Consider the following 230686-nt stretch of genomic DNA (forward strand, 5'->3'; position numbering starts at 1 on the left):
GCCGAGAAAATCTCGCTGCACGGCGTGTTCATGGATGTGCTCGGACTGGGCGTGTTCATCACCGGCAATTCCGGCGCCGGGAAGTCCGAACTCGCGCTGGAGCTGATCTCGCGCGGGCACGGCCTGGTCGCCGACGACATCGTCGAATTCTCGCGCATCGCGCCGACCGTGCTCGAAGGCCGCTGTCCCGAAATGCTGAAGGATTTCATCGAGGTGCGCGGCCTGGGCATCCTCAATATCCGCACCATCTTCGGCGAGACCGCGTGCCGCCGGAAAATGCGCCTGCGCCTCGTGGTCCATCTCGAGCGGCGCCTGCCCGGCCAGACCGATCCTTCCCGGCTGCCGATGCACCGCGAAACCCAGGAGGTGCTCGGCGTGCCGATCATCCGCGCGATCCTGCCGGTCGCGGCCGGACGCAACATCGCGGTGCTGCTCGAGGCGGCCGTGCGCTCGACGATCCTGCAGCTGCGCGGGATCGATTCGACGCAGGAGTTCATCGACCGGCAGCAACGCATGCTCGAAGGCGAGCCGGACCGGAACTGATCCCGCTGGACTGATCCCGCTTGCCGCCGTGCCGCACCGGCTGCTACGCTCGTTGCCTTTGCTTCTCCCGCTCAGGGACCGTCGATGACTGCCGCAATCCCGGACTATCTGGAAAGAATCCTCAACGCCCGCGTCTATGACGTCGCGGAGGAAACCCCGCTCGATCTCGCCCCGAACCTGTCCGCACGCATCCACAACCGCATCTACCTCAAGCGCGAGGACATGCAGCCGGTGTTCAGCTTCAAGCTGCGCGGGGCCTACAACAAGATGGCGCACCTGCCGCCGCCGGCACTCAAGCGGGGAGTGATCTGCGCCTCGGCCGGCAATCACGCGCAGGGCGTTGCGCTGTCGGCGCAGAAGCTCGGCGTGCGCGCGGTGATCGTGATGCCGACCTCGACACCGCAGATCAAGGTCGACGCGGTCAGGGCGCGGGGCGGCGAAGTGGTGCTCGCCGGCGACTCCTACTCGGACGCCTACGCCCACTCGCTGGAACTGGAAAAGGCGGACAAGCTCACTTTCGTGCACCCGTACGACGACCCGGACGTGATCGCCGGGCAGGGCACGATCGGCATGGAGATCCTGCGCGCGCACCCCGATCCGATCCACGCGATCTTCTGCGCCGTCGGCGGCGGCGGACTGATTGCGGGCGTTGCGGCCTACGTGAAACGGCTGCGGCCGGAAATCAGGGTCGTCGGCGTCGAGACGGTGGACGCCGACGCGATGACGCGCTCGCTCGCGGCGGGTGAACGGGTCGTGCTCGACCAGGTCGGCCTGTTCGCCGACGGCACCGCGGTCAAGCAGGTCGGCGAAGAGACTTTCCGGCTGTGCCGGGAATATGTGGACGAGATGATCCTCGTCGACAACGATGCGATCTGCGCCGCGATGAAAGACGTCTTCGAGGACACGCGCTCGATCCTCGAGCCTTCCGGCGCGCTCGCTATCGCCGGCGCGAAGGAATACGCGAAGCGGCACAACCTGCATGGCAAGGCGCTGGTGGCCGTGGCGTCCGGCGCGAACATGAATTTCGACCGGCTGCGTTTCGTCGCCGAACGCGCCGAAGTCGGCGAACAACGCGAAGCGGTGTTCGCGGTGACGATCCCGGAACGCCCCGGCTCGTTCCGCAAATTCTGCAGCCTCGTCGGCGACCGCCACATCACCGAGTTCAACTATCGCTACGCCGACCCCGAACAGGCGCACATCTTCGTCGGCGTGTCGGTGCACAACCGCGCCGAGGCTTCCCGCCTCATGGAGATGCTCGACCGCCACGAGCTGCCGGCAGTCGACCTTACCGACGACGAACTGGCGAAGAGCCATATCCGCTACATGGTCGGCGGCCGCGCACCACACGTCGACAACGAGCTCGTGTACCGCTTCGAATTCCCCGAGCGCCCCGGCGCGCTGATGAATTTCCTCACCAACCTGCACTCGGACTGGAACATCAGCCTGTTTCACTACCGCAACCACGGCTCGGATTTCGGCCGCGTGCTGGTCGGCATGCAGGTGCCTCCCGGCGACAAGACGGCATTCGGCGCGTTCCTCGACCGACTCGGCTATGAATACGCCGACGAGTCCGGGAACCCGGCGTATCGCATGTTCCTCGGCTGAAACCCGCGCTTCAGGCAGCGTGCGGCTGGGCCGGGAAAGCTCCTGCTTCGGTCACGATCCACTGCATCGGGCGGTCATGGGGCTGCGGATACACCGTTTCGGCCCGCCCCAGCTCGAAACCGACGCCGACCGCGACCGTGTCGATCAACGCAAGCGTGCGATCGAAATAGCCGCCGCCGTAGCCGAGCCGGTAGCCGGCGGGGTCGAACGCGTTGCACGGCACCAGCACCGCGTCTGGTACGAGCGCCTCGCCGTCGGGGGGATGCGGGATGCCGTGGCGATCGAAGACCATTTCCATGCCCGGCGTCCACCTGCGGAACACCAGCGGCGTGGCCTTTGCCAGCACCACCGGCAGCGCCGCGACGCGCGAGGGTCCGCCGGCGAGCCAGCGGCACATCCATGCGCGCAGATCGGGCTCGGCACGGTACGGCCAGCAGAACGCCAGCACTCGCGGAGCAAGTCGCCCGACCAGCCCGTCCAGATGCGCTTCGAGCTGCTCCGTGAGGGTCGCACGGTGCTCGTCCGGCAGCACCAGCCGCTCGGCGCAGGCGCGCTCGCGCAGCACCCGCCGGATGCGGTCCGCGTCGTCGTCGGCAGGGGAAACGGGGGTCGTCACTGTGCTAAGGTGAATCGAATCAAAAACAGGATGGTAAGGGATGATCAAGGGATTGTGGGCGGGCGTGGCCGTGGCGTTGGCGGCGCTGAGCGCGGGGGTGCACGGCGACCCGGGGGATGAACGGATCCTGGCGGCGCGGGAGGCGCTGCGCACCGGCGACCGGGACGCGCTGGAGCAGCTCGATACGCAACGCGCGTCGCACTCGCTCGACTCGTACGTCAAGTACTGGCTGCTGTCGAACAAGCTTGCGCGCCCCGACCCGGCGCCGATCATCGAGTTGACCGAGTTCCTGCTGCAGGATCCCGACAGCCTGCTTGCCGAACGCCTGCGCGCCGACTGGCTGCGCCGCACGGTGCGCGACGAGGACTGGCCGGGATTCCTGCGCCTGTACGCCGACCTGCGGGAACCGGACGCCGAGCTGCGCTGCCATTACCGCACTGCCCGGCTCAACCTCGGCGACCCCGCAGTGCTGGCCGAGACTCGCGCCCAGTGGATGGAACTGACCGACAGCCACATCGCCTGCGAGCCGGTGCTGCGCGCGCTCGCAACCGGCGGCGCGGTCGGCGCGGACGAGCTGTGGTGGCGATTCCGCCGGCAGATCGAGAACCGCAGCTTCACCGCGGCGCGCAGCACGCTCGCCTGGCTCGCGGCCGGCGAAATGCCGAAGCTGGCCAGTTTCGACCACGCGGTGAAGTCCCCCGAAGCGTACCTCGACCGCCTGCCGGCGAACTTCGCCGCGACGCGGCCCGGCCGCGAGCTCGCCTTGACGGCGCTGATCAGCCTCGCGCGCAAGGACGACCCGCGCGCCGCGCAGGTCCGCCTCCAGCGCATCAGCGACCGGCTCGATCACGACGAACGAGCCTACGCCCATGCAATCCTCGGCCATTACGGCGCGCTCGCGCGCCTGCCGCAGGCCTCCGAGTGGTATCGCGCCGCCGGCGACGTGGCGATGAGCAGCGAGCAGCGTGCGTGGCGGGTGCGCGCAGCGCTGCGAGTCGAGGACTGGCGCATGGTGGAATCCTCGATCGAGGCGCTGCCGGCGGCCGAGCAGGCCAGCGCGGAGTGGATCTACTGGCTGGGCCGCGCACGGGCAGCACTCGGGCGCGCGGACGAGGCTGCGGCGCTCTACCGGCGCATCGCCGGCGAACCGCATTTTTACGGCCTGCTCGCGGCCGAAGAAGGCGGCGAGCTTTTTTCCGCGCCCACCGTCAACGGTGTGGTGTCGGCGGGCGACACCGCGCGGGCTGCGGCCGATCCCGGCCTGCAGCGCGCCCTCGCGCTGTACCGGCTCGACCTGCGCACCGAAGCGGCGCGCGAATGGAACTGGGCCCTGCGCGGCCAGGATGAAGGCTTCCTCGTCGCCGCCGCACGCCTCGCGCTCAGCCACGAGATCTTCGACCGCGCGATCAACACCGCCGAACGCACCGATGCGCGCGCCAACTTCGACCTGCGCTATATCACGCCGTATCGTCCGCTGATCGAGCCGCAGGTGCGCGAGCGCGGGCTCGACATGGGCTGGGTATACGGGCTGATGCGCCAGGAAAGCCGCTTCATCGCGCCAGCGCGCTCGAGTTCCGGGGCGCAGGGGCTGATGCAGGTGATGCCCGCGACCGGCAAATGGGTCGCGGGCAAGATCGGCCTGCCGGACTACCACGCCGGCATGCTCACCGACCCCAACACCAACGTCCTGCTGGGCACGAGCTACATGCGGCTGATCCTCGACGGACTCGACAATCATCCGGTGCTCGCATCGGCCGGCTACAATGCAGGGCCGAGCCGGGCCCGACGCTGGCGCGACCAGCGCTCGCTCGAAGGCGCGATCTATGCCGAAACGATTCCTTTCGACGAGACGCGCGACTATGTCAAGAAGGTGATGTCCAACGCGGTCATTTATGCGGCGATGCTCGAAGGCCGACCCCAGTCGCTGAAGCAGCGGCTCGGCACGATCGCTCCCCGACCCGCCGAGGACCAGTGACCCATCGCATCGTTGCCTGCACGGGAGCCTCACCATGAAAATCGAACGCGTCGTGCTCATCGGCGGCTCCGGCTTCGTCGGCAGCGCCGTTGCCAACCGGCTTGTCGGAGCCGCTGTCGAGGTCGTCGTTCCGACTCGCCGCGCGAGCCGCGCGCGGGATCTGCTGCTGCTGCCGACCGTCGAAGTCGTCGAGGCGGATGTGCATGATCCGGCGACGCTCGCCCACCTCGTCAGCGGCGTCGATGCGGTCATCAACCTCGTCGGGATCCTGCATTCCCGGTCGGGCTCCCCGTACGGCCGGGATTTCGCGCGCGCCCATGTCGAGTTGCCACAAAAAATCGTCGCGGCGTGCCAGGCCGCGCGAGTTCCCCATCTCGTGCATGTGAGCGCGCTCGGCGCCTCGCCGGACGGTCCGTCCGAATACCTGCGCTCGAAAGCCGCCGGCGAAGCGGCAGTGCGCGCCGGCGGTAACGCCCCCGCGTGGACCGTGCTGCGTCCGGCAGTAATGTTCGGCCGCGGCGACCACTTCACGAACCTCTTCGCCAAGCTGGCGAGGCGATTTCCGGTTTTGCCGCTGGCCGGCGCGCGCGCGCGATTCCAGCCCGTGTACGTCGAAGACGTCGCTGCGGTCATCTGCCACTGCCTGCGCGAGTCGGCTGCCGCCGGCGAAATGTTCGAACTCGCCGGGCCGCGCGTCTATACGCTGCGCGAGCTGGTCGAATACATCAGCGATCTGGCCGGCGCACCGCGCCCGATCCTCCCGCTGCCGAACGGGCTCGCGATGATGCAGGCGGCGCTGATGGAATGGCTGCCGAACCCGATAATGAGCCGCGACAACCTGCGCTCGATGCGCGTCGACAACGTCGCGAGCGGCGCGCCGCTGCCGTTCGGCATGACACCGACGCCGCTGGAGGCCGTCGCACCGTCATATATCGGCGACAGGTCGCAGCGCGCCCGCTACTATTCGATGCGTAGCCACTCCGGCCGACCCCACGGCTGAACGGCCGGACGATTTTCCACCCGACGGAGACTTCGCGCATGAAACTGATCATCGGCAACAAGAACTACTCGTCCTGGTCGTTGCGTGCGTGGCTCGCGGCGAAGGCCAGCGGGCAGCAGTTCGAGGAGATCCGCATCGCGCTGTTCATCCCCGGCAGCCGCGAACGCATCCTGTCGCATTCGCCGTCCGGTAAAGTGCCGTGCCTGATCGACCACGGCCTGGCGATCTGGGATTCGCTCGCGATCTGCGAATACCTCGCCGAAAAGGCGCCGGGGCTGTGGCCGGCCGACACGGCGGCGCGCGCGATCGCCCGGGCAGTCAGCGCCGAGATGCATTCCGGCTTCACCGACCTGCGCCAGCACATGACGATGAACATCCGCAAGGACTACACCGGCCAGGGACACAACGCGGCGGTCGATGCGAACATCGCGCGCATCGAGGCGATCTGGAACGACTGCCGCGAGCGTTTCGGCACGCGCGCGAACCCCGCCGGGCCGTACCTGTTCGGCGCGTTCTCCGCAGCCGATGCGATGTACGCGCCGGTCTGCTTCCGCTTCAAGACCTACGGCGTGCGACCCGCCGCGGCCGCGGGCGAGTACCTCGACGCGATGCTCGCGCACCCGTTGATGCAGGAATGGGCAGCGGCAGCGAATGCCGAAAGCGAATCGATTCCGTCCGAAGACCTTTACGGCTGATGCGTGTTTATGTCGTCGGCGGCGCGGTGCGCGACCGCCTGCTCGGCCTGCCGGTGCAGGATCATGACTGGGTGGTCGTCGGCGCGACCCCCGACGAAATGCTCGCGCGCGGCTTTCGCGCCGTCGGCAAGGATTTCCCGGTGTTCCTCCATCCTCGCACCGGCGAGGAATACGCCCTTGCCCGTACCGAGCGCAAGAGCGGCCGCGGCTATACTGGTTTCACCGTGCACGCGTCCCCGGACGTCACACTCGAAGAGGACCTGCGCCGTCGCGACCTGACGATCAACGCGATCGCGCAGGACGAGGACGGCACGCTGATCGACCCGTACGGCGGGCGCAGGGACCTCGAAAACCGCGTGTTCCGGCATGTCAGCGAAGCGTTCGCCGAAGATCCGGTGCGCGTGCTGCGCGTCGCACGCTTTGCCGCGCGCTTCGACGGGTTTTCCGTCGCGCCCGAGACGCTCGCGCTGATGCGCACGATGGTCGATAACGGCGAAGTCGATCACCTGGTTGTCGAACGCGTGTGGCAGGAGCTCGCGCGCGGCCTGATGGAACGCCGGCCTTCGCGGATGTTTGCCGTGCTGCGCGAGTGCGGCGCGCTCGCGCGCATCCTGCCCGAAGTCGATCGCCTGTTCGGGGTGCCGCAACCGCCGCAGCACCACCCGGAAGTCGACACCGGCATCCACGTGATGGCGGTCGTCGACCACGCCGCGGTCACCGCGCAGCCGCTCGCCGTCCGCTGGGCCTGCCTGCTGCACGACCTGGGCAAAGCCGACACGCCGGTGCACGTATTGCCGCATCACTACGGCCACGAGGCGAAGAGCGCCAACCGCGCACGGGCCGTGTCGGAGCGCCTGAAGGCGCCGCTCGATTGCCGCGACCTCGCCGTGCTGCTGGCGCGCGAGCACGGCATCCTGCATCAGGCACGTGCATTGCGTTCGGTGACGATCGTGAAGCTGCTCGAACGCACTGACGCGCTGCGCCGCCCGGAGCGTTTCGGCCTGTTGCTCGAAGCCGCGGCGTGCGATTTCCACGGTCGCCCGGGCATGGCCGAGCGTGCTTATACGCAGGCGGCGATCTGGCACGCCGCGCTCGCCGCGGTTCGGTCGGTCGACGCCGGGGCGATTGCCCGCAGCTGTACCGACAAGGCAAGCATTCCGCAACGCGTGCACGAGGCGCGGGTTGCGGCCGTCAAGGCTCGGCGCGCGGAAGAGGACGACTGAGTCCGCTGGCCGCCGTTTGCAGGGAGCGACTCACAATGCCCGCAGCAGCGCCCATCCGAGAACACCCAGCAGCATCGTGCTGGTGAATGGCAGATGGATCGCACGGCCCCACAGGCGAAAATGAAGATCGCCCGGCAGATGGCCGAAGCGCAGGCGGCGCATGACGTCCGGTCTGAGCAGACCGGTCAGGAGGACGATCAGCGCCACCACGACCAGCCACTTGAGCATTCCCGCCTCCGCACCAAATTCGCATTAGACCTCGCGAAGGGTGCGTCTCGCAACGCGGCCTTCGCGCCGCCATCGACGGAGCCTGTCCGATGATCACGCTTTACACCTGGACCACACCCAACGGCCGCAAGATCTCGATCGCCCTCGAGGAACTCGGGCTGCGCTACGAAGCGCGCCCGATCGACATTTCCCGCGGCGAGCAATTCACGAGCGAGTTTCTCGCGCTGAACCCGAACAACCGCATCCCGGTGATCGTCGATGACGAAGGGCCGGACGGCGAGCCGATCACGGTCATCGAATCCGGCGCGATCCTGCTGTACCTCGCTGAAAAGACCGGGCGCCTGCTGCCGCCCGGAGCGCGGGGCCGCTGCGAGGCGATCCAGTGGCTGATGTTCCAGATGGGCAGCGTCGGCCCGATGCTCGGGCAGGCGCACCACTTCCTGCGTTACGCACCGGAAGTGATCCCGTATGCGGTCGAACGCTACGCGAAGGAAGCCGAGCGCCTCTATGGCGTGCTCAATACCCGCCTCGCCGGCCGCGACTGGCTCGCAGGCGCGGACTATTCGGTCGCTGACATCGCGACGTTCCCGTGGATCGCGAGCCACGACTGGCAGGGAATCGACCTCGACCGCTTCCCCGAAGTGCGGCGGTGGTTCGATGCGATCGCGGCGCGGCCGGCAGTGCAGCGCGGCATGGCGGTGCCGCAATGAGCGCGCGGCCTTTCGGCGAACTCGAGGTGATTGCGCGGCCCCCTGCCGGCAAGGCGGTTTCGCCGGTCCCGCTGCTGTTCATCCACGGCGCCTACACCGGCGCGTGGTGCTGGGACGAACATTTTTTGCCGTATTTCGCCGCTGCCGGCTTCGACTGCTATGCACTGTCGCTGTCCGGCCATGGCGCGAGCCGCAGGCGCGGAGGGCTCGATTCGTTCTCGATCGACGACTACGTGCGCGACGTCACCGAAGTCATCGCCGCGTTGCCGCGGGCGCCGGCGCTGATCGGCCACTCGATGGGCGGGATGGTGATACAGAAGTACCTCGAGGAGGCCGACGTCCCCGCCGTCGCGCTGCTGTGCTCGGTCCCGCCGCAAGGGCTGATGGGCTCGGCGCTCGGCCTGATGTTCAACAAGCCGCACCTCCTCGGCAACCTGAACCAGATGCTCGCCGGCAGCCAGCCCGACCCGGAAAGCCTGCGCGAAGCCCTGTTCCACCAGCCGGTCGATGACGACGCGCTGATGCGCTACTACCATCTGTGCCAGCCCGAATCCCACCGCGCGGTGTGGGACATGACGCTTTTCAACCTGCCGCAGCCTTCGCGCATGCACCGCCCGCCGATGCTGATCGTCGGCGCGGAACACGATCACCTCATCCCGCCCGCGCAGGTTGCAATGACCGCGGCGCTGTACGGGCTGGAGGCGAAGATCCTGCCCGGTCTGGGACATGGAGTCATGCTCGAGCGCGACTGGGAAAGTGTTGCGGAAATGCTCCTTGACTGGCTCACGGTACAACTTGTCGAAGTTTAGTGCTGGAAACTGTAATCATTCGGCGCCAAGATGAAAACGCGGGGCCATTCCGGAACCCCGCCGGCCGTGTCGCTTCCGGAGCACGAACCCGGAGCGGCGGCTGCAGACAATCGCGGCACCCCGGTGCCTCCAGCATGTCCCGGTCCGCGAGACCAAAGCCGGGAAGCCGGAACAAGGGGGGTACGTCGCGGAGGCCATCATGGTGATCATCATGGAAATGCACACATGCGATGTGATCGGGAATCCCGATGAATACGGCGACGAAGTGCTCAATGCCAGCTGGTTGCCGCAACCCGAACCCGCGCTACCGTTGCAGCACGTCGAAGGGGTCGAAGTAGCCGGGAATCGCCGCCCGCCGCCGATCGACGTCGACGATTTCCTGCAGGCGGTTTACCGCTATCAGGAATAGAAACCGGGCAGGCCGCGCGTGACGCGGAACCCGGGAAGCGCGACGTAGCCGGAACAGCGCTGCCCACCCCGCCGACTCGCGCAGTGCGTCCGAATGATGCTTTCGGGGCGCCGCCGAACGGTGCGCCGCGAGTTACAGCGCGTGCACCCTGTCGCCGCGCTGGAACCCGAGCAGGGGTTCGGGGATGCCTTTGCCCAGCGCAAGCACCTTGAAGAGCTCTCCCATCTCCTGCGGTGTGGTCAGCCGCTGCGCGGCGCGCGCCGCGCGGATGTAGTCCGCCGACGTCTCCGGCCCGCGCCGTGCGAGGCATTCGAGCAGCCCGCAGTTGAACAGGAACGCGGCCTGGTTGGTGTAGCCGAGCACGTCGAGCCCGGCGTCGAACGCAGCCTCGGCCACCGACGTGAAATCGACGAACGCGGTAATATCGTTCAGCCCCGGCCACAGGAAAGGGTCGGCGTGCGCATGGTGGCGGTAATAGCACAGCAGCGTGCCGTTCGAGCGCGCCGGCAGGTAATACTCGGCACGCGGATAACCGTAATCGACGAGCAGCAGCGCGCCGCGCTCGAGCCGCTGCGCCCATTCGCCGACCCACGCCCGCGCAGCGAGGTTCAGTTCGGTGACGTATTCGCCGCTTTCGGGCAACGGCAGGTCGAGCGCGTGTGCCGCGTCGGCCACGGCCCCGCTCGCCGGCGAGTCCGCCCAGCGCAGCGTGCCGGCCGAATCGACGGCGACGCCGCGCTCGAACAACCCTTCGGGCCGCGACACGACAAGGTGCACCGGCATCACGTCGAGGACTTCGTTCGCGACCAGCGCGCCGGAGAAACGCTCCGGCAGCGCGTCGAGCCAGCGCACGCGACTCGCCAGACGAGGCGCTTTCTCGGCCAGCAAGTCGAACTGGCGCTCGCGCAGTTCCCCCGACAGTTCGAGGATGCCGTAAGTCTCGGGCAGGCAGTCCCGCCGCTCGAGTTCGAGCAGCAGATCGGCGGCGAGCAGTCCGGTGCCGGCTCCCGCTTCGATGACGTGCGCGGCGGAGGCGCGCATCACTTGCTCGACCTGCGCCGCGAGCGCCTGGCCGAACAGCGGCGTCAGCTCCGGGGCCGTGATGAAGTCTCCGCCCGGGCCGAATTTCCTCGCCCCGCCGCTGTAATACCCCAGCCCCGGCGAATACAGCGCCAGTTCCATGTAGCGCGAGAAGGGAATCCAGCCGCCGGCCGCGGCGATGGATGCGGTGATCGAGCGCACCAGGCGCGCGCTTTGTTCGATCGCGTCGGCGGAAGGTCGAGGCAGGGACATGGGCGGCGACAATCGGGAAAACGCGTATTCTAGCGTCTGTCTCCAGCGGCCACGCGCGGGTGGCCAGAACCGAGGAATCCGGCACGATGAGCACCGCAGCCTCGCCAGTCATCCTGGTTACCGGCGCCGCCCGGCGCGTCGGCGCGGAAATCGCGCGCACGTTGCACGCCACCGGCGCGCATGTCGTGCTGCATTACCGCAACTCGGCAGCCGAGGCCCGTGCCGTGGCCGACGAACTCGACCGGTTGCGCCCCGGCTCCGCGTCGCTGGCGCACGGCGACCTCAAGGACGACGGCGTTCCCGCGGCCTTGATCGACGCATTGCTCGCGACGCACGACCGACTCGATGCGGTCGTGAACAACGCATCGAGCTTCTTTCCGACCCCGCTCGGCCATATCGACGCCGCCGCTTGGACCGAACTGATCGGTTCGAACCTGAAAGGCCCCCTGTTCCTCGCGCAGGCCGCGGCGCCGATGCTGCGGCGCCAGCGCGGCGCGATCGTCAACATCGTCGATATCCACGCCGAGCGCCCGTTGCGCAACTACCCGCTGTATTGCGCTGCGAAAGCCGGCCTGCTGGGTCTCACCCGGGCGCTGGCGCTGGAGCTGGCGCCTGACGTGAGAGTGAATGGCGTATCCCCCGGCGCGATCGAGTGGCCGGAAGACGGCCAGTTTCCGCCCGAGCAGCGCGATGAAATCGTCCGGCACACGCTGCTCGGGCGGATCGGGTCGGCTGCCGACATCGCCCGCACGGTCCGCTTCCTGCTGTTCGACGCCCCTTATGTCACCGGGCAGATCATCGCCGTCGACGGCGGGCGCAGCGCGCACCTGTGAGCGCAGCAGGACCGCTGGCGCAGTGCACAAAGGTATAATTCCGTTCGTTTCCCCGCAGGACGCTCAACCGTGACTCCCCTTTCCGCTGTCGCCACGCCGACTCCAGCTCCCGCCGAAGCGGCCGACAGCCGTTTTTCGAACACTTTCCTGCGGCTGAAGAAAAAGCTCGAACGCAGCGTCGGCAAAGCGATCGCCGATTTCAACATGATCGGCGACGGCGACACGGTGATGGTCTGCGTGTCCGGCGGCAAGGATTCGTACACGCTGCTGTCGTGCCTGCTCGCGCTGCGCGAACGTGCCCCGGTCGACTTCCGCATCATCGCGATGAACCTCGACCAGAAGCAGCCCGGCTTCCCCGCCGACGTGCTGCCGGCCTATTTCGAGTCGATCGGCGTCGAATACCGCATCGTCACCGAGGACACCTACTCGATCGTCAAGGACAAGATCCCCGAGGGCAAGACGACCTGTTCGCTGTGCTCGCGGCTGCGGCGCGGCATCATCTATCGCGTTGCGCGCGAGCTCGGCGCGACGCGCATCGCGCTCGGCCATCACCGCGACGACATGCTCGAGACGCTGTTCCTGAACCTGTTCTTCGGCGGCAAGATCAAGGCGATGCCGCCGAAGCTCGTCAGCGACAACGGCGAACACGTCGTGATCCGGCCGCTCGCATACTGCACCGAAGCCGACATCACGAAGTTCGCGCGCACGATGGCGTTCCCGATCATTCCGTGCAACCTGTGCGGTTCGCAGGAAAACGCGCAGAGGAAGCAGATCAAGACGATGCTGCAGGGCTGGGCGCGCGAGCATCCGGGGCGCATCGAATCGATCGCGACCGCGCTCGGCCAGGTCGTGCCGTCGCATCTCGCCGACGCATCGCTGTTCGATTTCCGCAACCTGACGCGCGACACGGTCGTCGCCGAGGGCGACATCGCGTTCGACCGCGTCGAGCTGCCGTCCGCGTCCGCCGCGGTCATGCGCGGCGTCATGCCCACCGCAATGCCCACCGTAATGCACTTCGCCGATCACCCCCCGGACGGGGAGTAGGCGCCGATCCGCCCCGCGGAGAACCTGACCCTCATCCCACGCGGCACGTCCCGCCCCGGCCCGCCCGGCGCCGGGACGCGGCCGCGGCCGTGACTGCCCCCGCACATGATCCAGCCGAAGAACGTCTGCGTCCTCGTTGCCGAAGTACCCGGGAGACAGCGCTTTGCCGAGGCGCTCGGCGCGCACGAAGTCAACCATGCGGTCGAGCGCTGCATGCACCGCGTCGAGCGGGCGATCGAGGCGAATGCCGGGGCCCGGCTGCGCCGCGAGACGGCCCGTGCGTGCGCGGCGTTCGAGCGCTGCGACGCGGCGATCCTCGCCGCCTGCGAAATGCTCGAGCGCGTCGAAAGCCTGCCGCCGCTGCGCGGCCTGCGGATGCTGATCCGGGTCGGCGTGCACTATGGCGCGGCCGCCCCGGGCCCGGCGGTCAGCGCGGACGAGGCGCTCGCGATGCGCCTCGCCGATACCGCGAAACCCGGCCACATTCTCGCCAGCAATGCGGTCGTGATGCAGCTGTCGCCGGGCGTGCGCCATCTCGCCTGCAACAAGCCGCTGCAGGACTCCGCGCTCGACGGGCTCGGCTGGCCGGTGTTCGAGATCGTGCGTTATTCCGGCACGATCACGTCGATCCCGGCCGCGGAGCGAATCTCGCAACGGCTCAGGATCCACCACCAGCAGGACGTACTGTTCGTCGAGGAGAACCGCCCGGTGGTGCTGCTGGGGCGCGAGATCGGCAACGACATCGTCATCATCGACCGACGCACTTCGCGCCAGCACGCGCGCATCGAGCGCCGGCGCGAAGGTTTCGTCCTGATCGACCGCAGCACCAACGGCACGTACGTCGCCGAAAATGGCGGCGCCGAGCGGTGCATCAAGGCCGGCGAACTGCCGCTGATCGGCCCGGGCCGCATCGGCTGCGGTTTCTCGGCGAACGACATCGAGCGCGACCTGGCGTTTTTCGAGATCGTCTAGGCGGCCCGCACCCGCAGCCGCCGATGAGCTTCCTTTCGCTGCTCGACCCCGGCCCCGAAGCGGGTCTCGCGGCGCTGTTCGCGTCGAGCTTCCTTTCCGCGACACTGCTGCCGGGCGGATCGGAGTTCGTGCTCGCCGGCGTGCTCGCGCTGCGGCCCGAGCAGCTCGTCGCCGCGCTGACGCTCGCGACGCTCGGCAACACGCTCGGCGGCATGAGCACGTGGGCGCTCGCCCGGCTGCTGCCGGGAAAAGCCGACACGGCGCGGCTCGCCTGGGTGCGTGATCACGGCGCGCCGATCCTGCTGCTGTCGTGGGTGCCGGTGATCGGCGATGCATTGTGCGCCGCGGCCGGCTGGCTGCGCCTCGCGTGGCTGCCGTGCCTGCTGTGGATGGCGGCGGGCAAGCTGCTACGCTACGCGCTCGTCGCATTCGCCGTGCTGTGAGCCCGCCTCCTCGTACGCGACGTCGGCTGCTCGAGGAGCTGCCGCCCGAAATCTGCCGCACCCTTCGCGCAGAATCGACGGCACGATATAAGCCGCTTGAAAATCAAGCCCCTACGCAGCGCAGGGACTTGTCCAACGTTCGTATTGCACCGCGGTAAGTTACAATTTGCGGCTTCCCCGCCGTCCTGGTATCGGAACATCTGATGACTCAACGCCTGCGCGAGATTCCCTATAACTACACGTCGTTCTCGGACCGCGAGATCGTCATCCGCCTGCTCGGCGCCGACGCGTGGCACGCGCTCGATGCGCTGCGCGAGGAACGCGTGACCGGGCGCTCGGCGCGGATGCTCTACGAAGTGCTCGGCGACATCTGGGTCGTGCAGCGCAACCCTTACCTCCAGGACGACCTGCTCGGGAACCCGGAGCGGCGCCGCGCGCTGATCGAGGCGCTGCGCCACCGGCTGCGCGAAGTCGAGAAGCGCCGCGAGGAAAGCGCAGCGCAGGATCCGGAACGCAGCGACAAGGTCGCGCGCCTCATCGAGTCGGCGCACGCCGCGGTGGACCGCTTCGCGCAGCTCTTCAGCGACACCGAAGCGCTGCGCAAGAAGACGCTGAAGACGCTGACGCGCCACACCGCGCGCGACAACATCTGCTTCGACGGCCACGCCCGCGTGTCGCACGTCACCGACGCAACCGACTGGCGCGTCGAATACCCATTCGTCGTCCTCTACCCCGACACCGAAGAAGAGATGGCGCCGCTCGTGAAAGGCTGCATCGAGCTCGGCCTGACGATCATCCCGCGCGGCGGCGGCACCGGCTACACCGGCGGCGCAGTGCCGCTCGATGCGCGCTCGGCCGTCATCAACACCGAAAAACTGATCGCGATCGGCCCGGTCGAGGAACTCGCCCTGCCGGGCGCCGATGGCAGCGAAGGCACGCGCTACGCGACGATCCGCACCGGCGCCGGCGTCGTCACCGAACGCGTCGCCGAAGCGGCGGCGGCGGCCGGGCGCGTGTTCGCCGTCGACCCGACTTCGGCATCCGCGTCGTGCATCGGCGGCAACATCGCGATGAACGCCGGCGGCAAAAAAGCCGTATTGTGGGGCACTGCGCTCGACAACCTGGCGTGGTGGAAAATGGTCACGCCCGACGGCGACTGGCTCGAAGTCGAGCGCCTCGACCACAACTTCGGCAAGATCCACGAGCAGGAAACGGTGCGTTTCCGCCTGCGCCGGTTCGACCCGAGCGGCAGAAAGCAGACCGGCGAGGAAATGCTGACGCTGCCCGGCGCCTCGTGCCGCAAAGTGGGGCTCGGCAAGGACGTCACCGACAAATTCCTCGGCGGCGTCCCGGGCGTGCAGAAGGAAGGCACCGACGGGCTGATCGTCGCCGCGCGCTGGGTGCTGCACAGGATGCCGCCGGTGACGCGCACGGTGTGCCTCGAATTCTTCGGCCAGGTGCGCGAAGCGGTGCCGGCGATCGTCGAGATCACCGACTGGTTCAAGCCCGGCAATGAGGGCGAGCGCCTCGGCGTGCAGCTCGCCGGCCTCGAGCACCTCGACGAGCGCTACGTGAACGCGGTCGGCTACACGACGAAGGCCAAGCGCCACGGCCGGCCGAAAATGGTGCTGATCGGCGACATCGTCGGCCACGACGAAGCGGCGGTCATGACGGCTGCTTCGGAAGTCGTGCGGATGTGCAACGTGCGCGGCGCCGAAGGCTTCATCGCGGTCAGCCCCGAGCAGAGGAAGCGCTTCTGGCTCGACCGCTCGCGCACCGCGGCAATCTCGCGCCACACCAATGCGTTCAAGGTCAACGAGGACGTCGTGATCCCGCTGCCGCGCATGGGTGATTACTGCGACGGCATCGAGCGCATCAACATCGAGCTGTCCACGCGCAACAAGCTCGAGCTGTGCGACGCGCTGACCGAACTGCTCGCCGGCGAGCTGCCGCTCGACCAGGGCGATGCGAACCTGCCGAGCGACGAGCTGATCGGCGACCGTCGCCAGGCCGCGGTCGACTACGTCGCGAGCGTGCGCCGCCGCTGGCAGTGGCTGCTCGATAACCTCGACCTGCCGCTGGCGCAGGCCGAAGCGCAGTTCGACGAATTCGGCATCCACGCCGGCGAGCTGACGAATCGCGCCGCAAATCCGAAGCTCTTCCACCGCCTGCAGGACTATTCGGTGCGCACGTCGTGGAAGACGGAGTTGAAGCCGCGCCTCGACAAGATCTTCGACGGCGCAGTGTTCCGCCCGGTCGTCGCGCGCATCGAGGAAGTGCACAAGGAAGTGCTGCGCGGGCGCGTGTTCGTCGCTCTGCACATGCATGCCGGCGACGGCAACGTGCATACCAACATCCCGGTCAACTCCGACCACTACGCGATGCTCGCCACGGCGAACCGCGCCGTCGACCGCATCATGGCGCTCGCCCGCTCGCTCGATGGCGTCATTTCCGGCGAGCACGGCATCGGCATCACCAAGCTCGACTATCTCACCGACGCCGAGATGGCGAACTTCTGGGAATACAAGCGTCGCGTCGACCCGCACGGCCGCTTCAACCGCGGCAAGCTGATGCGCGGGCTCGGCACGATCAGCGGCAATCTCGACAACGCCTACACGCCGAGCTTCAATCTGATGGGCCACGAGTCGCTGATCATGGAGCAGACCGAGATCGGCGACATCGCGCACGACATCAAGGACTGCCTGCGCTGCGGCAAGTGCAAGCCGGTGTGCTCGACGCACGTGCCGCGCGCGAACCTGCTCTACAGCCCGCGCAACAAGATCCTCAGCACGTCGCTGCTCGTCGAGGCGATGCTGTACGAGGAGCAGACGCGGCGCGGCGTGTCGCTCGCGCACTGGGCCGAGTTCGAGGACGTCGCCGACCACTGCACCGTCTGCCACAAGTGCGAGAAACCGTGCCCGGTCGATATCGACTTCGGCGACGTGTCGATCAAGATGCGCAACCTCCTGAGGAAGCAGGGCAAGAAGTCCTTCAACCCGGGCAAGGCCGCCGCGATGGCTTTTCTGACCGCGAAGGATCCGGCGACGATCAAGCTGATCCGCACCGGCATGATCGAATGGGGCTACAAGGCGCAGCGGCTCGCGCACCGGGTCGGCAAATCGCTCGGCCTCGTCCAGCAACAGGTCAAGCAGCCGCCGGCGACCCTCGGCAAGGCGCCGCTGCGCGCGCAGGTGATCCACTTCATCAACAAGCCGATGCCCGGCAAGCTGCCCAAACGCACCAGCCGTGCGCTGCTCGACATCGAGAACGCCAACGTCATCCCGGTGATCCGCGACCCGCACCTGAAGCGCGACGACTCGGAAGCGGTGTTCTATTTCCCCGGCTGCGGCTCCGAGCGCCTGTTCAGCCAGGTCGGCCTCGCGACGCAGGCGATGCTGTACCAGGTCGGCGCGACCACCGTGCTGCCGCCCGGCTATCTGTGCTGTGGCTACCCGCAGACCGCCGCCGGCGAGGAGGACAAGGGCCAGCAGATCACGACCGACAACCGCGTGCTGTTCCACCGCGTCGCGAACACGCTGAACTACCTCGACATCAAGACCGTGATCGTGTCTTGCGGCACGTGCATGGACCAGCTGCAGAAATACCAGTTCGAGCAGATCTTCCCCGGCTGCCGGCTGCTCGACATCCACGAGTACCTGATGGAAAAAGGCGTCGCGCTCGAAGGCGTGGCCGGCACGAAATACATGTACCACGAGCCGTGCCACACGCCGATGAAGACGCATTCCGGCATCAAGGTCGCGAACCAGCTGATGGGCACGCGCGTCGATCTCAACGATCGCTGCTGCGGCGAATCGGGCACACTCGCGGTCGCGCGACCGGACATCTCGACGCAGGTGCGCTTCCGCAAGCAGCAGGAGATCGAGAAAGGCGCGGCGGCGCTGAGCGACGGCGAGGCCGATCCGATCAAGATCCTGACGTCGTGCCCGTCGTGCCTGCAGGGCCTTTCCCGCTACGCCAACGACGGCGGCGGCGTCGAAGCTGACTACATCGTCGTCGAGATCGCGAAGCACCTGCTCGGCGACAACTGGATGCCGGACTACGTGCAGCGCGCGAACAGCGGCGGCATCGAGCGGGTGCTGCTGTAGCCGTTCCGGGTCGTCGCGGCCGCCCTCGTCGCGTGGGGCGGGAACGTATGTTGCTAGGAAGCAGCACGAAGGTCCGGACAAGGATGCCGACGGCACATTCCTCTGTACCGCCTTCCTGTCAGCATACGGAGAAAAAAATGAGAACACGCACGATTGACGCGATTGCGATCGCACTCGGCCTGGCATTCAGTACCGCCGGGATGGCTCAGAACATGTCGAAAAGCGACTACGACGCCGCGAAGGACAGGATCGAGAACGACTACGAGGCCGCCAAGGAAGCCTGCGACGCACTGTCCGGTAACAAGAAGGACATCTGCGTCGCCGATGCCAAGGGCAATGAAAAGGTCGATAAGGCCGAACTCGAGGCCGCCTACAAGCCGAGCCCGGAAAATCGCCATGACGCGTGGGTCGCGCGGGCGGAGGCCGACTACGAAGTCGCGAAGGAACGCTGCGACGACATGGCGGGCAACGCCAAGGATGTATGCATGAAAGAGGCAAAGGCCGCCGAGACCGCGGCAAAGGCCGATGCGAAAGCCCGCATGGAGTCGGGCGAAGCGAGCGTCGAAGCCGGGGAAAAGTCGTCGGAAGCCCGCAAGGACGCTGCCGAAGACAAGCGTGACTCGGAGTACAAGGTCGCCAGGGAAAAATGCGACGCGTTGGCGGGCGACGCCAAGGATGCTTGCCAGGAAAGGGCCAAGGCACAATACGGCAAGTAACGCGCCCAGAACCTGCGCCGCACCGTGTTCGCGCCATAGCCCGCGACGCGGCCAGCGGCGCAGGATGCCGTTCTTCAGCTCCCCTCGGCGCCCCTTCGACTTCCCGGGAAGCGGCCGGAGCCTGTCATTGCGCCGAATCGTCGCTCCCCATCGCGTTCTAGAATGTTTGCATCCTCGCCAGGTGCCGTTCGCTGCTGCGCTGCCCGCCGTCGAGGGCCATGCCCGCGCCCCTCTCGCCGACACATGGAGGCTTCGCCGACGCCGCGTCCCTGACGAACCCTCATAAAGGGGAAATGGTGTATTGTCCGCGCAAAAAAGGAGACAAGCGTGAGCGGCGTCTACTTCGACACCCTGAAATTCGTTCGCAGCCTCACGGCTGCCGGGCTCACCGACGCGCAGGCGCGCGCGCAGGCCGAGGCGCTCGCTGACGCGCTCAGCGAAACCGGCGTCGGCGATCTGCGCACGCGCCTCGAGTCACTCTCACAGACCCTGTCCGAGGTAAGAACCGGCACCGAGCGGCTGCGGCTCGGCGCAGACGACTTCCGGGCGCAAGCAGGCGATTTCCGCGCCGACCTTCCGCGTCTCCGGGCGCTCGTCGAGGCGCTCAAGGAGGACGCAGACGAGGTCAAAAGCGGCCTCGGCTCGCTGCGGGACGACCTCGGCGCGGTGGCGGGGAAGCTGCGGGCCGGGGAGGTGTCGCTCGACGAACTGGCCCGGCAGGCAACGGGCATCGCCGACAGCGGCGCCCGCGTCGCGGCGGACCTCGGAAGCTTCAAGGGCGCTTTCGCCCTGCTTACCAGTGATCTGTCGCAATTGAAGGCGGACGTCGAGGCGATGAAGACGCGGATCACCGGAATTGCGGAAGACCTCGCGGGGGTGACACCGGACATCCACGGCCTGCGCACCGATCTCGCCGCCCTCCAGACCGAGATCGCGAGCCTGAAGGCCGGGGTGACTGCCGCCAAGGCTGACGGGAGTGCCGTCAAGGCCGACCTCGCAGCCTTGGCAGCGAGGGTAAAGTCGGACTTGGGCGAGATAAAGGCGGACATGGTGGACGTCACGGCCGACCTGCGGCGCCTGAAAGCCGACTCCCCCGACGCGAAGTCCGACCTGCAGCGGCTCAAATTGATGGTCGGCATCTCGCTCGCCTGCGTGGCCGCGATTATGGCGGCCGCGGCCGCCCTCGTCGTAAAAGCCTATCTGCCGGGGCTCGTGCCGTAGGACCGTCGGCGGAAAAGCACAGCGCCTTCCACCGCATGCCTTCTCCGCCGGCCACCCCCGCCGACCTGACCCCGTGTTTCCACGAGGTCCACAATGAGCACGATAGCGAGCGCGACGGCAGGCGGCGCGAGCGCTGATCGCTCCGCGTGCAAGCGCCGCACTCAGGCAAACCAGCGCAGAAAGGCCGCTGCCGACAGCGCGGTCGCGGCGAGGGCGAACAGCGCCCGCCATACGCCCCGGCGACGACGCTCCTGCCAGCCGTGGGCGAAGCGCAGATAGGCGGCGGCGAGCAGAAAGCCGCTCACCGCACAAACCATCTTCACGACAAGTGCCGCGACCGCGATGCCGTGCAGCTCCGGAAAGCGACCGTACCAGGCATAACTCACGGCGCCGAAGCCGGCGCCGCTCGCCGCCTGCAGCGCCCAGCCGGCAAGCGCGAGCCAGGCTAGGCCGCGCAACGCAGGCGGCGGCCCATCTGCCCACCATGCCGCCGCCGCGCTGCCAGTGACGGCGACGGCCCCGAAGTTATGCACCAGCTGCACTAACGCATAGGCGAGGTTCTGCAGATCGACCGCCACCCCGGCGGCTCACTGCACGTCGACCTTGACGCACTTGTCGACACCGATCGGCGTGTGGTTCTTGTTCACCACCTTGATGCACAGCTCGTGCATGCCGCTGGCGAGCCGCTCCAGCTTGTGGCTGCCCTTCAGCTGACGCAGCACCGCCGCCTCGTCGCCGTCCACATAGAGGTGGGTGTGGTCGCCGCGCGGCCCCGGCGTCACATCGTAGGCGATCTCGATCGGCGCCGTCGCGGCGAGCTTGGCGCCGTCAGCCGGCGAACTGATCGTCACCGTCGCGTCCTGCGCGAAGGCGGCGCCAGCCAGGCCGAGGCTGGTGAAAAGACTGGCGGAAAGGGCGTGCCGGATCAGGGTCTTCATGTCTTCCTCCTTGTGGGTATCGAAAGCCCCCGCTTTCCAATGTAGCAGCCACGCCGGGCCTGGCCAGGCGCATCCCCTTACCCACAACAATGCATTCCGTAACATCGCGATTTTTCGATCGGATCACGCACATGCGGTGCTGCTGGCCGAGCGCCTCGCCGCCCAGCCCACGGCGAGCATTCGGCAGCCTGCGGGAGGGCGGACATGTTTTCCCAGGCCTACCCTTCAAGGAAGCAGGTGGCGATCAATCCTCCAGCGGCCGCTCCGGATGCAGCCGGCGCCACAGTTCCGGCATTGCCTCGGCAGCACGCAGGCGCAGGCGGTGCGTGACGATCTCGCTGACTCCGGTTTCGCCGGGGTTGATCTCGACACTCGGCACGCCGACCTGATCGGCCCACCAGATCGGCCCCGAGATGTACGGGAAGACGCTGGTCGTGCCGATCGACACGACGAGGTCGACGCCGTCGTCGAGCAGCGCCGCGAGGCGCTTCAGGCCGATTTCCGGCAGCATTTCGCCGAACAGCACGACGTCCGGCCGCAGCACGCCGCCACACGCCGGGCAGGCAGGCGGGATCCGCAGCCCGGAATAATCGGTCACCGAGCGCGCGTGCTTGCACTCCGTACAACGCAGGCGATGCACGCTGCCGTGGATTTCGATGAGGTTGCGCGATCCGGCTGCGCGGTGCAGGCCGTCGACGTTCTGCGTCAGCACCCACACGCCGGGGTGCTCGTGTTCCAGCGCGGCGATGATGCGGTGCGCGATGTTCGGCACGGCGCCGCGGCAATTGGCTTCGATCTCGGCGATGTACTTCCACGCGACTTCGGGGCGCGCTTCCATCATCTCGCCCGACAGCGCCTCTTCGATCGTCAGTCCGTCGTCGGTCAGGCGCTCGTGGTAGAGCCCGCCGATGCCGCGGTACGTCGGCAGGCCGGAATCGGCCGAAATGCCGGCGCCGGTGATGAACAGGATGCGCGGCGCATCAGCGACCAGCCGCGCGACGGCATCGAGAATGTGCGTCTCAGTCATCGTGCGCCTCCTTCACGACCTCGACGAGACAGTCGTAGAACGTCGGGCCGCCGCCCATGTCAGTCAACGCCTTTGATGTCACCGCGTTCACGTTTTCGCCATCGCCGGACAGCTTGCGCCACCACACCGACGGTGCGACGACGAGGCCGGGTCGCACGCGATCGGTCGGCACCGCGCGGGCGTGGAACGCGCCGCGGTCGTTGAAGATGCGCAGCCGGTCGCCTTCGACGATGCCGCGCGCCGCCGCATCCGCAGGGTGGATCTCGAGCGACGGACCGCGTTCCTCGTTGATGAAGCGCGGCAGGTTCGCGAAGCTGGTGTTGAGGAAGTTGCGCGCCGGCGGCGAAATCAGCGCCAGCGGATAGCGCGCCGCGAGCGCCGGGTTGCTGACCGGCGACTCGTGCGGCGGCACCCAGGCCGGCAGCGGATCGTGCCCTTGTCGGGCGAGGCTGGCGGAGAAAAACTCGCACTTGCCCGACGGCGTGAGGAAATCGCCTTTCGCGAACGGCGCGAAAGGCCGCGGCAGGTTCAGGTGTGCCCAACCCTTCCCCGCAAGGCCGCGCTCGAGCCCATACACGCGGTTGTCGCGGCGCTTGAACGCTGCCGCGGCGATCTCGTCGTCGGACTCGGCGAGCGCCGGATCAGTGAAGCCGAGCCGCGCGGCAAGCAGGCGGAACACTTCGCTGTTCGGCTTCGCCTCGCCGAGCGGCGCGATCGCCGGCTGGTTGTCCACCACGTACAGGTGGCCGTAGGACTTGTGCAGGTCGCGGTGCTCGAGCTGGCTCGTCGCCGGCAGCAGGATGTCGGCGTAATCGGCGGTGTCGGTCTGGAAAAGTTCGTGCACGACGCAGAACAGGTCCTCGCGCGCGAACCCTTCGCGCACCCTGCGGTTATCCGGCGCGACCGCGAGCGGATTCGAGTTGTAGATGTAGATCGCGCGGATCGGCGGGTCGTCCGCGGTGAGCAGCGCGTCGCCGATCGTCGCCATGTTGATCGTGCGCGGCGGGCGGCCCGGCTCGTGCGGGTACAGGTCCGGCCGCTCGAGCGCGTGCTGGTCGACGGGGAAATTGCCGGACGTCGACAGCGCCGCGCCGCCCGCGGGATGGCGCCACGCGCCGGTCAGCGCCGGCAGGCACGCGACGTTGCGCACCGCCATGCCGCCGCCGCCGCAGCGGTTGAGCCCGTAATTGAGGCGGATCGCGGCCGGCTTGACGCTGCCGTACTCGCGCGCCAGGCTGCGGATCGCCTGCGCCGACAGGCCGGTCAGCGGCCCCGCCCATTCCGGCGTGCAGGGCTTCACGCGTTCGGCGAGCGCGTCGAAGCCGAGCGTATGCGCCGCGATGTAGTCGCGGTCGATCAGGTCATCGTCGATCAGCACCTGCATCATCGCCAGCGCGAGCGCACCGTCGCTGCCGGGCCACGGCGCGAGATGCTCATCGCATTTCTCCGCGGTCTGCGTGCGGCGCGGGTCGATGCAGACGAGCTTCGCGCCGCGCCGCTTCGCCTCCTGCAGATAGCGCCAGCCGTGCAGGTTCGACACCACCGGGTTCGCGCCCCAGATCAGGATCAGCTTCGCGTCGACGAGGGCTTCCGGGTCCGTGCCGACCATTGCTCCGACCGTCGCCTGCCAGCCGGCAACGCCCGCCGACGAGCAGATCGTGCGATCGAGCAGCGACGCGCCGAGGCGATGGAAGAAGCGGAAATCCATGCTGCCGCCCTGCACGAAGCCGAGCGTGCCGCCATAGCTGTACGGCAGGATGCCACGCGCATCGTCGGCGGCGATCGCACCGAACTTCGCGGCGATCGTGTCGAGCGCCTCGTCCCAGCCGATGCGCTCGAAGCGGCCTTCGCCTTTGCGGCCGACGCGCTTCATCGGGTGCAGCAGGCGCTGGTCCGAATACACCCGCTCGAGGTAGCGGGCGACTTTCGGGCATAGCGCGCCGTTCGTGAACGGCAGCTCGGCGGCGCCGCGGATCTTCACCGCCCGGCCGTCGGCGACGGTCACTTCCATCGCGCAGGTATCGGGACAATCATGCGGGCAGGCCGCACGTACCACCTTTTCAACGGGCTGGCTCATGAGTTTCCCTCAAAACCGTCACCTGACACTGTGCCGCAAGGCCGGCGCGCAGCGAACCGAGCGTCGTGCGCCCCGGCGGAGAACGTTCAGCGGCGTCCTTCTCCGGCTGCGATCAGTTCGGCGTAGCGGCGCCGGTCGGCGGCGAATCGCGCCTGCACGGCTTCGGTTTCGCGGATTTTCGCATCGATGATGCTTTTCTGCGCCGCGAGTTCGCCGTCTACGCTCTGCTGTGCGACCGCGATATTGCGCGGCAGATCCTTGCCGCGGTAAGCCGCCGCCTCATCGGCGAGGCGCCTGCGCTCGGCGAGCAGCTCGGTTTCCCGGGCACGCGCCGCTTCGATCTCACGGCGAATGTCGGCGATCTCGCGGTCCTGGCGGTTGTCGATGTCCTCGAGGCTCGTGTACGTCTCGAGCAGCGCCTGGTCGAGCCGCCGCTGCTTGAGCACGCGGGCCTCTTCGTCCTTGCGGCGCTGCCTCTCGGCGTCGCGCTGCGCGATCTCGCGGCTCGTCAGCGGCGCCGCGACGTGGCGGCGCACCGTGCCCTGCGGACTGATTTCACGATAGGCGCGGCCGTAGCAGACGGTCGGCAGCACGTCGCCGCACACCGGCCTGCCGTCCGCGTCCTCGCAGCAGTAGATCGTGCGCTCGCTCTGCGCCGCGACTGCGGGCGGCAGCGCCAAAAGCACTGCGCACAGCAGCTCAGCGCGGCGAACGAATGCCATACGTGTCGCGATAGGCCTGCACCGCGTCCAGGTTCGCGGCGAGCTCCGGACTGTCGCCGAGATAGCCGATGAGATCGTCGAGCGTCGCCACGGCGATCACCGGAATACCGAAGCTTGCACACACTTCCTCGACCGCCGACTCGGCGCCCTTGCCGCGCTCCATGCGGTCGAGCGCGATCACGACACCGGCCGGGACGGCTCCGCCGGCACGGATCAGCTCGACCGATTCGCGCACCGACGTACCGGCGGAGATCACGTCGTCGAGGATCAGCACGCGGCCCGCGAGCGGCGCGCCGACCAGCGTGCCGCCTTCGCCGTGATCCTTCGCTTCCTTGCGGTTGAACGCGAAAGGCAGATTGACGCCCTGTTCGGCCAACCGGATCGCGACGCCGGCGACCAGCGGAATGCCTTTGTATGCCGGCCCGAACAGCATGTCGCACGGCACCCCGGCAGCCTGGATTGCACGCGCGTAGAAGCCGCACAGCTCGCGGAACGATGCCCCGTCGTCGAACAGGCCGGCGTTGAAGAAATACGGCGAATTGCGCCCGGCCTTGGTCACGAACGAACCAAAGCGCAGCACCCCTTTGGCGCAGGCCAATGCAATGAAATCCCGGCTAAAATCCACGTTTTGCTTCCACTTTGAGCTTATCCGGCAGAATGTTACGCGTCATCACCCTCAACCTCAACGGCGTCCGCTCGGCAGTCGGCAAAGGCTTTCTCGACTGGCTCGCCACGCAAAACGCCGATGTCGTCTGCGTGCAGGAACTCAAGGCGCAGGCCGGCGACCTCAGCGACACGGTGCGCACGCCGAACGGCCATATCGGCTATTTCCATCACGCTGAAAAGAAAGGCTACAGCGGCGTCGGACTGTACGCGCGGAGACCGGCCGACCGCGTCATTGAAGGGCTCGGCATCGCCGACATCGACGCCGAAGGCCGTTTCCTGCAGCTCGATTTCGGCCCGCTGTCGGTCGTGTCGCTGTACCTGCCGTCCGGCTCCAGTTCGGAGGAGCGCCAGCAGATCAAGTTCGGCTTCATGGAGCGCTTCCTGCCGCATCTGGCGACGCTGCGCGCGTGCGGCCGCGAGGTCATCGTCTGCGGCGACTGGAACATCGCGCACCGGGAAATCGACCTGAAGAACTGGAAATCGAACCGGAAGAATTCCGGCTTCCTCCCCGAGGAGCGCGCCTGGTTCAGCCGCGTGCTCGAGGAGCAGGCGTGGGTCGACGTCTATCGCCGGCTGTACCCCGACGCCGGCGATGAAGGCTACACGTGGTGGTCGAACCGCGGCCAGGCGTGGGCGAAGAACGTCGGCTGGCGCCTCGACTACCAGATCGCAACGCCCGGCATCGCCAGCCGTGCCCGCGAGGCGAAGGTGTTCAAGGACACGCGGTTTTCCGATCACGCGCCGCTGACGGTCGATTACGACTGGCAGGGTTGACCGCACGCGCGCAACGACAGGCGGTTTTTTTCGGAGCGCGTGCGAAGGCCTTCGCACTCCCGAATGCATCGTTTCACTCGCGATTTGCCTTCATTTGGGAATGGCGCTAGCGTGTACTCAGCTCGCGCGTCCGCGCGGATGTCATGACCTGAAAAGGGGATAACAACATGCTGAATACAACAGATTCCGTGTCCCGCGACAAGCTTGTTGCAGACTTCAAGGTGGTGGTCGCGGATGCCGAGGAACTGCTGAAACTGACCGCCGGCCAGGCAGGCGACAAGCTCACCGATGTGCGCACTCGGCTGGGCGATCGCCTGGCCACCGCCAAGGACCGCATCGCGGATGCCGAAGCCGCGGTGCGCGAACAGACCAAGAAAGTCGCTTTTGCGACCGACGACTACGTTCACAAGAATCCCTGGCAATCGGTCGGCGTCGCCGCCGGCGTCGCGTTCCTGCTCGGCCTGCTGGCCGGCGCCGGGCGTCGCTGATACCCGATGGCGGAGGATTCGAGGCCGCGTCTGGCCGCCAGCCTGCGCGGCCTCATGGATTCGGGGCTGGGGATCGTCCAGTCGCGGCTCGAACTGCTCGTCGTCGAGGTGCAGGAAGAAAAGCTGCGCCTCGCCGGGCTGCTGCTGAACATCGTGCTCACTGCGGTGCTGGTCGGATTCGGCGTCGTGTTCCTGGTGATTTTCCTCACCGTCCTGTTCTGGGAAGAGCATCGCCTCCTCGCTCTCGGGCTCGGCACTGTGGCGCTGTTCGGCGCGGGCTTGTTCACCGCCTCCAACGCCGCCGCCGATCTGCGGCGCGGCACCCGGCTGTTCGCGGCGAGCCTCGCTGAACTCGCGCGCGATCGCGAAGCCGTGCGGCACAGGGAATGAACCCGAGGCTCGTCGAACTGGCGCTGAAAAAGCAGCGGCTGCAGATCCGGGCAGACCAGCAGCGCACGGAAATGTTCGGGCACCTGCGCGGCATCGAGTCCACGCTAGACCTCGTCGACCGCGCGCGTGATCAGGTGCGCTGGGCGCGCGAGCATGTCCCGCTGCTGTCTTCCGTGATGCTGATCGTGGCGCTCGTCAAGCCGCGCGCGACGTTGCGCGTGGCGCGCCGGGCGTGGCTCGGCTGGATCGTTTTCAGGAAGCTCGGCCAGCGGTTCGCCCCCGCGCTCGGGGCGCTCGACCGATGGCGCGCCGCCCGCCTGTAGCGATTTCGGCCCGGCCCGCGAAACTTCCCGTGCCGGCAGCAGCCTCACGTAGCGTGCCGGTTCATCGCGCAAAAGCCGTTCGCCGCCCCGGGCTGAACCGGGAAACGGCAGCCATCGGCCGGTAGAATGGCCGATCCGACGTTTTCGTTTTCAATGATCTAGGAGGCCGCGGCATGCCGGTCGATATGGACGAAATCCTCCGCGCCCGCGAGGAAGCCGATTGCCTCGCCGACGCGACCGCAGTCGATGCTGCGCTCGCGCGCATGGCGGCGGAAATCACCGCGCAGATGGCCGGCAGCAATCCGATCGTCTACACGGTGATGAACGGCGGACTGGTCATCGCCGGGCGCATCCTGCCGCGGCTGCCTTTCCCGCTCGAAGTGGGCTATCTGCACGCGACGCGCTACGGCCATGCGCTGAAAGGCACGCAGCTCGACTGGCGCGTGCGCCCGACCTCCGACCTGCGCGGACGCAGCGTGCTGGTGCTCGACGACATCCTCGACGAAGGCCACACGCTGCATGCGATCCTGGAGTACCTGCGCGCCGAAGGGGCGAAGGAAGTGCGCGCCGCGGTGCTCGCGCACAAGGTGCACGACCGCAAAGCCTACCCGGGGATGCGGGCGGATTTCACCGGGATCGACGTCGCCGACCGCTTCCTGTTCGGCTGCGGCATGGACTACAAGGGCTACTGGCGCAATGCGCCGGGGATATATGCAGTGAAGGGACTTTGAGGAGATCCGCGATGCTCTACACATTCAAGTCGGACGCCGCCGCCCCCGTCATCATGTTCGCCGACGTCGCGAAGAAGTTGATCGCGATCCTCGGCAAGGACCCGGAAGACGTCAAAGGCATCATCACCGTCGAACAACTCCCCGACGCGATCGAGCGGCTGCGCACCGCAATCGACGAGGACAAGGCGCGACAGGCCGCGCGTGACGAGGAGACCGAGGAACAGCAGGAAGCTGCGGCCGCCGCGGGCAAGACCGGCATGGGCGCGCCGGTCGGTCTCGCCCAGCGCGCGTGGCCGCTGCTCGACATGCTGCAAGCGTCGCTGAAGGACGGCGTCCCGGTCGTCTGGGGCGTCTGAGCGCCCCCAGGAAACGGCTTTGCCGTTTCCGCCCCCCGAGGGGGACAAGAAAACTTGGGGCGGGCCGGCGTTTTCTTGAGACCTTCAGCGATCGAGCGGCACCACCGTCTGCTCGATCGCGCCGAACACGTCTTCGCCGCGCGCAGTCAGCATCTCGATCCGGACGCGATCGCCGAAACGCATGAACGGCGTCTTCGGCGCGCCGGCTTCGATCGTCTCGTAAGTGCGCACTTCGGCGAGGCAGCAGTAGCCGACGCCGCCATTTTCGATGCTCGAACCGTGCAGCCCGCCCTGCCTGTTCGACACGGTGCCCGAACCGATGATCGAGCCGGCTTCGAGCTCGCGCGTCTTCGCGACATGGGCGATCAGCTGCGGAAAGCTGAACGTCATGTCGACGCCGGTGTTCGGGCAACCGAACAGCTGGCCGTTGTGCGTCACGCGCAGCGGCAGATGCACGCGCCCGTCGTGCCACGCCATGTCGAGCTCGTCCGGCGTGACCGCGACCGGCGAGAATGCCGACGCCGGCTTCGACTGGAAGAAACCGAAGCCTTTCGCGAGCTCGGCCGGAATCAGGTTGCGCAATGAGACGTCATTGACGAGCATCAGCAGGCGGATCTTCAGCGCGCATTCGTCTGGGGAGGCGCCCAACGGCACGTCCCCGGTGACGACCGCGACTTCCGCCTCGAAGTCGATGCCCCAGTCCTCGCTCGCCGCGACGATGTCGTCGCGCGGACCGATGAAGCTGTCCGAGCCGCCCTGGTACATCAGCGGATCGGTCTGAAACGACTCGGGCAGCTCGGCACCGCGGGCGCGCCGCACGAGCTCGACGTGGTTGATGTACGCCGAGCCGTCCGCCCACTGGTACGCGCGCGGCAGCGGCGAATGGCATTGCGCCGGGTCGAACGGGAGCACATGCCGGCCGAATTTTCCGACCCGCCCGTGGTTGAGCAAGTCGTAGACCAGCTCGAGGTCGTCGACGACCGCATCCCAGTCGTCGAGCGCCGCCTGCAGCGTCTTCGCGATCGCGGCGACCGGCTGGCAGCGTGTGAGGTCGCGGCTAACGACGACCAGCGTGCCGTCACGTCCGCCGCGCTTCAGCGTCGCGAGCTTCATCGTGCGCCCCCTTCCAGGTTCATGCTGCCGTCGTGCATCCAGCGCGCGTGCTGCGGCGCCCGCTTCGTCCGCGACCATTCCTCGATCATGTCCCATTTGACTGCGTCGAGCTTCTGCAGCATTTCCGGCGTGGCGGTGTTCGCCGCCAGTTCGAGCCGGTGGCCGCTCGGGTCGAAAAAGTAGATCGACTTGAAGATCGTGTGATCGGTCGGGCCGACGACTTCGATGCCGGCGGCTTCGAGCCGCGCCTTGGTAGCGAGCAGCACGTCCACCGACTCGACTTCCATCGCGAGGTGCTGCACCCAGTCCGGCGTGTTGCGGTCGCGGTCCATCGGCGGCTTGGTCGGCAGTTCGAAGAACGCCAGCACGTTGCCCTGGCCGGCGTCGAGGAAGATATGCATGTACGGGTCGGGCGCTTTCGTCGACGGCACTTCGTCCTCGGCGATCGCGAGCACGAGCTTCATGCCGAGGTGCTTTTCATACCACTCCACGGTTTCCTTCGCGTCGCGGCAGCGGTACGCAACGTGGTGGATCTTCTTGATCAGCATAAGGTTCTCCTGGGCGGAAGGCGCATCACGCGCCGTCACGGGCGATTGCCATCGCCTCGCGCAGCACCGAGATGTCGCCGATATGGTTCGCGAGCAGCAGGATCAGGCGCGCATTGACGGTCGCGCTCTGCTCGGCGGTGAGGTCGCGGTGCGTCTCGATCAGCGCCTCGTAGAAGTCGTCGCCGGGGCTGAACGCCCAGAAATAGCGCTTGCCGGGTGTGAAGAAGTTCGAATCGGTGTTGAGGCTCATGTTTCGCTCCTTCAGGCGTTGCAGGTTGCGCGGTCGAGCGCGGCACGGACGAGGCCGGCGTCGAACGTACGCCAGCGCGCCGCAACGTGCTGGTCGGGCCGCACGAGGTAGGTCGTGCCCGGTTGCAGATCGTAGCGCTCGCGGATGCGCCCGCGGCTGTCGATCAGCGTCTTCAAGCCGCCCGGGGCGGTGCCGCGCTCGGCGACGACGAGGGCTTCGACCGGGACCGGCGCATCGGCCAGCGCAGCCAAGGCCGCCGCGTCGATCGGGGCGAGGTCGGCGGCGTCCGGCACATAGTAGAGCAGCTGGAAGCGGTTGCCGGTGGCCTGCAGCAGCCACTGCTCGCCGCCCGCCGTCTCGCACGGCGCGTCGTCGAGCGGCGCGCCCGGCACCATCACGCCAGCGAAGACATCGGCATCCGGTGTATTCAGGCGCGACTCGGTGAGGAAACTCGGCACCGACAGGCGGCCGGAATTGACCAGCGCGCGGGCGAACGGGTAGTCCTTCGCCAGCCCCAGCACCGCGTTGCGGAACGTCTTGCTGACCGCACTTTTCGGCGTGATGAAATCGGTCGAGCGCGTCGAATTCATCAGGTTCTCGTCGGCGGCGGCCACGCGCTCTTCCGAATACGTGTCGAGCAGCGTCTGCGGCGCCTTGCCGTCGAGCACGAGCTTGAGCTTCCACACCAGGTTGTCCGCGTCCTGGATGCCCGAGTTCGCGCCGCGCGCGCCGAACGGCGACACCTGGTGCGCGGCATCCCCCGTGAACAACAGCCGACCGTGGCGGAACTCGTGCATGCGGCGGCACTGGAACGTATACACGCTGACCCATTCGAGTTCGAACTCGCGTTCGTCCCCCAACATCGCCTTGATGCGCGGGATCACGTTCTCGGGCTTCTTCTCCTCTTCCGGGTCGGCATGCCAGCCGAGCTGAAAGTCGATGCGCCACACGTTGTCGGCCTGGCGGTGCAGCAGCACGGACTGGTTCGGGTGGAACGGCGGATCGAACCAGAACCAGCGTTCCGCCGGATAATCCGCTTTCATGACGACGTCGGCGATGAGGAAGCGGTCCATGAAGATCTTGCCTTCGACTTCCAGCCCCATCATGTGGCGGATCGGGCTGCGCGCGCCGTCGGCGACGACCAGCCAGTCGGCATCGAGCGAATACGCGCCGTCGGGCGTTTCGACGCGCAGCGCGACGTGCTCGCCTTGCTCGGCGACGCCAATGACGTTGCTCTTCCAGCGCAGGTCGATGTTCGGCAGGCTCTGCGCCCGGCGCACGAGGTATTCCTCGAGGTAGTACTGCTGCAGGTTGATCATGCCCGGGCGGTGGTGGTCGGGCTGCGGGCACAGGTTGAAGTTGAACACTTCTTCCTCGTGGAAAAAGGTCCGCCCGACGTTCCACGACACGCCTTTCTGCACCATCTCCTCGGCGCAGCCGAGCCGGTCCATGATCTCGAGCGCACGCTTCGCGTAGCATACGCCGCGCGAGCCGATCGACACCGTGTCGTCGTTGTCGAGCAGCACGACCGGCGTGCCCTGGAGCGCCAGGTCGATCGCCGCGGCGAGGCCCACCGGCCCTGCGCCGACGACGACGACCGGGTAATGCCCGTCACGCTGCCCGGACAGCTCCGGCGGCCTGCGGTATTCGAACTTCGGGTAGTTGTACGTGCTGAGCACCGGTGCTCCTCCTTTTCTCTTGCGCTTTTGCTCGACCGGCGCCGCCTTCTTCGGGCGGTCGGCGGCCTGTCGTTTATGTTGTCCGTTGGGGTCCGGGGGTGCGGATTATTGCTGCAGCGCGTGCCACATCTGCTGGTCGCGCTCGGCGGTCCAGACGCGCGGGTCGCGGATGCCGGACGCTTCGTCGTGCGCTCGGGTGACGTCGAACGGCAGGCAGTGCTCGTAGATGAAGACCTGCGCGAACTGCGGGTCCATGTTCCGCCGCGTCAGCTCCATCGTCGCCTTCAGGTCGTAGCCCAGCGCGACCGCTTCCTGCGCGCTGCGGTATAGCGCCGTCACGAAAGCTTTCGTATAGGCGATGCCCTTCGCGACCTGCTCCGGGCTCTTCAGCGCCGGACCGCGGCCCGGCACGAGCTTTTCGGCGCCGAACGCGGCGAGCCGGTCGAGCGTCGCCGGCCAGTCGGCAAGATACGCGTCGCCGGTGTAGCACGCGGCGTCGAACTCGACGAGATCACCGGAGAACAGCACCTTGTCCTGCGGCAGCCACACCACGGTGTCGCCTTTCGTGTGGCCGCGGCCGACCTGCCGGATGTTCACTTCGACGCTGCCCAGCCACAGGCTCATCTCGCCGGTGAACGTGATCGTCGGCCAGGTCAGCCCGGGCACGCTCTCGACCGCGTTGAAGAGGCGCGGGAAACGGCCGATCTCGGAGTCCATGTCCTGCTGGCCGCGCTCGACGATCAGGTCGTAGGTGTCGCGGCTGGCGATGATCTGCTCGAGCCCTTCGCTCTTGTAGCCGGACGCGCCGAGCACGCGCACGGCGTGGTAATGCGTCAGCACGACGTACTTGATCGGCTTGTCGGTGATCTCGCGCACTTTGGCGATGACGCCCTGCGCCATCACCGGCGTCGCGGTCGCGTCGATGATCATCACGCCGTCGTCGCCGATGATGATGCCAGTGTTCGGATCGCCTTCGGCGGTGTAGGCCCAGGCGTGCTCGGAGAGCTGCTCGAAGCTGATCTGCTTCTCTTCGAGGTCGGCTTGCGAAGCGAAAACCTTGGTGTTCATGAACGGACTCCTTGAAGTGCGACGGGATGGACAAAGCGTAGACGACGATTTGTTATTAGTCAATCGATTCGCTATTGTTAAATTCATCCACCCTCGCAAAGCACGTTTTTGCCGCCCCGCTGCTAAGATTCGCGCCGCACAGGAGACCACCGTGAAAGACGAGCAAATGACCGAGCCGGTCGCCACACGCCCCGCCGAACGCAACGGCGACCGCCGCGGCATCCAGTCGATCGAAGTCGGCGGGGCGCTGCTGCAGGCGCTCGTGCGCCACGGCGCGCCGATGATCCTCAAGGACCTTGCGCGCGATGCCGGCATGCCGCCGGCCAAGGCCCACCCCTATCTCGTCAGTTTCGGCAAGCTCGGCCTGATCGAACAGGACCCGTTGACCGGCCGTTACGGGCTCGGCACGTTCTCGCTGCAGATGGGCCTGTCGGCGCTGCACGGACTGAACCCGCTGCGCGTCGCGACGCCAGAAGCCGCGAAGCTGTCCGACGAGATCGGCCAGAACGTCGCGATCGCGGTGTGGGGCAACCAGGGCGCGACAGTCGTCAGCATCGAGGAATGCAGCCGCCAGGTGCACGTGAACATGCGCGTCGGCACGGTGATGAACCTCGTCACTTCCGCGACCGGCCGCGTCTTCGCCGCGTTCCTGCCGGCGCGCCTGACCGAAACGCTGATCGCCGAAGAGCTCGCCCACCTCACCCGCGCCGCCGACCCGTCGCTGCATCTGACGAGAAGACAGCTCGACGCCGAGCTCGAAGAAATCCGCCGCCAGCGCCTCGCCCGCGCCGTCGGCCAGCCGATCCCCGGCATCAACGCGTTCTGCGCCCCGGTCTTCGACCACAACGGCCACATCGCCCTGACGATCACCGCGATGGGCGCCGCGGACAGCTTCGACGCCGACTGGCACGGCCCGCTGGCCGAGAAACTGCGACATTGTGCGGAGTCGATCTCGGCACGGCTGGGGAAGATGGAAAGCTGATCTGGGGAATATCCGGATTGCAATGACATAGGTCACTATCGAATGTCATAAAAATCGATAAGATCAGGCGACCCCATTCGCGAGGTTGTCGTGGACTACATCGATTGCGTCGTCGCCATCCGCTCGCTGCTCAAACAGCGGAGCAGTGTCACCTTTCCGCGCGGCGAAGAGTCGGCACACGAAATCTCCGCGCAGCCAGTGAGATTCCCTCCAGATTGACTCGATCTACGCCTGAGGGATCGCGGCAAACGGCCGAGTTGTCACGTCGCCGCTTCGCTCAATTGCAATCCATAGGATCAAACATGGCAGAAGGACTTGAGGCATTTGGCAAGCTTGAGTGCGACGTCGATAGTGGGATTGTCCGCATACATCCGCTGGTCGACCACATGATCGATGTAGCGGCATGCTTCATCGCCTTGTGCCGTTGCCGGGCCATCCATCGTGCATTAGAGACTGCCGCCGCACGGAAATTGACGAAGCAGGACATGGCCCGTCTGGCTGTATTGGCCTTCCTGCACGACATCGGCAAAGCGAACAGCGGCTTTCAGGCGAAACGATGGAAGAACGAACGGGACATTCCGGCTATATGGCCGGTGCACGTCCATGCCGGCCATGGCAGCGAAGCCTTCAAGCTGTTCGACGAACCTTCGGCCAACGACGCGATTGCGCCGCTGGTCGAACAGCTCTGCACTTGGGGCGATGCGGCGGATTCTTTGCTGATCGCCAGCGTGAGCCACCACGGCCGCCCCATCAAGGATGCTCCCATCCGAATGGCCAGTATCTGGACGTCTAGTCCCGGGAAGTATTGTCCCGCAACCGCCCTGGCGGAGATCGCCCGCCGGGCGCCGAAACTTTACCCGGACGCATTTGCCCCCAGCAGTGAGCCGCTGCCCGACGCACCCGCCTTCGGGCATCTTTTCGCCGGCCTCGTGCAGTTGGCTGACTGGCTTGGCTCTGATACCCGATTCTTCCCCTTCATGAAGCCCGGCGAGGATCGTGAGCACGAAGCCCGTGGCATGGCCGCCAAAGCCATCGCCGCTGTGGGCCTTGATGTCGAAAACTGGCGGGACGTGCTCGCAGCCCAGACTCCAAGTTTTGCCGACGTCTTCAATGTTCCTGCCCCGCACCCCATTCAGGCTGCAATGAGCGACGACGGCCTCGGCGCCCTCGTCATCCTCGAATCGGAGACCGGCAGCGGCAAGACGGAAGCAGCGTTGTGGCGCTACGTCCATCTTTTCAAGGCCGGCTTGGTAGACAGCCTTTATTTCGCTCTGCCAACCCGCGTGGCTGCTACCCAACTCTACGCGCGCGTAGAGGAGACGCTCCGCCGACTGTGGCTTGATAACGCCCCGCTCGCCGTACGAGCGCTGCCCGGATGCATCAGTGCCGATGGACACGAAGCTTCGCTCCTCGCCGATTTCAAGGTCCTCTGGACAGACGATCCGGACGATCAGAAGGCCCACCAGCGCTGGGCGGCAGAATCGGCGAAGCGCTTTCTCGCCGCCCCGGTAGCGGTCGGCACGATCGATCAGGCGCTGTTGGGCGCACTGCAGGTTCGCCATGCCCATCTTCGCTACGCAACCCTGTCCCGCAGTCTGCTCGTGGTAGATGAAGTCCACGCGTCCGACGCCTACATGACCGTATTGCTGGAGCGGCTCCTCAGATCCCATCTGGGCAACGGCGGCCATGCCTTGCTGCTATCGGCAACCCTGGGTTCCAGTGCGCGAAACCGCTATGTTGCCTTGACCTCCGCGACCCAACGGCGTGTCCCTTCCGTGCCGCCCTTCGAAGAGGCTCGCGCAGCCCCGTACCCCGCCATCACTGACAGTCGGAAACCTCGCCTCATCACTCCAACCGGCCATTCGAAACACGTCGCCTGGACGCTCCGCGACATCATCGATTCGCCGGAGCAGATTGCTCAGGCAGCGATCGCGGCGGCTGAGCAAGGCGCAAAGGTATTGATCATCCGAAATACGGTTCCCGCTGCCGTCGCCACCTTGACCGCGCTGGAACAGAGCATCCCCGATCCGAGATGGCTCTTCAAGCTCAACGACGTCCCCACGCTCCACCACAGCCGCTTCACCCGCCAGGATCGACCCGCACTGGATGCCGCCATCGAAGCCCAGCTCGGCAAGGCTCGCCCAGCCGGACCCCTGGTCGTCGTCGGCACGCAGACGCTGGAACAGAGTCTCGACATCGATGCCGATCTGCTCATCACCGACCTTTGTCCGATGGACGTGCTCTTGCAGCGCATCGGACGCCTGCACCGTCATCGAAAACCGGTCGAGGAACGGCCGGAACCCTACCGAAGCGCCCAAGCCTGGGTACTGACCCCGGAGGCACATGACTTGACACCCATGTTGGCGCGCCCGCAGCACGGACTGGGCCGCTTTCACAATGGCGGAGGGATCTACGACGATCTGCGCATTCTCGAAGCGACCAAGGTGCTCATCGCAGAACGGCCCGAGGTCTGTATCCCGGCTGATAACCGATACCTCGTCGAATCAGCCACGCACCCCGACAAACTTCATGCCCTACAGGATCGGCTCGGGGAGTCGTGGAAGAAGCTCGGCCAACAGATCGAAGGCGATACGAGCGCCGAGCGAGCCGTCGCTCATCTCCATGCACTCGATGTCGAGCAGGTCTTTGGCGAATCGGTCTTCCCGACTGATGTACGTCTCGCCACCCGACTCGGCGCCCAGGACCGGATTGTTCGTTTCAATCTCGACGCAGGCCCCTTCGGCTTACCTTTGAGGGATCTGCCGATACGTCACCACTTGCTTCCCCATGGTCTATCGCCCGATGCCGAGCCGACGGATGTCGCCACGCATGAAAACCGCATTACTTTCCAACTCGGACACGCTCGCTTCTGTTACAGCCGACTGGGACTGGAACGTCTCAGGGACGAATGAACGATTGCTGCAGGAGATCAATGTGAAACTGCAATTCAATTTGCTTGATGAGCCACTCATCCGTACTCGGCTGGTGGCCGGCGGCGAACCTCGTTCGTACAGCCTGCCCGGACTCCTCGCGGCGCTGGCGCACGACGAGGTAAGAGATTTCCGCGCCCTGCGCCCCCACCAGCGCCACCCGTGGCATGCGTTCCTCGTGCAACTTGCCGCGATCTCGTTGCATAACGTCGGGACCGATGAGCCTTTCGATGACGAACAGGCGTGGAAAGCCGCGCTACTCACTCTTACGCCCGAACATCCCGATGGCGCTGCCTGGTGCCTAGTGACACCGTGTGATCAGCCGGCCTTCATGCAGGCGCCGGTGCCGGAAGGAAAGGTGAGCACCTGGAAGAACGAGCTCCGTGCCGCCGACGAGCTCGACATGCTCGTCACCTCCAAGAATCACGATCTCAAGGCCGCCCGCATTCGCCAGGCTGGAGTGGACGACTGGATAATGGCGTTGGTCAGTCTCCAGACACAAGAAGGATTCCTCGGCCAAGGCAACTATGGCATCTCGCGGATGAACGGTGGCTTCGCCAGTCGTCCCGCCGTGGGCGTTGTCCCGAACGGGCATTGGGGGGCGCGCTGGAGAAGAGATGTCAGGAAGCTAATGGCAAATCGTGCCGACATCGTCGAGCAACAAGGTTTACAGGAACGTAATGGCCTTGCCCTACTTTGGCTGCAAAGCTGGGACGGCAATGCCAGTCAGGCTTTTGCGTCCCTCGACCCGTTCTACATCGAGATCTGCCGGCGGATCCGACTGATCTGCTCCGACGACGGCGCCACAATTCATGCGGTTACCACCGGCACAAAGGTTGCGCGCATCGAAGCCAAGACCCGCAATGGCATTACCGGAGACCCCTGGACACCGATCGACGTCGCTGCCGAGAAGGCACTCACGATCGGCGCAGAGGGGTTCCATTATCGCCTGGCCGCCGAACTTCTCTTTGGCAGCAAGTTCCGTTCCCCTCCAGCCCAAGTCATCCACGCAGATGACGGAGATGAGGGACTCGTCATCCTGACGCAAGGCGTGACGCGGGGCCAAGGAAAGACCGAGGGATATCACGAGCGCCGCGTTCCAGTATCGAGAACTGTTCGCAAGCTTCTACTGCAAAAACAGACCGACCGTCTTGCACGAGTGGCTGGCGAACGGATTCACGCCATCGGACAGATCCGCAGTGTGCTCTGGACAGCGCTGGCTGCATTGTTCGATCAAGGAGCCGACAACGACAAGTTCTCCGACAGCGCAAAGGATAAAGCTACCACCTTCGTCAAAGTCTTCGAACAAGGCGAGGATGCTCAGTTCTTCAACAATCTGAACGAAGAAATCGAATCCAGCGAGCCCAACAACGTGCACCTGCAATGGCTACTAGCCATGGCAGACCGCGCCGAGGCGATCCTCATCAAGGCGTTCGACGCAGGACCGCAAAGCTGCGAGCAGCGGTACCGTGCGCGATCCGCCGCTCTGTCTCGTTTTCATGGGGGGCTGAGGAACAGCAAGGCTCTGCCTGTTCTCGCCGACCATTTCCGTAAATCCGCCAGCGACAAGGAGCTCAATCATGAACCTGCATGATGCCGATCCACGGGACGAGCCTACGCCAGATCAGCCGACACCAAATGAGAGTCCGATCTCCCGATTGGCTCGAATCACTGGGCATTCTGCCCGATTCGAAGGCGATGCCCACGGACTCGACAATGGCGAACGGGCCGCCTTGGCACGGCTGGATCCGGATAACGAATTGCGACCTCATCAAATCGCGGCCCTTTCCCGCGCGCTCGTTTACGCCAAGCTCGCCCCCGAAGGCTGGCATCCCGACACTTGGCACCGCTGGGCGCTAATTGCACACGGCATGGCGCTGACTGGGCACGACGGCAGCCGAAGCCTCGGGCAGCAACTCAGCGAAGCCGACGTATCGGAATCCCGCGTCACGAAATTGCTGACTGCTCGCGGCGATGCATTCCGGCAGCTCCTTCCACGCTTGTTGCGGTTGCTCGCGAGCAAGGAGAAGACTCCCAATTGGCATGAGCTAGGGGGCCTGATTCTCAGTCAGGAGCGCAACGAAGGCGAAGCCGAGGCGATACGCCTCCGTATCGCCGGACGCTTCTTTTCGGCCGAAGCAAAGAAATCCAAACACTGAGTCAAGAACTGGAGACCGACCATGAAATTCCCGCGCTTCATTCAGATTCACACGCTGCACACCTATCCCGCGGCACTACTCAACCGCGACGACGCCGGACTCGCAAAGCGTCTGCCGCTCGGCAATGCAGTGCGCACGCGTATTTCCTCCCAATGCTTGAAGAGGCATTGGCGCGTTGCCGAAGACCGGTTTGCTCTTTCCAATCTCGACGTACCCATGGCAGTGCGCTCCCGCGGAACGCTGGAACTCATCAGCAAGCGAATTCAGGAAAATGGTGTATCGGCTGAACTGGCTCAGACATCCGTGGAATTCTTGCGCGATGCTGGCCTGCTGGACAAGGGTGGCAAGGATAAGAAGGGCGACGATGCGTTGAAGACCGGCCAGGCCGTCCTCTTGGGCAGGGCCGAAATCGATTACCTCGTCAAGCGCTGCACCGAGCTCGCGGAATTGGCATCCGACGACAAGTCGCTGAAGGCCGACGTGACGAAGATGTTGAAGGACGAGAAGAAGAACATTGAAGCCCTTAAGCACGGAAGTGGCCTGGAATCGGCCTTGTTCGGTCGCATGGTGACTTCCGACGTTTTGGCGAGCCGCGATGCCTCCATCTACGTCGCCCATGCATTCACGGTTCACCCTGCGCAGGTCGAGAACGACTATTTCACCGTCGTCGATGATCTCCTCCAGGAGGCCGGCGAACTGGGCTCGGCCGGCATTTTCGACACCGAGCTCGCATCAGGCCTTTACTACGGCTACGTCGTGGTCGACGTGCCTCAGTTGATCGAAAATCTCGAAGGCATTTCCGCCCGCGAATGCTTCGCGCCGGACACGCCTCCCGAGCGTCGGGAACTAGCGGGACGCGCGGTGCAGCATCTCCTTCACCTGATCGCCACGGTAAGCCCGGGAGCAAAGCGCGGATCGACCGCTCCATTCGATTGGGCAAAGTTCGTCCTCGTGGAAGCTGGTGACTGGCAGCCTCGCAGCCTCGCCGGCGCCTTCCACGATGCGCTGCCGCTCGACGACAAGAACGATCACGGCACGATCCGCCAGCGGACCGTCGCCCGGCTGTCCGCGGAAATCGCTGCCATGGACGACGCCTACGGCGCTCCGCTCGCCCGCCGCTTCCTGTCGCTCGATCCCGTAGAGTTAGCCGGCGCGGAGCGGATCAACCTCAACAAGTTGGCCGACTGGGCGAAGGACATCGTGCAGCAAGGGGAATGCTGAAATGCGCCGCCATCTGTTGATGCGCCTGGAGGGGCCGCTGACGGCGTTCGGCGGCGAGACGATCGACAATTACGGAGTGATTCGCGACTTTCCTGCGCTCTCGATGATCACCGGCCTGCTCGCAAATGCCTTGGGTTATCGGCGGGAGGAGTGCGAGTTGCACGATCGCTTGCAGGCCCGGCTCGTCATGGGAGCCCGGCTTGACGGCGAGTCGCATCGCATGCGCGACTACCAGACGGCGCAACTGTTCGAAAAGGACCAAGGCTGGACGACGTTCGGAGAACCCGAAGGCAGGGCACCAAGCCCTAGCTACTCGGTGCAGCCGGACGGGCGAAAGTCCCTCACGTGGCAACGCTACCGCGACTACCACGCCAGCCTCAGCGTCCTCGTCGCCCTGCGCCTGGAGCCCGCGGATGAGTCCCCCGATCTGGATGATCTGGCTGACGCCCTCGACCATCCCGCCCGCCCCCTGTTCATCGGTCGCAAGTCCTGCCTTCCCAGCGGTCGGATTTTCGCCGGCTGGCAAACCGCCGGCAACGTACTACACGCCCTTCAGACTGCTCAGGTTGTCGACCGCGGAGCGTCGTCGCGCCTGCAATGGCCCGAAGGAGAAGGCCGGCTCAACGGCGATCGCCGGATCGATTTGTGCGATGAGCGCAATTGGGTCAGCGGCGTGCATGGCGGATGGCGGCCTGTTCGGGAAGGCAGCCTGCTGCCACAGGGAGCACATTCATGACAGCACTGCACTTGATGCGTCTGTATCCCGACCCTCATGCCTTGGCCACTTGGGCAACTCGGTATGAGCTGCTCTCGGCGGACGGGGACTACGGCTACGCGCTCCACGCACTGCTCAGCGCCGCATTCGGTGATTTGGCGCCCAAGCCGCTTCGTTACCTCGGGGGCAGGCAGGGATTGCTCGCTTACACCACAGCGGGCCTTGAGACGCTGAAATTGAACGCGGGATTGGCCGCGCCGGACGTCGCCCGGGCGCTTGGTCTGGACGACATCGATGCCCGTCCATTTCCGAATGTCTGGAAGACAGGACAACGGCTGGGCTTCGACTTGCGCGTGCGTCCGGTCGTCCGTGCCAAGGACGGACGAGAGCGAGACATGTTTTTGCACACACTCGGAGCCAGCCCCGAGGCAGTTGCGGAACATGGCGGGCTTGGCGAACGCGCAACGGTCTACACCGACTGGTTGGCGAAGCAATTTGATGACGCCGCTCACATCGTGGAAGCGCATATGGATTCGTTTCGACTTACGCGGGTGATTCGCAAAGCAGGCAGCATCGACGCAGGCAAACGAAGCGCGCGTTCGGTCAACGGCCCCGATGTCGTGTTCCACGGGCACTTGCACGTCGGCAATTCCGAAGCCTTTGCGCGACTATTGGCACGTGGGGTGGGTCGCCATCGGGCTTTCGGCTTCGGCATGCTGCTGCTTCGCCCCGCTTCGACATGCTAAAGGGACGGCTCGGGCTGGAAACGGCCCGCGTTCCCCACGTCGACCGACACGGCCTGATCTGGCTGGAACGGGGAGAACTGTGCGTCGTAGATGGCTGCCTGCATTTCGTAGCCGGAAAGGACTCGCTGACTCCCCATATCCTGCAAGTTCCCCATCAGGCGGTGTCGATGATCCTGCTCGGCCCGGGAAGCAGTATCACGCACGATGCGCTGCGGCTACTGGCACGTCACGGCACGCTGATGGCAGCAGTGGGGCAGGATGGCGTGCGCACCTACACGGCGCCTCCGCTATTACCAGACCGTTCGGACGTTGCGCGACGCCAAGCCGAACTCTGGGGAGCACCCCGCCGCCGCGTCAGCGTTGCCCGTCACATGTATGCACTGCGCCTGGGCGAAGTGCTTCCCCACCGTGACCTGGACACGCTCCGGGGTATCGAAGGGTCTCGGGTGAAGGCGATCTACCGTTTGATGGCTGAAAAATACGGCATCGAATGGGATGGACGGCACTACGACCGCAACAATCCCACTGCGGCAGATATCCCCAATCAAGCGATCAACCACGCGGCAACAGCGGTACAAGGTGCTGCCGCAATCGCGGTCCAATCACTCGCCGCCATCCCGCAACTTGGCTTCATCCATGAAGATTCAGGACAGGCATTCGTTCTCGATATTGCCGACCTGTTCCGCGATACCGTGACTTTGCAAATTGCTTTCTCGGCCGCCCAGAAGGCGCTGGCTGGAAACCCGGACAGCATAGACCGGTTAGTGAGGCGCGAGGCTTCAACAGTATTTCGCAAGCAGTCCGTCATTCCGGCGATGATCGACAAGATCAAGCAAGTATTACGAACGGAGGAGACTAATGGGGTTGGTGATGATCGTGACTCGTGACGTCGCCGATCGATATCGCGGCTTCCTGGCGTCGGTAATGCTTGAAGTGGCACCCACCGTCTATGTGTCGCCACGCATGAACCCGAGAGTACGAACGCGAACATGGGACGTGTTGGCTGACTGGCACAGCGAAGAGCCGCGCGGAAGCATCACGATGGTATGGCGTGACGCCAACGAAACTGGCGGTATCGGAATAGAATCGTTGGGTGAGTCGCCGCGCAAACTCATAGAAGTTGACGGTACGTGGCTGGTGAAAAAGATGCTGTAAAGCGTACATTAAAAATCTGAAGCAAGTTCAACACTTTCTCTTTTGGATCAAGCTATTATCCGCTAGAGATTCCCCCGCGTCCGCGGGGATAGGCCCGCCAAAGGGGCGCGAATGCCTGACAAATACCTGATTCCCCCGCGTCCGCGGGGATAGGCCCGGCTCGCGTTCGCGCAATCGAGTCTGACCGCCGATTCCCCCGCGTCCGCGGGGATAGGCCGTCGGCACCGTGACGAGCGCGACCGGCTCAGTAGATTCCCCCGCGTCCGCGGGGATAGGCCCGAGTTAATGCGGTCGATTGTGCAGCCCTGCGGGATTCCCCCGCGTCCGCGGGGATAGGCCCTGGAAGCGGTCGAAACGCTGATGGCCAACCCGGATTCCCCCGCGTCCGCGGGGATAGGCCCCAGTATGAGCCGTGACGCGGACGAAGAAACCGGATTCCCCCGCGTCCGCGGGGATAGGCCCTCGGCCGGCGCTTACAGCACATGGATGATCGAGATTCCCCCGCGTCCGCGGGGATAGGCCCAGGCGAAGACCGGCGCCAAGCTGCGCATCGAGGATTCCCCCGCGTCCGCGGGGATAGGCCCAAAACCAGCTACCGGCCCACTGTGCCGATGGCGATTCCCCCGCGTCCGCGGGGATAGGCCCGGCAGTACGACCGTGGAGCAGGTGCGCTGATGGATTCCCCCGCGTCCGCGGGGATAGGCCCTACTCGATCGGCCCGACGCCCGAGCCGTCGATGATTCCCCCGCGTCCGCGGGGATAGGCCCACGATCCACGCCGCACCGACAATGGCGACGAAGATTCCCCCGCGTCCGCGGGGATAGGCCCACCGGCACCGCAAGGACCGCCGCCATGACGATGATTCCCCCGCGTCCGCGGGGATAGGCCTTTTCTTGATCATGTTGAAAACTCCGTTAGCCCGATTCCCCCGCGTCCGCGGGGATAGGCCCGTCGCCTCGGTCACGGGCGTCAAGGACTGTGGGATTCCCCCGCGTCCGCGGGGATAGGCCCTGCAATTTGTTCCGATTCGCTCCGACCTTGCAGATTCCCCCGCGTCCGCGGGGATAGGCCCTCGTCGATCTCCGGGTAGCCGCCGTCGCGCCGGATTCCCCCGCGTCCGCGGGGATAGGCCCCTACGAGCACCTGTTCGCGCAAATCTTCCTGCGATTCCCCCGCGTCCGCGGGGATAGGCCCGACCCGAGCAGTTGCGGCAACTGCATCGACAGGATTCCCCCGCGTCCGCGGGGATAGGCCCTAGCATCAGCAACCCTGTCATGAACCTGATCGGATTCCCCCGCGTCCGCGGGGATAGGCCCATCGGGGTTCTCGGATACCGCGCGCTCCTGGAGATTCCCCCGCGTCCGCGGGGATAGGCCCTGGTCGGCGTCGATTTCGAACGACTCCTGAACGATTCCCCCGCGTCCGCGGGGATAGGCCCGCGACGATGGGGGAGTGCTACCGCAATCCAGGGATTCCCCCGCGTCCGCGGGGATAGGCCCTCGGCAAAAACACCGCGAACGAATGGCTAGCGGATTCCCCCGCGTCCGCGGGGATAGGCCCGGCAAAAGCCCTGCAAGCCGAAGTCGTCGACGGATTCCCCCGCGTCCGCGGGGATAGGCCCCCATCACCGAACAAGCCACGCGCCACCGCGCAGATTCCCCCGCGTCCGCGGGGATAGGCCCTGGTTGCAGAACACCGAAACCCTAGCGACCCAGATTCCCCCGCGTCCGCGGGGATAGGCCCGGGGCTAAGCGTCGTCCGGAGTCTGTGACGATGATTCCCCCGCGTCCGCGGGGATAGGCCCGACGGCAGTGCGGTTCCCGGCGCGCTCGTCTCGATTCCCCCGCGTCCGCGGGGATAGGCCCGCATGATCGAGGACTACGGCGTGTGCTACGCCGATTCCCCCGCGTCCGCGGGGATAGGCCCCGGTTACGCTCGATCATCGTCGTGGTCACGATGATTCCCCCGCGTCCGCGGGGATAGGCCCCAGCGGTAACGCTCCGGCAACCCACAGACCACGATTCCCCCGCGTCCGCGGGGATAGGCCCCGCAGCCCCTTTGTCCGCCCCGATCCCATACGGATTCCCCCGCGTCCGCGGGGATAGGCCCATTTCGAGAATAGAGGGGAATACGGTGTCGATGATTCCCCCGCGTCCGCGGGGATAGGCCCCTCGCGGCGCTCGACTCGTGGTGTATCCAGATGATTCCCCCGCGTCCGCGGGGATAGGCCCGTCCCGACCGTGTTGAACAGCGCGACGACCGCGATTCCCCCGCGTCCGCGGGGATAGGCCCGAATGCCGCGACCAGCGCATCGGCCGCAGGCAGATTCCCCCGCGTCCGCGGGGATAGGCCCAACGCCACCGCGCTCGCCGACAAGCTGCAGACGATTCCCCCGCGTCCGCGGGGATAGGCCCCATCGTCTATCTCGCGGGTGAAGCAGGCATGGGATTCCCCCGCGTCCGCGGGGATAGGCCCCTGCATGGCCGGATAGCGACTGTCTGCGGTGTGATTCCCCCGCGTCCGCGGGGATAGGCCCGCATGATGACTTTTGCCGGGGGCGAGCCGTGCGATTCCCCCGCGTCCGCGGGGATAGGCCCTGTCGCGGCTCGCGCAGCTTGAGAAAATGGAGGATTCCCCCGCGTCCGCGGGGATAGGCCCTCGACGTAAGCATCGTGTGCGTCCTCCTGCTGGATTCCCCCGCGTCCGCGGGGATAGGCCCGTCGCCGTGGTGCCGGGAGTGGTGCGCGTGCTGATTCCCCCGCGTCCGCGGGGATAGGCCCTGATGGAACGCGCCGCGCTCGCTGCGATGCGCGATTCCCCCGCGTCCGCGGGGATAGGCCCGCGACGCGGAAGAGGAAACCGCAAGACCTGTGGATTCCCCCGCGTCCGCGGGGATAGGCCCGGTCCTTGACGATGATGCTTGCGACGCTGATGGATTCCCCCGCGTCCGCGGGGATAGGCCCCCATCCGTCGTCGGTGTATTTCTCCGCGCCATGATTCCCCCGCGTCCGCGGGGATAGGCCCTGATGGACCGGCAAGGCATCGCCGGGGATGACGATTCCCCCGCGTCCGCGGGGATAGGCCCTGGCGCGGATGATCGGGCATCGGGACGTCCGAGATTCCCCCGCGTCCGCGGGGATAGGCCCTTCCCACGACAAAAACTGACGCCCTTGAATCCGATTCCCCCGCGTCCGCGGGGATAGGCCCTATAACCCGCTGCGCCTGGGTGCAAATTACGTGATTCCCCCGCGTCCGCGGGGATAGGCCCTCTTGGCAAGCCGAGGCATCCGGATACTTCTCGATTCCCCCGCGTCCGCGGGGATAGGCCTTTTACGGTCAGTGTGGCGGACGATGCGGTCGGGATTCCCCCGCGTCCGCGGGGATAGGCCCTTACGTACCATGCAAGCAGATTTTGTTATCGTGATTCCCCCGCGTCCGCGGGGATAGGCCCATTCCAGACTGGCAGGAATTCACCGACGCCGAGATTCCCCCGCGTCCGCGGGGATAGGCCCATCATCGTGTCCGGCTTCGTCGGCCTCGTGTCGATTCCCCCGCGTCCGCGGGGATAGGCCCTGGTGACCAGCTGGATATCTGCCGGACAGGTTGATTCCCCCGCGTCCGCGGGGATAGGCCTCCTTGACCCGCGCGGTCCCGGTCCCGGTCAGCGATTCCCCGCGTCCGCGGGGATAGGCCCCCGTCGTCGAGCGGCGGCGATCCGAAGCCCGTGATTCCCCCGCGTCCGCGGGGATAGGCCGTTCGGCTTCGGAGGGCAGCGGGGCGTGATACAGATTCCCCCGCGTCCGCGGGGATAGGCCCATTCGCGTGAATCTGCTCGCGTCGGTGCTGATGATTCCCCCGCGTCCGCGGGGATAGGCCCTGACCGGCGACACGGCCGGGCTGCGGGCGCTGGATTCCCCCGCGTCCGCGGGGATAGGCCCATGACGCTCCCGCAAGGGCAGGTCCGCGTCGTGATTCCCCCGCGTCCGCGGGGATAGGCCCGTTAAACTGCTGCGCAACCTCATCCCAAATGAGATTCCCCCGCGTCCGCGGGGATAGGCCCTGCACGTTTGACTCTATTGTTGGTGATGGCCGGATTCCCCCGCGTCCGCGGGGATAGGCCCATGCGCCAGGATTTCTGCCGCAGTCAAAGGTAGATTCCCCCGCGTCCGCGGGGATAGGCCCTATTCAGGGGGCAGCGGGCGACCGGTTTCAGGGATTCCCCCGCGTCCGCGGGGATAGGCCCGGATGTCGGCGGCGACCTCATCGACCTGTTCAGATTCCCCCGCGTCCGCGGGGATAGGCCCACCAGCAAGCCGATTGCCGTGTTCCTGTTCGGGATTCCCCCGCGTCCGCGGGGATAGGCCCCTCGTGTCCGCGTTCCTGATCGCTGCGCGCGGGATTCCCCCGCGTCCGCGGGGATAGGCCCAAGAACATGATGCGCTGCCTCGTCAAAGCCATGATTCCCCCGCGTCCGCGGGGATAGGCCCGGTGCGTCGGTATCGAAGTCGCCGAATCCTGCGATTCCCCCGCGTCCGCGGGGATAGGCCCAAGAACATGATGCGCTGCCTCGTCAAAGCCATGATTCCCCCGCGTCCGCGGGGATAGGCCCGGTGCGTCGATATCGAAGTCGCCGAATCCTGCGATTCCCCCGCGTCCGCGGGGATAGGCCCCGAATTCGGAATGCCTTGAACGAGGTGGCTGTGATTCCCCCGCGTCCGCGGGGATAGGCCCCGCCAAGGAAGACCTCGTCGCCCTTGGCCTGTGATTCCCCCGCGTCCGCGGGGATAGGCCCCGGGAGATGGTCTGCTGCAGCTCCGCCGACTCGATTCCCCCGCGTCCGCGGGGATAGGCCCGGCCCGGTACAGATCGAGCTCGCCTTCCTTCCGATTCCCCTGCGTCCGCGGGGATAGGCCCTGCTGTGCTCGCTGGGATTCAAGCCGGTTGTGGATTCCCCCGCGTCCGCGGGGATAGGCCGCCACCCGCCGCCGCGGCGCCAACCTGTCCGACGATTCCCCCGCGTCCGCGGGGATAGGCCGTTCTCGACGACGCTGCTGGCGAGCTCGTCGAAGATTCCCCCGCGTCCGCGGGGATAGGACCGAGCCATAGCGAAATTGTGCGACTGCTCCCCAGTTCTCCCCGTCTCCACGAGGATGAGCCCTGGCCGTAGGTGAGCGCACTGGCTTGTGCATATCGCCCTTCAGCGACGAAAGGCCTGGATTGAAATGTTGACCGCTCGCTGATACGCCGTCTGCAAGCCGATGCCAATTCCTGCTTCGTTCGGGCGGGGGAGATAATCCGGTCCATGAAAAAGAGCCTTGCCTACCGGACCAACCATTGGCTGCCGTGCCGCTTGGTCGTGATCGTCGGCGTTGTCGCCGCAGGGATGGCTGTGGACGCGCATGCGGACTCGACGGAACGTCCTCGCATCGCCGTCGACATCGGCCACACGCTCGCAGCGTCCGGGGCTACCAGTGCGCGGGGGCGGACGGAGTTCGAGTTCAACCGCGACCTTGCGCTGCAGGTGAGTGCGGCGCTCGAACGACTGGACGTGAGAGCGGAACTCGTCAACGCCGAGGGCGCGATCGAATCCCTCGCCGCGCGCCCGGCGCAGGTGCCGGACGCGGAGTTTTTCCTGTCGATCCACCACGATTCAGTCAGCGAGTCCGAACTCGAATACTGGGAATGGCAGGGCGAGACGCAGCGCTACAGCGACCGCTGGGCCGGCCATTCGCTGTTCGTGTCGCGGCGCAATCCGGATCTCGGGCGCAGCGTGCTGTGCGCGGTGACGATCGGGGCGCGGCTGCAGCGGGCGGGTTTCGTGTCGACGCAGAAGAACGGCCGCCAGCGGGAATACGCGGACCGGCAACATGCGGTGCATTTCTACGACAACCTGGTCGTGCTGTATCGCGCGCGGCAGCCGGCGGTGCTGTTCGAAGCCGGCGTCATCAAGCACCGCGACGAGGAGCTGCTGCTGCGCGAGCCGCGGCGCCAGGCGCTGATGGCCGGCGAGATCGCGACGGGCATCGCTGCGTGCCTTGCCGCGGGGCGCTGACCGCAGTCGGGGTGCGGCCCGTGGTTTCGGCGAGCCGCGGATTTCAGCTCAGCTTCTCGCCGTGTTCCCGCGTCGCGTGGAAGCCGACTTTCGGCCATTTTTCCATCGTCACTTCGAGGTTGTAGCGGCTCGTCGCCAGATACACCGGGTTGCCGTCGACATCCTTGCCGACGCGCATGCCCTGTTCGCGCTCGAAGTTGCGCCGCGTGACTTCGTCCGGGAAAGTCAGCCAGCGCGCAGTGTGGATGTCGGCGGACTCGAACACCGCGTCGACCTTGTACTCGTCCTTGAGGCGCTGCGCGACGACTTCGAACTGCAGCTGGCCGACTGCGCCGAGCAGCATGTTGCCGCCTTCCTGCTCGAACACCTGGATCGCGCCTTCCTCGCCGAGCTCCTGCAGGCCTTTCTGCAGCTGCTTGGATTTGAGCGGGTCGCGCAGGCGCGCGGCGCTGAAGAGTTCGGGCGAGAAATACGGGATGCCCTTGTAGCCGAGGTTTTCGCCTTCGGTCAGTGTGTCGCCGATGTGCAGCTGGCCGTGGTTGTGGATGCCGATGATGTCGCCGGCGACGCCGTCTTCCATCAGCACGCGCTCGTTGGCCATGAAAGTCAGCGCGTTCGCGAGCTTCATCTCGCGCCCCATGCGTACGTGCTTCACTTTCATGCCCGAGCTGTAGCGGCCCGAGCAGATGCGGAAGAACGCGATGCGGTCGCGGTGTTTCGGGTCCATGTTGGCCTGGATCTTGAATACGAAACCGGTGAAGGGCGCTTCGGCCGGCATCACCAGGCGCGTGTCCGCCGCATTGGCGCCAGCCGCGGTGAGCCCGGCCACTCGCGGCTGCGGCGGCGGCGCCCAGTCGAGCAGCGCCTGCAGGATCTCCTGCACGCCGAAGTTGTTGATGCCGGAGCCGAAGAACACCGGCGTCTGCTTGCCGGCGAGGAAGTCGCCGAGGGAGAACGGGTTCGACGCGCCCTGGATGAGGTCGACTTCGTCGCGCAGCTTGCCGACTTCGAGCGGGAACAGCGCGTCGAGCTGGGCGTTCGCGATGCCCTTGATGACTTCGGCCTCGCTGCGCTTTTCCTCGCCAGGGGCGAAGCGCAGCACGCGGTCTTCAAGCAGGTGATAGACGCCGCGGAACGTCTTGCCCATGCCGATCGGCCACGTGATCGGCGCGCAGTCGATCTTCAGCACCTCCTCGATCTCCTGCAGCAGATCGAAGGATTCGCGCACTTCGCGGTCCATCTTGTTGATGAAAGTGATGATCGGCGTGTTGCGCAGCCGGCACACTTCGAGCAGCTTGATCGTCTGCGTCTCGACGCCTTTCGCCGCGTCGATGACCATCACCGCGGCGTCGACCGCGGTCAGCACGCGGTAAGTGTCCTCGGAGAAGTCCTGGTGGCCGGGCGTGTCGAGCAGGTTGATCGTATGCCCGGCGTAGTCGAACTGCATCACCGAGCTGCTCACCGAGATGCCGCGCTGCTTTTCCACTTCCATCCAGTCGGACGTCGCGTGGCGCGCGCTCTTCCTCGCCTTGACGGTGCCGGCGAGCTGGATCGCGCCGCCGAACAGCAGGAGCTTCTCGGTCAGCGTGGTCTTGCCGGCGTCGGGGTGGGAGATGATGCCGAAAGTGCGGCGGCGCTCGACGTCGCGCAGCAGCTCGGGCGGAAACGGGGTTGCTGAAGGGGTCACTGAAGGGGCGGCGGAGGACGTGTCGGCCATGGTCGGTTCGCAAAAAACAAAGCCGCCGAGCCGAGCGGCCGGGCGGGACAAGCCCAATTCTATCAAGTAATTACCGGATCGCAGCAGATTGGCGCGGTCGGGCCGAAATCTGCGATGATGCAGCCCTCCCGCAATTCGACGATATCGTCATGTCCCGAGCCACTCCGACGCTGCGCCAGCGCAAGATCTTCGCCCTCACCCGCATCCTCGCCGGCCTCGTCGCCGCATGCTATCTCGGCTACGTTGTCGTCGCCAATCTCGCCGCCGGGCTGCCGTTCGACCGCACGCTGCTGTTCACGGCGCTGGTCTCGGTCGCGGGATTCGCGTACGCGGCGTGGTATCTGCGCGATCTGTCGGCCGTCGCCCGCGAGGAGCGCGAAGGCCGCGGCGCAGACAAAAGCCGGTAGCGGCGTCCGAACTGCACCGGGGAGAGCTTCCCCGGCGCGTGACCCGTCTCTTCAGGCGCGTTTGGCGGCGACCTTCTCGGCAACGTACGGCTCGTGCAGGTCGACCGGCCTCGCCGCACGCTTGCGCATGCGGATGTTGAGCATCTCGACGACGACCGAGAACGCCATCGCCGAATAGATGTAGCCTTTCGGCACGTGGTGGCCGAAGCCTTCGGCGATCAGCACGACACCGACGACCATCAGGAACGACAGCGCCAGCATCTTCACTGTCGGGTGCGCCGAGACGAACTCGCCGATTGGGCCGGACGCGACCATCATCAACCCGACCGATGCGACGACCGCCGCGATCATCACGGCAAGGTTGTCCACCATGCCGATCGCGGTGATGATCGAGTCGAGCGAGAACACCAGGTCGATGACGATGATCTGCGTGATCACCGCGGTGAACGTCGCCTTGACCGCGCTCGACGCTTCGCCCTCCTCGCCTTCCATCAGCTGGTGGATCTCGCCGGTGCTCTTCCACACGAGGAACAGGCCGCCGAGCAACAGGATCAGGTCACGCGCCGAGAAACCGTGCCCGAACACCTCGAACAGCGCCTTGTTCAGGCCCGCGAGCCAGGCGAGGAGCGACAGCAGCGCGAGGCGCATGAACATCGCGAGGAACAGGCCGAGCCGCCGGGCAAAGGCGCGCCGCTCGGGCGGCAGCTTGTCGACGAGGATCGAGATGAAGATGATGTTGTCTATCCCGAGCACCAGCTCGAGAACGGTGAGGGTGAGGAAAGCGAATATCAGCTGCGGGTCGGTCAGGAGTTCGATCATGGCACGTCATGCGGAAGCGATGGCGCCCGACTATACAACACGTCGCTGCCGAATATGCCGAACCGCGGGTTCCGTTGCCGGACACCCGCGGTTCGTCCAACCACCCGCTTTCGCGAGAGCCGCAAAAACTTCAAGGATGGCGCCGCTTGCCGATCTGATCGCCGATCACGCCGCCGATCGCCGCGCCACCGACGGTCCCCAGCACTCCGCCGTCACTCGCGACAGCGCCAGCCGTGCCGCCGACGCCCGCCCCGATCACGGCACTCCTTTCGCGCGACGACATGTTGTCCCACGTCGCACAACCGCTGGCAGCGATCGCCAGCACTATTGCCGAAACACCGGTCCGGATGTTCATGATGACCTCCTGACTGCATCAACAGGTTTCCAGGCGGCGAAGGTCGCCCCAATAATTCGCGCCGCTCGATTTTGGGACGGAGCGCGGAAACACGCCGTTCCCGTTTTCCAGCCCATTCTGTTACAAGGAATTCCAGGATTGGCGCCCGGATCTTGGGATGCCGCCGCTGGGCGTGCGCCCCGGCAACGCGCAGGGGCGGGGAGTCGGAAATCAACATTTACATTTACATTCAACCTGTCCTGGTCGCGCCGGCCTCTCGTGCCTGTGGGAATCCGGAAGGGGAAGCGGCCGCCCATACCCTCGACGTGGTAGAAGCGGTATCCTTCGCCCCGTGCTGCCGCCGGCTGCGCAGCCCTCCGCACCGATCACGATGACGATTTCCCATACCGCCCGATGCCTGTGGGTGCCGTTCGCCAGTTGCGCAATCGCAACGTGCGCGGGTGCCGGTGAAGTGCCGTATCTTGAAGAACTGCCGCGCGTGCTCAGCGCCTCGCGGTTGCCCCAGCCGCTGCACGAGGCGCCCGGCGCCGTCACGGTGATCGACCGCGAACTGCTCGCCGCCACCGGTTACCGCGACCTGGCAAGAGTGTTCCGGCTCGTGCCGGGGATGCAGGTCGGACAGGAGCGCGGCCATGCGCAATGGGTCACGTACCACGGCCTGTCGAACGATTTCCCGACCGAAATGCAGGTGCTGATCGACGGACGCTCGGTGATCACGCCGAGCGCGTTCGGCGGCGTCGACTGGAGCGCGCTGCCGCTGACCCTCGACGAGATCGACCGTATCGAGATCGTGCGCGGCACCAACGCGGCGAGCTTCGGCGCGAACGCGTTTCTCGGCGTCATCAACATCATCACGCGTCACAGCGCCGAAGGGGCAGGCACTCGCGGAGCTGTGCGGGTGGGCAGCGGCGGCGTGCTCGACGTCGAAGCGGGCTGGACGAACCACGGGGACTCGCCGGTTTCGCTGCGCGTCAACGCCGCTTCCCAGCACGACGACGGCTTTGACGGGCTGCACGACACGCGTCACATGGATATCGCGACGTTACGCGGCGACTGGCAACTGTCGTCGCAGGACAGCCTGATGCTGCGCGCCGGCGCAAGTGCCGGGCGGCGCGGCGAGGGCTACACGGATTCGGTGTTCGGCAACAACGGACCGCGTGACGCGCGCAGCCTGACCACGACGCTGCACCTGAAAGGGCGCCATGGCGCCGACGACGGTGAGGAATGGCTGCTGAATTATTACCGCACCGATGAACGGCTGCGGGACGAATGGATCGCGGGCGCGCCGGCCTACCCGATCGTACCGCTCGACCGCAACCGTCACAGCGTGCGCAACCACCTCGAACTGCAGCATCGCAGCAGGCCGTCACCGTCCACGCAGGTGGTGTGGGGCGTCGGCGCGCGGCGCGACGAAGTCGACGCGCCGTTCCTGTTCTTCACCGGCAACCCCGCTCCGCAGCGCCTGTACCGCGTGTTCGGCAACGCCGAATGGCGCCCGCTGGCGCGACTGACGCTGAACCTCGGCGGCGCCCAGGAGAAGTATTCCACCGCCCCGCCGCATTTCAGCCCGCGCGCGTTCGCCAACTGGCAGGTGACCGACACCGACACGCTGCGCGGCGGCTATTCGCGCGCCTGGCGCCAGCACAATCTTTTCGAACGCCAGGGCGACATCCGCGCCATCGACCCGGACAGCGGTGAACTCCTCGCCCGCCCGTTCCTGCCGCATCGGGACCTGCGGCAGGCGCGCATCGATACTGTCGAATTCGGTTATTTCGGCCGCTTTGCAGCGTGGAACACGATGCTCGACGTGCGCCTCTTCAACGAGCGCATCCACGACTTCGTCGTGCGCGTGCCGCAGCCCGATCTGCTGCCGGCGCCGGTCCTCGCCGGCTTTCTCGGCTCGACCCGCTACGAGAACCTCGACCGACCGGTCACGCTGCGCGGCGTCGAATACCAGCTCGTCGCGCGCCCGCGCAGCGGAACCGAACTGCGTCTCGCGCACAGCCTCATCGACCGCGACGCGGGAAACCGCGGCCTCGAAGCCCGTACGGCCCCCTACACTGCCAGCCTAAGCTGGCTGCAGGATTACGGCGCGGGCTGGAAAAGCATGATCAGCGTGCTGCGCATGGGCCCGCTCGCCGGCAGCGAAGGTTATGTGCCGCGCTTTCGCTACCTCGCGCGGTCCTATACGACAGTCGACGCGAACCTGAGCTACGAGACTCGACTGGACGGAAAACCGCTGCGATTCGCGCTGAGCGCGCTCAATCTCGGGCCGCGCCACCAGGAGATCGCGAACGGCAGCGAGCAGATGCTGCAGGGGGCGCGGGAAGTCAATCCGGTCAGGCGTCAGGTCTATCTCTCGGTCGCGCTGGCGCTCGACTGACACCCGCGATGACCGCTGTCGGCGAATCGATTGCGCTGCTCCCCCATCCGCGGACGCCGTGCGCGGCCGTCGAGGCGCTCGAAGTCCACGTCGACCTCGCGCCCGACGGCACGCTGGGCCTACGCTACCGGCTGCACGGCGACCTGGGGCGGCTGCGCATTCCGTCGCCACGTCCCGCCGCCCGCGTTGACGGACTGTGGGCGCATACATGCTTCGAGTGTTTCGTCGCTGCGCCCGGCACCCGGGCATACCGCGAATTCAACTTTTCGCCGTCCGGCGAATGGGCGGCGTATGCGTTTCGCGCCTACCGGGAGGGCGACGACGAAGCCATGCCCACGCTCGCGGTCGCGCCGCGCGTCGTCGTGCACGCGGCCGGGCGACGGCTCGATGTCGACGTGCGCGTTCACGCTGCCGCGTTGTCCGCGGGCAACCTCGACGGTCTGCAACTCGGGCTGACGGCGGTCATCGAAGACATCGACGGCAAGCGCTCGTACTGGGCGCTGCGCCACCCCGGCCCGGCCCCCGACTTTCACCTCCGCGACGGCTTCGCGCTCACGATCGGACCCGCCGCAGGCATTCCGTGGCTACGGCAAAGGACTCCATGACCTCCTCGATCCAGTTCGGCCTCGACCGCCTGCTCGACACTCCGGCGCTGCGCCGCCCGCTCACCGGACGCCGCGTCGCGCTGCTCGCGCATCCCGCTTCCGTGACCCGCAGCCTCGTCCATTCGCTCGACGCGCTCGCCACGCTGCCCGACCTGCGGCTGACCGCCGCGTTCGGGCCGCAGCACGGGCTACGCGGCGACAAACAGGACAATATGGTCGAGTCGCCCGATTTCGTCGACCCGCTGCATCACATCCCGGTGTTCAGCCTGTATGGCGAAGTGCGCCGGCCAACCGACGCGATGATGGACAGTTTCGACGTGCTGCTCGTCGACCTGCAGGACCTCGGCTGCCGCATCTACACGTTCATCACGACGCTGCGCTATGTGCTCGAAGCCGCGGCCGAGCACGGCAAGACGGTGTGGGTGCTCGATCGCCCGAATCCCGCCGGCCGCCCGGTCGAAGGCCTGCTGCTGCGACCGGGCTGGGAAAGCTTCGTCGGCGCCGGCCCGCTGCCGATGCGCCACGGCCTGACGATGGGCGAGCTCGCGCGCTGGTTCATCGCGACGCTGCGACTCGACGTCGATTGCCAGATCATCTCCATGCAAGGCTGGGAACCGGACGCGGCGCCCGGCTACGGCTGGCCGGCGGGCGAGCGCAGCTGGGTCAACCCGAGCCCGAACGCGCCGAACCTGTCGATGGCGCGCGCGTACGCCGGAACGGTGATGCTCGAAGGCACGACGCTGTCGGAAGGCCGCGGCACGACGCACCCGCTCGAACTCTTCGGCGCACCGGACATCGACGCCCGCGCGCTGCTCGCCGCGATGCGCGCGCTCGCGCCCGACTGGCTCGCCGGCTGCGTGCTGCGCGAATGCTGGTTCGAGCCGACGTTCCACAAGCACGCCGGCCGGCTGTGCAACGGCCTGCAGATCCACGTCGAGGACACCGCGCACTACGATCACGCCGCGTTCCGCCCGTGGCGCCTGCAGACGCTCGCCTTCAAGGCGCTGCATCTGCTGCGGCCGGATTACCCGCTGTGGCGCGACTTCGCGTACGAATACGAGCACGACCGCCTCGCGATCGACCTGATCAACGGCAGCGAGCTGCTGCGCGAATGGGTCGATGACCCCGTCGCGACGCCGAGCGACCTCGACGCGCTGGCGCGGCCGGACGAAGCCGCGTGGTGCGGGACGCGCGAGGAATTCCTGCTCTATCGCTGACGCCCGGCCACGCGAACCGTCGGCGCAAGTTGCCGCCGACGCACGATGACAACATACAATCCGCCCCTCAGCTTCTCGCGAGAACCGGTATGAACGACGCCCTTCGCATCTTCGCCTGCAACTCGAACCGCGCGCTCGCCGGGGAAATCTGCGAGCAGCTCGGCATGCGCCTGAGCCCGCTCGATATCTCGCGTTTTTCGAACGACAACCTGCGTGTCCAGGTCCTCGACAACGTGCGCGAACGCGATGTGTTCGTCGTGCAGTCCTTCACCGAGCCGGTCAGCGAGCACATCATGGAACTGCTGATCACGCTCGATGCGTTGCGCAGCGCGTCGGCGCGGCGGGTGACCGCGGTGATCCCGTATTACTCGTACGCGCGCTCGGACAAGAAGGACGCGCCGCGCATCTCGATCACCGGCCGGCTGATCGCCGACATGCTCGCGACCGCTGGCGCGAACCGCGTGCTGACGATGGACCTGCACGCCGACCAGGTGCACGGCTTCTTCAGCGTGCCCGTTGACCACCTCACCGCGATCCCGACGATCGCCGCGCATTTCCGGCAGAACCACGACCTGTCGAGGATGGTCGCGGTCGCGACCGACGCCGGCGGCGCGAAGCGCGTCGGCCGTTTCTCGGAGCGGCTCGGCATTCCGATGGCGATCATCGACAAGCGCCGCGTCAGCGACACCGACGTCAAGCAGGGCCGCGTCGTCGGCGAAGTCGCCGGGCGCGACGCGGTGATCTTCGAGGACGAGATCTCGACCGGCGGCACGCTGCTCGCGACGATCGACACGCTGCGCGCGGCCGGAGCGCGCTCGATCCATGCCGGCGCAGCGCACGGGGTGCTGTGCGGGCCGGCGATCGACCGGCTGCGCGACGCACCGATCGAATCGATCGTCGTCACCGACACCGTGCACATGCCGCCGCACAAGCGGCTCGACAAGATCACGCAGCTCACCGTCGCGCCGCTGTTCGCCGCGGCGATCGAACGGATTCATACGGGCGAGAGCGTCGGCGCGCTGTTCGAATAGGAAACGCCCTCGCCACGCGCCCCACTCGAACAAAGCGGGACGTATGGCTAATATCGTCCGTGCCCCGGAGAAACGGGATCACGCCGGCAAGGGCAGAACATGAACTCGTTCAACAAGCGAACCGCGGTACGGATTGCGGTCGTCAGCGCGCTGCTCGCTGCGCTGGTCAGTCCGGTCGCGTGGTTCGTTGCGTATAAAGGTGCCGAGGACGGAACGGTATGGCTGGCAATCGACGAGTCACGCCGCCTTCTGCATCATTTCGGCGCTATCACGCTGACCGGCCCGGAGGCCGGCGACAACGCTCGCAAGGCTGCGAGTGCTCTTGCCGGGGGACTGTTCGACATCGCCGAAATCTATGACCGGCAAGGAGTAAAGCTCGCTCAGGCAGTGACCGAGGAGGGTGAAGCGGTTGAAGAACAGCTGCCCTCGCACGTTCGTCCCACTTATCGTGCCGGCTTTCATGAGAGCTTCAGACTTGAAGACAGGCGTTGGGTGTTGCGAGTTTTTGTCCCGCTGAGAGGAGCCGCCGAGGCGGATCAAATCACGGGATACTTCGAAGGGGTTCGCGTCGTCCCCGCGTGGCAGCGCGACCAGATGCGCACGAATGCGCTCAACGCAGCCCTGATGGTCGGATTCGCCTCGCTGCTGTGCGGCACCGCAATTTATCCTGTTGTCGTACGTCTGTCAGCCGACAACGAGCGCAAGGCCCGCGAAATCCTTGATTCGCACCTCTCGATGATGGAAGCGCTCGGACGTGCCATCGCGATGCGCGATTCCGATACCGGCGCCCACAATTTTCGCGTTGCGTGGCTTGCGGTGCGCATCGGCGAACGTCTCGGCGTGCGCGGCAGGGCGATGCAGTCCTTGATCGTCGGCAGTTTTCTGCACGACGTCGGCAAGATCAGCATTCCCGATGCGATTTTGCTTAAACCGGGCAAGCTCGACGCCGAAGAGAGCAAAATCATGCATACGCACGTCGCGCATGGCGAGGAAATTGTTTCCGGCATCGGCTGGCTGGAGGACGCGAAGGCGGTGGTCGCGGCGCATCACGAAAAGTGGGACGGCTCGGGTTACCCGCGCAAACTGGCGGGCGACGAAATTCCCCTTGCCGCACGCATATTTGCCGTGGCGGACGTGTTCGATGCGCTCAGCTCGAGACGACCCTACAAAGAGCCGATGGGCTTCGAGACCACGATGTCGATCCTGGAGGCGGACACCGGGAGCCATTTCGACGCGCATGTGATGGCCGCCTTCCGCCCGATTGCCCGCGAAGTGTTCAACCGCCTTGGCCAGTGTAACGAGGAGGATGTCCGGCGCCTGCTGGAAGAGCGGGTTCGGTTTCATTTCGGCGTTTAAGACCGGAAGCGAGAAAAATCAGCATTCCTCCAGAACTGCGGGCGCGTTCTTTCGATTCGCACTCCCGTCCCACCCCGCAGGGTCCGCGCCGCTATCGCCGCTTGTAGCCCGTCAGCATCGACAGGATGAGGTTTTCTCGGTGACGCACGCTTTCGAAGATCGCCGCGGCGACGTGGAGCGCAATCGCGCCGAGCGTCAAATTGACTGCGAGGCCGTGCACCTCCTCGAGAATTTCACTCCCCCACCCCCAGTCGGTCGTCATCAGCCAGCCGGTAGTGCCGATCGTTGCCACCATCGCCATCAGAAACACGATCATCACCGCGGCTGCCGGATTATGGCCCAAATGGCGCGGCTCGCGCCCGCGCGCAAGCCGACCGACATAGTCGATCAGTGTCGCCGGCCGTGGCACGAAGTCGGCAAAGCGCGCGTGCGGGCTGCCGACGAATCCCCACACGACGCGGAACGCGACCAATGCGAGCGCGAGGTATCCCGCCCACTGGTGAGGAGACTCGGCGTCCTCGGACGTGAGATAGGCGGCAGCGAGCGAAGCGACCAACCCCCAGTGAAAAATGCGCACCGGGCGATCCCAGACTCTGATCTTTTCCATGGACATCACGGTCCCCTCTGCCATCACGCTTAGCCGCGCTTCTCTTTGACCACGCTGCCGTCGATCGGGCTGAAGTAGATCTCGACCTTCTTGCCGTCCTTGTCCTTGCCGTAGATTTCGTAGCAGTTGCCGTCCGTCGTCTTGAACTTGTCGACGGTATAGCCCTGTTCGGCGATCTTCTGTTTCATCGCCGCCTCGGACATCCAGTCCGATTTCGGCTTGTCGGTGCACTGCGGAGCGGCGAAGGCAACGGCGCTCAGCGTCAGGCCGGCGACGGCAAGCAAGGCGTCAAAGGTTCTCATGGGGATTCTCCAGGTTGGTTGGCATGCCCAATGGGCACAGGACGCATTCTGTCGGACCGAACCTGAACGCCCGCTTAACGAGCACAGTGAAACGAGCCGGATCGTGTATCCACCGGTCAGTGCTCATCCTGGACGGCACGGACGGCACTTGTCGGTGAATTGTTGGCTCCCGCGACCACGCCGCGGCTGAGTTGCTCGTTCAGCTTTTATTCATCTCCGTTTCCACAGAATCTGTTCCATGCCACCTGAGCTGAGCGCTCCGATCGCCAGCCATTCCCACCCGCCGGAGAACGCGCATGATTCCCACACTGACTGCATTGATCGCCCTCGTTGCCGGCACCTGGGGCTGGGCCCTTGTCGCGAACGGTGCGGGCTCTGGATCAATGCCCTGGGTCGTCTACGAACAGGGGCTCTACCTGAGCGGCCTGCTCGCGATTGCATCGATGTCGCTGGCGATGGTGATGGCGACGCGGCCGCCCGGGGTCGAGCGCGTGCTCGGGGGCATGGACCGCGCTTACCGACTGCACAAGTGGGCGGGCATTCTGGCCGCCGGCTTCGCCTCATTGCATTGGCTGCTCGAGATGTCCGACGACGTGATAGAGGACTGGTACGGGGAAGCCGGCCGCGCATCCGACGAGAACGTCTCGGGCGTGCTCGATACGCTCCGGGATGCCGGGGAGGAGCTCGGCGAGTTCGCGATCTACCTCGTCCTCGCGATGATCGTCCTGGCGCTGTGGAAGCGCTTTCCGTACAAATTCTGGCGACACATTCACCGCGCGATGCCGGTGCTGTACCTGATGCTCGCCTTCCATGCGGCCGTGCTGGCACCGACGGCTTACTGGAGCGAACCGGCCGGCTTGCTGCTGGCAGGGGCGTTGTCGGCCGGCACGCTTGCCGCCGTCTGGTCGCTGACCGGGCGCATCGGCCGCAGCCGGCAGGCGCATGGCGTCGTGACGGCGGTGTCATCGCCCGCGGCGGACGTGACCGAAGTCATTTGTCGCCTCGACGGGAACTGGCGCGGCCACGAGGCGGGGCAGTTCGCGTTCGTGACCTTCAATCGCATCGAGGGCGCCCATCCCTTCACGATCGCCAGCGCCGACCAGGGCGACCGCAGCGTCGGGTTCCAGATCAAGGCGCTGGGCGACTACACGCGTGAGCTCTCGCGCCGCATCGCTGTCGGGCAGGCCGTCACCGTCGAAGGCCCGTACGGGCGCTTCGAGCTGGCGCGCCAGGATCGCAAGGCGAGGCAGATCTGGGTCGCCGGGGGAATCGGCATCACGCCCTTCCTCGCCTGGCTCGACGCGCTTCGGGCAAATCCCGCCGCAGCGCCGGTCGCCGACCTACACTACTGCACCCGCGCCGGCGCCGACGATCCTTTCGTCGGGCGACTGGAAACGCTGTGCCGAGCCCTGCCGTCGGTCACGCTGCATGTTCACGACACGGCTCGACAGGGCGCGCTGACTGCGGAAAGGCTGGCGGCCTTGCATGACTGCCGGCAGCGCGCCGAAGTGTGGTTCTGCGGCCCGCGGGCGTTTGCCGAGCAGCTTCGCAACGGCCTCGCGCGGGCCTGGCTCGGCCGCTTGCGCTTCCATCAGGAAGCATTCGACATGCGTTGAAGCGTGCGTGAAGCGGCTCGCCGACGGCGGACCGCTTCGCGCCTGGCGCCTTCATACCGGCGGCACGGCAAGAAGGCATGACGGCAACGTGAATCCAGCTTACAGCAGCGGCGCGAGCCAGTGCGCCGCGTCGTCGATCGTCCGCCCGGTGCGTGCGGCCCAGTCGGCGAGCTGGTCGCGCCCGATTTTCGAGATCGCGAAGTAGCGTGCGTCGGGGTGCGCGAAGTAAAAACCGCTGACCGACGCCGCCGGACTCATCGCGAACGACTCCGTCAGGGTCATGCCCGCGTTCGACGGGGCGTCGAGCAGTTCGAACAGCGCCGCCTTGACGGTGTGGTCCGGGCACGCGGGGTAGCCGGGCGCCGGCCGGATGCCGCGATACTGCTCGCGGATCAACGCGTCGTTGTCGAGCGCCTCGTCGGCGGCATAGCCCCAGAACTCCCTGCGCACGCGCGCGTGCAGCCATTCGGCGCAGGCTTCGGCGAGCCGGTCGGCGAGGCTTTTCAGCATGATCGCGTGATAGTCATCGTGCACGGCGTGGAAATCGGCGAGCCGCTTCTCGATGCCGATGCCGGCAGTGACCGCGAACGCGCCGGCGTAATCGGCAACGCCCGAATCCTTCGGCGCGACGAAATCGGCAAGGCAGTAATGCGGCTTGCCGGCGGGGCGTTCATGCTGCTGGCGCAGGCCGTGCCACATCATCAGCGCTGCCGAGCGCGTCTCGTCGCCGTAGAACGCGATGTCGTCGCCCAGGCTGTTCGCCGGGAACAGGCCGAACACGGCGCGCGCCTGCAACCAGCTTTCGGCGATGACGCGCTCGAGCAACGCCTGGCCGTCGGCGAACACACTGCGTGCCGTTTCGCCGACGACCTCGTCGTCGAGGATTTTCGGGTAGCTGCCGGCGAGGTCCCAGGTCTGGAAGAACGGCCCCCAGTCGATGAACGGGACCAGCTCGGCGAGCGGTACGTCGAGCGCGTGCACGCCGAACGTGTTCGGCTTCGGCGGCAGGTAGCCCGCCCCCGCTTTCGCTTCGCGGACTTCGCCGGGCTCGTCGCCCGCGACGGCGGGAACAGCCACCCAGTCGGTGCGAAACGCATTCGCGCGCGCCGCTTCGAGGCTCACGAGCTGCACACCTTTTTTGTTCGCATGTTGTGCGCGGATCCTGTCGTAGTCGGCAGCGAGCTGCGTCTTGAAGTCGGCCGCGCCGCCTTCGGACAGCAGCGCGGTAACGACACCGACCGCGCGCGACGCATCCGGCACATAGACGACCGGGCCCTCGTAGTGCGGCGCGATCTTGATCGCGGTGTGCGCGCGGCTCGTCGTAGCACCGCCGATCAGCAGCGGCAACGGCATGCCGTCGGCGAACCCCTGGCGCTGCATTTCGGCCGCGACGTGGCTCATTTCTTCCAGCGACGGGGTGATCAGGCCCGACAGGCCGATCGCCTGCGCGCCGTGTTCGCGCGCGGCATTGAGGATCTTCTCCGCCGGCACCATCACGCCGAGGTCGATGATTTCGTAGCCGTTGCAGCCGAGCACGACGCCGACGATGTTCTTGCCGATGTCGTGCACGTCGCCTTTGACCGTCGCGACGACGATGCGGCCTTTCGACGTCGCGCCGGTCCTGAGCTTCTCGGCTTCGATGTACGGGATCAGGTGCGCGACCGCCTGCTTCATGACCCGTGCGGACTTGACGACCTGCGGCAGGAACATCTTGCCGGCACCGAAAAGATCGCCGACGACGTTCATGCCGGCCATCAGCGGCCCTTCGATGACCGACAGCGGCGGCTTTCCCGCAGCTTCGAGCTTCGCGCGCACTTCCTCGGTGTCGGCGACGACGTAGTCGGTGATGCCCTTGACGAGCGCGTGCGACAGCCGCTCCTCGACCGGCAGCGCGCGCCACACGAGATCCGGCCCGGCGTTCTTCGCGCGGCCTTCCTTGACGCTCTGCGCCAGCTCGACGAGCGCCTCGCCGGCACCCGGCTTGCGATTGAGCACGACGTCCTCGACCTTGTCGCGCAGCACCGGATCGAGATCGTCATACACGCCCAATTGTCCGGCATTGACGATGCCCATCGACAGGCCGGCGCGGATCGCGTGGAACAGGAACACCGTGTGGATCGCTTCCCTCACCGCGTCGTTGCCGCGGAAGCTGAAAGACACGTTCGACACGCCGCCGGACGTCTTCGCATACGGCAGGTTCGCCTTGATCCACGCGACTGCGTTGATGAAGTCGACCGCGTAGTTGTCGTGCTCCTCGATGCCGGTCGCGATCGCGAAGATGTTCGGGTCGAAGATGATGTCTTCCGCAGGAAAGCCGATTCCTGTCAGGAGGTCGTACGCGCGCTTGCAGATCCCGGTCTTGCGCTCGAACGTGTCGGCCTGACCCTTCTCGTCGAAAGCCATGACGATGACCGCGGCGCCATACTGCCGGCACAGCCGCGCCTGGCGCAGGAACTCGGCTTCGCCTTCCTTCATCGAGATCGAATTGACGACGCCCTTGCCCTGGATGCATTTGAGGCCCGCCTCGATGACGCTCCACTTCGACGAGTCGAGCATGATCGGCACGCGCGAGATGTCCGGCTCGGACGCGATCAGCTTGCAGAAGCGCTCCATCGCCGCGAGCGAGTCGAGCATCGCCTCGTCCATGTTGATGTCGATGACCTGAGCGCCGTTGTCGACCTGCTGGCGCGCGACCGCCAGCGCGTCGTCGAAGCGGCCTTCGAGGATCATGCGCGCGAAGGCTTTCGAACCGGTCACGTTGGTGCGCTCGCCGACGTTCACGAACAGGCTGTCGGCGCCAACGTTGAAAGGTTCAAGGCCGGACAGGCGCAGCTTCTTCTCGAGCACCGGCACCGCGCGCGGCGCGAGGCCGGAAACCGCGTCGGCGATCGCCTTGATATGCGCCGGCGTCGTGCCGCAGCAGCCGCCGACGATGTTGACGAGCCCCGCTTCGGCCCATTCGCGGATCGCCGCGGCGAGCGCTTCGGGCGTCTCGTCGTAGCCGGTCGGCGACAGCGGATTCGGCAGGCCGGCGTTCGGGTGCGCGGAGACGTGCGTGTCGCAGACGTGTGACAGTTCCTCGACGTACTGGCGCAGTTCCTTCGCGCCGAGCGCGCAGTTCAGGCCGAACGAGATCGGCCGCGCGTGCGCGAGCGAATTCCAGAACGCTTCCGCAATCTGGCCCGACAGCGTGCGACCGGACGCGTCGGTGATCGTGCCGGAGATCATCACCGGCACGCGGTTGCCCCCTTCACGGGCGAGCTCCGCGAACAGCTTCTCGACGGCGAAAATCGCCGCCTTCGCGTTCAGCGTGTCGAAGATCGTCTCGATCAGCAGCAGGTCCGCGCCGCCTTCGAGCAGTCCGCGCGCTGAATCGTAGTAGTCGCCGACGAGCGCGTCGAACGTGACGTTGCGAAAACCCGGATCATTGACGTCGGGCGAAATCGACAGCGTGCGCGACGTCGGTCCGAGCACGCCGGCGCAAAAGCGCGGCTTGTCCGGGTTCTTCGCCGTGTAGTCGTCGCACAGCGCGCGCACGAGGCGGCTGCCTGCGACGTTGATCTCGTAAGCGCAGTCGGCCAGGCCGTATTCGGCCTGCGACACGCGCGTGCCGTTGAAAGTGTTCGTCTCGATGATGTCCGCGCCGGCATCGAGATAGGCGCGGTGGATGCCGGCGACGACGTCGGGCCGGGTCAGCACCAGCAGGTCGTTGTTGCCTTTCACGTCCTTCGGGTGATCGCGGAACCTTTCGCCCCGGTAATCCCGCTCGCCGAGCTTGTGCTGCTGGATCATCGTGCCCATCGCGCCGTCGAGGATCAGGGTGCGCTGGGCGAGCAGGGTACGGAGTTCTTCGGTGCGGTCGGCTTGCATGGGGTCTACCTCGCTCGTGCGGTTCAGGCACCGGGCAGAGGCCGCAACAAGCGCGCAAAAGCAGACGGCGCGGCAAACCCCGGTGAATGGTTTGCGAGCGCCGTTGTTCGGTTGCTGAGCCTGGCCCCGGGAGTCACAGCCCGTCGCGGGTCGCAGCGCTCCTCAGCAAGGGAGCGATTCTAGGGAATTTGCCGCGGCGTGCCAAGGCAGGTCATCAGGGGATGGTGTCGAGCCCTTGCCGTTTCCCTAGCCTTCGGCTCTGCGAATACCTGGCTGCCGGACTCTCACCGGCCTAGTTACGTGCCATGCCCGGCACACACGCCTAAGTTCAGGGGCGCCCCGCTTGCGGCGCGTCCGCTGGAACGCCTTGTTGGGCGGCTTGGTAAAGGAATTCGGGTGCGAGATCAGCGCCATTAGGCCAGGTTACTGTTTCAAGTTCTGGGTTAATGGTTGCTTGAGCAAACAGGTCGGACTTCTGTAACGGCTCGAACGTTGGCCCCCACAACTCGCCGGACAAATCGACTGTGCCTGAAGCGTCATCGTGAAAACGAAGCCACAGGCGATAGCCCTCAAGTGGCTGTACTTCGACAACCTCGGGGATCATGACTTTTACTCCAAAGGTTCAATGCGGTTGAGCGGCTGGCGAGCTTGGGCACGGGCCCGGTCCTCGAGAAGTTCGGACTGATTGTTACTAACCTTCTCGTAAGTATTGTCATGCTATGAGACAATACGCGGATGAAATGCAAACGGAACTCGGACGGTCGCGCGATCGACCACCACTCGCTTCAGGTGATGCGCCAACAGGCGATCAAGGCGGTCCGCGAAGGGCAGACAGCGCAAAGTGTAGCGGCCGCCTTCGGCGTGAATGTGCGCAGCGTCTTTCGGTGGCTGGCCGACTTCGCCAGCGGCGGGCAGAACGCGCTGCTCGCCAAGCCGATCCCGGGGCGTCCGTCGAAGGTGAGCGCCGAGGAGATGCGCTGTCTCGCTCAGGCCGTTCGGGATCACACGCCGCTGCAGTACAAGTTCGAGTTCGGCTTGTGGACGCTGTCGCTGATCCGCGCGCTGATCATTCGGCAGTTCGGCAAGGCGTTGTCGATCGCCACGGTCAGCCGGCTCATGAAGGTGCTCGGATTCAGCGCGCAGAAGCCGCTCTACCAGGCATGGCAACAGGACGCCGCGCTGGTGCGGCAATGGGAAGCGGAAACCTATCCGGCGATCCGCGCCGAAGCGCGTGCGACAGGCGCGACGATCTACTTCGCCGACGAGTCGGGAATCCGTTCCGATTACCACACCGGCACGACGTGGGCGCCGCGTGGGCAGACGCCGGTGGTCGAGGTCACCGGCCGGCGCTTCTCGCTGAACATGATCTCGGCGGTGAGCCCGCAGGGCGAGTTTCGCTTCATGCTCCACGAGGGTTCGGTCACCGCCACGGTGTTTCGCGACTTCCTCAAGCGCCTGATGATCGGCGCCGACAAGCCGGTCTTCGTCATCGTCGACGGGCACCCCATTCACAAGGCGAAGCTGGTTCGAGCCTACGTCGACAGCCTGAACGGCCAACTCAAGCTCTTCTACCTGCCGCCGTACTCGCCGCAACTGAACCCCGATGAACAGGTCTGGGCGCATGTGAAGCGCCAGGTCTCGAAGCGCCTGGTGCAGGACAAGGACGAAATGAAGCGGCTGGCGCTCGGCGCACTGCGTCGGATTCAACGACTGCCGAGGCTCGTCAAATCGTTCTTCCATCAGCCCGAGTGCCAGTACGCGATCATCTGACATTACTTTCAATAAAGTTAGTAGGTTGCGCGGTTGACCGCCAAAGACTACGATGTGTATGCAGCAAGAAAAGGATACACATCATGCGTACCAACATTGTGATTGACGACGACCTCATGAACGAAGCGCTCCGCGCGACCGGATTGACGACTAAGCGTGAGGCGGTAGAACTTGGCCTTCGGACGTTGCTTCGCCTCCGGCAGCAGGAAGAGATTCGCCAGTTCCGCGGCAAGCTTAACTGGCAGGGGGATCTCGACAAGATGAGGACTGACAAGTGATTTTGGTCGATTCCAGTGTTTGGATCGACTATTTCCGAGGAACCGTAACGCCGCAGACTGAAAAACTGGACTCCCTGCTTGGAGTAGAACCCGTTGCAACGGGCGATCTGATTTTGGCCGAGGTACTGCAGGGTTTTTCGAGTGAGCGCGACTTCAACCAAGCTAAGAAACTGATGACCGCGTTAGTCATTATTGATCTGGGCGGACAAGAGATAGCCATTCAAGCTGCCAGAAATTTTCGTTCGCTGCGGGCATTGGGTGTGACGGTTCGAAAGACCATCGATACTGTGATTGCGACTCGATGCATAGAAAGCGGATTGGCTCTGCTGTGCAGCGACAGGGATTTTGATCCGTTTGTAAAGCATCTTGGCCTCCGATCTGCGCTCACCGAAACCTAATCGGGATAGGAAGCCGCCTAACGTCGCCTCCCTCCCACACCGCCGGACATACGGATCACGTACGTACTAACTTTTCCGAAAGTAATGCCATATAGGCGATAATATGCGGCATGAAATGCAAGCGAACTTCCGATGGTCGCGCCCACGATCATCACACCTTGCAGGTGATGCGGCAGCAGGCCATCAAAGCGGTGCGTGAGGGGCAGACCGTGCAGAGCGTCGCCGCCTCGTTCGGCGTGAATCCTCGCAGCGTTTTCCGCTGGCTGGCCGACTTCGCCAACGGCGGCCAGAACGCCCTGCTTGCCAAGCCGATCCCGGGGGCGTCCGCCCAAGCTCAGTGCCGAGGAGATGGCCTGGATCGCCAACGCGATTCGGGATCAGACCCCGCAGCAGTTCAAGTTCGAATTCGGTCTGTGGACGCTGACGCTGATCCGCCACCTGATCAATCGTCAGTTCAAGAAAGAATTGTCGGTTTCGTCGGTCCACCGGCTCATGAAGATCCTGGGCTTCAGCGCCCAGAAGCCGCTCTATCAGGCCTGGCAGCAGGATCCTGTGCTGGTCCGGACCTGGGAGATCGAGACCTATCCCGCCATTCGCGCCGAAGCGCGTGCGGCGGGCGCGACGGTCTACTTCGCCGACGAGTCGGGAATCCGTTCCGATTACCACACCGGCACGACGTGGGCGCCGCGTGGGCAGACGCCGGTGGTCGAGGTCACCGGCCGGCGCTTCTCGCTGAACATGATCTCGGCGGTGAGCCCGCAGGGCGAGTTTCGCTTCATGCTCCACGAGGGTTCGGTCACCGCCACGGTGTTTCGCGACTTCCTCAAGCGCCTGATGATCGGCGCCGACAAGCCGGTCTTCGTCATCGTCGACGGGCACCCCATTCACAAGGCGAAGCTGGTTCGAGCCTACGTCGACAGCCTGAACGGCCAACTCAAGCTCTTCTACCTGCCGCCGTACTCGCCGCAACTGAACCCCGATGAACAGGTCTGGGCGCATGTGAAGCGCCAGGTCTCGAAGCGCCTGGTGCAGGACAAGGATGAAATGAAGCGGCTGGCGCTCGGCGCCCTGCGTCGGATTCAACGACTGCCGAGGCTCGTCAAATCGTTCTTCCATCAGCCCGAGTGCCAGTACGCGATCATCTGACATTACTTTCAATAAAGTTAGTATAACATGCGAGTTCAGCGGGGCGCCGCTTGCGGCTCATCCCTGGAACAACTGGTTGCATCGTAGTTGAGACGCACATTTTTGGCGAAAACAATGTCTTGGGCGAGGCTATCCACGCCGGGCATGACAAATGAGTTGGTCACTCCGAAATAATGAAGCTTTCGAAGGCCGTTGCGTCGAGCGCTCTGCGGGAAGACAAACTTGTGAATCTGATTGGGGTCGGTGAGATCACTCCAAGGATTGAATCGCCCCGGGTTTCGCGGAGGCTCCAACTCTTGAGAAGATGGAGCCATGAAGAAATCAGCGAAGTTCTCCCCCGAGGTGATCGAGCGCGCGGTGCGTCTGGTGTTCGAGGCCAAGGATCAGTACGAATCCCAGTGGGCGGCGATCGTGTCGATCGCGGCAAAGATTGGCTGCACGTCGGAAACATTGCGCCGATGGGTTCGGCAGCATGAGCGCGACACGGGCCAGCGCGAGGGGCTCACGAGCGCCGAGCAGCAACGCATCAGGGAGCTCGAGCGCGAGGTGCGCGAGCTCAAGAAGGCCAACGAGATCCTGCGCCTGGCCAGCGCGTATTTCGCGCAGGCGGAGCTCGACCGCCGCAACAAGTGATGAACGGATTCATCGACACGCACCGCGAGCGCTTCGGGGTCGAGCCGATCTGCAAGGTGCTGCAGGTCGCCCCGTCGGCCTATCGGCGCGCCGTGGCACGCCGGCGTGATCCGGCTTTGCGCTGTGCCCGAGCCCGCCGCGACGAGGTGCTGGAAGGTCACATCGAGCGGGTGTGGCAGGCGAATCTGCAGGTGTATGGCACGCGTAAAGTGTGGCGGCAGTTGCAGCGCGAAGGCCTCGAGGTCGCCCGCTGCACCGTCGAGCGACTGATGCGGGCCCAAGGGCTGCGCGGCGCGATGCGTGGCAAGGCGGTTCGGACCACCCGGCCCGATCCTGCTGCACCTTGTCCGCTCGATCGCGTCAATCGGCAGTTCGCCGCCGAGCGGCCAAACCAGCTCTGGGTCTCCGATTTCACCTATGTCTCGACTTGGCAGGGTTTCGTGTACGTGGCCTTCGTCATCGACGTCTTCGCCCGCTACATCGTGGGCTGGCGGGTGAGCCGATCCATGCACACGGAATTCGTTCTCGACGCGTTGGAACAGGCCTTGTGGGCGCGACAACCCGAACGCAACGCCTTGATTCACCATAGCGATCGCGGCTCGCAGTACGTCTCGATCCGCTACAGCGAGCGGCTGGCAGAAGCAGGCATCGAGCCGTCGGTCGGCAGCCGGGGCGACAGCTACGATAACGCCCTGGCCGAGACGATCAACGGGCTGTACAAGGCCGAAGTCATCCACCGGCGTGGCCCGTGGAAAAGCGTCGAAGCGGTCGAGCTGGCCACCCTCGAATGGGTCTCATGGTTCAACCACCACCGCCTGCTTGAGTCGATCGGGTACATTCCCCCAGCCGAAGCCGAGGCAAACTATTACCGCAACCTGAGCGAGCAGGCGGTCGTCGCCTGACTCAAACAAAACCGCCTCCGCGAAACCCGGGACGATTCAGATCGGCTTGGACGGTGAAGAGTGACGACTGACGTTCCACTCGTGCGTGCAGATTGGTGGGTTGAATCTGGCATGTTCTGTCAGCCCGCAGCGGATCCGCCCCCAGAAAGGTCGGTATGTCCGAGGAGATGAACGCGATATTTGCTCGATAGACCGCGAACTCTGATTCCCTCGTGGAATTCAGAGCGAAATAGAGCGCTACCAATGGGCTTGATGTCCAATCGAGCAGGCGCGTCGGCAGGCCATGATGCTGCGCCAGGAAGAGCCACTCCCAGTCACTCCGAGGCGTGCGATCGACGTAGCCTATTGCTCGAGACTTGAACTCATTGAACAACTGGCGTTCGTAGTTGAACCGCTCCTCAATTGGCCCCTGCCAACGACCCACAGAAGGCCGAAGGCCATAGCTTGCGTCGCTGACACCCCGATAGACGAGCGAGCCGGCGATTGGCGCTACCTCGATAGAGAGGAGGTCTTCGATCTTGCTGAGGTGGTGAACTTCATATGTCATGGTACACGCCTAATCGGGATAGGAAGCCGCCTCACGGCGACTCCCTCCCACACCACCGGACATACGGGTCACGTACCTGGCGGTTCAACGAATAACGTTCATTTCACGCTGCCAGTTCAGGCAGCCCTATGAGCTGGAAGGTACGCCGCGGTAATGCCAGCGTCAATGCAGGTGTCTTGCTGATGCGCCATGGACTATGCGCCGTCTTGCTGGTGTTCCATGCGTCACGGACGCTGACTCCCCGGCGGCGCAGTTCGCGGTAGCCTGCTCGTCCCCATTGCTTCCACTGATAGCAGCGCAGCCAGTTGGTGTTCCCGTTCGCAAAATTGGAATCCCAAAGTGCGTCGATATCCGCCACTGCGCCGTAAGCGGTGCCTGTGCGTTAAAACAGGGACAGACCACGGTTTCTAACGATTCAAAACCAGAAACCGTGGTCTGTCCCTGTTTTTCCCCTCGCCGACGTTCACGAACAGGCTGTCGGCGCCGACGTTGAAAGCTTCGAGGCCGGACAGGCGCAGCTTCTTCTCGAGCACCGGCACCGCGCGCGGCGCGAGGCCGGAGACGGCGTCGGCGATCGCCTTGATGTGCGCCGGCGTCGTGCCGCAGCAGCCGCAGACGATGTTGACGAGGCCCGCTTCGGCCCATTCGCGGATCGCCGCGGCGAGCGCTTCGGGCGTCTCGTCGTAGCCGGTCGGCGACAGCGGGTTCGGCAGGTGTTGGCAACAAATAGAACTGTCCGCTCTTGTAGCAAATGAATTGTCCGCTGGTTTATGCGAGGCGGTAACGCCGCGAAGGGCGTAGCCCGAAGCGGGGTTACCGCCTCGCGGCCGTTGCGGCGGACAGTTCTATTTGTTGCCAACAGGCAGCTCGGAAGCGGATGCCCCCTGAACGGTGGCCGCGTCGTCGATCGGGATCACGCCGGCGCACACGCCCACCACATCCCGTTACAATCGCCGCAAAGGAGGACGCCATGAATATCGAATGGTGGCAGTGGGCGGTCGCAGGCATCGTGCTGATTCTCGCCGAACTGGCGATCCCGTCCTTCTTCGTGATCTGGTTCGGCGTCGCGGCCCTCGTGATGGCGCTCGTCGTGCTCGCGGCGCCGGCGCTCACGCTCACGACCCAGCTCGCGCTGTGGACCGCGCTCTCGCTCGCGATGGTCGCGCTGTGGTTCCGCGTGTTCAAGCCCGGCTTTCACAAGACCCGCGTCGGCACCTCGGCCGGCGAGATCATCGGCGAAGTCGGCCTGCTCGTCGGCGCGGTTGCGCCGTTCCAGCGCGGCCGGGTGCGCTTCCAGCGCCCGGTGCTCGGCGCCGAGGAATGGGTATGCCTCGGCGAAAGCGAGATTCCCGCCGGCGAGCGCGTGCGCGTCGTCGCGGTCGAAGGCAGTTTCCTGAAAGTCGTCAAAGCCTGAGCAAGGGGGTTCCATGAGCGAAGGGTTCATCGTCGTCGTCGCAGTCCTGATCTTCGTCGTCATCACGCTCGCGAAAGGCGTGCGCATCCTGCCGCAGGGCGAGGAATGGATCGTCGAGCGCCTCGGCAAGTACCACGGCACGCTGAAACCCGGCCTCAACGTCATCATCCCTTACCTCGACAAGGTGGCCTACAAGCTCGTTACCAAGGACATCATCCTCGACGTGCAGGAGCAGGAGGTCATCACGCGCGACAACGCGGTAATCGTCACCAACGCGATCGCGTTCATCAAGGTCACCGACCCGGTCAAGGCGGTGTATGGCGTGACGGACTTCGCCGAGGCGATCCGCAACCTGATCATGACGACGCTGCGCTCGATCGTCGGCGAAATGGAGCTCGACGCCGCGCTGTCGTCGCGCGACAAGATCAAGGCGCGGCTGCGCGAGAGCATCGCCGACGAGGCCGTCGACTGGGGCCTCACCGTCAAGTCGGTCGAGATTCAGGACATCAAGCCGTCCGCATCGATGCAGCGCGCGATGGAACTACAGGCCGCCGCCGAGCGCGAGAGGAAAGCCGCGGTGACCAAGGCCGAAGGCGCGAAGCAGGCCGCGATCCTCGAAGCCGAGGCGCGCCTCGAATCGGCGAAGCGCGACGCCGACGCCCAGGTGATGCTCGCCGAAGCTTCCGCCGAAGCGATCCGCCGCGTCGCCGCCGCGATCGGCGACCAGCCCGGGCCGATGATGTACATGCTCGGCGAGAAATACATCGCCGCGATCGAGCGCATGGGCTCGACCGACAGCGCCAAGCTCGTCGTGCTGCCGGCCGACCTGCACGAGACCCTGCGCGGCCTGCTCGCGCGCGGCAAGCTCGCGGTGTAGCGGCAGCCGCCCCTTGTCGGCAAGGCGGACAACGAAGTCGTACTGCAGAGGAACCCAGGTGCCCGGCCCCGCCCGGAGGCGTTCATACCGCGGTATCGCGGTATCGAATTCGCCGCGAAATCGGCGCTGCCGCGGTCTAGGATGAAATCCCCTGCAGATGAACCGACGGAGAGCCGATATGAAAAAAACTCTTTCCCTTGCCGTCCTTGCCGCTGCCGTGACCCTTTCGCCGATTGCGGCGGCGGCCGACCGGGCTTATTTCATCGAGCCCGCCGACGGTGCGGCGGTGCCCGAGGAATTCACGGTCAGAATGGGCGTCGACGGCCTGCGCGTGCAGCCTGCGGGCGAGCTCGCCGAAGGCAGCGGGCATCATCACCTGATCGTCGATGGCAAGCCGATCGAAGCCGGCAAACCAGTGCCGACGGATGCGACGCACCTGCACTTCGGCAAGGGCCAGACCGAAACCACGCTCAAGCTCCCACCCGGAAAGCACACGCTGACGCTCCAGTTCGCCGATGGCCTCCACCAGTCGTACGGGCCCGGGCTCAGCAATACGATCAGCGTCCACGTGAATGATCCGCTGGCCGTCACGCCGACGGTGCTCGAACCGTAGAACGGGAAGCCGCTTTGGTCACCGGCCCACGGCGCGAAAAGCGTCAGCCCGTCGTCCGGCTGTCCCACCCGTCCGCAGCGCCGGTCCGCGGCCTCACCACGGGTGCCACGGGTAACCGTGCCACCCGAAACTCCAGCCCCAGTAGGGCGACCGGTACGAAAACGGATAGCCGTACGGGTAGCGATGGGAATACGGGTACCAGTGGCCGGACATCATGCCGTCGCGGGGATAAACATAGGTGCGGCTCGTGCGCACGACTTTACCGTCGATGAAATGCACGTTGAACAGCGTCGCGACGCCCGGCCCGTCATTGTAGACGTTCCAGTCCCACACCTCCTCGCCGCTGAGCTTGAACACCTGCACCGAGCGGTGCGTGCCGAGCAGGCGCGACACTTCGTCCTGCGTCATGCCCGGCTTGACCCGGGCGAGATTCTCGTCGGAGAGCGCGTCGTACTGGTCGATCACGACGCCGCTCGCGTCGACAGTCACCATCAGCGCGCGATGGCCGTACGGCTGCGTCGAGTATTCCAGCGTCGTCGTGCCGTCGCCGTTGTCCCAGCGCCGCGTCGGTTCGCCGTGCACGGCAAACGCCTCGGCTTCGGTCGTCAGTGGGCGCGGTGGGGCGAAGGCCGCGCAGCCGGAGAGGATCAGCAGCGCGAGCAGCGCGAGGATGCGGGATGCCATTCAGCCTCCTCGATATTCGGTGTTCCGGCTCGTCTTTGCGACGCGCCCGTCGCTGTTGAAATGCACCGTGAAGAATGTCGCATCGCTCGAAGGCGGTGGCGGCTCGATGCGCCAGTTCCACACGGTCTCCTTGCTCAGCTCGAAGTACTGACGCGACGCCGGTTTGCCCAGCACGCGGCGCACTTCGTCGCCGGTCATGCCACGTTGGATGCGCGCGAAGCCCGTTTCGTTCAACACCTGGTCGACGCTGCGCAGCACGTTGTCGCGGCCGATCGTGATCATGTAGCACTTCGTGCCCTCGGGCTGGCGCGAGTATTCCCACGTCACCGAGCCGTCGTCGTTCTTCCACTCCATGCCGGGAGGGCCGAAGCGGTCGCGCACATCCATCGCCGTGGACACGCCGGGCTTGAGTTCTTGCAGGTTGAAATAATCGCACGCGGGCAGGCCAATCGCCGCGAGCACGCTGCACAGGAGCAGTAAAAGGCGCTTCATGGACTGGTTTCTCCCCGCTGCCGGACGGCTCCGATGGCTATCGTGCCGTGGGCTAGAATCGCATCATGCCGGCGTGCAAATCAAGTCGCTGCCGCTGGTGACCTGCACCCACCCGGGAGGAGCCTCATGAAAAAGACATTGCTCGCACTCGCACTGGTCGGCTTCGGTTGTTCGGCCCTTGCCCAGACGTCAGTGAAGATCGGCCACGCCGGGCCACTGACCGGCCCGATCTCCCACATCGGCAAGGACGGCGAAAACGGCGCGCGCCTGGCGATCGACGACGCCAATGCGAAAGGCATCACGATCGGCGGCCGGAAAGTGCAGTTCGAACTCGTCGGCGAGGACGACCAGGCCGACCCTCGCGTGGCGACGACGGTCGCGCAGCGCCTCGCCGATACCGGCGTCAAGGGCGTCGTCGGCCACGTCACGTCGGGGGCATCGATTCCGGCGTCGCGCATTTATGAACAGGCCGGCATACCTATGGTCACGCCATCCTCTACGAATCCGAAGCTCACCCAGCAGGGGTACGAAGTCACGTTCCGCGTCATCGCGAACGACCTGCAGCAGGGGGCGGCGATGGCGAGGCATGCGGCGCAGAGCCTGCAGATCGGCAAGGTCGCGATCATCGACGACCGCACCGCGTACGGGCAGGGGCTCGCCGACGCGTTCGCCGACAGCCTGAAGCAGCACGGCGTGCAGGTCGTCGGGCGCGAATTCACGACCGACAAGGCGACCGACTTCACCGCGATCCTGACGAAAATCAAGGGCCGGCAGCCGGACGCGGTGTTCTTCGGCGGCATGGACGCGCAGGCCGCGCCGATGCTGCGCCAGATGAGGCAGCTCGGCATCGGTGGGCGCTTTCTCGGCGGCGACGGGGTGTGCACCAGCGAAATGATCAAGCTCGCCGGCGAAGCGATGAGCGCTGAGACGTACTGCACGCAGGCCGGCATTCCGATGGCGAAAATGCCCGGCGGCGCGCAGTTCAACGAGCGTTTCAAGGAGCGCTTCAAGACCGACGTGCAGCTGTATGCGCCCTACAGCTACGACGCGACGATGGCGCTGATCGAGGCGATGAAGACGGCCAGCTCGGCTGAGCCGGAGAAATACCTGCCGGCGCTGCGCAAGCTCGACATGCAGGGCATCACCGGCACCATCGCGTTCGACCGGAACGGCGACATCCGCGACGGCGGCGTCACGATGTACCGTTTCAGCGACGGCAAGTGGGAAGCACTGAACTGATGCTGAACTGAGCGCGTGACATTGACGCCCCGCGACTGTCGTTCAGCGGAGCGAAGTTCCGCCGCGCGGGACGCAACCCGCTCACCATGGCGTCATTGCCGGGCAGTATAGTGGCGCTTTCCGGAGTGCCGTCGCACAGCTGCCGAGGGCGTGGGCGAGGGGACGCGCGGCGCATCGGCCCGGTTTCCCGATTTTCACTGGAGGGGCAAGCATGAAGAGAAGCGTTGTTGCAGTCGCAGTCCTGGGGCTCGGCCTGTCGCTGGCCCATGCGCAGGAAACCGTCGTCAGGCTCGGCAGCGTCGCCCCGCTGACCGGCACGATCTCCCACCTCGGCAAGGACAACGAGAACGGCGCGAGGCTCGCGATCGAGGACGCGAACGCGAAAGGGGTGACGATCGACGGCAAGAAAGTCAGGTTCGAACTGCTGGGCGAGGACGACCAGGCCGACCCGCGCACCGGCACGACCGTCGCGCAGCGCCTCGTCGATGCCGACGTCAAGGGCGTCGTCGGCCACCTGAACTCGGGCACGACGATTCCCGCTTCGCGCATCTACAACCAGGCCGGAGTGCCGATGGTGTCGCCGTCAGCGACGAACCCGACATTGACTCGCCAGGGCTACCCGGGCGTGTTCCGCACGATCGCCAATGACGTGCAGCAAGGAGGCATGCTCGGCAAATTCATCGTCGGCTCGCTTGGCGCGAAGACGGTCGCGATCATCGACGACCGCACTGCGTACGGCCAGGGCCTCGCCGACGAGACCGAAAAAGCGGTCAAGGCCGCCGGCGGCAAAGTCGTCGCACGCGAATTCACGACCGACAAGGCGACCGACTTCAACGCGATCCTGACCAAGATCCGCGGCGTCAAGCCGGACGCGATCTTCTTCGGCGGCATGGACGCGCAGGCCGGCCCGATGCTGCGCCAGTTGAAGCAGCTCGGCATCGAAGCGAAGTTCGTCACCGGGGACGGCGGTTGCAGCCCGGAGATGATCAAGCTCGCCGGCGACGCGATCAACGCCAGCGCCTACTGCTCGATGCCCGGCCTCGCGATCGACAAGATGCCGGGCGGGCCGGAGTTCCGCAACCGCTACAAGGCGCGCTTCAATACCGACGTGCAGATCTATTCGCCGTACGCCTACGACGCGGCGACGGCGATCATCAGGGCGATGCAGGCGGCGGATTCGGCCGAGCCGTCGAAGTACCTGCCGGCGCTGAAGAAATCGAACTTCCAGGGCGTCATCGGCACGGTCGCGTTCGACGACAAGGGCGACATCAAGGAAGGCGCGGTGACGATGTACCAGTACAAGAACGGCGCGTGGTCGCCGATGTGAGCTTCGCCGAGAGATGACGGCGCACGGCCGGAACCGGGGCGCGACAGAGGTGATCGCGCTCCGGAGTCGTCCCGGCATCACAAGGGTAACGATGGAAATCTTCCTGCAGCAGCTCGTCAACGGCCTGGTCGTCGGCAGTGTCTATGCGCTCGTCGCGCTCGGCTACACGATGGTTTATGGCATCCTCGGGCTGATCAACTTCGCCCACGGCGACCTCGTCATGGTCGGTGCGATGGTCGCGCTGCAGACGATGCTGTTCCTGATGGGTGCCGCGCCCGGGATGTCGCCGCTCACGATGCTGACGCTGTCGCTCGCCGTCGCGATTCCGGTGTGCATGATGCTCGGCTACACGATGGAGCGCCTCGCGTACCGGCGGCTGCGCAACGCCCCGCGGCTGGCACCGTTGATCACCGCGATCGGGATGTCGTTCCTGCTGCAGACGATCGCGATGATCCTGTGGGGACGCAATTACCACACTTTCCCGCAGCTCGTCTCGACCGCGCCGCTGCAGCCGGTCGCGGGCGTGTTCGTCACGCCGATCCAGGTGACGATCGTCGTCGGCTCGGCGCTCATCATGGCCGCGCTGATCGTGCTCGTGACGAAGACCCGGCTCGGCCGGGCGATGCGCGCGACGGCCGAAAACCACCGCGTCGCGGCGCTGATGGGCGTCGACACGAACCTCATCATCGCGCTGACGTTCGTCATCGGCGCGGCGCTCGCCGCAGTCGCGGGCGTGATGTACGCGAGCAACTACGGCATCGCGCACTACGGCATGGGTTTCATGCCGGGGCTGAAGGCCTTTACCGCCGCGGTGCTCGGCGGCATCGGCAACCTCGGCGGCGCGATGCTAGGCGGCATCGTGCTCGGGCTCGTCGAATCCTTCGGCGCCGGCTACATCGAGCACATGACCTTCGGCCTGCTGAATTCGTCCTACCAGGACATCTTCGCCTTCATCATCCTCGGCCTCGTGCTCATCTTCCGGCCCACCGGCCTGCTCGGTGAACGCGTGTCCGACCGCGCCTGAACGGGGAACGCGATGAACGAGCTCGCTTCGGCCGTTCCCTGGCTCGGCCGCCGCAACCCGCAGGCGGCGCGCTGGCTGATCGTCATCGTCGCGATCGCCGCGCCGCTCGTCGCGGTGCTGTTCGGCCGCACCTGGGTGCGCGTGCTCGACTTCGCGCTGCTGTACGTGATGCTCGCGCTCGGCCTGAATCTCGTCGTCGGCTTCGCCGGACTCCTCGACCTCGGCTACATCGCGTTCTACGCGGTGGGCGCCTACACTGCCGCGTTCCTCGCGTCGCCGCATTTCGGCGTGCACCTGCCGTTCTGGATCGTGCTGCCGGTCGCCGCCGGCTGCGCCGCGCTGGCCGGGATCATGCTCGGCTTTCCGGTGCTGCGGCTGCGCGGCGACTACCTCGCGATCGTCACGCTCGGCTTCGGCGAGATCGTGCGCATCTTCCTCAACAACCTGAACTATCCGGTCAACATCACAAACGGGCCGCAGGGCATCAACACGCTCGACCCGCTCGTGCTGTTCGGCTGGGACCTGTCGCGCAACCTCGAAATCACCGAGAACCTGTCGATCAACTCGCTGTTCCTGTACTACTACTTCTTCCTCGCGTGCGTCGCGGGCTCGATCGTGTTCATCCAGCGCCTGCAGGTGTCGCGTGTCGGGCGCGCGTGGGCGGCGATGCGCGACGACGAGCTCGCCGCCAAGGCGATCGGCATCAACACGCGCAATCTGAAGCTGCTCGCGTTCTCGCTCGGCGCGACTTTCGGCGGCGTCGCAGGCGGGCTCTTCGGCGCGTTCCAGGGCTTCGTGTCGCCGGAATCCTTCTCGCTGATGGAGTCGATCGCGGTGCTGACGATGGTGGTGTTCGGCGGCATGGGCAACGTCGCCGGCGCCATCGTCGGGGCGCTGATCCTGTCGGCGCTGCCCGAGATCCTGCGCCACCTCGCGGTGCCGCTGCAGCAGACGCTGTTCGGCACCGTGCTCCTCGACCCCGAAGTGCTGCGCATGCTGCTCTTGTCGCTCGCGATGATCCTGATGATGCTGCTCAAACCCGCCGGCCTGATCCCGGCGCACGCGCGCTACTCCCACGTCGAACACCTGAAACGCCACGGGGTGTCGCGATGATCACGCTGCTCGAAGCGCGCCACATCGACAAGCGCTTCGGCGGCCTGAAAGCGCTGTCGGACGTGTCGCTGACGATCGGCAAGGGCGAGATCTACGGCCTGATCGGCCCGAACGGCGCCGGCAAGACGACGCTCTTCAACGTGCTGAGCGGCGCCTACGCGCCCGACGGCGGCGAGTTCGTGTTCAACGGCGCGGCGCTGCCTTCGGCCAAGCCGCACCTCGTTGTCGCGCAGGGCATCGCGCGCACGTTCCAGAACATCCGCCTCTTTCGCGAGCTGACCGCGCTCGAGAACGTCATGGCCGGGCACCACATCCGCACGAAGGCGAGTGTCTTCGGCATCCTCGTGCAGAACAAGCGCACGCGCGAAGAGGAGCGCCTGACGACCGAACGCGCGTACGAGTTGCTCAAATACGTCGGCATCGAGCGCTTCGCCACCGTGACGGCGAAGAGCCTGTCGTACGGCGACCAGCGCCGCCTCGAGATCGCCCGCGCGCTCGCGACCGAGCCGCGGCTCCTCGCGCTTGACGAGCCCGCAGCCGGCATGAACGCGACCGAGACCGCCCAGCTGAAGCTCCTGATCGAGCAGATCCGCCGCGACGGCATCACGGTGCTGCTGATCGAGCACGACGTGAAGCTCGTGATGGGACTGTGCGACCGCGTCGCGGTGCTCGATTTCGGCTGCAAGATCGCCGAAGGCATTCCGTCGGTCGTGCAGACGGACGAAGCGGTCATCAATGCGTACCTCGGCGGGGGCTGCCGGTATGAACACTGACCCGCCTAACCCGCCCTCGCCGCTGCTGCGACTCGACGGCGTGCAGATCGCGTACAGCGGCATCCAGGCCGTGAAGGGCATCGATCTGCAGCTCCATCGCGGCGAGCGCGTCAGCCTGATCGGCGCGAACGGCGCGGGAAAGACGACGACGCTGAACGCGATCGCCGGCCTGCTGCCGCTCGCCCGCGGTGAAATCCTCTACGACGGCGACCGGATCGGGCAGCTGCCGGCGCACAAGCGGCTGCGCCGCGGCATCGCGCTCGTGCCCGAAGGGCGCGGCATCTTCACGCGCCTCACGGTCGAGGAAAACCTGCGCATGGGCGCGTATTCGCGCCGCGACGCTGCGGGTATCGAAGCCGACCTGGAGCGCGTGTATACGATGCTGCCGCGCATCAAGGAGCGCCTCGCCCAGGTCGCCGGCACGCTGTCCGGCGGCGAGCAGCAGATGCTCGCGATCGGCAGGGCGCTGCTGTCGCGCCCCAAATTGCTGCTGCTCGACGAGCCGTCGATGGGGCTCGCGCCGCTGATCGTCGAGAAGATCTTCGAAGTCCTGCGCTCGGTCGGCAACGAAGGCGTGACGATCCTGCTCGTCGAGCAGAACGCGAACCTCGCGCTGGAATTCTCGCAGCGCGCGTACGTCATGGAATCGGGCCGCATCACGCTGTCGGGCAGCGGCCCGGAACTGCTGACCGACCCGAAAGTGCGGACGGCGTATCTCGGCGAGATCGACGCCGTCGGCGAACGCGGCTGAAGCCGGCGGGCGAGCGGCTCGGGTCAGGCTTCGACGCGCCGCTGCCAGGACAGGAAGCACAACAGGCCGAGCGACATGAAGCCCGCCATGCCGGCCGCGAGCGTCAGCGGCGAGCCCCACAGCAGCGGCGCGAACACTCCCGCAGTCACCGCATTGAGGCTGACCTGCAAAAAGCTCTGGCAGCTCGACGCGAGGCCGCGGCGCGCGGGAAAGCGGTCGAGCGCGATCAGCGTCAGGCTGGGCGTCGCCAGCGCCATGCCGATCGTGTAGAGCGCGATCGGCAGCACCGACCACGGCAGGCCCGGCGTCACCAGCGCGCCGATCAGCACGTTGAGCGCCGCCGCGCCGCCCATGATCGCGAAACCGATCGAGATCGTGCGCCCGTGCTGCCAACGACCGGCCACGCGCCCGGACAGCGCCGAACCGCACACCATGCCGAGCACCGTCGGCACGAACATCCAGCCGAACTGCTGCGGCCCGAGGCCGAGATGGCCGATGAGGAAAGCCGGCGCGGATAGCACGTAAAGGAAGAACCCGTTGAAGTTGAATGCGACCGCCCCGGCAACGAGCAGGAACGCCCCGCTGCCGAGCACTTTCGCGTAGGCGCGGCCGAGGCTGACCGGGTGCAGCGGATGACGTGCCGCGGCGGGCAGCGTCTCGGGCAGGTAACGCCAGGTCAGGTAAGTCAGCCCACCGGCGAAGAGCGCGAGGAACACGAACACCGCGCGCCAGCCGGCGATTGCCAGCAGCAGCCCGCCGATGATCGGCGCAATCGCGGGCGCGATGGCGAAGATCATCGTGACGCGCGCCATCAGCCGCTGCGCCTGCGCGCCGTCGTAGAGGTCGCGGATCACTGCGCGCCCGACCACCATCCCTGCGCCGCCGGACAGCCCCTGCAGCACGCGCCCGGTCCACAGCCATTCGATCGACGGCGCCAGCGCGCATACGAGCGACGCCAGCACGAACAGCACCATCGACCCGAGGATCACGCGCCGCCGGCCGAAATGGTCGGCCAGCGCGCCGTGCCACAGCACCATGAACGCGAAAGTCGCCATGTAGGCCGTCAGCGTCTGCTGCACTTCGATCGGCGTCGCGCCGAGCGACGCGGCAATCGCGGGAAACGCCGGCAGGTAAGTGTCGATCGAAAATGGCCCGATCGCGGCGAGCGCGGCGAGAATCGCCGCGAGCCAGGGCGAGGAAGCAGGCATCGGAATCTCTCTGGGAATCTTCTGTTTTTTCTGTTTTTCTTCGCGTTGCCGCAACTTGGCACGCTTTCGGCCCGCACGCAGCTTTGCCCGCGATGCCCGGCCCGGTCCTGCAACCCGCGCGTCGGCGCGCTAGCGCGTGTCCAGCCCGCGTCGATACTGGATCGCCTCGGCCAGATGCGCCGGACCGATCGCGTCGGCATCGGCCAGATCGGCGATCGTGCGGGCGACTTTCAGGATGCGATGATAACCCCGCGCCGACAGGTTCAACCGCTCGATCGCGTGGGCCAGGAGCTTGCGGCCTTCGGCGTCGGGGGCGCACAACGCATCCACGCGGCCCGCCGCTAGCCGGCTGTTCGGCTCATCCTGGCGCTCGCGCTGGCGCGCCCACGCGCGCTCGACGCGCAGGCGCACCGCTTCGCTAGATTCGCCGGCGGGCTGCGCGAGCATCTCGGCCTGATCGAGCAGCGGCACTTCGATGATGACGTCGATGCGGTCGAGCAGCGGACCCGACAGCTTGCCGCGATAGCGCGTGATCTGGTCTACCGAGCAGCGGCAGCGGGCGCTGCCGGCATGGCCGCAGGGACAGGGGTTCATCGCCGCGACGAGCTGGAAGCGGGCGGGGAATTCCGCGCGGCGCCGCGCGCGCGACACGGTCACGAGGCCGGTTTCGAGCGGCTCGCGCAGGGCCTCGAGCACGCGCCGGTCGAATTCGGGCAGTTCGTCGAGGAACAGCACGCCGTGGTGCGCGAGGCTGATCTCGCCCGGCCGCGGATCGGCGCCGCCGCCGACGAGCGCCGGGGCCGAGGCCGAGTGGTGCGGCGCGCGATACGGCCGGCGTCCCCAGTGCCGCACGTCGAACGACCCTTCGATCGACTGGATCGCCGCGCTCTCGATCGCTTCGGCCTGCTCCATCGGCGGCAGCAGTCCGGGCAGGCGCCGCGCGAGCATCGACTTGCCGGTCCCTGGCGGCCCGAACAGCAACAGCGAATGCTGTCCGGCTGCGGCGACTTCGAGCGCGCGGCGTGCCTGGAGCTGTCCCTTGACTTCGGCGAGATCGGCTTCGGGCGGCCCGCCCCGCCCACGCAGCGGAGGCGCGTGAGGCGGCAGCACGGCATGCCCGTTCAGATGCCCGCATACCGCGAGCAGGCTCGCCGCGGCCAGCACGCTCGCACCTTCGGCGAGCGCCGCCTCGTCCGCATTGGCGACCGGCAGCACCAGCGCGCGCCGTTCGCGGGCGGTTTCGAGCGCGACCGCGAGCGCGCCGCGCACCGGGCGCAGCGCGCCGTTCAGCGACAGCTCGCCGACAAACTCGTGCCGCGACAGCGCCCCCGCATCGATCTGGCCGGATGCCGCAAGGATGCCCAGCGCGATCGGCAGGTCGAAGCGTCCGCCCTCTTTCGGCAGGTCCGCCGGGGCGAGGTTGACGGTGATGCGGCGCTGCGGGAACTCGAACTGCGACGTGACGATCGCGGCCCGCACGCGATCGCGCGCCTCGCGCACTTCGGTGTCGGCGAGCCCGACGAGGTTGAAAGCGGGCAGGCCGTTGGCGAGGTGGACTTCGACCGTCACTTCCGGTGCGGCAAGGCCGACCAGCGCGCGGGTACGTACGAGAGCCAGCGACATCGAAGTCTCCGGAATGGACTGGCAGCAGTCTACCGGAGACGGGTTCGATGACAAACGCCTAGATGGGTCCGCCGCCCCGCGTTGCGCCGGACGAAGTGGCGGCGGCGCGGGACGTCAGCCGACGTCGTTTTCGGTGCGCACGCGCGTCAGCTCGGATTCCAGCGCAGCGACGCGGTCTTCGAGTTCGGCGAGTTTTTGCCGCGTATGGGCGAGCATTTCGCGCTGGACGTCGAATTCCTCGCGCGTGACCAGATCGAGCTTGCTGAAGGCGCTGCCGAGCAGGGCTTTGGCGTTCTTCTCGAAATCGCGGGCCGGATTGCTCCCGGCAATTTCGGAAAGCTTGGCGCCGAGTTCATCGAGGATGCGGGGACCGGGCATGGCGGCACCTGTGCGGCGGTTGTGATGGGAGGGGCAGTTTATCACGGCAGATTTCGGCCCGCGGGCAGCAAAGGATCCGCGATGCACCATCGTGCGTCGGACGCACCGTTCCGGTGCATCACGAAAAGCACAGGCGTTGCACGTTGCACCAAAACCCCCTTCGCGCAGGCCACGGATCCGCATAACTAATTTGATAATCATATGGTTAGAGGCCAGTTCCGCGACATGGCATCGATCGTGCTTATGGTGCACTGCCAGATAATTTCCCTCGCTGAAGGAGCACTTAATGCGCAAGAGCACAATCGCCGCCGCCCTCTTCACCCTCGTGCCGGCGGTCAGCACGGGCTCGGTCCTCGCCGCCGATGGTCCCTTCACCGCGAACGTCAGCCTGGTCACCGACTATGCGTACCGCGGCATCAGCCAGACCGATGAACGGCCGGCACTGCAGGGCGGGTTCGACTACGCCGGCGACAGCGGCTTCTATGTCGGCGTCTGGGGCACGAACGTCTCGTGGCTGCGTGATGCCGAAACGGACTCGTCATCCGGCAACAGCCTCGAACTGGACGTGTATGGCGGCTACCGGACCGCATTCGGCGCGCTCGGTTTCGATATCGGCCTGCTGCAGTACTACTACCCGGGCGACTTCGACCGCTCGTGGCGGCGCGACACCGGGCTGTCGAAGCCGGACACGCTCGAAGGCTACGTCGGGCTGAGCTGGGAATTAATGACGTTCAAGTATTCCCATGCCTTCACCGATCTGTTCGGCACGCCCGATTCGGACCACAGCAAGTACTTCGACCTGACGGCGAGCCACGAAGTGATGCCCGGCCTGTCGCTTAGCGCGCACGTCGGCCGCCAGGTCGTCACCGGCCCCGCCGAGTCGTACACCGACTGGAAGATCGGCGCGACGCAGGCGGTCGGCGACTTCACGCTCGGCCTGCATTACGTCGATACCGACCTCGACGACGTCGACCTCGCCGAGGAGCGCGTGATCCTCTCGCTGAGCCGGACCTTCTGAACCCCACCGCTGCCGCGGGCACATCCCGCCCGACTTAAAGGAAAGACCATGAAATTCGTCACTGCCATCATCAAGCCGTTCAAGCTCGACGAAGTGCGCGAAGCGCTCTCGGCGATCGGCGTGCAGGGCATCACCGTCACTGAAGTCAAGGGTTTCGGTCGCCAGAAAGGTCACACGGAGCTGTATCGCGGCGCCGAATACGTCGTCGATTTTCTGCCCAAAGTGAAGATCGAAGCCGCGATCCACCCGGATCTGCTCGACCAGGCGATCGAGGCGATCGAAAAATCGGCCACGACCGGCAAGATCGGCGACGGCAAGATCTTCGTTTTCGATCTCGAACAGGCGATCCGCATCCGCACCGGCGAAACCGGGCCCGACGCGCTGTAACGGAGAAAAAATCATGAAGAAACTTTATGCAATGCTGCCCGCGGCGCTTGCGCTCGGGCTGGCCGGCGGCGGGGCACTCGCCCAGGACGCTGCAACGGCGGTCGCACCCGCGGTCGAAGCGGCCACGGCAGCGCCGATCGTCGAGAAAGGCGACGTCGCGTGGATCATGACGTCGACGCTGCTCGTGCTGTTCATGGCGCTGCCGGGCCTCGCGCTGTTCTACGGCGGCCTCGTGCGCTCGAAGAACATGCTGTCGGTGCTGATGCAGGTGATGGTCGTGTTCTCGCTGATCGCAGTGCTGTGGGTGTTCTACGGCTACAGCCTCGCCTTCACCGAAGCGACTCCGTTCATCGGCTCGCTCGACAAGCTGTTCCTCGCCGGCGTCACGATCGACACGCTCGCCGACACTTTCACCGACAACGTCAAGCTGCCCGAGTACGCGTTCATCGCGTTCCAGGCGACGTTCGCCGGCATCACCGGTGCGCTGGTCGTCGGCGCGTTCGCCGAACGGATGAAGTTTTCCGCGGTGCTGGTGTTCTCGGTGATCTGGTTCACGCTGTGCTACCTGCCGATCTGCCACATGGTGTGGGGCCCGGGCGGGCTGCTGCTCGACGACGGCGCGCTCGATTTCGCCGGCGGCACGGTCGTGCATATCAACGCCGGGGTCGCGGGCCTGGTCGGCGCGTACATGGTCGGCAAGCGGATCGGCTTCGGTCGCGAAGCGCTGACGCCGCATTCGCTGACGCTGACGATGGTCGGCGCGTCGATGCTGTGGGTCGGCTGGTTCGGCTTCAACGCCGGCTCGAACCTCGAAGCGACATCGGGTGCGGCGCTGGCGTTCATCAACACGCTGGTCGCGACCGCCGCCGCGGTGCTCGCGTGGTCGCTCGGCGAGGCGCTATTCAAGGGCCGTCCGTCGATGCTTGGCGCCGCGTCGGGCGCGGTCGCGGGTCTCGTCGCGATTACGCCGGCGTGCGGCTCGGTCGGGCCGATGGGCGCGATCGTCATCGGCCTGCTCTCGGGCTTCGTCTGCCTGTGGGGCGTCAATGGCCTGAAGCGCATGCTCGGCGCGGACGATGCCCTCGACGTGTTCGGCGTGCATGGCGTCGGCGGCATCCTCGGCGCGATCCTGACCGGCGTGTTCACCGCGCCGTCGCTCGGCGGCACCGGTGCCGAGGATTTCTCGATCGCTGGCCAAGTCTGGATCCAGACCTATAGTGTACTCATCACGATCGCATGGTCGGCCGTCGTCGCGGTGTTCGCCTACAAGGCCGCCGACATCCTCGTCGGGTTGCGGGTGCCCGAAGAAGAAGAACGCCAGGGGCTCGATGTCAGCGCCCACGGCGAGACGGCGTACCACCACTGAGCTTTGCGGCCGGGGTTCCCTCCTCTTCCCCGGCCACTGGACGGGCGCCCCGTATGGGGCGCCCGTTTTTCATCTGCGGTCGGAAAAAAAGAAAGGAGGCTTGCGCCTCCTTCCGCGTTTTCGGCTGCGCCGCAGCGCGCTTACGCGATCGTCCAGGTCTCGCCGCCTTGCAGCAGATCGGCGAGGCGGCCGTCGCCTTTTTTCGCGCGCACGTCGGCGTGCAGCTGCGCGTTGAGCTCGTCGTAGCTGTCCGTGCGCACTGAACGGAATACGCCCAGCGGGACCGGCAGGTCGGGCGTGTCGAACTGCGACAGGAAGAACGCGAGGCCGCTGTGCGCCGCTTTCTCGTCATGCACGACGAGTTCGCTCTCGGCGACGCCGCCTTCGCCGAGCGTCACGACTTCCGGCTCCATGCCGCGCAGGCGGATGCCGCGGTCGCGCGCCTTGCCGAACACCAGCGGCTTGCCGTCCTCGAGGATCACGCGCGCGTCGTCCCGGGTCGCCTTGTCGGTGAGGTTCGAATACGCGCCATCGTTGAACACGATGCAGTTCTGCAGGATCTCGACGAACGCCGTGCCCTTGTGCGCTGCGGCGCGCGCGAGCACCGACGCGAGATGCGGCAGGTCGGTGTCGACCGAGCGGGCGACGAACGTCGCACCGGCGCCGAGCGCGAGCGCGACTGGCGAGAACGGCCGGTCGATGCTGCCGAGCGGCGTGCTCTTGGTCTTCTTGCCCATTTCGGAAGTCGGCGAATACTGGCCTTTCGTCAGGCCGTAGATGCGGTTGTTGAGCAGGATGATCTTCAGGTCGACGTTGCGGCGCATCGCGTGGATGAAGTGATTGCCGCCGATCGCGAGCGCATCGCCGTCGCCGGTGACGACCCACACCGACAGTTCGGGCCGGGCGAGCTTCAGCCCGCTCGCGATTGCCGGGGCGCGCCCGTGGATGCTGTGCATCCCGTACGTGTCCATGTAGTACGGGAAGCGGCTCGAGCAGCCGATGCCCGAGATGAAGGCGAAGTTCTCGCGCGGGATGCCGAGCGTGGGCAAGAGCTTCTGGATCTGCGCGAGGATGGCGTAGTCGCCACAGCCAGGACACCAGCGCACGTCCTGGTTCGATTCGAAGTCTTTTTTCGTCAGCGCGACGGGTGCGGACATGTCGTTCATGATGATCTTCCTGTAACGGTGGGGCTCGTGGACGCGGCGCAGTGCGTGCGTCAGCTCAGTTCGAGGATGCGGTCATGGATTTCGCTGACCTTGAAGGGCTTGCCCTGCACCTTGTTCAGCGGCACGACGTCGCACAGGTAGCGTTCGCGCAGCAGCTTCGAGAGTTGCCCCATATTGAGTTCCGGCACCAGCACGGTCTTGTAGCGTCCGAGCAGCTCGCCGAGATCCGGCGGCAGCGGGTTCAGGTGGCGCAGATGCACGTGCGCGACCGAGCGACCTTCGGCCTCCGCCTTCTCGCGCGCCTGCGCGATCGTGCCGTAGGTGCTGCCCCAGCCGATGACGAGCAGGTCGCCAAACGCCGGCCCCTCGACCGTTATCGGCGGGATGTCCTGCGCGGTACCGGCGACTTTGGCGGCGCGCACTTCGACCATGCGCTGGTGGTTCAGCGGATCGTGCGAGATGTTGCCGGTGAGGAAGTCCTTTTCCAGGCCGCCGACGCGGTGCTCCATGCCCGGCGTGCCGGGGCGCACCCAGGCGCGTGCGAGATTCTCGTCGCGCGCGTACGGCTGGAAACCTTCCGGGTCGGTGCGATAACTGACCTCGACTTTCGGCAGGCTCGCGACGTCGGGAATCCGCCACGGCTCGGCAGCGTTCGCGATGCCGCCGTCAGTCAAGAGGATCACCGGCGTCATGTACTTGACGGCGATGCGGAACGCCTCGATCGCGCAGTCGAAGCAGTCGGCCGGCGAGCGCGCCGCGATCACTGGGATCGGGCATTCGCCGTTGCGCCCGTAGATCGCCTGCAGCAGGTCGGACTGCTCGATCTTCGTCGGCAGGCCGGTCGACGGGCCGCCGCGCTGCACGTTGACGATCACCAGCGGCAGCTCGAGCATCACCGCGAGGCCCATCGCTTCGGTCTTCAGCGCCATGCCGGGGCCGGAGGTCGTCGTCAGGCCGAGGGCGCCGCCGTAGGCTGCGCCGATCGTCGAGCAGATGCCGGCGATCTCGTCCTCGGCCTGGTAAGTCGTGACGTTGAAATGCTTCAGCCCGGACAGTTCGTGCAGGATGTCGGTCGCCGGCGTGATCGGGTACGAACCGAGGAAAAGCCCGACGCCAGCCGACTCGGACGCGGCGACGAAGCCGAGCGCCGCGGCATGGTTGCCGGTGATGCTGCGATAGATGCCCGGCTTTGCTGCCGCTTCGCGAACCTGGTAGGTCGCGGCGAAGATCTCGGCGGCGTCGGCATACGCGAAGCCGGCGCGCAGCGCATTGACGTTGGCGTCGGCGAATTCGGGCTTCTTCGCGAACTTCTCGTAAATGTCGGCGATTTCGTCCTCGATCGGCCGGCCGTACAGGCACAGCATCAGGCCGAGCGCGAAGTAGTTCTTGCAGCGGCCGACTTCCTTCTTCGACAGGCCGGAGTCACGCAGCGCCGCCGCGGTCAGCGCCGAGATGTCGATCTTGAAGAGGCGATAGCCGTCGAGGCTGCCGTCCTCGAGCGGATTGCTCGTGTAGCCGGCTTTCGCGAGGTTCGTGTCGGCGAACGCGCCGGTGTTCGCGATGATGATGCCGCCGTGCTTGACATCCGCAAGGTTCGTCTTCAGCGCCGCCGGGTTCATCGCGACGAGCGCGTCGGGCGCGTCGCCGGAGGTGAACACCTGCCGCGACCCGTACTGAATCTGGTAGCCGGACACGCCGAACAGCGTGCCGGTCGGCGCACGGATTTCGGACGGGTAGTCGGGGTGGGTCGCAAAGCCGTGACCCGCCTTCGCGACGGCTTTCGAGAATTCCGAACCGGTGAGCTGCATGCCGTCGCCGGAGTCGCCGACGAAACGGATCACGACGCTGTCGAGTTCCTCGACCGGGCGCGATGCCGCGGCTTCGCCTCGCGGTGCGAGGGACGGATCGGCGACGCTTTCGCGCTGCACGCTGTTCTCGAGTACTGCTTCGGACGTCTGTTCGAATGCTGTCATGTCGCTCCTCCGTGGGGTCGTCCTGCCGGCACCCGCCGCCGGGCGTTTTTCAGGGCAGGTCCGGGGTCTGAGCTTGATTACAAACTGTTTGACGTCAAACTATATTGACGACGATCAAGAAAAGCGAAAGTCGACGTGTGGACGGGTTGGGGCGGCTGCGATGTCACGTATGCTGTCGATCGGCACAAACTCTTGCCGCCCGGATAAAAACACAACGCGTCGCACGGCGACAGCCCAGGCGCCGAGCACGAGAACGAGGAGACGGGGATGCAGCGCAACGCAGCCGCGGCGGACACCGCGGCGATCCTGTTGGCATTGATCGCGGGCTGCATCGCCGCCGCACAGGTCGGCAAGGTACCGCCCGCAATCGAGGCGATCCGCGCGGAACTGTCGATGAGCCTGGTCCAGATCGCGTGGGTCGCGAGCGCGATCAGCGCAGCGACCGCAGCACTCGGCATCGCGGTCGCGCTCACGATGGCGCGCCGCGGCGCACATACCGGCCTGCTGAACGGTTTGATCCTGCTCACGCTCGGCTCGGTCGGCGGTGCGGAGGCGAGTTCCGGCAACCTGTTGCTCGTCTCGCGCATCCTCGAAGGAACGGGCTTCGTCCTCGTCGTCGTGTCCGCGCCGTCGCTGATCGCCTCGACGCTCGCGCACACGCCTCAACGGCGCCGGCTGTGGCTGACCCTGTGGAGCTGCTACATGCCGGTCGGCATCGCGCTGACGATGGGTCTCGCGCCGCTGATCCTCGAAGCCGGCGGCTGGCGCAGCCTGTGGTGGTGGAACGCGGGACTCCTCGCGGTCTGCTCGGCAGTGGCGTTCTCGTACCGCAACCGCCTGCGGGACGCGACCCGCGCGGCCGCCGGACCGACGGCCCCGCCGCCGTCGTGGCGCGCGCTGCGGCAACCGGGCTCGTGGCTGATGGGGATCTCTTTCGGCGCCTTCGCGGCGATCTGGTTCGTGATCGCGACCTGGCTGCCGTCGTTCGCGGTCGAGTACATGGGCTACACCGCGCGGGGCGCGACCTGGCTGACCGCGCTCGCGGTCGTCGGCAACATCGCGGGCAACCTCGGCGCGGGCTTCCTCGCCGCGGCCGGCCTGCCGCGCTGGGCGGTGATCGCGGGCGTGCAGGTGATGCTCGGCGCGCTCGGCTGGCTGGTGTTCTCGGCCGACGCCGACCCGCTGCTGCGTTCGCTCGCCGCGATCGTCGCGTGCGCCGGGGCGGGCGCGCTGCCCGCGACGGTGATGGCCGGCGTGCCGATCCACGCCCGCAACCCGCAGCAGATCCTCGTCGCGAACGGCATCCTGTTCCAGTGCGCGAACCTCGGCTCGCTTGCCGGCCCGCCGGCGGTGGCGGCGGCCGTCACCGCGCTCGGCGGCTGGAACGGCGGGCGCTGGCTGATTCCCGCGATCGCGATGCTCGGGGTGCTGGCCGCCGTCGCGCTGCGCGGCGTCGAGAGGCGGATCGCCGACGCCGACAGTGTCACCGGCGCTGGATTCGCAGGCGCAGACGCCGGCGCATCGCAGTAGCGCCTCGCAGGCGCGTGGTCGCGCCGAGGGCAGCCGGACGCGCCCGGATCGCCGATCGCGGCAGCGCCTCACCCTTGGCAGTCGATCTCGTCGCGGTGGCCGAAGCCGACGGAGTTGTCGATGAAATACAGCCGCTCGGGCACGAAGCGGTACCAGCGCACTTTCGCCAGCGCCTTGACGATCGCGGCCGGGGCCAGCGCGAGCTTGCCGACGACCGGGTACCTGTCGCCATACAGACGGCGCGCGCGCTTTTCCTCGTCGCCCGACACTTCGCAGGCCAGCCCTTCGGCCTGGACGCCCTTGATCTGCGGCCAGTCCGCGTAGTCTTCCTGCACCGTGATCGCGACCCGTGCGGGCGCGGCGATCGCGGCGGCGTGCCGGCTTGCCGGCGCCGACAGGAAATACAGCGTGAAGCCGTCGCTGACGTAGAACACCGCCGCGGCCCACGGGCCGTCGCTGCCGTGCGTCGCGAGCGTCATCACGTGGTGCGTCTGCAGGTACGCGAGCGCCGCCTCCCGCGCCGCCGCTGCGGTCAAGATTCCACGCTCCCCGGCTCGCGCAGAGGCTGCGGCGTCGCCCGCGCGTGGCCGCTTTCGTGCAGCCGCTTGAGCCGGTACGCGAGCTGCGGCCGGCTCAGGCCGAGCATGCGCGCCGCCGATGACAGGTTGCCGCGCGCCTTGTCCGTCGCGGCCTCCATCAGCATCGCCTCGACCTGGTCGAGCGTCATCGTGCCGTCGCACACCGCGTCACAGATCGACTTGCCGGCGTCGCCCTCCCCGGCGTCGAGCTTGCCGTCCGGGTCGAGCCCGAACTCGCGAGCCTCGTTGCCCCAAGACAGGAACAGGTGCTCGACTTCGATGCGCGTGCCGTGCGGCGCGAGGATCACGCCGCGTTCGACGGTGTTCTGCAGCTCGCGGATGTTGCCGGGCCACGCGTAAGTGGTCAGCGCACGCTTGGCCTTGTCGGTGAAACCGAGCAGCTTCTTGCCGTTGATCGCGGCGTGCTTTTCGAGGAAATGCTTGGCGAGGACGGAGATGTCCTCGCGGCGTTCGCGCAGCGGCGGGATATTGATCTGGTAGGCGTTGAGGCGATAGTAAAGGTCGGCGCGGAAACGCCCTTCCTTGACGAGCTGCGGCAACCCGACATTGGTGGCGGCGACGAGGCGCACGTTGATCTTGCGGGTCCGGTCGTCGCCGAGGCGCTCGACTTCACCTTCCTGCAGCACGCGCAGCAGTTTGCTCTGCGCGGTCAACGGCAGGTCGCCGATCTCGTCGAGGAACAGCGTGCCGCCGTCGGCGCGCTCGAAACGCCCCGGGCGCGACACCAAGGCGCCGGTGTAGGCGCCTTTCTCGACGCCGAAAAGCTCGGATTCGACCAGATCGTGCGGGATCGCTGCGCAGTTGATCGCGACGAGCGGACGGTCGCGGCGCGTGCTCATCTCGTGCAGCGCGCGCGCGAACAGCTCCTTGCCGACTCCGGTCTCGCCGAGCAGCAGCACCGAGATGGGGCTCGCCGCCGCCTGACTCAGCAGCTCGAGCGCGGCGCGAAAACCCGGCGAAGTGCCGATCATGTCGCCGGGAATCTGATTCTTCTCGCCGATCGTCGAGCGCAGCTGCACGACTTGCGTCTGCAGGTCGATCAATTGATCGGCGATCGATTCCGGCGTGAAGAAGCGCATGTGCTCGTCGGCATCCTCCCACTCCTCGACCGGCTTGCCGACGATGCGGCAGCCCTCGTCGCCCATGCCGACGCATTCGACTTCCTTGTACAGGATCGAACGTCCCATGAACGCGGAAGTGTAGCCGCAGGCGTAGCCGATCTGCGTCCAGCACACCGGCTCGTCGTGGATGCCGAAGTGCCGCCGGTGCGACTGGCCTTCCCACGAGTTGATCCAGCGGAACTCGCCGTAGAAGCTGCCGGACGCGCGGTCGAACTCGACGCGGATCGGCACGACGCCGACGTTGCCTTCGAGCGCGTGCAGCCGTGGTCCGGTCATGAAAATTTCCATGTCCGTCATGTCCTGCGCGCGGGTACGCACGAGCTCGGCGTCGCGCATCCCCGAAGCGTAGCCCATGCGCAGCAGCAGCCCGCGCGCACGGGCGATGCCCAGCGTGTCGATCAGTTCCTTGCGCAGGGACGCCTGCGCTTCCGCATGCACGAGCAGCATGCGGTGTTCGTGAAGCCATATCTGTCCGGTGTCGGAACAGAAATGCACGCGTGACCTCAGGTCAGCGCCGTCTGCGCGGCTCGCGTCTTGGAGCTTGGTCATGCCTCGCCCTCCTCCTGGATCGCTTGTTCTACGCGTCGCCGCGGCCTCTCGTGTTGACCTGGATCAAGGAATTAAGGCACCGGCTACCCTGACGAATCGGCGCCGCCCCTGAACCATGGTTCACCAAATCCTGAACGACGGTTCACCAAATGATCAAGCCGCGCGCCCGAGGACGGTGAAATCTCATCAATTGGTAAAGCCGCGGTCGCAGCCCCCTACGCGGTGGCGGCCGGAGTTCGGCGCCCTTCCGGACCATTTGCGTCACCGCCTGAAAACGCCTCCATCGCGCGCCGCACGGGCGCTCCGGCTCCGCCCAGGCGTCTGCGGAAGGCCCGTCCGGCCGCCCGCCCGCCGCGACAATGGCACACCCCTTGCGAAGGGACTCCGGCAGACGTCGTCCAACAAATCCGGTTGCCGCGATCGCCACCGGAACTACAAAGGAGGGGGCATCAGATGAAGTTTCCTGTTCCGCACGACATCAAGGCCAAGACGATTCCGGGGACCGAAGGCTGGGAGCGGATGTATCCGTACCAGTACCAGTTCGTCACCGACGACCCGCAGCGCAACCAGTACGAGAAGGACACGTTCTGGTTTTACGACGGGCTGCATTACCCGGAGCCGCTGTACCCGTTCGACACGATCTGGGACGAGGCCTGGTACCTCGCGCTGTCGCAGTTCAACAATCGCATCTTCCAGGTGCCGCCGGTGCGCGGCGTCGATCACCGCATCATCAACGGCTACGTCTATATCTCGCCGGTGCCGGTCAAAGACCCCGCCGAGATCGGCGCGCGGGTGCCGAATTTCATGGAGCGCGCGGGCTTCTACTACAAGAACTGGGACGAGCTGGAAGCGAAGTGGAAAGTGAAGATGGAAGCGACGATCGCCGAACTCGAGGCGCTCGAGATCCCGCGCCTGCCCGACATCGAGGATCTGTCGGTCGTCACCGACGGCGTTGGCGAGTCGAAAGGCTACCACCTGCTGAAAAACTACGATGACCTGATCAACCTCGGCATCAAGTGCTGGCAGTACCACTTCGAGTTCCTGAACCTCGGTTACGCGGCCTACGTGTTCTTCATGGACTTCACGCAGAAGCTGTTCCCGAGCATCCCGATGCAGCGCGTCACGCAGATGATCTCCGGCATCGACGTGATCATGTACCGGCCGGACGACGAGCTGAAGGAACTGGCGAAGAAGGCGGTCGCGCTCGAAGTCGATGGCATCGTCGCCGGCCACCGCGAATGGGACGACGTCCGCGCGGCGCTCGACGGCCATCGCCATGGCGCGGAATGGCTCGCGGCGTTCGAGAAAGCGCGCTACCCGTGGTTCAACATCTCGTCGGGTACCGGCTGGTTCCACACCGACCGCAGCTGGAACGACAACCTCAACATCCCGCTCGACGGCATCCAGACCTACATCGGCAAGCTGCGCGCCGGCGTCGCGATCGATCGGCCAATGGAAGCAGTGCGCGCCGAACGCGAGCGGATCACCGCGGAATACCGTGCCCTCATCGAAAACGACGAAGACCGCAAGCAGTTCGACGAGTTGCTCGGCTGCGCGAAAACGGTGTTCCCGTACGTCGAGAACCATCTCTTCTACGTCGAACACTGGTTCCACTCGGTGTTCTGGAACAAGATGCGCGAAGTCGCCGCGATCATGAAGGAACACGGCATGATCGCCGACATTGAGGACATCTGGTACCTGCGCCGCGATGAGATCAAGCAGGCGCTGTGGGATGTCGTTACGGCGTGGGCGACCGGCGTCACGCCGCGCGGCACCGCGACTTGGCCGCCTGAAATCGAATGGCGCAAAGGCGTGATGCAGAAGTTCCGCGACTGGAACCCGCCGCCGGCGATCGGCGTCGCGCCAGAAGTCATCCAGGAGCCTTTCACGATCGTGCTGTGGGGCGTGACGAACAACTCGCTGTCCGACTGGGCCGCGGTGCAGGACATCGGCGACCCCGACAGCATCACCGAGCTGAAAGGCTTTGCCGCGAGCCCCGGCACGGTCGAAGGCCCCGCCCGCGTGTGCCGCAGTGCCGAGGACATCCGCGACCTGCAGGAAGGCGAGATTCTCGTCGCGCCGACGACGTCGCCATCGTGGGCGCCGGCCTTCGCCAAGATCAAGGCCTGCGTCACCGACGTTGGTGGCGTCATGAGCCACGCCGCGATCGTGTGCCGCGAATACGGTATGCCGGCGGTTGTCGGCACGGGCGTGTCGACGCGCGTGATCCGCACCGGCATGACGTTGCGCGTGGATGGCTCATCCGGCGTGATCTCGATCATCACGGCCTGAAGAGGTGACTCCGATGGGAAGCATTATTTCTGAAGCGGCCCTGCCCTGGGCCGCCCTCGACAGCGTCGCGCCGAAAGTGTGCTCTTTCGAGGACTGCGGCAAAGACTCGGTGCAGCTGGTCGGCGGCAAGTGCGCGTCGCTCGGCGAGCTGATCAACGCGGGCGTGCGGGTGCCGCCGGGCTTCGCGCTGACCACCCGGGGCTATGCCCAGTTCATGCGCGAGGCCGGCATCCAGGCCGAAGTCGCGGCGCTCCTCGACGGCCTCGATCACGAGGACATGGACAAGCTCGAGGAGGCCTCGCACGCGATCCGCGAGATGATCGAGTCGCGTCCGCTGCCGATCGAGCTCGAGGACCTGATCGCCGAGTCTTACCGCAAGCTGTCGGTGCGCTGCTACCTGCCGGCGGTGCCGGTCGCGGTGCGCTCCTCTGCGACCGCCGAGGATCTGCCGGGCGCGAGCTTCGCCGGCCAGCAGGACACCTACCTGTGGATCCGCGGCGTCGATGACGTGATCCATCACGTGCGGCGGTGCATCTCCAGCCTCTACACCGGGCGGGCGATCGCCTACCGCATGAAGATGGGATTCCCGCACGAACAGGTCGCGATCAGCGTCGGGATCCAGAAGATGGCGAACGCCTACACCGCGGGCGTGATGTTCACCGTGCATCCGGCGACCGGCGACCGTTCGGTGATCGTCATCGACGCGAACTTCGGCTTCGGCGAATCGGTGGTTTCGGGCGAGGTCACGCCGGACAACTTCGTCGTCAACAAGATCACGCTCGACATCATCGAGCGGACGATCTCGACGAAGGAGATCTGCCACACCGTCGATCTGAAAACCCAGAAGTCGATCGCGCTTCCAGTGCCAGTCGAGCGCCAGAACATCCAGTCGATCACCGATGACGAAATCGGCGAACTCGCATGGATGGCCAAGAAAATCGAAAAGCACTACGGCCGTCCGATGGACATCGAGTGGGCGATCGACAAGAACCTGCCGGCGGGCGGGAACATTTTCATCCTGCAGGCGCGCCCCGAGACGATCTGGAGCAATCGGCAGAAAACCACCGGTGCGGCAAGCAGCACGTCGGCGATGGATTACATCGTGTCGAGTCTGCTCGCCGGAAAACGACTCAGCTAGGAGGGCGACCAAAGTGATCGTACGTAACTGGATGCAGCCGAATCCGACGGTGCTGACCGGCGACACCCTGCTGTCCGAGGCGAAGCGGATCCTGTCGGAAGCCAATGTCCACGCGCTGCCGGTCGTCGATGACGGTCGCCTGCGCGGGCTCATCACGCGGGTCAATTGCCTGCGGGCCGCGCACGCCGCGCTGCGCACCCAGGACACCGACGAGCTCAGCTATTTCTCGAATCACGTCAAGGTCAAGGACATCATGGTCCGCAACCCGGCGACGATCGACGCCGACGACACGATGGAACACTGCCTGCAGGTCGGGCAGGAGCACGGCGTCGGCCAGTTGCCGGTGATGGATGACGGCAATGTCGTGGGCATGATCTCGGCGATCGAGATGTATTCGCTGGCTGCGCATTTCCTCGGTGCCTGGGAAAAGCGCAGCGGGGTGACGCTCGCGCCGATCGAGCTCAAGCCGGGAACGATGGGCCGCATCGTCGACATCGTCGAATCGGCGAACGCCGAACTGCTCGCAATCTATCCGATCAGCATCGGCCACCTGAACGCGTCCTCCGCGTCGCACGCCAAGAAAGTGATCGTCCGCTTCCACGCCGCCGACAACGACACGGTGATCCGCGCGCTCGCAAACGCAGGATTCGAAGTCATCGAATCCGTCCAGGCAATGCATTGAACCCTTATTGAACCCCTCCCGCTGACCTGCACCGTCACCTATCAAGGAGTTTTCGAATGGACCTGAGATATTTCATCAACCAGTGCGCCGAAGCTCATGAACTGAAGCGCGTCACGACCGAAGTCGACTGGAATCTGGAGATCTCCCACGTCTCCAAGCTGACCGAGGAGAAGAAAGGTCCGGCGCTGCTGTTCGAGAGCATCAAGGGCTACGACACCCCCGTCTTCACCGGCGCGTTCGCGACGACGAAGCGCCTCGCGATCATGCTCGGCCTGCCGCACGACCTGACGCTGTGCCAGTCGGCGCAGCAGTGGATGAAGAAGACGATCACGTCCGAAGGCCTGATCAAGGCGAAGGAAGTGAAGGACGGTCCGGTGCTCGAAAACGTGCTCAGCGGCGACAAAGTCGACCTGAACATGTTCCCGGTGCCGAAGTTCTTCCCGCTCGACGGCGGACGCTACATCGGCACGATGGTGTCGGTGGTGCTGAAGGACCCGGAGACCGGCGAGGTCAACCTCGGCACCTACCGCATGCAGATGCTCGACGACAAGCGCTGCGGCGTGCAGATCCTGCCCGGCAAGCGCGGCGAGCGGATCATGAAGAAGTACGCGAAGATGGGCAAGAAGATGCCTGCGGCGGCGATCATCGGCTGCGACCCGCTGATCTTCATGGCGGGCACCTTGATGCACAAGGGCGCGTCCGACTACGACATCACTGGCACGGTGCGCGGCCAGCAGGCCGAGTTCCTGATGGCGCCGCTGACCGGCCTCCCGGTGCCCGCCGGTGCCGAGATCGTGCTCGAAGGGGAGATCGACCCGAACGCTTTCCTGCCCGAAGGGCCGTTCGCCGAATACACCGGCTACTACACCGACGAGTTGCACAAGCCGATCCCGAAGCCGGTGCTCGAAGTCAAACAGATCCTGCACCGCAACAACCCGATCCTGTGGGCGACCGGCCAAGGCCGGCCGGTGACCGACGTGCATATGCTGCTCGCCTTCACGCGCACCGCGACCTTGTGGACGGAGCTCGAGCAGATGCGCGTGCCGGGCATCAGCTCGGTGTGCGTGCTGCCGGAGTCCGCCGGCCGCTTCTGGGCCGTCGTGTCGGTCAAGCAGTCCTACCCCGGCCACTCGCGCCAGGTCGCCGACGCAGTGATCGGCAGCAACACCGGCAGCTACGGCATCAAGGGCGTCATCACCGTCGATGAGGACATCCAGGCCGACGACCTGCAGCGCGTGTTCTGGGCGCTGTCGTGCCGTTACGACCCGATGCGCGGCACCGAACTCATCAAGCGCGGCCGCTCGACGCCGCTCGACCCGGCGCTCGACCCGGACGGCGACAAGCTCACGACGTCGCGCATCCTGATGGACGCCTGCATTCCATACGAATGGAAACAGAAGCCGGTCGAGGCGCGCATGGACGAAGAGATGCTCGCGAAGATCCGCGCCCGCTGGCACGAGTACGGCATCGACATCTGAAGCACGGACTGGCTACGCGAAGAGCAACCACTCAAGCAGGGACGGAGACATGGAACAGGCAAAGAACATCAAGCTGGTGATCCTCGACGTCGACGGCGTGATGACCGACGGGCGCATCGTCATCAACGACGAAGGCATCGAATCGCGCAACTTCGACATCAAGGACGGCATGGGCGTCGTCGTGCTGCAGCTGTGCGGCATCGACGTCGCGATCATCACGTCGAAGAAGTCCGGCGCGGTGCGCCATCGCGCCGAGGAGCTGAAGATCAAGCGGTTTTACGAGGGCATCAAGAAGAAGACCGAGCCGTACGGACAGATGCTCGAGGAGATGAACATCACCGACGCCGAAGTCTGCTACGTCGGCGACGACCTCGTCGATCTGTCGATGATGAAGCGCGTCGGGCTCGCGGTCGCGGTCGGCGACGCGGTCGCCGACGTCAAGGAAGCTGCGACTTACGTGACGACCGCGCGCGGCGGCCACGGCGCGGTGCGCGAAGTCGCGGAACTGATTTTGAAGGCACAGGGCAAGTGGGACGCCGTCCTGTCGAAGATTCACTGAGCGGTCCGCAGCAAAACCAACGATCTGGAGACGAACGTGGGGAAAATTTCTGAAGCAGAAACCAAGCTGGAAAAGATTTCGGCACCGCGAACCAACCGCGAATTCATCGACGCATGCGTCAAGTCGGGCGACGCGGTACGCATCAAGCAGGAAGTGGACTGGGACAACGAGGCCGGCGCAATCGTGCGGCGCTGCTGCGAGCTCGGCGAAGCCGCCCCGTTCATGGAGAACATCAAGGACTATCCGGGCTTCAGCTACTTCGGCGCGCCGCTGTCGACGTACCGCCGCATGGCGATCTCGCTCGGCATGGACCCGGCTTCTACGTTGCCGCAGATCGGCGCCGAGTATCTCAAGCGCACTAACAGCGAGCCGATCGAACCGGTCGTGATCGACAAGCGCGACGCGCCGTGCAAGGAAAACATCCTGCTCGGTGACGACGTCGACCTGACGAAGCTGCCGGTACCGCTCGTGCATGACGGTGACGGCGGCCGCTACGTCGGCACGTGGCACGCGGTGATCACGAAACACCCGGTGCGCGGCGACGTGAACTGGGGCATGTACCGGCAGATGATGTGGGACGGCCGCACGATGTCGGGCGCGGTGTTCCCGTTCTCGGATCTGGGCAAGGCGCTGACCGAGTACTACTTGCCGCGCGGCGAAGGCTGCCCGTTCGCGACCGCGATCGGCCTGTCGCCGCTGGCCGCGATGGCCGCGTGCGCGCCCTCCCCGATCCCCGAGCCGGAACTGACCGGCATGCTCGCCGGCGAGGCGGTTCGGCTCGTGAAGTGCGAGACCAACGACCTCGAAGTGCCGGCCGATGCGGAAATCATCATCGAAGGGATGATCCTGCCCGACTACAAGGTCGAGGAAGGTCCGTTCGGCGAATACACCGGCTACCGCACCAGCCCGCGCGACTTCCGCGTGACGTTCCGCGTCGATGCGATCACCTATCGCAACAACGCGACGATGACGATCTCGAACATGGGCGTGCCGCAGGACGAAGGGCAGCTGCTGCGCTCGTTCTCGCTCGGCCTCGAGCTCGAGAAGCTCTTGAAGAGCCAAGGCATTCCGGTCACCGGCGTGTATATGCATCCGCGCTCGACGCACCACATGATGATCGTCGGCGTGAAGCCGACGTACGCCGGCATCGCGATGCAGATCGCGCAGCTCGCGTTCGGCTCCAAGCTCGGCCCGTGGTTCCACATGGTGATGGTCGTCGATGACCAGACCGACATCTTCAACTGGGACGAGGTCTATCACGCGTTCTGCACGCGCTGCAATCCCGAGCGCGGCATCCACGTGTTCAAGAACACGACCGGCACGGCGCTGTACCCGCACGCGACGCCGCACGACCGCAAATACTCGATCGGCTCGCAGGTGCTGTTCGACTGCCTGTGGCCGGTCGATTGGGACAAGACGAACGACGTGCCGACGCTCGTCAGCTTCAAGAGCGTCTATCCGAAGGACATTCAGGAGAAGGTCGTCGACAATTGGGCCAATTACGGCTTCCGCGGCGCTAAGAAATAAGGAGGAGGTGTCATGGCTAATAAATGGGAAGTGTTCGTGATGGATCTCGGGGAGCTGGCCGAGGGCAAGCAGCTGGAACTGACGGTCCGTACGCTCAACGACGGGCTTCAGAAGTACACCTACCAGCGCGCGAAGGTGGAGGTGTCGAGCAAGCTCGACCAGTTCCCCGACAGCCTGCAGGTGCGGCTCGGCCGCGGGCAGCTCAGCCCGCAGCGCTACTCGATCCGCGTCATCGAGACGGTGAACCGGCTGCCCGAGCGCTACCGCTAGCGCACCCGCCGGGCGTGCCGCCCGGCGTTTCACCGCCCCCGCGCCTTCGGGCGCGGACGACTACCGCTTCACGACCAGGGGAAACGATGGCCTATTCCGATCTGCGCGCGTTTCTCGCCGATCTCGGCGACGACCTGCGGCACGTCCGCGACGAATTCGATCCGCGCTTCGAAATCGCGGCAGTGTTGCGCAGCCTGCCCGCGGGCGCGCCGGCGGTGCTGTTCGACAACATCCGCGGCTATCCCGGCGCGCGCGTCGCCGGCAACCTGATTGCCAGCCGCCCGCGCCTCGCCCGCGCGCTGGGCACGACCGAAGAGCGGCTCGCGCAAACCTGGCTGCAGCGCAAGGAAACTGGCGTGACGCCGGTCGTCGCAACGGGCGCGGCGCCGGTCAAGGAAGTTGTGCACCGCGCTCCCGACGACTTGCTGTCACTGCTGCCGATCCTGACCCACCACGAGAAAGACGCGGCGCCGTTCATCACCACCGGCGTCGTGCTGTGCACCGACCCCGAGACCGGCCGGCGCGGCATGGGCATCCACCGCATGATGGTCAAGGGCGGCAGGCGGCTCGGCATCCTGCTCGCGAATCCGCCGCTGCCGCAGTTCCTCGCGCGCGCCGAAGCCGCCGGCCGGCCGCTCGACGTCGCGATCGCGCTCGGCCTCGAACCGGCGACGCTGCTCGCATCGGTCGTCAAGGTCGGTCCGCTGGTGCCGGACAAGATGGCGATCGCCGGCGCGTTGCGCGGCGAACCGGTCGAACTGGTGCGCGCCGAGACGGTCGACGTCGAAGTGCCCGCGCGGGCCGAGATCGTCATCGAAGGGCGGATGCTGCCGGGCGTGCGCGAGCTCGAAGGGCCGTTCGGCGAGAACACCGGGCATTATTTCTCGAACGTCAGCCCGGTCATCGAAGTGAGCGCCGTCACGCACCGCGACAACTTCATCTACCCCGGCCTGTGCCCGTGGTCCGCCGAAGTCGACGCGCTCTTGTCGCTCGCCGCCGGTGCCGAGCTGCTCGGCCAGCTGCAGGCGCTGATCGGCGGCGTCGTCGACCTGGAACTGGCTGCCGGCACGAGCGGTTTTTCGGCCGTCATCGCGGTTCACGACTGCACGCCGGCCGACGTGAGAAGGCTCGTGATGCTCGCGCTGAACCTCGACCGCCGCCTTAAGATGGTCACCGTCGTCGATGACGACGTCGATATCCGCGACCCGCGCGAAGTGGCGTGGGCGCTGGCGACGCGCTACCAGCCTGCGCGCGACACCGTCGTGATCCACGGCTGCGAAGCTTATGTCATCGATCCGTCGGCGTCCGGCAACGCCGCTTCGAAAGTCGGCTTCATCGCGACGCGCGCGAGCGGCGCGGAGTCCGACCGCATCACCCTGCCCGCCGCCGCCGCGGAAAAAGCCCGCGCAGTCGTCGCCGCACTGCTTTCCTGAGGGAGATCTGAAATGAGAATAGTCGTCGGAATTTCCGGTGCCAGCGGCGCGATCTACGGCATTCGCCTGCTCGAGGTGTTGAAGAAGATCGGCGTCGAAACCGACCTTGTGATGTCGGATTCGGCCAAGCGCACGATCGTCTACGAAACCGATTATTCGATCAACGACGTCAAGCTCCTCGCCTCCTGCGTCCATGACATCAACGACGTCGGCGCGTCGATCGCGAGCGGCTCGTTCCGCCACGCCGGCATGGTCATCGCGCCGTGCTCGATCAAGACGCTGTCGGCGGTCGCGAACTCGTTCAACACGAACCTGCTGATCCGCGCCGCCGACGTGACGCTGAAAGAGCGCCGCAAGCTCGTGCTGATGATCCGCGAGACCCCGCTGCACCTCGGGCACCTGCGGCTAATGACGCAGGTCACCGAGACCGGCGCGGTGCTGGTGCCGCCGCTGCCGGCGTTCTACCACCGCCCGCAGACGATCGACGACATCATCAATCAGTCGGTGACGAAAGTGCTCGATCAGTTCGACCTCGACGTCGACCTGTTCGGCCGCTGGACCGGCAACGAAGAACGCGACTTGGCGAAGGCGCGCTGACATCATGCTGCTCGCCTCGGTCACGCGCTCCGGCCGCTTTGTCCGGATGTCGTCCGCCCCCCACGGCAGCTTCGATCCCGTCACCGACGGGAAGATCGCCCTCGCCGGCACGATCACCCCCGGGGACGGCGTCGGTCGCCGCTTCACATCGCTCGACTGGGTTGTCGAGGAGTTCCGCACGAAGCTCGGCTTCGTGCCGCATCCCGGCACGCTGAACCTGCACATGTCCGGCTCGCGCTGGCGCGGTGCGCGCCAGCGACTCGCAGCCGCACCGGGCATCGCGATCGCGTCGCCGGCGGGCTTCTGCGGCGCACGATGCTTTCGCATCCGGCTTGCCGGGCGGATTGACGCGGCGCTGGTGCTGCCGGACGTCGCCGACTACCCGTCGCACAAGTTCGAGATCGTTGCCCCGGTGCCGGTGCGCGCGACGCTCGGCTTGGGCGACGGCGACCGCGTCGCGCTGCGGCTCGATCTCACCTGCAGCACAGTCCCGCTGCGTGTCGGCACGAGCCGCGACGCGCGCACCGCTTCGCGCGCGCAGATCGCGCGGCTCGTCGGAGGAGAACCGTCATGACAATGAAATTCTGTCCGGAATGCCGGACGCCGCTCGCGCTCGCCAAGGTACATGGACGGGAACGGGAAAGCTGTCCGGCCTGCGGCTACGTCGCGTTCCACAAGCCGGCGCCGGTCGTGCTCGCGATCATCGATCACGCCGACCATCTCGTGATGATCCGCCGCGGGCTCGCTCCGCTGGCCGGCTACTGGGCGCCGCCCGGCGGCTACGTCGAGCTCGGCGAGTCGCTGGAGGACGCGGTCATCCGCGAGGCGCGCGAAGAAACCGGCCTTGACGTCGTCGTCGACGGTTTCATCGGCGCGTACTCGCAGACCGGCGCACGCGCGCTGATCCTCGCGTATCGCGCCCATTCTACCGGTGGGCACCCGGTCGCTGCCGACGACGCGGCCGAGCTGCGCCTCGTCGCGCCTGGCCAGCTGCCGCTGCAGCGCTCCCCGGAAGGCGCGCCGCTCCTCGACCGCTGGTTCTTCGACGTCATCGAGGATGTCACCGCGCCATGGAAATGGGGCCGGCGCCCCGCTGCGCGCTCGGTCGCTGGGAGATGACGATGGCGGCACCCCCGACCGGGCCGCCCGGCTGACCCGACGCGCCGCCGCGGCGCCTCCCCGACTCTCGTTGATACCTGTCCTGCATGCCGCGCGAGCGGTTTGCACGGCGCCGCATTGCCTCTCCCAACCGAAGGAAGACGCTCATGGCCTTTTTCGATGAAGCAACCGAAACCCTGACGCGCGATAAGATCGAAGCGCTGCAGCTGCAAAAACTGCGCGCGATGCTCGCCGAGCTATGGCAGCGCAACCGGTTCTACACGGCGAAATGGACCGCGGCGGGGGTGGATCCGCGCGACGTCGGCACGCTCGCCGACCTCGCGCGGCTGCCGTTCACGACCAAGTCCGAGCTGATGGAGGCGCAGCAGGCAGCGAACGGGTCGTTCGGCACGAACCTGACGTACCCGCCCGAAGCTTATGTGCGGATGCACCAGACGTCGGGCACGACCGGCCTGCCGCTGAAGGTGCTCGACACCGCGCAATCCTGGGACTGGTTCGGACGCTGCTGGGCGCACGTCTTCGCCGGCGCGGGCGTCGGTCCGGCCGACCGCGTGTTCCTGGCGTTCTCGTTCGGCCCGTTCATCGGCTTCTGGTCTGCTGTCGAAGGGGCGCACAAAGTCGGCGCAACGCTGATCCCGGGCGGCGGGCGCGACTCGCTGCAGCGGCTCGAGCTGATGCGCGACACTGGCGCGACGGTGCTTTGCTGCACGCCGACCTACGCGCTACGCCTCGCCGAGGTCGGGCGCGAATCGGGCTTCGACCTCGGGTCGATCCCGCTGCGCGCGACCATTCATGCCGGCGAACCCGGTGCGAACATCCCGGCGACGAAGCAGCGCATCGAGTCGGCGTGGTCGGCGAAGTGCTTCGACCACGCCGGCGCTTCCGAGATCGGCGCGCATTCGTTCGAATGCGAGCATCAGCCGGGCGGCACGCACCTTGTCGAGAGCGAGTTCATTGCCGAAGTCATCGATCCGGCGACCGGCGAGCCGGTTGCGCCGGGCCAGCGCGGCGAACTCGTGCTGACGAACCTGGGCCGCTGGGGTTTCCCCATACTGCGCTACCGCACCGGCGACCTGGTCGAGGTCAACCACGCGCCTTGCACGTGTGGCCGCGGCTTCCTGCGTTTCGAAGGCGGCATCCTCGGCCGCGCCGACGACATGGTCACGGTGCGCGGCGTCAACGTCTATCCGTCCGGCGTCGAGAACATCATCCGCAAGTTCATCGAGGTCGACGAATTCCGCATCCACGTGCGCCGCGAGCACTCGCTCGACGAAATGGACGTCGAGATCGAGCTGTGCGAAGGTGCCGACGCATGCATCGTGCATTCGATCGCCGAAAAGCTCGATTCGCTCCTCGCCTTCCGGCCGCGCGTACACCACGTCGGCCGCAATGCATTGCCGCGCTTCGACATGAAAGCGCGGCGCTTCCATGTCAGCCGCGAGGGGTGACGCGGCGCTGGCACTCGTGACTCCCGCAACCCCGCCTAGGCGCGTAGCTGCGGGTGGCTGAAGGTGTTACCGCTCCGGCCGGGACGAGCCGGCAGGCCCGTTCCAGCCGGAGCATTGCAGTGAGCAGAGCAATAAAACATCAAGGAGGAGACACATGAGGATGAACAAAATCGGCCTTGCGATCGCCCTGTCGGCACTCGTTGCGACAAGCGCGAGCGCGAAGGAAGGCGGCGATCAGTATCCCCACGGCAGCGAGAACTGGCTCGCTGGCGCACTGCCGCCGCCGGGCGATTATTTTCTGAACTACTTCGGCTATTACGACGGCGACCTGCGTGACGGCGACGGCGACAAAGTACCCGGCGCCTCCGTCACCGCGTGGTTCGACGCGCTGCGCTGGGTCAAGGTCACGAACCAGCAGATCTTCGGCGGCAATTGGGCGATGCACGCGATCCTGCCGGTCGTGCACCAGGAACTGGAACTCGGCGCCGGCGGCAAGACGGTCAGCGGGCTCGGCGACATCGTGTTTTCACCGTTCGTCGTCGCGTGGCATTCCGGCAACTGGCACTGGGTCGCCGCGCTCGACTTCTACGCGCCGACCGGCAAGTACAAGTCGGGTGAACCGCGGAAGAGCATCGGCGCGCACTACTGGAGCGTCGAACCGGTTTTCGCGGCGACTTGGCTGTCGGAGAACGGCTGGGAGGTGTCGGCCAAGTTCATGTACAACATCAAGGCGAAGAACAAGGACTTTCGCCCCGCGCCGGGCGCGCCGAAGATGGACTACGAGTCCGGCGACGAACTTCACATCGACTACCTCGTCGGCAAGCGCTTCGGCCCCTGGGGAGCGGGCCTGTCGGGCTACTACGTGAAGCAGACGACCGACGACGAGCTCGACGGCCGCAAGATCCCGGCAGCGATCGGCCCGTGGTCCGCGGGCCGCCGCGGCGAAGTGTTCGCGATCGGCCCGAGCGTCAGCTACACGACGAAAGGCGGCACGCTGCTGGTCGCGCAGTGGCAACACGAAACCGAAGCCGAGAACCGTTTCCGCGGCGACAAGGCGTGGTTCAAGCTCGTGACGCCGTTCTGAGCAAGGCTGCGGCGCGCCCGGCAATCCCGGGCGCGCCGCAGTTTCTTGTGCGGGCAGGCGGCAGGCTTTCAGCCGGTGCCGTCCGCCCCCGGCAAATCGGCCGGGCGGCCTTGATCGGCCTGACGGTAGTCGCAGACGCCCTGCGGAAAGATCTGCTCCAGTCGCGCCCGGTAGGGACGCATGTCGACCGGTTCGTAGAGACCGCCATCGAGCGCTTCGCCGACGGTCTGCAGCGCGCACTTGAAATGATCGCCGCGTATCGTGTCGCCCGCGACGATGCGCGGATTATCGTAGATCGGATAGGCGCGCATGCACGGGCCGGCGGGACGCCCGTTCCATTCGCCGTCCCATACCCGATCGCCACTGAACATCGTCCTCCCCCGCGCATCGATGCAACGATCGCTCGCGGCCGCCGGACGCAGCGCGGACCAGGACTGCTCGGGACGCGCGCGTCTGGCCGCGAGCCATCGCTCGATCGCGGCGAAGGCCTCAGGAGTCGGATCGTGCTTCCTGTCGCTGACCCAGATTGCCTGGTTTCCCGCATCTCCCTGTGCCGCAAGGAGCCGCGCGCGCACCGAAAAGGACGCCGAAGCATGGTGCATGTCCAGCACCGGTTCCAGATAGTGGCGCACGTCGATGACCGGAATGTCGAGGCGCCCGAGAAAGACCTGGCCCGATCGGTACGCCGCCGCCATTGCCAGGCGGTCGCCCTCGAAGCGCGGCGACGGCGCGTCGCGGGTCTTGCCGCGATTCATGTTGTGCGCGCTCCACGGCGAGAAATCATCCAGATCGCTGTCGGCCCCGCGCAGGAGCCAGAAACGCTCGCGCTCCATCTCGGCGACGGGCTTCCAGCTGCCGACACGGGCATTGAGGCGCAGGAACTGCTCGGCATCGATCTGCCCGCGCTGCAGCGCCCGCAAGCCGTATTGGACCCCCACGTTGTCCCACGGGATGCGCGCATAGCCCTGCGCATCGGTCCCGTAAAAGTCCTTCAGATCCTCGAAATAGCTCCACTGCACGCGCCTGAACACACGCCTCGCGAGCCGGTCCTCAATCGACGCAAAGCGCGGGTTCAGCACCAGCGGCGTCAGCCCGCGCCAGCCGACCACGCATTCGGTCTGCCCCTCCGGGTCCGCCACCCGACGCTCGCCGGCCAGCAGCGCAAGCCGGGTCGTCGTCGCGATGGCTCTTGCCTTGCCCTCGCCTTGGTAATCGTTGCGGGCGTTGAGACCTTCGACCCATTGCCGGTGTTCGGCGTGGTGCCACAGCCGATTGCGGCGGTCGGTCCGGTCGAAGTAATACTCCAGCAGTTCGCAATCGAACGCCCAGATGGTCTGGGTGACCATGTCGGGATACGAATACTGCGCGATCGCCGCATCGATCAGGCCGGGACGGTTCTGCGCCAGCAGATACTGCTGGATCGCACCACCGGACCCGCCGACGCCGATCGTGTACTCCGGTTCGCCGTACAGCGCGACGAACTGGCGCTTTACGCGCACCGCCGTATCTTCGGCCAGCCAGATGTTGTAATGGGTGGAGGTCGTCGTGCCGGTCGACGCGACGACCGCATAGCCCTGCGCCAACTGCTCGCTGCGCCCCTCGAGGACCCTCGAAGGCTTCACCCTGCCTTGCCGGTGCCCGATGCCGACGCCGCCGGAAAACTGGTAGATCAGGCGGCCATTCCAGTGCCCGGCAGTCGGGGCAGCGAGAGTTTCATGAGGCCCCTTCAGCGCCGCGATGACATAGATGAACCGGTTGATCGTGCCCATTTCGACGCGCACGATGAACGGCACCGGGGTACCGTTGATGCTGACGCTGTCGACGTCCCGCACCGCCTCCGACCACCGCTCGAATTTTTCCTTGTCCCGAGGCTTGTAGTAATACCAGGCCCGGGTGCGCGCCAGACAGTCCTGGCTGTAGCCGATCGGCGCCGGGTTCGCAAACACCGTCGCGGCCTTCGACACGACCGGCGTGCCGACTCGGGCCTGATTGTCCACCAGCGGTTGGCCCAGACCGGAAGCTTCGGTATCGCAAACAAACGGATACTGCCTGGGTCCGGCAAACAGGGCTTCGCTCGGCCCCACCTCGCCGAGCCTTATCGGAAACCGGAACGTTTCGGCAGGGCGTTGCAGCCGCGACGGGTGCGGTCCGTCGTAAGGGGCGATGGGCGCCTTCGCATCGAAGCCCGCCGGCAGGCCGACCACGATCGGACTTTGCGCTTTCGGCGGCGCGGAGGATCCGGCAGGCAGCGTGGCCATCAGCAGCAAGCTCAACCAGACCCACCTTTTCGCCGGCATATTCCCCCCTATGCGAGTGAATCGATCAGGATCGCCCTTTCTTTACGTGTTCGCGGGTCACTTGCGCGGTATCGTCGTCCGTCTCCGGATCCGGGTCCTTGCTCGGGTCCGGCACCGGGTCGGGCTCCGGTGCCGGGTCGGGTTGCGGACCCGGCACCGGGGGTGTAGGCGTATGCATCATCCCTCCGTCAGCAACTCGGCAATCGCTCGCCGTCAAGTGCGGCGTCGGCTTCGACCTGCCGCCGGCGCGCCTTCCAATATTAGGACACGCCGGTCGCAGCCGCTTTTCCATGTGCAAAGCCGGGCGGCGCGAGCCATCGCTTCCTCGTCACGGTCGGAGTCGGCGTGTCGGACTCCGTTCCCCGCTGCCCCGGGCGCCGCCCGCTTCCGGCACTCGTCGACGCGATCGACACACCGACGGGGGCTGGCGGCACCTGGCGCGCGTCACCGCCTTCGCGCTGCTGATCGCCCCCGGCACGAGGTCGATGGAGCGCAGCCTGCAATGAAACCACGCATTTTGCAGTTGACCGATCTGCGCGCACAGGTCACCTTCTCGTCGAAGGCGGTACGATGGGCCTCACGCGGACGTTGAGAACACCTCTGCGCGGGCCCTCCCGATGACCCCGGCCGCCACCCGTAATGGAAGAGAGATCACGATGCACACCGCGGATACCCGAAATGCCGGGCCGGTCGCGAGCGCCGATGAAACCGACCAGCGGAACACCCGCCTCGTCGCTTCATGCCGGTTGCCGACCCCCTGGGCAACTTTCCGGATGCACGGCTTCGAAGAGCCGGCGACCGGGCGAGAGCATGTCGCACTGACGCTCGGCGCGGTCGCCGACGGCCAGTCGGTGCTGACGCGCGTCCACTCAGAATGCCTCACCGGCGACGCGCTGTTCAGCCGGCGCTGCGACTGCGGCCCGCAACTCGAAGCGGCGCTCGCGGCGATCGCTGCCGAAGGGCGCGGCGTGCTGCTTTACCTGCGGCAGGAAGGCCGCGGCATCGGGCTTCTGAACAAGGTCCGCGCCTACGCGCTGCAGGACGAAGGCGCGGACACCGTCGAAGCCAATCACCTCCTCGGCTTCGACGCCGACACGCGCGATTATGCCGTCGCTGCCTCGATGCTGCGCGAACTCGGCATCGCCTCGCTGCGGCTGATGACGAACAATCCGCGCAAGGTCGCCGCGCTCGAGCAGTACGGCATCACGGTCGCCGAGCGCGTCCCGCACGTCATCGAGCCGAACCCGCACAACGCGAACTACCTGCGCACCAAGGCCCAGCGGCTCGGCCACCTGCTCGCCGGACACTGACACTGACCCTGAAGCGGCAACGGCGTCGCCGCCGCTGCCACTCGCCTCACGGCTTGATCGCGATCTTCAGCACCCCGTCGCGCTGGTTCGCGAACAGGTCATAGGCGGCGACGATGTCGTCGAGCGCGTAGGTGTGCGTGACGAGGGCGCCGAAATCGGCGCGACCGGACGCGACGACGTTCATCAGCCGGCGCATCCGCTCCTTGCCGCCGGGGCACAGCGACGTGACGATCCGGTTGTCGCCGAGGCCGGCGTGGAACGCACCGAGCGGGATCGTCAGGTCGCTCGAATACACGCCCAGACTCGACAGCGTGCCGCCCGGCTTCAGCACGCGCAGCGCCGATTCGAACGTCGATTGCAGCCCGAGCGCCTCGATCGCGGCATCCACGCCGCGCCCGCCGGTGATCCTGAGGATTTCGCTGACGACATCGACTTCGCGGAAATTCAGCGTCACGTCGGCGCCCATGTTGCGCGAGATCCGCAGACGTTCGTCGACGCCATCGACGGCAATGATCAGGCTCGCACCGCGCAGCTTCGCACCGGCGGTCGCGCACAGCCCGATCGGCCCCTGTGCGAACACCGCGACGATGTCGCCGATGCGGATGTTCGCGGCTTCGGCGCCGGCAAAACCGGTGGACATGATGTCCGGGCACATCAGCACCTGCTCGTCGGTGAGGCCGTCCGGAACCGGGGCGAGGTTCGCCATCGCGTCCGGCACCAGCACGTAGTCGGCCTGAGCGCCGTCGATCGTGTTGCCGAAACGCCAGCCGCCCATCGGCTTGTAGCCGTGGCCGACATGGCCGCCATCCTGCGACGGCACGCCGTCCTGGCAGCCGTAGGACGTGAAACTCGGGCAGATCGCGCCCGCGATCACGCGCTGCCCTTCGACGTAGCCCTGCACGTTGCTGCCGAGCCGTTCGATGACGCCGACCGGCTCGTGGCCGATCGTCAGGCCGGTCGCAACCGGATATTCGCCTTTCAGGATATGAATGTCGGTGCCGCAGATCGTTGTCGTCGTGATGCGGATCAGGGCGTCGTTCGGACCGACCGGTGGAACCGGTTTATCGACGAGTTCGATGCGACCGGGCGCTTTGAAGACGGCTGCTTTCATCGTGGTCATGGCAATGCTCCGGGGAGGGGTGGAACAATGACATCAGTCTATTCCCCGATTCGGGGCGGCGCAAACGCGATGCGCCAGGGAACGGGACAGTGCTCGAAGATGCGCCCCCCGGATGGATGCCGCCCATCGCCGGCGCCGCTGGCGCGCTATCGCGCTGACAGGTGTCGGCAGACACCGGCTGCCGTGACGCCGAACACGACGTGGGCCGCGGCGGTGATCCAGTCTCTCGCGGCATCGAACCACGGAAACACGATCGTGAAGCCGTACATGTTCACCACGAACAGCGCGAGGCCGAATACTCCGCCGGCGAGCAACCCCCGGCGGGCGTCGAGCGCGGCGACCAGCGGCGCGAGCACGATGCCGTAGACGATCGACAGGGCGAAATGCGCGACTGTCGCGACGAGCATCACGCCGACGTCGAAGGTCGCCGGCGGCGGCAGCACGCCGGGCCCCATGACGATGGCCGCGGCGAGCCGGGCATCGCGAAAGAGGATTCCGGGCAGCGCGTCGGAGAAGATCCACCACAACGCGAGCTGCGCAGCGGTCGCGACGATTCCGGCAACGATTCCGGCGATGGCGCCGGCCACGACGAGCCGCTTCGCGTGACCGGCCCGCTGCCAGGAATCTGTTCGCATTGCTGGATCTCCTCCTGCCCGGCGCGACGAGCCCCTTTCGGAACCCCGTCGACGTCAGGCGACCGGTGCGCGCTTCATGCAGGCGCGATAGCGCATGTGCACCCGCTCGGCAAACCACGCGGTCGTCAGCTTGCGTTGGATCTTCGGGCTCTTGAGCTCGATGCGCGGCATCGCTTCGCGCGGCACGCGGGCTCCGGCCGCCTGGTCGGCCATCGCGAAGACGCGCAGGTAAAGCTGGGTCCGCGCGAACGAGTCGCGCTTTTCCTGCCGCAACGCCGCAAGGATCTCCGCCGAATCGAGCTTCAGCCGCCCGGACAGCGTGGTCACGGCTTTCTGCGTCGCGCTGGCTTCGCCGCTCGGTTCTCCGTTTTCGTAGCGCAGCAGATCCCCGTCGAGGACCAGCTTGACGCCGGCCAGCCGCGCCACCGCCTGCTGGAATGCCGCATTGCGGCTGCTGTAATGCCCGGCGTTGAAATCGGCGAAGCGAAACAGCGGGTCGTGATACGGCGCCGGGTAATCGAGCAGGTGCGCGATGCCGAAATAGAGCCCGCCCGGACGAGTGAATACCGTGTTGCGCAGCCCCTTGCCGACCCCGCCGCCGTATTCCCCTGCAGTCCGTGCATGCGCTTCGGCGAACGCGATGCTGACCTGCATCGGCCCGCCGGTGTGCACGGGGTTGTAGCCGCTCAACAGCAACCCGCCGCCGGGCAGCTCGGCGATCATGTCGTCATAGAGCAGGCTCATCTCCCGCTCGGTGCGGAGCGTATCGAGCCGGCGCTTGTACGTCTGGCCGTTCGGCGACGGTTTCGCCAGCGCAGCATCCAGCGCGAGCTTCGGGATATGGAAGCGCCGGCGACGCGCCTCGATTTCCCGCCACGCGATGCGCGACAGGCCCGGCACCACCGGATCGGCGACAAAGCCCGACTCCTGTTCGATGACCGCAATCGCGGCGCAGAAGTTTTCGGCGGTCGGCGCGAGACGCAACGCGACAAAAGCTGCGAAGATGTCCCCGGCCCAGCCGTTCCTGTCCCGCGTCACGCTCGGCGGCAGCAGCTCCAGCACTCGTGCGACGCCTTGCTGGCGGCCCGGGTAGCGTGGCGCCGAAATCGGAGCGACCGGCGCCGGCGAGGAAATCGCCTCCGGCGGCTCCGATGCCGGAGGTGCCGCGGGGAGCACAACGGACGCACGGGGCGGGGCAGCCGGCGCGGCAGGCGCGCGAACCGTTTTCGGCAACCGCACCTCGACTGGGGCCGGCGGCTGGACTTCGGCGACCGGCTCGGGGACCGCGGCGCAGCCTGCGAGCAGCGTGCATACGGCCGATGCCAAACCTCGGATGTTCCCGATTCCCTGGGCTTTCCTCATCGTTTTCCCTGTTTGTCGGCGGACGAAAGCGAATTGTTCATCCCGCCTCCGCCGGACCTTGTTGTGCCGCTATCGAACCCTGCGGATCTGGCAGGGGCCTGTGCGGAGGAACGACTCGCATCGTACCGTACGGCGCGGTGGCCCGCTCGTTGTCGCAGTCGGCCGAACTCTCGCACATCACGGCTGGATGCCGTGTGTCGACTCATGGTCACGCCCCTGCCGTGCGCACCATCGGTAGACATCGTATCGATACCGCGACCCGGACTGGGGCACAATACGGCGGACCCCGACAAAGGAATCGAGCTCCCGATGCGGCTCCTGCACACCTCCGACTGGCATCTCGGCCAATCCCTGCACGACTTCGACCGCACGTACGAGCATCAGCAATTCCTCGACTGGCTGCTGGCCCTGATCGCCACCGAGCAGCCCGATGTCTTGCTGATCGCCGGCGACGTCTTCGACAACGCGAATCCTTCGGCCGGGGCTCAGCACCAGTTGTACCGTTTCCTCACCGCCGCTCGCGAGCGCATGCCCCATCTGTCGATCGTCATCATCGCGGGCAATCACGACTCTCCGGGGCGGCTCGAAGCGACTTCGCCGTTCCTGGAGCTGTTCGACGCCGCCGTCGTCGGCCATGTCCATCGCTGCGCCGATCAGTCGATCGACGTCGAGCGTCTGGTGGTGCCGCTGAAGAATCGCGAAGGGGCTGTCGCCGCGTGGTGCCTCGCGATTCCGTTCCTGCGCCCGGGCGACGTGCCCCGCGTCGCTGGCGAAGGCGAGCGCGACCCGTACCTCGCGGGCGTCGCCGAGCTCTATCGCCACACGCTCGCGGTGGCGCAATCGCGCCGCCAGCCAGGCCAAGCGATCGTCGCAATGGGACATTGCCACATGGCCCACGGCAAGCTCTCGGAACTCTCGGAACGACGCATCGTCGTCGGTGGTGCCGAAGCGCTGCCCGCCGGCATTTTCGATGCGGGGATCGCCTACGTCGCGCTCGGGCACCTGCACCTGGCGCAAGCGGTCGGCGGCCGCGACCACATCCGCTACAGCGGCAGCCCGTTGCCGATGTCGTTCGCCGAGCTCGACTATCCGCACCAGGTCGTATGCGTCGAGTTCGACGGCGAAGCTGTCGCCGAAATTCGTCCGGTACATGTGCCGCGCAGCGTCGAGCTGATCCGCGTGCCGAAGACCCATGCCTCGATCGACGAAGTCCTGCCCTTGCTCGAAGCGCTCGATCCAGGCGCGACAGCCGAACGTCCCGCGCATGCCCATCCCTACCTCGAAGTGCGCGTCCGGCTCGACGCTCCTGAGCCGGGGCTGCGCGCTCGAATCGAAGCAGCGCTTGCCGGCAAGCCGGTGCGGCTCGCGCGCATCGACCCGGCCAGTTCGCGCAGCGGCGATGCGCCTGCCAGTTCCGCAATGTCGCTCGGCGATCTGGAACGGCTCGCACCGGAAACAGTGTTCGCGCGCTTGTGCGAACAGCGTATCGGCGGCGATCCCGGTGAGCGCGAAGCTCTGCTCGGGGCCCTCGCGCCGGCCTTCGCCGAACTCGCGATCGAGCCCGCTGAGAGGGCATCCGCGTGAAGATCCTCGCGATCCGCGGCAACAACCTCGCATCGCTGGCCGGCGCGTTCGAAGTCGACTTCCAGGCCGAGCCGCTCGCCTCGACCGGGCTTTTCGCGATCAGCGGCCCCACCGGCGCGGGCAAAAGCACGTTGCTCGACGCGTTGTGTCTCGCGCTTTTCGACGACACGCCACGCCTGCGCAGCGCCGGCGGACGGGGCATCGAGCTGCCCGACGTCGGAACGGAAACGACTTTGCCGAACGACCGGCGCAACATCCTGCGCCGCGGCTGCGCCGAAGCGCAGGCGGAAGTCGACTTTCGCGGCAATGACGGCGTCGGCTACCGTGCCCGCTGGAGCGTACGCCGGGCGCGCAGCAAGGCGAACGGCAAGCTGCAGCAGTCCGAGATGTCGCTGTGTCGCATCGAGGATCTGCAGCCGGTCGGCGGGCGCTTGAAATCCGAGGTGCTGCCGGCGATCGCCGCGCGCATCGGGCTTTCGTTCGAGCAATTCACCCGCGCCGTGCTGCTCGCGCAGAACGAGTTCTTCACTTTTCTCAAGGCCGGCGAAGACGAGCGCGCGACGCTGCTGCAGACGCTCACCGCGACCGACCGCTTCGAAGTGCTGTCGCGGCGCGCCTATGAGCGCAACAAGCTGGAGCAGCAGAAGCTTGAAGCGTTGAAGGCGCAACTCGAGGACCAGCAGCCGCTTGCCGCGGAGGAACGCACGCACCTCGAGGAGGGGCGGGCCGGCACGAAAGCTGCGCTCGCCGAGCAGGAAGCGCTGGAAAGGCAGCTGCAGACGCAACTCCAGTGGCACCGCGACCTCGACCTGGCGCGGGAACGTGAAGCCCAGGCTCGCGCGATGCTCGACAGGGCACTCGCGCAGCGCGAAGCGGCGAGCGTGCGGCGCGAACATCTCGTCCACGTCGAAGCGGTTCAGCCAGCCCGCGCAATGGTCACCGAGACCGAGCGGCTGGCGCGCGAACACGGCAACGCCACTGCCCGCGCGGCGCAAGCCGAAGCGGCCGTCGAGGCCGCTGCCAGCCTCGTCGCGACAGCGAACACCAGCCGGATTGCCGCGGATGCTGCCCTTGCCGACGCCGAGGCGGTGCAGCAGCACTTCCACCCGCTGATCGCCCGTGCGCGGCAACTGGACACCGAAATCGCCGCGCTGCGTCCCGAGCATGCGAAGGCTGCACGCGCGCGCGAAGAAGCCGCAACGGCGTTCGTCAAAGCCTGCAACGATGCCGACGGCAATGCCGCCGCGCGCAGCCGCACACTCGCCCGGCTCGAAGCCGCCCACGCGTGGCTCGCCGCCTCGGTGCAGCTCGCGCCGCTGGCAGAAGGCTGGATCAAGTGGGATTCGCTGCTCGAGCACGCGGCGATCGAACGCCGGGCCCGACTCGCCGCAGGCACAAAGCTGCAGCAGCTCACACCGCAGGCCCGCAGCGAGGCCGACGCGCTGAAGGCCGCTCTGAACACGCAGGTCGCCACCGCGCACGAGCTGGCGCGGCGGGATACCGAAGTGGCGGCGGCGACGAACGCACTCAAATGCTTCGATGTTGCGACGCTCGCCGCCCGTCGGTCGGCGCTCGAGACGAAGCAGCAGGCCACCCAGTTCGCCGAGCACATCTGGCGGGAGTTGTGCACTCTCCTGGCGCAGCGAAACGATCTCGCCACTCAGTGCGAGACGCAGCGCCAAGCCGTGGCAGCGAACCAGACACGCGCTGCGCAACTGCGCGCGCTGCGACCGGCTGCGGAAGCCGCTTTTGCGCAGGCCGACCAGAGCTGGAAAGTCGTGTTCGAGGCGACGCAGGCGAGCGTTGAAGCGTTGCGCACACAACTTCGGCCGGACGCGCCCTGCCCGGTGTGCGGCGCCGTTGACCACCCCTATGTCGCCCCGCACCCGGCCTTCGATGACGCGCTCACCCGGCTTGCTGGGGAACGCGAACGCTGTCAAAGCATCCTGCATGCGCTGACAATCGAGGAACAGGCGCTCGCCAAGGACACCGCAACCCGCGATAGCCAGCGGGCGGAAATCGCGGCCCGACTCGCGGCGCTCGATCGGCAGCAGGCGGCGCTGCACGACACGTGGCGGGAGGCCCTGCGAGGCCTCTGCGAGTTTTTCGCGTCGACGCCGGCCGACGACGGCCCGGCGACATTGGCGTGGCTCGCAGCGTGCAACACGGAACTTCGCCGCGCGGCGCAGAGCCTCGCCACCGACGAAGCCGCGTACCGCGATGCGCAGGAAAAACGGCAGGCGGCGCAGCAGGCACTCGACGATAGCCGCAAAGCCGAGCATGTCGCCCGCGAGGCCGTCACGCGGCTGCAATCGGCCGCAGACCGCACAGCCGCGGCCGTGCAATCCGCCGCCGAAATGCAGGCGCAGCACGAAATCCGTCTTGAGGATCTGCTCGCCCAGCTGGACGCCGCACATCTTCAACCGGCGGGCGACGAGCGGATCTGGCGCGCCGCATGGGAAGCCGATCCCGGTGCCTACCACGCCGGCTGTCGCCAGTCCGTCGTTGAATGGAACGCCCAACGGGACACCGCGACAACGCTGCAGGCGGAGATCACCAAGCTCGACACCGAAGCGGTCGGGATGGCGCGCTTCGTCGAACAGGCAAATCTGCGGCAGCGACAGGCGGACGCGGCAGCGGATGAGCTTCGCCGCGCGCTCGACGGAAAAGAGGCTGCCCGCCGCACGGTTTTCGCCGGCATGACTCTGACGGCTCGATCCGGCCCGCTGACCCCGCTATCCGCCGACACCCTGACCATTGCCGAAATCGAAGCTGGGCTGGATGACGCGCTGGCCGCTGCACGCCAGCGCCGGGACGCATGCGAACAGGCGGCAAAGGAGGCCGGAGAGCAACTCGCCAGCCGCCAGTCGACCCTCGCCGAACTGGCCCGGCAAGCGGCGACGATCGCGGAATCCGCCCGCTGCGCCGCGAAAACGCTCGACGAGTGGCTCGTGGCGTTCAAGCGGCAGCAGAACCGGCAGACCGAGATCGCCGATCTCGACCTCACCGCCCTGCGCTTCCTGCTGGCACAGGACGCAGCATGGATCGCGACCGAGCGCGAAGCGTTGCAGCAACTCGAGGCGGCGGTCGCGAGCGCGAACGGCGGGCTCGACAGGCTGCGCGACCTGCGCGAAGCGCACGAGCGCAGCCGCCCGACCGCGCCGGCGCCGGGTGTCGATACGCCAGACGCACTGCAAGCCGCGCTCGCTGCAACCGTCATTGCCATCACCGCGCTGCGCGACAAAATCGGCGAGCTCGAACTCACACTGCGCCGCGACGCCGAAGTGCGCGAGCATTCCACGAAGCTCGCCGAAGCAATCGACGCCCAGACCCGGGCGGCCCGCATCTGGTGGCAGATGAACGAACTCATCGGCGCCGCGGACGGCAAGAAATTCCGCAATTATGCGCAGCAGCTCACGCTGGACATCCTGCTCGCCTACGCCAACTCGCACCTCAAGGATCTCGCGCGGCGCTACCGGCTTGAACGCGTACCGAACAGCCTGGGGCTAATGGTCGTCGATCAGGACATGGGCAACGAACAACGCTCGGTCCATTCGCTTTCCGGCGGCGAATCGTTCCTGGTTTCCCTCGCACTCGCGCTAGGCCTCGCGTCCCTGTCCTCGCATCGCGTGCAGGTCGAGTCGCTGTTCATCGACGAAGGGTTCGGCAGCCTGGATTCCGACACCCTGCGGGTCGCAATCGATGCGCTCGACAGCCTGCAGTCCATGGGACGCACTGTCGGCGTGATATCGCACGTGCAGGAAATGACCGAACGCATCGGCACGCGAATCCACGTCAAACGCCTGCCCGGCGGGCAGAGCCGGGTGGTCGTGACGAAGGGGTTCTGAAACTGGAGGCTGTCGAGACGCAGGCTGGACTGCGGTCGAAGCAGAGGCCCGAGGGCCGCTGGGCGTTCGTTCCGCTGGGGCGACGCGGCGCTTATGGCCGATCGGGCGTGAGGGGGTTTTCTGCGGCGAGTAGGCAGCAAAAAGCCGCTTTCCCGTGGAGGGGGAAGCGGCTTTTCGGTGCAAGGGGTAGTCTGACGATGACCTACTTTCGCACCCGCAGTGGGCACTATCATCGGCGCGCTCCTGTTTCACGGTCCTGTTCGGGATGGGAAGGGGTGGGGCCAGGAGGCTATGGTCGTCAGACTGTAAAGGGTAACAAAGTGGGGAAGCAAAGTGTGGGGGAGGGGCGTGATGCGTTTTTCGGTGAGTTGTCGCGGTGTTGGATCCAGGGTTATAGGATCAAGCCTCACGGGCAATTAGTATCGGTTAGCTCAACGCATTGCTGCGCTTCCACACCCGACCTATCAACGTTGTGGTCTTCAACGACCCTTCAGGGGGCTCGAGGCCCCGGGGAAGTCTCATCTTGAGGCGAGTTTCCCGCTTAGATGCTTTCAGCGGTTATCTCTTCCGCACTTAGCTACCCGGCGATGCGACTGGCGTCACAACCGGTACACCAGGGGTGCGTCCACTCCGGTCCTCTCGTACTAGGAGCAGGTCCTCTCAAACTTCCAGCGCCCACGGCAGATAGGGACCAAACTGTCTCACGACGTTTTAAACCCAGCTCACGTACCACTTTAAATGGCGAACAGCCATACCCTTGGGACCGGCTACAGCCCCAGGATGTGATGAGCCGACATCGAGGTGCCAAACTCCGCCGTCGATGTGAACTCTTGGGCGGAATCAGCCTGTTATCCCCAGAGTACCTTTTATCCGTTGAGCGATGGCCCTTCCATACAGAACCACCGGATCACTATGACCTGCTTTCGCACCTGCTCGACTTGTCGGTCTCGCAGTCAAGCCGCCTTTTGCCATTGCACTATCAACACGATGTCCGACCGTGTCTAGGCGACCTTCGTACTCCTCCGTTACCTTTTGGGAGGAGACCGCCCCAGTCAAACTGCCTGCCATGCACGGTCCCCGACCCGGATTCACGGGCCAAGGTTAGAACCTCAACGACACCAGGGTGGTATTTCAAGGTTGGCTCCACGGAAACTGGCGTTCCCGCTTCACAGCCTCCCACCTATCCTACACAAGTCCCGTCAAAGTCCAATGCAAAGCTACAGTAAAGGTTCATGGGGTCTTTCCGTCTTGCCGCGGGGAGATTGCATCTTCACAAACATTTCAACTTCGCTGAGTCTCAGGAGGAGACAGTGTGGCCATCGTTACGCCATTCGTGCAGGTCGGAACTTACCCGACAAGGAATTTCGCTACCTTAGGACCGTTATAGTTACGGCCGCCGTTTACCGGGGCTTCGATCAAGAGCTTGCACCCCATCACTTAACCTTCCGGCACCGGGCAGGCGTCACACCGTATACGTCCACTTTCGTGTTTGCACAGTGCTGTGTTTTTAATAAACAGTCGCAGCCACCGATTCTCTGCGGCCCCTTCGCCCTTCGGATGTACTCCTACAAGCTAACGGGGCATACCTTCTCCCGAAGTTACGGTATCAATTTGCCGAGTTCCTTCTCCTGAGTTCTCTCAAGCGCCTTGGTATTTTCTACCTGCCCACCTGTGTCGGTTTGCGGTACGGTCGATCCTAGACTGAAGCTTAGAGGCTTTTCCTGGAAGCATGGTATCAACCACTTCGGGCTCAAAGAGCCCTCGTCATCACGCCTCAGCTCAGCCCCGCGGATTTGCCTACGGGGCACGCCTACACGCTTAAACCGGGACGTCCAACACCCGGCTGGCCTAACCTTCTCCGTCCCCCCATCGCATCTAGGACCGGTACGGGAATATTGACCCGTTTCCCATCGACTACGCATTTCTGCCTCGCCTTAGGGGCCGACTCACCCTGCGCCGATGAACGTTGCGCAGGAAACCTTGGGCTTTCGGCGAGGGTGCTTTTCACACCCTTTATCGCTACTCATGTCAGCATTCGCACTTCCGATACCTCCAGCATCCCTCTCGAGACACCTTCGCAGGCTTACGGAACGCTCCCCTACCATCTCTTGCGAGATCCGCAGCTTCGGTTCATGGCTTGAGCCCCGTTACATCTTCCGCGCAGGACGACTCGACTAGTGAGCTATTACGCTTTCTTTAAAGGATGGCTGCTTCTAAGCCAACCTCCTAGCTGTCTGGGCCTTCCCACTTCGTTTCCCACTTAGCCATGTATTTGGGACCTTAGCTGGCGGTCTGGGTTGTTTCCCTCTTGTCCCAGGACGTTAGCACCCCAGGACTGTCTGCCGTATATCACTTTGCGGTATTCGGAGTTTGCTATCGCGGGGTAGATCGCAGTGACCCCCCCAACGATTACAGTGCTCTACCCCCGCAAGTGTCCGTACGACGCACTACCTAAATAGTTTTCGGGGAGAACCAGCTATTTCCGGATTTGTTTAGCCTTTCACCCCTATCCACAGCTCATCCCCTAATTTTTCAACATTAGTGGGTTCGGACCTCCAGTGCGTGTTACCGCACCTTCATCCTGGCCATGGATAGATCATCCGGTTTCGGGTCTACGCCCAGCAACTCAATCGCCCTTGTCAGACTCGGTTTCCCTACGCCTCCCCTATTCGGTTAAGCTCGCTACTGAACGTAAGTCGCTGACCCATTATACAAAAGGTACGCAGTCACCCCACGAAGGAGGCTCCCACTGTTTGTATGCATGCGGTTTCAGGATCTATTTCACTCCCCTCCCGGGGTTCTTTTCGCCTTTCCCTCACGGTACTGGTTCACTATCGGTCGATCACGAGTATTTAGCCTTGGAGGATGGTCCCCCCATCTTCAGACAGGATTTCTCGTGTCCCGCCCTACTTGTCGCACGCTCAGACCCGCCACCTACTTTTCGCATACGGGACTATCACCCTGTATCGTCGGACTTTCCAGACCGTTTTGCTAAGTAGATGGTTTAGTCGTGCAGGCTCCTCCCCGTTCGCTCGCCACTACTTGGGGAATCTCGGTTGATTTCTGTTCCTGCGGCTACTTAGATGTTTCAGTTCGCCGCGTTCGCCTCCACACGCCTATGTATTCAGCGCGGGATACTCCAAAAGGAGTGGGTTTCCCCATTCGGACATCGGGGGATCAAAGCTCCATTGCCAGCTCCCCCCCGCTTTTCGCAGGCTTGCACGTCCTTCATCGCCTGTGATCGCCAAGGCATCCACCACATGCACTTAGTCGCTTGATCCTATAACCATGGACCCTGTGTTGCCAGGGCACCCACCGCCATAGACGAACTCACGCTTGTGCGCGCACTCACCTGCCGCTGGTTCAAAGCGCAGATGAATGCAAAAATGCAATCACACCAACCCATGCAACAGTGCGCCTTGCGGCCCACTGTCGCACACTTTACTTCTTCCACTTTGTTAAAGAACGCGACCTCAAAAACCTGCCAAGGCCTAAGCGCTGCGGACCCGACGATCCGCACCGCTTAGCCCTTCGACGCCTGCTTCTGCCCACCCCCGAACGCTGGTGGAGGATGACGGGATCGAACCGTCGACCCCCTGCTTGCAAAGCAGGTGCTCTCCCAGCTGAGCTAATCCCCCCGCTTGATCGTGTGGTGGGTCTGGTTGGGTTCGAACCAACGACCCCCGCCTTATCAAGACGGTGCTCTAACCAGCTGAGCTACAGACCCTCATGCCTTCGAGGCTCTCGTTGCCTGAACAACCGATAAGTTGTGGATACTGCGCCGCCGCGGCGTCATCTCTTGAAAGGAGGTGATCCAGCCGCACCTTCCGATACGGCTACCTTGTTACGACTTCACCCCAGTCATGAATCTCACCGTGGTAAGCGCCCTCCCCGAAAGGTTAAGCTACCTACTTCTGGTGAAACCCACTCCCATGGTGTGACGGGCGGTGTGTACAAGACCCGGGAACGTATTCACCGCAGCATGCTGATCTGCGATTACTAGCGATTCCGACTTCACGTAGTCGAGTTGCAGACTACGATCCGGACTACGATCGGCTTTGTGGGATTGGCTCCACCTCGCGGCTTGGCAACCCTCTGTACCGACCATTGTATGACGTGTGAAGCCCTACCCATAAGGGCCATGAGGACTTGACGTCATCCCCACCTTCCTCCGGTTTGTCACCGGCAGTCTCGCTAAAGTGCCCAACCTAATGATGGCAATTAGCGACAAGGGTTGCGCTCGTTGCGGGACTTAACCCAACATCTCACGACACGAGCTGACGACAGCCATGCAGCACCTGTGTCCTGGCTCCCGAAGGCACTCCCGCATCTCTGCAGGATTCCAGGCATGTCAAGGGTAGGTAAGGTTTTTCGCGTTGCATCGAATTAATCCACATCATCCACCGCTTGTGCGGGTCCCCGTCAATTCCTTTGAGTTTTAACCTTGCGGCCGTACTCCCCAGGCGGTCGACTTCACGCGTTAGCTGCGTTACTCAGGAAGTTACCTTCCCGAACAACTAGTCGACATCGTTTAGGGCGTGGACTACCAGGGTATCTAATCCTGTTTGCTCCCCACGCTTTCGTGCATGAGCGTCAGTATCGGCCCAGGGGGCTGCCTTCGCCATCGGTGTTCCTCCACATATCTACGCATTTCACTGCTACACGTGGAATTCCACCCCCCTCTGCCGTACTCTAGCCGTGCAGTCACAAGCGCAGTTCCCAGGTTAAGCCCGGGGATTTCACACCTGTCTTACACAACCGCCTGCGCACGCTTTACGCCCAGTAATTCCGATTAACGCTCGCACCCTACGTATTACCGCGGCTGCTGGCACGTAGTTAGCCGGTGCTTCTTCTGACAGTACCGTCATCCAGGCGGGATATTCACCCGCCCGATTTCTTTCCGTCTGAAAGAGCTTTACAACCCGAAGGCCTTCTTCACTCACGCGGCATGGCTGGATCAGGCTTGCGCCCATTGTCCAAAATTCCCCACTGCTGCCTCCCGTAGGAGTCTGGGCCGTGTCTCAGTCCCAGTGTGGCTGATCATCCTCTCAGACCAGCTACGGATCGTCGCCTTGGTAGGCCTTTACCCCACCAACTAGCTAATCCGACATCAGCCGCTCCAATCGCGCGAGGCCCGAAGGTCCCCCGCTTTCCCCCTCAGGGCGTATGCGGTATTAGCTACGCTTTCGCGTAGTTATCCCCCACGACTGGGTACGTTCCGATGCATTACTCACCCGTTCGCCACTCGCCGGCAGGCCGAAGCCCCCGCTGCCGTTCGACTTGCATGTGTAAAGCATGCCGCCAGCGTTCAATCTGAGCCAGGATCAAACTCTTAAGTTCAATCCAACAAAGTACTCAAAATCATCTCTGACTTGCGAGCACTCAATCTTTGCAATTGCCGAATCCACCCGAAGGCAGTTCGACCACCGCAGCAACCCAGTACCCACACTTATCGGTTGTTCAACTTTTTAAAGAACTGCTACATCGCTGCAGCAAGGGAGCGAATTATACGGCCGTGGCCGCGCCCGTCAACCCCCTTCGAGACATCTTCCGATCTTTCTTTGTTCCCCTGTCGAAGGGCATCTCCGACGCCCCGTCACAGGGCTCACTGCCGCTCGTCGTCACCCCATTCCAGCACCTCCACCTTCACGCGTGACCTGCCGTCCTTGATCATGCCGAGCTTGGCCGCGGCTGCCGGGGAGAGATCGATGATCACGCCCTCCTTCCGGCTCGGTTTCGTCGGCCCTCGGTCGTTGATGCGGACCACGACCGTCCGCCCGTTCTTCCGGTTCGTGACCCGCACGCGTGTACCGAGGGGATAGCTGGGATGCGCTGCGACCATCTCGCTCCGGTCGAAGGTCTCACCGCTTGCGGTTTCGCGTCCATGCAGGCTACGCGCATAGTACGAAGCGAGCCCGGTCCTCGTTTCCCGAGGAGAACTCTTCTCGCCACGCGCCGGCTCGTGGCCGTACGCTGACAACGACAGCAGTATCGCAACCGCGGCTGCCCACAGGAACGGGAAGACCCGGTGCTTGGGGCGACCATTGCATCCTGAATCCATTGCAATCTCCTTTCCCTCGTTCTTTCTCGTCACGAAGTCCGGCTTTCGCTCCGAGCTCCAATGCCGCGCCAGAGCAAGCGCTGCGCCCGTCAAGAAGCTCCCATCGCGCGCCATATACGTCACCGTCTTACCGTAATACGCATTGCAAGCTACCCTTCGTGCAACGCCGCAAGCCGGCGTTTTCATGAACGCCTCCTACGGAGCCAATGATATGTCATCCGCATCGGGGGACGCGAAGGCGCGTCAATTGGCGAAGATGAAACGGCTGGCCGCCGCGCTGCTGGTCGCGGTCACGGCGCTGTTCGTGGTCGCCCGCTTGCAGCAAGGGGCCGGAATCTGGGCCTGGGTCGCAGCCTTTGCCGAAGCCGCGATGATCGGTGCCCTAGCCGATTGGTTCGCTGTCGTTGCACTCTTCCGACATCCCCTCGGGCTACCGATTCCCCACACTGCGATCATTCCGGCAAACAAGGAGCGGCTCGCCGACAACCTTGCGGCATTCGTTCGCGACAAGTTCCTCGCGACCGACACCCTCGTCCACAAGCTCCGCGCGTTCGGCCCGGCCGAGCGGCTGGGCGGCTGGCTGGGGCAGCGGGACAATACTGAAATCGTCGCTGGGAAGCTGGCGGGTGTGTTGGCCGGGTGGCTGGACTTCATCGACGACGAGCGCGTGCGCAGCCTGCTGGCTGCAAGGATCGGAGAACGACTCAGGGCGATCGACGTATCAGAAGTGGCGGGACACATCCTCGACACCCTGACGGTCGACGCGCGGCATCAGGAATTGCTCGACGCTGCGCTCAAACGATTGGCACGCTGGCTCGACGACCCGGAGGTGCAGCTCGCCTTCGCCGCGATGATCATCGAGATCGCCGGCAAGGAGTACCCGAAGACCCTGAAGACGGTGGGCCTCGTCACCAACACGGACGAATTCTCCCGCAGGATCGCCGCCGGCATCGTAAGGGGCATCAACGGCTGGCTGCACGACATCGGGGACGATCCGCAGCACCCGCGTCGGCAGGCCTTCGACGAAACGGTGGCCGAATTCATTGCCCGCATGAAGAACGACGCCGACTTCAAGGCGCGGGTCAATGCCGCGAAGCTGGACGTATTGACGCATCCGGTTCTGGCACGTTACCTGGATAGCCTGTGGGACGAGCTGAAAGCTTGGCTGCGCAAGGATCTTCATGAACCGGACTCGCGACTACGGCAACGAATCAGCGCCGCCACAAGCGCTTTCGCCAACGCCCTCGTCGAAAACCCCGCCTTGCGCGACTCTGTCGACGGCCATCTCGAATCAGCCGTGGTCGCGCTCGCGGACGATCTCCGGAACGCGCTGTCCCGCCACATCGCTTCGACGATAAGAAGCTGGAAGGACGAGGACCTCGTCCGTGAACTCGAACTGAGCGTCGGTCGTGACCTTCAGTTCATCCGGCTCAATGGCACTATCGTGGGAGGCGGGATCGGATTGCTGCTGCATGCGCTGACCTTGTTTGCCTCCACCCCGTGGTAGCGCAAACTTGGCGATCCATCACCGGTGAAAGGCCCGTCACCAGGGAATTTTTTCGCCCCAGGCGGTCCACCTCACACGTCGAGCCACAACCAGGAAGATGCATGCAACGCGGTCCGAGATTCGAAGCCCTTCTGAAAAACCTCAACCACAACCCGTCGAAACCTGTCGGCCTGCTGCAGAAGCTCGGTGCGATCGCCGCTGCTGCGGTCATCTTTGGCCTTGCACTGACTTTCTCCGTGATCTTCTTTGCCGTGGTGGTGGCCGCGGCAGTCCTGCTCTGGGGCTATGTCTGGTGGAAAACACGGGACTTGCGCAAGGCCATGCGCGCCAACCAGACGCACGCTAGAGCGTCCGCCCATCGTGGGCCGAAACCAGGCCAGGGAATCGTGATCGAGGGCGAGGTCGTGCGCGAGGTTCGGGAAGAGCGCCGCGACGGCACACGCGACTGATGACAAGTGCTCCGCCGGTTGTCTCCTCGAGCCGGCATTCTGAACGATCGAAAAAAGCCGGCACCCGTAGTGCCGGCTTTTGCCGCGTGGCGGGCGAACCTCGCCCGGCCATCATTCCCGAATGATTACGGAGTGACCCTCCAGCCCTCCGGATACGGCGCATCCGGATCCGCACTGCGCTCGCTGTCCCAAGGAGTGCCCTCCCCACGATAACGTGTGGAGTCGTCCGGCATCGTCTCGAGCGCCGAGAACTCGCTGATCGGCTGATCCATCGGCCGCAGCTCGACGTACTGCTCCGGACGGTACTCGGGGCCTGCCCTCAGTTCATCCACACTCGCGCTCAGACGCAGCTTGCCGTCCTCGTAGCGCATGCGGTTGAGCGGCACCGTGATTTCCCTGTCGCCGACACCGAGAAAACCACCCGCGGAAATCACCGCATGGATGTTTTCGTCCTGGCGGCTGCGGACGACCGTTTTCACCGAACCGATTTGTTCCCCGCGCGCATCGATGACCTGGGTACCGCGCAATTGACTCGGGGTCATCGACTGGACCTGTCCTGAAGCTCCCATCGGCGAGCGCATCTGGTGCTTGGTCTGGCCTTCAGTGTACGAGTCCGCAGCAGCCCCCATAGGGACCGCAACGAGCGCCGCAAGTGCGCCGGCCAGCAAAGACTTGCGATAGATCGAGCTCATATCATCCTCCTGCCTGGGGTGGCGTCCGTCTGACTGGTGTCTCGCCCGCATGTCCATCCGGACGAGCATCCTGTCGATCCCTGTTCCGCACCGAGCGCGCCAAGTCCGGCCAGTTCAGCTGCGGCCGGGGATCGAGGTAAGCTTATGATCGATCGGCACCTTTCTAAGTTCCGAAGCACGCCCACGCGAGCAGCCAATGCCGGCGGTGGGCCTAGTGGCGGAGCAGTTCCACCCTACCGACTCCCGCCTGGAGACTGTGGAACGTGATCGAGTAAGACGGGCCTGTCGCTGAAATCTTGCGGTCCGAATCCGGCCAGGCACGGGCCGGAAATGGCTGGAACGGGCAAGCCGTCAAGAACCTGACCCTTTGATGCGCATGGCGTCTCCGAGAGGGGGAACTGGAGACTGGTGAAGATCGTTTCGGTCACGTGCCCTCTGGGCATTCGTGTAATCGCGCCTGGCTAACACGGTTGCCCGCGAATGTACGAGGTATGCTTTCGCGATACCCTCATTGGGGTAACCCGACAGCAGGACTCGCGCCCATGACCCTCCTTCCCGACGGCCTCTACGACCTGCTCGTCAACGAGCGCATCCGCGAACTCGCACTGGAACTGCGCGATGCCGGTCAGGCCGACGTCGAAAAGCTCACCGGGGCGGCGCGACGCCAGCGGCTCCTCGACATGCTTGCGCGGTTGCTGCCCGACTTGCTCGACGACGCTGCCGAGGGAAAGGATGACAGCCGCCGCGAGCAGCGCGAACTCGCCCTGATCAACGGCTTGCTCGGGCAACTACGTGGTGGCGACGTGCAAGCCGGCAACTGGACTGCGCCCGTCCTCGCGCTGCGCTCGATCTATCGTGGACAGCCTCGTCCGGCGCAGCCTCCGACCGGCGTGCTTGCACCCTGGCTGTTCACGGCCGGCCGGGCAGATCCGTCGCTGTTTGCGGAATTGCGCGCAGAGCTCGGTTCAACCGACCGCGTCGACATCGTCGTCAGCTTCATCACGTGGAGCGGGCTGCGAAAACTCCTCGACGTGCTGGAATCCATCACCGCAGTCGGGGCGCAGGGCGAACCGCGCACGCGGCTGCGCATCATCACGACGACCTACACCGGCGCGACCGAAGCTCGCGCCGTCGAGACGCTCGCGGCCCTGCCCGGCGTCGAGCTGCGCGTCTCGCTCGACGGGCGCCGCAGCCGTCTGCACGCAAAGGCGTGGCTCTTCCACCGCGCGACCGGCTTCGGCACCGCCTTCGTTGGCAGCGCGAACCTGTCGGCCGCGGCATTGCTGGGCGGCGTCGAATGGACGGCGAAATTCACGCAGGCGGGGCAGACCGACCTCTTCGCCGCAGCCGAGGCGCACTTCGAGACACTGTGGAACGACCCGGAATTCCAGCGCTTCGACCCGCAGGACGACCAGCACCGCCTCGAACTGCGCCGCGCGCTGCAGCAGGCCAGGGGTACAAGCTTCGAGCCGATCGCGACGCCGACCTGGTTCGACCTTCAGCCCAAGAGCTACCAGCAGGCGATGCTTGACCGCCTCGCCGCCGAGCGGCGCCACGGCCGCACGCGCAACCTCGTCGTCGCGGCCACCGGCACCGGCAAGACCGTCGTCGCTGCCTTCGACTACAAGCGCCTGTGCGAGCAGCAGGGCGGAAAGCCGCGTCTACTATTCGTCGCGCATCGCGTCGAACTGCTGCGCCAGGCCATCGAAACCTACCGGCAGGTGCTGCGCGCGCCGTCCTTCGGCGAACTCCTCGCGGACGGCAGCCAGCCCGAGAGCAGCGAACACCTCTTCGCGACCATCATGTCGGTTGCCGCGCGTGATCTCCTCGCGAGCCACGGCGCGGACTACTGGAACACCGTCGTCATCGACGAATGTCACCACCTGCCGGCGAGCCAGTTCGACGCCTTCGCCACCGCGATCCGCCCGCGCTTCCTGCTGGGCCTCACCGCGACGCCCGAGCGCGCGGACGGACGCTCGGTGCTTCAATACTTCGACGCACGCCCTGACGGCAGTCCGGCCGTCGAGCTGCGCCTGTGGGACGCGCTCGACCAGCAGCTCCTTGCGCCCTTCGAGTACTACGCGAGCACCGACAGCACCGACCTCTCCGGGGTCCGCTGGAACCAGCCCGGCGAACTCGCGCAGCTCGCCAACGTCATCAGCGGCAACGACGCGCGCGCCCGTCTGGTGATCCACGCGATCGAGCAATACGTCGCCGACCATGGCGCCATACGCGCGATCGCGTTCTGCGTCGATATCGCCCATGCGAACTTCATGGCCGAACGGTTCACGCAGGCCGGCCTTCCCGCGCTCGCGATCACCAGCGCCACGCCGCGGGACGTGCGCGAACGCGCCCCGCAGGAGCTGGCCGCCGGCACGCTGAAAGTGCTGTGCACCGTCGATCTCTACAACGAGGGCGTCGACATCCCGGAAGCCAACACCCTGCTGCTCCTGCGCCCGACGCAAAGCCCGGTCGTGTTCCAGCAGCAGCTCGGCCGCGGCCTGCGCCTCGCAGACGGCAAGGACAGCTGCCTCGTCCTCGACTTCGTCGGGCGGCTACAGAACGACTTCCGCTTCGACCTCCTCTACCGCGCGATCACCGGCCTCAACCGCCAGGAGCTCATCGAGGCCGTCGAACAGGGCTTCACGACACTGCCGCCCGGCTGCCACATCCAGTTCGACCGCGTCGCGCGCGAGCGCGTGCTGAGCGGCCTGCGCCAGATCAGCAACCAGAACTGGCGCCGCCTCACTGCCGAACTGCGCTACTACGCCACGACCCGCCGCGGTGCGCCGCTGACCCTCGCCGAATTCGTGCGCGACCAATGCCTGGGCCTCGAAGACCTCTACGACGGCAAGCCCGGCTGGACCGCGCTCTGCCGCGTCGCTGGCCTCGAACACGCCGCGCCTGACCCCGACGAGACCTATCTCGGCAAGCACCTCGGCGCGCTGCTGCACGTCGATGACCCCGAGCACCTGCTGATCCTGCGCCGCGTCGCCGAAGACCCCGCGGCGCTCCTCGCGCAGTGCGCTCACCTTGCCCCAGCTGAGCAACGGCGCATTCAGATGCTCGCCTACCAAATTTTCAGCGACCGCAGCGCCCTGATGGATGTGCCCGCCTTCCTCGCCCGCATGGTTGCCAATCCGGCAATATGCCGCGAACTCGCCCAGCTCGCGACCTGCCTCGACGAACGCGCCGACCTCGACCCGCAGCCCCTCCCCGGCGCCCCCACCGCCTGGCCGCTGACCCTGCACGCCGCCTACCAGATCCGCGAAATCCTCACCGCCGTCGGCTGGCTCAGCCCCGAGCGCCGCGCCCCCTTCCAGGCCGGCGTGCTGGCACTACCCGAACACAAGACCGAACTCCTGTTCGTCACCCTCGACAAGCGCGACGGCTTCAACGAACGCATCGCCTACCACGACTATGCGATCAGCCCGGAGCTCTTCCACTGGCAGTCGCAGCGCACCGCCGGCCCGGACACCGCAGCCGGGAGTCGCTATTGCGAGTCGCCGGGGAATGGATGGCAGTTCCAGCTGTTCGTGCGGGAGGCGCGCGGGCAGGCGTATCGGGCCTTGGGGCCGGTGAGGCTGGAGCGGTGTGAGGGGGATCGGCCGCTGTCGATTACGTGGCGGCTGGAGCGGGCGCTGCCGGTGGGGGTGTTCAGGCGGTATAGCGTGTTGCGGACTTGAGTCGCTGCTATAGCGTATTGCTGCCACCCATTCGTCCGATTCGCCGGGCAAGACCTATCTCACCTGCACTCCAGACCGGGTCCTCAGAGCAAAGGGACTATGCCTCGTTTGGAGCAGAGGGATGCAAACAGCCTCGCGCAACTGCAAGCCTTTTGAGTTTTTTCGCAATCAACTTCTGTTTCTGAGATGTGTGCGCACTATAGTCAGCCAATGCGTGCGCCGGATTTTCCACCGCCGTATCGGTGCCCACCACGGGATCAGAGTGGCAGCTGATCATTTCACTTTCGAATTCCCCAACGGACAATCCGAAGACTGCGGCCGACGCGCGACCATTGGAAGTGTAAAGACCGTGGGATTGCGCAGCTGTCGTCAATGCCGACCTGTCGACGGAAAGCTTGTTGAGGTCCTTTTCTGACGGCCGGAAGCGATCGCTGGAAGGCTCGCCGTTCTCAAGGAAATTTGGATGAATCTGTCGAAACAAGACTTCTGACGAATTCGTTAGCTTGCTCATTGGCGCCCCACACGATCGTCGAATTCTTTCATGAAATCATCTTCGATTTCCCCGAAACGCACTGGATCCATTTCTCCTGTTCCGTCTATTTGTATGCCATACATCTCTACAGAACCATCCGACGCGAAGGCAACAGAAAAATCCCAGTCATTGATTTCGAATTCAAAAAGGATTCCGCCTTCTTCTGTTGGGAATATTCGATACGCTCCGCACAGAGATGGACGCTTCGACAAGAATCTTTCTGCGGCGCAGACTGCTGGTCCCTGAATAGCTCGAGCGCCCTCGCCATTCCAGTCATCACTCTGACCTGCCTGATTTCTTCGGACCACTCATTCCTGGAGAACGGCTTCCGGGTGGGTGGTTGAAATACACAGGCGCTTGAACTCTGCCGGAGTTCTCCGGCCGAGGCTCGAGTGCGGGCGAACGTCATTGTAATGTCGGCGCCATTGCTCGATGACGACCTTGGCTTCGACGCGGTTGCGAAACCATTCCATCGACAGGCACTCGTCGCGGAATTTTCCGTTGAAGCTCTCCGTCGTGCCGTTCTGCCACGGCTTGCCCGGATCGATCAGCGCCAGATCGAGATTCTCCCCCGCGGCCCATTTCAACAGGGCCTTGGAGACGAATTCCGGCCCGTTGTCCGAACGCAGCACCTTCGGTGCGCCGTGGACTGTGACCAGTTGCGACAGCACCTCGATCACGCGCCCCGAACGAATCGAGCCGGCGACATCGATCGCAAGGCACTCGCGGGTGAACTCGTCGATCACCGTCAGACACTTGAGCTGCTGTCCGTTGGCGCAGGCGTCGAACACGAAATCATAGGCCCAGACCTGTCGCGCCCCCGTCGGTGGCCGCGGTCGCGGCCGCGAGGCGGCAATCCGCTTCCTGCATCGCTTCCTGGGCACTTGCAGCCCGGCTTGCCGCCACAGTCGCCACGCTCGGTCGCTGCTCATCGGATATCCCTGACGTTCGAGAAACACCTGAATGCGGCGGTAGCCATAACGGGGATATTGGGCCGACAGCAGGCCCATCGCGGCCAGCGCCGGGGCATCCTTGCGCTGCATTCTCGACTCATAGCGCATGGCTGAGCGCGCCACCGACATCAGCGCACACGCCCGGCGTTCCGACAGCCCCCGCCCTCGGGCGTACGCAACCTGTCGGCGACGGGCGGGTGCGCTCACCATTTTTTTGCCGCGATCTCCTTCATGACCTCGATCTCGAGGTCACGCTCGGCCAGCAACTTCTTCAGCCGGGCGTTCTCCTGTTCGAGCTGGCGCAGCCGCTTGACCTCGTCGGCGTCCATCGTCCCGAAGTGCTTGCGCCACGTGTAGATCGTCTGCTCGCTCACTCCGTGCTTCTTCGCCACTTCGGCGACCGGCGCCTTGTCCGCTTCGCGCAGGATCGTCACCATCTGGGCTTCCGTGAATCGGCTCTTTCGCATGACTTCCTCTTCTTGTTGGAAGCCATCCTCTCAAGTTTCACGTGGTCCGAAAATCCCCAGGCAGGTCAACTCAGCCCTTTGATTTCGAACAATCGACTTCTGCACCTCTCCAATTCTTCGCCAATTCCTTGATCAATCAATGCAACATCAAAAGCTTCTATGACGCTACGGAACCTATCAGCGTTATCCAGCTCTATCTGAAGGTCAAACTGAACAACCGCATTTATATTTCCATCGAACTCATTGACGACGCGTTCGGCGTCCAACTGAATTCGAATGTTTCCATGTTCAATGGTTAGAACTTCTATATAGCCGCCCGCTGCATCGGCGTTTACCACTGCGCCGAGAAGAGTCCCAGTACCTTCGAACCTCGCTTGATAAGTCTCGCGAACTCTCGTAATCAGCTTCTTACGGCGGTAGGTATCGAGGTAGATGACATTTCCGTCTGCGCCCGCTGTGCCTAAAAATTCGATGCGCTCACTCTCCCGAAGGCCAGAACCGAGCTTGTTCAGTGCGCGAACGTGTTCTGATGACAGAGATTTAGGAAATCGGTCGTTTCCGGCCCCGTCAATAAGATCAACAACATCACGGAATGACGCCTTGACGACGTCGTACAGTTCGTCAGCAAATCCCGGGAGGTAAGTTTGGGCGGTACCTCTGTTCCAATCCAGGCTTGGAACCGCGCTGCCTTCTTCAATGGACACCAGATCAAACGAAAGGCTCTTGTCAAAACCCTTCGGAACCCTTTGGCGATCTGCATTTAGCGCGCGCCACTCGTCCTTGGCGAACGCGGCGAGGAGATCTCGAAATGCCGGAAGATCGGAGAGGACGTCCACTGGTAACCGCGCGCCGTCGAAACGCAACCCGACATATCTCAGCTTGAAGATCGTGGCATCGTCGGTCATAACCGTTTTACGCAATCACCCAGTTGGATTTCGCACCGATCAGCAGTGCTTATAGATTAGGCTGAAAGCATAGCAAATTTGGCTTGCGTGTTACAGGACGACGTGGACTCGTCGGTTCGTCACCCCAGCCTACTCACCGCCGACAATGAGCGCAGGGGCAAGACTACCCGGCGAGACGTTGGAGAGGGAGGCCCCTTTGGGGGGCCGTTCAACGACCACAAACTGCGGATAGGTGCACACCCAGCTTAGGGTAGAAACACCATTCGCCTTCTCCGCATCACCCCGGCACGTATTCAATTTCCGGCAGCACCAACTCCCAAGACTGACACTGCAGCCCCTCCTCACCTTCCCTCACGCCACGCACCAGCACCGCCGCGACCCGCACCGCAAGGATCGCCCCCTCCGGCGGCTGAAACTTCGACGACATCCGGCCAACCGCCACACCCGACGCATCAGTGATCTCCCACCCCGCGCGCCCATCGCTCCGCGGCCGCAGTGCCAGCGGGCTACCAACATCAAGCGCCGCCAGCGCACGGTGAATCGGCGCCGTCGGCGAGAAACGCCCCGGCCACGACAGCACAACCTTCTCCGGATCGGCACACCAGATCCGATGCGCGACACCCGGCTCCGGGGGCAACGCCTCCGGCCGCGAGCGCAGCACCAGCCCGTCCAGATCGCGCACGAACGGATGCTGCCCGCCAACCGCCTCGCACAGCGTCAGCGACTTCCGCGCCCGCGTCATCGCGACATAGAACAAGCGCCGCTCGTCATCCCCACGTCCCTGCCAGCCACCGCCGTCGAGGATCAGCACGTGGTCGAATTCCAGCCCCTTGGCGCGGTGCGCAGTCATGAGGACCAGCGGCGCGTTGGGGCGGGCGTCGACGGTGGGTTTGCCGATGGCGCCGAAGTCGTACAGGGACTCGATGAGGTCGTCGACGACGAGCTCGCGGCCCGGGGCGGCGGATTCGGCATCGACGATGAACTGCGCGAGCGCGGCACGGTAGGGGTGTTCGTTGAGGCCGTTGGGCGGGGCGTGGAAGCGGCGGCGGAACCAGTGTGACAGGACGCCGGCGCGCACCAGCACGCGGCGACGGCGGGCGTTGCTGCGCTGGCCGCGCAGGAGCGTGACGAGTGCGTTGCCTTCGCGCGTCTGGTGCAGGCTGACCTGACCGGCGTCGCGTTGCATGCGGACCGGGATGCCGCGCACGCGGCACAGGGCGGCCATCGGTTCGAGGTCTTCCCAGCGGCGGGCGATTACGGCGAAGCGGCCCCATTGGCCTGCTGCGCCGGTTGCGCCATGCGTCAGCAGATCGTGGAGGCGCTGCAATTCGTCGAGCGCGACCTGCGCTTCCTGCTGCGGGTTGCGCGGCACTTCGAGCACATTCACGCGACCTTCGGTGAGCGGATCGAGCGCGGCATGCTCGCCGCCGTCGGGCTGGTCGCGGCGGGCATGGTTCACGCGGATCGCCTGTCCGCCCTTCATGCGCTCGCGGGCGCGTTCGATGACGCGGTTGGCGCAGTGGATGATGTGCTTGGTCGAGCGGTAGTTCTCGATCAACGCATAGCGGCGCGCGGCGTAGTCGGTTTCGAACTGGCGGATGAAGCGCACGCTTGCGCCGTCGAAGGCGTAGATGTTCTGATCGTCGTCGCCAACCACCATCAGCGAGACGCGGTCTTCCTCGGTCTGCAGCGTGCGGCCGGCGACCGCGCTGATGAGCTCGTAGTGGTCGCCGTTGATGTCCTGGTATTCGTCGACGAGCAGGAAGCGGAGGCCGGAGAGGAGGCGGTCGCGCAGAATGGAAGGCCCGACGCCGTCAGCCACGCTCGGCTCCTGCTCGGCGGCGCGCAGGCGGCGGGTGGCCTGGCGGATGACGTCGCTGAAGTCGACCGCCTCGCCGCGTTCGATCGCCACGGCGTAGCTGGTGCCGGTGAGCCGCATCGCGAGCCCGTGCAGTGTCTGCACCGCGACGCCGGCCGCATCCGTGCCGACGAGCGCCCACAGGCGGCGACGGATTTCGTTGGCGGCGGAGCGGTTGTAGGCGAGCACCATGATCGCTTCGGGCAGCACCATGCATTCGCGCAGCAGCCACGCGACGCGGTGCACGATGACCTTGGTCTTGCCGGCGCCCGGGCCGGCGAGCACGAGATGGTTGCCTTCGAGGGGCGCTGCGACGATGGCCTGCTGCTCCGGGTTGGCGAGATCGGTGAGGATGCGCCGGTGCGCGGCCTCGGTGGTCGCCATCTCCAGCACGTCCTTGCGCCCGGCGAAGTAGCGGCGCACGAACTCGGCGCGGTCGAGGCTGAAGTAATCGACGATGAAGGCCATCGCCGCCTGGATCTTGCGCACCGCGAGCTTGGCGTACTCGGCCATCACATGCACCTGGACGATCTTGTCCTTGTAGTGCAGCGCGAGCTCGGCGTAGTCGGACTTCTTGAACTGGCGGCGGCGCGCCTCGGCGTTGAGGGCTATGCTCATCGCGGAACGAAACACTGCCTTGCCGCGCGCCAGATGCAGCACCTCGTTGGCATCGAGGTAGAGGAGCGCCGCGGAGAGGGCGACGTCCCATTTGTCGATTTCGAGATCAGCGAGCGTCGTGTCGGCCTGCAACGCGGCTTCGAGTTCGCCTTGCTTGCAGGTGACGAGCAGCGTGTTGCCCTGGCGGCGGCGCTGGAACTCCTGCACCAGCGCGCGGGCGAGGCGCATGCGGCGTTCGCGGATGGTCTCGATGTCCTTCCACGGGCGCAGGAGCTTCAGGTAGCGGCTGTCCGCGGTCTGCGGACGAAGGGCGAAGAAACCACGTTGTTCGACGCCATCGCCGAAGGGCTCGGCGAAGGATTTCAGCAGGCGGGTGAGCTTGTCCGGGTCGAAGTCGACCTGCGCGTCGCGCCGCAAGGGGGTGTCAGGATTTCTGTGTGTGAGGCGTGAAGAGACTGTTCCAACGGGGCCGCCTGCAGGCGGCCCCGTTGGAACAGTCGGTAGTCATTTTAGCCCCGGCCTGCTTCAAAGCGCTCGGCGTAAAGGATGGCGAACTGGTTCATCGCCTCTTTCCAGTCTTTGGCTGCCCGTCCCCAGTCGGCGGTGATGTTGCGCAGGGCGAGCCAGATCAGCTTGGTTGCCGCCTCGTCGCTCGGGAAGTGCCCCCGCGTCTTGATGATCTTGCGCAGCCGCGCGTTGATGCTCTCGATGGCATTGGTGGTGTAAATCACCCGGCGGATCGGGGACGGAAAGGCAAAGAACGGGATCACCCGATCCCACGCCCGGCGCCAGGCGGCGGCCACGGGGGGAAACTTCTCGCCCCACGGGCCTTGGGCGAATGCGTCGAGTTCGGCCAGCGCCGCTTCGGCACTCGGGGCGGTGTAGATCGGCCGGATTGCCGCCGCCAGCGCCTTGCGATCTTTCCAACTCGCGTAGTCGAGGCTGTTGCGGATCAGATGCACGATGCAGGTTTGCAGCGTGGTCGCCGGAAACACCGCCTCCAGCGCTTCGGGCATGCCCTTCAGGCCGTCGGTGACCGCAATCAGGATGTCGGTCACGCCGCGCGTCTTGAGGTCATTGAAGACCTTCATCCAGAATTTTGCGCCCTCGGTGTTCTCGATCCACAGCCCCAGGATGTCGCGTGTGCCGTCGGGCAGCACCCCGAGCGCCAGGTAGATCGCCTTGTTGCGGACCACGGCGTCCTCGCGGATCTTGACCCGAAGGGCATCGAAAAACACCACCGGGTACATCGGCTCCAACGGGCGGGATTGCCAGGCAGTGACTTCACCCATCACGGCATCGGTGACCGAGCTGATGAACTCGGGCGACACGTCGGTGCCGTATTGCTCGCCCAGAAATCCCTGGATCTCGCGGATCGTCATTCCGCGCGCATACATGGCGACGATCTTGTCGTCGAAGCCGGTAAAACGCCGCTCGTGCTTCGGGATGAGCACCGGCTCGAAACTGCCGGCGCGGTCACGCGGCACTTCGATCCGCAGCGGCCCGTCTTCGGTAAGCACCGTCTTGCCGCTCGCGCCGTTGCGGTGATTGCTGCTCTCGACCGGCTTGTCAGCGCCCGGCAGGTAGCCGAGGTGATGACTGAGTTCGGCGCCGAGTGCCCGTTCGATCAGCGCCTTCTTGAACGCCATCGCGGCCGCGTTGACCGCCTCGGCGCTCATTGGACCGCCGACGAACTGGTCAATCAGTTCTTTCGGAATGTTGGGCAGCGCCGCCGGTTGCTTCTTGCTCGTCTTGCTTGGCATACATGCTCCTTGCTGACATGTTATGCCTCACACACAAAATTTCTGACAGGCTCCGCCGCAACGTGTCGCACAACCGGCGCACATTCAAGATCTGCCAGCCTTCCTGGTCGGCGTCGGGCGCCTCTTCGCGCAGGTTCTTGAGCAGGGCATCTTCGATGCGTGCGAGTTCGTCGAGGCGCTGCGCCGTGTCGGGATCGCGATAGAAGGTGACCCCGATCTCGGTGTCATTCGACAGCAGCTTCCAGCGGTCGAGTTCGCGCAGCATGTGCTGCAGCGTGCGCGAATCCTTACCGGTCGCGAGCATCAGCTCGTCAGTCGATAGGCCTTGGTCATCGTCAGCCTGAATCAGGATCGACAAGATGCGCACGTAGGGCTCGATATCGGCGTCCGGCCCCAGCTTCTTCCTCAGAAGCGCCCGCGCCTCCTCCTCGTTCGCGACCAGCAGGCTGCCGGGGAAGACGCGGGTGTGATTCTCGTGGCGTTCGAGCAGGCGTGCTTCCTCAAGCCACGCGACGGCGATGCGCACCTTGGTGTCGGCATCGCTCGCGTCCGGATCGATGCGGTGCGCGTCGGGGATTTCGAGCAGGATCTCGCCGCTCGTCACCACGACCTCGCCCTCGGTGCGGTCCTTGCGCTCGATCGCGCGCAGCGCCTTCAGGATGGCGCCGATGTCGTGCTGCGTGAGCCGCGAGTTTTTCAGCAGGCGGAACTGGACGTCGAGGTCGGCGTCGTCGTAGAGCAGGATGCAGCGCGCAGCCGCCTGGTCACGCCCCGCGCGGCCCGCTTCCTGCAGGTAGTTCTCCAGCGAGCCGGGCGTGTCGAGGTGGATCACTAGGCGCACGTCGGGCTTATCGACGCCCATGCCGAAAGCGTTGGTTGCAGCGATGACGCGCAACGTGCCGGCAAGGAAGGCTTCCTGCACCGCGCGCTTGTCGGCGGGCAGCATGCCGCCGTGGAAATAACCACAGTCGAGGCCGGCGTCCTTCAGGAATTGCGCGACCTCCTCGACCGTCTTCTGCCGCGCGCAGAACACGATCGCGCCACCTTCCTCGCGCAGGGCGTCCTGCAGCAGACGCAGAGTCTCAGCGTACTTGGCGGCAGCCGGCACCGAGCGGACCTCATAGATGAGGTTCTCGCGACTCACCCCGCCTTCGAGCCGGTCGAGCACGACACCGAGGCGCTTCTCGAAGTGCTGGCAGATGTCGTCGACCACGTCCGGCTTGGCAGTCGCGGTGAAGCCGAACACCGGCGAGGGCTTGTCCTTCTGGCGCGCCTTGATGAAGCGCGACACATAGAGGTAGTCGGGACGGAAGTCGTGCCCCCACTTCGACAGGCAGTGCGCCTCGTCGAACACCCAGGCGCCGATCTCGCGATGCATCAGCGCATTGGCGAAGGCGGTGCTGCGGAACTGCTCCGGGGCGACGAAGATGAGCCCGAGGTCCCCCAGGCGCAGCTTGTCGAGCATCACCCGCCGCTCCATCGGGTTGAGCAGGCTGTTGAGGTAGCCCGCGCACGTGATGCCGCGCGCCTCCAGATTGTCGACCTGGTCCTTCATCAACGACTGCAGCGGCGAGATCACGACTGTCAGGCTGCTGTTGCGGTAGTAGCGAGCCAGCGCCGGCAGCTGGAAACACAGCGACTTGCCGCCACCCGTGGGCAGGATCGCGAGCGTCGGCCGGCCCGCGAAACCGTTCTCGACGATGGCCTGCTGCAGTGAGCGCCCCTCCGCGGTCGTCGGCGTGCTGCGAAAACGCGTGATGCCCGGGAAGTAGCGCGGCAACAGCGTTTCGAGGTCGTGCTGCTCGCGGCACCACGCGCAGGCGGGGTCGGGGCAAGGCACGTCGCGCAGCGTCGCGATCGCTTCGCGCGCCTTGGGGAAACTGTGGCTCACCCACGGCGGCAGCACGGAATTGCCGCCTGCGACGCGCAGCCACGCGAGGGCGTATGCAAGCGGCTTGTGCCACGCGGGATCGGGCAGGCAGTGTTCGATGATCCAGCGCTGCCCGGTGATGCAGCCCTTGCCGTCTGTCGCCCGCTGCCATGCCGCGGCGGCCTCCGCCAACGACGGTCGTAGCGCGCGCCGGAGGGTTGCGAAGAAGTTCGCCACGCCCTTGCCGTTCTCCGGTGCCAGCAGGTAATGCAGGCACAGCGCCTCGTCCGGGTGCTCGGCGACGCGTTGCTGCAGGGCCTCGTTCTGGTCATTGAACAGCTCGTAGGCGAGCTCCGCGTCGCGCACCGGGTCGTTGCGCGTCGTCGTGCACAGCTTGTAGTCCTTCACCAGCCGGTGATAGGGGTTCTGCGGGAAGGCGACCGGCGAGAGTTCGAGCGTATCGATGAGCGGCAGGCGGTGCAGCCCAAGCTCGGGATGCAGCGCCGCCAGCGCAGGTTGGTCGAAGGCGACGACGTTGTGGCCGAGCACGAAGGCGGCCCCTTCGGTCAGGGCGTCGAGTCGACGCACCAGATCCGGTGCCTTGCCCGAAAGCCGCAGCCGTGCATCGAGATCGGGACGAAAGGCGCCCAGCTCGCGCAGGACCATGCGGTCCTGGCGGGCGGTTTCGATGTCAAGACATAGGCACCGCGCGCGCGGCGCAGCGGGCGGACCGCGCATGGAATTCGATTCGATTAAAAACAAGCGCCCGAATTGTATCCGGATGCACCCAGCTCCTACCGTGCATGAGACGCAGATACCTCGGGCGGAAGGGAAAGCGCGGCGGCGTGCGAGTCATCGACTACTTACGAGCGAAGTCTCCTGCTTCATCCTAATGTCTGAAGTGAAATAGGCCGGCCCCGGGTGGCGTCCCGCCGATGCGACTACTCTGCCGCCGCGCGCCTCAGCCACGCCAGCCGCTGGTTGATCTTGTCGCGCCAGTTTGCCGCGAGGCTGGGCGTCTGGGCGAGTCGTTCGAGATGCGGGAGGGACGGACGGTGTTCCTGCCACAGCAGCATTGCCTCACTCAGCGTCGGTGCGTCGAAGGCCGGAGTCGTCAGGTCGAGCGTGTCGCCCGGTGACACTCGGCCCGGTTCGAGCACGCGCCAGTACCATCCCGTCAGGAGGCGTTCGGCAATGAAAGCCGCAATCCCTTCGCAGCCGAAACGTTCGTCGATTTTCCAGCATGGAGTGCGCGGCTGGCACACCTGCAGCCGAACCGTTCCCAGGCTCCAGACGTCTCCGATGCGAACGTCACGCTCGTCCAGTTCGAGAGAGGAGAGATTTTCGCCCAGCGCCCCCGGACGCAGGCTCTCCCTGGCTTCGGCGAAGCGGGCAGCCAGCTGTTCATAATGGCGAGCGGGATAGAAATGCACCGCCTTGTCAGGACCGCCGTGAACCCTGCGATCGGCTTGCTGGTCGCCGACAAATCCCTCGCGCGCCACTTCGGCGCTGCTCACCTGCGATTTGTACATGCCGGTCGGACGCCCCGACTCGGGCAGCGGCCGGATGCCGCCGATGAAGAGGGATACGTTGGCCATGGTCGAGTCTCGGTTGATCCGACCATTTTAGCCCGGAAAAACCCGCGCTCCGCTCTGGCGCCAACGGGGCGATCGCCACACCTACGCGGGGGGCACGTCTTACCCCAGTTCAATGGAAGACTAGACTGCGCCTGCACTTGCCGGGTGAATAACGCATTCCTGTCTGGAGGTAGCTCATGCCCAAAACACGCGCTATGATGTGTATAAATATACAGTCATCTTGATGGGCTGACGCCCGTCGAATCACTCATTCAACCTCCCGTCCTTCCGCCGACGCCCATGATTTCTCGCGCTGACTCCCTCACCGCTCGCCAGGCCGAGATTCTCGACTTCATTCGCCACACCGTGGAGTCCGAAGGACGACCGCCGACCCGCGCAGAAATCTGCACTGCGTTCGGCTTTCGCTCGCCGAACGCGGCCGAAACCCATCTGCGCACGCTCGCCGCGAAAGGCGCGATCGTCCTCGAGGAAGGTCGCGCGCGGGGCATCCGGCTCGTCGAGGCGCTGGGGCTGCCGTTGGTCGGGCATGTCGCGGCCGGCCGGCCGATGCTTGCGGTCGAGCACATCGAAGCCCGCTACCAGATCGACTCCGCGCTGTTCTCGCCACGCGCCGACTACCTGCTGCGCGTGCGCGGCATGAGCATGCGCGACGCCGGAATCATCGACGGCGACCTGCTCGCGGTGCATCGCACGCCGCAAGTGCGCGCCGGCCAGGTCGTCGTCGCCCGCCTCGAGGATGAGGTCACCGTGAAGACCTTCACCCGCGAAGGGCCGATCGTGCGCCTGCTGCCCGCCAATCCGGACTTCGAACCGATCGTCGTCGACACTCGTCATCAAGCGCTCGACATCGAAGGCATCGCCGTCGGCCTCGTGCGCAACGGCTCGCGGTGACGACTCCCTGCATCCCGGCCCAACACGCGAAGCGATGTCGACCTCCCCCCTCGCGACGCTCGCCGGGTTGCCGCCCGGTCTCCTCTGGCCGGCCGACCGGCTTGCCCGGCCGGCCGAAGCGGGGGTACCGACGGGCTTTGCCGCGCTCGACGCGCAGCTCCCGGGCGGCGGCTGGCCGCGCGGCGCGCTGATCGAGCTCCTCATTGACGCGTTCGGCATCGGAGAGCTCGCGCTGCTGCTGCCGGCGCTGCGCGCAGCCGCCCCCGAGCGCTGGATCGCGTGGATCGCGCCGCCCCATCTGCCATACGCGCCGGCGCTCGCCGCGGCCGGAGTGCGGCTCGACCGATTGTTGCTGCTCACGTCGTCCGATCCGGCCACAACCTTATGGACGATCCGGCAGGCGGTCGCGTCGGGCGGCTGCTCGGTCGTGGTCGCGTGGCTGCCGAACGCCCAGAGCGCCGCGCTGCGGCGCCTGCAGCTCGCCGCCGAAGCGTCCGCGACGTCGCTGTTCGTGTTTCGCCCGGGCGGCGCCGCGCAGCAGGCGTCGCCTGCGAGCCTACGACTGCGATTGCAGCCCGCGCCCGACGCCTTGGTGCTCGAGATCGTCAAACGGCGCGGCCCGCCGCTCGCGTGGCCGCTTCGGCTCATCCTTCCCGAGCGGCCCGCCGCTTTCCCTTCCCGAGCGGCCCGTCGATGCTCTGGTTTGCGCTGATCCTGCCCGATCTGCCGCTGCAGGTCTTCACCCGCGGCGTCGAGGACGCGGGCCTCTTGGCGGTCGTCGAGCCGCAGCCGCGCGCCACAATCGTCGCCGCGACAGCGGCCGCCCGCGTGCGCGGCGTCGAACGGCACCAAGGGGTCGCCGGCGCGCTGGTGGTGGTGCCCGAGCTGGCCTTGCGCGAGCGCGATCCGGCGCTTGAAACGGCGACGCTGGCCGAGCTTGCGACGTGGGCCGGACGCTTCACGCCGTGTGTGAGCCTCGATCCGCCCGATGCAGTGCTGCTCGAAGCGAGCGCGAGCCTGCGGCTGTTCGGCGGCATCGACGCGCTTGCGCAGCGCATCGCGAAAGCCGCGCTGCCGCTCGGCCTAACCACGACGCTTGCCGCCGCGCCGACGCCGCTGGCGGCACGCTGGCTCGCGCGGGCGCGCCCGGGCACGCTCGTCCGCCCCTCGGAGGGCTGGGCGCACGCGCTCGATGCGCTGCCGATTGAACTGCTCGCCGATGGGGCGCCCGTGCCCGCTGCCACGCTCGAGCTGCTGCGTGGCGTCGGCGTGCGCCGCATCGGCGAGCTCCCCCGCGTGCCGCGTGACGGGCTCGCACGCCGCGACGCAAGCGTCGTCACCGACACCGTTGCACGCGCCCGCGGCCGCGACCCCGATCCGCGCCCGCGCTTCGTCCCTGCCGAGCGCTTCGCCTCGCGCCTCGTGCTGCCGGCAAGCGTCGCGCACACCGAACCGTTGCGCTTTGCCGCGGGGCGGCTCTTCTCGAACCTCGCCGCATGGCTGGCCGCGCGTCGGGCCGGGCTCGATTGCTGCCGGCTGCATCTCGAACACGACCGCGCGCCCGCGACCGTCGTCGAAATCGTCACCGGCCGTCCGCAGCGCGATGCGGCGCGCTTTGTGCAGCTCGCGTGCGAGCATCTGGCCGCGCTCACGCTGCCGGCGCCAGTCGAGGCGCTGCGCCTGACGGCCGACGCGCCGGTCGCACTGCCGGCGTGCACGCCGGATCTGTTCGACGGCGAAAGCGATGCGGCGCGCGAGGCCGCGCTGCGCCTGCTCGATCGACTGCGCGCGCGGCTCGGCAGGGACGCGGTGCATACGGTGCTGCCCGTTGCCGATCATCGTCCCGAACGCGCCGGGCGCGGCCGAGGCCGGCTACACGGCGCTCGCGATCACCGATGAGTGCTCGCTCGCGGGCGTCGTGCGCGCGCATCAACAGTCGCGGCGCCTCGCGCGGCCGCTGAAGCTCGTGATCGGCAGCGAGCTGCGGCTGGCCGACGGGCTGCGCATCGTGCTGCTCGCGACCGACCGTGCCGCGTACGGGCGACTCGCGCGATTGATCACGATCGGCCGGCGCGCGGCGACAAAAGGCCGTTACCAGCTGACTCGCGCCGATCTCGATCGCGGGATCCCCGGCTGTCTGGCGCTGGTCGTGCCGCCCGACGACGGCGTCCTCGATCGCGAGGCGCTCGTTGCCGACGCGCGCTGGGTCGGCGAACGATTTCCGGACGCCGTGTGGCTTGCGGTTGAGCTCGCCTGCGGGCCGGACGATGGGCGCCGGCTCGAGGCGTTACTGGCAATTGCTTCGGCCGCCGGCCTGCCCCCGGTCGCGGCGACCGGGGCGCTGATGCACGACCCGTCTCGTCGGGCGCTCGCCGACGTGCTGGCGGCGCTGCGGCTGCGGGTCACGATCGCCGAAGCGGGCCGGGCGCTTGCGCCGAACGCCGAGCGCGCGCTGCACGAGCGCGCCGTGCTCGCGCGCCGCTACCCGGCCGAACTTCTCGCCGAGACGCTGCGGATCGCTTCGCGCTGCCATTTTCGGCTCGACGAACTGCGCTACGAATATCCGGCCGAGCTCGTGCCCGACGGCGAGACGCCTGCAAGCTGGCTGCGACGCCTCGTCGAGGACGGGCTGCGCTGGCGCTACGGCCGCCCGCAGGACGACCCCGCGCCGCCGAAAGTGCGCGCGCAGGTCGAGCACGAGCTTGCGCTGATCGCCGAGCTCGGCTTCGAAGCGTACTTTCTGACCGTCGAGGATCTCGTGCGCTTTGCGCGCGGCCGCGGCATCCTGTGCCAAGGGCGCGGTTCGGCGGCGAACTCGGTCGTCTGTTGGGCGCTCGGCATCACCGAAGTCGATCCCGAACTCGGCATCATGCTCGTCGAGCGCTTCATCTCGAAAGAGCGCGACGAGCCGCCCGACATCGACGTCGATTTCGAGCACGAGCGGCGCGAGGAAGTCATCCAGTACGTCTATCGGAAGTACGGGCGCGAACGCGCCGCGCTCGCCGCCACCGTGATCCGCTACCGCGCGCGCAGCGCGCTGCGCGACGTCGGGCGCGCGCTCGGGCTGCCGCTCGGCCAGCTCGAACGGCTTGCGCGCGACCGCTTCTGGTTCGATGCCGGACGCATTCTGCCCGACCGGTTGCGAGAAGCCGGTTTCGATCCGGCGAGCCCCGGCGTGCAGCGCCTGGTGACGCTGACCGAAGCGCTCGTCGGCTTTCCGCGCCATCTGTCGCAGCATGTCGGCGGTTTCGTCATCGCGCGCGGCCGGCTCGACGAGCTCGTGCCGGTCGAAAACGCGGCGATGCCCGAGCGCACCGTGATCCAGTGGGACAAGGACGACCTTGACGCGTTGGGGCTGCTGAAGATCGATGTGCTCGCGCTCGGGATGCTGTCGGCGCTGCGGCGCAGCCTTGCGCTGGTCTCGACGTGGCGCGCCCGCCCGTTCACCCTTGCCGACATTCCGCGCGAGGCGCCCGAGGTCTATCGGATGCTATCGGAAGCCGATTCGATCGGCGTGTTCCAGATCGAATCGCGCGCACAGATGACGATGCTGCCGCGCCTGAAGCCGGCGCGCTTCTACGATCTCGTCGTGCAGGTCGCGATCGTGCGCCCCGGCCCGATCCAGGGCGGCATGGTCCACCCGTACCTCGAGGCGCGCGCGCGGATCGAACGCGACGAGCCGGTTTCGTATCCGCTCCCGCAACGCCTGAACGCGGACGCGGATCCCACCTCCCAACCGCAGCCCGACGGCGTGCGCCGGGTGCTCGAACGCACGCTCGGCGTGCCGATCTTCCAGGAGCAGGTCATGCAGCTCGCGGTCGTCGCGGCGGGTTTCACGCCGGGCGAGGCCGACCAGCTGCGCCGCGCGATGGGCGCATTCCGTCGCCACGGCGAGCTCGAGCGCTACCGTGCGAAACTCCTCGCGGGCATGGCGGCGCGCGGCTACCACGCCGAGTTCGCCGAGCGGCTGTGCGACCAGATCGAAGGCTTCGGCAGCTACGGCTTTCCCGAGTCACATGCCGCGAGCTTCGCGCTGCTCGTGTATTGCTCGGCGTGGTTGAAGTGCTTCGAGCCGGCCGCGTTCCTGTGCGGGCTGCTGAACAGCCAGCCGATGGGTTTTTACGCGCCGTCGCAGCTGATCCAGGACGCGCGGCGCCACGGCGTCGTCGTGCTCGGCGCGGAAGTGACCGCGAGCGACTGGGACTGCACGCTCGAGGCGCTGCCGGACGCATCGCCCAGCGCCGCTCCCGCAGTACGGCTCGGGTTGCGGCTGGTCAAGGGGTTCGGCCGCGAGGCCGCGATGCGGATTGTCGCCGCGCGCGCCGAACGCCCCTTTCCGGACGTCGACGAGCTTGCGCTGCGCGCGCGCCTCGACGCGGCCGCGCTCAAGCGGCTCGCGGTGGCCGGTGCGCTCGAGCGTCTTGCCGGCCATCGGCGCCAGGCATTGTGGCAGGCCGCAGCCGGCCACGCGCCCGAAGGCGTGCTGCGCGGCGCGCGCATCGCGGAGCCGCGCGCCGAGCTCGTGGCGCCATCCGAGGCCCAGGAACTGGTTGCCGACTACGCGCGGCTCGGTTTCACGCTCGGCCGCCATCCGCTGGCGCTGCTGCGCGCAACGCTCACGACCCTGCGCTTCGTGACCGCGGCCGAAATCCGCGATTGCCCGGACCGCAAGCTCGCGCGCATCGCCGGCCTCGTGACATGCCGTCAGCGCCCCAGCACGGCCAAAGGCACGCTGTTTCTCACCGTCGAGGACGAGACGGGTCTCGCGAACGTCATCGTGCAGGCGGCGCTCGTCGAACGGCAGCGGCGCGAAGTGCTCGGCGCGCGCCTGCTCGGCGTGTTCGGACAGATTCGCCGCGACGGCAAAGTCGTGCACCTGCTCGCACAACGCCTGGTCGATCACTCGGCACTGCTCGGTGCGCTCGATGCGCGCAGCCGGGATTTTCAATAAACCGCAGCCGAAAACCGACAAGACGAGCGTCGATCAGGACCGGGCGTCAGAGAGGCGGAACAATCGCGCCGCGGACCATCCGTTGCAACCGGGGGCCAGGTGGCTCATTCTGATTTCTCCCGTGCAGGGCGTGGGTTCGGCGCAAGTTCAGCAAGAATCGAAATTGTCAGCGCACCTAGCAGTCCGTCGGACTACGCCACCCACGGTGGCGTAGTGTTCGCGATGCGAAACGTGAATCGGGCGTGAAGGCCGTTTTCACCGTCATTTTTGCGAGAATGCGCACGATTCCCCGCCGTTTCCTTACTGTGGACGCAATACGGCCATGCGCTTCAGATTCCACGCGAGGCAAACGAGGCTCCATTCGTTCGTCACGTTGTCGAGGCCGCGCAGCAGAAACTGCCGGAAGCCCATCACCGACTTGATGATGCCGAACACCGGCTCGACGGTTTGTTTGCGCAGGGCATAAGCCGCGCGTCCGGCACGTGTCTTCAACCGGTGCTTCATCGTCTCGACCGCCGAGGCCCCCGCGGCCAGCGGTTCGGGTTCGCTGAAACGTTCCCGCCAATCCGGATGATGCGCGTCGCGCTTGACCGCGATCAGCGGTTCGATCTTCGCGGTGACGCACGCCGTGACGTTCTTCTCGCTGTAGTAACCGGTGTCGGCGAGCCAAATCGCCGGCTGATTCAACCCCTCGGGATTGGCCTGGACCTTCGCCAGCATCGGCTCGATCTGTTCCTTGTCGTTGGTCGCCTGGGTCACGTGAGTGGCGAGGATGAGCATCGATTCGGTATCGACCACCGCCTGCGCGTTGTAGCTCTGCTCGAATCCGCCACCCGCGACCGGCATGATCCGGGACTCTTCGTCGGTCAGATTGATCTGGTCGTCGGCGCGGGGCCCGGCTTGCGGCGGTTTCGGCCCTTTGCCCTTGGACTTCTTGCCCGTTTCGGCTTCCTTCTTTGCGCGGGCGGCGAGCTTCGCCTGGTGCTCGGCCTGTTCGCGTGCGAAGCGCTCCGCGGCACGCGCTTCGATCTTCGCTTTCGCTTCCGCGATCGCCGCCAGCCGGTCTTCCCGGCGGCGGATTTCCTCGGGCAGCTTCACCCCGTCCGGCAGCGAGGATTGATCGGCCGCCTCGGCCAGCTTCATGAGCTCCTGCACCTCGGCCTTGAGCTGCGCCTCGATCGTCCGTGCGTGCCCATAGGAGAGCGCACTGTGCCGGCTCGCGTTGGCGTGGATCTTGGTCCCGTCCAGACTCACCGTGCCAAAGCGCGAGAGCTGGTTCTCGCGCGCCACCTGCAGCACCTGGACAAAGGCCGCTTCGAACTCCCCGCCGAAGCGCTTCCTGAAATTGGCCAGCGTGTCGTGATCCGGATGCCGATTGCAGGCGATGAACCGGAAGGCGAGCGAGTCATACGTCGCCCGCTCGATCTTGCGGCTCGAGAAGGTCCCGGTAGCGTAGCCGTAGATCAGCAGCGCGAGCAGCGTTGCCGGATGATAGGCGTCGCTGCCTCGTCCCGCGTATGCCCGCTCGATCGCCGACAGATCCAGCTGCTCGACGACGTCCACCACGTACCGCGCCAGATGCGCTTCCGGCAACCACTCCTGCACCGAGGGCGGCAGCAGAAAGTCAGTGTCCCGGTCTATCGGGTGGAAAGCCATTTCCGCAAATCCCGTCAGTTCGCCTGGCTATGATTATCGCCTATCCCGCTCAAAGTCCGACACGCTGCTAGCGCGATAATCTGAAGAATGGCGCGTGAAGCGTGCGCAAACTCCCACTGGTCCCGCAGGCGCGTCCAATCAGGGGGCAGCGTATCAGGTGACAGCGGCAACAGCGCAGCGTTCACCGGAGCAACCCAAATCCAGAAGATTGCATGCGTCACAGCAAGACACAATGCGGCAAGCAACGTCCAGGGAAGTGCTTTCGGGCGCTTACGGATAGCGACAACGAGCAGCGCACTGGCGATAACGGCACCGATCTCACAAACCCCTGAAACCTTCCCGAAAGTCGGATAGAGCGTTTGCAGGAGGTGGAGCCACAGCGCATCGTCATACTGGAGCTTGGCTGGCATCTCCAAAAGATGGGCAAACGCTGCGCTCAGACTGAGCGCCGTCAGCATAATCGTGAGGAAGCGCAGTATTTTCACAATAGTTGCCTCAAGGGTGCTGAGGACGTAGCGCCTCCTCGGCGAAGTCGAAGTCGCCGAGCAGGCGAACCAGCGTCACGAAGATCCGACGCGACTCGGTCCGGTAGATCACCTCCAACTGCTCACGCACCGTCCCGGCCGCTCCCCAAGACTATTGACCGGAGCGTGAGCAACTGTCCATGCTACGGGGCGACTTTCCGCAAAAAGTAAATCAATGCCCCCGCAGCCCCCTACCCTTCCACCTGCCGACAGCCGCGGTACTCGCGCCGCGCTGCTCTTCGCCTTGACGGCCGAACGCCTGTCGGTTTTCTATGAGCACGGACAATGGCCTACCGCAGCGCAGGGCGCGAGTCTCGTCGCGGAGTGGCTCAATCGCAGCGGGCGCAGTCTGCCGCTCGCCGATCGTCGCCTCCTGTCCGAACTCAGTGACGAGTTTGCCCGCCAGATTGCCGGCTCGCTGTCGCGCGAGGCGGGGCTTCAGACGGTGCACGAGATGATGGAGGCACTCGACCCCAAGTACGAATCCGATCTGGCCCGCTCGCTGATGGCGGAATGCGTGAAATGGCTCGACGGTGCCTGATTCGTTGTCCGGCAAAATCCACCTGATGACCGCTTGGACGTCCAGGGATTACCGAGGGGAGTGTCAGAATTTCTGGGTGAGGCGTGAATAGACTTTTCCACGGTGCGCCGCCGGCCCCTCTCAGGCCAGGGATAAACGGCGCGGTTCGCGGCAGCTTTACATGACCTAACGCTGCCGCGGCGACTCGCATCCGAGGTACGGCGGGCCTCCGGATTGCATTGCTCCTCGTGGATCAGCTGCGAGGGGACCGTCATGGCAACGCAACCGAAGCACGACGAACCGGACCGCGACAAAAGCGAGCGCATTCCCGAGGGTGAATATGACGGCCCGACGGCTGTGTGAGATAGTCGGCTCAAGGGCTGTCGTGAAATGACGGGACCGATGAATGCCACCTGGCGCGAGCCGGTGCCGGGAGTCGCCTCAATCGCCGTGTTGCGTCCGAACCAGGTCGGTGACTTCATGTTCGCGCTGCCGGCGCTCGCGGCGCTGCGTAAAACCTATCCGGCCGCCCGCATCGTCTACCTGGGTCGCGCGTGGCACCAGGAATTCCTCGAAAGCCGCACACCACTCATCGACGAGGTCGTCGTACTTCCACCGATACCCGGCGTCGGCGCACCTCCGGACGCAGTCGTGGACGAGGATGCGGTCGAGTCGGCGTGCGAAGCGCTTCGGCGCCGGAATTTCGATATCGCCTTCCAGTTCTACGGCGGCGGGCGCCATTCGAATCCGTTCGTCCGCCGCCTCGGCGCGCGTTTGACCGTGGGAGTGAGGGACGGCGACGCCGAGCCGCTCGACCGCTGGCTGCCGTACGTGCCGTGGCACAACGAGCGCCTGCGGCTTCTCGAGACAGTCGGGCTCGCCGGCGCGCCTCCGGTCGACCTGCAGCCGCTGCTGCCAGTGCTCGCGCGGGATCGGGCCGAGCTTGCGAAGCGTCTGCGGCTACCAGCTGAGCGGCCGCTGGTGGTGCTCAGTCCGGGCGCGACCGACCCGCGTCGCATCTGGCCGGTCGAGAAGTTCGCGGCGGTCGCCGACGAGTTCGTGCGAATGGGGGCGTGCGTCGTCGTTCAGGGCGGCGGCCCGGACGACCGACGGCTCACCGCGAGCGTCATTGCGGCGATGAGCGAGCCGGCGATCGACGCCGGCGGCTTGTTGACGCTCGACGGTCTCGCGGCGCTGCTCCACCGGGCGCGCCTCGTCATTGCCAGCGACAGCGGTCCGCTACAGATGGCTCAGGCCGTGGGGACGCTAGCGGCCGGCATCTACTGGTTCGTGAACCTGCTGGTGTCGGGGCCGCTGACCTCGTACCAGAACCGCTGTGCCGCATCGCTGCGGCGCGCGTGCCCGGTCTGCGGCCAGGACAACCTCACGCGGCGCTGCAAGCACGACCCGTCCTTCGTGGACGACGTCAGTATCGAAGAGGTGAGGGCGCTCGCACTCGAGTTGTGGAGCCTGGGGGAGGGCGCTTCATCAGAGAGCATGCTTCCCGCCATACTTCGCTGACCCGCTTTCGCGCGCCGCTCGCGGTCGAGCGGGGTCCAGCGAGCGAACTCGGCGGCCCGACGGTCTGCTCGATGAGGGGTGCGACGTTCCGTCACCCTCGGGCAATTGCGCTTCGCTTCGTTCGCGGTGATCAACTTACGGTGGGACTTGGACCTGCAGGAGTGCGCCCGTGCTGGGCGTACAGGAAAAAAACCGGCGGTCAGCCGGTTTCTTTACAGCACTCGACAGATCAAAATCGAAACCGCGTTCCCGTGCAACGATTTCAGATTCGACGTAAGTACTTGAATATATGGCGCGCCCGGCGCGATTCGAACGCACGACCCCTGCCTTCGGAGGGCAGTACTCTATCCAGCTGAGCTACGGGCGCGATGGCGAGCTTGAACTCGCAATCAAGCGCGCTAGCTTATACCGGTTTCCCTGCGAAGTCCATGTCAGCCCGGAATAACTTCGGAATCATCCTGCGGCGGTCGGAAGCTTCGACCGGAAACTCGGCCTCCGCGAGAACCGCTGCAACCAGCGGGTCTTCGGAAGGCGTCCTGCGGGAATCAAGGGGCCGGCGGGATGCGCAGCACCTGGCCTGGGTAGATCTTGTCCGGGTGGGTCAGCATCGGCTTGTTGGCCTCGAAGATCACGTTGTAGTTGTTCGGGTTGCCGTAATAGGTCTTCGCGATCGCCGACAGGGTATCGCCGCGCGCGACGGTGTGGAAACGGGCTTCGGGCGCGGCCTGAACGACCGACAGCTGGTCGTCGACTTCGCCGACTCCCTGGACGTTGCCGGCGGCAAGCAGGATCTTTTCCTTCGTTGCCTGATCGGGTGCCGAGCCGGACACGGTGACGACGGAGGTCGCGGCGTCGAATTTCACCCCGAGATCGGACGGAGCGAGGTTCATTGACGTGATGTACTGCTTGATCGCGTCGGCCGCTTTGGCATTCGCGGCGCTTGTATCTGCCGTTGCCGCAGGAGCGGCCGCGTTTGCCGATGCTGCCGGGGCAGCCGCCTTGGCCTCGCCGCCGCCGAAGAGTTTCTCGCCGGCATCCTTGATGAACGAAAAGAGTCCCATCTTTGCCTCCGTCTGGAAAAGTCGCATTGAACGCATTCAGCATAGACCAGACGGGGTTGAAGGTTTTTACATTTGCATGACTGTTACAACCGCAGCGCTCCCATGCGACGCGATATTTCGGGCGGCCCAAATCATCCGACATCCGCGGTCCGGCCGATGGGCCCGGATATACTTCGCACCTGGCTCGTCCCCAACCCCAGACAGGAGCAAGCATGTCGAAACCCCGAGTTCAGTTCGTAAGGCGCCCTGGTCGCCTGATGCTTTCCGCTGTCGCGGCATTCGCCGTCGTCCAGCTTGCCGGCTGCGGCAAACAGGCCGCGCCCGATCCGGAAACGACCGCGACGCTGATCCAGCCGGTCGCGCGCCTCGACCTGAAAGTCGCGAAAGCGACCCCGGGCAGCCGCAGCGGCGAGGAAATTTACCAAAGCGTCTGTGTGAGCTGTCATGGCAGTGGCGTGCTCGGCGCGCCGAAAACGGGTGATGCGGCCGCTTGGGCTCCGCGGATCGCCCAAGGATTCGACACGCTGACGAAGAATGCGATCAACGGCATTCGCGGGATGCCGCCGCGTGGCGGGGGGGCGGATCTGACGGATATCGAAGTGCAGCGCGCGGTCGCCCATCTTGCGAACACCGCGGGCGGGAATTTTACCGAACCGCCGGTCGGTCAATAAGCCGGTCATTCCGATAGGAAGGGTGGTCGATGGTCGCCCTTGCCGAGCTTCCGGTACCGATCGAACGTTCATTCTCGGTCGGCGCCTTTGCGGGCGCGCGGTTCCTGCGCTGCGTGCTGACCGTTGTCGCTGTCCTGCTCCTGTTCGCAGCTCCCGGTCTCGCGGCGCCGTCGGCGGGGGCCCCGGCCGGCGAAATCCGCATCGGCGTCCTCGCATTCCTCGGCGCCGAGACGACGGTCGTCGAATGGTCACCGGTTGTGAAGCACCTCCAGACTGCGCTGCCGGGACGCAAGATCAGTCTCGTGCTGCTCGATCGTCAGGGGCTCGACGATGCCGTTGCAGCCGGCACGGTCGATTTCATCATCACGAATCCGGGGCACTACATCGAACTCGAAGCCAAGTCCGGCGCCAGCCGGATACTGACGCTCGACGCGAGCCCCGGCCGCGCTCCGGAACGTGCCATCGGATCGGCCGTGATCACGCGGGCGGATCGCCAGGAGGTTCGCGCGTTCGACGATCTGCGCGGACGACGGGTCGCAATCGTCGCGCGCGAAGGCTTTGGCGGCTACCAGACAGTGCGTCGCGAACTGGCGTCGCTCGGCATCGACCCTGAACGTGATTTCGCCGAGCTGAAGACCGTCGGTTTTCCGATGAGCCAGGTCCTCGAGGCAGTCGCGAACGGTGACGCCGATGCAGGGATCGTGCGCGCCTGCCTCCTGGAAAGCCGGCCCGAGTGGGCGACCGCGTTCAGGGTCATCGGCATGCGCGACGAACCCGGCTTCCCTTGCGCGACCTCGACCCGGCTTTACCCCGACTGGCCTCTGGCGACGCTTCGCGATACCTCGCCGGCACTGGCAAAGACGGTCGCAATCGCGCTGCTCGCAATGGCGCCGGACGAGAACGGCATGGCGTGGTCGGTGCCGGCCGATTACCAGTCGGTGCACGAAATGTTTCGCGAACTGCAGATCGGCCCGTACGCGAACCTGCGCGAGCCGACCCTGATGATGCTGGCCGAGCGCTACTGGCCGTGGGTCGCGTTCCTTGCCGTGCTGCTTTCGGCGTGGATTCTGTACACGGTGCGTGTCGAGCATCTCGTCCACCTCCGCACCGCCGAGCTTCGCGCAGCGCTCGCCGTGCGCGAGGCGCTGGAGGCGCGGATGCGCGCCGGCCAGGAGCAGGCCGACCACCTGGCGCGGCTGTCGGTGCTCGGCGAACTGTCCGGCACGCTCGCCCACGAACTCAACCAGCCGCTCGCGGCGATCGGGAACTATGCCGAAAGCCTGCACCGGCGCGTCGACAACGGCCGCCTGACCGACGAAGCGGTGCGCGAAGCGTCTTCCGAGATTGCCGGGCAGGCGGAGCGCGCGGCAACGATCCTCGGACGCATCCGCGGTTTCGCGAAGAAACGGGCCGCCGTGCGCGAGGTCGTCGCGCCGCGCGAGATCGTCGGCGAAGCGGTGGCGCTGTTCCGCGGCATGCTCGCGAATGCACCGGCGGTCGAGGTGACGGACGAACTGCCGCCGTCGACGAGCGTCGAGGTCGATTCACTGCAGATCCAGCAGGTCCTTCTGAATCTGCTGAAGAACGGCTACGACGCTGCGCGCGGATTCGGTCCCGAGCGACAACGCCTCATAGTGACGATCAGCCGGGGCGACGGCAACGTGCGCATCGTCGTGCGGGATTTCGGCACCGGCCTTGACGCGGCAACTCGCGAACGGCTGTTCGAGCCGTTCTTCAGCACGAAACCGGATGGTCTCGGGCTCGGTCTTTCGATCTGCCGCACGATCGCCGAAGCGCACCGCGGCCGCCTTACCGCCGAGCCGGCCGCCGACGGCCGCGGCGGCGCCGAGTTCATCCTGAGCCTGCCGCTTTCGACAGCCGCTTCGTCTTCCACGCCCCCTCTTTCGGAGTCCCGTTGCGCCAATGTCCCGGACCGATGACTGCGTGATCCACGTCGTGGACGACGACGCGGCGTTCCGCCGCTCTCTCGTCTTCCTTCTCGAATCGGTCGGCTGGGGCGTGTGCGCCTATGCGTCGGCGGAGGAGTTTCTGGCCGCGCACGAGCGTCCGCCCGCGGACCTCGGCTGCCTCGTGCTCGACATCCGCATGCCGACGATGAGCGGGCTCGAACTGCAGGCGGCGTTGCGCGCGCGCGGCTGGCAAGCGCCGATCGTGTTCATCACCGGACATGGCGATGTCGAGCTCGCGGTCGAGGCGATGAAGCACGGCGCGAGCGACTTCCTGCAGAAACCCTTCCGCGACCAGACCCTGCTGGACGCCGTCGCGACGGCGGTGCGCCGCTGCGCCGAGGACCGCTCGCGGACCGCATTGCGGGATGCCGCTTTGGGCTCGCTCGCGCGCCTGTCGCCGCGCGAACGCGAAGTCGCTCGGCTCGTCGCGCAGGGCCTGCCGAACAAGGTGGTTGCGCGCGAACTCGACATCAGTGAAAAGACGGTGCATGTGCACCGCCAGCACATCATGGAAAAGACCGAAGTCGGCAGCGCTGCCGAACTCGCGCGCCTGATGCTGCGCGCGAACCCGACTGCGCTGGACTGAGCGAGCGGGGAGGCTCTCCCGCCGGCAGCCGCGGCCTAGCGAGCGGACCCGCCGCCCGGACCCATCCCGCCGCCTGGACCCATCCCGCCGCCTGGACCCATCCCGCCGCCAGGGCTCGCCCCGCGGGGCCCCATGCGGTCCGCGGGGCCGAGGCGTTCGCGTTGACCGGGATCCATCTGGTTTCCCGGCCCCATCATCCCGCGGCCACGCATCGGCGGTTCATCCGGGAGCGTGACACCGCGCTCCTTCGCACGCTCCACCATCCGCTCGTGATGCTCGGCGCGGATCTGCTCGCGCTCCTCGGCGGTGCGCGCCGCGCGCATGCGGTCGCGATGCTCGGCCCGCTCCTGCGGCGTCATGATCTGGGAGCCGTAGATCGGGGTGGTGTCGTCGACCGGCGGCATGCCGCCGGCCGGTTGAGCGAGCGCGCTGCCGGAAATCCACACCGCGGCCAGCGCGACCAATAACGTCTTGAGTTTCATCGAAACCTCCATCGTCAAGTTGCTCGGAACCACTTGCACGGTGCCGCGCGGCGCAAATCCGGCAATGTCGCGCCGATGCGATTGCGGCGATCCGCTTCAATTCAATATAGGCCGCCATCCGTCCCGATCGTCATTATTTTTACATTCGTTTTTTCTATTTTCCGGTCAAATCCGCTCGAGCTTGGCCGGCAAACCGTTGCGCACCGCGGTGCCGGCGACTGCATCGACCCATATCGCCTCGTTGCCGCGCGTCGGATCGACGAGACCTAGGTCATTGAGGTTGATGCCCGCGCGCAGCTCCGGCCGGTCGGGCTGGCGCTCGCTGCCGAACTTATGTGCGCGGGCGCCGAGCTCCCGGTGGCCGTAGCCGTGCTCGACTGCCACCACGCCGCGCATCACGCCTTCATGGACGATCACGCGGCACGTGGCGTGGCCGGCGGGGGTCGCGATGCGGGCTAGATCGCCGGTCGCGAGCCCGAGCCGCGCGGCGTCCGCCGGATGCACGATGACCGGGTTGTCCGGGTGCAGGCCGGTGATCCGCGTTGCGATGCTGTAGGAGTTCTGCAGCGCGGACTTGTAGCTGACGGCGAGCAGCGGCCAGTCGGCATCGCTGTGCACGTCTCGCACGGGCGTGCCGTCGGCGAACGCGGGCGGCTGCCAGGTCGCGCAGCCGGTGAAACGGCGGCCCGTGAGGCTGTTCTTCGCACCGCCGACGCTGTCGTTCCATAGCCAGAGCGCGCCTTTGAAGCGGCTCGTCTGCCATTCCCCGTTCGTTTCGTCCTGCGCCTCTTTCGCCGGCTGGTAACGGCCGCCCCGCGTGTAGAGAAACGCGACCTTGCGCCATTCGTCAGCTTTCAGCGTCGCTTCGAGCAGCGGTCGCAGGCGCTCGACGCCGGACAGTGCGAGGTCCTCGTCGGTCGCGTCCCCGACCGGCGCCTTGCCGGCGAACGCTATGTTCGCGCCGCCGCGCAGGTACCAGTCCTCGGGCCGCTCGAGCGCAACGCGCTTGCCGTCGGCGTCGGCGAGCCCTTCCGGGCCGAAGCCCGGCAGGCCCATCGCTTTCGCCAGCGCGATGAAGAACGTCTCCATGCCGATCGCCTGGCCGTCGGCCGTTTTTGCGGCCTTCGGCTCGACCACCGGCCAGCGCGCCGTCGTCGCCTTCGTCGGCACGCCGTTCCACGGCGCGGTCCAGCCCCAGCTCTCGTACATCAGCGAGTCCGGCACGATGTAGTCGGCGAACGCGTTGCTCTCGTTGATCAGCGGATCGACGGAGACGATCAGCGGCAGCTTCTTCGGATCGGCAAGTTCCTTCTCGACGAGAGCTCGCACGCCGGGGATGCCGTAGAGGGGATTCGCGCTCCACAGCACGAGGGCTTTCAGTCCATACGGGTAGCCGCGCAGCATCGCCGGGAACCATTCGGTGCCGAGGCCGGGCGCGTTCGGGAACCACGCGTCGCGCGCCGGGTAAGCCTTGCCTGCGGCCTTGCGGCGAGCGAACTCGGCGGATTTCTCGTACGGCACGTTGCGTCCGAGCGGCGTGCCGGCGGGCTTGAGCGCCCCGGGGAAGGATTCGAGGTCGTAGCGCGGACCCGCGCCCGCGTCCTTGAAGCCGCCGCCATTGACGACGAAGCCGCCTTTCCAGTTCAGGTTGCCGATCAGCGCATTCAGCGTGACGACCGAGTACGCGTTGTAGAAACCGTTGCCGGCCATCATACCGCCGTGCGCAATCGCGCTCGCCTTGCGGCCGTGGCGGGTGAACTCGTCGGCGAGCCCGATGATGACGGCCTCGGGCACACCGCAGATGTCCGCGTATTCGGCGACGCTCAGCTTCAGCGCCGACTCGCGCAGCAGCTCGAACGACGTTTTCACCCCGAGCGCGCTGTCCCCGATCGCCATGGCGCCGGCGGTTTCGAGCGGCGCCGCAGCGGTTGCGGCCGCGGCAGGCGTGGGCTTGCCGTCGACACCGAGCACGAGGTACGGATCGGCGTCCTGGTACCTGTCCGCTTCGGCGACTGCCATGCCGATGTCCGAGCCGCGCAGGAAGCGGCCTTCGCGCGGATGACCCGGTTCGGTGATCACGAGCCAGGACGCGTTCGTGAAGGACGGCTCGCCCGCCGCTTCCGCAGCCGCAAGGTTTGGCAGCGCCAGATACGCGGTGTTCACCCGGTCATTCTCGAACATCCAGCGCATCATGCCCATGACCAATGCTCCGTCCGTGCCCGGCCGGATCGGCACCCAGCGCCCGCGCTCACCGGCGGCGCGGTTGTCCGCGTTCGTCAGCACCGGATCGACGACGACGTATTCGAGCCGGCCTTCGCTGCGCCCTTTCGCGAGCAGCGTTCCGGTGCGCTTGAATGGATTGCCGGCGTTGCCCGGTGCAGTGCCGATGAAGAGCACGAACTCGGCGTTCGTGAGATCCGGTTTCGCGTGCGGCATCTTCTTCAGGTCGCCGAACAGCGCGCCCGAACCCGAGCGATACGCGCCGCCGCAGTACGAGCCATGGCCGATGAAGTTCAGCGTGCCGTACGACTGGTTCCAGAAGCGGCGCGCGAACGCTTCGCGGCCGTCATTGACGCTCGTCCACACCGCGACCTGATTGACTTTCGCGCCGAGCTGCGGCGCTTCCGCATCGATCGGCCCGTTCAGGTCGCGCAGCGCCCGTAGCCCGTCGACATGCCCTTCGCCGAACAGGTCGCCGCCTTCGACGAGCTCGCGGACGAGTTGCTTGAACGGGATCGGCTGCCACTGGCCGGAGTTGCGCGGACCGACGCGCTTCAACGGCGTCAGCACGCGGAACGGGGAGTTCATCTGGTCCATCGCCGCGTTGCCGCGGCCGCACGCGGTCGAGCGGCCGGCGAGGCCCTTGTCCTGGAAGCGCGACAGCGCGACGAAGCTTTCCTTCACCGACGCCTTCATCGGCAGGTGCGGCTCGGTCGACAGCGGGCTGTACGGGTTGCCGGCGACGCGGATGACGTTGCCGGTCGTCTTGTCGACACGGACCCGAATGCCGCACTGGGTCGTGCAGCCGAGGCAGCCGGTGTAGCTGACCTGCTGGTTCGGGTTCGGATGCAGTTCGCCGGTTTCGGCATCGACCGTGAATTCCGGCTCGGCCGAGCGGCCATGGAGGTTGTGCGCCTGCGGTTCGTCCCCGACGAGGCCGGACATCATGCGGCCCAGCGTCTGCGAGAACCCCGCGGCGAAGACGGCGAGGCCACCGGCGGCGATCAGTTCGCGACGTTCGATTTTCATGATGAGTGTCCCGTGATTCGAATCAGGCGCCGGCCTTGCCGAGCCGGTCGAGCGGCAGCAGCGTCGTCAGCACGACGAAGAGAAAGATCCACAACCCGACGGTGCCGACGATGCCCATCAGGCCTTCGGGACCGAGCGGAAGCTGGTAGCTGTAGTAGCCGGCGCCGGTCTTCGGCACTTCCTGCCCGCCGATGAAAATCGTCCAGCGCATCATCCACGCCGAGTGCAGCGCGAGCAGGCCGATCAGCAGACCCGACGCCGGGCGCTTCCACGCAAGCAGCAGCGTGACGACGGTGGCGGCGACCGCCCAGACGGCGCTGACCTGCCAGTTCGCCGACGGCGCGACTTCGGCGAGCGCCTGCGCATGGGTCGGCGACACGCCGCTCAGCCCGAGCGCGAGCCAGAGGCCGCCGACGACGAGCGCGACGAACTGCGTCGCGGCGAGCGCCGTCGCCATGCGGCGCGTCGCTCCCGGCTCGCCCCCGCCCGGCAGCCCGCGGTTGAACAGCAGCGTCAGCCCGAGCCCGCCGGCGAGTGCCGTGACGAAGAACTGCACCGGCAGCAGCGGCGTGTGCCACAGCGGCCGCGCCCGCACGAGCATCACTTCGACGCCGGTGTAGAGCGCAACGAGCGCGGCGCCGACGAACGCGAGCAGCGCCGCGGCGACGAGCGCGTTGCGGCTTTCGTGACCACCGTAGGCGATGCGGCGCGCGAGGCCGGCGAGCCTGCCGCCTTCGTCGGCGTGGCGCGCGAGCAGCGGACGGTACGCGAGCCACGCGTACAGGATCAGCCCGGTCAGATAGACGGGGATGAAGAATGCGCCCCACGACATCCACGACGTCGGCGTGAAGTAGGCATAAAAATGCCAGAAGCGTGCCGGCTGGTGCAGGTCGGCCAGCAGCGCGACCGGCGCCGTCAGTCCGCACACGAGCGCCGCGAGCAGCGCCAGGCGCGAGATGCCTTCCCAGCCGGCGCGGCGGAACACCAGGCCCGGCAGCGACACGAGGAACGCGCCGTACGACAGGCCGATGAGAAAGAAGTACTGCACCGCCCACGGGAGCCACGCGATTTCGCGCGCGACGTTGACGGTTTCGACGATATCGGCATTCATGATCGGTCTCCTGTTGCCGTCAGCCGTGGCGCTTGCGCGGCTGCCACAGCGTGCCCTGTCCTTCGACCTTGCCCTGGAAGCGCTCGTCGAGCCCGATGTAGAACACGCGCGGCTCGGTCCCCTGCTCGGGCTTGAGCACTTTCACTTCGGCTTTCGCCGCGTCGAGCCGCCGCCGCAGTTCGCCGTCCGGGTCGTTGAGGTCGCCGAAGATGCGTGCGCCGCCGACGCAGGTCTCGACGCATGCGGGCAGCAGGCCGGCGTCGACGCGATGCGCGCAGAACGTGCATTTGTCGGCCTTGTTCGTCTCGTGATTGATGAAGCGCGCGTCGTAGGGGCAGGCCTGCACGCAGTACGCGCAGCCGACGCAGCGGTCGCCATCGACGACGACGATGCCGTCCTCACGCTTGAACGTCGCGCCGACCGGGCACACCGGCACGCAAGGCGGCGCGTCGCAATGGTTGCACAAGCGCGGCAGCATGTACGTGCCCGCCGGCTGGTCGGCGTCGGTCAGCTTGACGCTGTACGTCGACACGACGGTGCGGAAGCTGCCTTCGGGCACTGCGTTTTCCTGGATGCACGACACGGTGCAGGCCTGGCAGCCGATGCATTTTCGCGTATCGACGAGCATCGCCCAGTGGTGCTTGCCGTCGGCGGCGAGCGCTGGGGCCGGGGCGATCGCCGCTGCGGCGGTCAGGACCGGGATGCCGCGGAGGAACGCCCGTCGGGATTCCGACAGCGCGGGCGGCTTGGGGTACATCATGACAACGCTCCTGGTAAATGGGGGAGTCGCTGCCACTTTAGGCCGATGACGAGGCCACGAAAATCGGGTGTATCGGCGAGCCGCCTAGATGAATTTACCTATTGCAAGGGGCGAACACGAGGCGCTGCCGCTGCGGGGCGCAGCTTGCGACCTCACCGCCCTTCGAGCATCGCCATCAGGTTCGCGATGCGCGCGCGGCCTTCTTCCTTCGACACCGGCGCGTTCGACTTGCGGTCATTGACTTTCACGTCGCCGCCCATCTCCTCGATGAAGCGTGACGGCTCGCAGGTGCGTGCTTCCTTGCCGGCCTTGCGCCGCTCGCACCAGGTGATGTTGAGGCTTCGCTGCGCGCGCGTGATGCCGACGTACATCAGGCGGCGCTCTTCCTCGATCTTGTCCTCGTCGATCGAGGACTGATGCGGCAGCAGCCCTTCCTCGACGCCGACGAGGAACACGTGCTTGAACTCCAGCCCTTTCGACGCGTGCAGCGTCGCGAGCTGCACGCCGTCGAACTCGCTGTCGTTCTTGTCGAGCATCGAGATCAGCGCGATCGTCTGCGTCAGCTCGATGAGGTTCTTGCCGTCCTCGTCGCCTTTCCTGCCGAGCCAGCCGACGAAGTCGCGCACGTTGCTCCATTTCGACTCCGCCTCGCGCGGGTCGAGATGCTCGAACAGCCAGGCCTCGTAGCGGATCGCCGCGAGCAGGTCCTCGAGCACGCGCGACGCCGGCTCGCGCGTTGCGCGGTACTGCAGGCGGTTGATGAAGTTGCCGAACTCCTGCACCTGTTCGAGCTGGCGCGCGGACAGCGCGTGCGCCGCGCCTTCCTCGAACGTCGCGGCGAAGAGGCTCACATGGCGCCGCCCGGCATAGCTGCCGAGCGCTTCGAGCGTGCCGGCGCCGATGCCGCGGCGCGGCGTCGTGATCGCGCGGATGAACGCGAGGTCGTCGTCCTCGTTCATCAGCAGGCGCAGGTACGCGATCAGGTCGCGGATCTCAGCCTTGTCGAAGAACGACTGGCCGCCGGAGATCACGTACGGGATTTTCTGGTTCCGGAGCTGCTGCTCGATCAGCCGCGCCTGGTGGTTGCCGCGGTACAGCACCGCGTAGTCGGAAAACTTCGTGCGGTGCTCGAACTTGTGCGCGCTGATTTTCGACGCGACCCATTCGGCCTCGTGTTCGGCGTCGCGGCACGCGGTCACCGTGACCTGGTCGCCGGCGCCGTGCTCGGACCACAGCCGCTTTTCGAACAACTTCTCGTTGTTCGCGATCAGCGTGTTCGCGGCGGTGAGGATGCGCTTCGACGAGCGGTAGTTCTGTTCGAGCTTGATGACCTTGAGCTTCGGATAGTCCTGCTGCAGGAGCTTCAGGTTCTCGACGTCGGCGCCGCGCCACGCGTAGATCGCCTGGTCGTCGTCGCCGACCGCGGTGAAGGCGCCGCGCACGCCGGCGAGGTGGCGCAACAGCGTGTATTGCGCCCGGTTCGTGTCCTGGTATTCGTCGACGAGGAGATAGCGCAGCCTGTTCTGCCAGCGCTCGCGCACCTCCGGGTGTTCGTCGAAAAGGCGCACCGGCAGGCTGATCAGGTCGTCGAAATCGACTGCCTGGTACGCGCGCAGCGTGCGCTCGTATTCGGCGTACAGCAGCGCCGCGGCCGACGCAAGTTCGTTGTCGGCGAGCTGCGCGGCCTGCTCCGGCGTCACCATCGCGTTCTTCCAGCCCGAGATCTGCCACTGCATCGCTTTCGAGCGCGCCTTGTCGGCGTCGCGCGTGATGTCGGCAACGATCTGCACCGTGTCGGAGGCGTCGAGGATCGAGAACTGCGGCTTGAGCCCGCAGTGCTTCGCTTCCTGCCGCACGATCTTCACGCCGAGCGCGTGGAAAGTGCACACCGTCAATCCGCCCGGCACGCGCCCGCCCATCAGCCCGGCGACGCGCTCCTGCATCTCCTTCGCCGCCTTGTTCGTGAACGTGATCGCGGCGATGTTCACGGGATTCAGCCCGCACGCATTGATCAGGTGCGCGATCTTGTGCGTGATGACGCGCGTCTTGCCGCTGCCCGCGCCGGCGAGCACGAGGCTCGGTCCGTCGAGGTAATGGATCGCGTCGCGCTGCGGGGCGTTCAGATGAGCGGACATGGGCGTCGAGCCGGAAGGACTGCGGGAAAAGGATGGCGCCGGCAGGCGGCACGCCGGCATTCTAACCGATCGGGCCAGCGCCCTCGGCCGTGGCTCCCGCAGATGACAAGGGAGGCGAAAGCTTTCAGAATGGGCCGCGTGATGATCTCCAACGACGGGATTCCCGTTTGATCGGAATATTCGCCGCTCTGGCAGTCGCGATGCCGGGAATCGAAGCGATTTTGCAACCTTGCAGTGCCGTCCTGCGAATCCTGCCGGCCGGCATGGACGTAACACGGAGAGCTCATTATGAAAAATTCATCACCCCGCAAGCGTCGCTTGTCGGAAGCCGAACTGCTCGGCATGTCGGCCGACGACTACATGAACGACGCGCAGCTCGAGTTCTTCCGCGAGCGGCTGCTCGCGCTGCAGGCGGAACTGCGCGAGAACAGCGAGGAAACCCGCTCGCATCTGCGCGAAACGATCGCCACGCCCGACGAGGCCGACCGCGCGACGCAGGAAGAAGAGCAGGTGCTGGAGCAACGCATCCGCGACCGCGAATTGAAGCTGCTGCACAAGGTCGAAGCGGCGCTGCGACGCATCGAGGACGGCACTTACGGTTATTGCGAAGCGACCGGAGAGCCGATCGGCGTCGGCCGCCTGCTCGCGCGGCCGACCGCGACGCTGAGCCTCGAGGAGCAGGAACGGCACGAACGGGCCGAGCGGCTGTTCCGCTGAACGTGCCGCACCGTCCGCTCTCGCGCCGGAACGGCACGGCGCGAACGGGCCGTACGACGGCGGCCGTAGCCGCCGTGCTGGCCGGTGCGACAGCTCAGACGACGCCTGCGCCGTGCGCCTGCTGGTCGGCCCAGTAGCTCGAACGCACCATCGGCCCGCACGCGGCGTTCTTGAAACCCATCGCCAGCGCCTCGCGCTCGAACATCTTGAACGTGTCCGGATGCACGTAGCGCAGCACCGGCAGGTGGCCGGTCGAAGGCTGCAAATACTGCCCGATCGTCAGCATCTCGACGTCATGCGCGCGCAGGTCGCGCAGCACGTCGAGGATCTCGTCGTCAGTCTCGCCGAGGCCGACCATCAGGCCGGACTTCGTCGGCACGTCGGCGTGACGCGCTTTGAACTCCTTCAGCAGCCGCAGCGAGTACGCGTAATCCGCGCCGGGGCGGGCCTGCTTGTAGAGCCGCGGCACCGTCTCGAGGTTGTGGTTCATGACGTCGGGCGGGGCCTGGTCGAAGATCTCGAGCGCGATCTCGAGGCGGCCGCGGAAGTCCGGCACGAGCACTTCGATGCGCGTCTTCGGCGCTGCTGCGCGCGTCTCGCGGATGCAGTCGACGAAATGCTGCGCGCCGCCGTCACGCAAGTCGTCGCGGTCGACGCTGGTGATGACGACGTAGTTGAGCCGCATCGCCGCGATCGTCGCCGCCAGTTCCTGCGGCTCGTTCGCGTTCAGCGGCTCGGGCCGGCCGTGGCCGACATCGCAGAACGGGCAGCGGCGCGTGCAGATGTCGCCCATGATCATGAACGTCGCAGTGCCTTTGCCGAAGCATTCATGGATGTTGGGGCACGAGGCTTCCTCGCACACGGTGTGCAGCTTGTGCTCGCGCAGGCTCGTCTTGATTTCGTTGAAGCGCTCGGCTTCGTGGCCGGCGCCGAGCCGGATGCGGATCCACTCGGGCTTCTTCAGGCGCTCGGCGGGGACGATCTTGATCGGGATGCGCGCGGTCTTGTCTGCGCCGCGCTGCTTGCGTGCCGTGCTGTCCATGCGGGTCTCTCGTGTCGTGATGGGTCGGGGCGGGTAAGCCATTCAGGGTTCAGGCCGGCGGCCGGCCGGCGGGGTACACCGGTGGCAGCAGGCGCTGCAGGGCGGCGAGCAGGTGCTCGCCAACACTCGCTACGTCGTCGGCGATGCCGAAGTCCTTCATCCGCACGGTGCGCAGGCCTTCGTAACCGCACGGGTTGATCGAGGAAAACGGCGCCAGGTCGACGTCGACGTTCAGCGCCAGGCCGTGATAACTGCGCCCGTTGCGCACGCGCAGCCCGAGCGCGCCGATCTTCGCGCCGTCAACATAGACGCCCGGCGCACCGGCCTTGCGCTCGGCGCTGACGCCGTATCCGGCGAGGCAGTCGATGACGGCCTGTTCCATCAGCGTCACCAGCTCGCGCACCTTGAGGCCGCGACGGTGCAGGTCGATCAGCAGATACGCGACGAGCTGGCCCGGGCCGTGATACGTGATCTGTCCGCCCCGGTCGATTTTCACGAGCGGGATGCCGACGTCGCGCAGCAGGTGTTCCGGCCGGCCCGCCTGGCCGAGCGTGTAGACCGGCGGATGTTCGAGCAGCCAGATCTCGTCCGGCGTGTCGGCGCTGCGCGCGTCGGTGAAGGCGCGCATCGCGTGCCACGTGGGTTCGTAATCGACGCAACCGAGGCGGCGGACGAGCAGCGCCGACGTGCCGGCAGACTGCGGTGCCTGCGCCGGAAGGGCAGCCAGCTCGCCGCCAGCGAGCATCTAGAGCACCACCTTCACGAGGGGATGCGCGGTCAGTTCGCGATACAGCGCGTCGAGCTGCGACTGCGACACCGCGCGGATCGTGCAGGTCAGCGCGAGGTAGTTGCCGTTGCGCGACGGGCGCATCGCGACCAGGCGAGCATCGAAATCCGGAGCGTGACGCAGCACCACCTCGACCACAGCCTGGGCGAATTCATCGACCCGCGCGCCCATGATCTTGATCGGGAAGTCGCACGGGAATTCGAGGAGAGTCGGTCGCGTCTCGTCAGCCACTGCGCATCACCGTGTTCTTGAATTCCTGGTACCAGTCGTACATTCGGCGCGCGACGGGGCCGGGAATTCCGCTCCCCACGGCCAAGCCGTCGAGTGTCGTGATCGCGAGCACTTCCTTCGTTGACGACGTCATCCACACTTCGTCGGCAGTCCGCACCTCGTCTTCGAGGATCTCGCGCACCTGGTACGGCAAGCCGTGGTGGGCGGCGAGCTCGAGCACGACGTCGTAGGTGATGCCGGGCAGCATCAGGTGGCTCTTCGGCGGTGCGAGCATCGTGCCGTCCTTGACGATGACGATGTTCGACGCCGCGCCTTCGGTGAGGAAACCGTCGCGAAACAGCACGGTCTCGACACAGCCGCTGTCGATCGCGCCTTGGCGCAGCAGGCAGTTCGCGAGCAGCGCGGTGCTCTTGAGATCGCAGCGCAGCCAGCGGAAATCGGCCGCGCTGATCGCGGCCACGCCACGCGCGAGCTGCTCGGCCGGCGGCGTGACGAGCTCGTCGCTCATCAGGAACACGGTCGGCCGAATCGGCACCGGAAACGCATGGTTGCGCCCGTCGCCGCAGCCGCGCGACACCTGCAGGTAGACCGACTGGTCCGCCCACGGGTTGCGCGCAATGATCTCGTTGATGATTCCGGACCATTCGGACGGCGCGTGCGGATTCGGCAGGCGGATCGCCTCGAGCGTATGGGCGAGCCGCTCGAGATGCTGCGCGAGACGGAACGGCCGGCGCGAATACACCGGGATCACTTCGTAGCCGCCGTCGCCGAACAGGAAACCGCGGTCGAGCGGTGAAATCCGCGCGTCGGCGAGCGGCTGGAACGTGCCGTTCAGAAAGCAGATGCTCATGGGCGTCTCCGCATCGGCGTTACAGGCTCTGTTACAGGCTCTGTTACAGGCTCTTGATCCACAACAACAGCGTATCCCACAGGCGGCCGAAGAAACCGGCCACCGGCACGTCCTGCAGCGCGACGACCGCGTGTTCGCCGAGCGGCTTGCCGTCGAGAGTCAGGCGCAGCGTGCCGATCGGCTGGCCTTTCCGGATCGGCGCGATGACCGGCTGCTGGCTGACCAGCGCGGCCTCGATTTTCTCCGACTGCCCTTTCGGCAGCGACATCACGAAGTCGCCGAGGAAGCCCACCGCAACGTCGTCGGCCTGGCCTTTCCATACTTGGAAGCGCGACAGTTCCTGCGCAGCCGAATAAAGCTTGACGGTGTCGTGGAACTGGAAGCCGTAGTTCAGCAGTTTCAGCGACTCTTGCGCGCGGATCGTGTCCGAATCGGTGCCGAGCACGACCGAGATCAGCCGGCGCGGACCGCGCTGTGCCGACGAAATCAGGCAGTAGCCGGCGCTGCTGGTGTGGCCGGTCTTCAGGCCGTCGACGGTCGTGTCCAGCCACAGCAGGCGATTGCGGTTCGGCTGGGTGATCTTGTTGTACGTGTACTCTTTCTGGGAGTAATAGCGGTAATACTCGGGGAAGTCGCGCACGATCGCCGCGGCGAGCAGACCCAGGTCGCGCGCGGTGGTGTAGAGCTGCGGGTCGGGCAGGCCGGTCGAGTTCGTGAAGTGGGTGTTTTTCATGCCGAGGCGCTGGGCTTCGGCGTTCATCATGTGCGCGAACGCTTCCTCGGAACCGGCGAGGAGCTCGGCCAGCGCGACGCACGCGTCGTTGCCGGACTGGATGATCATCCCCGAAGTGAGCTCGCCGACGGTAACGGGCCGGTTCGGTTCGATGAACATCCGCGAGCCTTCGCTGCGCCAGGCTTTGTTCGACACCGGCACCACTTGATCGAGCGTGATCGTGCCGTTCTTCAGCGCCGCGAACGTCAGGTAAGCGGTCATCAGCTTCGTCAGCGAAGCCGGTTCGATACGCGCGTCCGGTTCCTGCGCCGCGAGCACCTGCCCGGTGGCGTGATCCATCAGCAGCCAGGATTTGGCAGCCAGCGTCGGCGCGGGGACATTCTGGGCTGAAGCGGGAAAGGCGAGCAACGCGAGAAGCAGGACAATGAATAAACGCATGAGGACCTGAGGGAGAACCGGAAGGTGAGGAAGGGACAACGGAGCCTGCGATTATAGTGGGTCGAACGGGCAAAGCCGGCGCGGATCCGATGCCGGCCGGGTGATCATGTTTCAGCGTGTAACAACGAAGGGGCGGATATCCAGCGCCGCCGCAATGCGTCCGGCTTCGTCGCGCGCTTCGTCGGCGGAGGCGAACGGCCCGAGCTGCACGCGATAGCGGCTGCCGTCTTCATGGAGTTCGAGGCGGTCGGCGAGCGTTTCGAACTCGTCGCGAACCCGCGCACGCAACCCTTCGGCCTTCGCTGCCGAAGAAAACGTGCCGAGCTGAAGGAACACGCCGCGCCCCACCGTCAATCCCTGAGCACGCTGCAATGGCGCGCTCAGCGCCATCTCGTGCGGCAGGATCGTCTCGACCTCGACCGGGGCGCTGCCGGCATTCACGTAGCCGAGCCGATGGGCGCCGGCATACGAGAGGTCGATGATGCGGTCCTTGTGGAACGGGCCCCGATCGTTGATGCGGACGACGATCGCGCGGCCGTTCGCCGGATTCGTCACGCGCGCATAGCTCGGGATCGGCAGCGTCGGGTGTGCCGCCGTCATCGCGTACATGTCGTAGGGCTCGCCGCTCGACGTCGGCTTGCCATGAAAGCGCCGGCCGTACCAGCTCGCGCGCCCGCGCTGGCGGAACGCGCTCAGCTCGGTCGCGGGAACGTACTGCTGGCCGAAGACGCTGTACGGCCGGTTGGCGAAACGGTGCAGCGGCTCAAGGCGCGGTTCGGCATCCGCGATCGCGTCGAGGTTCGCCGGGATGTCGCTGCCGGGGCCGTCGTCCTTGTAGTACCCGCCGCGCCGCGCTGCCGAGCCGGCGCCCGCAGGCGCCTGCATCGTCGTGTCGCGCGACGGGGTCGAGCCGCAGCCGGACAGCCCTGCCGCAAACGCCCCGGCAAGGGCCAGCGCCAGCACCAGGGACCGCACGCCGGCCCCAGTCATCGGATCGCAATCGTTCGAACGCACTCGAATTCCTCTTCTTCTTTCAACCTCTTGCGAGCACACGGCTGCGCTGGATGCTCATGAGGATACCGACCCCGAGGCACAAGGTCACCAGTGCGGTGCCGCCGTAACTGATGAACGGCAACGGCACGCCCACGACCGGCAGGATGCCGCTGACCATGCCCATGTTCACGAAAGCATAGGTGAAGAAGATCATCGTGATCGAACCGGCCAGCAGGCGCGTCGCCAGCGAAGGCGCCTGCGCCGCGATGACGAAGCCGCGCAGCAGCAGCAGCAGATAGCTCGCCAGCAGCACCAGCGCGCCGAGCAGGCCGAACTCCTCGGCGAGCACCGAGAAGATGAAATCGGTGTGGCGCTCGGGGAGGAACGCGAGATGGGTCTGCGTGCCTTCGGTCCAGCCTTTGCCGAGGACGCCGCCGGAGCCGATCGCGATCGTCGACTGGATGATGTGAAAACCGCGGCCGAGCGGATCCTGGGTCGGATCGAGCAGCGTGCACACGCGATGCTTCTGGTATTCGCGCAGCACCTGCCAGTCGACGCCGGGCTGGCACAGCTGGTCGCCGAAGCCGACGATTGCGCCGATACCGACGATGCTGACCAGCGCGACCGGAACGATCAGCTTCCACGACAGGCCGGCGAAGAAGATCACGTAGAAGCCGGCAGCGGCGACGAGCAGGCTCGTGCCGAGATCCGGCTGGATCAGGATCAGCGCGACCGGCACGGCGAGCAGCGCGCCGGCGACGACGAACTCGCGCAGCCGGATGTGCCCCTCGCGCTGCTGGAAATACCACGCCAGCATCAGCGGCATCGCGATCTTCATGATCTCGGACGGCTGGATGCGCGTGATGCCGATGTCGAGCCAGCGCGTCGCGCCTTTGGACGTCTCGCCGAACAGGTCGACGGCGACGAGCAACAGCACGCCCCCGGCATACAGCGGCAGCGCCAGCGACAGCAGCCGTTGCGGCGACAGGCGGGCGGCGAGCCACATCGCTGCGACGGCGACGCCGGAATTGACCAGCAGCGACGCGATGCGCTCCGGCGAAGCGCTGTGCATCAGCCCGAAAGCGTAGCCGAGGAGCACTGCGAGCAGGCCGAACAGGATCGGGTCGATCGGCCGGATGGCGGCGACGAGCAGACGGAGCGGGCTGAAGCGCTGTTCGGTCACGGGGTCGCCTCCTCGTCGTGCCCGGCGTGGGAATCGGCCTCGGCATCCGCGGCGCCGGCGTCTTCGTCCGCGGGAGCCTCGAGACGCGCGCCGAGCAGGTGATAGTCGATGACCTGGCGCGCGATCGGCGCGGCCGACTGGGCCCCGAACCCGCCGTTCTCGACCAGCACCGCGAGCGCGATCGTCGGGTTCTCCGCTGGCGCGTACGCGATGAACCACGAGTGGTCGCGCAGCCGCTCGCGGACCCTGCCGGCGACGTATTTCGACCCTTTCAGCGAATACACCTGCGCCGTGCCGGTCTTGCCGCCGGCGCTGTACGGGGCGCCGGCGAAAGCGCGCGCGCCGGTCCCGGACTTATTGACATCGACCATCGCGTCGCGCACCGCGGCCAGATGCGCCGGCTTGATCGCGAGCTGCCGGATCGGCTCGGGCTGGACCGCGCGCCGCTCGCCGCTCGCCGTGTCGATGACGTGGCGCACGACATGCGGCCGGAACACCTTGCCGCCGTTGACGATCGTCGCCAGCGCGTTCGCGAGCTGCAAAGGAGTGTAGGCGTTGTACCCCTGGCCGATGCCGACCGAGATCGTTTCGCCGCCGTACCAGCGCTGCTGCTCGGGCTTCTTGAAGCGGCCGCGCTTCCACGCCGGCGACGGCAGCACGCCTTCGGCTTCGCCGGGAATGTCGATGCCGGTGCGCGAACCGAAGCCGAGCGGCGCCATGAAGCCGGCGATCCCTTCGATGCCGAGGTCGTTCGCGAGCTGGTAGTAATAGGTGTTGCACGACACGACGATCGACTCGTGCAGGTCGACCATGCCGTGGCCGCCGACCTTGTCGTCCATGAAGCGGCGCCCGGCGAAGCTGAAGTAGCCCGGGTCGGCGATCGCCTGGTTCGCGGTGCGCTTGCCGGTCGTCAGCGCTGCAAGCGCCATGAACGGCTTGAACGTCGATCCGGGCGGATAGGCGCTGAAGATCGCGCGGTTGAGCAGCGGATGATCCGGCGAGTCGTTGAGCTCGTTCCAGTCGGCGGTCGAGATGCCATCGACGAACAGGTTCGGGTCGAACGTCGGTTTCGACGCGAGCGCCAGCACGCCGCCGGTGCGCGGGTCGATCGCGACGAGCGCGCCGCGCCGGCCGCCGAACGCGGCCTCCGCGACTTTCTGCAGCTCGATGTCGAGCGTCAACTCGAGATCGCTGCCCGTCGTCGCGGGCGTGCGCGATATCACCCGCACCGCGCGCCCGCCGGCGTTCACCTCGACCTGCTCGACGCCGGTCACGCCATGCAGTTCTGCCTCGTAGCTGAGCTCCAGCCCGCTCTTGCCGATGTGGTCGGAGCCGCGATAGTTCGCGGTGTCGCCGCGTTCCTCGATGCGTTCCTGGTCGCGCAGGTTGATCCGCCCGATGTAGCCGATGACGTGCGAAGCGACTTCGCCATGAGGGTAGTCGCGGAACAGACGCGCCTGGACTTCGACGCCGGGAAAGCGGTAGCGCCGGGCGACGAAGCGCGCGACTTCGGCGTCGTCGAGGCGGGTGCGGATCGGCACGCTCTCGAAGTTGCGGCTCTCCTCGAGCAGCTTGCGGAAGCGCCGCCGATCGCGCGCGTCGATCGTCACGATCTCGCTCAAGGCATCGATCGTCTCGTCGAGGTCGGCGACCTGCGATGGCGTGATCTCGAGCGTGTAGGCGGCGAAGTTGCGCGCCAGCGTCACGCCGTTGCGATCGAGGATCGCGCCGCGCGTCGGCACGATCGGCACGAGGCCGATGCGGTTGTCCTCGGCGCGCGTGTGGAAGTACTCGTGGCGGACGACCTGGAGGTAATAGAAACGCGCCGCGAGCAGGCCGAAGCACACCAGCGCGACGATGCCCGCGACCAGCACCCGGCGGCGAAAACGCCCCAGTTCCTCGTCGGGAGTGCGGAATTCGGTCATCGTCAGATCGGCCGGTTATCGTCCCGGTCCACCGGCCGATACTGCGGCAGCAACAGCACGAAGTGCAGCGGAATCCACAATGCGGCGCTCGTGAAGCTCGACAGGAAATACTCCCAGCCGGGAAATTCGGCGCCGGCCACGAGCCGCACCAGCACCATGATGAGCTGCGTCAGGAAAAACATCGGCAGGATGTGCAGCGCCTGCTGCAACGGCGGAAACCACAGCACGCGGCGCGCGATGGACGTCGCGAGGTAGGCGAGCACGACATACGCGAGCGCGTGTTGCCCCATCGCCGCGCCCTGCCCGATATCGACCAGCACGCCGAACACGAAAGCGGTCCCCATGCCGACGCGCCGCGGCTCGCGGATGCACCAGAAAGCCAGCACCAGCGGCACCCAGTCGGGCACGCCGGGCAGGCGGCCGGTCGGGATGTACGCCAACCCCAGCGCGACGAACAGGCTCAGGAACACGAACCAGTTCTTCGCCGGCTGCAGGATGCGGCTCGATCGATGGGTCGGCTGCACGACTATCCTTTCCGCTCGGTGCGGCGCAACGGCGCGGACTGGGGCTGCGGCTGCGGGCGCGGCGGCGGAGCTTCGGCCCGTCCGAGCACCAGCACCTGGGTCGTGCGCTCGACGGCAGCGACCGGATCGCACAGGACGACGGCAAAAGTCTGCGATTCGTGATCGACGCTGACGACTTCGGCCACCGGCAGTCCGGCGAGAAAAATGCCATCGAGCCCCGACGTTTCGAGCCGGTCGCCAGGGAGCACATCGACTCCGGACAACGTGAAGCGCAGCTCCATGCGCCCCTGGCCCGCGCCGAACAGTACGCCGCGCAGGCCGTTACGTGCGACCTGCACCGGCACGGCCTGGTCCTTGTCGGTCAGCAGCGTGACTTCGGCCTGCACCGGATACGCGCGCGTGACCTGCCCGATCATGCCCTGCGCGTTGACGACCGCCATCCCGGCCGCGACGCCGTGCTGGCTGCCGCGGTCGAGAATCACCTTGCGCGAGAACGGGTCGGGCGCGTCGTAAAGGACTTCGGCGGCGACGCTGCGCACGCCGGGCGCCGGAGCCATCTGCAGCAGTTCCCGCAGCTGCGCGTTGTCGCGTTCGAGCTGCTCGAAGCGCAGCAGCCGTTGCGCCGCATCGAGCTGGCTGCGCCGCAGCTCGGCGTTGTCGTGCTGCACTTCGACGAGGGTCGTGAAATAGACGGCCGCGTTACGGACGAAATCGACCGGCGCGGCCGCCGCCATCTGCAGCGGCCAGGTCGCGACCGACAGCCCCTGGCGCACCACTTCGAGGTAGCGGAAGCGCAGGTCCGCGACCAGCATCGCCAGACACACCGAGACGAGCACGAGCAGCCGCACGAGCGGCGTCGGGCCTTGCTTGAAAACGGGCGGAGACTGATGGCCGGCCAGCGACATCGCGGCGACTAGGCGGGGCGAGCAGCGAGCGGCAGGCGCCGCGGCCCGGAGTTCGTCTTATTCCGAAGCGAAGATGGAACCAAGCTTGTCCATTTTTTCGAGCGCCATGCCGCAGCCGCGCGCGACGCACGTCAACGGTTCGTCGGCGACGATCACCGGCAGGCCGGTTTCTTCCATCAACAGCCGGTCGAGGTCGCGCAGCAGCGCGCCCCCGCCGGTCAGCACCATGCCGCGGTCGGCGATGTCGGCGCCGAGTTCGGGCGGGGTCTGCTCGAGCGCGATCTTCACCGCGGAGACGATCTGGTTCAGCGGCTCGGTCAGCGCTTCGAGGATCTCGTTGCTGGAGATCGTGAAGCTGCGCGGAATGCCTTCGGCGAGGTTGCGGCCCTTGACTTCCATCTCGCGCACTTCGGAGCCCGGAAAAGCCGAGCCGATTCCCTTCTTGATGTTCTCGGCGGTCGTGTCGCCGATCAGCATGCCGTAGTTGCGGCGGATGTAATTGACGATCGAGTCGTCGAACTTGTCGCCGCCGACCCGCACCGAACCCGCATAGACCATGCCGCCGAGCGAGATCACGCCGACTTCCGTCGTGCCGCCGCCGATATCGACGACCATCGAACCGGTCGCGTCCGACACCGGCAGCCCGGCGCCGATCGCTGCGGCCATCGGCTCCTCGATCAGGTACACCTGGCTCGCGCCGGCGGCGAGCGCGGCGTCGCGGATCGCGCGCCGCTCGACCTGCGTCGAGCCGCACGGGACGCAGACGATGATGCGCGGGGAGGGCGAGAACATCCGCGAGTCGTGCACCTTCTTGATGAACTGCTTGATCATCTGCTCGGTCACGACGAAGTCCGCGATCACGCCATCCTTCATCGGCCGGATCGCGGTGATGTTGCCGGGAGTCTTGCCGAGCATCTGTTTCGCCGCGTGTCCGACGGCCTGGATCGTGCGCTTCGCGTTCGGGCCGCCTTCGGTACGGATCGCGACCACCGACGGTTCGTCGAGCACGATGCCTTTGCCCCGAACGTAGATCAGCGTGTTCGCAGTGCCGAGATCGATCGCCAGATCGTTGGAAAAATAGGAGCGCAGGAAACCAAACATGGACAATTCCGAAACCAATGAAGACGGGCAGAGGTACCGGCCAGAACAGGCGGCAAACGAATATGATAACCTACAAACCTTTGTGACTTAAGCAGGTTTTGTTACCTCATGTCGCTCTCCATTGAACAGGTCCGGCGCATCGCCACGCTCGCCCGGATCGAGCTCTCCGACGCCGAAGCCGAAGCGACTCGCGGCAAGTTGAATGGCATTTTCGGCCTGATCGAGCAGATGCAGGCGGTCGACACCGCCGGCGTCGAGCCAATGAGCCACCCGCAGGACGTCGCGCAGCGCCTGCGCCCCGACGTCGCGACCGAGCCCGACCGCCGCGAAGCGTTCCAGCGCATCGCCCCGCAGACCGAAGCCGGACTGTATCTCGTTCCCAAGGTTATCGAGTAAGGAACCGCGAGCGTCGGGCAGCGGCACGGATCGCACGAATCATTTCCGTCCCGGCTGCGCGGCGCTCCCACGACATATGATCAACGCCAGCCTCACCGAACTGCGCGCCGCGCTCGACGCCGGAAAAATCTCGAGCGTCGAACTCGCGACGCTCTTCCTCGACCGCATCGAGCGGCTCGATCCGGCCCTCAACGCTTTCATCACCGTCGACCGCGACGGCGCGCTCGAGACCGCGCGCGCTGCCGATGCGCGCATCGCCGCGGGCGACGCCGGGCCGCTGACCGGCATCCCGCTCGCGCACAAGGACGTGTTCTGCACCGAAGGCGTGCTGACGACCTGCGGCTCGAAAATGCTCGCGAACTTCGTCAGCCCGTACGACGCGCACGTCGTCAGCCTGCTGAAAGCCGCTGGCGCGGTCAGCCTCGGCAAGACCAACATGGACGAGTTCGCGATGGGCTCGTCGAACGAGAACTCCCACTTCGGCCCGGCGAAGAACCCGTGGGACACCACCCGCATTCCGGGCGGCTCGTCGGGCGGCTCGGCGGCCGCAGTCGCCGCGCGCCTCGTGCCGGTCGCGACCGGCACCGACACCGGCGGCTCGGTGCGTCAGCCGGCCGCGCTGACCGGCGTCACCGGCATCAAGCCGACTTACGGCGTCGTCAGCCGCTACGGCATGATCGCGTACGCGAGTTCGCTCGACCAAGGCGGCGCATTCGGCGCGTCCGCGGCCGACTGCGCGCAGCTCCTGACCGCGATGGCGGGTTTCGATCCGCGCGACTCGACGAGCATCGAACGACCGGCCGAAGACTATTCGCGCGAACTCGCCGCGCCCGCCGCGGCCCGCCCGCTTGCGGGCCTGCGCATCGGCCTGCCGAAGGAATTTTTCGGCGCCGGCATGGCCGACGACGTGCGCGCCGCGGTCGAGGCGGCGCTCGACGGCTACCGCGCGCTCGGCGCGACGACCGTCGACGTGAGCCTGCCGAACGCGCAGCTCGCGATCCCCGCCTATTACGTCATTGCGCCGGCCGAGGCGTCGAGCAACCTGTCCCGCTTCGACGGCGTGCGCTACGGCCACCGCGCTGCCGACTACCGCGACCTTGCCGAGATGTATTCGAAAAGCCGCGCCGAAGGCTTCGGCGCCGAAGTCAAGCGCCGCATCCTCGTCGGCACTTACGTACTGTCGCACGGCTACTACGACGCCTACTACCTGCAGGCGCAAAAGCTGCGCCGCCTGATCGCACAGGATTTCCAGGCCGCGCTCGCCGACTGCGACGTCATCGCCGGCCCGACGAGCCCGACGACCGCGTGGGCGATCGGCGAAAAATCCGACGATCCGGTGCAGATGTACCTGTCCGACATCTACACGATCGCAGTGAACCTCGCCGGCCTGCCGGGCCTGTCGCACCCGTGCGGCTTCGGTGCGGGCGAGCTGCCGGTCGGCCTGCAGCTCGTCGGCGACTACTTTTCCGAGGCGCGCCTGCTGAACGCCGCGCACCGCTTCCAGCAGGCGAGCGACTGGCACCTGCGCCGGCCGGCGCTCGCCGCCTGAACGAGAGTTTGACACCATGAGCAGAAACGACTGGGAAGTGGTCATCGGACTGGAAATCCATGCCCAGCTCAACACCGCGTCGAAGATCTTTTCCGCCGCCTCGACCGCGTTCGGCGCCGAGCCGAACGTGCAGGCGAGCGCCGTCGACATCGCGCTGCCGGGCGTGTTGCCGGTCCTGAACGGCGGCGCGGTCGAGCGGGCGATCCGCTTCGGCGTCGCGATCGGCGCGACGGTCGCGCCGAAAAGCGTTTTCGCGCGCAAGAACTACTTCTACCCGGATCTGCCGAAAGGCTATCAGATCAGCCAGTTCGAGCTGCCGGTCGTGCAGGGCGGTGCGATCACGATCCGCGTCGGCGACGGTGACAAAGCCTACGAGAAGACTGTGCAGCTCACGCGCGCGCACCTCGAGGAAGACGCCGGCAAGTCGCTGCACGAAGATTTCCACGGCATGAGCGGCATCGACCTGAACCGCGCCGGCACGCCGCTGCTGGAAATCGTCTCCGAACCCGACATGCGCTCGTCGACCGAGGCAGTCGCGTACGCGCGTGCGCTGCACGCGCTGGTGCGCTGGATCGACATCTGCGACGGCAACATGCAGGAAGGCTCGTTCCGCTGCGATGCGAACGTCTCGGTGCGCCGCCCCGGCGGGCCGCTCGGCACGCGGCGCGAGATCAAGAACTTGAACTCGTTCCGCTTCCTGCAGCAGGCGATCGACTTCGAAGTGCAGTGGCAGATCGACACGATCGAGGACGGCGGCAGGATCCAGCAGGCGACCGTGCTGTTCGACCCCGACACGGGTGAGACGCGCATGATGCGCTCGAAGGAAGACGCGCACGATTACCGCTACTTCCCCGACCCCGACCTGCTGCCGCTGGTGATTTCGCCCGAATGGATCGCACGCGTGCGCAGCGAGATGCCGGAGTTGCCGGGCGCGATGAAGGCGCGCCTCGTCGACGACTACGGCCTGTCCGCGTACGACGCGGCGAGCCTCACGGCGTCGAAGGAAATCGCCGCGTACTACCAGGCGATGCTCGCCGCGGCCGACGCGAAACCGGGCAGCCAGGTGCCGAAACTGGGCGCGAACTGGGTCATGGGCGAACTCGCCGCGCAGCTCAACCGCGCCGAACGCGACATCGGCGACTCGCCGGTCGCTCCCGCGCAGCTCGCGGGGCTCGTGCAGCGCATCGCCGACGGCACGATTTCGAACAACATCGCGCGCAAAGTGTTCGCCGCGCTGTGGAACGGCGAAGGGGGCACCGGCCCGGACGCCGCCGATCGCATCATCGAAGCGCAGGGCCTGCGGCAGGTAAACGACAGCAGCGCGCTCGAACCGCTCATCGACGAAGTGCTCGCCGCGAACCAGAAGTCCGTCGACGAATTCCGCGCCGGCAAGGACAAGGCGTTCAACGCGCTCGTCGGCCAGGTCATGAAAGCGAGCCGCGGCAAGGCGAATCCGGCGCAGGTCAACGAGATGCTCAAGCGCAAGCTCGAAGCCTGATCGATCGGCATGCCGCCCAAGGCAGCGGCGGGCGTGGCGGAATGACCCTGCGCGCCGCTCGCTATAATGGCAGGTAGCGCTCAGCGACCTGAAAGGACCGGCGATGTGTCAGCTCCTCGGCATGAACTGCAACGTGCCCACGGACATCTGTTTCTCGTTCGCGGGCTTCCAGGCGCGCGGCGGCGTCACCGATCACCATCGTGACGGGTGGGGCATCGCGTTCTTCGAAGGGCGCGGCGTGCGCGTCTTCCTCGACCCGCAGCCGAGCGCGAATTCCCCGGTCGCCGAACTCGTCCGCAACTACCCGATCCGTTCGCTCAACGTCATCGCCCATATCCGCAAGGCGACGCAAGGCCAGGTGCGCCTCGACAACACGCATCCGTTCCAGCGCGAACTGTGGGGGCGCTACTGGATCTTCGCGCACAACGGCAACCTGCTCGACTACGCCCCGGCGCTCACCGGGCGCTTCGTGCCGGTTGGCAGCACCGACTCCGAAGCCGCGCTCTGCCACATCCTGCAATGCCTGGCGCAGCGGTTTCCGGACGGCCCGCCGAGCGCCGTCGCGCTGCATGAGACGCTGCGCGAACTGACGATCGAAATCGGGCAGCACGGCGAGTTCAACTACCTGCTGTCGGACGGAGAACACCTGTTCGCCCATTGCTCGTCGCGGCTCGCGTTCATCGTGCGCGAAGCGCCGTTCACGGTCGCCCACCTCGCGGATCAGGACATGACTGTCGACTTCAGCCGCCACACCACGCCGAACGACCGCGTCGCGGTCATCGCGACCGTGCCGCTGACCGACAACGAAACGTGGCAGCAGATGACACCCGGCTCGCTCGTGGCTTTTCGGCACGGTGCCCCCGTACCGCTCGGCGACACCCGCACCGTCGCCTCGTCCCCGTCCCGCACAACCGGAAGTGGGTAACTTCTTCTTCATCGCCGAATGGTGAAAGGCTAGAGTTGGCGTTTGCCAGATTCCGATGACTGCGGAGCCCGCGATGGACTGCACTTTGTGTCTTGCTGAAATGGAAACCCCGATCTGGCGCGACGGGAGCTGTCGCGTCCTTCTGGTCGGTGATCACGACTACCCCGGTTTCTGCCGCGTCGTGTGGCATGAACACGTCGCCGAAATGAGCGACCTCACCGCGCCGGCGCAGCGCCACCTGATGAATGTCGTGCTCGCGACCGAGACCGCGCTGCGCCAGCTGATGGGGCCGGACAAGATCAACCTCGCGAGCCTCGGCAATGTCGTGCCGCACCTTCACTGGCACGTCGTTCCGCGCTTTCGCGACGACAGGCATTTCCCGCAGCCGATCTGGGGCATTCCGCAGCGCGAAGGGGCCCGGCGCGAAGCACCTGCGGTCGACGCGCTCGCCGGCGCGATCGTCACTGCCCTGACCGAACTCACCGCAGGCTGAATCCGCGCCACCAGGCCGCCACGTCGAGCCTCGGCAACCCAAGGATCGCATGCCCCACGAATCTCCGATCGACTACGGCAGTCCGGCCGAGTGCCTCGACCTGCTCAAGCGCCTGCGCGTACTCGACATCGATGCGACGCAGCACACGCTCGCGGACATCGTCGCCGGGCTGCTGCGCGCGTTGCCGGCGCCGAACCAGCATCTCGAAGTCCTCGAAGCCGTGCGGGCGCAGGTCGACTTCGTGCAGGCCGAAATGGCGAAGCGCTACGCCGCCCACCCGCTCCCTCCCGACAGCAGCGAAAACGAGACGCTCGCGCGAGTGGTTTCGCTGTGGGGCGGGATGGCGCGTTCGTATGCGCAGATCAGCCGCCAGGACGCGGCCGCCGGCACTCTCGACGACCAGCGCGCGCTGCTCGCGCAGCGGCGCGTGGATTACACCGGCAGGGCGCTGCTGGAGTACTTCCGGGCTCACCGGGCGCCACCGCACGGCACGTGGGCCGAGCTGCACGACAGCTATTCGGTGGCCGAGGCGCGCGGCGTCGCCGGCATTCGCGTGCCGGATTCGCTCAACGAAGTGTGGAAAGCGCAAAGTGCGCTCGAAGCTTACGTCTCGGCAGTGCTCGTCGACCTCGCCAATCCGTTCGGCCGCGGCGAGCGGGAGTTCGGATGGGTACACCGCTGGGCGCAGCGCTTTGCCCCCTATTGCAGCCTCGACGCGGAGTCCGACACCGGACGGACGGAAGCGGCCGCATTCGGCATCGATCTTGCCGGCGACCACGGGCCGCGCCCGCTGTGGTTGATCGGGCCCCCGGGCGCTGGCGTGCGGCGCTTCGATGCCAGCCGGCTCGCCGGGCAGATCCGGGCGGTGCTGACGCAGTTCAGGCAGGGCGCCGCCCCCGCTTCGCTCGGCCTGGGCGCGGACTGTTCGACCGATGCCTGCGCCACGCTGCTGCTGTCTCTTTATCGCCCCTGGGGAGTGGCATCGGCGGCGCGACGCTTTCCGCGCCGCGGCGGCAAGGGGAGCGCCGAGCTGTACGGCGACTGGTTGACGATCGGCTTTCACGTCGCTGGCAGGACGTTCGAGCAGCCCGCCGGGAGCGCGACGGCCCGCAGCGTCGCAGACGACGTTTCGCTGCTGACTTTCGGCGAGCAGGCGCCCGAGACGGTCGGCGGGTGGTCGGAACAGCAGCGGCAACGCGTCGCCGCGACGCTCGGCTTCGTCTGCGGACACTGGGACATCGTCGACCATTCGGTGAACGGCTTTCGCCTGCAGCAACACCCGCATAGCGAGCGTCTCGAGCATCACCAGCTCGTCGGCATCCGCCCGCCCGACGGCGAACGTTTCCTGCTCGGCCAGGTGACCTGGCTGATGTACCGGGAGGACGGCGTGATGGAAGCCGGCATCCACATTCTGGCAGGGTTGCCGAAAGTCGTTGCCGCCCGGCTGTTCGGCCTGAACGTCGGCACGCATGTCGCCTACCAGCAGGCCTTCCTGCTGCCGCCGACGCCCGCGCTGAAGGCCCCGGCGTCGCTGGTGCTGCCTGCCGGGTGGTTCCAGGCGCGGCGCGTCATCGAAGTCCATGACGACCGGCCGATCCAGATGAGGCTGACCGGGGTGCTGACGCGCGGCACGAACTTCGATCAGGTCAGTTTCGAAGCGCTGACCGATCCCGCGCGAGACGCGCCGCCGGAAACCGCGCACTGAAGCGGCTGCCCTTGCCATACTCGCTTTCGACAAGCAGCTGCGCGTCGTGACGCGACAGGATGTGCTTGACGATCGCGAGGCCGAGTCCCGTCCCGCCGGTTTCGCGCGAGCGGCCGCGGTCGACACGATAGAAGCGCTCCGTCAGCCGCGGGAGATGCCGGGCTTCGATACCGATCCCGGTGTCTTCGACCGCGAATTCGGCTCCGCCGCCGACCCGTCGCCACAGCAAGCGAATCCGCCCGCCGTCCGGCGTGTAGCGCACTGCATTGCTCGCGAGGTTCGCGAACGCCGAACGCAGTTCCTTCCCGCTGCCGAGCAGCACCGCGCCTTCGCTTCCTGCCGCGACGACGAGACCGACGTCGTGGCGTCCGCCCGACAGCAACTCGGTGTCGCGGGCGATGTCGGCGAGCAACGGGCCGACCGCGATCTTCTCTTCGGCCGCGGCCGGGGCGCCAGTCTCGAGTGCGGACAGCGTCAGCAGGTCTTCGATCAGCGACTGCATCCGGCACGACTGGTCGAACGCGAGCCGAAGATAACGCAGCGCTTCGGCAGGCTCGAGGTCCTCGTGTGCGTCGATCAGGGTTTCGAGGAAGCCGATGACGACCGTCAGCGGCGTGCGCAATTCGTGCGAGACATTCGCGATGAAATCGCGGCGCACGGTCTCGAGTTTTTCGAGCTGGCTGATGTCGCGCGACACGATCATTCTCTGCCCATCGCCGAACGGCACGGCCTGCACCAGCAGCGTCAGGCCAGGCCGGCGACCCGAGCGGAAGATCACCGGCTCGGCGTCCCCCCGTGTCCCGAGCAGGCGCACGAACTCGGGTTCGCGCACGAGGGTCGTGACCGGCGCTCCCTGGTCTCGCGACGCGTCGAGGCCGAAATGCTGCGCCGCCGTGGTGTTGATCCACTCGATCCGGTCGCTGGCAGACAGGTACATCACGCCGTCGGGCATCGCTTCGCTCGCTTCGCGAAACCGCTCCAGCGCAGTTGAGAGCTGCTCGCGCGCGTCGTCGCCGAGGCGTGCCCGCCGTGCGAGCCCGGCGAACGCGTAGTGCCAGCTTCCGGCGCCGTGCGGCGGCGGCGTGCCGACCGGTTTCTGCGTCCAGGCGACGAGGCGGCAGAGATTGTGCACGTGGTGCGTATACAGCAGCAGCAAGCTGCCGCTCATCGTCATCAGCGCCGCGAGCGGGCCCGCGACGAGCCCTACGGCCAGCGCCGCAAGCGCGACGAGCGCAAGCGCAGCGGCCGCAACGCTCCAGACGTAACGGGAAGAAGGGGGGATGGCGGGCTCCGGCAGGCGGTCGGGGGCGGGGATTATTGCACGCTGCCGCCCTCGACCCGGAGCGAGAAACGGTAGCCGCTGCCGCGCACCGTCTGGATCAGCTGGTCGTGTCCGCTCGGCTCGAGCGCGGCACGCAGGCGCCGCACATGCACGTCCACGGTGCGGTCCTCGACGAAGACGTGATCGCCCCAAACCTTGTCGAGCAGCTGGGCGCGCGAATGCACGCGTTCGGGATGAGTCATGAAGAAATGCAGCAGGCGGAATTCGGTCGGGCCGAGCGCGACCGGCCTGTCCCCGCAGCCGACGCGGTGCGTCGCAGGGTCGAGCCGCAGGCCCCCGGCTTCGACCGCATCCTCGGTGGTTTGCGGTGCGCGCCGGCGCAGCACGGCGGTGATGCGGGCAGCGAGTTCGCGCGGGCTGAACGGCTTGGTGATGTAGTCGTCGGCGCCGCTCTCGAGGCCGGCGACCTTGTCCTGCTCTTCGCCGCGCGCCGTCAGCATGATGATCGGAATCTCGCGGGTCCGTTCGTCGGCTCTGAGCCGGCGCGCGAACTCGATGCCCGTCATGCCCGGCAGCATCCAGTCGAGCAGCACCAGGTCTGGCAGCGCGTCGCGCAGCCGCTGCGCTGCTTCCTCCGCGTCGGATGCGCGTACGACGCGGTGACCGGCCCGGCTCAAGCTGGCGGCGATGAGCTCCTGGATCGCCAGTTCGTCTTCGACTAGCAAAATGTTCGCGGGCATCGATGCATCACTCCATGTTGGCCGACGCAGTGTATTGCAGCCATTTGAATTTTTTGTGACAAGCCCACCGGGCGCAATCGGAGCGGCGTTCGCCGGGCGCGGCCGGGCTGGGCCGATTCGGGTATGATTGGACTCCCGACATCGCCCGACTCACCAGTCACCATGGCCGGACTCGACGACAAGACTCCCATCCCCACTGCGCTCACGCTGCACCGCAAATCCCGCGTGCTCGAAATCGCGTTCGACGATGGCAGCGAGTTTTCGCTGCCGTTCGAGTATCTGAGGGTGTATTCCCCTTCGGCCGAGGTGCGCGGACACGGAGCCGGCCAGGAAGTGCTGCAGGTCGGCAAACGCGACGTCGACATCGTCGATGTCGAACCGGTCGGCAACTACGCCGTGAAACCGGTGTTCTCCGACGGACACGACAGCGGCCTGTATTCGTGGGACTACCTGCACCACCTCGCAATGCAGTACGACACGCTGTGGCAGCAGTATCTCGACCGGCTCGCGCAGGAAGGCCGCAGCCGCGATCCCGCCGAAAATCCACCCCCTCCGCCCAAATCCGGCTGCGGCGGTCACAAACACTGAGCATGAACGAAAAGACGACCCACTTCGGCTTCGAAACGGTAGCGGAAGGCGAAAAACACAAAAAAGTCGCCGAGGTGTTTTCCTCGGTCGCCGGCCGCTACGACGTGATGAACGATCTCATGTCCTTCGGCCTGCACCGGCTGTGGAAGGCGTTCACGATCCAGATATCGGGAGTCGGTCGCGGCGACCGCGTGCTCGACGTCGCCGGCGGAACGGCAGACCTGTCGCTCGCGTTCGCGAAACGGGTCGGCAGCGACGGCCAAGTGTGGCTCACCGACATCAATCACGCGATGCTGTCGCGCGGGCGGGACCGCGTGCTCGACCGCGGCTTCGCCCTGCCGGTCGCGCAATGCGACGCCGAGAAGCTGCCGTTTCCCGACAACTGGTTCGACTGCGTGACGGTCGCGTTCGGCCTGCGCAACATGACCCACAAGGACGTCGCGCTCGCCGAGATGCGGCGCGTGCTGCGTCCGGGCGGCCGTCTCCTCGTGCTCGAATTCTCGAAAGTCTGGGCGCCGCTCGCGCCCGCTTACGATTTCTATTCGTTCAAGATCCTCCCATGGATGGGCGATAAGGTCGCGCACGACGCGGACAGCTACCGTTATCTCGCCGAGTCGATCCGGATGCACCCTTCGCAGGACGAACTGAAGGCGCTGATGGAACGAGTCGGCCTGAAGCGAGTCGATTACTTCAACCTGACCGGGGGCGTCGTCGCCCTGCACCGCGGCTACAAGCTCTGATTCCGCAGCGTGCGCCCGCTTCCTTTCCTGCGGGAACGACCGGCCGGTTTCGCCCAACGAACGGAGACATATCACCCATGAAAAACCTGCTTCTCGGCCTGATCGCGGTCATTTTCACCCTCGGTTTCGGCATCCCTGACGCCGAAGCCAAGCGTCTGGGCGGAGGTGGCAGCTTCGGCATGCAGCGCCAAATGACGCCTCCGGCGCCACGCCAGCCGTCGGCCGCGCCGCAGCAGACGCCGCAGGGCGCGAACGCCGTGCCGCAGAAGCGCTCGTGGATGGGCCCGCTTGCGGGCCTGGCCGCCGGCCTCGGCCTGGCCGCGTTGTTCTCGCACCTGGGCCTCGGCGCCGAAATGGGCTCGTTGCTGATGATCGCGCTGCTGGTCTTTGCGGGGCTGATGCTGTTCCGCATGCTATCGCGTCGCAATGCAGCAGCTCGCTCGAGCGGGGCGATGCAGTACGCCGGCGCTCCTGCCGGCGGGAATTTCCCGGCTTCTGCGCCGACCAACTTCGCCGCTGCCAGCAACGCGGCGCCTGCGCCGGCGGCCCACATCCCGGCAGACTTCGATGCCGAAGCGTTCGTGCGGCAAGCCAAGGTGCAGTTCATCCGCCTGCAGGCCGCCAACGACGCGGGCAATCTCGAAGACATCCGCGAATTCACGTCCCCCGAGATGTTTGCCGAAATCCGCATGCAGCTGACCGAACGCGGCCCCGTGACGCAGTGCACCGACGTCGTGGAGCTGAACGGCGAAGTCCTCGAAGTCGTCGAGGAAGCGCAGCGCTACGTCGTCAGCATCCGCTTCTCCGGCCTGCTGCGCGAAGAAGAAGGCGCAGCGCCGGCGGCGTTCGACGAAGTGTGGCATCTGACCAAACCCAGAACCGGAAACGGCGGATGGGTCGTTGCAGGCATCCAGCAGCTTTCCTGAACCCGCTACGCGGATCACGGAAGCCCGGTCTGCCGCAAAAAACGATGTCAGTCGCGACTCGCGGTTTCCTCACCGCACTCAATCACCTGCTGGCCCCGGCCCCTTGGGCCCGGGAACGGCTTTCGCCCCATGCGGGTCGGCACGCGCTGCTGCATGCCGACCCGTTCGAGATCACGTTCACGGTCCGGGCGGACGGATTTCTGGCCGCGGCGGACCCAGCCATGACGCCTTCGATCACGCTTTCGCTTCCGCTCGGTGCGCTGCCCGGCTTCCTCACCGGCGATTCAGGCAAGGCAATGAGCGAAGTGCGGATCGATGGCAATGCCGAGTTCGCCGATGCGCTGGGCTTCGTGTTCCGCAACTTGCGCTGGGACGCCGAGGAAGACCTGTCGCGCGTCCTTGGCGACATCCTCGCTCACCGCGTCATGCTCGGAGCGCAGGCCGTCAGGGACGGGGGTTTGCGCGCGTGGCAGGCGCTCGGCGGCAACGTCGCCGAATATCTCACCGAAGAGCAGCCGCTCCTCGTCACGCGCGTCGCGCTCGAAGGGCATGGGGGGGAACTGGGCACGCTGCGCGACGACCTGGCCCGCCTCGACAAGCGTGTCGCGCGACTCTCCGCCTCTCGGCAGTAGTCCCGGTCACCCCAGGAAAGCGCGCAAACAAAAAGGGCAGTCCTGACGGATCTGCCCTTTTTCTTTCGCCCGCTGCAGGCGGCTTCGCCCGCCGTCGGCTCAGTGGCCGCGCTTGCGCAGCTTCTGGATCGCCGCAATCTGTGCGATCGCTTCGGCGAGTTCCGCCTGCGCCTTGGCGTAATCGATTTCGGTCGACTGGTTTTTCAGCGCCTCTTCGGCGATGCGCTTGGCTTCGAGAGCTTTCGCCTCGTCCAGATCCTTGCCCCGTATCGCGGTGTCCGCGAGCACGGTGACCAGTCCCGGCTGCACTTCGAGAATGCCACCGGCGACGAAAATGAGTTCTTCCTCCGCCTGGTCGGGACGCTTCACCCGTACCGCCCCCGGCTTGATCCGGGTCATCAGCGGCATGTGGCCGGGCAGGATGCCGAGCTCACCCGCTTCACCCGGAAGCGCGACGAACTCCGCCAGACCGGAAAAGATCTGCTCTTCCGCGCTGACGATGTCCACGTGGACCGTCATTGCCATAGTGATGTCCTTTTCAAGGCCGCACGACAGCGAACTGCCGCGCGGCGGGCTCGATTACTGGAGCTTCTTGGCCTTCTCGATGGCCTCTTCGATGCCGCCGACCATATAGAACGCCTGTTCGGGCATGTGGTCGCATTCGCCGTTCACGATCATCTTGAAGCCGTTAATCGTGTCCTTGAGCGGCACGTACTTGCCCGGCGAGCCGGTGAACACTTCTGCGACGTGGAACGGCTGCGACAGGAAGCGCTGGATCTTCCGCGCGCGGGACACCGCGAGCTTGTCTTCCGGCGACAGTTCGTCCATGCCCAGAATGGCGATGATGTCGCGCAGTTCCTTGTAGCGCTGCAGCGTCACCTGCACCTGGCGGGCGACGTTGTAATGCTCTTCGCCAACCACCAGCGGATCGAGCTGGCGGCTCGTCGAGTCGAGCGGATCGACGGCAGGGTAGATACCCAGCGCGGCGATGTCACGCGACAGCACGACGGTCGAGTCGAGGTGCAGGAAGGTCGTCGCCGGCGACGGGTCGGTCAAGTCGTCGGCAGGCACGTACACGGCCTGGATCGACGTGATCGAGCCGACCTTGGTCGAGGTGATACGCTCCTGCAGGCGGCCCATTTCTTCCGCCAGCGTCGGCTGGTAACCCACCGCGGACGGCATCCGGCCCAGCAGCGCGGACACTTCGGTACCGGCCAGCGTGTAGCGGTAGATGTTGTCCACGAAGAACAGGATGTCGCGGCCTTCGTCGCGGAAGCGCTCGGCCATCGTCAGGCCGGTCAGCGCGACGCGCAGACGGTTGCCCGGCGGCTCGTTCATCTGGCCGAATACCATCGCGACCTTGTCGAGAACGTTGGAGTCCTTCATCTCGTGGTAGAAGTCGTTCCCTTCACGGGTCCGCTCGCCCACGCCGGCGAACACCGACAAGCCCGAGTGCTGCTTGGCGATGTTGTTGATCAGTTCCATCATGTTCACGGTCTTGCCCACGCCGGCGCCGCCGAACAAGCCGACCTTGCCGCCCTTCGCGAACGGGCAGACCAGGTCGATAACCTTGATGCCGGTCTCGAGCAGGTCGACCGAAGGCGACAGGTCGTCGAACTTCGGTGCCTTCGCGTGAATCGGGCGCAGCTCGTCGGTCTCGATCGGGCCGGCTTCGTCGATCGGGCGTCCCAGCACGTCCATGATGCGGCCGAGCGTGCCGTGGCCGACGGGGATCGAGATCCCCTTGCCGGTGTTGGCGACCTTCATGCCACGGCGCAGGCCGTCGGACGAACCCATTGCAATCGTACGCACCACGCCGTCGCCGAGCTGCTGCTGCACCTCGAAGGTCAGCCCCTCTTCGGCGAACGAACCGACGGCGCTCTCGAGCTTGAGCGCGTCATACACCTTGGGCATCGCTTCGCGGGGGAACTGGATATCCACCACGGCGCCGATGCACTGAACGATCGTTCCTTGACTCATCGTCGTTTCCTTAAATCAGTTATGCGTTACACCGCGGCGGCGCCGCTGACGATCTCCGACAGCTCCTTCGTGATCGCTGCCTGGCGGGTCTTGTTGTAGACCAGCTGCAGTTCCCCGATCACGTTCTTCGCGTTGTCGGACGCGGCCTTCATCGCCACCATGCGCGCGCTCTGCTCCGAAGCCATGTTCTCGGCGACCGCCTGATAGACCAGCGCCTCGACGTAGCGCACCAGCATCTCGTCGATGACGACCTGCGGGTCGGGCTCGTACAGGTAGTCCCACGAACCTTCCGGCGTGCCGAGCTTCTCGCCGGTCAGCGGCAGCAGCTGCTCGAGCACCGGCTCCTGCTTCATCGTGTTGATGAAGCGCGTGTAAGCCACATAGACCGCGTCGAGCTCGCCGTTCTGGAACGCGTCGAGCATGATCTTGACCGGGCCGATCATCTTTTCGAGATGCGGCGTGTCACCGAGCTGGACGACGTGCGACACGACTTTCGCGCCCATGCGCTGCATGAAGCCGAAACCCTTGTTGCCGATGCAGCAGGCCTGGATCTCGGTCGCGCCGGAGGCGTCCCAGCCTTTCATCGCGTTCAGCGCGACGCGCTGGATATTGGTGTTGAGACCGCCGCACAGACCCTTGTCGGTGGTGACCAGAATCAGACCCACCCGCTTCACCTGGTCCTTCTGGACGAGGAAAGCGTGCTTGTAATCGGTCACATTGGCCTGGGACAGGTTCGCGGCGAGGCGGCGGATCTTCTCGGCATAGGGACGGGCGGCACGCATCCGGTCCTGCGCCTTGCGCATCTTGGATGCGGCCACCATTTCCATGGCCTTGGTGATCTTGCGCGTGTTTTGCACGCTCTTGATCTTGGTACGGATTTCCTTACCGCTAGCCATATTCCGTCTCCGTCCGCGGCCTTAGGCCCAGCTCTTCTTGAACTCGTCGATCACCGCGACCAGTTGCTTCTCGCCGTCGGCGTCGAGCTCCTTGGAGGTCATGATCTTGGTCACGAGAGCCGGATTCTTGGCCTTGACGTACTGCTGCAGCCCGGATTCGAACGCCAGCAGGCGCGGCACCTCGACGTTGTCGAAGTAGCCGTTGTTGACCGCGTACAGCGTGATCGCCATGTCGGCGACCGACAGCGGTGCGTACTGCGGCTGCTTCATCAGTTCGGTGACGCGGCGGCCGCGCTCGAGCTGCTTGCGCGTCGCGTCGTCAAGGTCGGATGCGAACTGCGCGAACGCGGCGAGTTCGCGGTACTGCGCGAGGTCGGTACGGATACCGCCGGACAGCTTCTTGATGACCTTGGTCTGAGCGGCACCACCGACGCGCGACACCGAGATACCAGCGTTGATCGCGGGACGGATACCGGCGTTGAACAGGTCGGTGTCGAGGAAGATCTGGCCGTCGGTAATCGAGATCACGTTCGTCGGAACGAACGCGGACACGTCGCCCGCCTGCGTCTCGATGATCGGCAGCGCGGTCAGCGAGCCGGTCTTGCCCTTGACTTCGCCGTTCGTGAACTTCTCGACGTGGTCGGCGGACACGCGCGACGCACGCTCGAGCAGACGCGAGTGCAGATAGAACACGTCGCCGGGGTAGGCTTCGCGGCCCGGCGGGCGGCGCAGCAGCAGCGAGATCTGGCGGTAGGCCCACGCCTGCTTGGTCAGATCGTCGTAAATGATCAGCGCGTCCTGGCCGCGGTCGCGGAAGTATTCGCCCATCGTGCAGCCCGAGTACGGCGCGATGAACTGCATCGCGGCCGATTCGGAAGCCGTCGCGGCGACGACGATGGTGTATTCCATCGCGCCGTGCTCTTCGAGCTTGCGCACCACGTTCGCGATCGTCGAGGCCTTCTGGCCGATCGCGACGTAGACGCAGAACATGTCCTGGCCTTTCTGGTTGATGATCGCATCGACCGCGACGGCGGTCTTGCCGGTCTGGCGGTCGCCGATGATCAGCTCGCGCTGGCCACGTCCGATCGGCACCATCGCATCGACCGACTTCAGGCCGGTCTGCACCGGCTGCGACACCGACTGGCGCCAGATCACGCCCGGCGCGACCTTTTCGATCTTGTCGGTCAGCTTGGCGTTGATCGGGCCCTTGCCGTCGATCGGCTGGCCCAGGGCGTTGACGACGCGGCCGATCAGCTCGGGGCCGACCGGCACTTCGAGAATGCGGCCGGTGGCCTTGACCGGGTCGCCTTCGGTGATGTGTTCGTATTCACCCAGGACCACCGCGCCGACCGAGTCACGCTCGAGGTTCAGCGCGAGGCCGAAGGTATTGCCGGGGAACTCCAGCATTTCGCCCTGCATGACGTCGGCGAGACCGTGAACGCGCGTGATACCGTCGGTAACCGACACCACGGTGCCTTCGTTGCGCGACGTGGCTGCGAGCTGCAGGTTCTGGATCCGGCTCTTAATCAGGTCACTGATTTCAGAGGGGTTGAGTTGCATGTATATGCTCCTAGTTCTTTAGCGCAGCGGCCATGTTCGCGAGCTTGCCGCGGACCGAGGCGTCGATCACTTCGTCTCCGATCGCGATGCGGACCCCGCCGATGAGTTCGGGGTCGAGGCTGACCTTGATGTTCAGTCGGGTCTTGAAACGCGTCTCAAGATCGGCTTTCAGGTTCGCCAGCGTGGCATCGTCGAGCGGGAACGCGGAGGCGATTTCCGCCTCCTGGACGCCTTCGTGTTCGTTCTTGAGTTCAACGAACAGGTCACGGATCTCCGGAAGCACCTGCAGACGCTCGTTGTCGACGAGGACACGGACGAAATTCTGCAGCTCGGGGGTGAAACCTTGTCCCGCAACGTCGATGAACAGCTGATACAGCTGGTCCGCGGACAGCTTGGGATTGCTGATGCAGGCTTTCATCGACGCATCCGCGGCAGCGGCGGCGAGACGATCGAGTGCTTCCGACCAAGGCCCCAGCGCACCTGCCCCGCGAGCCAGCTCGAAGGCGGCATCCGCATAGGGGCGCGCGATGGTGACGTTCTCGGCCATGGCTTATTGCAGTTCCGTTTTCAGGTTGGCGAGCAGGTCGGCATGCACCTGCGCGTTGATTTCGCGACGCAGGATCTTCTCGGCGCCGGCGACAGCCAGATGGGCGACCTGGTCACGCAGCGCTTCCTTGGCGCGCTGGGCGGCCGTGCCGGCTTCGGCTTCGGCAGCTTCGCGAGCCTGGGCGATGATGCGGGCAGCTTCGGCACGGGCGTCGTCGAGGAATTTCGCCGCCTGCTTTTCGGCGGAGGTGCGCACGTCGCCCGCGGATTCGCGAGCCTTGCGCAGTTCATCGACAACTTTCTTCTCGGCGAGCGAGAGGTCGGCCTTGGCCTTGTCCGCAGCTGCCAGCCCGTCTGCGATCTTCTTCGCGCGCTCGTCGAGCGCCTTCACGATGGGGGGCCACACGAACTTCATCGTGACCCACGCCAGAATGAAGAACACAACGAGCTGAGCGATCAGGGTTGCGTTCAAATTCACTGTTCTTGTCCCTCGGTTGTGGTCGGAGACGCCGAAAGAGGCGAAATAAGCGAACCGATCAGACGAGCTGGAACGGGTTGGCGAACGCGAACATCATTGCGATACCGACGCCGATCAGGAACGCTGCGTCGATCAGACCAGCCAGCAGGAACATCTTGGTTTGCAGCGCGTTCATCAGCTCGGGCTGACGGGCGGAAGCTTCGAGGTACTTGGAGCCCATGATGCCGATACCGATACAAGCACCGATGGCGCCCATACCGATGATGAGGCCAGCAGCCAGAGCAACAAAACCCAGAACGTTTTCCATGACGACTCCTTGAGTAAAAGATTGATGAAGTTGAAAAAACCAGGTACTGCAATAAACCGTTAGTGGCTCTCGTGAGCCTGGCCGATATAGACCAGCGTCAGCATCATGAAGATGAAAGCCTGCAGCGCGACGATCAGGATGTGGAAGACCGCCCAGATCGAGCCGGCGACGATATGGCCGAGGAAACCGAACACCGTGGCGGTGCCGCCGAGCAGCGCGATCAGCATGAAAATCAGCTCGCCGGCATACATGTTGCCGAACAGCCGCATGCCGTGGGAGACGGTCTTGGCGAGGAACTCGATGATCTGCATCAGGAAGTTGACCGGCCACAGCAGCGGATGGCTGCCGAACGGCGCAGTGAAGAGTTCATGCACCCAGCCCGAGAGACCCTTGATCTTGACGTTGTAGTAGAGGCAGATCAGCAGCACGCCGATCGACATGCCGAGCGTGCCGTTGAGGTCGGCGGTCGGCACGACGCGCAGGTACGCATGCTCGTTGCCGGAAATCATCGCCCACAGCCGCGGCAGCAGATCGACCGGCAGGAAGTCCATCGAGTTCATGAGGAAGATCCACAGGAACACCGTCAGCGCGACCGGCGCGACGAACTTGCGCGATTCGGCGCTGTGGATGATGCCTTTTGCCTGGTCGGCAACCATTTCGACGAGGATCTCGACGGCTGCCTGGAAGCGCCCCGGAACGCCGGGCGTCGCCTTGCGGGCGGCGCGTATCAGGAAGAACAGCGTGATGACGCCGAGCGCGATCGAGAAAAACAGGGTGTCGAGGTTCCACACGCTCCAGTCGATCACTGCCTTCTGGGCGTGACCGGTGGAATTCATATGGGTCAGGTGGTGGACGATGTATTCGCCGGAGGTCGGTGCTTCGGTAGCCATGGTCAGGTCTTCACCAAAAATGCAAATAAATTCGCCTTAAGTGCCAGGATCAGGCCGATGAAGAGGCCGCCCCAATGGACGTCTTCATAAAACTGCCCGACCAGCACCAACAATCCCACGATCGACGCGATCTTGAGGAACTCGCCGACAAAGAAAACGATCACATTCGCTCCGCCCTGCCGTTTCGAGGCCAGGTGCAGCCGGAGCGCGAAAACCGCATTCGGCAAGACGCAGGAAAGCCCTCCGAGGGCTGCGGAAATTCCGCCGCGCAGGCCGAAAAAAACGGCCGCAATGGCCGTAGCTGCGATCGTCGCGCCAAGCTGCAGGAAAACCATCTTGAACATGGGATCCGCCGAGGCGATGCGCAGCATGCGCAGACCGCTTCAAAAATTCCGGCAATACTAGGGGTTAACCACCACGAAGTCAAACCGATATTGCATCTTGCAACTGGCGCGGCGTCATGTCATGCATCTTATACAAGATATCTAATCAGGTCGCGAAAAATTGCGCACAGCGTCTCCCGAGAAAGTCATCGGCGTTCCTGCAAACCGTGTGTCTCCGGCACGCAACAGCCGGCAGACATCTTCATCTGCAGCCCGCTCGGGACGGAAATGCTACGCTATCCGGCGCCGCACCACGTCGCGAACGTTGCGAAGTGCGGAAGCTGCCGTCCGATGCAAAGAATCCTCTGTCCCGTGAGCCATGCGATGAACCCCAAGACGATGCGCTGCAGCGCCGGGCAGTCGTGAGCGAGCAGCCTGAAGGCGTGCTCCGTCGTGTCGTCGAGCACGAACGCGAGGGGCGGCGCGTTCCGGCAGCTTCCACGACCACGTCGAGCGATGAGCACAAGTCGTTCGAGATGCTCGACTTGCTGAAAATCCGCCTCAAGCGGACGTTCGACCTCTACAAGGCGGGCAGTCTCGACACCGAGTTCGTCTCGCGCATCGATAACATTGCGCTCGCGATCCAGCAGGCCTGCACGCACGACTCCGACGCCGCGCTCGCGAACCTGCACCTGGACTACGAGACGTCGTATGCGGTGGTCCATCATCTGCAGGCGGCGATCCTGTGCGAGCTGATCGGCAGAAAGATGGGCGTCGGCGAGGCGTCGCGGCTGTCGCTCGTCAAGGCCGGCCTGACCTATGACCTCGGCCTGATCGACATCCAGGACACGCTCGACCGCCAGCTGACGCCGCTGACGTCACTGCAGCGCCAGCGCATCGCCCGTCATCCGGTCGACAGCGAATGGATTCTGACGAGTCTCGGCGTCACCGACGCCGCCTGGCTCGACTCGGTGCGCCACCACCACGAGCGTCTGGACGGCAGCGGCTATCCCGATGGGCAGTGCGAGGACGCGATCAGGCTGCCGGCGCGCGTGCTGGCGATCGCCGACATCTACAGTGCGATGGTGCGCGACCGTCCGTACCGCAGGGCGATGGTGTCCGGCAAGGCGATGCGCAAGTTGATGCTCGACCAGGGCAGGCAGACCGACAACCGGCTGATCCAGATGATGATCAAGGAGCTCGGCGTCTTTCCGCCCGGGGCGATCGTGCGGCTCGCGAACGGCGAGGTCGCGGTCGTCAAGAAGCGCACGGCAAACAGCGCGTGCCCACTCGTCCACGCCTTCGTCAAAGCGGACGGCATGCCGATGCTGGGCACGATTCCCCGCGACACCTCGACGGCGGATTTCCGCATCGAAGGGATGGTTCCCTTTTCGAACTACCGCGGCTCGATCGTCATTCTCCGCAATCTGTGGAATCGCCCTTGAGCCGGCCAAGCCGTCGCGCCGCGAACGGCAGGACCGGGCAACCCGATACATGTGGCATTCCGCGCCAACCCGACCAAGGAGTGTTTCCATGACTCTCGCGTTAAATGACCTCGACCTCTTCCGCACCCGCTGCCTCGTCGGCGGCACGTGGGCCGATGCCGACAGCGGTGCGACGATCGCGATCCACAACCCGGCCACTGGCGAGCAACTCGGCACGATCCCGAAGATGGGCGCCGCCGAGACACGCCGCGCGATCGACGCCGCCAGTCGGGCGTGGCCGGCGTGGCGCGCGCTGACCGCCGGCGCCCGGGCGCGGGTGCTGCGCAAGTGGTTCGATCTGATCGTCGCACACCAGGAAGATCTCGCGCTGCTGATGACGTCCGAACAGGGCAAGCCGCTCGGTGAGGCGCGCGGCGAAGTCCTGTACGCGGCGTCCTTCGTCGAGTGGTTCGCCGAAGAAGGCAAGCGCATCTACGGCGACGTGATCCCCGGCCACCAGCCCGACAAGCGGATCGTCGTGACGAAGGAGCCGATCGGCGTCTGCGCGGCGATCACGCCGTGGAATTTCCCGCTCGCGATGATCACGCGCAAGGCCGGGCCGGCGCTCGCCGCGGGCTGCACGATGGTGCTGAAGCCGGCGACGCAGACGCCCTATTCGGCGCTCGCGCTCGCCGTCCTCGCCGAACGCGCCGGCGTGCCGGCGGGCGTGTTCAGCGTGCTGACCGGCTCCGCGACCGAGATCGGCGGCGAGCTGACCGCGAACCCGGTCGTGCGCAAGCTCACGTTCACCGGCTCGACCGAAGTCGGCATCAAGCTCGCTGCGCAATGCGCCCCGACGATCAAGAAGCTGTCGCTCGAGCTCGGCGGCAACGCGCCGTTCATCGTCTTCGACGACGCCGACCTCGATGCCGCCGTCGAAGGCGCGCTGGCGTCGAAATACCGCAACACCGGCCAGACCTGCGTGTGCGCGAACCGGCTGCTGGTGCAGGACAGCGTGTATGACGCCTTTGCCGAAAAGCTCGCCGCCGCGGTCGCGAAGCTGAAAGTCGGCAACGGCCTGGATGAAGGCGTCACGCAGGGACCGCTGATCGACATGCAGGCGGTCGAGAAAGTCGAGGAGCACATTGCCGACGCGCTGGCGAAAGGCGCGCGCGTCGTCACCGGCGGAGGGCGCCACGCGCTCGGCCGCACCTTCTTCGAACCGACGATCCTCGCCGACGTCACGCCGCAGATGAAAGTCGCGCGCGAGGAGACGTTCGGCCCGGTCGCGCCGCTGTTCCGCTTCAAGGACGAGGCCGAGGCGATCCGCATGGCGAACGACACCGAGTTCGGCCTCGCCGCCTATTTCTATTCAGCAGGAATGAACCGCGTGTGGCGCGTGTCCGGCGCGCTCGAATACGGCATCGTCGGCATCAACACCGGCATCATCTCGACCGAAGTCGCGCCGTTCGGCGGCATGAAGTCATCGGGCCTCGGCCGCGAAGGTTCGAAATACGGCATCGAGGATTACCTCGAGATTAAGTATCTGTGCATGGGCGGCGTGCAGTAGGCTTCGTCGCAATCGCGGCGGCCGGGCGGTCCGTCGCACTTCGGCTGCCGCGGTCGCAACTCATTCCAGCCCGGCCGCGGCGCGGTATTCGGCTGCCACCGCCAGCAGCCAGTCGCGGAACGCCGCGAGCGCAGTCGTTTCGGCCTTGCGCTCCGGAATGATCAGGTAGTACGCCTTGTCGCTGAGGTAGCCGTGGCGGAACGGGATCACGAGGCGGCCGCTGTCGAGTTCTTCCTGGATCAGGAACGGCGGGATCAGCGCGACGCCCATGTCGTGCATCGCGGCCTGCGCGAGCATCGTGAAGAGTTCGTGACGCGCGCCGGTCAGGTCGTGCGCGACGCGCATGCCGAGCGATTCGAACCACAGCCGCCACGCGTACGGGCGCGTCGTCTGCTGCAACAGCGGCAGTGCGGCGATCTCGTCGGGCGTCAGGCCGCTCCTGCCGGCGAGCAGGCGCGGGCTGCACACCGGCACCGGGTTCTCGCGCATCAGGAAATGTCCTTCGGTGCCGGGCCAGCCGGCGTCGCCGAAATACAGCGCCGCGTCGAGCTCGGTGTCGGCGAACAGGAACGGGCGGCTGCGGTTGGTCAGATTCACCGTGACACCCGGATGGGCGGCGAGGAAGCCGCCGAGCCGCGGCAACAGCCAGCGCGTCGCGAACGTCGGCACGACCGCGAGCTCGATCGTCGCGCCGCGGCCGTGGTGCGCCATCACCGACAGCGTGTCGCGCTCGACCGCATCGAGGCGCGCGGTGATCTGCCGGCTGTACGACAACCCGGCTTCAGTCAGCGTCACGCCGCGCTTCGTGCGCCGAAAAAGACGCAGGCCGAGAAACTCCTCGAGCCCGGCGATCTGGCGGCAGATCGCGCTCTGCGTCAGCGACAGCTCCTCGGCCGCGCGGGTGAAGCTTTCATGCCGCGCCGCGAGCTCGAACGCCAGCAGCGCCGCCGTACTGGGGATCCTGCGTCGCATTCGCGACTCTCCTGAAAATGCACGATAAGCAAGCCAAACGCTTACGGGTGGGCGCGACGCAACGTCGGAACGCCGGAAAGCGCGCGGTTTCACCGCGATATCTTAACCGCGTTCGCGTTCGGGCCGATTCACGAAGTGATTTTTGTGCACAACGTGTCGCGGAATTTTCGGTTGTCCCGGACGCCTCCGATTCGCTACAGTGCGGGCACAGGCAAAGCGTGGCGCACTTTCGCATCGCGCCGGCGCATGTTCGAACATCCGCAGCATTGAGGAGACTTTCTAAATGGCAACGAACCGCGTGACCTTCAACTGGGCAGATCCCCTGCACCTCGACGAGCAGCTGACCGAAACTGAGCGCCTGGTGCGCGACACCGCGCGGGCGTACAGCCAGGAACGCCTGCTGCCGCGCGTGCAGGAAGCTTTCCGCCATGAGAAGACCGACCGCGCGATCTTCAACGAGATGGGCGAACTGGGCCTGCTCGGCGCGACGATCCCCGAGGAATACGGCGGCTCCGGCATGAACTACGTGTGCTACGGCCTGATCGCGCGTGAAGTCGAGCGCGTCGACTCCGGCTATCGCTCGATGATGAGCGTGCAGTCGTCGCTGGTGATGGTGCCGATCAACGAATTCGGCACCGAAGCGCAGAAGAAGAAGTACCTGCCGAAGCTCGCGACCGGCGAATGGGTCGGCTGCTTCGGCCTGACCGAGCCGAACTTCGGCTCTGACCCCGGCGGCATGATCACGCGGGCGAAGAAGGTCGATGGCGGCTACAGCCTGTCCGGCAACAAGATGTGGATCACGAACAGCCCGATCGCCGATGTGTTCGTCGTCTGGGCCAAGGACGACGAAGGCCAGATCCGCGGCTTCGTGCTCGAAAAAGGCTGGAAAGGCCTGTCCGCTCCGGCGATCCACGGCAAAGTCGGCCTGCGCGCGTCGATCACCGGCGAAATCGTCATGGACGAAGTGTTCGTGCCGGAAGAGAACGCTTTCCCGACGGTGCGCGGCCTCAAGGGCCCGTTCACGTGCCTGAACTCGGCGCGTTACGGCATCGCTTGGGGTGCGCTCGGCGCCGCCGAAGCGTGCTACGAGACCGCCCGCCAGTACACGCTCGACCGCAAGCAGTTCGGTCGCCCGCTCGCCGCGAACCAGCTGATCCAGAAAAAGCTCGCCGACATGCTGACCGAGATCACGCTCGGCCTGCAGGGCTGCCTGCGCCTGGGCCGCATGAAGGACGAAGGCACGGCCGCGGTCGAGATCACATCGATCATGAAGCGCAATTCCTGCGGCAAGTCGCTCGACATCGCCCGCTTGGCCCGCGACATGCTCGGCGGCAACGGCATCTCGGACGAGTTCTGCGTCGCGCGTCACCTCGTGAACCTCGAAGTCGTCAATACCTACGAGGGCACGCACGACGTGCATGCGCTGATCCTCGGCCGCGCGATCACCGACATCGCGGCGTTCTCGAACTGATCCACCCCATGTCGGGCGCCCTGTCGCATATCCGGGTGCTCGACCTGTCGAGGATTCTGGCCGGCCCGTGGGCCGGCCAGATCCTCGCCGACCTCGGCGCCGACGTCATCAAAGTCGAGCGTCCGGGCGAAGGCGACGACACCCGCCACTGGGGTCCGCCGTTCCTCAAGGACACCCACGGCCACGACACCGACGTTGCCGCGTATTTCCTGTGCGCGAACCGCAACAAGCGCTCGATCACTGTAGACATGACGAAGCCGGACGGCCGGCAATTGCTGCGCGATCTCGCCGGCAAATGCGACGTCGTGCTGGAGAATTTCAAGCATGGCGACCTCGCGCGCCATGGCCTCGACTACGCCTCGCTGAAAGTCGTCAATCCGCGCCTCGTGTATTGCTCGATCACCGGTTTCGGCCAGGACGGACCGTACGCGGCACGCGCCGGCTACGACTTCCTGATCCAGGGCCTCGGCGGCCTGATGAGCCTGACCGGGCGGCCCGACGATGAGCCGGGCGGCGGCCCGATGAAAGTCGGCGTCGCGCTGACCGACATCCTGACCGGGCTGTACGCGGCCAACGCGGTGCAGGCGGCGCTCGCCGCGCGCGACCGGACCGGCGAAGGCCAGCACATCGATCTCGCGCTGCTCGACGTGCAGATCGCGTGCCTCGCGAACCAGGCGATGAATTACCTCACCACCGGCGTGTCGCCGCGCCGGCTCGGCAACGCCCATCCCAACATCGTGCCGTACCAGGACTTCCCGACCGACGACGGCTACATGATTCTCGCGATCGGCAACGACGCGCAGTTCGCGCGCTTCTGCGAAGCGGCCGGCGACGCGTCGCTCGCAACCGACGCCCGCTTCATTACCAACAAGGCGCGCGTCGGCCACCGCGCGGTGCTGATCCCGCTGCTCAACAAGCTGACGATCCGGCGCACGACTGCCGACTGGATCGAGCGGCTCGAAGCGCTCGGCGTGCCGTGCGGACCGATCAACACGCTCGCCGACGTGTTCGCCGACCCGCAGGTGCGCGCGCGCGGGCTGCGCGTCGACCTGCCGCACCCGCTCGCCGGCAACGTGCCGCAGGTCGCCAGTCCGATGCGCCTGTCGGCGACACCGGTCGAATACCGTCTCCCGCCGCCCCTCCTCGGCGAACATACCGACGAAATTCTCGCCTCGCTGCTGGGCTTGCCGGCCGAACGCATCGCCCGCCTGAGGCATGACGAAGTAATCTGAGCGCACCGCGGCCGGCGCTTCCCGCCCCCCATCGTATCCTGGGCACGAAGATTGACAGCAGTGCCGATCGAGCTTCGCGCGCTCGGGCCCGGAATTTCGCTTGTAGAATCACGGTCCTACCGCAAACATGAGCCGGGGCGCCGAACCGGCCCTGCCGGGAACCGATTTCAAGCGAGGATCAGTGATGTACAACGCCTTTGTCGCGGCGGCGTTCGGCCTCGCGATGATGTTTCTTGCCGGCTGCAGTGAAGCGCCATCGCCGCTGCCGCTGAGCGTCGGCGTCAATCCGTGGATCGGCAACGATCCGTTCGTGTTCGCGTACGAGCGCCGCTATATCGACCGCAGCCGCATCAAAGTCATCGAACTCGCGTCGAGTTCGCAGGCGTTGCGCACGCTCGACAACGGCCTGCTCGACGCCGCGACACTGACGCTCGACGAGACACTGCGGCTCGCGGACGAAGGGGCGGCGATCCGCATCGTCGCGGTGCTCGGCATCTCGCACGGTGGCGACGCGGTCGTCGCGCGCGCACCGATCACCAAACCGGCGCAGCTCAAGGGCAAGCGCATCGGCATCGAGGACAGTGCAGCGGGGAGGCTGGTGCTCGCGCGGATGATCGAGGGAAGCCCGCTTCGATCGGATGACGTGCTGCTGCTGCGGCTCGAAGCTTCGCAGCAGGAAGACGCGCTGCGCGACGGTTGGGTCGATGCGGTGATCACCTACGAACCGATGAAATCGCGCCTGCAGGGCGACGGCTACCAAGTGATATTCGACAGCAGCACGATGTCCGGAGAGCTCATCGATGTGCTCGTCGTGCGTGCCGACGTGCTGGAGCGTCGTCTCGACGACGTCGTGAACCTGATCGCAGGCTGGCAACGAGGCGTCACGGCACTGCACACGACGCCCGACGCCTTCGCCGACCTCCTTGCACCGAGCACGAGCCTCACCCCGGCGCAATACCGGGCGGCGCTCGACGGGCTGACGTTCGTGCCGCTGCGGCAGAGCGTGGAACTTCTTGACGGCCAGCCGGCCCCGTTCGTCGCCCGTCACACCGGACTCGCAGAACTGCTGGTCGATCTCGAAATGATCGACGGGCTGCCGGACTGGCAAACGCTGATCGACAGCACTGCGGCGCGCGCGGCTGCGAAAAAAACGGAAAGCGGTTCATGGTCTGGCCCGCGCTGACGGTCCTGCCCGGCCGCATCCTCGCACCGCTGCTACTGGCGGGGTTTGCGCTGCTCGGCGCGGCGCTGAATTACATGATCCAGGTGCAGGAGTTCCGCCAAGAGGTCGCCACCGACCAGCGGCGGCGGCTCATCGAGGTCCTGAACTTCGAACAGAACCGGATCGAGTTCCAAACCGGACTGGCAAGCCGCTTTCGGATCAGCCGTATCGTCGCCAGCATGGGGCTTCGCTCCGGGCTCACGCACGCGTTGCTGGTGGATGCCAACGGCCAGGTCGTCGGCGCCATGTTGCGCGCGCGGCTCTACCGTCCTCTCACCGATGCGATCGCCTCCGACGCCCCGGCTATTCGCGCCGGCCTGCTGGCGATCGCGTCTAACCAGGGGAAAGGGATCGAGATCGTCCAGCCGCGCGGCGATTTCGCGCTGGTGGGCCGGGTGGCGATCCATCCCGACATGACGCTGATCGTGCGCAACGATCTCGGCATTCCGCTCGCGCTCCGCACCGCCGCTGGGCACCAGGAGCTCTGGCGGGAAACCACACTGATCCTGCTCTTCACTGCGGCTCTCGCGATATTGCTGCACGTGCTGTGGTTCAGCCGCACCGCCCGGCTGACCGAAGCAGTGGCTGCGATCGGGGAAGGGCGATTCGATACCCGCAGCGGCCTGACCGGGCGCGATGAGCTGGGGAAGATCGGCCGCGCGCTCGACCGCATGGCCGACGATCTGCGCACACGCCAGGCGAACCTCGAGCAACTGTCCGCGCTGATCGACCATTCGCCGGTCGTCGCGATCGAGTGGCGCAACGTAGCCGGCCTGCCCGTCACGTATGTCAGCGACAGCGTCAGGCAATGGGGTTACACGCCGGAGGAACTGTTGTCCGGCGCAGTCCGCTATCGCGACCTTATCCACCCCGAAGACCGTCCGCGCCTGCGGGCCGCCTTGGCGAGCCATCTGGCCGGAGGGCCGGACGATTATCGCGGCGAGCATCGCGTGCGCCACGTGAGCGGCCAGTGGATCTGGCTCGACGGCCGCACTTGGCTGAGCCGCAATGCGAGCGGCAGGGTCACGCACATCCGCAGCGTGCTGCTCGACGTCACGTCGCTGAAGAAAACCGAGGAGGCGCTGTTGCGCCTCAATGCGACGCTCGAAGCGCGCGTCGACGAGCGCACCGCGCAGCTGGAAGCAGCCAACCGCGAGCTCGAATCGTTTTCGTACGCCATCTCGCACGATCTCAAGGCCCCGCTGCGCGGCATCGACGGCTACAGCCAGATCCTGCTCGAAGACTACCGCGACCGACTCGACGACGAAGGGCGACAGTTCCTTGCCAACATCCGCCGCGGTGTCGCGCAGATGCACGAACTGATCGAGGATCTGCTCGCCTATGCGCACATCGAGCGCTCGGCGCCGCAACCCGAGCCGGTGTCGCTGCAGCAGCTCGTCGACGAGGTTCTCGACAGTTACGCCCACGAAATCTCCGAGGTCGGCGCAAAAATCGACGTCGACGTGCGCACGCCGGAACTCTCGGTCGACCGCAACGGCCTCGCGCTGGCCCTGCGCAATCTGGTCGGCAATGCATTGAAGTTCAGCCGCGACGCGGCTCCCCCCCGCATCGCGATCAGCAGCCGCGAGGAAGCGGGCGCGGTGCGGCTGCAGGTTCGCGACAACGGCATCGGTTTCGACATGAAATATCACGACCGCATATTCGGTATCTTCCAGCGGCTGCACCGCGCCGACGACTACCCCGGCACCGGCGTCGGCTTGGCGCTGGTGCGCAAGGCGATAGAACGCATGGGCGGGACCGTGCGGGCCGAAAGCGAGCCCGGCAAAGGCGCCACCTTCCTCGTGGAGTTTCCCTTATGACCACTGAAGCCGTTTCCGGCCCGATCCTCCTCGTCGAGGACAACACCGTCGACCTCGATCTGGCGCTGCGCGCTTTCGCACGCCGCGACCGGACCAGCAGCCCGATCGCGATCGAGGTCGCACGCGATGGCGAAGAGGCGCTCGCTTTCCTGCCGCGCTGGGAAAGCGGTCATCCGACGCCCGCGGTGATCCTGCTCGACAACAAGCTGCCGCGCGTCAGCGGCCTCGACGTGCTGCGAAAGCTCAAGACGCACGAGCGCTTCCGGCGCATTCCGGTGGTGATGCTGTCTTCATCGACCGAAGACGAGGACGTCAGGACGGCCTACGATGTCGGCGTGAATTCCTACATCGTCAAACCGATCGACTTCGGCAAATTCATCGAAGTGGCCGAACAGATCGAAGTGTACTGGTGCGCCTTGAACCACAGCCAGAGATGAAGACGATGCGTGTCCTCTACATCGAGGACTCCGAAGCGGATGCCGATCTGGCGCGGCGCAGGCTCGCGCAGCGGGCTCCCGAGATCGCGCTGGAAGTGGTCACGACGCTGCAGCGCGGGCTGTCCCGCCTCGCCGCGCAGCCGCCGCCGTTCGACGTCGTGCTGTCGGATCTCCATCTGCCCGACGGCACCGGCCTCGACCTGCTTGCGCACGTGCGCATGAATCATCTGCCGGTCGCGGTGGTCGTCCTGACCGGCGCCGGCAACCACGAGGCCGCGATGGCGGCACTGAAAGCCGGCGCGGATGCGTACCAGGTCAAGCGCGACGACTACCTCGACCAACTGCCCGCCACGCTGCGCGGCGCCTTGGCGCGATTTCGCGACCCGGCCGGGCGGCGCACCCGCCCGCTGCGGGTGCTGTATGGCGAAGCGGACGAACTCGAAGCGTTGCGCACCCAACGCCACCTCGCGCACTACGCGCCGCACATCCAACTGACCATCGCGGCAAGCGCCGCCGAAGTGCTGGCCCGCCTGCCGGCCACTCCCGACGCGGCGCCGGACTTCGACGTGCTGCTGTTCGATCATGCCAGTGGCAGTTTCGACGGCGCGGAGCTCGCGCGCGTCGTGCGGCACGAGCGCCGCCTCGCGCTGCCGCTCGTGCTGGTTTCTGCCCACGGCGGCGAAGACCTCGTCGCGCGGACGATGGAATTGGGCGTCGATGATTTCATCGCGAAATACCCCGGCTACCTGCACGCGCTGCCGGCAACGCTGGAAAAAGTGCGCGAGCGCGCCGAACTGATCCACGAACGGGCCGAGCTGCGGGCGACGACGGCTCATCTCGCGCACCTGCTGTCGGCGAGCCCGACCGTTCTCTACACGCTTCAGATCCGCGACGACGGCAAGCCGCAGGCGAGCTGGGTCAGCGACAACATCGTGTCGATCCTTGGCGTCAGCTCCGCCGATGCGCTTTCACCGGGCTGGTGGCTCGCGCACGTGCATCCGGACGACCGCGCCGCGTGGATCGCGACACAAACGGAGCTGCTGCGCGAAGGGCACCGCAGCCACGAATACCGCCTGCTCGGCGGCAAGGAGCAGGTGACGTGGATCCGCGACGACGCACGCGTGCTGCGTGACGACAGCGGTGCGGCAGTCGAAGTGGTCGGCACCTGGACCGAGATCACGGCGCAGAAGCAGACCGAGCTGCTGCAGGCCGCGCGCAGCGCCGTGCTGAACCGGCTCATCGGCGACGATCCGCTGCCGGTGATCCTCGACGATGTCGCACGGCGGCTCGAAAGCCTCGCACCGGAAATGCGCGTCTCGATCCTGCTCCTCGACGAATCGGGCACCCGCCTCGTCCATGCTGCCGCGCCGAACCTCCCCGCCTTTTACGTCGACGCCATCGAAAACCTCGAAGTGGCGGAAGGCCAGGGGTCCTGCGGCACCGCAATGGCGCGCGGCGAACCGGTGTTCACCGAAGACGTGTTCGCCGACGCGGACTGGGACGCTTATCGCGACCTCGCACGCAGGGCGAATTTTCGTGCCTGCTGGTCATTCCCGTTCCGCGACGACAACGGCAAGCTGCTCGGCACTTTCGCTGTCTATTTTTACCGCCCGCGCCCGATCGACCCGGCGATGATCGAACTGATCGGGGAATTCTCGGGCCTGACGTCGCTCGCGGTGCAGAAATTCCGCGCCGCAGCGGCATTGCGGCAGACGGCAGCGGTCATCGAGAGCACGCGTGACGGCGTCATGGTCACCGACCTGTCGCAGCGCATCGTCAGCGTCAATCGGGCGTGGTGCGAAATCACCGGCTTCTCCGAAGAGGAGGCGCTCGGGAAAACTCCGGGCATGCTCAAATCCGGCCTGCAGGACGACGCGTTCTACCGCCAGCTGTGGGAATCCGTGGCGCACACCGGCCACTGGCAGGGCGAGATCTGGAACCGCCGCAAGAACGGCGAGCTTTATCCGCAGTGGCTGAGCGTCAGCACCGTCTACGACGAGGATCACAATCCGGTGCGCTACGTCGGCGTGATGACCGACATCAGCCAGTTGAAGCAGTCCCAGGCCCAGCTCGAGCGCCTCGCGCATTACGACCCGCTGACCGACTTGCCGAACCGCCTGCTGGTGCAGTCACGCCTCGAACACGCGATCGAGCAGGCGGCCCGCCAGCAGCTCGGCCTCGGCGTGCTGTTCGTCGACCTCGACCGCTTCAAGAACATCAACGACAGCCTCGGCCACGCCAGCGGAGACGAGCTGCTGGTCGCGATCTCGTGGCGCCTGCGCACGCGCCTGCGCCCGGAGGACACGCTGGCGCGCTGGGGCGGTGACGAGTTCCTCGTCATCATCGACAACCTCAGGAAACCCGACGAATCGGCCAGCGTCGCGCAGAACCTGATCGACCTGCTGCGCGAACCGTTCTCGCTGCCCGACGGCGAAGTCGTGTATGTCGGCGCGAGCGTCGGCATCAGCCTCTATCCGCAGGACGGCACGAGCGCCGCTGAGCTGATCCAGCACGCCGACGCCGCGCTGAACCAGGCCAAGGCGCAGGGACGCAACACTTTCCGCTTTTTCACCGAAGCGCTGAGCGAGGCGGCGCAACGGCACGTGGACCTCGAGCGCCGCCTGCGCGTCGCGCTCGAACAGCAGGCGTTCGTCGTCCATTACCAGCCGCAAATCGACATCACCACTGGCCGCGTGACGGGGTGCGAAGCCCTGGTGCGCTGGCAGGCCACGGACGAAGGCCCGGTGTCGCCGAACCGCTTCATTCCTTTCGCCGAGGAAAGCGGCCTGATCGTGCCGCTGGGCGAGTGGGTGCTCGAGACCGCGTGCCGACAGGCGCGCGAGTGGCGCGACGCCGGTCTCGGGCCGCTCAGGGTGGGGGTGAACCTGTCGGCGCGCCAACTGTGGCAGGCGGAGCTGCCGGACCGCATCGCGGCGATCCTCCAGCGCACCGGGCTGCCGCCCGAATGTCTCGAGCTCGAGCTCACCGAGAGCATGATCATGGGCCACGAAGCCCAGGCCGAGCAGCGCCTCGGCCTACTCAAGTCGATGGGGATAGCGCTGGCGATCGACGATTTCGGCACCGGCTACTCGTCGCTCGCGTACCTGAAGAACTTCCCGATCGAAATGCTGAAAATCGATCAGGGCTTCGTCCGCCACATTCCCGACGATCGCAAAGACATGGAGATCACGGCCGGCATCATCGCGCTCGCGCGCAAGCTCAAGATCAAAGTGCTCGCCGAAGGGGTCGAAACCGACGCGCAGCTCGCGTTCCTCACCGAGCAGGGCTGCGACGCGTACCAGGGCTACCTGTTCAGCCGCCCGCTGCCGGCCGAGGATTTCGCGCAGCTGCTCGTCCAGCAGGCCCGCTAGCTGCGCCGCCGCTCACGCCGCCGGGCGCAGCTCGACGACGCCGGTCGCAGGAGCGTTCAGCTCGCCGCCCAAGGCGTCGATGAGCGCCGGCAGCAATCGGCCCAATTCTCCTGTCATCAGCGCGAAACCGCCGTCGAACAGCGCGCGCGCGTCGTCCGCGCCTTGCTCGTCGAGTTTTTCCCGGACGACATCGAGAAAATCGATGCGCTTGATCTCGAGCTTCTCGCTCAGCACGAAGCTGACGCGATCGTCGAACGTCAGCGCGAGGCGCGTCGGCAGCTTGCCGGCCGCGAGGTGGGCGCGCACCTCGTCGCCTTCGAGCGGGTGACGCACGTAGCGCACCGCCGCCTTGTCCTCGCTGACCGAGCGCAGCTCGCAATCCTGGTCGATTGTGAACCCGGCCGGCGCTTCGCCGCCGGCGAGCCAGTCGGCCATCGCGCCGCTCGGCGAACGCTCGGTGCGCAGCAAACCGAGCGGAAGGGCATCGAGAGACTGGCGCAATGCCTCCAGAACGTCCTCCGCGCGGGCTTGGCTCGGCGCATCGATGCCGAGCCACCCCCCGATAGGGTCGATCCACGCGAAGACCTTGCGGCGTCGCGTGAAGGCCCGCGGCAGCAGTTCCTGCATCACCTGTTCGCGCAGGTCCTTCATCTGCTTGCGGCCGAGCTTGTAGCCCTGGCGCGCGGCGATGTCCTCGGCGCGCTCTTCGGCTTCCTGCTTGACCACCGACGATGGCAGCAGCTTCTGCTCGAGGCCGAGCGCGATCAGCCACTGCCCGCCGACGCGGTGCAGCAGGAACTCGTCCCCGGTCGGCGACACCCAGCCGCGGGTTTCCTGGTCCTGGCTACCGCACGGCACGAAGCGCTTGCGCCCGAGCTGGTCCTCGAGCGTCTCGGCGCTGATGTCCCAGCCGGCGGGAAGACGATAAACCTGCAGGTTCTTGAACCACATGAATATTTTTTCCGGATTTTCGATGATCGGGCGGCCACGCCGGCGCACGCGCGGCGCTGCGACGCATGACGAAAGATTACTGGATGCGCCCCGACTCGGCGATCATGCGGATCACGCGCACCGTGTCGAGATCCGACTGATGGTAGGCGGCCTTGACGTATTCGGCATAGGCCCGGTCGGGACTTCCCGACTCTTCGGGCAAGGTCGTCAGGTAACGGAAACGCAGCACGAGGACGCCTTCGGCCGGTTCCTCGATCGTGATCGTCAGGCTGCCTCCGGGGTGGCTTGCAGTGCGCTCGGACTCGAAGCGGACCGATTCCATCGGCATCAGCGTGACCCGGTCGCGAATCAGCGCGCTGCCGAACTGCAACTCCCTGACGAGCTCGTTCGCGCTGCGCTCGACGATCGTGCACGCCTCGAGCCCGGGCAAGAACGGCCGCGCATCCTCGGCCCGGCACAGCAGCCCGAACCACACTTCTTCGCGATTGAGCTCGGTGAGCAGCGGGTCGGCGGGGTCATTCACCACCACCAGATGTTCAAAGTTCACACTCCACTCCCGTACCGCGGGGGCAACAGTCTAACGCGCTTCGGTTAGCATCCGCCGATGCATATCGAACGAATTCTCCACTCCCAGGGCTTCGGCAGCCGCAAGATTTGCCGCGCCCTGATCCGCGCCGGCCGCGTGACGATTTCCGGGCAGGTCCAGGACAATCCTTTTGCCGACCTGCCGACCGAAGATCTGGTCTTCACGGTCGATCGCGAGACCTGGCGGTTTCGCGACGAGGCCTACGTGATGCTGCACAAGCCCTCCGGTTACGAGTGCTCGCGCCAGCCGCAGTTCCATGCGCCGGTGTTCGCGCTATTGCCGGAACCGCTGGTGAACCGTGGTGTCCAGCCTATCGGCAGGCTGGACCAGGACACCACCGGCCTGCTGCTGCTGTCCGATGACGGACAGTTCATCCACGTCTGGAGCTCCGGCCGGAAACGCGTGCCGAAAATCTACGAAGTCGTCGTGCGCCACCCCGTCAGCGAAACCATGACCTCGGCGCTGCTCGCCGGCGTGCAGCTTCACGACGATCCCGCGCCGGTCGCAGCGGCGGCTTGCGAACGAACGGGGGAACGGAGTCTAAAGCTGACGATCACCGAAGGCAAGTACCACCAGGTCAAGCGCATGGTCGCTGCCGCCGGCAATCGCGTCGAGTCGCTGCATCGCAGCGGCATCGGCGGCCTGAGGCTGCCCGACGACCTCGCCCCCGGCCAGTGGCGCTGGCTGGACGACGGCGATCTCGCCCGGTTGGCCGATTTCGATACGACAACAGACTGAAAAACCCGCACCCGGAAACGTTCGGCGACCTGCCCGCCAAATCCTTTTCCGGTTCGCTGAAGACGCTTTGTACAGCAGAGTCCGGGCGCCGTCCAGCGCCGCTCGAAGCGGTTTTGCGAAGGTTCGGAGAGGCTGCGGGTTTTCCTTCGCCGCGTTTCGCGGGTTCGTGTTTTTGTTCTTCTGTTTTTTAAAATTAATTAAAGATAAAGAAGTATACAGTGCCCGCTTTTCTGTGGATAAGTCGATTTTCTCCAGCAGTCCCATGCGATTCGGCGCGGGACAAAGCCGTAGATAAACCTGCTGTTCACCTGTGTGCGGATTGTGGTCGAATTTCGGCCTTTCGCCGTTGAAGCCCTTTTTCCACAATGCATTCACGCTTGTTCCCTGTGCTTGTCCACCAAAATGAACGCTTGCGCTGACGAACGCCTTTTCGACTGGGACATCTTCTGCCGGGTTGTGGATAACTTCGGGGATATCGGTGTCTGCTGGCGCCTGGCCAAAGGGCTTGCGGGCGATCACGGGCTCGCAGTCCGCCTGTGGATCGATGACCTGGAAGCGTTCTCGCGGCTGTGTCCGGAAATTTCGACGGTCGACGGGCAAAGTTTTGCCGCCGGCGTCGAAATTCGTTGCTGGAAGCGCGACTTTCCGTCCGTCGCGCCGGCCGCCGCGGTCATCGAGGCGTTCGGCTGCGAGCTGCCGGAAAGTTATCTGGCGGCGATGGCGGCGCGCCCGTCGCCGCCGCCATGGGTCAATCTCGAATACCTGTCGGCGGAAAGCTGGGTCGACGATTGCCACCGCATGGCCTCACCGCACCCCCGCCTGCCACTGTTGAAGCATTTCTTCTTTCCGGGTTTTTCGCCGCGCACCGCAGGGCTGTTGCGCGAACGCGGCCTGATCGATGCGCGCGACCGTTTCCGCGCGCAGCCGGCGCTGCGCGACGCGCTGCTACGCGCGCTGGGGGTCGCGACGCCGCCACCGGGAACACGCCTGATCTCGCTGTTCGCCTACGCACACCCCGCACTCGCAGCGCTGCTCGCGCGCTGGGCGAATGGCGACGAGCCGGTGCTGCTGCTCGTGCCCGAAGGACCCGTCGTCGAGGATGTGATGCGTTTTTTTGGCGATGATGGAGCGGTAGCGGGTGCGTGCCGCCGGGGCGGCGCGCTGACGGCGGCCGTCCTGCCTTTCGTCGACCAGGAGCGCTACGACCGCCTGCTGTGGGCGTGCGACGTCAATTTCGTCCGCGGCGAAGACTCGTTCGTGCGCGCGCAGTGGGCCGCCCAGCCGTTCGCGTGGCACATTTACCGGCAGGAGCAGGACGCCCACCGGATCAAGCTCGAGGCTTTTCTCGACCGCTACACGGCGACGATGGAACGCAGCGCGGCAGCGGCGGTCAGGCAGTTCTGGCTGGCCTGGAACGGATGGGGCGACATCGGCTCGGCGTGGTGCCCGTTCGAGGCCGCGTTGCCCGCGATCAGCGCCCATAACCGGTCGTGGGCGCAGGCGCTCGCGAGCGCGCCGGATCTGACTTCGTCGCTGGTGCAATTTTCGCGGAACGCAGTAAAATGACCGGTTTTTAAATATTTGCGGGGCCGCCCCCGTTCGACAGGAAACAGCATGAAAACCGCACAGGAACTTCGCTCCGGCAACGTCATCATGGTGGGCGCCGACCCGCTCGTGGTGCAGAAGGCCGAATACAACAAGTCCGGCCGCAACTCCGCGGTCGTGAAGATGAAACTCAAGAACCTCCTGACCGGCGCGCCTTCGGAGTCGGTGTACAAGGCCGACGACAAGTTCGAAGTCGTCCAGCTCGACAAGAAGGAAGTCACGTACTCGTACTTCGCCGATCCGATGTACGTGTTCATGGACGCCGACTACGAACAGTACGAAGTCGAAGCCGAGAACATGACTGACGCGCTGAAGTACCTCGAAGACGGCCTGCAGTGCGAAGTCGTGTTCTACAACGGCAAGGCGATTTCGGTCGACCTGCCGAATTCGGTCGTCCGCGAAGTGATCTACACCGAACCCGCCGTCAAGGGCGACACGTCGGGCAAGGTCATGAAGCCGGCGAAGATCGCCAGCGGCTTCGAATTGCCGGTGCCGGCGTTCGTCGAAATCGGCGACAAGATCGAAATCGACACCCGCACCGACGAGTACAAGAACCGCGTGAAGTAAGCCGGTTTCGCGGAACCCGCTCGCACAGCGGGTCCCGCGGCGCCTGCGCGATCACATCTGGCGGGGCATCGGGTATTTGCGGCTGAACGCGGCGTAGATCCTGCGCAGCGTTTTTTCCTGTCCGAGCAGACCGCGCCGGGCCGCCTGCTCGATCAATTCGCGGTGCATCTGATGCAGCTGCCAGATGCCGTTCGGGTCGGCGAGCAGCTGGCTGCCGCGTTGGGCGGCGAGCATTGCAGGGAGGCGATCGTGCCGGGCGATGACATCGATGGTGTCGCTGTCGAGGTCGATGAAATCCATGCAGTCGAACAGGCTCAACATCTCGGTCTCCTTTGGTGAGACGGACGCATCTTTTTGGTGATCCCGCGCACCAGAATGATGCCGCCCGCTTCGGCCGCCTGCGATTCCTGCGCCGTGTGGCGGCGGATCGCAAGTCTCAAGTGTTTGAACAGGCTATGAGTCGGTGCGCGCTACGAAACAGACGAGTATTTCCGGCTCACCCGGCGAAAATGACGCAAAGGGCATGACGCAAGGGGCGTGCCGGTCCATCACGGATTTCGCCGAGGGAATCGCGGAGCGAGACTAGAATCTCTTTTCTTCGCCCCCTGGATCCTCCGCTTCCGCCCATGTCAGACCACATCCGCATTGTCGGTGCGCGCCAGAACAACCTCAAGAACCTTTCGCTCGACATCGCGCTGAACGAGATCACCGTCGTCACTGGCGTGTCCGGATCGGGCAAGTCCTCGCTGGTGTTCGACACGCTGTACGCCGAAGGGCAGCGGCGTTACGTCGAGACGTTCTCGCCGTACGCGCGCCAGTTTCTCGATCGGATGGACAAGCCGCAGGTCGATCGCATCGAAGGCGTGCCGCCCGCGATCGCGATCGACCAGACCAACCCGGTGAAGAGCTCGCGCTCGACGGTCGGCACGATGACCGAGCTCGCCGACCACTTCAAGCTGCTCTATGCCCGCGCCGCGCGGCTGCATTGCCGGCGCTGCGGCGCGCCGGTGCGGCGTGACGATCCGGACAGCATCGTTGCTGCGCTCGTCGAGCGCTGCGCGGACGACCCGCGCCTCGTGCTGACGTTCGCGGTGCCGGTCCCGGCGAACTTCAGCGAGGACGAGATCACCTCGCTGCTGAACCGGCAGGGCTATACGCGCATCCACCTGCGCGAATCGGCGCCGGCAGGCGATCTGCTGCACGTCGTGCAGGATCGCTTGCGCCTGTCGAACGCCGGGCGCGGCCGCGTCATCGAAGCCATCGAGACGGCGTTGCAGCATGGTCACGGGCACCTCGCGGTGCGTGCCCAGCATGACGGCGGCGAGACGGTGTGGCGCTTTTCCCGCGACCTCCACTGCGCCGACTGCGACATCCATTACGCCGAGCCGACCCCCGGCCTGTTCTCCTTCAATTCGCCGATCGGCGCGTGCGAGACCTGCCGCGGTTTCGGCCGCGTCATCGGCGTCGATTTCGCGCTCGTGATCCCGGACGAATCGAAGACGCTCGCCGAAGGCGCCGTCAAACCCTGGCAGACCGCGAGCTACCGCGAATGCCAGGAAGACATGGCGAAGCTGGCGAAGAAATACGACGTGGCGATGGACATCCCGTTCCGCGACCTGCCGCCGGAACATCGCCGCTGGGTGCTCGAAGGCGATCCGCAGTGGAAAAGCTGGGACGCGTCCTGGCCGCGCAAATGGTACGGCGTGCGCCACTTCTTCGACTGGCTCGAGAGCAAGGCGTACAAGATGCACATCCGCGTCCTGCTGTCGCGCTACCGCAGCTACACGGAGTGCCCGGCATGTCACGGTGCAAGGCTGAAGCCGGAGGCGCTGTTGTGGCGGCTCGGCGAACAGGACTCAGCGGACCTCGGCGTGCAGACTGGCGCCGGTGGCGCCCCCGCGGCGGCGGATCCATCCCCCGACTATCGCGCACAGCAGCCGAAGCGCGATCCCCTGCCCGGCCTCGCAATCCACGAACTGATGGCGCTTCCCGTCAGCCGCGTGCGCGATTTCATCGCCCGCGTCGAACTGCCGGCCGGCCTCGACGAGGCGACCGGGCTGCTGCTCGGCGAGATCCGCAGCCGCCTCGACTACCTCGCCCGGGTCGGCCTCGGCTACCTGACGCTCGACCGCCAGTCGCGCACGCTGTCGGGCGGCGAAGTGCAGCGCATCAACCTGACGACCGCGCTCGGCACTTCGCTCGTCAATACGTTGTTCGTGCTCGACGAGCCGTCGATCGGCCTGCATCCGCGCGACATCGAGCGCATCCTCGGCGTCATGACGCGGCTGCGCGACGCCGGCAACACGCTCGTCGTCGTCGAGCACGATCCGCAGCTGATGCGCGCGGCCGACCGCCTGCTCGACATCGGGCCCGGTCCCGGCGAGCGCGGCGGCGAGATCGTCGGCTACGGCAGTCCGGCCGAAATCGCTGCCGATCCGGCGTCCCTGACCGGCGCGTATCTCGCGGGCAGAAAGCGCGTCGACGCGGGCCGCAAGCTGCGCCCGGTGACGCCCGGCGGGCCGGTGCTGCGCATCGTCGGTGCGACCGAACACAACCTGCGCGAGCTCGACGTCGCGTTTCCGCTCGGCCACCTCGTGTGCGTGTCGGGCGTGTCCGGTTCGGGCAAGTCGACGCTGATCCAGGACGTGCTGTATCCGGCGCTGGCAAAGCACTTCGGCCACGGCACCGAAGCCCCTGGCGCGTTCGCGCGCCTCGAAGGCTTGGACAGCCTTGCCGGCGTCGTGATGGTCGACCAATCGGCGATCGGCAAGAGCGCGCGCTCGAACCCGGTCAGCTACGTCGGCGCGTGGGATGCGATCCGCGCGCTGTTCGCGGCCCTTCCCGACGCGCAAAGCCGCGGCTACACGCCCGGCACGTTCAGCTTCAACGCGGGCACCGGCCGTTGCCCGACCTGCAACGGCTCGGGCTTCGAGCACGTCGAGATGCAGTTCCTGTCGGACGTCTATCTGCGCTGTCCGGACTGCGACGGCAAACGCTACCGGCCCGAAGTGCTCGAGCTCGCGTGGCGCGGCCGGTCGGTCGCCGACGTGCTCGAACTGACCGTGTCCGAAGCGCTCGCGTTCTTCGCCGACCAGCCCGCAGTGGGAGCTGCGCTCGCGCCGCTCGCCGACGTCGGCCTCGACTACCTGCGGCTCGGCCAGCCAGTGCCGACGCTGTCCGGCGGCGAGGCGCAGCGGTTGAAGCTCGCCGGCCATCTTGGCGCGGCGGCGAAGCCGGGCGGCAAGAAATCCAGAGCGAAGACCGACGCCGGCCGCCTGCTCTTCCTGTTCGACGAGCCGACGACCGGCTTGCACTTCGACGACGTCGCGACACTCTTGCGCGCGTTCGAAAAGCTCCTCGACGCAGGGCACGCGCTCGTCGTCATCGAGCACAACCTCGACGTGCTGCTCGCCGCGGACTGGATCGTCGATCTCGGCCCCGAAGGCGGCGACGCGGGTGGCGAACTGCTCGTCGCCGGAACGCCGCAGACCGTGATGGCCGCAGCTGCGTCGCACACGGGTGCCGCGCTGCGCGGCTACGTCGAATCGCTCGGCAAGCCGCCCGCGGCCGTCGCCGAACCGGTGGCCCGCTACCGCCCCGTCGCCGCGCCGGCGATCGAAATCCGCCACGCGCGCGAGCACAATCTCAAGAACGTCAGCCTGACGATCCCGCGCGACCGCTTCACCGTCATCACCGGCCTGTCCGGCTCCGGCAAATCGACGCTCGCATTCGACATCGTGTTCGGCGAAGGCCAGCGCCGCTACCTCGAATCGCTCAACGCGTATGCGCGCCAGTTCGTGCAGCCGGCCGCGCGCCCGGACGTCGATGCGCTGTTCGGCATTCCGCCGACGGTTGCGATCGAGCAACGCGTGAGCCGCGGCGGCAGGAAAAGCACGGTCGGCACGCTGACCGAGATCCAGCCGTTCCTGCGCCTGTTGTACGTCAAGCTCGGCACGCAGTACTGCCCGCAGTGCGACGTGCCGGTGTCGCCGCAAAGTTTCGACGCGATCGCGGCGCAGATCCTGCGCGAGCACCGCGGCGCGTCGGTCGAGCTGCTCGCGCCGCTCGTGACGAACCGCAAAGGCCTCTACACCGCGCTCGCGAAATGGGCGAGGGGCAAGGGCTTCGAGCAGCTGCGCGTCGACGGCGACTACCTGCCGACGGCGAAGTGGCCGCGGCTGGATCGCTACGTCGAGCACACGATCGAGCTGCCGGTCGGCAGTCTCGCCGTCGCGCCGGAACACGAGGCGGCGCTGCGCACGCAGCTCGCCGCAGCGCTCGAACACGGCAAAGGCGTCGTCAAAGTACTCGAGCTCGGCAAGCCCGGCGCACGGCCGCACACATTCTCGACGCTGCGCGCCTGCCCGTGCTGCGGCGACAGCTTCCCGGAGCCGGATCCGCGGCTGTTCTCGTACAACGCCAAACACGGCTGGTGCCCGGCGTGCTACGGCACCGGCCTCGCGCTGTCCGGGCGCGTCGAGGACCCGGATGCGCTGGACCTCGGCGAGCTCGGCGAACAGGAGCCGGCCGACGGCGCCGTGTGCGCGGTGTGCGACGGCGCGGGGCTGAACCCGGTCGCGCGCGCGGTGCGTTTTCGCGAGCGCGGCATCCACGAACTGTCGGCGCAGCCGGTCGCGGCGCTCGCCGCGTTCTTCGCCAGCCTGCGGCTCGCCGGGCGCGAGATCGACATCGCACGCGACCTCGTCGCCGAGATTCGCGGCCGCCTCGACTTCCTGCAGCAGGTCGGGCTCGCGTACCTCGCGCTCGACCGCGGCGCGCCGACGCTGTCGGGCGGCGAGGCGCAACGCATCCGGCTCGCCGCACAGCTCGGCTCGAACCTGCGCGGCGTGTGCTACATCCTCGACGAGCCGACGATCGGGCTGCATCCACGCGACAACCGCATGCTGCTCGACACGCTCGAGCGGCTGCGCGATCGCGGCAACACGCTGCTCGTCGTCGAACACGACGAGGAGACGATCCGCCGCGCCGACCATGTCATCGACCTCGGTCCCGGCGCCGGCGTGCGTGGCGGCCGCGTCGTCGCCGAAGGTCGCCTCGCGGACCTGATCGCCGCGCCCGAATCGGCGACCGGCGCTTTCCTGCGCGCGCCGCTGCAGCATCCGTTGCGCCCGCGCCGGCCGCTCGACGACGCGCATCCGTCGATCCGTGTCTTGGGAGCGGACCTGCACAACCTGCGCGACGTGTCGGCCACTGTGCCGCTCGCGCGCCTGACAGTCGTCACTGGCGTGTCCGGCTCGGGCAAATCGACGCTCGCGCGCGACGTGATCCACGCGAACCTGCGCAAGCTGCTCGGCGACCCGGAGGCGGCCCGCGCGCGGCGCCGCGGCCAGCCGCAGCCGCAAACCAGCGATGTCGAGCCGGTCGGCTGCCGTGCGATCGAAGGCTGGCAGGCGGTCGGCCGCGTGCTCGAAGTCGACCAGACGCCGATCGGCAAGACGCCGCGCTCGTGCCCGGCGACCTACGTCGGCTTCTGGGACGCGATCCGCAAGCTGTTCGCCGACACTTTCGAAGCCAGGACGCGTGGCTGGAGCGCGTCGCGCTTCTCGTTCAACACCGGCGCCGGGCGCTGTTCGGTGTGCGAAGGCCAGGGCCAGACGACGGTCGAGATGAGCTTCCTGCCCGATGTCAAGCTGCCGTGCGACGCGTGCGGCGGCGCGCGCTTCAACCCCGAGACGCTGATGGTGCGCTGGCGCGACAAAACCATCGCCGACGTGCTCGCGATGCCGGTCGATGAAGCGGTCGAGTTCTTTGCCGCGCACCCGTCGATCGCGCACCCGCTCGCGCTGCTGCAGGACGTCGGCCTCGGCTACCTGACGCTCGGCCAGTCGAGCCCGACGCTGTCCGGCGGCGAAGCGCAGCGCATCAAGCTGGTCACCGAACTGGCTAAAGTGCGCAGCCGCGCCGGGGACCGTGCCGCGACGAATGCCGCACCCGGCGGACGGCCCCTGCCGGCCGAAAAACACACGCTTTACGTTCTCGACGAGCCGACCGTGGGCCTGCACATGGCGGACGTCGACAAGCTGATCCGGGTGCTGCAGCGGCTCGCCGACGCCGGCCACACGGTGCTGGCGATCGAGCACGATCTGGACGTCATGGCCGAAGCGGACTGGCTGATCGACCTCGGTCCTGAAGGCGGAGACGGCGGCGGCGAAATCGTCGCGCAGGGCCCGGTCGCTGCCGTTTGCGAGTGTTCCGCTTCGCACACGGCAACGATCCTGAAAGAGTTCCTCGCCGCGCGCAGTGCGACGCCCGCCGGTACGCCCGTTGAGCCGTCCCCGCGGGCGCGGCCAAAACGACGCCCGGTTCCCCCTAGTTGACGCGCATCGGCACGAAGATGCGCGCACCGCCACGCTGGATTAGCAGCGCGAAGCGGTCGCCGGCTTTTTCGATCATCGTGCGAAACGACGCGACGTCCGACACCGGTTGGTTGTTCAGCGAGAGTATGACGTCGCCGCGTTGCAGCCCGGCACGTTGCGCCGGACCGGTTGCGCGCTCGATGACGATGCCGCCCTGCACGTCCAACTGCGCCGCTTCTTCCGCAGTCAGCGGGCGAATGACGAGGCCGAGCTTGCCGCCGGCGTCTTCGCCCTGCGGACCGCCTGGCTCGCCGCGGCCTTCCGCGACCGCTTCGCTGCGCATCTCGCCGAGCGTCGCCGTCACCGTGCGGGTGCGGCCGTCGCGCCACAGTTCGAGCTTCACTTCGGTGCCGGGGCGCTTGTCGCCGATGATGCGCGGCAGATCGCCCGAGTCCTCGATCTGCGTGCCGTTGACGCCAAGCACGACGTCGCCGGCCTTGATGCCGGCCTTGTCCGCGGCGCTGCCCGCTTCGACGTTCGAGACCAGCGCGCCTTTCGGTTCGGCAAGTCCGAACGACTGCGCGAGCTCGCGCGTCATGCTCTGGATCGTGACGCCGAGCTTGCCGCGCTGCACGCGACCGTACTGGATGATCTGGTCCTTGACGTTCAGCGCGACATCGATCGGGATCGCGAACGAGATGCCCATGAAGCCGCCCGAGCGCGAGTAGATCTGCGAGTTGATGCCGATGACTTCGCCGGCGAGGTTGAACAGCGGGCCGCCCGAGTTGCCGGGGTTGATCGCGACGTCGGTCTGGATGAACGGCACGTAGTTCTCGTCCGGCAGGCGCCGTGCCTTCGCGGAGATGATGCCTGCCGTCACGGTGTTGTCGAAGCCGAACGGCGAACCGACCGCGACCACCCATTCGCCGACGCGCGCTTTCTCCGCGTTGCCGGTGCGCACCACCGGCAGGCCGGTGGCGTCGATCTTGAGCAGCGCGATGTCGGTGCGCGGATCAGTGCCGACCACTTTCGCCTTGAACTCGCGCTTGTCGATGAGCCGCACAGTCACTTCGGACTGGACTTCGCCCTCACCCGCGCCCGCGCCCGCGCCGACGACGTGCGCATTGGTCAGCACGTAACCGTCGGCACTGACGATGAAACCCGATCCGATGCCGCGGCTGATCTGCGGGCCGCCCTGGCCGGGCATGCCCGGCATCCCGGGCATGCCCGGCACCGGCACGCCGAAGCGCCGGAGGAAGTCGTAGAACGGATCTTCGAGCGCCCCCCCTTCCGGTGCGGCGCGTTCCTGCACGACACTGATATTGACCACCGCCGGGCCGACGCGCTCGACGAGGTCACCGAAATCGGGCAGGCCGAAGGAGTTTGGCGCGACCAGGGGTGCCACGGATTCCGCCGCGGCGAATGCCGGCGAGGACGGCAGCAGGCCGATTGCGGCCGGCACAATGGCGGCGAGGGCGACGACGAGCGGGCGGCTGAACGGATGGTTTCTCATGTTTTTCCTGTATCCCTGAAGAAAATTGCCTGCGCCGGTGGACTTGCAGTACATGCAAATTGTTCCCGGCATGAATTGGTGCGTCATCGCGTGCGAAGCCGGCGCGTCGGGCGTGCAATCCGGGGCGGGCAGCGATTCCCGGCCGGATTTCGGATTCCGTCACACCGGGCACGGGCGGGTTCGCGCAGAAACCGATCCGGGAGCGAACGGAGGTGCTTGTCTGCGCCGGCAGGGTACGGAGTAATATCTTCCCTCTTTCCTGACACTCGTTTGCGCGGCAGACCGACGCGATGACCCTGACCGACCTGCGATACCTCGTAGCGCTTGCCCGTGAACGCCACTTCGGCCGCGCGGCCGAGAAGTGCCATGTCAGCCAGCCGACGCTGTCGGTCGCGATCAAGAAAATCGAGGAGGAACTCGGCGTACAACTGTTCGAGCGCAGTGCGACCGAAGTGAAGATCACCGCGACCGGACGGCGCATCGTCTCGCAGGCCGAGAAAGTGCTGCTCGAGGCGGCGCAGATTCCGGAGATCGCATCGGCCGGCAAGGACCCGCTGGCGGAGCCGTTGCGGCTCGGGGTCATCTTCACGATCGGGCCTTACCTGTTGCCGCGCCTGATCCCGCGCGTGCATCGACTCGCACCGCGCATGCCCCTGATCATCCAGGAAAACTACACCGCCCGCCTCGCCGAGGCGCTCAAGCGCGGCGAACTGGACGTCGTGGTCCTGTCACTGCCGTTCGCCGAGCCCGGCATCGTCGCCCAGCCGGTCTACGATGAGCCGTTCCGCGTCCTGATTCCGGCAGCGCATCCTTGGCAGGGCCAGGAGCGGATCGACCCCGCCATGCTCGCCGAAGAGCAGCTGCTGCTGCTCGGGGCCGGCAACTGCTTCCGCGACCAGGTGCTCGAAGTGTGCCCGCACTTCCGCAACGTCAGCGGCCTGCAGCGCACGCTCGAAGGCAGCTCGCTGGAGACGATCCGCCACATGGTCGCGACCGGCCTCGGCGTGACGGTGTTGCCGAGCTCCGCAGCCGACGAACTCCCGGCGCACAATCCGCTCGTCGCGGTCCGTCCGTTCGCAGCGCCGGAGCCTTCGCGGCGCGTCGTGCTGGCGTGGCGCGTGACCTACCCGCGCAGCGGCGCGATCGATGTGTTGCGCACCGCGATCCTCGAAAGCGCGCTGCCGGGGGTCCGGCCGATCGGCCGCGCCACGACGGTCGAGACGGTGGAAGCGCCATGAACCCCCGGGCAATGCGTTGCTGGCCGCGCGGCGGGCGGCCCGCGTGGCGGTGAAGGCGGTCGCGCTCGGCGAGCGAAGACCACGCGGGCATCCGAGCGCTGGATGGGCAGGAGCGCCGGGATGAGCGCGCCGCTCGTCATCGTCGGTAGCGGGGCGGCCGGCTATGCGCTGCTGCGCGCACTGCGACAGCTCGATCGCGACCGGCCGCTCGTGCTGATCACGCGGGACGACGGTGCGGCTTACGAAAAATTCCACTTGGCGCGCGCGCTCGGCGGGCGCAAGCGGGCCCGGGACCTCGTCCTCGCGACCGTCGAGCAGATGGCGCACCGCTACGGGGCAACGATCCTCGCGCATCGCCACGTCCTGCGGATCGACCGGCTGCGCCATGAACTGGTGATGCGGGAAGGCCGGTACGGGTATGGACAGCTCGTGCTTGCCACTGGCGCGGCACCGCTACGCCAGCCGGGGCTGCGGGGAACGGCGGCGTCGCGGGCGCTGACGCTGGGAAGCCTCGCCGACTATGCCTATCTGCGCAGCGAACTGGCCGGCCGAAACCGCGTCGTCGTGCTCGGCGGAGGCCTTGCCGGCTGCGAACTGGCTGACAACCTCGCGCGTTCGGGCTGTCACGTGACGCTCCTCGAACCCGCGAATCAGCTGCTCGCGGAAACGCTGCCGACGCTCAGCGCCGCACGCGTCGCGCAGGCGCTGCAGGCCGCGGGCGTGCAGGTGATGACCGAGGACGGCATCCAGCGTATCGACCAGGGCCCGGACGAGCTGGAGCTGACGACGCTCGCAGGCGTGCGCTTTTCGGCCGACCTAATGGTGCTGGCGCGCGGCGCGTCGCCGCGGACGGAACTCGCGCGCGACGCGGGCCTCGCCGTGGCGCGCGGAGTCGTCGTCGATCAGGCATTGGGCACTGCCGATCCGGACATTTTCGCGCTGGGCGAATGTGCCGAGATCGACGGGCGCCTGTTCAGGCTTCCCGAAGATATCGAAGCCGGCGCCCAGGTGCTCGCCGAGGTGCTGTGCGGGAGAAAACGGCGCATGCGGTGGCCGGCGCGGCTACGACGCCTGCAGATCGAAAGTTGCCCGGTGGCCGTCTGCGAACCGCCGCCGCTCGCCGGGGAATGGCACGAGGCGGCGACGCAGCGCGGCGTCAGGGCAGTGTTCCGCGACCGCCGCGGGGCGCTGCGCGGATTCGCGCTGCTCGGCGATCAGGTCGCCGCAGCCGAGCGCCTGCTCGGCGAGCTCGGTCGCTGAACCGGTCTTGGCCGCAGCCGCGCCGCACGGCTTACGACGGTATGCGACCGAGGCCGTTTCGCGACAAACCGCAGCCCTGCCGAATCGATGCTCAGGCGGCGCTGCTGCGCTTGCGCGCCGGCGCGCGCGCGGGTTTCGCCGTCGCCGTGGCAGCGACCGGGGGTTTTTCGTCGTCCGCGGCGGCTGCCGTCTTGCCTTTCGCGCCCGCTTTCGGCGTCTTCGCTTCGAATTCGAAGCCGACTTTGCCGTCGCCGCCGCGTACGAGGAAAGCCGAGAACTTGCGCCGCGTGCGCGTCGACACGAATCCCTTGAGCAGGTCCGTGCGCCCGTCGGCGAGCAGCTTCACCATCTGTTCGCGCTCGACCGGCTGCTGCAGGATGACTTTGCCGGACCGGAAATCGCAGGACTTTTCCGGCCCGACGGATTTCTCGCAGACATACGCCATGCCGTGCTCGAACACGCGCGCGCCGCACTTCGGACACGGGCCGAGCGGCTCCTGCGCGGAAAAATCGACCGGCTCGGCGCCTTCGCCGTCGTCCTTCGGCTGGCCGAAATCGAACTCCGGCTGCTGCTCGTCGTTGAGGCGGATCTCGGCGTTGAACAGCCGTCCCATCTTGCTGCGAAAGCCGGTCAGCGGTCCGACGCGCCGTTCGCGCAGCAGGGTCTCGATCTCGTGGATCTCGAACTGGCGGCCGGCGACGATTTTCCACGCGCTCCAGTCGCACGCCTGACACGCGAACTTCTTGTAGTTTTCCCGCACGACGCCGCCGCATTTCGGGCACGGCGCGGACAGCGTCGCGAAGTCGCCCGGCACGGTGTCGGATTCGTAGCGCTTCGCGCGCTCGACCATCTCGCGCGCCATTTCGGCGATCTCGCGCATGAATTCGGGGCGCGACAGCTGGCCGCGCTCCATCTGCGCGAGCTTGTGCTCCCATTCGCCGGTGAGTTCGGGCGACGTCAGGGACGACACGTCGAGGCCTTTGAGCAGCGTGATCAGCGAGAACGCTTTCGCGCTCGGGATCAGCTCGCGGCCTTCGCGGTGCAGGTACTGCTCGGCGATCAGCCCTTCGATGATCTGTGCCCGCGTGGCCGGCGTGCCGAGTCCGCGCTCGCCCATCGCCGCACGCAGTTCCTCGTCGTCGACCATCTTGCCGGCGCCTTCCATCGCGGACAGCAGCGTCGCTTCGTTGTAGCGTGCGGGAGGCTTCGTCACGAGCGCCTTGACGAGGATGTCCTCGGTCGCGACGCGTTCGTTCTGCTCGACGGCGACGAGCTGTGCACCGCCTTCGTCATCGGCCTTCGCCGCTTCCTTGCCGTACACCGCGAGCCAGCCGGGGTTCACGAGCACTTTGCCTTCTGTCTTGAACGCTTCGTTCTCGACGCGCGTGATGCGGGTCGTGATGCGGTATTCCGCAGCCGGATAGAACACCGCGAGGAAGCGCCGGGTGACGAGGTCGTAGATCTTCTGTTCGGCTTCCGACAGGCTTTTCGGCACCGCGCCGGTCGGAATGATCGCGAAGTGGTCCGAGATCTTCGCGTTGTTGAAGATGCGCTTGTTCGGCTTGACCCAGCCCTGCTTCATGATTTCGCCGGCGAACGGCGCGTAGTCGTCGGGCAGCGCGTGCAGCACGTCCTTGACGGTGCCGACGTAGTCCTCCGGCAATGCGCGCGCATCGGTCCGCGGATAGGTCAGCGCCTTGTGCTTCTCGTACAGCGCCTGTGCGATCTGCAGCGTTACGCGCGCCGAGAAGCCGAAACGGCCGTTGGCGTCGCGCTGCAGGCTCGTGAGGTCGAACAGCAGCGGCGACAGCTGCGTCGATGGTTTCGATTCCTCGCTGGCGATGCCCGGCTTGCCGTCGCACTTCGCCTTGATCGCGTCGGCGCGCGCGCGGTCCCACAGCCGGAACGCGGTCGCGTGTTCGTCGCCTTCGGGTTTGCGGAAACTTTCGTCGAACCAGCGCCCGGCATACCGGCCGGCCTTGCAGCCGAACGTCGCTTCGAGCTCCCAGTAGTCGCGCGGCTTGAAGCGGCGGATCTTCTCTTCGCGTTCGACGACGATCGCCAGCGTCGGCGTCTGCACGCGGCCGACGGTCGTCAGGTGAAAGCCGCCGGTCTTCGAGTTGAACGCCGTCATCGCGCGCGTGCCGTTGATGCCGATCAGCCAGTCGCTCTCGGCCCGGCACACCGCCGCCGAGCGCAGGCCTTCGACTTCCTGTGCCGAACGCAGCTGCGCAAAGCCATCGCGGATCGCGCCGGGCGTCATCGACTGCAGCCACAGCCGCGACACCGGCTTGTCGGTCTTCGAGTGCTGCACGATGAAGCTGAAAATCAGCTCGCCTTCGCGTCCCGCGTCGCACGCATTGATGAGCCCGGTGACGTCCTTGCGCTTGATCAGGCGGGTCAAGAGCTTCAGCCGGTCATCGGTCTTCTCGATCGGTTTCAGCGCGAAGCGGGGCGGGATCACCGGCAGGTGCGCGAACGTCCATTTGCCCCGCTTGACTTCGTATTCCTCGGGCACGGCCAGCTCGAGAAGGTGGCCGACGGCCGACGAAAGCACGTACTCGTCCGACTCGAAGTAGTCCTTTTCTTTCGTGAAACCGCCGAGCGCGCGGGCGATGTCCTGCGCGACGGAGGGTTTTTCCGCGATGATCAGTTCCTTGCTCATGCCGGTAGGGCTGCCTTCGAAAAGCGCCGGGGCGTTTTCGGTTGAGGGTTATCGAGCGGCGCATGATAAGCACGCCGCTGCGGCACGTGCAAGCGCAGGCCGGAGGCTTTACTGCAGGACCGGAGCGAGTTCTTCCGCTTCGTCGGTCAGCAGTTCGTCGAGGATCAGGCTGTCGAGCGGTTGCTCCTGCTGCCACAGGACCATCAGCACGATGACCTTGAAACGGTGCAGGTTCAGGTTGAAACCGCCGAGCGCCATCGTGCGTTCGATGATCAGCTCGCGGGTCTGCGGATCGAGCGCGCCGGCGTTTTCGAGGAACGCGAGAAAGCCGCGGCAGCTGGCGTCGAGCTTCGCCTGTTCTTCGGCAGCGTAGAGGCGGATCGAGTCCGGTTGCGGAACCCGCGCGAGCGGCGACACCGCGACTGCGCGCAGACCGGAAAGCCAGTCGAGCGCTTCGGTGATTTCGTCCTCCTCGAAGCCCGCTGCGGAGAGCTTGCGCGCCAGCTGCTCGGATTCGGGACACGCCGCGGCGTGGAGGTAGTTCTCGAAGAGGTAGACCAGGATGTCGAACATGATTGGCACACGAGAGAATCAAAGGCGCTGGAACCGGCCTCCCGGCAAGCGGGTCACGTGCCCTTCGAGCTCCAGCGCAAGCAGAATGGCGTACAGCGCATCGAGCGTCAAGCCGGAACGGGCCGCGAGGGTGTCGATATCCAATGCATCGCGGCCGAGCGTGTCGAGCACCCCGATCTCCTCCGCGGACGCCGCGGGAGGCGTCGTTCGCGGCTCGAACGGCGGATCGGCGGGCCGGGTTTCGCGTGTCCTCGCGGTGCGGGGCGCGCAGGCCGGCGCGTCCGCTTCGCTCGCACCGGCGCTCGACGGAAGGCCCCAGCTGAGCTCGTCGAGCACGTCCGCGGCCGTCTCGACGAGCTTCGCGCCGTCGCGGATCAGGCGGTGGCAGCCGCGTGCGAGCGGGGAATGGATCGACCCCGGGATCGCGAACACTTCGCGTCCGCTCTCGGTCGCGAGCCGCGCGGTGATCAGCGAGCCGCTGCCAACTGCGGCTTCGACGACCAGCACGCCGCGCGCGAGGCCGGCGATCAAGCGGTTGCGGCGCGGGAAGTTGTACGGCAGCGCCGGCGTGCCGAGCGGGTATTCGCTGATGATCACGCCGCGTTCGGCGATCTGCCGGGCGAGCGCCTGGTTGCGCGCCGGATAGACGCGATCGGCGCCAGTGCCGATCACGGCGACGGTGATGCCTTCCAGGTGGGCCAGCGCGCCGCGGTGCGCTGCGGCGTCGATGCCCAGCGCGAGGCCGCTGACGATCGTGAAACCGGCTTCGGCGAGGCTCTTCGCGAACGCGGCGGCATTGCTGACGCCGGGGGCGGTCGCCGAGCGCGCGCCGACGATCGCGAGCGACGGGCCGCAGAGCCGCGCCGGATCGCCTTTGACGTACAGCAGGACGGGCGGATCGGCGATATCGAGCAGCGCGCGCGGGTACTCCGGGTCGGCGAGCGTGACGATGCGGTTGCCGGGTTCGGCGGCCCACGCGAGCGCGGCGTCGACTTTCTCGTTGTCGGGCGGCGCGCGCAGCAGGTCGGCGACCTCGGCGCCGACGACGGAGGCGACGGCGCTGCGGCTGGCGGCGAAAATCTGCTCGGGCAGTCCGAACGCCGCGAGCAGCGCGCGCTGGCGTTCGGCGCCGACGCCGGGGCGCAGCGTCAGCCGCAGCCACGCGGCCAGTTCGTCGTCGCTCGGCGTCACGCTCAGGGTTTGCGCACGCTGTCGCCGACCGTCACCGGTCCGTCCGCATCCATCACCAACGCATAGGCGACGCGGTCGAACACGCGGAACACGAAGGCCAGGCCGTAACGCTGCTGCGGCAGATCGAAAGTTTCCTTGCCGCCTGCGTCGTCCTTGTACACGACGCTGCCGCGCTCGCGGTGCAACGCGAGGACGTGCCCGCGCTCGAGCCCGGCGCGGCTGCCGATATTGAGGGTGACGACGTTATGGCGCCCGGTCTCGATGACGCCGCGGTAGATGCCGATCAGCCGTCCTTCGATTTCCGCGTCGGGCGCGTGCGGCATGAAGGAGAAAACCTCGGGTCGCTCGCTGACGACGAGGCGGTCGCCGGCGCCGATCTCCTCGACGCTCGAGAGCAGCTTCAGCGTCGCCGGCGTGCCGTGCTCGGTGACGCGTGCGGTGCCGAGGAACATCGCTTCGTGGCCGAGCACCTCGTTCGTCACCGGATCGACGAGCGGCCGGGCGGGGCGGAATACCTGCCACACGTCGCTGCCTTCCGTCACCCCCTTGGCGAACACCGTGTCGCCCGCGCCCATGAAGACGCGGCTGGTTTCGGTCGCGACGACGGTGCCCGCGCCGGCAAGTTTCGCGTCGTCGACGACGAGCGGTCGCGTCAGGAAAGGCTCGATGATCTGCATCGGGATGCTCGGGATCGCGCTGTCGACCTCTTCCGAATGGATCTGCGGGAAACGCTTTTCATAGAGGGGCGCGCCGATCCGCCGCCCGATCGACAGGTAGGGGCCGCTGCGGTCGAGCACGACGATCTGCCCCGGATAAATCAGGTGCGGGTTGCGGATCTGGTCGCGGTTGAGGCGCCACACTTCGGGCCAGCGCCACGGCTGCCTGAGGAAACGGCCGGAAATGTCCCACAGCGTATCGCCGCGGACGACCGTGTAGCTGTCGGGCGCATCGTCCGCAAGCGTTGCCTGGTCGGCGACCGCGGGCACGCTCAGAAGGGTCGCAATGCCGAACAGCAGAGGGAATATAATGCGGATCATGCTCGTTTCCGATTGGAGCAGACCGGATTCCTGCGTTACCGGAACGCCAGCGGCCGGTCGAAGGTCCAATCCGCGGTCTTGATTTCGAATGCCACGGCGCGCGGACGAGCATGCCAAAGCACTTGAAATTCTGCACGTAATGAATTAACCCGGCAAGCATCCATGGCTCTACTTCCAATTCTCCGTTATCCCGATCCGCGACTGCACAAGCGCGCCGCGCCGGTCGCCGTCGTCGACGATTCGATCCGCCAGCTCGTCAGGGACATGGCCGAAACAATGTACGAGGCGCCCGGCGTCGGTCTCGCGGCGACGCAGGTGGACGTGCACAAGCGCGTCGTCGTGATCGACGTCAGCGAGGACAGGTCGACGCTGCGCGCTTTCATCAACCCCGAAATCCTGGAGAAGTCCGGCGAGCAGACGTGCGAGGAAGGCTGCCTGTCGGTGCCGGGCGTCTACGAGAAAGTGACGCGCGCCGAGCGGGTCAAAGTCCGCGCGCTGGACGAGCGTGGCGAACCGTTCGAGCTCGATGCCGAAGGGCTGCTCGCGGTGTGCATCCAGCACGAGATCGACCACCTCGATGGCCGGGTTTTCGTCGAATATCTTTCGCCGCTCAAGCTCGGGCGGATCAAGGCGCGGCTGGCCAAGAAAGCGCGGATCACCGCGTGACGGCGGCCGCCCTGAAAGTCGCATTCGCCGGCACGCCGGAGTTCGCTGCGGCGGCGCTGGAAGCGATTCTTGCCGCAGGCTTCGAAGTTCCGCTGGTACTGACGCAACCCGACCGGCCGGCCGGGCGCGGCATGAAGCTCAGCCCGAGCCCGGTCAAGCAGCTCGCGCTCGCGCGCGGCATTGCCGTGGACCAGCCTCCCAGCCTGCGCGGCGAGGAGCAGCGTGCGACGCTTGCCGCGTATGCGCCCGACGTGCTGGTGGTGGCGGCGTACGGCCTGATCCTGCCGCGGGCGGTGCTCGACCTGCCGCGGCTCGGCTGCCTCAACATCCACGCATCGCTGCTGCCGCGCTGGCGCGGGGCCGCGCCGATCCACCGCGCGATCGAAGCCGGCGACACCGAAACCGGCATCACGATCATGCAGATGGACGAAGGGCTCGACACCGGGCCGATGCTGATGAAGCGCGCCGTGCCGATCGGCCCGGCCGACACCACCGGAACGTTGCACGACCGCTTGGCTGCGCTCGGCGCGCAGATGATCGTCGAAGCGCTGCGCCGCCTGCCGTCGGGCGAACTCGTCGCGACGCCGCAACCGGCCGAAGGCGCGACCTACGCCGGCAAGATCGGCAAAGCTGAAGCGGCGATCGACTGGCAGCGCGACGCGTCGGCGGTCGCCCGCGCGGTGCGCGCGTTCAACCCGTTCCCCGGCGCCGTCGCGAGCCTGCGGCAGGTGCCGCTCAAGATCTGGTTTGCCGAGCCCGTTGCCGGATGCGCCGAACCGGGCACCGTGCTCACGGCCGATGCCGACGGTATC

General features: G+C 66.1%; 196 protein-coding genes, 3 tRNA genes, 3 rRNA genes, 2 pseudogenes, 1 CRISPR repeat array, 1 riboswitch and 1 other annotated feature (2 of these 207 only partly in view). Of the genes and pseudogenes, 112 read left to right on the forward strand and 92 right to left on the reverse strand.

Features of this window, described 5'->3' with window-relative positions; genetic code table 11:
• Window positions 1–543 carry the 3' portion of an HPr(Ser) kinase/phosphatase gene (gene hprK, locus GO608_RS02210; protein WP_169198285.1) on the forward strand. Its footprint begins 399 nt before the window's first position, so the window shows 543 of its 942 coding nt (coding positions 400–942); its start codon lies off the left edge, out of view; its stop codon occupies window positions 541–543.
• Between the two features lie 84 nt (window positions 544–627).
• Window positions 628–2148: a threonine ammonia-lyase, biosynthetic gene (ilvA, locus tag GO608_RS02215; RefSeq protein ID WP_169198284.1), complete on the forward strand. Its 1521-nt coding sequence runs from the start codon at window positions 628–630 to the stop codon at window positions 2146–2148.
• 10 nt (window positions 2149–2158) lie between these two features.
• On the opposite strand, the gene GO608_RS02220 is transcribed toward ilvA, so the two are convergent.
• The gene (locus tag GO608_RS02220) at window positions 2159–2764 is read right to left on the reverse strand and encodes a 5-formyltetrahydrofolate cyclo-ligase (RefSeq protein ID WP_247002779.1); all 606 of its coding nucleotides are present in this window, start codon (window positions 2762–2764) and stop codon (window positions 2159–2161) included.
• A 40-nt stretch (window positions 2765–2804) separates the two neighbouring features.
• Between GO608_RS02220 and GO608_RS02225 the strand changes: the two genes are divergently transcribed.
• The 4 genes from GO608_RS02225 to GO608_RS02240 are packed head-to-tail and all read left to right on the forward strand — an operon-like array spanning window position 2805 to window position 7657.
• On the forward strand, window positions 2805–4739 hold the full coding sequence (locus GO608_RS02225) for a lytic transglycosylase domain-containing protein (protein ID WP_169198283.1): 1935 nt from the start codon (window positions 2805–2807) through the stop codon (window positions 4737–4739).
• Between the two features lie 34 nt (window positions 4740–4773).
• On the forward strand, window positions 4774–5739 hold the full coding sequence (locus GO608_RS02230; RefSeq protein ID WP_169198282.1) for a complex I NDUFA9 subunit family protein: 966 nt from the start codon (window positions 4774–4776) through the stop codon (window positions 5737–5739).
• A 38-nt stretch (window positions 5740–5777) separates the two neighbouring features.
• On the forward strand, window positions 5778–6434 hold the full coding sequence (locus GO608_RS02235) for a glutathione S-transferase family protein (RefSeq protein WP_169198281.1): 657 nt from the start codon (window positions 5778–5780) through the stop codon (window positions 6432–6434).
• Window positions 6434–7657 carry a multifunctional CCA addition/repair protein gene (locus tag GO608_RS02240; RefSeq protein ID WP_169198280.1) on the forward strand — a complete coding sequence of 408 codons (1224 nt, stop codon included), beginning with the start codon at window positions 6434–6436 and terminating at the stop codon, window positions 7655–7657. Before GO608_RS02235 ends, GO608_RS02240 begins: the two co-directional genes overlap by 1 nt.
• Before the next feature lie 30 nt (window positions 7658–7687).
• Here GO608_RS02240 and GO608_RS02245 read toward each other — a convergent pair whose 3' ends face one another.
• The gene (locus GO608_RS02245; RefSeq protein WP_169198279.1) at window positions 7688–7885 is read right to left on the reverse strand and encodes a DUF2905 domain-containing protein; all 198 of its coding nucleotides are present in this window, start codon (window positions 7883–7885) and stop codon (window positions 7688–7690) included.
• A gap of 89 nt (window positions 7886–7974) precedes the next feature.
• On the opposite strand from GO608_RS02245, the gene GO608_RS02250 reads away from it, so the two are divergent.
• The 3 genes from GO608_RS02250 (at window position 7975) to GO608_RS02260 (ending at window position 9813) form a co-directional block, all read left to right on the forward strand.
• Window positions 7975–8595, forward strand: a complete 621-nt coding sequence (locus tag GO608_RS02250) for a glutathione S-transferase family protein (protein ID WP_169198278.1) — start codon at window positions 7975–7977, stop codon at window positions 8593–8595.
• The gene (locus GO608_RS02255; RefSeq protein WP_169198277.1) at window positions 8592–9404 is read left to right on the forward strand and encodes an alpha/beta hydrolase; all 813 of its coding nucleotides are present in this window, start codon (window positions 8592–8594) and stop codon (window positions 9402–9404) included. Before GO608_RS02250 ends, GO608_RS02255 begins: the two co-directional genes overlap by 4 nt.
• Before the next feature lie 199 nt (window positions 9405–9603).
• The gene (locus tag GO608_RS02260; RefSeq protein WP_169198276.1) at window positions 9604–9813 is read left to right on the forward strand and encodes a hypothetical protein; all 210 of its coding nucleotides are present in this window, start codon (window positions 9604–9606) and stop codon (window positions 9811–9813) included.
• 132 nt (window positions 9814–9945) lie between these two features.
• Here GO608_RS02260 and GO608_RS02265 read toward each other — a convergent pair whose 3' ends face one another.
• Window positions 9946–11106, reverse strand: coding sequence for a class I SAM-dependent methyltransferase (locus GO608_RS02265; RefSeq protein ID WP_169198275.1), 1161 nt, complete (start codon window positions 11104–11106; stop codon window positions 9946–9948).
• Between the two features lie 86 nt (window positions 11107–11192).
• Between GO608_RS02265 and GO608_RS02270 the strand changes: the two genes are divergently transcribed.
• From GO608_RS02270 to GO608_RS02300, 7 genes are all read left to right on the forward strand, one after another.
• On the forward strand, window positions 11193–11939 hold the full coding sequence (locus GO608_RS02270) for a pteridine reductase (RefSeq protein ID WP_169198274.1): 747 nt from the start codon (window positions 11193–11195) through the stop codon (window positions 11937–11939).
• A 69-nt stretch (window positions 11940–12008) separates the two neighbouring features.
• Entirely contained in the window at window positions 12009–12983 is a 975-nt protein-coding gene (gene ttcA / locus GO608_RS02275; RefSeq protein WP_169198273.1) for a tRNA 2-thiocytidine(32) synthetase TtcA, read from the forward strand.
• A gap of 105 nt (window positions 12984–13088) precedes the next feature.
• Complete coding sequence (locus GO608_RS02280; protein ID WP_169198272.1) at window positions 13089–13955, forward strand: FHA domain-containing protein; 867 nt, start codon at window positions 13089–13091, stop codon at window positions 13953–13955.
• Window positions 13956–13978: 23 nt separating this feature from the next.
• Window positions 13979–14398, forward strand: a complete 420-nt coding sequence (locus GO608_RS02285) for a YqaA family protein (protein WP_169198271.1) — start codon at window positions 13979–13981, stop codon at window positions 14396–14398.
• A gap of 203 nt (window positions 14399–14601) precedes the next feature.
• Window positions 14602–18504 (forward strand): DUF3683 domain-containing protein, encoded by a 3903-nt coding sequence (locus GO608_RS02290; protein ID WP_169198270.1) that lies wholly within the window; start codon window positions 14602–14604, stop codon window positions 18502–18504.
• 137 nt (window positions 18505–18641) lie between these two features.
• The gene (locus tag GO608_RS02295) at window positions 18642–19220 is read left to right on the forward strand and encodes a hypothetical protein (RefSeq protein WP_169198269.1); all 579 of its coding nucleotides are present in this window, start codon (window positions 18642–18644) and stop codon (window positions 19218–19220) included.
• A gap of 327 nt (window positions 19221–19547) precedes the next feature.
• On the forward strand, window positions 19548–20441 hold the full coding sequence (locus GO608_RS02300; RefSeq protein ID WP_169198268.1) for a coiled-coil domain-containing protein: 894 nt from the start codon (window positions 19548–19550) through the stop codon (window positions 20439–20441).
• A gap of 161 nt (window positions 20442–20602) precedes the next feature.
• Here the strand turns inward: GO608_RS02300 and GO608_RS02305 are convergent, their stop codons facing one another.
• The 6 genes from GO608_RS02305 to pyrE all read right to left on the reverse strand — a co-directional run bounded on the left by GO608_RS02305 (window position 20603) and on the right by pyrE (window position 25830).
• A complete protein-coding gene (locus GO608_RS02305; protein WP_169198267.1) occupies window positions 20603–21019 on the reverse strand; it encodes a hypothetical protein in 417 nt (138 codons plus the stop codon).
• A gap of 9 nt (window positions 21020–21028) precedes the next feature.
• A complete protein-coding gene (locus tag GO608_RS02310) occupies window positions 21029–21379 on the reverse strand; it encodes a hypothetical protein (RefSeq protein WP_169198266.1) in 351 nt (116 codons plus the stop codon).
• 244 nt (window positions 21380–21623) lie between these two features.
• On the reverse strand, window positions 21624–22406 hold the full coding sequence (locus GO608_RS02315) for an NAD-dependent deacylase (protein WP_169198265.1): 783 nt from the start codon (window positions 22404–22406) through the stop codon (window positions 21624–21626).
• Complete coding sequence (locus GO608_RS02320; protein ID WP_169198264.1) at window positions 22399–24483, reverse strand: molybdopterin-containing oxidoreductase family protein; 2085 nt, start codon at window positions 24481–24483, stop codon at window positions 22399–22401. Before GO608_RS02320 ends, GO608_RS02315 begins: the two co-directional genes overlap by 8 nt.
• 86 nt (window positions 24484–24569) lie before the next feature.
• Window positions 24570–25205 (reverse strand): hypothetical protein, encoded by a 636-nt coding sequence (locus GO608_RS02325; protein ID WP_169198263.1) that lies wholly within the window; start codon window positions 25203–25205, stop codon window positions 24570–24572.
• Window positions 25183–25830 carry an orotate phosphoribosyltransferase gene (gene pyrE / locus GO608_RS02330; RefSeq protein WP_169198262.1) on the reverse strand — a complete coding sequence of 216 codons (648 nt, stop codon included), beginning with the start codon at window positions 25828–25830 and terminating at the stop codon, window positions 25183–25185. Before pyrE ends, GO608_RS02325 begins: the two co-directional genes overlap by 23 nt.
• A 32-nt stretch (window positions 25831–25862) precedes the next feature.
• Between pyrE and GO608_RS02335 the strand changes: the two genes are divergently transcribed.
• The 6 genes from GO608_RS02335 (at window position 25863) to GO608_RS02360 (ending at window position 28933) form a co-directional block, all read left to right on the forward strand.
• Window positions 25863–26645 (forward strand): exodeoxyribonuclease III, encoded by a 783-nt coding sequence (locus GO608_RS02335; protein ID WP_169198261.1) that lies wholly within the window; start codon window positions 25863–25865, stop codon window positions 26643–26645.
• A 167-nt stretch (window positions 26646–26812) separates the two neighbouring features.
• Window positions 26813–27133: an ElaB/YgaM/YqjD family protein gene (locus GO608_RS02340; protein ID WP_169198260.1), complete on the forward strand. Its 321-nt coding sequence runs from the start codon at window positions 26813–26815 to the stop codon at window positions 27131–27133.
• A 6-nt stretch (window positions 27134–27139) separates the two neighbouring features.
• Entirely contained in the window at window positions 27140–27523 is a 384-nt protein-coding gene (locus GO608_RS02345) for a phage holin family protein (protein ID WP_169198259.1), read from the forward strand.
• Complete coding sequence (locus GO608_RS02350) at window positions 27520–27846, forward strand: YqjK-like family protein (protein WP_169198258.1); 327 nt, start codon at window positions 27520–27522, stop codon at window positions 27844–27846. Before GO608_RS02345 ends, GO608_RS02350 begins: the two co-directional genes overlap by 4 nt.
• 173 nt (window positions 27847–28019) lie before the next feature.
• Entirely contained in the window at window positions 28020–28577 is a 558-nt protein-coding gene (locus GO608_RS02355; protein ID WP_169198257.1) for a hypoxanthine-guanine phosphoribosyltransferase, read from the forward strand.
• An 11-nt stretch (window positions 28578–28588) separates the two neighbouring features.
• Window positions 28589–28933, forward strand: coding sequence for a DUF1840 domain-containing protein (locus tag GO608_RS02360; RefSeq protein WP_169198256.1), 345 nt, complete (start codon window positions 28589–28591; stop codon window positions 28931–28933).
• Between the two features lie 84 nt (window positions 28934–29017).
• Here the strand turns inward: GO608_RS02360 and GO608_RS02365 are convergent, their stop codons facing one another.
• The 5 genes from GO608_RS02365 to GO608_RS02385 form a co-directional block, all read right to left on the reverse strand.
• Window positions 29018–30046 carry a fumarylacetoacetate hydrolase family protein gene (locus GO608_RS02365; RefSeq protein WP_169198255.1) on the reverse strand — a complete coding sequence of 343 codons (1029 nt, stop codon included), beginning with the start codon at window positions 30044–30046 and terminating at the stop codon, window positions 29018–29020.
• Window positions 30043–30594: a VOC family protein gene (locus GO608_RS02370; protein WP_169198254.1), complete on the reverse strand. Its 552-nt coding sequence runs from the start codon at window positions 30592–30594 to the stop codon at window positions 30043–30045. The genes GO608_RS02365 and GO608_RS02370 overlap by 4 nt, the downstream gene beginning before the upstream one ends.
• A 25-nt stretch (window positions 30595–30619) precedes the next feature.
• A complete protein-coding gene (locus tag GO608_RS02375; protein ID WP_169198253.1) occupies window positions 30620–30844 on the reverse strand; it encodes a DUF2783 domain-containing protein in 225 nt (74 codons plus the stop codon).
• Window positions 30845–30855: 11 nt separating this feature from the next.
• A complete protein-coding gene (locus GO608_RS02380; protein ID WP_169198252.1) occupies window positions 30856–32523 on the reverse strand; it encodes an FAD-dependent oxidoreductase in 1668 nt (555 codons plus the stop codon).
• Window positions 32524–32628: 105 nt separating this feature from the next.
• Window positions 32629–33591 (reverse strand): MBL fold metallo-hydrolase, encoded by a 963-nt coding sequence (locus GO608_RS02385; protein ID WP_169198251.1) that lies wholly within the window; start codon window positions 33589–33591, stop codon window positions 32629–32631.
• 166 nt (window positions 33592–33757) lie between these two features.
• Here GO608_RS02385 and GO608_RS02390 point away from each other — a divergent pair, with 166 nt between their 5' ends.
• From GO608_RS02390 to GO608_RS02435, 10 genes are all read left to right on the forward strand, one after another.
• The gene (locus GO608_RS02390; RefSeq protein WP_169198329.1) at window positions 33758–34573 is read left to right on the forward strand and encodes an IclR family transcriptional regulator; all 816 of its coding nucleotides are present in this window, start codon (window positions 33758–33760) and stop codon (window positions 34571–34573) included.
• Between the two features lie 302 nt (window positions 34574–34875).
• Entirely contained in the window at window positions 34876–37485 is a 2610-nt protein-coding gene (cas3, locus tag GO608_RS02395) for a CRISPR-associated helicase Cas3' (RefSeq protein ID WP_169198250.1), read from the forward strand.
• Window positions 37403–39097 carry a type I-E CRISPR-associated protein Cse1/CasA gene (casA, locus tag GO608_RS02400; RefSeq protein ID WP_211159341.1) on the forward strand — a complete coding sequence of 565 codons (1695 nt, stop codon included), beginning with the start codon at window positions 37403–37405 and terminating at the stop codon, window positions 39095–39097. The genes cas3 and casA overlap by 83 nt, the downstream gene beginning before the upstream one ends.
• Window positions 39084–39662 carry a type I-E CRISPR-associated protein Cse2/CasB gene (casB, locus tag GO608_RS02405; RefSeq protein WP_169198249.1) on the forward strand — a complete coding sequence of 193 codons (579 nt, stop codon included), beginning with the start codon at window positions 39084–39086 and terminating at the stop codon, window positions 39660–39662. Before casA ends, casB begins: the two co-directional genes overlap by 14 nt.
• A gap of 21 nt (window positions 39663–39683) precedes the next feature.
• The gene (gene cas7e / locus GO608_RS02410) at window positions 39684–40883 is read left to right on the forward strand and encodes a type I-E CRISPR-associated protein Cas7/Cse4/CasC (protein WP_169198248.1); all 1200 of its coding nucleotides are present in this window, start codon (window positions 39684–39686) and stop codon (window positions 40881–40883) included.
• A gap of 1 nt (window position 40884) precedes the next feature.
• On the forward strand, window positions 40885–41619 hold the full coding sequence (cas5e, locus tag GO608_RS02415) for a type I-E CRISPR-associated protein Cas5/CasD (protein ID WP_169198247.1): 735 nt from the start codon (window positions 40885–40887) through the stop codon (window positions 41617–41619).
• Entirely contained in the window at window positions 41616–42344 is a 729-nt protein-coding gene (cas6e, locus tag GO608_RS02420; protein WP_169198246.1) for a type I-E CRISPR-associated protein Cas6/Cse3/CasE, read from the forward strand. Before cas5e ends, cas6e begins: the two co-directional genes overlap by 4 nt.
• Window positions 42338–43231, forward strand: a complete 894-nt coding sequence (gene cas1e / locus GO608_RS02425) for a type I-E CRISPR-associated endonuclease Cas1e (RefSeq protein WP_169198245.1) — start codon at window positions 42338–42340, stop codon at window positions 43229–43231. The genes cas6e and cas1e overlap by 7 nt, the downstream gene beginning before the upstream one ends.
• Window positions 43215–43499: a type I-E CRISPR-associated endoribonuclease Cas2e gene (gene cas2e, locus GO608_RS02430; protein WP_247002884.1), complete on the forward strand. Its 285-nt coding sequence runs from the start codon at window positions 43215–43217 to the stop codon at window positions 43497–43499. Before cas1e ends, cas2e begins: the two co-directional genes overlap by 17 nt.
• A gap of 67 nt (window positions 43500–43566) precedes the next feature.
• Window positions 43567–48596: a CRISPR direct-repeat array (repeat unit 29 nt; unit sequence GATTCCCCCGCGTCCGCGGGGATAGGCCC).
• 205 nt (window positions 48597–48801) lie between these two features.
• Window positions 48802–49551: an N-acetylmuramoyl-L-alanine amidase family protein gene (locus GO608_RS02435; RefSeq protein WP_169198243.1), complete on the forward strand. Its 750-nt coding sequence runs from the start codon at window positions 48802–48804 to the stop codon at window positions 49549–49551.
• Between the two features lie 43 nt (window positions 49552–49594).
• On the opposite strand, the gene GO608_RS02440 is transcribed toward GO608_RS02435, so the two are convergent.
• Entirely contained in the window at window positions 49595–51268 is a 1674-nt protein-coding gene (locus tag GO608_RS02440) for a peptide chain release factor 3 (protein WP_169198242.1), read from the reverse strand.
• Window positions 51269–51417: 149 nt separating this feature from the next.
• On the opposite strand from GO608_RS02440, the gene GO608_RS02445 reads away from it, so the two are divergent.
• Window positions 51418–51675: a hypothetical protein gene (locus tag GO608_RS02445; protein WP_169198241.1), complete on the forward strand. Its 258-nt coding sequence runs from the start codon at window positions 51418–51420 to the stop codon at window positions 51673–51675.
• A gap of 51 nt (window positions 51676–51726) precedes the next feature.
• Here GO608_RS02445 and GO608_RS02450 read toward each other — a convergent pair whose 3' ends face one another.
• Window positions 51727–52494, reverse strand: coding sequence for a TerC family protein (locus GO608_RS02450; RefSeq protein WP_169198240.1), 768 nt, complete (start codon window positions 52492–52494; stop codon window positions 51727–51729).
• A 130-nt stretch (window positions 52495–52624) separates the two neighbouring features.
• Window positions 52625–52849 carry a glycine zipper 2TM domain-containing protein gene (locus GO608_RS02455; protein WP_169198239.1) on the reverse strand — a complete coding sequence of 75 codons (225 nt, stop codon included), beginning with the start codon at window positions 52847–52849 and terminating at the stop codon, window positions 52625–52627.
• Window positions 52850–53219: 370 nt separating this feature from the next.
• Between GO608_RS02455 and GO608_RS02460 the strand changes: the two genes are divergently transcribed.
• From GO608_RS02460 to GO608_RS02480, 5 genes are all read left to right on the forward strand, one after another.
• The gene (locus tag GO608_RS02460) at window positions 53220–55232 is read left to right on the forward strand and encodes a TonB-dependent receptor plug domain-containing protein (RefSeq protein WP_169198238.1); all 2013 of its coding nucleotides are present in this window, start codon (window positions 53220–53222) and stop codon (window positions 55230–55232) included.
• Between the two features lie 8 nt (window positions 55233–55240).
• A complete protein-coding gene (locus GO608_RS02465; protein ID WP_169198237.1) occupies window positions 55241–55837 on the forward strand; it encodes a DOMON-like domain-containing protein in 597 nt (198 codons plus the stop codon).
• Window positions 55834–57054, forward strand: coding sequence for an exo-beta-N-acetylmuramidase NamZ family protein (locus GO608_RS02470; protein ID WP_169198236.1), 1221 nt, complete (start codon window positions 55834–55836; stop codon window positions 57052–57054). The genes GO608_RS02465 and GO608_RS02470 overlap by 4 nt, the downstream gene beginning before the upstream one ends.
• An 89-nt stretch (window positions 57055–57143) precedes the next feature.
• Complete coding sequence (locus GO608_RS02475) at window positions 57144–58085, forward strand: ribose-phosphate diphosphokinase (RefSeq protein WP_169198235.1); 942 nt, start codon at window positions 57144–57146, stop codon at window positions 58083–58085.
• A gap of 99 nt (window positions 58086–58184) precedes the next feature.
• Window positions 58185–59441 (forward strand): HD-GYP domain-containing protein, encoded by a 1257-nt coding sequence (locus tag GO608_RS02480; RefSeq protein WP_169198234.1) that lies wholly within the window; start codon window positions 58185–58187, stop codon window positions 59439–59441.
• A gap of 91 nt (window positions 59442–59532) precedes the next feature.
• Here GO608_RS02480 and GO608_RS02485 read toward each other — a convergent pair whose 3' ends face one another.
• Both GO608_RS02485 and GO608_RS02490 read right to left on the reverse strand, forming a co-directional pair.
• A complete protein-coding gene (locus GO608_RS02485) occupies window positions 59533–60048 on the reverse strand; it encodes a cytochrome b/b6 domain-containing protein (RefSeq protein ID WP_247002782.1) in 516 nt (171 codons plus the stop codon).
• Window positions 60049–60077: 29 nt separating this feature from the next.
• Window positions 60078–60350: a PepSY domain-containing protein gene (locus tag GO608_RS02490; RefSeq protein WP_169198232.1), complete on the reverse strand. Its 273-nt coding sequence runs from the start codon at window positions 60348–60350 to the stop codon at window positions 60078–60080.
• A 296-nt stretch (window positions 60351–60646) separates the two neighbouring features.
• Here GO608_RS02490 and GO608_RS02495 point away from each other — a divergent pair, with 296 nt between their 5' ends.
• Entirely contained in the window at window positions 60647–61966 is a 1320-nt protein-coding gene (locus GO608_RS02495; RefSeq protein ID WP_169198231.1) for a ferredoxin reductase family protein, read from the forward strand.
• 99 nt (window positions 61967–62065) lie between these two features.
• Here GO608_RS02495 and metH read toward each other — a convergent pair whose 3' ends face one another.
• Both metH and GO608_RS02505 read right to left on the reverse strand, forming a co-directional pair.
• Window positions 62066–65836 (reverse strand): methionine synthase, encoded by a 3771-nt coding sequence (metH, locus tag GO608_RS02500; RefSeq protein WP_169198230.1) that lies wholly within the window; start codon window positions 65834–65836, stop codon window positions 62066–62068.
• 88 nt (window positions 65837–65924) lie between these two features.
• A riboswitch (S-adenosyl-L-homocysteine riboswitch) is annotated at window positions 65925–66006 on the reverse strand.
• Between the two features lie 158 nt (window positions 66007–66164).
• The gene (locus tag GO608_RS02505; RefSeq protein WP_169198229.1) at window positions 66165–66440 is read right to left on the reverse strand and encodes a DUF2442 domain-containing protein; all 276 of its coding nucleotides are present in this window, start codon (window positions 66438–66440) and stop codon (window positions 66165–66167) included.
• 131 nt (window positions 66441–66571) lie between these two features.
• Here GO608_RS02505 and GO608_RS02510 point away from each other — a divergent pair, with 131 nt between their 5' ends.
• From GO608_RS02510 to GO608_RS02530, 5 genes and pseudogenes are all read left to right on the forward strand, one after another.
• Entirely contained in the window at window positions 66572–67606 is a 1035-nt protein-coding gene (locus GO608_RS02510) for an IS630 family transposase (protein WP_169200668.1), read from the forward strand.
• 83 nt (window positions 67607–67689) lie between these two features.
• On the forward strand, window positions 67690–67884 hold the full coding sequence (locus tag GO608_RS02515; protein ID WP_169200643.1) for a type II toxin-antitoxin system VapB family antitoxin: 195 nt from the start codon (window positions 67690–67692) through the stop codon (window positions 67882–67884).
• Window positions 67881–68282 carry a type II toxin-antitoxin system VapC family toxin gene (gene vapC, locus GO608_RS02520; protein ID WP_169200642.1) on the forward strand — a complete coding sequence of 134 codons (402 nt, stop codon included), beginning with the start codon at window positions 67881–67883 and terminating at the stop codon, window positions 68280–68282. Before GO608_RS02515 ends, vapC begins: the two co-directional genes overlap by 4 nt.
• Window positions 68283–68392: 110 nt before the next feature.
• Window positions 68393–69428: pseudogene (locus GO608_RS02525) on the forward strand (IS630 family transposase).
• A 312-nt stretch (window positions 69429–69740) separates the two neighbouring features.
• A protein-coding gene (locus GO608_RS02530) for an IS3 family transposase (RefSeq protein WP_169200665.1) occupies window positions 69741–70963 on the forward strand; the annotation gives its coding sequence in 2 pieces (ribosomal slippage) (window positions 69741–70023 and window positions 70023–70963; 1224 coding nt in all).
• Window positions 70019–70135, forward strand: a sequence feature (AL1L pseudoknot). (Overlaps the previous gene by 117 nt.)
• A 1-nt stretch (window position 70964) precedes the next feature.
• Here GO608_RS02530 and GO608_RS02535 read toward each other — a convergent pair.
• The 3 genes and pseudogenes from GO608_RS02535 to GO608_RS19655 all read right to left on the reverse strand — a co-directional run.
• Window positions 70965–71510 carry an FRG domain-containing protein gene (locus tag GO608_RS02535; protein WP_169199952.1) on the reverse strand — a complete coding sequence of 182 codons (546 nt, stop codon included), beginning with the start codon at window positions 71508–71510 and terminating at the stop codon, window positions 70965–70967.
• 103 nt (window positions 71511–71613) lie between these two features.
• Window positions 71614–71868: a hypothetical protein gene (locus tag GO608_RS02540; protein ID WP_211159549.1), complete on the reverse strand. Its 255-nt coding sequence runs from the start codon at window positions 71866–71868 to the stop codon at window positions 71614–71616.
• Window positions 71869–71953: 85 nt separating this feature from the next.
• Window positions 71954–72223 (reverse strand): annotated as a pseudogene (locus tag GO608_RS19655) (homocysteine S-methyltransferase family protein); the annotation flags it as partial.
• A gap of 257 nt (window positions 72224–72480) precedes the next feature.
• Between GO608_RS19655 and GO608_RS02550 the strand changes: the two are divergent.
• From GO608_RS02550 to GO608_RS02560, 3 genes are all read left to right on the forward strand, one after another.
• The gene (locus GO608_RS02550; RefSeq protein ID WP_169199953.1) at window positions 72481–72924 is read left to right on the forward strand and encodes an NfeD family protein; all 444 of its coding nucleotides are present in this window, start codon (window positions 72481–72483) and stop codon (window positions 72922–72924) included.
• A 13-nt stretch (window positions 72925–72937) separates the two neighbouring features.
• A complete protein-coding gene (locus GO608_RS02555) occupies window positions 72938–73801 on the forward strand; it encodes an SPFH domain-containing protein (RefSeq protein WP_169199954.1) in 864 nt (287 codons plus the stop codon).
• 178 nt (window positions 73802–73979) lie between these two features.
• On the forward strand, window positions 73980–74414 hold the full coding sequence (locus tag GO608_RS02560; protein ID WP_169199955.1) for a DUF4399 domain-containing protein: 435 nt from the start codon (window positions 73980–73982) through the stop codon (window positions 74412–74414).
• A 93-nt stretch (window positions 74415–74507) separates the two neighbouring features.
• On the opposite strand, the gene bamE (GO608_RS02565) is transcribed toward GO608_RS02560, so the two are convergent.
• The gene (gene bamE, locus GO608_RS02565; protein ID WP_169199956.1) at window positions 74508–75098 is read right to left on the reverse strand and encodes an outer membrane protein assembly factor BamE domain-containing protein; all 591 of its coding nucleotides are present in this window, start codon (window positions 75096–75098) and stop codon (window positions 74508–74510) included.
• Complete coding sequence (gene bamE, locus GO608_RS02570; protein WP_169199957.1) at window positions 75099–75590, reverse strand: outer membrane protein assembly factor BamE domain-containing protein; 492 nt, start codon at window positions 75588–75590, stop codon at window positions 75099–75101.
• A 126-nt stretch (window positions 75591–75716) separates the two neighbouring features.
• Here bamE (GO608_RS02570) and GO608_RS02575 point away from each other — a divergent pair, with 126 nt between their 5' ends.
• The 6 genes from GO608_RS02575 to GO608_RS02600 all read left to right on the forward strand — a co-directional run bounded on the left by GO608_RS02575 (window position 75717) and on the right by GO608_RS02600 (window position 81817).
• Window positions 75717–76829, forward strand: a complete 1113-nt coding sequence (locus GO608_RS02575; protein WP_169199958.1) for a branched-chain amino acid ABC transporter substrate-binding protein — start codon at window positions 75717–75719, stop codon at window positions 76827–76829.
• A 211-nt stretch (window positions 76830–77040) separates the two neighbouring features.
• A complete protein-coding gene (locus GO608_RS02580; RefSeq protein WP_169199959.1) occupies window positions 77041–78156 on the forward strand; it encodes a branched-chain amino acid ABC transporter substrate-binding protein in 1116 nt (371 codons plus the stop codon).
• Window positions 78157–78247: 91 nt separating this feature from the next.
• Window positions 78248–79180, forward strand: coding sequence for a branched-chain amino acid ABC transporter permease (locus GO608_RS02585; RefSeq protein ID WP_169199960.1), 933 nt, complete (start codon window positions 78248–78250; stop codon window positions 79178–79180).
• A 12-nt stretch (window positions 79181–79192) separates the two neighbouring features.
• Entirely contained in the window at window positions 79193–80293 is a 1101-nt protein-coding gene (locus GO608_RS02590; RefSeq protein WP_169199961.1) for an ABC transporter permease subunit, read from the forward strand.
• Window positions 80290–81066, forward strand: coding sequence for an ABC transporter ATP-binding protein (locus GO608_RS02595; protein ID WP_169199962.1), 777 nt, complete (start codon window positions 80290–80292; stop codon window positions 81064–81066). Before GO608_RS02590 ends, GO608_RS02595 begins: the two co-directional genes overlap by 4 nt.
• Window positions 81056–81817, forward strand: coding sequence for an ABC transporter ATP-binding protein (locus tag GO608_RS02600; protein ID WP_169199963.1), 762 nt, complete (start codon window positions 81056–81058; stop codon window positions 81815–81817). Before GO608_RS02595 ends, GO608_RS02600 begins: the two co-directional genes overlap by 11 nt.
• Before the next feature lie 23 nt (window positions 81818–81840).
• Here GO608_RS02600 and GO608_RS02605 read toward each other — a convergent pair whose 3' ends face one another.
• The 3 genes from GO608_RS02605 to GO608_RS02615 form a co-directional block, all read right to left on the reverse strand.
• Window positions 81841–83025, reverse strand: a complete 1185-nt coding sequence (locus GO608_RS02605; protein ID WP_169199964.1) for a multidrug effflux MFS transporter — start codon at window positions 83023–83025, stop codon at window positions 81841–81843.
• Window positions 83026–83154: 129 nt separating this feature from the next.
• Entirely contained in the window at window positions 83155–84648 is a 1494-nt protein-coding gene (locus GO608_RS02610) for a YifB family Mg chelatase-like AAA ATPase (protein ID WP_169199965.1), read from the reverse strand.
• A gap of 114 nt (window positions 84649–84762) precedes the next feature.
• Entirely contained in the window at window positions 84763–85026 is a 264-nt protein-coding gene (locus GO608_RS02615) for an accessory factor UbiK family protein (RefSeq protein ID WP_169199966.1), read from the reverse strand.
• Between the two features lie 286 nt (window positions 85027–85312).
• On the opposite strand from GO608_RS02615, the gene GO608_RS02620 reads away from it, so the two are divergent.
• The 3 genes from GO608_RS02620 to GO608_RS02630 are packed head-to-tail and all read left to right on the forward strand — an operon-like array spanning window position 85313 to window position 87797.
• Complete coding sequence (locus GO608_RS02620) at window positions 85313–86044, forward strand: TorF family putative porin (RefSeq protein ID WP_169199967.1); 732 nt, start codon at window positions 85313–85315, stop codon at window positions 86042–86044.
• Between the two features lie 48 nt (window positions 86045–86092).
• Window positions 86093–86431, forward strand: a complete 339-nt coding sequence (gene glnK / locus GO608_RS02625; RefSeq protein WP_053420527.1) for a P-II family nitrogen regulator — start codon at window positions 86093–86095, stop codon at window positions 86429–86431.
• A 13-nt stretch (window positions 86432–86444) separates the two neighbouring features.
• Complete coding sequence (locus GO608_RS02630) at window positions 86445–87797, forward strand: ammonium transporter (RefSeq protein WP_211159550.1); 1353 nt, start codon at window positions 86445–86447, stop codon at window positions 87795–87797.
• Between the two features lie 140 nt (window positions 87798–87937).
• Here GO608_RS02630 and GO608_RS02635 read toward each other — a convergent pair whose 3' ends face one another.
• Window positions 87938–88963: a 2-oxoacid:ferredoxin oxidoreductase subunit beta gene (locus GO608_RS02635; RefSeq protein WP_169199968.1), complete on the reverse strand. Its 1026-nt coding sequence runs from the start codon at window positions 88961–88963 to the stop codon at window positions 87938–87940.
• A gap of 50 nt (window positions 88964–89013) precedes the next feature.
• Window positions 89014–90936: a 2-oxoacid:acceptor oxidoreductase subunit alpha gene (locus GO608_RS02640; protein WP_247002786.1), complete on the reverse strand. Its 1923-nt coding sequence runs from the start codon at window positions 90934–90936 to the stop codon at window positions 89014–89016.
• Window positions 90937–91203: 267 nt separating this feature from the next.
• On the opposite strand from GO608_RS02640, the gene GO608_RS02645 reads away from it, so the two are divergent.
• Window positions 91204–92466, forward strand: a complete 1263-nt coding sequence (locus GO608_RS02645) for an MFS transporter (RefSeq protein WP_169199969.1) — start codon at window positions 91204–91206, stop codon at window positions 92464–92466.
• Between the two features lie 68 nt (window positions 92467–92534).
• On the opposite strand, the gene GO608_RS02650 is transcribed toward GO608_RS02645, so the two are convergent.
• Window positions 92535–93002 (reverse strand): pyridoxamine 5'-phosphate oxidase family protein, encoded by a 468-nt coding sequence (locus GO608_RS02650; RefSeq protein WP_169199970.1) that lies wholly within the window; start codon window positions 93000–93002, stop codon window positions 92535–92537.
• Window positions 92999–94735: a sigma-54-dependent Fis family transcriptional regulator gene (locus GO608_RS02655; protein WP_169199971.1), complete on the reverse strand. Its 1737-nt coding sequence runs from the start codon at window positions 94733–94735 to the stop codon at window positions 92999–93001. Before GO608_RS02655 ends, GO608_RS02650 begins: the two co-directional genes overlap by 4 nt.
• A gap of 453 nt (window positions 94736–95188) precedes the next feature.
• Between GO608_RS02655 and GO608_RS02660 the strand changes: the two genes are divergently transcribed.
• The 13 genes from GO608_RS02660 (at window position 95189) to GO608_RS02720 (ending at window position 108362) form a co-directional block, all read left to right on the forward strand.
• The gene (locus GO608_RS02660) at window positions 95189–97027 is read left to right on the forward strand and encodes a PEP-utilizing enzyme (protein WP_169199972.1); all 1839 of its coding nucleotides are present in this window, start codon (window positions 95189–95191) and stop codon (window positions 97025–97027) included.
• 13 nt (window positions 97028–97040) lie between these two features.
• Window positions 97041–98165, forward strand: coding sequence for a PEP/pyruvate-binding domain-containing protein (locus GO608_RS02665; protein ID WP_169199973.1), 1125 nt, complete (start codon window positions 97041–97043; stop codon window positions 98163–98165).
• Between the two features lie 13 nt (window positions 98166–98178).
• Entirely contained in the window at window positions 98179–98847 is a 669-nt protein-coding gene (locus GO608_RS02670) for a CBS domain-containing protein (RefSeq protein WP_169199974.1), read from the forward strand.
• Window positions 98848–98903: 56 nt separating this feature from the next.
• Entirely contained in the window at window positions 98904–100325 is a 1422-nt protein-coding gene (ppcB, locus tag GO608_RS02675) for a phenylphosphate carboxylase subunit beta (protein ID WP_169199975.1), read from the forward strand.
• Window positions 100326–100374: 49 nt separating this feature from the next.
• Window positions 100375–100884, forward strand: coding sequence for a phenylphosphate carboxylase subunit delta (ppcD, locus tag GO608_RS02680; protein ID WP_169199976.1), 510 nt, complete (start codon window positions 100375–100377; stop codon window positions 100882–100884).
• Window positions 100885–100920: 36 nt separating this feature from the next.
• Window positions 100921–102411 (forward strand): phenylphosphate carboxylase subunit alpha, encoded by a 1491-nt coding sequence (gene ppcA, locus GO608_RS02685; protein ID WP_247002788.1) that lies wholly within the window; start codon window positions 100921–100923, stop codon window positions 102409–102411.
• Window positions 102412–102423: 12 nt separating this feature from the next.
• Window positions 102424–102681, forward strand: coding sequence for a phenylphosphate carboxylase subunit gamma (gene ppcG / locus GO608_RS02690; protein ID WP_169199977.1), 258 nt, complete (start codon window positions 102424–102426; stop codon window positions 102679–102681).
• Window positions 102682–102767: 86 nt separating this feature from the next.
• Entirely contained in the window at window positions 102768–104114 is a 1347-nt protein-coding gene (locus GO608_RS02695; protein ID WP_169199978.1) for a UbiD family decarboxylase, read from the forward strand.
• Between the two features lie 12 nt (window positions 104115–104126).
• Window positions 104127–104711 carry a UbiX family flavin prenyltransferase gene (locus tag GO608_RS02700; protein ID WP_169199979.1) on the forward strand — a complete coding sequence of 195 codons (585 nt, stop codon included), beginning with the start codon at window positions 104127–104129 and terminating at the stop codon, window positions 104709–104711.
• 4 nt (window positions 104712–104715) lie between these two features.
• Entirely contained in the window at window positions 104716–105285 is a 570-nt protein-coding gene (locus GO608_RS02705) for a CTP-dependent riboflavin kinase (protein ID WP_247002790.1), read from the forward strand.
• Entirely contained in the window at window positions 105282–105830 is a 549-nt protein-coding gene (locus GO608_RS02710) for an NUDIX hydrolase (protein ID WP_169199980.1), read from the forward strand. The genes GO608_RS02705 and GO608_RS02710 overlap by 4 nt, the downstream gene beginning before the upstream one ends.
• Before the next feature lie 146 nt (window positions 105831–105976).
• The gene (locus GO608_RS02715; protein ID WP_169199981.1) at window positions 105977–107278 is read left to right on the forward strand and encodes a phenylacetate--CoA ligase family protein; all 1302 of its coding nucleotides are present in this window, start codon (window positions 105977–105979) and stop codon (window positions 107276–107278) included.
• Between the two features lie 154 nt (window positions 107279–107432).
• A complete protein-coding gene (locus tag GO608_RS02720; RefSeq protein ID WP_211159551.1) occupies window positions 107433–108362 on the forward strand; it encodes a SphA family protein in 930 nt (309 codons plus the stop codon).
• Between the two features lie 68 nt (window positions 108363–108430).
• Here the strand turns inward: GO608_RS02720 and GO608_RS02725 are convergent, their stop codons facing one another.
• A complete protein-coding gene (locus tag GO608_RS02725; protein ID WP_169199982.1) occupies window positions 108431–110635 on the reverse strand; it encodes a DUF6351 family protein in 2205 nt (734 codons plus the stop codon).
• 680 nt (window positions 110636–111315) lie between these two features.
• On the opposite strand from GO608_RS02725, the gene ribA reads away from it, so the two are divergent.
• The gene (gene ribA / locus GO608_RS02730) at window positions 111316–111969 is read left to right on the forward strand and encodes a GTP cyclohydrolase II (protein ID WP_169199983.1); all 654 of its coding nucleotides are present in this window, start codon (window positions 111316–111318) and stop codon (window positions 111967–111969) included.
• A 46-nt stretch (window positions 111970–112015) separates the two neighbouring features.
• Here the strand turns inward: ribA and GO608_RS02735 are convergent, their stop codons facing one another.
• The 3 genes from GO608_RS02735 to GO608_RS02745 all read right to left on the reverse strand — a co-directional run bounded on the left by GO608_RS02735 (window position 112016) and on the right by GO608_RS02745 (window position 114786).
• Window positions 112016–113089 carry an NAD(P)-dependent alcohol dehydrogenase gene (locus GO608_RS02735; protein ID WP_169199984.1) on the reverse strand — a complete coding sequence of 358 codons (1074 nt, stop codon included), beginning with the start codon at window positions 113087–113089 and terminating at the stop codon, window positions 112016–112018.
• Window positions 113090–113235: 146 nt separating this feature from the next.
• Complete coding sequence (locus GO608_RS02740; protein WP_169199985.1) at window positions 113236–113724, reverse strand: sodium:proline symporter; 489 nt, start codon at window positions 113722–113724, stop codon at window positions 113236–113238.
• Between the two features lie 54 nt (window positions 113725–113778).
• Complete coding sequence (locus tag GO608_RS02745) at window positions 113779–114786, reverse strand: DUF1615 domain-containing protein (protein WP_247002793.1); 1008 nt, start codon at window positions 114784–114786, stop codon at window positions 113779–113781.
• Between the two features lie 609 nt (window positions 114787–115395).
• On the opposite strand from GO608_RS02745, the gene GO608_RS02750 reads away from it, so the two are divergent.
• Together GO608_RS02750 and GO608_RS02755 are read left to right on the forward strand one after the other, a co-directional pair.
• A complete protein-coding gene (locus tag GO608_RS02750; protein ID WP_169199987.1) occupies window positions 115396–116670 on the forward strand; it encodes an exonuclease SbcCD subunit D C-terminal domain-containing protein in 1275 nt (424 codons plus the stop codon).
• A complete protein-coding gene (locus GO608_RS02755) occupies window positions 116667–120518 on the forward strand; it encodes an AAA family ATPase (protein WP_169199988.1) in 3852 nt (1283 codons plus the stop codon). Before GO608_RS02750 ends, GO608_RS02755 begins: the two co-directional genes overlap by 4 nt.
• 189 nt (window positions 120519–120707) lie before the next feature.
• Here the strand turns inward: GO608_RS02755 and rrf are convergent.
• From rrf to GO608_RS02785, 6 genes are all read right to left on the reverse strand, one after another.
• Window positions 120708–120821 (reverse strand): 5S ribosomal RNA (gene rrf / locus GO608_RS02760).
• A 92-nt stretch (window positions 120822–120913) separates the two neighbouring features.
• Window positions 120914–123798: ribosomal RNA gene (locus GO608_RS02765) — 23S ribosomal RNA — on the reverse strand.
• A 282-nt stretch (window positions 123799–124080) separates the two neighbouring features.
• A tRNA-Ala gene (locus GO608_RS02770) sits at window positions 124081–124156 on the reverse strand.
• Between the two features lie 12 nt (window positions 124157–124168).
• Window positions 124169–124245 (reverse strand) — tRNA-Ile (locus GO608_RS02775).
• Window positions 124246–124320: 75 nt separating this feature from the next.
• Window positions 124321–125858 (reverse strand): 16S ribosomal RNA (locus tag GO608_RS02780).
• The 16S, 23S and 5S rRNA genes sit together here with 2 tRNA genes alongside, the layout of an rRNA operon.
• A 265-nt stretch (window positions 125859–126123) precedes the next feature.
• Window positions 126124–126765, reverse strand: coding sequence for a septal ring lytic transglycosylase RlpA family protein (locus GO608_RS02785; RefSeq protein ID WP_247002795.1), 642 nt, complete (start codon window positions 126763–126765; stop codon window positions 126124–126126).
• On the opposite strand from GO608_RS02785, the gene GO608_RS02790 reads away from it, so the two are divergent.
• Both GO608_RS02790 and GO608_RS02795 read left to right on the forward strand, forming a co-directional pair.
• Window positions 126764–128086 carry a DUF445 domain-containing protein gene (locus tag GO608_RS02790; protein ID WP_247002797.1) on the forward strand — a complete coding sequence of 441 codons (1323 nt, stop codon included), beginning with the start codon at window positions 126764–126766 and terminating at the stop codon, window positions 128084–128086. The genes GO608_RS02785 and GO608_RS02790 overlap by 2 nt on opposite strands.
• Window positions 128087–128187: 101 nt before the next feature.
• Complete coding sequence (locus GO608_RS02795; protein WP_169200546.1) at window positions 128188–128535, forward strand: hypothetical protein; 348 nt, start codon at window positions 128188–128190, stop codon at window positions 128533–128535.
• Window positions 128536–128660: 125 nt separating this feature from the next.
• Here GO608_RS02795 and GO608_RS02800 read toward each other — a convergent pair whose 3' ends face one another.
• Window positions 128661–129227: a PRC-barrel domain-containing protein gene (locus GO608_RS02800; protein ID WP_169200545.1), complete on the reverse strand. Its 567-nt coding sequence runs from the start codon at window positions 129225–129227 to the stop codon at window positions 128661–128663.
• A gap of 542 nt (window positions 129228–129769) precedes the next feature.
• Between GO608_RS02800 and GO608_RS02805 the strand changes: the two genes are divergently transcribed.
• The gene (locus tag GO608_RS02805; RefSeq protein WP_247002799.1) at window positions 129770–132913 is read left to right on the forward strand and encodes a DUF3427 domain-containing protein; all 3144 of its coding nucleotides are present in this window, start codon (window positions 129770–129772) and stop codon (window positions 132911–132913) included.
• A 97-nt stretch (window positions 132914–133010) separates the two neighbouring features.
• Here the strand turns inward: GO608_RS02805 and GO608_RS02810 are convergent, their stop codons facing one another.
• The 8 genes from GO608_RS02810 to GO608_RS02845 form a co-directional block, all read right to left on the reverse strand.
• Window positions 133011–133424, reverse strand: coding sequence for a hypothetical protein (locus GO608_RS02810; RefSeq protein WP_169200662.1), 414 nt, complete (start codon window positions 133422–133424; stop codon window positions 133011–133013).
• Window positions 133421–133753 carry a hypothetical protein gene (locus GO608_RS02815; RefSeq protein WP_211159662.1) on the reverse strand — a complete coding sequence of 111 codons (333 nt, stop codon included), beginning with the start codon at window positions 133751–133753 and terminating at the stop codon, window positions 133421–133423. The genes GO608_RS02810 and GO608_RS02815 overlap by 4 nt, the downstream gene beginning before the upstream one ends.
• A protein-coding gene (locus GO608_RS02820) for an IS3 family transposase (RefSeq protein ID WP_169200667.1) occupies window positions 133754–134865 on the reverse strand; the annotation gives its coding sequence in 2 pieces (ribosomal slippage) (window positions 133754–134607 and window positions 134607–134865; 1113 coding nt in all).
• 65 nt (window positions 134866–134930) lie between these two features.
• Entirely contained in the window at window positions 134931–135770 is an 840-nt protein-coding gene (locus GO608_RS02825) for a hypothetical protein (RefSeq protein WP_169200615.1), read from the reverse strand.
• Window positions 135771–136047: 277 nt separating this feature from the next.
• Complete coding sequence (locus GO608_RS02830; RefSeq protein WP_247002801.1) at window positions 136048–138663, reverse strand: UvrD-helicase domain-containing protein; 2616 nt, start codon at window positions 138661–138663, stop codon at window positions 136048–136050.
• Window positions 138664–138755: 92 nt separating this feature from the next.
• Window positions 138756–140009 (reverse strand): IS256 family transposase, encoded by a 1254-nt coding sequence (locus GO608_RS02835; RefSeq protein WP_169200664.1) that lies wholly within the window; start codon window positions 140007–140009, stop codon window positions 138756–138758.
• Window positions 139945–142617, reverse strand: coding sequence for a RecQ family ATP-dependent DNA helicase (locus GO608_RS02840; RefSeq protein WP_247002803.1), 2673 nt, complete (start codon window positions 142615–142617; stop codon window positions 139945–139947). The genes GO608_RS02835 and GO608_RS02840 overlap by 65 nt, the downstream gene beginning before the upstream one ends.
• Window positions 142618–142820: 203 nt before the next feature.
• Window positions 142821–143477: an MOSC domain-containing protein gene (locus GO608_RS02845; protein ID WP_169200498.1), complete on the reverse strand. Its 657-nt coding sequence runs from the start codon at window positions 143475–143477 to the stop codon at window positions 142821–142823.
• A gap of 279 nt (window positions 143478–143756) precedes the next feature.
• Here GO608_RS02845 and lexA point away from each other — a divergent pair, with 279 nt between their 5' ends.
• Genes lexA through GO608_RS02865 form a run of 4 tightly spaced genes read left to right on the forward strand, consistent with a single transcriptional unit; the run spans window position 143757 to window position 149319 of the window.
• The gene (gene lexA, locus GO608_RS02850; RefSeq protein WP_169200497.1) at window positions 143757–144368 is read left to right on the forward strand and encodes a transcriptional repressor LexA; all 612 of its coding nucleotides are present in this window, start codon (window positions 143757–143759) and stop codon (window positions 144366–144368) included.
• 34 nt (window positions 144369–144402) lie between these two features.
• Window positions 144403–145080 carry a translesion DNA synthesis-associated protein ImuA gene (gene imuA, locus GO608_RS02855; RefSeq protein ID WP_169200496.1) on the forward strand — a complete coding sequence of 226 codons (678 nt, stop codon included), beginning with the start codon at window positions 144403–144405 and terminating at the stop codon, window positions 145078–145080.
• Window positions 145062–146267 (forward strand): Y-family DNA polymerase, encoded by a 1206-nt coding sequence (locus tag GO608_RS02860; RefSeq protein ID WP_247002805.1) that lies wholly within the window; start codon window positions 145062–145064, stop codon window positions 146265–146267. Before imuA ends, GO608_RS02860 begins: the two co-directional genes overlap by 19 nt.
• Window positions 146197–149319 (forward strand): error-prone DNA polymerase, encoded by a 3123-nt coding sequence (locus GO608_RS02865; RefSeq protein ID WP_247002807.1) that lies wholly within the window; start codon window positions 146197–146199, stop codon window positions 149317–149319. The genes GO608_RS02860 and GO608_RS02865 overlap by 71 nt, the downstream gene beginning before the upstream one ends.
• A gap of 300 nt (window positions 149320–149619) precedes the next feature.
• Here the strand turns inward: GO608_RS02865 and GO608_RS02870 are convergent, their stop codons facing one another.
• Together GO608_RS02870 and GO608_RS02875 are read right to left on the reverse strand one after the other, a co-directional pair.
• Window positions 149620–150975: an IS1182 family transposase gene (locus tag GO608_RS02870; RefSeq protein WP_169200653.1), complete on the reverse strand. Its 1356-nt coding sequence runs from the start codon at window positions 150973–150975 to the stop codon at window positions 149620–149622.
• Window positions 150976–150989: 14 nt separating this feature from the next.
• Window positions 150990–151460, reverse strand: a complete 471-nt coding sequence (locus GO608_RS02875) for a DUF1772 domain-containing protein (protein WP_169197778.1) — start codon at window positions 151458–151460, stop codon at window positions 150990–150992.
• A 214-nt stretch (window positions 151461–151674) separates the two neighbouring features.
• On the opposite strand from GO608_RS02875, the gene GO608_RS02880 reads away from it, so the two are divergent.
• Together GO608_RS02880 and GO608_RS02885 are read left to right on the forward strand one after the other, a co-directional pair.
• Entirely contained in the window at window positions 151675–152040 is a 366-nt protein-coding gene (locus tag GO608_RS02880) for a hypothetical protein (protein ID WP_169197779.1), read from the forward strand.
• 381 nt (window positions 152041–152421) lie between these two features.
• Window positions 152422–153540: a glycosyltransferase family 9 protein gene (locus tag GO608_RS02885; protein ID WP_247002809.1), complete on the forward strand. Its 1119-nt coding sequence runs from the start codon at window positions 152422–152424 to the stop codon at window positions 153538–153540.
• A gap of 290 nt (window positions 153541–153830) precedes the next feature.
• Here the strand turns inward: GO608_RS02885 and GO608_RS02890 are convergent.
• Together GO608_RS02890 and lysM are read right to left on the reverse strand one after the other, a co-directional pair.
• Window positions 153831–153907, reverse strand: a tRNA-Arg gene (locus GO608_RS02890).
• A 178-nt stretch (window positions 153908–154085) separates the two neighbouring features.
• Window positions 154086–154601: a peptidoglycan-binding protein LysM gene (gene lysM / locus GO608_RS02895; RefSeq protein WP_169197781.1), complete on the reverse strand. Its 516-nt coding sequence runs from the start codon at window positions 154599–154601 to the stop codon at window positions 154086–154088.
• Between the two features lie 212 nt (window positions 154602–154813).
• Here lysM and GO608_RS02900 point away from each other — a divergent pair, with 212 nt between their 5' ends.
• The 3 genes from GO608_RS02900 to GO608_RS02910 are packed head-to-tail and all read left to right on the forward strand — an operon-like array spanning window position 154814 to window position 157828.
• The gene (locus GO608_RS02900) at window positions 154814–155272 is read left to right on the forward strand and encodes a c-type cytochrome (protein WP_169197782.1); all 459 of its coding nucleotides are present in this window, start codon (window positions 154814–154816) and stop codon (window positions 155270–155272) included.
• 29 nt (window positions 155273–155301) lie between these two features.
• Window positions 155302–157212, forward strand: a complete 1911-nt coding sequence (locus GO608_RS02905) for a sensor histidine kinase (protein ID WP_211159283.1) — start codon at window positions 155302–155304, stop codon at window positions 157210–157212.
• Window positions 157196–157828 (forward strand): response regulator transcription factor, encoded by a 633-nt coding sequence (locus GO608_RS02910; protein WP_169197783.1) that lies wholly within the window; start codon window positions 157196–157198, stop codon window positions 157826–157828. The genes GO608_RS02905 and GO608_RS02910 overlap by 17 nt, the downstream gene beginning before the upstream one ends.
• A 35-nt stretch (window positions 157829–157863) precedes the next feature.
• On the opposite strand, the gene GO608_RS02915 is transcribed toward GO608_RS02910, so the two are convergent.
• From GO608_RS02915 to GO608_RS02935, 5 genes are all read right to left on the reverse strand, one after another.
• Window positions 157864–158310 (reverse strand): hypothetical protein, encoded by a 447-nt coding sequence (locus GO608_RS02915; protein WP_169197784.1) that lies wholly within the window; start codon window positions 158308–158310, stop codon window positions 157864–157866.
• Between the two features lie 165 nt (window positions 158311–158475).
• Entirely contained in the window at window positions 158476–161559 is a 3084-nt protein-coding gene (locus tag GO608_RS02920; protein ID WP_169197785.1) for a tetrathionate reductase subunit A, read from the reverse strand.
• A gap of 22 nt (window positions 161560–161581) precedes the next feature.
• Window positions 161582–162670, reverse strand: a complete 1089-nt coding sequence (nrfD, locus tag GO608_RS02925) for an NrfD/PsrC family molybdoenzyme membrane anchor subunit (RefSeq protein WP_169197786.1) — start codon at window positions 162668–162670, stop codon at window positions 161582–161584.
• Between the two features lie 19 nt (window positions 162671–162689).
• Entirely contained in the window at window positions 162690–163430 is a 741-nt protein-coding gene (dsrO, locus tag GO608_RS02930) for a sulfate reduction electron transfer complex DsrMKJOP subunit DsrO (protein WP_169197787.1), read from the reverse strand.
• A 152-nt stretch (window positions 163431–163582) separates the two neighbouring features.
• On the reverse strand, window positions 163583–165565 hold the full coding sequence (locus GO608_RS02935; protein WP_169197788.1) for a UvrD-helicase domain-containing protein: 1983 nt from the start codon (window positions 165563–165565) through the stop codon (window positions 163583–163585).
• Window positions 165566–165853: 288 nt separating this feature from the next.
• Here GO608_RS02935 and dksA point away from each other — a divergent pair, with 288 nt between their 5' ends.
• Window positions 165854–166282: an RNA polymerase-binding protein DksA gene (dksA, locus tag GO608_RS02940; RefSeq protein ID WP_169197789.1), complete on the forward strand. Its 429-nt coding sequence runs from the start codon at window positions 165854–165856 to the stop codon at window positions 166280–166282.
• Window positions 166283–166376: 94 nt separating this feature from the next.
• Here the strand turns inward: dksA and lipA are convergent, their stop codons facing one another.
• The 11 genes from lipA to GO608_RS02995 form a co-directional block, all read right to left on the reverse strand.
• Window positions 166377–167324, reverse strand: coding sequence for a lipoyl synthase (gene lipA / locus GO608_RS02945; protein ID WP_169197790.1), 948 nt, complete (start codon window positions 167322–167324; stop codon window positions 166377–166379).
• 49 nt (window positions 167325–167373) lie between these two features.
• Complete coding sequence (gene lipB, locus GO608_RS02950) at window positions 167374–168069, reverse strand: lipoyl(octanoyl) transferase LipB (RefSeq protein ID WP_211159284.1); 696 nt, start codon at window positions 168067–168069, stop codon at window positions 167374–167376.
• Complete coding sequence (locus tag GO608_RS02955; RefSeq protein ID WP_169197791.1) at window positions 168070–168342, reverse strand: YbeD family protein; 273 nt, start codon at window positions 168340–168342, stop codon at window positions 168070–168072.
• Window positions 168335–169192 (reverse strand): D-amino acid aminotransferase, encoded by an 858-nt coding sequence (locus GO608_RS02960; protein ID WP_169197792.1) that lies wholly within the window; start codon window positions 169190–169192, stop codon window positions 168335–168337. The genes GO608_RS02955 and GO608_RS02960 overlap by 8 nt, the downstream gene beginning before the upstream one ends.
• A 43-nt stretch (window positions 169193–169235) precedes the next feature.
• Entirely contained in the window at window positions 169236–170363 is a 1128-nt protein-coding gene (locus tag GO608_RS02965; protein WP_169197793.1) for a D-alanyl-D-alanine carboxypeptidase family protein, read from the reverse strand.
• Window positions 170364–170474: 111 nt separating this feature from the next.
• Window positions 170475–171353, reverse strand: coding sequence for a septal ring lytic transglycosylase RlpA family protein (locus GO608_RS02970; RefSeq protein WP_169197885.1), 879 nt, complete (start codon window positions 171351–171353; stop codon window positions 170475–170477).
• 43 nt (window positions 171354–171396) lie between these two features.
• Complete coding sequence (gene rodA, locus GO608_RS02975) at window positions 171397–172539, reverse strand: rod shape-determining protein RodA (protein WP_169197794.1); 1143 nt, start codon at window positions 172537–172539, stop codon at window positions 171397–171399.
• Complete coding sequence (gene mrdA / locus GO608_RS02980; protein WP_169197795.1) at window positions 172536–174464, reverse strand: penicillin-binding protein 2; 1929 nt, start codon at window positions 174462–174464, stop codon at window positions 172536–172538. The genes rodA and mrdA overlap by 4 nt, the downstream gene beginning before the upstream one ends.
• 2 nt (window positions 174465–174466) lie before the next feature.
• Window positions 174467–174988, reverse strand: a complete 522-nt coding sequence (mreD, locus tag GO608_RS02985) for a rod shape-determining protein MreD (protein WP_169197796.1) — start codon at window positions 174986–174988, stop codon at window positions 174467–174469.
• Window positions 174989–174990: 2 nt separating this feature from the next.
• The gene (gene mreC / locus GO608_RS02990) at window positions 174991–175893 is read right to left on the reverse strand and encodes a rod shape-determining protein MreC (RefSeq protein ID WP_169197797.1); all 903 of its coding nucleotides are present in this window, start codon (window positions 175891–175893) and stop codon (window positions 174991–174993) included.
• Window positions 175894–175950: 57 nt separating this feature from the next.
• Window positions 175951–176994 carry a rod shape-determining protein gene (locus tag GO608_RS02995; protein WP_011237549.1) on the reverse strand — a complete coding sequence of 348 codons (1044 nt, stop codon included), beginning with the start codon at window positions 176992–176994 and terminating at the stop codon, window positions 175951–175953.
• Between the two features lie 108 nt (window positions 176995–177102).
• Between GO608_RS02995 and gatC the strand changes: the two genes are divergently transcribed.
• The 6 genes from gatC to GO608_RS03025 all read left to right on the forward strand — a co-directional run bounded on the left by gatC (window position 177103) and on the right by GO608_RS03025 (window position 183560).
• On the forward strand, window positions 177103–177390 hold the full coding sequence (gene gatC, locus GO608_RS03000; RefSeq protein WP_169197798.1) for an Asp-tRNA(Asn)/Glu-tRNA(Gln) amidotransferase subunit GatC: 288 nt from the start codon (window positions 177103–177105) through the stop codon (window positions 177388–177390).
• A 76-nt stretch (window positions 177391–177466) separates the two neighbouring features.
• Complete coding sequence (gene gatA / locus GO608_RS03005) at window positions 177467–178939, forward strand: Asp-tRNA(Asn)/Glu-tRNA(Gln) amidotransferase subunit GatA (protein WP_169197799.1); 1473 nt, start codon at window positions 177467–177469, stop codon at window positions 178937–178939.
• Between the two features lie 16 nt (window positions 178940–178955).
• The gene (gene gatB / locus GO608_RS03010) at window positions 178956–180437 is read left to right on the forward strand and encodes an Asp-tRNA(Asn)/Glu-tRNA(Gln) amidotransferase subunit GatB (protein ID WP_169197800.1); all 1482 of its coding nucleotides are present in this window, start codon (window positions 178956–178958) and stop codon (window positions 180435–180437) included.
• A gap of 103 nt (window positions 180438–180540) precedes the next feature.
• Window positions 180541–181362 carry a class II glutamine amidotransferase gene (locus tag GO608_RS03015; RefSeq protein ID WP_169197801.1) on the forward strand — a complete coding sequence of 274 codons (822 nt, stop codon included), beginning with the start codon at window positions 180541–180543 and terminating at the stop codon, window positions 181360–181362.
• Between the two features lie 73 nt (window positions 181363–181435).
• Window positions 181436–181855, forward strand: a complete 420-nt coding sequence (locus GO608_RS03020) for an HIT family protein (RefSeq protein ID WP_169197802.1) — start codon at window positions 181436–181438, stop codon at window positions 181853–181855.
• A gap of 49 nt (window positions 181856–181904) precedes the next feature.
• Window positions 181905–183560, forward strand: a complete 1656-nt coding sequence (locus GO608_RS03025) for a hypothetical protein (protein ID WP_211159285.1) — start codon at window positions 181905–181907, stop codon at window positions 183558–183560.
• Here the strand turns inward: GO608_RS03025 and phoR are convergent.
• On the reverse strand, window positions 183502–184842 hold the full coding sequence (gene phoR, locus GO608_RS03030; RefSeq protein WP_169197886.1) for a phosphate regulon sensor histidine kinase PhoR: 1341 nt from the start codon (window positions 184840–184842) through the stop codon (window positions 183502–183504). The genes GO608_RS03025 and phoR overlap by 59 nt on opposite strands.
• 32 nt (window positions 184843–184874) lie before the next feature.
• The gene (gene phoB, locus GO608_RS03035) at window positions 184875–185582 is read right to left on the reverse strand and encodes a phosphate regulon transcriptional regulator PhoB (RefSeq protein WP_169197803.1); all 708 of its coding nucleotides are present in this window, start codon (window positions 185580–185582) and stop codon (window positions 184875–184877) included.
• A 162-nt stretch (window positions 185583–185744) separates the two neighbouring features.
• On the opposite strand from phoB, the gene GO608_RS03040 reads away from it, so the two are divergent.
• The 4 genes from GO608_RS03040 to GO608_RS03055 all read left to right on the forward strand — a co-directional run bounded on the left by GO608_RS03040 (window position 185745) and on the right by GO608_RS03055 (window position 188468).
• On the forward strand, window positions 185745–186170 hold the full coding sequence (locus tag GO608_RS03040) for a gamma-butyrobetaine hydroxylase family protein (protein WP_169197804.1): 426 nt from the start codon (window positions 185745–185747) through the stop codon (window positions 186168–186170).
• Between the two features lie 2 nt (window positions 186171–186172).
• Window positions 186173–186910 (forward strand): bifunctional demethylmenaquinone methyltransferase/2-methoxy-6-polyprenyl-1,4-benzoquinol methylase UbiE, encoded by a 738-nt coding sequence (gene ubiE / locus GO608_RS03045; RefSeq protein WP_169197805.1) that lies wholly within the window; start codon window positions 186173–186175, stop codon window positions 186908–186910.
• A gap of 77 nt (window positions 186911–186987) precedes the next feature.
• Window positions 186988–187836: a Tim44 domain-containing protein gene (locus GO608_RS03050; protein WP_169197806.1), complete on the forward strand. Its 849-nt coding sequence runs from the start codon at window positions 186988–186990 to the stop codon at window positions 187834–187836.
• A gap of 44 nt (window positions 187837–187880) precedes the next feature.
• Complete coding sequence (locus tag GO608_RS03055; protein ID WP_169197807.1) at window positions 187881–188468, forward strand: ubiquinone biosynthesis accessory factor UbiJ; 588 nt, start codon at window positions 187881–187883, stop codon at window positions 188466–188468.
• A 99-nt stretch (window positions 188469–188567) separates the two neighbouring features.
• Here the strand turns inward: GO608_RS03055 and GO608_RS03060 are convergent, their stop codons facing one another.
• The 9 genes from GO608_RS03060 to GO608_RS03100 are packed head-to-tail and all read right to left on the reverse strand — an operon-like array spanning window position 188568 to window position 195469.
• Window positions 188568–188993: a F0F1 ATP synthase subunit epsilon gene (locus GO608_RS03060; protein WP_169197808.1), complete on the reverse strand. Its 426-nt coding sequence runs from the start codon at window positions 188991–188993 to the stop codon at window positions 188568–188570.
• A gap of 54 nt (window positions 188994–189047) precedes the next feature.
• Entirely contained in the window at window positions 189048–190448 is a 1401-nt protein-coding gene (gene atpD / locus GO608_RS03065) for a F0F1 ATP synthase subunit beta (RefSeq protein WP_169197809.1), read from the reverse strand.
• A 26-nt stretch (window positions 190449–190474) separates the two neighbouring features.
• On the reverse strand, window positions 190475–191344 hold the full coding sequence (gene atpG, locus GO608_RS03070; RefSeq protein ID WP_169197810.1) for a F0F1 ATP synthase subunit gamma: 870 nt from the start codon (window positions 191342–191344) through the stop codon (window positions 190475–190477).
• Between the two features lie 21 nt (window positions 191345–191365).
• Window positions 191366–192904: a F0F1 ATP synthase subunit alpha gene (gene atpA, locus GO608_RS03075; RefSeq protein ID WP_169197811.1), complete on the reverse strand. Its 1539-nt coding sequence runs from the start codon at window positions 192902–192904 to the stop codon at window positions 191366–191368.
• 10 nt (window positions 192905–192914) lie between these two features.
• Complete coding sequence (locus GO608_RS03080) at window positions 192915–193451, reverse strand: F0F1 ATP synthase subunit delta (RefSeq protein WP_053420602.1); 537 nt, start codon at window positions 193449–193451, stop codon at window positions 192915–192917.
• 3 nt (window positions 193452–193454) lie between these two features.
• A complete protein-coding gene (locus GO608_RS03085) occupies window positions 193455–193928 on the reverse strand; it encodes a F0F1 ATP synthase subunit B (RefSeq protein WP_053420603.1) in 474 nt (157 codons plus the stop codon).
• 58 nt (window positions 193929–193986) lie between these two features.
• The gene (gene atpE, locus GO608_RS03090; protein ID WP_169116871.1) at window positions 193987–194235 is read right to left on the reverse strand and encodes a F0F1 ATP synthase subunit C; all 249 of its coding nucleotides are present in this window, start codon (window positions 194233–194235) and stop codon (window positions 193987–193989) included.
• 59 nt (window positions 194236–194294) lie between these two features.
• Window positions 194295–195125, reverse strand: coding sequence for a F0F1 ATP synthase subunit A (gene atpB / locus GO608_RS03095; protein ID WP_169197812.1), 831 nt, complete (start codon window positions 195123–195125; stop codon window positions 194295–194297).
• A gap of 2 nt (window positions 195126–195127) precedes the next feature.
• Window positions 195128–195469 (reverse strand): ATP synthase subunit I, encoded by a 342-nt coding sequence (locus GO608_RS03100; RefSeq protein ID WP_169197888.1) that lies wholly within the window; start codon window positions 195467–195469, stop codon window positions 195128–195130.
• Window positions 195470–195870: 401 nt separating this feature from the next.
• On the opposite strand from GO608_RS03100, the gene GO608_RS03105 reads away from it, so the two are divergent.
• Together GO608_RS03105 and gabD are read left to right on the forward strand one after the other, a co-directional pair.
• A complete protein-coding gene (locus GO608_RS03105) occupies window positions 195871–196893 on the forward strand; it encodes an HD-GYP domain-containing protein (protein WP_247002811.1) in 1023 nt (340 codons plus the stop codon).
• Between the two features lie 88 nt (window positions 196894–196981).
• Window positions 196982–198442 (forward strand): NADP-dependent succinate-semialdehyde dehydrogenase, encoded by a 1461-nt coding sequence (gene gabD / locus GO608_RS03110; protein ID WP_169197813.1) that lies wholly within the window; start codon window positions 196982–196984, stop codon window positions 198440–198442.
• A gap of 60 nt (window positions 198443–198502) precedes the next feature.
• Here the strand turns inward: gabD and GO608_RS03115 are convergent, their stop codons facing one another.
• Window positions 198503–199414, reverse strand: coding sequence for a LysR family transcriptional regulator (locus GO608_RS03115; protein WP_169197814.1), 912 nt, complete (start codon window positions 199412–199414; stop codon window positions 198503–198505).
• A gap of 283 nt (window positions 199415–199697) precedes the next feature.
• Between GO608_RS03115 and GO608_RS03120 the strand changes: the two genes are divergently transcribed.
• The 6 genes from GO608_RS03120 (at window position 199698) to GO608_RS03145 (ending at window position 208967) form a co-directional block, all read left to right on the forward strand.
• Window positions 199698–200885 carry an acyl-CoA dehydrogenase gene (locus tag GO608_RS03120; RefSeq protein ID WP_169197815.1) on the forward strand — a complete coding sequence of 396 codons (1188 nt, stop codon included), beginning with the start codon at window positions 199698–199700 and terminating at the stop codon, window positions 200883–200885.
• A gap of 8 nt (window positions 200886–200893) precedes the next feature.
• Window positions 200894–202117, forward strand: a complete 1224-nt coding sequence (locus tag GO608_RS03125) for a CaiB/BaiF CoA transferase family protein (RefSeq protein ID WP_169197816.1) — start codon at window positions 200894–200896, stop codon at window positions 202115–202117.
• 184 nt (window positions 202118–202301) lie between these two features.
• Window positions 202302–203300 (forward strand): ABC transporter substrate-binding protein, encoded by a 999-nt coding sequence (locus tag GO608_RS03130; RefSeq protein WP_169197817.1) that lies wholly within the window; start codon window positions 202302–202304, stop codon window positions 203298–203300.
• Window positions 203282–205159, forward strand: coding sequence for an ATP-binding protein (locus tag GO608_RS03135; RefSeq protein WP_169197818.1), 1878 nt, complete (start codon window positions 203282–203284; stop codon window positions 205157–205159). The genes GO608_RS03130 and GO608_RS03135 overlap by 19 nt, the downstream gene beginning before the upstream one ends.
• Entirely contained in the window at window positions 205156–205596 is a 441-nt protein-coding gene (locus GO608_RS03140) for a response regulator (RefSeq protein WP_169197819.1), read from the forward strand. Before GO608_RS03135 ends, GO608_RS03140 begins: the two co-directional genes overlap by 4 nt.
• Complete coding sequence (locus GO608_RS03145) at window positions 205593–208967, forward strand: EAL domain-containing protein (protein WP_169197820.1); 3375 nt, start codon at window positions 205593–205595, stop codon at window positions 208965–208967. The genes GO608_RS03140 and GO608_RS03145 overlap by 4 nt, the downstream gene beginning before the upstream one ends.
• A 12-nt stretch (window positions 208968–208979) precedes the next feature.
• Here GO608_RS03145 and GO608_RS03150 read toward each other — a convergent pair whose 3' ends face one another.
• Together GO608_RS03150 and GO608_RS03155 are read right to left on the reverse strand one after the other, a co-directional pair.
• Entirely contained in the window at window positions 208980–209918 is a 939-nt protein-coding gene (locus GO608_RS03150; RefSeq protein WP_169197821.1) for a recombination-associated protein RdgC, read from the reverse strand.
• Window positions 209919–209994: 76 nt separating this feature from the next.
• Window positions 209995–210465, reverse strand: coding sequence for an SRPBCC family protein (locus tag GO608_RS03155; RefSeq protein WP_169197822.1), 471 nt, complete (start codon window positions 210463–210465; stop codon window positions 209995–209997).
• A 57-nt stretch (window positions 210466–210522) separates the two neighbouring features.
• On the opposite strand from GO608_RS03155, the gene GO608_RS03160 reads away from it, so the two are divergent.
• The 3 genes from GO608_RS03160 to efp all read left to right on the forward strand — a co-directional run bounded on the left by GO608_RS03160 (window position 210523) and on the right by efp (window position 213414).
• Window positions 210523–211242: a 16S rRNA pseudouridine(516) synthase gene (locus tag GO608_RS03160; protein WP_169197823.1), complete on the forward strand. Its 720-nt coding sequence runs from the start codon at window positions 210523–210525 to the stop codon at window positions 211240–211242.
• Window positions 211243–211644: 402 nt separating this feature from the next.
• Complete coding sequence (gene earP / locus GO608_RS03165) at window positions 211645–212808, forward strand: elongation factor P maturation arginine rhamnosyltransferase EarP (RefSeq protein WP_169197824.1); 1164 nt, start codon at window positions 211645–211647, stop codon at window positions 212806–212808.
• 48 nt (window positions 212809–212856) lie between these two features.
• Window positions 212857–213414, forward strand: coding sequence for an elongation factor P (efp, locus tag GO608_RS03170; RefSeq protein WP_053420616.1), 558 nt, complete (start codon window positions 212857–212859; stop codon window positions 213412–213414).
• A 51-nt stretch (window positions 213415–213465) separates the two neighbouring features.
• Here the strand turns inward: efp and GO608_RS03175 are convergent, their stop codons facing one another.
• The gene (locus tag GO608_RS03175; RefSeq protein WP_168953448.1) at window positions 213466–213735 is read right to left on the reverse strand and encodes a hypothetical protein; all 270 of its coding nucleotides are present in this window, start codon (window positions 213733–213735) and stop codon (window positions 213466–213468) included.
• 305 nt (window positions 213736–214040) lie between these two features.
• On the opposite strand from GO608_RS03175, the gene uvrA reads away from it, so the two are divergent.
• The gene (gene uvrA, locus GO608_RS03180; RefSeq protein WP_169197825.1) at window positions 214041–219752 is read left to right on the forward strand and encodes an excinuclease ABC subunit UvrA; all 5712 of its coding nucleotides are present in this window, start codon (window positions 214041–214043) and stop codon (window positions 219750–219752) included.
• Here the strand turns inward: uvrA and GO608_RS03185 are convergent.
• Window positions 219745–221244, reverse strand: coding sequence for a DegQ family serine endoprotease (locus tag GO608_RS03185; RefSeq protein ID WP_169197826.1), 1500 nt, complete (start codon window positions 221242–221244; stop codon window positions 219745–219747). The two genes, uvrA and GO608_RS03185, sit on opposite strands and share 8 nt — an antisense overlap.
• Window positions 221245–221534: 290 nt before the next feature.
• Between GO608_RS03185 and GO608_RS03190 the strand changes: the two genes are divergently transcribed.
• Entirely contained in the window at window positions 221535–222482 is a 948-nt protein-coding gene (locus tag GO608_RS03190) for a hydrogen peroxide-inducible genes activator (RefSeq protein WP_169197827.1), read from the forward strand.
• Window positions 222483–222602: 120 nt separating this feature from the next.
• Window positions 222603–223742 carry an FAD-dependent oxidoreductase gene (locus GO608_RS03195; protein ID WP_169197828.1) on the forward strand — a complete coding sequence of 380 codons (1140 nt, stop codon included), beginning with the start codon at window positions 222603–222605 and terminating at the stop codon, window positions 223740–223742.
• Between the two features lie 91 nt (window positions 223743–223833).
• Here GO608_RS03195 and GO608_RS03200 read toward each other — a convergent pair whose 3' ends face one another.
• The 4 genes from GO608_RS03200 to GO608_RS03215 all read right to left on the reverse strand — a co-directional run bounded on the left by GO608_RS03200 (window position 223834) and on the right by GO608_RS03215 (window position 229208).
• Window positions 223834–226407 (reverse strand): DNA topoisomerase III, encoded by a 2574-nt coding sequence (locus GO608_RS03200; RefSeq protein WP_169197829.1) that lies wholly within the window; start codon window positions 226405–226407, stop codon window positions 223834–223836.
• A gap of 108 nt (window positions 226408–226515) precedes the next feature.
• Window positions 226516–226980, reverse strand: a complete 465-nt coding sequence (locus tag GO608_RS03205) for a Smg family protein (RefSeq protein WP_169197830.1) — start codon at window positions 226978–226980, stop codon at window positions 226516–226518.
• Window positions 226981–226998: 18 nt separating this feature from the next.
• Window positions 226999–228171 carry a DNA-processing protein DprA gene (dprA, locus tag GO608_RS03210; protein WP_169197831.1) on the reverse strand — a complete coding sequence of 391 codons (1173 nt, stop codon included), beginning with the start codon at window positions 228169–228171 and terminating at the stop codon, window positions 226999–227001.
• A gap of 2 nt (window positions 228172–228173) precedes the next feature.
• Complete coding sequence (locus GO608_RS03215) at window positions 228174–229208, reverse strand: LysM peptidoglycan-binding domain-containing protein (protein ID WP_169197832.1); 1035 nt, start codon at window positions 229206–229208, stop codon at window positions 228174–228176.
• Window positions 229209–229370: 162 nt separating this feature from the next.
• Here GO608_RS03215 and def point away from each other — a divergent pair, with 162 nt between their 5' ends.
• Entirely contained in the window at window positions 229371–229874 is a 504-nt protein-coding gene (gene def, locus GO608_RS03220) for a peptide deformylase (RefSeq protein WP_169197833.1), read from the forward strand.
• Window positions 229871–230686: the 5' portion of a methionyl-tRNA formyltransferase gene (gene fmt, locus GO608_RS03225; RefSeq protein WP_169197834.1), read on the forward strand. Its footprint extends 135 nt past the window's final position; only the first 816 of its 951 coding nucleotides appear in the window; it begins with the start codon at window positions 229871–229873; its stop codon lies beyond the right edge, outside the window. The genes def and fmt overlap by 4 nt, the downstream gene beginning before the upstream one ends.

Origin of the sequence: Aromatoleum buckelii (genome assembly GCF_012910785.2) — a bacterium.
Lineage (GTDB): Bacteria > Pseudomonadota > Gammaproteobacteria > Burkholderiales > Rhodocyclaceae > Aromatoleum > Aromatoleum buckelii.

Coding starts and splice junctions, on each gene's coding strand:
- ilvA (WP_169198284.1), top strand. CDS start 628: ATGACTGCCGCAATCCCGGACTATCTGGAAAGAATCCTCAACGCCCGC.
- GO608_RS02225 (WP_169198283.1), top strand. CDS start 2,805: ATGATCAAGGGATTGTGGGCGGGCGTGGCCGTGGCGTTGGCGGCGCTG.
- GO608_RS02230 (WP_169198282.1), top strand. CDS start 4,774: ATGAAAATCGAACGCGTCGTGCTCATCGGCGGCTCCGGCTTCGTCGGC.
- GO608_RS02235 (WP_169198281.1), top strand. CDS start 5,778: ATGAAACTGATCATCGGCAACAAGAACTACTCGTCCTGGTCGTTGCGT.
- GO608_RS02240 (WP_169198280.1), top strand. CDS start 6,434: ATGCGTGTTTATGTCGTCGGCGGCGCGGTGCGCGACCGCCTGCTCGGC.
- GO608_RS02245 (WP_169198279.1), bottom strand. CDS start 7,885: ATGCTCAAGTGGCTGGTCGTGGTGGCGCTGATCGTCCTCCTGACCGGT.
- GO608_RS02250 (WP_169198278.1), top strand. CDS start 7,975: ATGATCACGCTTTACACCTGGACCACACCCAACGGCCGCAAGATCTCG.
- GO608_RS02255 (WP_169198277.1), top strand. CDS start 8,592: ATGAGCGCGCGGCCTTTCGGCGAACTCGAGGTGATTGCGCGGCCCCCT.
- GO608_RS02260 (WP_169198276.1), top strand. CDS start 9,604: ATGGTGATCATCATGGAAATGCACACATGCGATGTGATCGGGAATCCC.
- GO608_RS02265 (WP_169198275.1), bottom strand. CDS start 11,106: ATGTCCCTGCCTCGACCTTCCGCCGACGCGATCGAACAAAGCGCGCGC.
- GO608_RS02270 (WP_169198274.1), top strand. CDS start 11,193: ATGAGCACCGCAGCCTCGCCAGTCATCCTGGTTACCGGCGCCGCCCGG.
- GO608_RS02280 (WP_169198272.1), top strand. CDS start 13,089: ATGATCCAGCCGAAGAACGTCTGCGTCCTCGTTGCCGAAGTACCCGGG.
- GO608_RS02285 (WP_169198271.1), top strand. CDS start 13,979: ATGAGCTTCCTTTCGCTGCTCGACCCCGGCCCCGAAGCGGGTCTCGCG.
- GO608_RS02290 (WP_169198270.1), top strand. CDS start 14,602: ATGACTCAACGCCTGCGCGAGATTCCCTATAACTACACGTCGTTCTCG.
- GO608_RS02295 (WP_169198269.1), top strand. CDS start 18,642: ATGAGAACACGCACGATTGACGCGATTGCGATCGCACTCGGCCTGGCA.
- GO608_RS02310 (WP_169198266.1), bottom strand. CDS start 21,379: ATGAAGACCCTGATCCGGCACGCCCTTTCCGCCAGTCTTTTCACCAGC.
- GO608_RS02315 (WP_169198265.1), bottom strand. CDS start 22,406: ATGACTGAGACGCACATTCTCGATGCCGTCGCGCGGCTGGTCGCTGAT.
- GO608_RS02320 (WP_169198264.1), bottom strand. CDS start 24,483: ATGAGCCAGCCCGTTGAAAAGGTGGTACGTGCGGCCTGCCCGCATGAT.
- GO608_RS02325 (WP_169198263.1), bottom strand. CDS start 25,205: ATGGCATTCGTTCGCCGCGCTGAGCTGCTGTGCGCAGTGCTTTTGGCG.
- GO608_RS02335 (WP_169198261.1), top strand. CDS start 25,863: ATGTTACGCGTCATCACCCTCAACCTCAACGGCGTCCGCTCGGCAGTC.
- GO608_RS02340 (WP_169198260.1), top strand. CDS start 26,813: ATGCTGAATACAACAGATTCCGTGTCCCGCGACAAGCTTGTTGCAGAC.
- GO608_RS02345 (WP_169198259.1), top strand. CDS start 27,140: ATGGCGGAGGATTCGAGGCCGCGTCTGGCCGCCAGCCTGCGCGGCCTC.
- GO608_RS02350 (WP_169198258.1), top strand. CDS start 27,520: ATGAACCCGAGGCTCGTCGAACTGGCGCTGAAAAAGCAGCGGCTGCAG.
- GO608_RS02355 (WP_169198257.1), top strand. CDS start 28,020: ATGCCGGTCGATATGGACGAAATCCTCCGCGCCCGCGAGGAAGCCGAT.
- GO608_RS02360 (WP_169198256.1), top strand. CDS start 28,589: ATGCTCTACACATTCAAGTCGGACGCCGCCGCCCCCGTCATCATGTTC.
- GO608_RS02365 (WP_169198255.1), bottom strand. CDS start 30,046: ATGAAGCTCGCGACGCTGAAGCGCGGCGGACGTGACGGCACGCTGGTC.
- GO608_RS02370 (WP_169198254.1), bottom strand. CDS start 30,594: ATGCTGATCAAGAAGATCCACCACGTTGCGTACCGCTGCCGCGACGCG.
- GO608_RS02375 (WP_169198253.1), bottom strand. CDS start 30,844: ATGAGCCTCAACACCGATTCGAACTTCTTCACACCCGGCAAGCGCTAT.
- GO608_RS02385 (WP_169198251.1), bottom strand. CDS start 33,591: ATGAACACCAAGGTTTTCGCTTCGCAAGCCGACCTCGAAGAGAAGCAG.
- GO608_RS02390 (WP_169198329.1), top strand. CDS start 33,758: ATGACCGAGCCGGTCGCCACACGCCCCGCCGAACGCAACGGCGACCGC.
- cas3 (WP_169198250.1), top strand. CDS start 34,876: ATGGCAGAAGGACTTGAGGCATTTGGCAAGCTTGAGTGCGACGTCGAT.
- casA (WP_211159341.1), top strand. CDS start 37,403: ATGAAAACCGCATTACTTTCCAACTCGGACACGCTCGCTTCTGTTACA.
- casB (WP_169198249.1), top strand. CDS start 39,084: ATGAACCTGCATGATGCCGATCCACGGGACGAGCCTACGCCAGATCAG.
- cas7e (WP_169198248.1), top strand. CDS start 39,684: ATGAAATTCCCGCGCTTCATTCAGATTCACACGCTGCACACCTATCCC.
- cas5e (WP_169198247.1), top strand. CDS start 40,885: ATGCGCCGCCATCTGTTGATGCGCCTGGAGGGGCCGCTGACGGCGTTC.
- cas6e (WP_169198246.1), top strand. CDS start 41,616: ATGACAGCACTGCACTTGATGCGTCTGTATCCCGACCCTCATGCCTTG.
- cas1e (WP_169198245.1), top strand. CDS start 42,338: ATGCTAAAGGGACGGCTCGGGCTGGAAACGGCCCGCGTTCCCCACGTC.
- cas2e (WP_247002884.1), top strand. CDS start 43,215: ATGATCGTGACTCGTGACGTCGCCGATCGATATCGCGGCTTCCTGGCG.
- GO608_RS02435 (WP_169198243.1), top strand. CDS start 48,802: ATGAAAAAGAGCCTTGCCTACCGGACCAACCATTGGCTGCCGTGCCGC.
- GO608_RS02440 (WP_169198242.1), bottom strand. CDS start 51,268: ATGGCCGACACGTCCTCCGCCGCCCCTTCAGTGACCCCTTCAGCAACC.
- GO608_RS02445 (WP_169198241.1), top strand. CDS start 51,418: ATGTCCCGAGCCACTCCGACGCTGCGCCAGCGCAAGATCTTCGCCCTC.
- GO608_RS02450 (WP_169198240.1), bottom strand. CDS start 52,494: ATGATCGAACTCCTGACCGACCCGCAGCTGATATTCGCTTTCCTCACC.
- GO608_RS02455 (WP_169198239.1), bottom strand. CDS start 52,849: ATGAACATCCGGACCGGTGTTTCGGCAATAGTGCTGGCGATCGCTGCC.
- GO608_RS02460 (WP_169198238.1), top strand. CDS start 53,220: ATGACGATTTCCCATACCGCCCGATGCCTGTGGGTGCCGTTCGCCAGT.
- GO608_RS02465 (WP_169198237.1), top strand. CDS start 55,241: ATGACCGCTGTCGGCGAATCGATTGCGCTGCTCCCCCATCCGCGGACG.
- GO608_RS02470 (WP_169198236.1), top strand. CDS start 55,834: ATGACCTCCTCGATCCAGTTCGGCCTCGACCGCCTGCTCGACACTCCG.
- GO608_RS02475 (WP_169198235.1), top strand. CDS start 57,144: ATGAACGACGCCCTTCGCATCTTCGCCTGCAACTCGAACCGCGCGCTC.
- GO608_RS02480 (WP_169198234.1), top strand. CDS start 58,185: ATGAACTCGTTCAACAAGCGAACCGCGGTACGGATTGCGGTCGTCAGC.
- GO608_RS02485 (WP_247002782.1), bottom strand. CDS start 60,048: ATGGAAAAGATCAGAGTCTGGGATCGCCCGGTGCGCATTTTTCACTGG.
- GO608_RS02490 (WP_169198232.1), bottom strand. CDS start 60,350: ATGAGAACCTTTGACGCCTTGCTTGCCGTCGCCGGCCTGACGCTGAGC.
- GO608_RS02495 (WP_169198231.1), top strand. CDS start 60,647: ATGATTCCCACACTGACTGCATTGATCGCCCTCGTTGCCGGCACCTGG.
- metH (WP_169198230.1), bottom strand. CDS start 65,836: ATGCAAGCCGACCGCACCGAAGAACTCCGTACCCTGCTCGCCCAGCGC.
- GO608_RS02505 (WP_169198229.1), bottom strand. CDS start 66,440: ATGATCCCCGAGGTTGTCGAAGTACAGCCACTTGAGGGCTATCGCCTG.
- GO608_RS02510 (WP_169200668.1), top strand. CDS start 66,572: ATGAAATGCAAACGGAACTCGGACGGTCGCGCGATCGACCACCACTCG.
- GO608_RS02515 (WP_169200643.1), top strand. CDS start 67,690: ATGCGTACCAACATTGTGATTGACGACGACCTCATGAACGAAGCGCTC.
- GO608_RS02535 (WP_169199952.1), bottom strand. CDS start 71,510: ATGACATATGAAGTTCACCACCTCAGCAAGATCGAAGACCTCCTCTCT.
- GO608_RS02550 (WP_169199953.1), top strand. CDS start 72,481: ATGAATATCGAATGGTGGCAGTGGGCGGTCGCAGGCATCGTGCTGATT.
- GO608_RS02555 (WP_169199954.1), top strand. CDS start 72,938: ATGAGCGAAGGGTTCATCGTCGTCGTCGCAGTCCTGATCTTCGTCGTC.
- GO608_RS02560 (WP_169199955.1), top strand. CDS start 73,980: ATGAAAAAAACTCTTTCCCTTGCCGTCCTTGCCGCTGCCGTGACCCTT.
- bamE (WP_169199956.1), bottom strand. CDS start 75,098: ATGGCATCCCGCATCCTCGCGCTGCTCGCGCTGCTGATCCTCTCCGGC.
- bamE (WP_169199957.1), bottom strand. CDS start 75,590: ATGAAGCGCCTTTTACTGCTCCTGTGCAGCGTGCTCGCGGCGATTGGC.
- GO608_RS02575 (WP_169199958.1), top strand. CDS start 75,717: ATGAAAAAGACATTGCTCGCACTCGCACTGGTCGGCTTCGGTTGTTCG.
- GO608_RS02580 (WP_169199959.1), top strand. CDS start 77,041: ATGAAGAGAAGCGTTGTTGCAGTCGCAGTCCTGGGGCTCGGCCTGTCG.
- GO608_RS02585 (WP_169199960.1), top strand. CDS start 78,248: ATGGAAATCTTCCTGCAGCAGCTCGTCAACGGCCTGGTCGTCGGCAGT.
- GO608_RS02590 (WP_169199961.1), top strand. CDS start 79,193: ATGAACGAGCTCGCTTCGGCCGTTCCCTGGCTCGGCCGCCGCAACCCG.
- GO608_RS02595 (WP_169199962.1), top strand. CDS start 80,290: ATGATCACGCTGCTCGAAGCGCGCCACATCGACAAGCGCTTCGGCGGC.
- GO608_RS02600 (WP_169199963.1), top strand. CDS start 81,056: ATGAACACTGACCCGCCTAACCCGCCCTCGCCGCTGCTGCGACTCGAC.
- GO608_RS02605 (WP_169199964.1), bottom strand. CDS start 83,025: ATGCCTGCTTCCTCGCCCTGGCTCGCGGCGATTCTCGCCGCGCTCGCC.
- GO608_RS02610 (WP_169199965.1), bottom strand. CDS start 84,648: ATGTCGCTGGCTCTCGTACGTACCCGCGCGCTGGTCGGCCTTGCCGCA.
- GO608_RS02615 (WP_169199966.1), bottom strand. CDS start 85,026: ATGCCCGGTCCCCGCATCCTCGATGAACTCGGCGCCAAGCTTTCCGAA.
- GO608_RS02620 (WP_169199967.1), top strand. CDS start 85,313: ATGCGCAAGAGCACAATCGCCGCCGCCCTCTTCACCCTCGTGCCGGCG.
- glnK (WP_053420527.1), top strand. CDS start 86,093: ATGAAATTCGTCACTGCCATCATCAAGCCGTTCAAGCTCGACGAAGTG.
- GO608_RS02630 (WP_211159550.1), top strand. CDS start 86,445: ATGAAGAAACTTTATGCAATGCTGCCCGCGGCGCTTGCGCTCGGGCTG.
- GO608_RS02635 (WP_169199968.1), bottom strand. CDS start 88,963: ATGAACGACATGTCCGCACCCGTCGCGCTGACGAAAAAAGACTTCGAA.
- GO608_RS02640 (WP_247002786.1), bottom strand. CDS start 90,936: ATGACAGCATTCGAACAGACGTCCGAAGCAGTACTCGAGAACAGCGTG.
- GO608_RS02645 (WP_169199969.1), top strand. CDS start 91,204: ATGCAGCGCAACGCAGCCGCGGCGGACACCGCGGCGATCCTGTTGGCA.
- GO608_RS02655 (WP_169199971.1), bottom strand. CDS start 94,735: ATGACCAAGCTCCAAGACGCGAGCCGCGCAGACGGCGCTGACCTGAGG.
- GO608_RS02660 (WP_169199972.1), top strand. CDS start 95,189: ATGAAGTTTCCTGTTCCGCACGACATCAAGGCCAAGACGATTCCGGGG.
- GO608_RS02665 (WP_169199973.1), top strand. CDS start 97,041: ATGGGAAGCATTATTTCTGAAGCGGCCCTGCCCTGGGCCGCCCTCGAC.
- ppcB (WP_169199975.1), top strand. CDS start 98,904: ATGGACCTGAGATATTTCATCAACCAGTGCGCCGAAGCTCATGAACTG.
- ppcD (WP_169199976.1), top strand. CDS start 100,375: ATGGAACAGGCAAAGAACATCAAGCTGGTGATCCTCGACGTCGACGGC.
- ppcG (WP_169199977.1), top strand. CDS start 102,424: ATGGCTAATAAATGGGAAGTGTTCGTGATGGATCTCGGGGAGCTGGCC.
- GO608_RS02695 (WP_169199978.1), top strand. CDS start 102,768: ATGGCCTATTCCGATCTGCGCGCGTTTCTCGCCGATCTCGGCGACGAC.
- GO608_RS02700 (WP_169199979.1), top strand. CDS start 104,127: ATGAGAATAGTCGTCGGAATTTCCGGTGCCAGCGGCGCGATCTACGGC.
- GO608_RS02705 (WP_247002790.1), top strand. CDS start 104,716: ATGCTGCTCGCCTCGGTCACGCGCTCCGGCCGCTTTGTCCGGATGTCG.
- GO608_RS02710 (WP_169199980.1), top strand. CDS start 105,282: ATGACAATGAAATTCTGTCCGGAATGCCGGACGCCGCTCGCGCTCGCC.
- GO608_RS02715 (WP_169199981.1), top strand. CDS start 105,977: ATGGCCTTTTTCGATGAAGCAACCGAAACCCTGACGCGCGATAAGATC.
- GO608_RS02720 (WP_211159551.1), top strand. CDS start 107,433: ATGAGGATGAACAAAATCGGCCTTGCGATCGCCCTGTCGGCACTCGTT.
- ribA (WP_169199983.1), top strand. CDS start 111,316: ATGCACACCGCGGATACCCGAAATGCCGGGCCGGTCGCGAGCGCCGAT.
- GO608_RS02735 (WP_169199984.1), bottom strand. CDS start 113,089: ATGACCACGATGAAAGCAGCCGTCTTCAAAGCGCCCGGTCGCATCGAA.
- GO608_RS02740 (WP_169199985.1), bottom strand. CDS start 113,724: ATGCGAACAGATTCCTGGCAGCGGGCCGGTCACGCGAAGCGGCTCGTC.
- GO608_RS02750 (WP_169199987.1), top strand. CDS start 115,396: ATGCGGCTCCTGCACACCTCCGACTGGCATCTCGGCCAATCCCTGCAC.
- GO608_RS02790 (WP_247002797.1), top strand. CDS start 126,764: ATGAACGCCTCCTACGGAGCCAATGATATGTCATCCGCATCGGGGGAC.
- GO608_RS02785 (WP_247002795.1), bottom strand. CDS start 126,765: ATGAAAACGCCGGCTTGCGGCGTTGCACGAAGGGTAGCTTGCAATGCG.
- GO608_RS02795 (WP_169200546.1), top strand. CDS start 128,188: ATGCAACGCGGTCCGAGATTCGAAGCCCTTCTGAAAAACCTCAACCAC.
- GO608_RS02800 (WP_169200545.1), bottom strand. CDS start 129,227: ATGAGCTCGATCTATCGCAAGTCTTTGCTGGCCGGCGCACTTGCGGCG.
- GO608_RS02805 (WP_247002799.1), top strand. CDS start 129,770: ATGACCCTCCTTCCCGACGGCCTCTACGACCTGCTCGTCAACGAGCGC.
- GO608_RS02810 (WP_169200662.1), bottom strand. CDS start 133,424: ATGAGCAAGCTAACGAATTCGTCAGAAGTCTTGTTTCGACAGATTCAT.
- GO608_RS02825 (WP_169200615.1), bottom strand. CDS start 135,770: ATGACCGACGATGCCACGATCTTCAAGCTGAGATATGTCGGGTTGCGT.
- GO608_RS02835 (WP_169200664.1), bottom strand. CDS start 140,009: ATGCCAAGCAAGACGAGCAAGAAGCAACCGGCGGCGCTGCCCAACATT.
- GO608_RS02840 (WP_247002803.1), bottom strand. CDS start 142,617: ATGCGCGGTCCGCCCGCTGCGCCGCGCGCGCGGTGCCTATGTCTTGAC.
- GO608_RS02845 (WP_169200498.1), bottom strand. CDS start 143,477: ATGGCCAACGTATCCCTCTTCATCGGCGGCATCCGGCCGCTGCCCGAG.
- lexA (WP_169200497.1), top strand. CDS start 143,757: ATGATTTCTCGCGCTGACTCCCTCACCGCTCGCCAGGCCGAGATTCTC.
- imuA (WP_169200496.1), top strand. CDS start 144,403: ATGTCGACCTCCCCCCTCGCGACGCTCGCCGGGTTGCCGCCCGGTCTC.
- GO608_RS02860 (WP_247002805.1), top strand. CDS start 145,062: ATGCTCTGGTTTGCGCTGATCCTGCCCGATCTGCCGCTGCAGGTCTTC.
- GO608_RS02870 (WP_169200653.1), bottom strand. CDS start 150,975: ATGGCTTTCCACCCGATAGACCGGGACACTGACTTTCTGCTGCCGCCC.
- GO608_RS02880 (WP_169197779.1), top strand. CDS start 151,675: ATGCCCCCGCAGCCCCCTACCCTTCCACCTGCCGACAGCCGCGGTACT.
- GO608_RS02885 (WP_247002809.1), top strand. CDS start 152,422: ATGAATGCCACCTGGCGCGAGCCGGTGCCGGGAGTCGCCTCAATCGCC.
- lysM (WP_169197781.1), bottom strand. CDS start 154,601: ATGGGACTCTTTTCGTTCATCAAGGATGCCGGCGAGAAACTCTTCGGC.
- GO608_RS02900 (WP_169197782.1), top strand. CDS start 154,814: ATGTCGAAACCCCGAGTTCAGTTCGTAAGGCGCCCTGGTCGCCTGATG.
- GO608_RS02905 (WP_211159283.1), top strand. CDS start 155,302: ATGGTCGCCCTTGCCGAGCTTCCGGTACCGATCGAACGTTCATTCTCG.
- GO608_RS02910 (WP_169197783.1), top strand. CDS start 157,196: ATGTCCCGGACCGATGACTGCGTGATCCACGTCGTGGACGACGACGCG.
- GO608_RS02915 (WP_169197784.1), bottom strand. CDS start 158,310: ATGAAACTCAAGACGTTATTGGTCGCGCTGGCCGCGGTGTGGATTTCC.
- GO608_RS02920 (WP_169197785.1), bottom strand. CDS start 161,559: ATGAAAATCGAACGTCGCGAACTGATCGCCGCCGGTGGCCTCGCCGTC.
- nrfD (WP_169197786.1), bottom strand. CDS start 162,670: ATGAATGCCGATATCGTCGAAACCGTCAACGTCGCGCGCGAAATCGCG.
- dsrO (WP_169197787.1), bottom strand. CDS start 163,430: ATGATGTACCCCAAGCCGCCCGCGCTGTCGGAATCCCGACGGGCGTTC.
- GO608_RS02935 (WP_169197788.1), bottom strand. CDS start 165,565: ATGTCCGCTCATCTGAACGCCCCGCAGCGCGACGCGATCCATTACCTC.
- dksA (WP_169197789.1), top strand. CDS start 165,854: ATGAAAAATTCATCACCCCGCAAGCGTCGCTTGTCGGAAGCCGAACTG.
- lipA (WP_169197790.1), bottom strand. CDS start 167,324: ATGGACAGCACGGCACGCAAGCAGCGCGGCGCAGACAAGACCGCGCGC.
- lipB (WP_211159284.1), bottom strand. CDS start 168,069: ATGCTCGCTGGCGGCGAGCTGGCTGCCCTTCCGGCGCAGGCACCGCAG.
- GO608_RS02960 (WP_169197792.1), bottom strand. CDS start 169,192: ATGAGCATCTGCTTTCTGAACGGCACGTTCCAGCCGCTCGCCGACGCG.
- GO608_RS02965 (WP_169197793.1), bottom strand. CDS start 170,363: ATGCGTTTATTCATTGTCCTGCTTCTCGCGTTGCTCGCCTTTCCCGCT.
- GO608_RS02970 (WP_169197885.1), bottom strand. CDS start 171,353: ATGACTGGGGCCGGCGTGCGGTCCCTGGTGCTGGCGCTGGCCCTTGCC.
- mrdA (WP_169197795.1), bottom strand. CDS start 174,464: ATGACCGAATTCCGCACTCCCGACGAGGAACTGGGGCGTTTTCGCCGC.
- mreC (WP_169197797.1), bottom strand. CDS start 175,893: ATGTCGCTGGCCGGCCATCAGTCTCCGCCCGTTTTCAAGCAAGGCCCG.
- GO608_RS02995 (WP_011237549.1), bottom strand. CDS start 176,994: ATGTTTGGTTTCCTGCGCTCCTATTTTTCCAACGATCTGGCGATCGAT.
- gatC (WP_169197798.1), top strand. CDS start 177,103: ATGTCGCTCTCCATTGAACAGGTCCGGCGCATCGCCACGCTCGCCCGG.
- gatA (WP_169197799.1), top strand. CDS start 177,467: ATGATCAACGCCAGCCTCACCGAACTGCGCGCCGCGCTCGACGCCGGA.
- gatB (WP_169197800.1), top strand. CDS start 178,956: ATGAGCAGAAACGACTGGGAAGTGGTCATCGGACTGGAAATCCATGCC.
- GO608_RS03015 (WP_169197801.1), top strand. CDS start 180,541: ATGTGTCAGCTCCTCGGCATGAACTGCAACGTGCCCACGGACATCTGT.
- GO608_RS03020 (WP_169197802.1), top strand. CDS start 181,436: ATGGACTGCACTTTGTGTCTTGCTGAAATGGAAACCCCGATCTGGCGC.
- GO608_RS03025 (WP_211159285.1), top strand. CDS start 181,905: ATGCCCCACGAATCTCCGATCGACTACGGCAGTCCGGCCGAGTGCCTC.
- phoB (WP_169197803.1), bottom strand. CDS start 185,582: ATGCCCGCGAACATTTTGCTAGTCGAAGACGAACTGGCGATCCAGGAG.
- GO608_RS03040 (WP_169197804.1), top strand. CDS start 185,745: ATGGCCGGACTCGACGACAAGACTCCCATCCCCACTGCGCTCACGCTG.
- ubiE (WP_169197805.1), top strand. CDS start 186,173: ATGAACGAAAAGACGACCCACTTCGGCTTCGAAACGGTAGCGGAAGGC.
- GO608_RS03050 (WP_169197806.1), top strand. CDS start 186,988: ATGAAAAACCTGCTTCTCGGCCTGATCGCGGTCATTTTCACCCTCGGT.
- GO608_RS03055 (WP_169197807.1), top strand. CDS start 187,881: ATGTCAGTCGCGACTCGCGGTTTCCTCACCGCACTCAATCACCTGCTG.
- GO608_RS03060 (WP_169197808.1), bottom strand. CDS start 188,993: ATGGCAATGACGGTCCACGTGGACATCGTCAGCGCGGAAGAGCAGATC.
- atpD (WP_169197809.1), bottom strand. CDS start 190,448: ATGAGTCAAGGAACGATCGTTCAGTGCATCGGCGCCGTGGTGGATATC.
- atpG (WP_169197810.1), bottom strand. CDS start 191,344: ATGGCTAGCGGTAAGGAAATCCGTACCAAGATCAAGAGCGTGCAAAAC.
- atpA (WP_169197811.1), bottom strand. CDS start 192,904: ATGCAACTCAACCCCTCTGAAATCAGTGACCTGATTAAGAGCCGGATC.
- GO608_RS03080 (WP_053420602.1), bottom strand. CDS start 193,451: ATGGCCGAGAACGTCACCATCGCGCGCCCCTATGCGGATGCCGCCTTC.
- atpE (WP_169116871.1), bottom strand. CDS start 194,235: ATGGAAAACGTTCTGGGTTTTGTTGCTCTGGCTGCTGGCCTCATCATC.
- atpB (WP_169197812.1), bottom strand. CDS start 195,125: ATGGCTACCGAAGCACCGACCTCCGGCGAATACATCGTCCACCACCTG.
- GO608_RS03100 (WP_169197888.1), bottom strand. CDS start 195,469: ATGTTCAAGATGGTTTTCCTGCAGCTTGGCGCGACGATCGCAGCTACG.
- gabD (WP_169197813.1), top strand. CDS start 196,982: ATGACTCTCGCGTTAAATGACCTCGACCTCTTCCGCACCCGCTGCCTC.
- GO608_RS03115 (WP_169197814.1), bottom strand. CDS start 199,414: ATGCGACGCAGGATCCCCAGTACGGCGGCGCTGCTGGCGTTCGAGCTC.
- GO608_RS03120 (WP_169197815.1), top strand. CDS start 199,698: ATGGCAACGAACCGCGTGACCTTCAACTGGGCAGATCCCCTGCACCTC.
- GO608_RS03125 (WP_169197816.1), top strand. CDS start 200,894: ATGTCGGGCGCCCTGTCGCATATCCGGGTGCTCGACCTGTCGAGGATT.
- GO608_RS03130 (WP_169197817.1), top strand. CDS start 202,302: ATGTACAACGCCTTTGTCGCGGCGGCGTTCGGCCTCGCGATGATGTTT.
- GO608_RS03135 (WP_169197818.1), top strand. CDS start 203,282: ATGGTCTGGCCCGCGCTGACGGTCCTGCCCGGCCGCATCCTCGCACCG.
- GO608_RS03140 (WP_169197819.1), top strand. CDS start 205,156: ATGACCACTGAAGCCGTTTCCGGCCCGATCCTCCTCGTCGAGGACAAC.
- GO608_RS03145 (WP_169197820.1), top strand. CDS start 205,593: ATGAAGACGATGCGTGTCCTCTACATCGAGGACTCCGAAGCGGATGCC.
- GO608_RS03150 (WP_169197821.1), bottom strand. CDS start 209,918: ATGTGGTTCAAGAACCTGCAGGTTTATCGTCTTCCCGCCGGCTGGGAC.
- GO608_RS03160 (WP_169197823.1), top strand. CDS start 210,523: ATGCATATCGAACGAATTCTCCACTCCCAGGGCTTCGGCAGCCGCAAG.
- earP (WP_169197824.1), top strand. CDS start 211,645: ATGAACGCTTGCGCTGACGAACGCCTTTTCGACTGGGACATCTTCTGC.
- efp (WP_053420616.1), top strand. CDS start 212,857: ATGAAAACCGCACAGGAACTTCGCTCCGGCAACGTCATCATGGTGGGC.
- GO608_RS03175 (WP_168953448.1), bottom strand. CDS start 213,735: ATGTTGAGCCTGTTCGACTGCATGGATTTCATCGACCTCGACAGCGAC.
- uvrA (WP_169197825.1), top strand. CDS start 214,041: ATGTCAGACCACATCCGCATTGTCGGTGCGCGCCAGAACAACCTCAAG.
- GO608_RS03185 (WP_169197826.1), bottom strand. CDS start 221,244: ATGAGAAACCATCCGTTCAGCCGCCCGCTCGTCGTCGCCCTCGCCGCC.
- GO608_RS03190 (WP_169197827.1), top strand. CDS start 221,535: ATGACCCTGACCGACCTGCGATACCTCGTAGCGCTTGCCCGTGAACGC.
- GO608_RS03195 (WP_169197828.1), top strand. CDS start 222,603: ATGAGCGCGCCGCTCGTCATCGTCGGTAGCGGGGCGGCCGGCTATGCG.
- GO608_RS03200 (WP_169197829.1), bottom strand. CDS start 226,407: ATGAGCAAGGAACTGATCATCGCGGAAAAACCCTCCGTCGCGCAGGAC.
- GO608_RS03205 (WP_169197830.1), bottom strand. CDS start 226,980: ATGTTCGACATCCTGGTCTACCTCTTCGAGAACTACCTCCACGCCGCG.
- GO608_RS03215 (WP_169197832.1), bottom strand. CDS start 229,208: ATGATCCGCATTATATTCCCTCTGCTGTTCGGCATTGCGACCCTTCTG.
- def (WP_169197833.1), top strand. CDS start 229,371: ATGGCTCTACTTCCAATTCTCCGTTATCCCGATCCGCGACTGCACAAG.